Annotated in this window: 227 protein-coding genes, 8 tRNA genes and 1 riboswitch; of the genes, 103 read left to right on the top strand and 132 right to left on the bottom strand. The window is 32.2% G+C overall.

Features of this window, described 5'->3' with window-relative positions; all coding sequences use genetic code 11:
• Positions 1 to 288: 288 nt before the first annotated feature.
• The 7 genes from ffh to OA93_RS06825 all read left to right on the top strand — a co-directional run bounded on the left by ffh (position 289) and on the right by OA93_RS06825 (position 7,091).
• Positions 289 to 1,641 carry a signal recognition particle protein gene (gene ffh, locus OA93_RS06855; protein WP_039112390.1) on the top strand — a complete coding sequence of 451 codons (1,353 nt, stop codon included), beginning with the start codon at positions 289 to 291 and terminating at the stop codon, positions 1,639 to 1,641.
• A 143-nt stretch (positions 1,642 to 1,784) separates the two neighbouring features.
• Positions 1,785 to 2,666 carry a tetrahydrofolate dehydrogenase/cyclohydrolase catalytic domain-containing protein gene (locus OA93_RS06850; RefSeq protein ID WP_039112389.1) on the top strand — a complete coding sequence of 294 codons (882 nt, stop codon included), beginning with the start codon at positions 1,785 to 1,787 and terminating at the stop codon, positions 2,664 to 2,666.
• A 323-nt stretch (positions 2,667 to 2,989) separates the two neighbouring features.
• Positions 2,990 to 3,466 carry a hypothetical protein gene (locus OA93_RS06845; RefSeq protein WP_039112388.1) on the top strand — a complete coding sequence of 159 codons (477 nt, stop codon included), beginning with the start codon at positions 2,990 to 2,992 and terminating at the stop codon, positions 3,464 to 3,466.
• Between the two features lie 131 nt (positions 3,467 to 3,597).
• Positions 3,598 to 5,340, top strand: coding sequence for an ATP-binding protein (locus tag OA93_RS06840; protein WP_039112387.1), 1,743 nt, complete (start codon positions 3,598 to 3,600; stop codon positions 5,338 to 5,340).
• The gene (locus OA93_RS06835; protein WP_039112386.1) at positions 5,333 to 6,079 is read left to right on the top strand and encodes a response regulator transcription factor; all 747 of its coding nucleotides are present in this window, start codon (positions 5,333 to 5,335) and stop codon (positions 6,077 to 6,079) included. Before OA93_RS06840 ends, OA93_RS06835 begins: the two co-directional genes overlap by 8 nt.
• Positions 6,080 to 6,424: 345 nt before the next feature.
• Positions 6,425 to 6,715 carry a hypothetical protein gene (locus OA93_RS06830; protein WP_052250156.1) on the top strand — a complete coding sequence of 97 codons (291 nt, stop codon included), beginning with the start codon at positions 6,425 to 6,427 and terminating at the stop codon, positions 6,713 to 6,715.
• 88 nt (positions 6,716 to 6,803) lie between these two features.
• Positions 6,804 to 7,091, top strand: coding sequence for a hypothetical protein (locus OA93_RS06825; protein WP_052250155.1), 288 nt, complete (start codon positions 6,804 to 6,806; stop codon positions 7,089 to 7,091).
• A 223-nt stretch (positions 7,092 to 7,314) separates the two neighbouring features.
• Here the strand turns inward: OA93_RS06825 and rluF are convergent, their stop codons facing one another.
• The 3 genes from rluF to OA93_RS06810 all read right to left on the bottom strand — a co-directional run bounded on the left by rluF (position 7,315) and on the right by OA93_RS06810 (position 9,850).
• The gene (gene rluF / locus OA93_RS06820) at positions 7,315 to 8,127 is read right to left on the bottom strand and encodes a 23S rRNA pseudouridine(2604) synthase RluF (protein ID WP_039112385.1); all 813 of its coding nucleotides are present in this window, start codon (positions 8,125 to 8,127) and stop codon (positions 7,315 to 7,317) included.
• Positions 8,128 to 8,332: 205 nt separating this feature from the next.
• Positions 8,333 to 8,668 carry an antibiotic biosynthesis monooxygenase gene (locus OA93_RS06815; protein WP_039112384.1) on the bottom strand — a complete coding sequence of 112 codons (336 nt, stop codon included), beginning with the start codon at positions 8,666 to 8,668 and terminating at the stop codon, positions 8,333 to 8,335.
• Positions 8,669 to 8,683: 15 nt separating this feature from the next.
• Positions 8,684 to 9,850 carry a cytochrome P450 gene (locus OA93_RS06810; RefSeq protein ID WP_039112383.1) on the bottom strand — a complete coding sequence of 389 codons (1,167 nt, stop codon included), beginning with the start codon at positions 9,848 to 9,850 and terminating at the stop codon, positions 8,684 to 8,686.
• Positions 9,851 to 9,926: 76 nt separating this feature from the next.
• Here OA93_RS06810 and OA93_RS06805 point away from each other — a divergent pair, with 76 nt between their 5' ends.
• On the top strand, positions 9,927 to 10,607 hold the full coding sequence (locus OA93_RS06805) for a winged helix-turn-helix domain-containing protein (RefSeq protein ID WP_039112382.1): 681 nt from the start codon (positions 9,927 to 9,929) through the stop codon (positions 10,605 to 10,607).
• 114 nt (positions 10,608 to 10,721) lie between these two features.
• Here OA93_RS06805 and OA93_RS06800 read toward each other — a convergent pair whose 3' ends face one another.
• Genes OA93_RS06800 through OA93_RS06790 form a run of 3 tightly spaced genes read right to left on the bottom strand, consistent with a single transcriptional unit; the run spans position 10,722 to position 13,500 of the window.
• The gene (locus OA93_RS06800; RefSeq protein WP_039112381.1) at positions 10,722 to 11,570 is read right to left on the bottom strand and encodes an alpha/beta fold hydrolase; all 849 of its coding nucleotides are present in this window, start codon (positions 11,568 to 11,570) and stop codon (positions 10,722 to 10,724) included.
• 52 nt (positions 11,571 to 11,622) lie between these two features.
• Positions 11,623 to 12,402, bottom strand: coding sequence for a C4-type zinc ribbon domain-containing protein (locus OA93_RS06795; RefSeq protein ID WP_039112380.1), 780 nt, complete (start codon positions 12,400 to 12,402; stop codon positions 11,623 to 11,625).
• A gap of 3 nt (positions 12,403 to 12,405) precedes the next feature.
• The gene (locus tag OA93_RS06790) at positions 12,406 to 13,500 is read right to left on the bottom strand and encodes a Nif3-like dinuclear metal center hexameric protein (RefSeq protein ID WP_039112379.1); all 1,095 of its coding nucleotides are present in this window, start codon (positions 13,498 to 13,500) and stop codon (positions 12,406 to 12,408) included.
• A gap of 172 nt (positions 13,501 to 13,672) precedes the next feature.
• Between OA93_RS06790 and OA93_RS06785 the strand changes: the two genes are divergently transcribed.
• Genes OA93_RS06785 through OA93_RS06770 form a run of 4 tightly spaced genes read left to right on the top strand, consistent with a single transcriptional unit; the run spans position 13,673 to position 15,991 of the window.
• Positions 13,673 to 13,921, top strand: coding sequence for a DUF2683 family protein (locus OA93_RS06785; RefSeq protein WP_039112378.1), 249 nt, complete (start codon positions 13,673 to 13,675; stop codon positions 13,919 to 13,921).
• Positions 13,897 to 14,178: a Txe/YoeB family addiction module toxin gene (locus tag OA93_RS06780; protein ID WP_039112377.1), complete on the top strand. Its 282-nt coding sequence runs from the start codon at positions 13,897 to 13,899 to the stop codon at positions 14,176 to 14,178. Before OA93_RS06785 ends, OA93_RS06780 begins: the two co-directional genes overlap by 25 nt.
• A gap of 3 nt (positions 14,179 to 14,181) precedes the next feature.
• Positions 14,182 to 15,207 (top strand): tetraacyldisaccharide 4'-kinase, encoded by a 1,026-nt coding sequence (gene lpxK / locus OA93_RS06775; protein ID WP_039112376.1) that lies wholly within the window; start codon positions 14,182 to 14,184, stop codon positions 15,205 to 15,207.
• Positions 15,179 to 15,991: a purine-nucleoside phosphorylase gene (locus tag OA93_RS06770; RefSeq protein ID WP_039112375.1), complete on the top strand. Its 813-nt coding sequence runs from the start codon at positions 15,179 to 15,181 to the stop codon at positions 15,989 to 15,991. The genes lpxK and OA93_RS06770 overlap by 29 nt, the downstream gene beginning before the upstream one ends.
• Here OA93_RS06770 and OA93_RS06765 read toward each other — a convergent pair.
• Genes OA93_RS06765 through lipA form a run of 3 tightly spaced genes read right to left on the bottom strand, consistent with a single transcriptional unit; the run spans position 15,988 to position 20,093 of the window.
• Positions 15,988 to 18,165 carry an ATP-binding protein gene (locus OA93_RS06765; protein WP_039112374.1) on the bottom strand — a complete coding sequence of 726 codons (2,178 nt, stop codon included), beginning with the start codon at positions 18,163 to 18,165 and terminating at the stop codon, positions 15,988 to 15,990. The two genes, OA93_RS06770 and OA93_RS06765, sit on opposite strands and share 4 nt — an antisense overlap.
• Before the next feature lie 26 nt (positions 18,166 to 18,191).
• Entirely contained in the window at positions 18,192 to 19,196 is a 1,005-nt protein-coding gene (gap, locus tag OA93_RS06760) for a type I glyceraldehyde-3-phosphate dehydrogenase (protein WP_039112373.1), read from the bottom strand.
• A 27-nt stretch (positions 19,197 to 19,223) separates the two neighbouring features.
• Positions 19,224 to 20,093, bottom strand: a complete 870-nt coding sequence (gene lipA, locus OA93_RS06755) for a lipoyl synthase (protein ID WP_039112372.1) — start codon at positions 20,091 to 20,093, stop codon at positions 19,224 to 19,226.
• 277 nt (positions 20,094 to 20,370) lie between these two features.
• Here lipA and OA93_RS06750 point away from each other — a divergent pair, with 277 nt between their 5' ends.
• Positions 20,371 to 21,240, top strand: coding sequence for a M48 family metalloprotease (locus OA93_RS06750; protein ID WP_039112371.1), 870 nt, complete (start codon positions 20,371 to 20,373; stop codon positions 21,238 to 21,240).
• A gap of 56 nt (positions 21,241 to 21,296) precedes the next feature.
• Here OA93_RS06750 and OA93_RS06745 read toward each other — a convergent pair whose 3' ends face one another.
• The 12 genes from OA93_RS06745 to OA93_RS06690 all read right to left on the bottom strand — a co-directional run bounded on the left by OA93_RS06745 (position 21,297) and on the right by OA93_RS06690 (position 31,815).
• Positions 21,297 to 21,677 (bottom strand): PH domain-containing protein, encoded by a 381-nt coding sequence (locus OA93_RS06745; protein ID WP_039112370.1) that lies wholly within the window; start codon positions 21,675 to 21,677, stop codon positions 21,297 to 21,299.
• A gap of 170 nt (positions 21,678 to 21,847) precedes the next feature.
• Positions 21,848 to 22,657 (bottom strand): energy transducer TonB, encoded by an 810-nt coding sequence (locus OA93_RS06740; protein ID WP_039112369.1) that lies wholly within the window; start codon positions 22,655 to 22,657, stop codon positions 21,848 to 21,850.
• 153 nt (positions 22,658 to 22,810) lie between these two features.
• Positions 22,811 to 23,362, bottom strand: a complete 552-nt coding sequence (locus OA93_RS06735) for a sigma-70 family RNA polymerase sigma factor (RefSeq protein WP_039112368.1) — start codon at positions 23,360 to 23,362, stop codon at positions 22,811 to 22,813.
• A complete protein-coding gene (locus OA93_RS06730; protein WP_039112367.1) occupies positions 23,353 to 24,462 on the bottom strand; it encodes a glycosyltransferase in 1,110 nt (369 codons plus the stop codon). The genes OA93_RS06735 and OA93_RS06730 overlap by 10 nt, the downstream gene beginning before the upstream one ends.
• 82 nt (positions 24,463 to 24,544) lie before the next feature.
• Complete coding sequence (locus OA93_RS06725) at positions 24,545 to 25,159, bottom strand: FMN-binding negative transcriptional regulator (protein ID WP_039112366.1); 615 nt, start codon at positions 25,157 to 25,159, stop codon at positions 24,545 to 24,547.
• Position 25,160: 1 nt separating this feature from the next.
• Positions 25,161 to 25,619: a GNAT family N-acetyltransferase gene (locus OA93_RS06720; protein ID WP_052250009.1), complete on the bottom strand. Its 459-nt coding sequence runs from the start codon at positions 25,617 to 25,619 to the stop codon at positions 25,161 to 25,163.
• A 10-nt stretch (positions 25,620 to 25,629) separates the two neighbouring features.
• Positions 25,630 to 26,643: a UDP-N-acetylmuramate dehydrogenase gene (gene murB / locus OA93_RS06715; protein ID WP_039112365.1), complete on the bottom strand. Its 1,014-nt coding sequence runs from the start codon at positions 26,641 to 26,643 to the stop codon at positions 25,630 to 25,632.
• A 164-nt stretch (positions 26,644 to 26,807) separates the two neighbouring features.
• Entirely contained in the window at positions 26,808 to 27,908 is a 1,101-nt protein-coding gene (hisC, locus tag OA93_RS06710; RefSeq protein ID WP_039112364.1) for a histidinol-phosphate transaminase, read from the bottom strand.
• Positions 27,909 to 28,149: 241 nt separating this feature from the next.
• Positions 28,150 to 29,208: a glycosyltransferase gene (locus OA93_RS06705; protein WP_039112363.1), complete on the bottom strand. Its 1,059-nt coding sequence runs from the start codon at positions 29,206 to 29,208 to the stop codon at positions 28,150 to 28,152.
• Positions 29,209 to 29,285: 77 nt separating this feature from the next.
• Positions 29,286 to 29,963 (bottom strand): DUF2461 domain-containing protein, encoded by a 678-nt coding sequence (locus OA93_RS06700; protein WP_039112362.1) that lies wholly within the window; start codon positions 29,961 to 29,963, stop codon positions 29,286 to 29,288.
• Between the two features lie 13 nt (positions 29,964 to 29,976).
• The gene (locus OA93_RS06695) at positions 29,977 to 30,672 is read right to left on the bottom strand and encodes a thioredoxin domain-containing protein (protein ID WP_039112361.1); all 696 of its coding nucleotides are present in this window, start codon (positions 30,670 to 30,672) and stop codon (positions 29,977 to 29,979) included.
• Between the two features lie 63 nt (positions 30,673 to 30,735).
• Positions 30,736 to 31,815: a DNA replication/repair protein RecF gene (locus OA93_RS06690; RefSeq protein WP_035627786.1), complete on the bottom strand. Its 1,080-nt coding sequence runs from the start codon at positions 31,813 to 31,815 to the stop codon at positions 30,736 to 30,738.
• 242 nt (positions 31,816 to 32,057) lie between these two features.
• Between OA93_RS06690 and OA93_RS06685 the strand changes: the two genes are divergently transcribed.
• From OA93_RS06685 to OA93_RS06660, 6 genes are all read left to right on the top strand, one after another.
• On the top strand, positions 32,058 to 32,843 hold the full coding sequence (locus OA93_RS06685; RefSeq protein ID WP_039112360.1) for a tetratricopeptide repeat protein: 786 nt from the start codon (positions 32,058 to 32,060) through the stop codon (positions 32,841 to 32,843).
• 76 nt (positions 32,844 to 32,919) lie between these two features.
• Positions 32,920 to 33,489, top strand: coding sequence for a 6,7-dimethyl-8-ribityllumazine synthase (gene ribH, locus OA93_RS06680; RefSeq protein ID WP_039112359.1), 570 nt, complete (start codon positions 32,920 to 32,922; stop codon positions 33,487 to 33,489).
• Positions 33,490 to 33,652: 163 nt separating this feature from the next.
• A complete protein-coding gene (gene mutL / locus OA93_RS06675; RefSeq protein ID WP_039112358.1) occupies positions 33,653 to 35,575 on the top strand; it encodes a DNA mismatch repair endonuclease MutL in 1,923 nt (640 codons plus the stop codon).
• Entirely contained in the window at positions 35,572 to 36,387 is an 816-nt protein-coding gene (locus OA93_RS06670) for a rhomboid family intramembrane serine protease (protein WP_082001785.1), read from the top strand. The genes mutL and OA93_RS06670 overlap by 4 nt, the downstream gene beginning before the upstream one ends.
• A gap of 43 nt (positions 36,388 to 36,430) precedes the next feature.
• Positions 36,431 to 37,300 (top strand): rhomboid family intramembrane serine protease, encoded by an 870-nt coding sequence (locus tag OA93_RS06665; protein ID WP_039112357.1) that lies wholly within the window; start codon positions 36,431 to 36,433, stop codon positions 37,298 to 37,300.
• Between the two features lie 19 nt (positions 37,301 to 37,319).
• The gene (locus OA93_RS06660; RefSeq protein ID WP_039112356.1) at positions 37,320 to 38,366 is read left to right on the top strand and encodes an endonuclease/exonuclease/phosphatase family protein; all 1,047 of its coding nucleotides are present in this window, start codon (positions 37,320 to 37,322) and stop codon (positions 38,364 to 38,366) included.
• 8 nt (positions 38,367 to 38,374) lie between these two features.
• Here OA93_RS06660 and OA93_RS06655 read toward each other — a convergent pair whose 3' ends face one another.
• The 9 genes from OA93_RS06655 to OA93_RS06615 all read right to left on the bottom strand — a co-directional run bounded on the left by OA93_RS06655 (position 38,375) and on the right by OA93_RS06615 (position 49,363).
• On the bottom strand, positions 38,375 to 38,992 hold the full coding sequence (locus OA93_RS06655) for a WbqC family protein (RefSeq protein ID WP_039112355.1): 618 nt from the start codon (positions 38,990 to 38,992) through the stop codon (positions 38,375 to 38,377).
• An 81-nt stretch (positions 38,993 to 39,073) separates the two neighbouring features.
• The gene (gene lepB, locus OA93_RS06650; protein ID WP_039112354.1) at positions 39,074 to 40,678 is read right to left on the bottom strand and encodes a signal peptidase I; all 1,605 of its coding nucleotides are present in this window, start codon (positions 40,676 to 40,678) and stop codon (positions 39,074 to 39,076) included.
• Between the two features lie 43 nt (positions 40,679 to 40,721).
• Positions 40,722 to 42,278 (bottom strand): signal peptidase I, encoded by a 1,557-nt coding sequence (gene lepB / locus OA93_RS06645; protein WP_039112353.1) that lies wholly within the window; start codon positions 42,276 to 42,278, stop codon positions 40,722 to 40,724.
• A 72-nt stretch (positions 42,279 to 42,350) separates the two neighbouring features.
• Positions 42,351 to 43,049: a 4-hydroxy-tetrahydrodipicolinate reductase gene (dapB, locus tag OA93_RS06640; protein ID WP_039112352.1), complete on the bottom strand. Its 699-nt coding sequence runs from the start codon at positions 43,047 to 43,049 to the stop codon at positions 42,351 to 42,353.
• Positions 43,050 to 43,095: 46 nt separating this feature from the next.
• Positions 43,096 to 43,659: a DUF5683 domain-containing protein gene (locus tag OA93_RS06635; protein WP_039112351.1), complete on the bottom strand. Its 564-nt coding sequence runs from the start codon at positions 43,657 to 43,659 to the stop codon at positions 43,096 to 43,098.
• A complete protein-coding gene (locus OA93_RS06630) occupies positions 43,659 to 44,558 on the bottom strand; it encodes a ParB/RepB/Spo0J family partition protein (protein WP_039112350.1) in 900 nt (299 codons plus the stop codon). Before OA93_RS06630 ends, OA93_RS06635 begins: the two co-directional genes overlap by 1 nt.
• Positions 44,559 to 44,563: 5 nt before the next feature.
• The gene (locus tag OA93_RS06625; RefSeq protein WP_035627818.1) at positions 44,564 to 45,331 is read right to left on the bottom strand and encodes an AAA family ATPase; all 768 of its coding nucleotides are present in this window, start codon (positions 45,329 to 45,331) and stop codon (positions 44,564 to 44,566) included.
• Between the two features lie 308 nt (positions 45,332 to 45,639).
• Positions 45,640 to 46,866, bottom strand: a complete 1,227-nt coding sequence (locus OA93_RS06620; RefSeq protein ID WP_117615806.1) for a hypothetical protein — start codon at positions 46,864 to 46,866, stop codon at positions 45,640 to 45,642.
• Positions 46,853 to 49,363, bottom strand: a complete 2,511-nt coding sequence (locus OA93_RS06615) for a DUF2339 domain-containing protein (RefSeq protein ID WP_039112349.1) — start codon at positions 49,361 to 49,363, stop codon at positions 46,853 to 46,855. The genes OA93_RS06620 and OA93_RS06615 overlap by 14 nt, the downstream gene beginning before the upstream one ends.
• Before the next feature lie 435 nt (positions 49,364 to 49,798).
• Between OA93_RS06615 and OA93_RS06610 the strand changes: the two genes are divergently transcribed.
• Complete coding sequence (locus tag OA93_RS06610) at positions 49,799 to 50,818, top strand: cytochrome-c peroxidase (RefSeq protein ID WP_039112348.1); 1,020 nt, start codon at positions 49,799 to 49,801, stop codon at positions 50,816 to 50,818.
• A gap of 165 nt (positions 50,819 to 50,983) precedes the next feature.
• Here the strand turns inward: OA93_RS06610 and OA93_RS06605 are convergent.
• Positions 50,984 to 51,058 (bottom strand) — tRNA-Pro (locus OA93_RS06605).
• Between the two features lie 150 nt (positions 51,059 to 51,208).
• Here OA93_RS06605 and trxB point away from each other — a divergent pair.
• Positions 51,209 to 52,156 carry a thioredoxin-disulfide reductase gene (trxB, locus tag OA93_RS06600; RefSeq protein WP_039112347.1) on the top strand — a complete coding sequence of 316 codons (948 nt, stop codon included), beginning with the start codon at positions 51,209 to 51,211 and terminating at the stop codon, positions 52,154 to 52,156.
• 150 nt (positions 52,157 to 52,306) lie between these two features.
• On the opposite strand, the gene OA93_RS06595 is transcribed toward trxB, so the two are convergent.
• The 5 genes from OA93_RS06595 to OA93_RS06575 form a co-directional block, all read right to left on the bottom strand.
• Positions 52,307 to 53,140 (bottom strand): DUF2807 domain-containing protein, encoded by an 834-nt coding sequence (locus OA93_RS06595; protein WP_039112346.1) that lies wholly within the window; start codon positions 53,138 to 53,140, stop codon positions 52,307 to 52,309.
• Between the two features lie 80 nt (positions 53,141 to 53,220).
• Positions 53,221 to 53,961, bottom strand: a complete 741-nt coding sequence (locus OA93_RS06590) for a head GIN domain-containing protein (protein ID WP_039112345.1) — start codon at positions 53,959 to 53,961, stop codon at positions 53,221 to 53,223.
• 2 nt (positions 53,962 to 53,963) lie between these two features.
• A complete protein-coding gene (locus tag OA93_RS06585) occupies positions 53,964 to 55,694 on the bottom strand; it encodes a PspC domain-containing protein (RefSeq protein ID WP_039112344.1) in 1,731 nt (576 codons plus the stop codon).
• A gap of 2 nt (positions 55,695 to 55,696) precedes the next feature.
• Positions 55,697 to 56,029, bottom strand: a complete 333-nt coding sequence (locus OA93_RS06580) for a PadR family transcriptional regulator (protein WP_039112343.1) — start codon at positions 56,027 to 56,029, stop codon at positions 55,697 to 55,699.
• Positions 56,030 to 56,217: 188 nt separating this feature from the next.
• Positions 56,218 to 56,697: a DUF4870 domain-containing protein gene (locus tag OA93_RS06575; protein WP_240474690.1), complete on the bottom strand. Its 480-nt coding sequence runs from the start codon at positions 56,695 to 56,697 to the stop codon at positions 56,218 to 56,220.
• A gap of 231 nt (positions 56,698 to 56,928) precedes the next feature.
• Between OA93_RS06575 and OA93_RS06570 the strand changes: the two genes are divergently transcribed.
• Positions 56,929 to 57,381, top strand: coding sequence for a DUF4442 domain-containing protein (locus OA93_RS06570; RefSeq protein WP_039112342.1), 453 nt, complete (start codon positions 56,929 to 56,931; stop codon positions 57,379 to 57,381).
• A gap of 228 nt (positions 57,382 to 57,609) precedes the next feature.
• Here OA93_RS06570 and OA93_RS06565 read toward each other — a convergent pair whose 3' ends face one another.
• The 31 genes from OA93_RS06565 to OA93_RS06420 all read right to left on the bottom strand — a co-directional run bounded on the left by OA93_RS06565 (position 57,610) and on the right by OA93_RS06420 (position 84,543).
• Positions 57,610 to 57,822, bottom strand: coding sequence for a hypothetical protein (locus OA93_RS06565; RefSeq protein WP_039112341.1), 213 nt, complete (start codon positions 57,820 to 57,822; stop codon positions 57,610 to 57,612).
• A 314-nt stretch (positions 57,823 to 58,136) separates the two neighbouring features.
• Positions 58,137 to 58,778: a hypothetical protein gene (locus tag OA93_RS06560; protein ID WP_039112340.1), complete on the bottom strand. Its 642-nt coding sequence runs from the start codon at positions 58,776 to 58,778 to the stop codon at positions 58,137 to 58,139.
• Between the two features lie 47 nt (positions 58,779 to 58,825).
• Positions 58,826 to 59,782: a hypothetical protein gene (locus OA93_RS06555; RefSeq protein WP_039112339.1), complete on the bottom strand. Its 957-nt coding sequence runs from the start codon at positions 59,780 to 59,782 to the stop codon at positions 58,826 to 58,828.
• A gap of 80 nt (positions 59,783 to 59,862) precedes the next feature.
• Positions 59,863 to 60,225, bottom strand: a complete 363-nt coding sequence (locus OA93_RS06550; protein WP_052259398.1) for a hypothetical protein — start codon at positions 60,223 to 60,225, stop codon at positions 59,863 to 59,865.
• A gap of 43 nt (positions 60,226 to 60,268) precedes the next feature.
• Positions 60,269 to 61,150, bottom strand: a complete 882-nt coding sequence (locus tag OA93_RS06545; protein WP_039112338.1) for an alpha/beta hydrolase-fold protein — start codon at positions 61,148 to 61,150, stop codon at positions 60,269 to 60,271.
• An 11-nt stretch (positions 61,151 to 61,161) separates the two neighbouring features.
• Positions 61,162 to 61,647: a DinB family protein gene (locus tag OA93_RS06540; protein WP_039112337.1), complete on the bottom strand. Its 486-nt coding sequence runs from the start codon at positions 61,645 to 61,647 to the stop codon at positions 61,162 to 61,164.
• Between the two features lie 12 nt (positions 61,648 to 61,659).
• On the bottom strand, positions 61,660 to 62,340 hold the full coding sequence (locus OA93_RS06535) for a GNAT family N-acetyltransferase (RefSeq protein ID WP_039112336.1): 681 nt from the start codon (positions 62,338 to 62,340) through the stop codon (positions 61,660 to 61,662).
• A gap of 81 nt (positions 62,341 to 62,421) precedes the next feature.
• Positions 62,422 to 62,610, bottom strand: a complete 189-nt coding sequence (locus OA93_RS06530; protein WP_039112335.1) for a hypothetical protein — start codon at positions 62,608 to 62,610, stop codon at positions 62,422 to 62,424.
• A 60-nt stretch (positions 62,611 to 62,670) separates the two neighbouring features.
• Positions 62,671 to 63,303, bottom strand: a complete 633-nt coding sequence (locus OA93_RS06525) for a LysE family translocator (protein WP_039112334.1) — start codon at positions 63,301 to 63,303, stop codon at positions 62,671 to 62,673.
• Positions 63,304 to 63,382: 79 nt separating this feature from the next.
• Positions 63,383 to 63,910, bottom strand: coding sequence for a MepB family protein (locus OA93_RS06520; RefSeq protein WP_039112333.1), 528 nt, complete (start codon positions 63,908 to 63,910; stop codon positions 63,383 to 63,385).
• An 87-nt stretch (positions 63,911 to 63,997) separates the two neighbouring features.
• Positions 63,998 to 64,924: an alpha/beta hydrolase gene (locus OA93_RS06515; protein ID WP_039112332.1), complete on the bottom strand. Its 927-nt coding sequence runs from the start codon at positions 64,922 to 64,924 to the stop codon at positions 63,998 to 64,000.
• Positions 64,925 to 65,072: 148 nt separating this feature from the next.
• Positions 65,073 to 65,945: a hypothetical protein gene (locus OA93_RS06510; RefSeq protein ID WP_052259397.1), complete on the bottom strand. Its 873-nt coding sequence runs from the start codon at positions 65,943 to 65,945 to the stop codon at positions 65,073 to 65,075.
• Between the two features lie 90 nt (positions 65,946 to 66,035).
• Entirely contained in the window at positions 66,036 to 66,587 is a 552-nt protein-coding gene (locus tag OA93_RS06505) for a hypothetical protein (protein ID WP_039112331.1), read from the bottom strand.
• A 96-nt stretch (positions 66,588 to 66,683) separates the two neighbouring features.
• Entirely contained in the window at positions 66,684 to 67,508 is an 825-nt protein-coding gene (locus OA93_RS06500; protein WP_165572090.1) for an aspartyl protease family protein, read from the bottom strand.
• A gap of 191 nt (positions 67,509 to 67,699) precedes the next feature.
• Positions 67,700 to 68,839, bottom strand: coding sequence for a helix-turn-helix domain-containing protein (locus OA93_RS06495; protein ID WP_039112329.1), 1,140 nt, complete (start codon positions 68,837 to 68,839; stop codon positions 67,700 to 67,702).
• A 115-nt stretch (positions 68,840 to 68,954) separates the two neighbouring features.
• Positions 68,955 to 69,527 (bottom strand): pentapeptide repeat-containing protein, encoded by a 573-nt coding sequence (locus OA93_RS06490; protein ID WP_039112328.1) that lies wholly within the window; start codon positions 69,525 to 69,527, stop codon positions 68,955 to 68,957.
• Positions 69,528 to 69,568: 41 nt separating this feature from the next.
• Complete coding sequence (locus OA93_RS06485; protein WP_039112327.1) at positions 69,569 to 69,769, bottom strand: hypothetical protein; 201 nt, start codon at positions 69,767 to 69,769, stop codon at positions 69,569 to 69,571.
• Between the two features lie 70 nt (positions 69,770 to 69,839).
• Entirely contained in the window at positions 69,840 to 70,760 is a 921-nt protein-coding gene (locus tag OA93_RS06480; protein ID WP_039112325.1) for a helix-turn-helix domain-containing protein, read from the bottom strand.
• A 100-nt stretch (positions 70,761 to 70,860) separates the two neighbouring features.
• Positions 70,861 to 71,367 carry a hypothetical protein gene (locus tag OA93_RS06475; RefSeq protein ID WP_039112324.1) on the bottom strand — a complete coding sequence of 169 codons (507 nt, stop codon included), beginning with the start codon at positions 71,365 to 71,367 and terminating at the stop codon, positions 70,861 to 70,863.
• 17 nt (positions 71,368 to 71,384) lie between these two features.
• Entirely contained in the window at positions 71,385 to 71,945 is a 561-nt protein-coding gene (locus tag OA93_RS06470; protein ID WP_131474464.1) for a hypothetical protein, read from the bottom strand.
• Between the two features lie 34 nt (positions 71,946 to 71,979).
• Positions 71,980 to 72,516, bottom strand: a complete 537-nt coding sequence (locus tag OA93_RS06465) for a GNAT family protein (RefSeq protein ID WP_039112322.1) — start codon at positions 72,514 to 72,516, stop codon at positions 71,980 to 71,982.
• A 23-nt stretch (positions 72,517 to 72,539) separates the two neighbouring features.
• Entirely contained in the window at positions 72,540 to 72,734 is a 195-nt protein-coding gene (locus tag OA93_RS24930; protein WP_039118064.1) for a hypothetical protein, read from the bottom strand.
• Positions 72,735 to 72,766: 32 nt separating this feature from the next.
• Positions 72,767 to 73,144, bottom strand: coding sequence for a hypothetical protein (locus OA93_RS06460; protein ID WP_039112321.1), 378 nt, complete (start codon positions 73,142 to 73,144; stop codon positions 72,767 to 72,769).
• Between the two features lie 354 nt (positions 73,145 to 73,498).
• A complete protein-coding gene (locus tag OA93_RS06455) occupies positions 73,499 to 75,658 on the bottom strand; it encodes a DPP IV N-terminal domain-containing protein (protein ID WP_039112320.1) in 2,160 nt (719 codons plus the stop codon).
• 172 nt (positions 75,659 to 75,830) lie between these two features.
• Positions 75,831 to 79,499 carry a PKD domain-containing protein gene (locus OA93_RS06450; RefSeq protein ID WP_039112319.1) on the bottom strand — a complete coding sequence of 1,223 codons (3,669 nt, stop codon included), beginning with the start codon at positions 79,497 to 79,499 and terminating at the stop codon, positions 75,831 to 75,833.
• Positions 79,500 to 79,859: 360 nt separating this feature from the next.
• Positions 79,860 to 80,774, bottom strand: coding sequence for a bestrophin family ion channel (locus OA93_RS06445; protein ID WP_039112318.1), 915 nt, complete (start codon positions 80,772 to 80,774; stop codon positions 79,860 to 79,862).
• 208 nt (positions 80,775 to 80,982) lie between these two features.
• Positions 80,983 to 81,240: a hypothetical protein gene (locus OA93_RS06440; protein WP_039112317.1), complete on the bottom strand. Its 258-nt coding sequence runs from the start codon at positions 81,238 to 81,240 to the stop codon at positions 80,983 to 80,985.
• A gap of 435 nt (positions 81,241 to 81,675) precedes the next feature.
• The gene (locus OA93_RS06435) at positions 81,676 to 82,395 is read right to left on the bottom strand and encodes a PP2C family serine/threonine-protein phosphatase (RefSeq protein ID WP_039112316.1); all 720 of its coding nucleotides are present in this window, start codon (positions 82,393 to 82,395) and stop codon (positions 81,676 to 81,678) included.
• A gap of 9 nt (positions 82,396 to 82,404) precedes the next feature.
• Positions 82,405 to 83,724, bottom strand: a complete 1,320-nt coding sequence (locus OA93_RS24055) for a protein kinase (RefSeq protein ID WP_052259396.1) — start codon at positions 83,722 to 83,724, stop codon at positions 82,405 to 82,407.
• Between the two features lie 33 nt (positions 83,725 to 83,757).
• On the bottom strand, positions 83,758 to 84,006 hold the full coding sequence (locus tag OA93_RS06425) for a hypothetical protein (RefSeq protein WP_039112315.1): 249 nt from the start codon (positions 84,004 to 84,006) through the stop codon (positions 83,758 to 83,760).
• A gap of 132 nt (positions 84,007 to 84,138) precedes the next feature.
• A complete protein-coding gene (locus OA93_RS06420) occupies positions 84,139 to 84,543 on the bottom strand; it encodes a hypothetical protein (RefSeq protein WP_039112314.1) in 405 nt (134 codons plus the stop codon).
• Between the two features lie 368 nt (positions 84,544 to 84,911).
• Here OA93_RS06420 and OA93_RS06410 point away from each other — a divergent pair, with 368 nt between their 5' ends.
• From OA93_RS06410 to OA93_RS06360, 11 genes are all read left to right on the top strand, one after another.
• A complete protein-coding gene (locus tag OA93_RS06410; protein ID WP_039112312.1) occupies positions 84,912 to 85,169 on the top strand; it encodes a hypothetical protein in 258 nt (85 codons plus the stop codon).
• A gap of 5 nt (positions 85,170 to 85,174) precedes the next feature.
• Complete coding sequence (locus OA93_RS06405; protein WP_039112311.1) at positions 85,175 to 85,384, top strand: hypothetical protein; 210 nt, start codon at positions 85,175 to 85,177, stop codon at positions 85,382 to 85,384.
• An 86-nt stretch (positions 85,385 to 85,470) separates the two neighbouring features.
• The gene (locus OA93_RS06400) at positions 85,471 to 87,225 is read left to right on the top strand and encodes a hypothetical protein (RefSeq protein WP_039112310.1); all 1,755 of its coding nucleotides are present in this window, start codon (positions 85,471 to 85,473) and stop codon (positions 87,223 to 87,225) included.
• A 17-nt stretch (positions 87,226 to 87,242) separates the two neighbouring features.
• Complete coding sequence (locus OA93_RS06395) at positions 87,243 to 87,467, top strand: hypothetical protein (protein WP_039112309.1); 225 nt, start codon at positions 87,243 to 87,245, stop codon at positions 87,465 to 87,467.
• Between the two features lie 26 nt (positions 87,468 to 87,493).
• A complete protein-coding gene (locus tag OA93_RS06390; protein WP_131474463.1) occupies positions 87,494 to 87,808 on the top strand; it encodes a hypothetical protein in 315 nt (104 codons plus the stop codon).
• A 74-nt stretch (positions 87,809 to 87,882) separates the two neighbouring features.
• Positions 87,883 to 88,158, top strand: a complete 276-nt coding sequence (locus OA93_RS06385) for a hypothetical protein (protein ID WP_039112307.1) — start codon at positions 87,883 to 87,885, stop codon at positions 88,156 to 88,158.
• A 35-nt stretch (positions 88,159 to 88,193) separates the two neighbouring features.
• Positions 88,194 to 88,502, top strand: coding sequence for a hypothetical protein (locus OA93_RS06380; protein WP_039112306.1), 309 nt, complete (start codon positions 88,194 to 88,196; stop codon positions 88,500 to 88,502).
• 2 nt (positions 88,503 to 88,504) lie between these two features.
• Positions 88,505 to 88,747, top strand: a complete 243-nt coding sequence (locus OA93_RS06375; RefSeq protein WP_039112305.1) for a DUF3850 domain-containing protein — start codon at positions 88,505 to 88,507, stop codon at positions 88,745 to 88,747.
• Positions 88,744 to 88,998, top strand: coding sequence for a hypothetical protein (locus OA93_RS06370; protein WP_039112304.1), 255 nt, complete (start codon positions 88,744 to 88,746; stop codon positions 88,996 to 88,998). Before OA93_RS06375 ends, OA93_RS06370 begins: the two co-directional genes overlap by 4 nt.
• 329 nt (positions 88,999 to 89,327) lie before the next feature.
• The gene (locus tag OA93_RS06365; protein ID WP_039112303.1) at positions 89,328 to 90,221 is read left to right on the top strand and encodes a hypothetical protein; all 894 of its coding nucleotides are present in this window, start codon (positions 89,328 to 89,330) and stop codon (positions 90,219 to 90,221) included.
• Complete coding sequence (locus OA93_RS06360; RefSeq protein ID WP_039112302.1) at positions 90,191 to 90,664, top strand: hypothetical protein; 474 nt, start codon at positions 90,191 to 90,193, stop codon at positions 90,662 to 90,664. The genes OA93_RS06365 and OA93_RS06360 overlap by 31 nt, the downstream gene beginning before the upstream one ends.
• Before the next feature lie 63 nt (positions 90,665 to 90,727).
• On the opposite strand, the gene OA93_RS06355 is transcribed toward OA93_RS06360, so the two are convergent.
• Together OA93_RS06355 and OA93_RS06350 are read right to left on the bottom strand one after the other, a co-directional pair.
• Positions 90,728 to 91,528 (bottom strand): HEPN domain-containing protein, encoded by an 801-nt coding sequence (locus tag OA93_RS06355; RefSeq protein ID WP_082001784.1) that lies wholly within the window; start codon positions 91,526 to 91,528, stop codon positions 90,728 to 90,730.
• A gap of 103 nt (positions 91,529 to 91,631) precedes the next feature.
• Positions 91,632 to 92,597 (bottom strand): HEPN domain-containing protein, encoded by a 966-nt coding sequence (locus OA93_RS06350; protein WP_039112300.1) that lies wholly within the window; start codon positions 92,595 to 92,597, stop codon positions 91,632 to 91,634.
• A 490-nt stretch (positions 92,598 to 93,087) separates the two neighbouring features.
• Here OA93_RS06350 and OA93_RS06345 point away from each other — a divergent pair, with 490 nt between their 5' ends.
• The 19 genes from OA93_RS06345 (at position 93,088) to OA93_RS06255 (ending at position 105,909) form a co-directional block, all read left to right on the top strand.
• Positions 93,088 to 93,657, top strand: coding sequence for a transglutaminase-like domain-containing protein (locus OA93_RS06345; protein ID WP_131474462.1), 570 nt, complete (start codon positions 93,088 to 93,090; stop codon positions 93,655 to 93,657).
• Between the two features lie 10 nt (positions 93,658 to 93,667).
• Complete coding sequence (locus tag OA93_RS06340; RefSeq protein ID WP_039112298.1) at positions 93,668 to 94,264, top strand: hypothetical protein; 597 nt, start codon at positions 93,668 to 93,670, stop codon at positions 94,262 to 94,264.
• A 16-nt stretch (positions 94,265 to 94,280) separates the two neighbouring features.
• Positions 94,281 to 94,853 carry a hypothetical protein gene (locus tag OA93_RS06335; RefSeq protein ID WP_039112297.1) on the top strand — a complete coding sequence of 191 codons (573 nt, stop codon included), beginning with the start codon at positions 94,281 to 94,283 and terminating at the stop codon, positions 94,851 to 94,853.
• A gap of 79 nt (positions 94,854 to 94,932) precedes the next feature.
• Positions 94,933 to 95,499, top strand: coding sequence for a hypothetical protein (locus tag OA93_RS06330; protein WP_039112296.1), 567 nt, complete (start codon positions 94,933 to 94,935; stop codon positions 95,497 to 95,499).
• 72 nt (positions 95,500 to 95,571) lie between these two features.
• The gene (locus OA93_RS06325; protein WP_039112295.1) at positions 95,572 to 95,937 is read left to right on the top strand and encodes a hypothetical protein; all 366 of its coding nucleotides are present in this window, start codon (positions 95,572 to 95,574) and stop codon (positions 95,935 to 95,937) included.
• An 11-nt stretch (positions 95,938 to 95,948) separates the two neighbouring features.
• Positions 95,949 to 96,266 (top strand): hypothetical protein, encoded by a 318-nt coding sequence (locus OA93_RS06320; protein WP_039112294.1) that lies wholly within the window; start codon positions 95,949 to 95,951, stop codon positions 96,264 to 96,266.
• A complete protein-coding gene (locus tag OA93_RS06315) occupies positions 96,254 to 97,036 on the top strand; it encodes a hypothetical protein (protein ID WP_039112293.1) in 783 nt (260 codons plus the stop codon). Before OA93_RS06320 ends, OA93_RS06315 begins: the two co-directional genes overlap by 13 nt.
• Entirely contained in the window at positions 97,024 to 97,227 is a 204-nt protein-coding gene (locus tag OA93_RS06310; protein ID WP_039112292.1) for a hypothetical protein, read from the top strand. The genes OA93_RS06315 and OA93_RS06310 overlap by 13 nt, the downstream gene beginning before the upstream one ends.
• Before the next feature lie 12 nt (positions 97,228 to 97,239).
• Entirely contained in the window at positions 97,240 to 97,719 is a 480-nt protein-coding gene (locus OA93_RS06305) for a hypothetical protein (protein WP_039112291.1), read from the top strand.
• Entirely contained in the window at positions 97,719 to 98,147 is a 429-nt protein-coding gene (locus tag OA93_RS06300) for a hypothetical protein (protein ID WP_131474461.1), read from the top strand. Before OA93_RS06305 ends, OA93_RS06300 begins: the two co-directional genes overlap by 1 nt.
• A gap of 85 nt (positions 98,148 to 98,232) precedes the next feature.
• Complete coding sequence (locus tag OA93_RS06295) at positions 98,233 to 98,865, top strand: hypothetical protein (RefSeq protein ID WP_131474460.1); 633 nt, start codon at positions 98,233 to 98,235, stop codon at positions 98,863 to 98,865.
• A gap of 102 nt (positions 98,866 to 98,967) precedes the next feature.
• On the top strand, positions 98,968 to 99,666 hold the full coding sequence (locus tag OA93_RS06290) for a glycoside hydrolase family 19 protein (RefSeq protein ID WP_052259395.1): 699 nt from the start codon (positions 98,968 to 98,970) through the stop codon (positions 99,664 to 99,666).
• Positions 99,663 to 100,019, top strand: a complete 357-nt coding sequence (locus OA93_RS06285) for a hypothetical protein (protein ID WP_039112288.1) — start codon at positions 99,663 to 99,665, stop codon at positions 100,017 to 100,019. The genes OA93_RS06290 and OA93_RS06285 overlap by 4 nt, the downstream gene beginning before the upstream one ends.
• Positions 100,016 to 100,570 carry a hypothetical protein gene (locus OA93_RS06280; RefSeq protein WP_039112287.1) on the top strand — a complete coding sequence of 185 codons (555 nt, stop codon included), beginning with the start codon at positions 100,016 to 100,018 and terminating at the stop codon, positions 100,568 to 100,570. The genes OA93_RS06285 and OA93_RS06280 overlap by 4 nt, the downstream gene beginning before the upstream one ends.
• A 12-nt stretch (positions 100,571 to 100,582) precedes the next feature.
• The gene (locus tag OA93_RS06275) at positions 100,583 to 101,065 is read left to right on the top strand and encodes a hypothetical protein (RefSeq protein ID WP_039112286.1); all 483 of its coding nucleotides are present in this window, start codon (positions 100,583 to 100,585) and stop codon (positions 101,063 to 101,065) included.
• Between the two features lies 1 nt (position 101,066).
• The gene (locus OA93_RS06270) at positions 101,067 to 103,298 is read left to right on the top strand and encodes a zincin-like metallopeptidase domain-containing protein (protein WP_039112285.1); all 2,232 of its coding nucleotides are present in this window, start codon (positions 101,067 to 101,069) and stop codon (positions 103,296 to 103,298) included.
• A 100-nt stretch (positions 103,299 to 103,398) separates the two neighbouring features.
• Entirely contained in the window at positions 103,399 to 103,623 is a 225-nt protein-coding gene (locus OA93_RS06265) for a hypothetical protein (RefSeq protein WP_039112284.1), read from the top strand.
• 2 nt (positions 103,624 to 103,625) lie between these two features.
• Complete coding sequence (locus OA93_RS06260; RefSeq protein WP_039112283.1) at positions 103,626 to 104,450, top strand: hypothetical protein; 825 nt, start codon at positions 103,626 to 103,628, stop codon at positions 104,448 to 104,450.
• 514 nt (positions 104,451 to 104,964) lie between these two features.
• The gene (locus OA93_RS06255) at positions 104,965 to 105,909 is read left to right on the top strand and encodes a hypothetical protein (protein WP_039112282.1); all 945 of its coding nucleotides are present in this window, start codon (positions 104,965 to 104,967) and stop codon (positions 105,907 to 105,909) included.
• A gap of 73 nt (positions 105,910 to 105,982) precedes the next feature.
• Here OA93_RS06255 and OA93_RS06250 read toward each other — a convergent pair whose 3' ends face one another.
• Together OA93_RS06250 and OA93_RS06245 are read right to left on the bottom strand one after the other, a co-directional pair.
• Complete coding sequence (locus tag OA93_RS06250) at positions 105,983 to 107,194, bottom strand: tyrosine-type recombinase/integrase (protein WP_039112281.1); 1,212 nt, start codon at positions 107,192 to 107,194, stop codon at positions 105,983 to 105,985.
• Between the two features lie 66 nt (positions 107,195 to 107,260).
• A tRNA-Met gene (locus OA93_RS06245) sits at positions 107,261 to 107,334 on the bottom strand.
• Between the two features lie 153 nt (positions 107,335 to 107,487).
• Here OA93_RS06245 and OA93_RS06240 point away from each other — a divergent pair.
• Positions 107,488 to 107,880: an START-like domain-containing protein gene (locus tag OA93_RS06240; protein WP_035620801.1), complete on the top strand. Its 393-nt coding sequence runs from the start codon at positions 107,488 to 107,490 to the stop codon at positions 107,878 to 107,880.
• Between the two features lie 55 nt (positions 107,881 to 107,935).
• Positions 107,936 to 108,769: an aminotransferase class IV gene (locus OA93_RS06235; protein WP_039112280.1), complete on the top strand. Its 834-nt coding sequence runs from the start codon at positions 107,936 to 107,938 to the stop codon at positions 108,767 to 108,769.
• Here the strand turns inward: OA93_RS06235 and OA93_RS06230 are convergent, their stop codons facing one another.
• The 6 genes from OA93_RS06230 to OA93_RS06205 all read right to left on the bottom strand — a co-directional run bounded on the left by OA93_RS06230 (position 108,770) and on the right by OA93_RS06205 (position 114,520).
• Positions 108,770 to 109,330 carry a YqgE/AlgH family protein gene (locus tag OA93_RS06230; protein ID WP_039112398.1) on the bottom strand — a complete coding sequence of 187 codons (561 nt, stop codon included), beginning with the start codon at positions 109,328 to 109,330 and terminating at the stop codon, positions 108,770 to 108,772.
• Positions 109,331 to 109,456: 126 nt separating this feature from the next.
• On the bottom strand, positions 109,457 to 109,729 hold the full coding sequence (locus OA93_RS06225; protein WP_017498096.1) for an HU family DNA-binding protein: 273 nt from the start codon (positions 109,727 to 109,729) through the stop codon (positions 109,457 to 109,459).
• A 180-nt stretch (positions 109,730 to 109,909) separates the two neighbouring features.
• Positions 109,910 to 110,857 (bottom strand): methionyl-tRNA formyltransferase, encoded by a 948-nt coding sequence (gene fmt / locus OA93_RS06220; protein WP_039112279.1) that lies wholly within the window; start codon positions 110,855 to 110,857, stop codon positions 109,910 to 109,912.
• Positions 110,857 to 112,749: an ATP-dependent DNA helicase RecQ gene (locus tag OA93_RS06215; protein WP_039112278.1), complete on the bottom strand. Its 1,893-nt coding sequence runs from the start codon at positions 112,747 to 112,749 to the stop codon at positions 110,857 to 110,859. The genes fmt and OA93_RS06215 overlap by 1 nt, the downstream gene beginning before the upstream one ends.
• Positions 112,750 to 112,814: 65 nt before the next feature.
• A complete protein-coding gene (locus OA93_RS06210; RefSeq protein ID WP_039112277.1) occupies positions 112,815 to 113,348 on the bottom strand; it encodes an ATP-binding protein in 534 nt (177 codons plus the stop codon).
• A gap of 248 nt (positions 113,349 to 113,596) precedes the next feature.
• Complete coding sequence (locus tag OA93_RS06205) at positions 113,597 to 114,520, bottom strand: alpha/beta hydrolase fold domain-containing protein (protein ID WP_039112276.1); 924 nt, start codon at positions 114,518 to 114,520, stop codon at positions 113,597 to 113,599.
• 229 nt (positions 114,521 to 114,749) lie between these two features.
• Here OA93_RS06205 and OA93_RS06200 point away from each other — a divergent pair, with 229 nt between their 5' ends.
• The 4 genes from OA93_RS06200 to OA93_RS06185 all read left to right on the top strand — a co-directional run bounded on the left by OA93_RS06200 (position 114,750) and on the right by OA93_RS06185 (position 118,186).
• Positions 114,750 to 115,046 (top strand): DUF493 family protein, encoded by a 297-nt coding sequence (locus OA93_RS06200; protein WP_039112275.1) that lies wholly within the window; start codon positions 114,750 to 114,752, stop codon positions 115,044 to 115,046.
• Positions 115,047 to 115,048: 2 nt separating this feature from the next.
• A complete protein-coding gene (locus OA93_RS06195) occupies positions 115,049 to 115,771 on the top strand; it encodes a DUF4290 domain-containing protein (RefSeq protein ID WP_039112274.1) in 723 nt (240 codons plus the stop codon).
• 215 nt (positions 115,772 to 115,986) lie between these two features.
• Positions 115,987 to 117,297 (top strand): UDP-N-acetylglucosamine 1-carboxyvinyltransferase, encoded by a 1,311-nt coding sequence (gene murA, locus OA93_RS06190; RefSeq protein ID WP_039112273.1) that lies wholly within the window; start codon positions 115,987 to 115,989, stop codon positions 117,295 to 117,297.
• A gap of 13 nt (positions 117,298 to 117,310) precedes the next feature.
• The gene (locus tag OA93_RS06185) at positions 117,311 to 118,186 is read left to right on the top strand and encodes a cation diffusion facilitator family transporter (protein ID WP_039112272.1); all 876 of its coding nucleotides are present in this window, start codon (positions 117,311 to 117,313) and stop codon (positions 118,184 to 118,186) included.
• A gap of 355 nt (positions 118,187 to 118,541) precedes the next feature.
• Here OA93_RS06185 and OA93_RS06180 read toward each other — a convergent pair whose 3' ends face one another.
• The 3 genes from OA93_RS06180 to OA93_RS06170 all read right to left on the bottom strand — a co-directional run bounded on the left by OA93_RS06180 (position 118,542) and on the right by OA93_RS06170 (position 122,228).
• Positions 118,542 to 121,031: a DUF5686 and carboxypeptidase regulatory-like domain-containing protein gene (locus OA93_RS06180; RefSeq protein WP_039112271.1), complete on the bottom strand. Its 2,490-nt coding sequence runs from the start codon at positions 121,029 to 121,031 to the stop codon at positions 118,542 to 118,544.
• A gap of 83 nt (positions 121,032 to 121,114) precedes the next feature.
• On the bottom strand, positions 121,115 to 121,528 hold the full coding sequence (gene aroQ, locus OA93_RS06175) for a type II 3-dehydroquinate dehydratase (RefSeq protein ID WP_039112270.1): 414 nt from the start codon (positions 121,526 to 121,528) through the stop codon (positions 121,115 to 121,117).
• A 142-nt stretch (positions 121,529 to 121,670) separates the two neighbouring features.
• Positions 121,671 to 122,228, bottom strand: coding sequence for a porin family protein (locus tag OA93_RS06170; RefSeq protein WP_039112269.1), 558 nt, complete (start codon positions 122,226 to 122,228; stop codon positions 121,671 to 121,673).
• A gap of 277 nt (positions 122,229 to 122,505) precedes the next feature.
• On the opposite strand from OA93_RS06170, the gene OA93_RS06165 reads away from it, so the two are divergent.
• From OA93_RS06165 to OA93_RS06140, 6 genes are all read left to right on the top strand, one after another.
• A complete protein-coding gene (locus tag OA93_RS06165; RefSeq protein WP_039112268.1) occupies positions 122,506 to 123,114 on the top strand; it encodes a porin family protein in 609 nt (202 codons plus the stop codon).
• A 303-nt stretch (positions 123,115 to 123,417) separates the two neighbouring features.
• Positions 123,418 to 124,968, top strand: coding sequence for a hypothetical protein (locus tag OA93_RS06160; protein ID WP_052259394.1), 1,551 nt, complete (start codon positions 123,418 to 123,420; stop codon positions 124,966 to 124,968).
• Between the two features lie 317 nt (positions 124,969 to 125,285).
• On the top strand, positions 125,286 to 125,894 hold the full coding sequence (locus OA93_RS06155; RefSeq protein ID WP_039112267.1) for a porin family protein: 609 nt from the start codon (positions 125,286 to 125,288) through the stop codon (positions 125,892 to 125,894).
• Between the two features lie 357 nt (positions 125,895 to 126,251).
• Positions 126,252 to 126,824 carry a porin family protein gene (locus tag OA93_RS06150; RefSeq protein ID WP_039112266.1) on the top strand — a complete coding sequence of 191 codons (573 nt, stop codon included), beginning with the start codon at positions 126,252 to 126,254 and terminating at the stop codon, positions 126,822 to 126,824.
• Between the two features lie 81 nt (positions 126,825 to 126,905).
• Entirely contained in the window at positions 126,906 to 127,802 is an 897-nt protein-coding gene (gene xerD, locus OA93_RS06145) for a site-specific tyrosine recombinase XerD (protein WP_039112265.1), read from the top strand.
• A 208-nt stretch (positions 127,803 to 128,010) separates the two neighbouring features.
• A complete protein-coding gene (locus tag OA93_RS06140; RefSeq protein WP_039112264.1) occupies positions 128,011 to 129,534 on the top strand; it encodes a PAS domain-containing protein in 1,524 nt (507 codons plus the stop codon).
• 395 nt (positions 129,535 to 129,929) lie between these two features.
• Here the strand turns inward: OA93_RS06140 and rny are convergent, their stop codons facing one another.
• The 3 genes from rny to OA93_RS06125 form a co-directional block, all read right to left on the bottom strand.
• The gene (rny, locus tag OA93_RS06135) at positions 129,930 to 131,495 is read right to left on the bottom strand and encodes a ribonuclease Y (RefSeq protein WP_039112263.1); all 1,566 of its coding nucleotides are present in this window, start codon (positions 131,493 to 131,495) and stop codon (positions 129,930 to 129,932) included.
• A gap of 208 nt (positions 131,496 to 131,703) precedes the next feature.
• Positions 131,704 to 131,997 (bottom strand): cell division protein ZapA, encoded by a 294-nt coding sequence (locus tag OA93_RS06130; protein WP_039112262.1) that lies wholly within the window; start codon positions 131,995 to 131,997, stop codon positions 131,704 to 131,706.
• A gap of 7 nt (positions 131,998 to 132,004) precedes the next feature.
• Positions 132,005 to 132,295 (bottom strand): hypothetical protein, encoded by a 291-nt coding sequence (locus tag OA93_RS06125; protein WP_039112261.1) that lies wholly within the window; start codon positions 132,293 to 132,295, stop codon positions 132,005 to 132,007.
• 175 nt (positions 132,296 to 132,470) lie between these two features.
• Here OA93_RS06125 and OA93_RS06120 point away from each other — a divergent pair, with 175 nt between their 5' ends.
• The 3 genes from OA93_RS06120 to OA93_RS06110 all read left to right on the top strand — a co-directional run bounded on the left by OA93_RS06120 (position 132,471) and on the right by OA93_RS06110 (position 137,460).
• Positions 132,471 to 134,168: a M23 family metallopeptidase gene (locus OA93_RS06120; protein ID WP_039112260.1), complete on the top strand. Its 1,698-nt coding sequence runs from the start codon at positions 132,471 to 132,473 to the stop codon at positions 134,166 to 134,168.
• A gap of 11 nt (positions 134,169 to 134,179) precedes the next feature.
• A complete protein-coding gene (locus OA93_RS06115) occupies positions 134,180 to 136,636 on the top strand; it encodes a carboxypeptidase-like regulatory domain-containing protein (protein ID WP_039112259.1) in 2,457 nt (818 codons plus the stop codon).
• A gap of 101 nt (positions 136,637 to 136,737) precedes the next feature.
• Entirely contained in the window at positions 136,738 to 137,460 is a 723-nt protein-coding gene (locus OA93_RS06110) for a hypothetical protein (RefSeq protein ID WP_039112258.1), read from the top strand.
• A 111-nt stretch (positions 137,461 to 137,571) separates the two neighbouring features.
• Here OA93_RS06110 and OA93_RS06105 read toward each other — a convergent pair whose 3' ends face one another.
• From OA93_RS06105 to OA93_RS06080, 6 genes are all read right to left on the bottom strand, one after another.
• The gene (locus tag OA93_RS06105) at positions 137,572 to 138,273 is read right to left on the bottom strand and encodes a hypothetical protein (RefSeq protein WP_039112257.1); all 702 of its coding nucleotides are present in this window, start codon (positions 138,271 to 138,273) and stop codon (positions 137,572 to 137,574) included.
• A 36-nt stretch (positions 138,274 to 138,309) separates the two neighbouring features.
• Positions 138,310 to 140,136: an ABC transporter ATP-binding protein gene (locus OA93_RS06100; protein WP_039112256.1), complete on the bottom strand. Its 1,827-nt coding sequence runs from the start codon at positions 140,134 to 140,136 to the stop codon at positions 138,310 to 138,312.
• The gene (locus OA93_RS06095; protein ID WP_039112255.1) at positions 140,137 to 141,171 is read right to left on the bottom strand and encodes a PDDEXK nuclease domain-containing protein; all 1,035 of its coding nucleotides are present in this window, start codon (positions 141,169 to 141,171) and stop codon (positions 140,137 to 140,139) included.
• A gap of 7 nt (positions 141,172 to 141,178) precedes the next feature.
• A complete protein-coding gene (locus OA93_RS06090) occupies positions 141,179 to 142,906 on the bottom strand; it encodes a phospho-sugar mutase (RefSeq protein WP_039112254.1) in 1,728 nt (575 codons plus the stop codon).
• 154 nt (positions 142,907 to 143,060) lie between these two features.
• Positions 143,061 to 144,008: a glycosyltransferase family 2 protein gene (locus tag OA93_RS06085; RefSeq protein ID WP_039112252.1), complete on the bottom strand. Its 948-nt coding sequence runs from the start codon at positions 144,006 to 144,008 to the stop codon at positions 143,061 to 143,063.
• 5 nt (positions 144,009 to 144,013) lie between these two features.
• Positions 144,014 to 144,547, bottom strand: coding sequence for a DUF4199 domain-containing protein (locus OA93_RS06080; protein ID WP_039112251.1), 534 nt, complete (start codon positions 144,545 to 144,547; stop codon positions 144,014 to 144,016).
• Positions 144,548 to 144,793: 246 nt separating this feature from the next.
• Between OA93_RS06080 and OA93_RS06075 the strand changes: the two genes are divergently transcribed.
• Together OA93_RS06075 and OA93_RS06070 are read left to right on the top strand one after the other, a co-directional pair.
• Complete coding sequence (locus OA93_RS06075) at positions 144,794 to 145,045, top strand: type B 50S ribosomal protein L31 (RefSeq protein ID WP_039112250.1); 252 nt, start codon at positions 144,794 to 144,796, stop codon at positions 145,043 to 145,045.
• 182 nt (positions 145,046 to 145,227) lie between these two features.
• The gene (locus OA93_RS06070) at positions 145,228 to 146,403 is read left to right on the top strand and encodes a GlmU family protein (protein ID WP_039112249.1); all 1,176 of its coding nucleotides are present in this window, start codon (positions 145,228 to 145,230) and stop codon (positions 146,401 to 146,403) included.
• 132 nt (positions 146,404 to 146,535) lie between these two features.
• Here OA93_RS06070 and OA93_RS06065 read toward each other — a convergent pair whose 3' ends face one another.
• Positions 146,536 to 147,858, bottom strand: coding sequence for an O-antigen ligase family protein (locus OA93_RS06065; RefSeq protein ID WP_039112248.1), 1,323 nt, complete (start codon positions 147,856 to 147,858; stop codon positions 146,536 to 146,538).
• A 524-nt stretch (positions 147,859 to 148,382) separates the two neighbouring features.
• Here OA93_RS06065 and OA93_RS06060 point away from each other — a divergent pair.
• The 12 genes from OA93_RS06060 to OA93_RS06005 all read left to right on the top strand — a co-directional run bounded on the left by OA93_RS06060 (position 148,383) and on the right by OA93_RS06005 (position 157,172).
• Entirely contained in the window at positions 148,383 to 149,915 is a 1,533-nt protein-coding gene (locus OA93_RS06060) for a transglutaminase domain-containing protein (RefSeq protein WP_117615804.1), read from the top strand.
• 26 nt (positions 149,916 to 149,941) lie between these two features.
• Positions 149,942 to 150,640 (top strand): hypothetical protein, encoded by a 699-nt coding sequence (locus OA93_RS06055; protein ID WP_131474459.1) that lies wholly within the window; start codon positions 149,942 to 149,944, stop codon positions 150,638 to 150,640.
• 46 nt (positions 150,641 to 150,686) lie between these two features.
• Complete coding sequence (locus OA93_RS24050; protein WP_052259393.1) at positions 150,687 to 152,147, top strand: T9SS type A sorting domain-containing protein; 1,461 nt, start codon at positions 150,687 to 150,689, stop codon at positions 152,145 to 152,147.
• 3 nt (positions 152,148 to 152,150) lie between these two features.
• The gene (locus tag OA93_RS06045; RefSeq protein WP_039112245.1) at positions 152,151 to 153,557 is read left to right on the top strand and encodes a hypothetical protein; all 1,407 of its coding nucleotides are present in this window, start codon (positions 152,151 to 152,153) and stop codon (positions 153,555 to 153,557) included.
• A gap of 17 nt (positions 153,558 to 153,574) precedes the next feature.
• Positions 153,575 to 154,000, top strand: a complete 426-nt coding sequence (locus tag OA93_RS06040; protein WP_039112244.1) for a hypothetical protein — start codon at positions 153,575 to 153,577, stop codon at positions 153,998 to 154,000.
• A gap of 105 nt (positions 154,001 to 154,105) precedes the next feature.
• Positions 154,106 to 154,525: a hypothetical protein gene (locus OA93_RS06035; RefSeq protein ID WP_039112243.1), complete on the top strand. Its 420-nt coding sequence runs from the start codon at positions 154,106 to 154,108 to the stop codon at positions 154,523 to 154,525.
• Positions 154,526 to 154,530: 5 nt separating this feature from the next.
• Positions 154,531 to 154,950 (top strand): hypothetical protein, encoded by a 420-nt coding sequence (locus OA93_RS06030; protein WP_039112242.1) that lies wholly within the window; start codon positions 154,531 to 154,533, stop codon positions 154,948 to 154,950.
• A 97-nt stretch (positions 154,951 to 155,047) separates the two neighbouring features.
• A complete protein-coding gene (locus OA93_RS06025; protein ID WP_039112241.1) occupies positions 155,048 to 155,473 on the top strand; it encodes a hypothetical protein in 426 nt (141 codons plus the stop codon).
• Positions 155,474 to 155,478: 5 nt separating this feature from the next.
• Entirely contained in the window at positions 155,479 to 155,898 is a 420-nt protein-coding gene (locus OA93_RS06020) for a hypothetical protein (RefSeq protein WP_039112240.1), read from the top strand.
• A 4-nt stretch (positions 155,899 to 155,902) separates the two neighbouring features.
• Positions 155,903 to 156,322, top strand: a complete 420-nt coding sequence (locus OA93_RS06015) for a hypothetical protein (protein WP_039112239.1) — start codon at positions 155,903 to 155,905, stop codon at positions 156,320 to 156,322.
• A 5-nt stretch (positions 156,323 to 156,327) separates the two neighbouring features.
• Positions 156,328 to 156,747 (top strand): hypothetical protein, encoded by a 420-nt coding sequence (locus tag OA93_RS06010; RefSeq protein WP_039112238.1) that lies wholly within the window; start codon positions 156,328 to 156,330, stop codon positions 156,745 to 156,747.
• Positions 156,748 to 156,752: 5 nt separating this feature from the next.
• On the top strand, positions 156,753 to 157,172 hold the full coding sequence (locus tag OA93_RS06005; protein WP_039112237.1) for a hypothetical protein: 420 nt from the start codon (positions 156,753 to 156,755) through the stop codon (positions 157,170 to 157,172).
• 128 nt (positions 157,173 to 157,300) lie between these two features.
• Here the strand turns inward: OA93_RS06005 and OA93_RS06000 are convergent, their stop codons facing one another.
• Positions 157,301 to 157,744, bottom strand: a complete 444-nt coding sequence (locus tag OA93_RS06000) for a PepSY-like domain-containing protein (protein WP_039112236.1) — start codon at positions 157,742 to 157,744, stop codon at positions 157,301 to 157,303.
• A gap of 202 nt (positions 157,745 to 157,946) precedes the next feature.
• Between OA93_RS06000 and OA93_RS05995 the strand changes: the two genes are divergently transcribed.
• Together OA93_RS05995 and OA93_RS05990 are read left to right on the top strand one after the other, a co-directional pair.
• Positions 157,947 to 159,581 (top strand): ABC-F family ATP-binding cassette domain-containing protein, encoded by a 1,635-nt coding sequence (locus OA93_RS05995; protein WP_039112395.1) that lies wholly within the window; start codon positions 157,947 to 157,949, stop codon positions 159,579 to 159,581.
• Positions 159,582 to 159,826: 245 nt separating this feature from the next.
• The gene (locus tag OA93_RS05990; protein ID WP_240474688.1) at positions 159,827 to 160,945 is read left to right on the top strand and encodes a porin; all 1,119 of its coding nucleotides are present in this window, start codon (positions 159,827 to 159,829) and stop codon (positions 160,943 to 160,945) included.
• A gap of 119 nt (positions 160,946 to 161,064) precedes the next feature.
• Here the strand turns inward: OA93_RS05990 and OA93_RS05985 are convergent, their stop codons facing one another.
• Genes OA93_RS05985 through OA93_RS05975 form a run of 3 tightly spaced genes read right to left on the bottom strand, consistent with a single transcriptional unit; the run spans position 161,065 to position 164,576 of the window.
• Positions 161,065 to 162,222: an ABC transporter permease gene (locus OA93_RS05985; RefSeq protein WP_039112235.1), complete on the bottom strand. Its 1,158-nt coding sequence runs from the start codon at positions 162,220 to 162,222 to the stop codon at positions 161,065 to 161,067.
• Positions 162,223 to 162,224: 2 nt separating this feature from the next.
• Positions 162,225 to 163,178: a biotin/lipoyl-binding protein gene (locus OA93_RS05980; RefSeq protein ID WP_039112234.1), complete on the bottom strand. Its 954-nt coding sequence runs from the start codon at positions 163,176 to 163,178 to the stop codon at positions 162,225 to 162,227.
• 12 nt (positions 163,179 to 163,190) lie between these two features.
• Complete coding sequence (locus tag OA93_RS05975; RefSeq protein ID WP_240474687.1) at positions 163,191 to 164,576, bottom strand: TolC family protein; 1,386 nt, start codon at positions 164,574 to 164,576, stop codon at positions 163,191 to 163,193.
• A gap of 265 nt (positions 164,577 to 164,841) precedes the next feature.
• On the opposite strand from OA93_RS05975, the gene OA93_RS05970 reads away from it, so the two are divergent.
• From OA93_RS05970 to OA93_RS05960, 3 genes are all read left to right on the top strand, one after another.
• Positions 164,842 to 166,035: a hypothetical protein gene (locus OA93_RS05970; protein WP_039112393.1), complete on the top strand. Its 1,194-nt coding sequence runs from the start codon at positions 164,842 to 164,844 to the stop codon at positions 166,033 to 166,035.
• 117 nt (positions 166,036 to 166,152) lie between these two features.
• Entirely contained in the window at positions 166,153 to 167,274 is a 1,122-nt protein-coding gene (locus OA93_RS05965; protein WP_240474685.1) for a porin, read from the top strand.
• A gap of 22 nt (positions 167,275 to 167,296) precedes the next feature.
• Positions 167,297 to 168,727 carry an anion permease gene (locus OA93_RS05960; RefSeq protein ID WP_039112231.1) on the top strand — a complete coding sequence of 477 codons (1,431 nt, stop codon included), beginning with the start codon at positions 167,297 to 167,299 and terminating at the stop codon, positions 168,725 to 168,727.
• Here OA93_RS05960 and OA93_RS05955 read toward each other — a convergent pair.
• On the bottom strand, positions 168,724 to 169,008 hold the full coding sequence (locus OA93_RS05955) for an acetyltransferase (protein ID WP_039112392.1): 285 nt from the start codon (positions 169,006 to 169,008) through the stop codon (positions 168,724 to 168,726). The genes OA93_RS05960 and OA93_RS05955 overlap by 4 nt on opposite strands.
• 328 nt (positions 169,009 to 169,336) lie before the next feature.
• On the opposite strand from OA93_RS05955, the gene OA93_RS05950 reads away from it, so the two are divergent.
• Positions 169,337 to 169,996 carry an alpha/beta hydrolase gene (locus tag OA93_RS05950; RefSeq protein ID WP_039112230.1) on the top strand — a complete coding sequence of 220 codons (660 nt, stop codon included), beginning with the start codon at positions 169,337 to 169,339 and terminating at the stop codon, positions 169,994 to 169,996.
• 386 nt (positions 169,997 to 170,382) lie between these two features.
• Here OA93_RS05950 and OA93_RS05945 read toward each other — a convergent pair whose 3' ends face one another.
• Positions 170,383 to 170,898 (bottom strand): membrane protein, encoded by a 516-nt coding sequence (locus OA93_RS05945; RefSeq protein ID WP_039112229.1) that lies wholly within the window; start codon positions 170,896 to 170,898, stop codon positions 170,383 to 170,385.
• Positions 170,899 to 171,066: 168 nt separating this feature from the next.
• On the opposite strand from OA93_RS05945, the gene rpmH reads away from it, so the two are divergent.
• The 3 genes from rpmH to OA93_RS05930 all read left to right on the top strand — a co-directional run bounded on the left by rpmH (position 171,067) and on the right by OA93_RS05930 (position 174,990).
• Positions 171,067 to 171,228 (top strand): 50S ribosomal protein L34, encoded by a 162-nt coding sequence (gene rpmH / locus OA93_RS05940; protein ID WP_008464848.1) that lies wholly within the window; start codon positions 171,067 to 171,069, stop codon positions 171,226 to 171,228.
• 144 nt (positions 171,229 to 171,372) lie between these two features.
• A complete protein-coding gene (gene carB, locus OA93_RS05935; protein WP_039112228.1) occupies positions 171,373 to 174,228 on the top strand; it encodes a carbamoyl-phosphate synthase large subunit in 2,856 nt (951 codons plus the stop codon).
• A 387-nt stretch (positions 174,229 to 174,615) separates the two neighbouring features.
• The gene (locus tag OA93_RS05930; protein ID WP_039112227.1) at positions 174,616 to 174,990 is read left to right on the top strand and encodes a helix-turn-helix domain-containing protein; all 375 of its coding nucleotides are present in this window, start codon (positions 174,616 to 174,618) and stop codon (positions 174,988 to 174,990) included.
• A gap of 68 nt (positions 174,991 to 175,058) precedes the next feature.
• On the opposite strand, the gene OA93_RS05925 is transcribed toward OA93_RS05930, so the two are convergent.
• The 5 genes from OA93_RS05925 to OA93_RS05905 all read right to left on the bottom strand — a co-directional run bounded on the left by OA93_RS05925 (position 175,059) and on the right by OA93_RS05905 (position 177,919).
• Positions 175,059 to 175,709 (bottom strand): hypothetical protein, encoded by a 651-nt coding sequence (locus OA93_RS05925; protein ID WP_039112226.1) that lies wholly within the window; start codon positions 175,707 to 175,709, stop codon positions 175,059 to 175,061.
• 173 nt (positions 175,710 to 175,882) lie between these two features.
• Entirely contained in the window at positions 175,883 to 176,419 is a 537-nt protein-coding gene (locus OA93_RS05920; protein WP_039112225.1) for a DUF4252 domain-containing protein, read from the bottom strand.
• A gap of 1 nt (position 176,420) precedes the next feature.
• A complete protein-coding gene (locus tag OA93_RS05915; protein ID WP_039112224.1) occupies positions 176,421 to 176,948 on the bottom strand; it encodes a DUF4252 domain-containing protein in 528 nt (175 codons plus the stop codon).
• Position 176,949: 1 nt separating this feature from the next.
• Complete coding sequence (locus OA93_RS05910) at positions 176,950 to 177,423, bottom strand: hypothetical protein (RefSeq protein ID WP_039112223.1); 474 nt, start codon at positions 177,421 to 177,423, stop codon at positions 176,950 to 176,952.
• Positions 177,410 to 177,919, bottom strand: coding sequence for a sigma-70 family RNA polymerase sigma factor (locus OA93_RS05905; RefSeq protein WP_039112222.1), 510 nt, complete (start codon positions 177,917 to 177,919; stop codon positions 177,410 to 177,412). Before OA93_RS05905 ends, OA93_RS05910 begins: the two co-directional genes overlap by 14 nt.
• Positions 177,920 to 178,044: 125 nt before the next feature.
• Here OA93_RS05905 and OA93_RS05900 point away from each other — a divergent pair, with 125 nt between their 5' ends.
• Positions 178,045 to 179,493 (top strand): S41 family peptidase, encoded by a 1,449-nt coding sequence (locus tag OA93_RS05900; protein WP_039112221.1) that lies wholly within the window; start codon positions 178,045 to 178,047, stop codon positions 179,491 to 179,493.
• A 71-nt stretch (positions 179,494 to 179,564) separates the two neighbouring features.
• On the opposite strand, the gene OA93_RS05895 is transcribed toward OA93_RS05900, so the two are convergent.
• From OA93_RS05895 to OA93_RS05865, 7 genes are all read right to left on the bottom strand, one after another.
• A complete protein-coding gene (locus tag OA93_RS05895) occupies positions 179,565 to 180,635 on the bottom strand; it encodes a DUF5074 domain-containing protein (protein WP_039112220.1) in 1,071 nt (356 codons plus the stop codon).
• 4 nt (positions 180,636 to 180,639) lie between these two features.
• Positions 180,640 to 182,502 carry a TonB-dependent receptor gene (locus tag OA93_RS05890; protein ID WP_039112219.1) on the bottom strand — a complete coding sequence of 621 codons (1,863 nt, stop codon included), beginning with the start codon at positions 182,500 to 182,502 and terminating at the stop codon, positions 180,640 to 180,642.
• 27 nt (positions 182,503 to 182,529) lie between these two features.
• Positions 182,530 to 182,765: riboswitch (cobalamin riboswitch) on the bottom strand.
• Between the two features lie 78 nt (positions 182,766 to 182,843).
• Positions 182,844 to 183,380: an alpha-ribazole phosphatase gene (gene cobC, locus OA93_RS05885; protein WP_039112218.1), complete on the bottom strand. Its 537-nt coding sequence runs from the start codon at positions 183,378 to 183,380 to the stop codon at positions 182,844 to 182,846.
• The gene (locus OA93_RS05880; protein WP_039112217.1) at positions 183,365 to 184,162 is read right to left on the bottom strand and encodes an adenosylcobinamide-GDP ribazoletransferase; all 798 of its coding nucleotides are present in this window, start codon (positions 184,160 to 184,162) and stop codon (positions 183,365 to 183,367) included. The genes cobC and OA93_RS05880 overlap by 16 nt, the downstream gene beginning before the upstream one ends.
• A gap of 65 nt (positions 184,163 to 184,227) precedes the next feature.
• Positions 184,228 to 185,907 (bottom strand): nicotinate-nucleotide--dimethylbenzimidazole phosphoribosyltransferase, encoded by a 1,680-nt coding sequence (gene cobT / locus OA93_RS24450; protein ID WP_082001781.1) that lies wholly within the window; start codon positions 185,905 to 185,907, stop codon positions 184,228 to 184,230.
• Positions 185,908 to 185,976: 69 nt separating this feature from the next.
• Positions 185,977 to 186,486, bottom strand: a complete 510-nt coding sequence (cobU, locus tag OA93_RS05870) for a bifunctional adenosylcobinamide kinase/adenosylcobinamide-phosphate guanylyltransferase (protein ID WP_039112216.1) — start codon at positions 186,484 to 186,486, stop codon at positions 185,977 to 185,979.
• Positions 186,487 to 186,635: 149 nt separating this feature from the next.
• A complete protein-coding gene (locus tag OA93_RS05865) occupies positions 186,636 to 187,031 on the bottom strand; it encodes a DUF5522 domain-containing protein (RefSeq protein ID WP_039112215.1) in 396 nt (131 codons plus the stop codon).
• Positions 187,032 to 187,206: 175 nt separating this feature from the next.
• On the opposite strand from OA93_RS05865, the gene OA93_RS05860 reads away from it, so the two are divergent.
• From OA93_RS05860 to OA93_RS05850, 3 genes are all read left to right on the top strand, one after another.
• Entirely contained in the window at positions 187,207 to 188,349 is a 1,143-nt protein-coding gene (locus tag OA93_RS05860) for an ABC transporter substrate-binding protein (RefSeq protein WP_039112214.1), read from the top strand.
• 6 nt (positions 188,350 to 188,355) lie between these two features.
• Positions 188,356 to 189,384 (top strand): iron ABC transporter permease, encoded by a 1,029-nt coding sequence (locus OA93_RS05855; protein ID WP_039112213.1) that lies wholly within the window; start codon positions 188,356 to 188,358, stop codon positions 189,382 to 189,384.
• A 97-nt stretch (positions 189,385 to 189,481) separates the two neighbouring features.
• On the top strand, positions 189,482 to 190,258 hold the full coding sequence (locus OA93_RS05850) for an ABC transporter ATP-binding protein (RefSeq protein ID WP_039112212.1): 777 nt from the start codon (positions 189,482 to 189,484) through the stop codon (positions 190,256 to 190,258).
• A 269-nt stretch (positions 190,259 to 190,527) separates the two neighbouring features.
• On the opposite strand, the gene OA93_RS05845 is transcribed toward OA93_RS05850, so the two are convergent.
• The 3 genes from OA93_RS05845 to OA93_RS24445 all read right to left on the bottom strand — a co-directional run bounded on the left by OA93_RS05845 (position 190,528) and on the right by OA93_RS24445 (position 191,894).
• Positions 190,528 to 190,983, bottom strand: coding sequence for a tRNA (cytidine(34)-2'-O)-methyltransferase (locus tag OA93_RS05845; RefSeq protein ID WP_039112211.1), 456 nt, complete (start codon positions 190,981 to 190,983; stop codon positions 190,528 to 190,530).
• 71 nt (positions 190,984 to 191,054) lie between these two features.
• Positions 191,055 to 191,630, bottom strand: coding sequence for a pseudouridine synthase (locus OA93_RS05840; RefSeq protein WP_039112210.1), 576 nt, complete (start codon positions 191,628 to 191,630; stop codon positions 191,055 to 191,057).
• Between the two features lie 57 nt (positions 191,631 to 191,687).
• Positions 191,688 to 191,894 (bottom strand): hypothetical protein, encoded by a 207-nt coding sequence (locus tag OA93_RS24445; protein ID WP_082001780.1) that lies wholly within the window; start codon positions 191,892 to 191,894, stop codon positions 191,688 to 191,690.
• Between the two features lie 361 nt (positions 191,895 to 192,255).
• On the opposite strand from OA93_RS24445, the gene OA93_RS05835 reads away from it, so the two are divergent.
• The gene (locus tag OA93_RS05835; protein ID WP_039112209.1) at positions 192,256 to 195,684 is read left to right on the top strand and encodes a T9SS type A sorting domain-containing protein; all 3,429 of its coding nucleotides are present in this window, start codon (positions 192,256 to 192,258) and stop codon (positions 195,682 to 195,684) included.
• Between the two features lie 117 nt (positions 195,685 to 195,801).
• On the opposite strand, the gene OA93_RS05830 is transcribed toward OA93_RS05835, so the two are convergent.
• From OA93_RS05830 to OA93_RS05815, 4 genes are read right to left on the bottom strand one after another with little or no spacing between them, the layout of a single operon-like run.
• Positions 195,802 to 197,646, bottom strand: coding sequence for a hypothetical protein (locus OA93_RS05830; protein WP_039112208.1), 1,845 nt, complete (start codon positions 197,644 to 197,646; stop codon positions 195,802 to 195,804).
• Entirely contained in the window at positions 197,643 to 198,194 is a 552-nt protein-coding gene (locus OA93_RS05825) for a sigma-70 family RNA polymerase sigma factor (protein WP_039112207.1), read from the bottom strand. Before OA93_RS05825 ends, OA93_RS05830 begins: the two co-directional genes overlap by 4 nt.
• 51 nt (positions 198,195 to 198,245) lie before the next feature.
• A complete protein-coding gene (locus OA93_RS05820) occupies positions 198,246 to 198,647 on the bottom strand; it encodes a hypothetical protein (protein WP_039112206.1) in 402 nt (133 codons plus the stop codon).
• Between the two features lie 48 nt (positions 198,648 to 198,695).
• Positions 198,696 to 199,577 (bottom strand): protease complex subunit PrcB family protein, encoded by an 882-nt coding sequence (locus tag OA93_RS05815; RefSeq protein WP_039112205.1) that lies wholly within the window; start codon positions 199,575 to 199,577, stop codon positions 198,696 to 198,698.
• Positions 199,578 to 199,786: 209 nt separating this feature from the next.
• Between OA93_RS05815 and rmuC the strand changes: the two genes are divergently transcribed.
• The 4 genes from rmuC to OA93_RS05795 all read left to right on the top strand — a co-directional run bounded on the left by rmuC (position 199,787) and on the right by OA93_RS05795 (position 202,847).
• A complete protein-coding gene (gene rmuC, locus OA93_RS05810) occupies positions 199,787 to 201,145 on the top strand; it encodes a DNA recombination protein RmuC (RefSeq protein WP_039112204.1) in 1,359 nt (452 codons plus the stop codon).
• Between the two features lie 20 nt (positions 201,146 to 201,165).
• Positions 201,166 to 201,531, top strand: coding sequence for a hypothetical protein (locus OA93_RS05805; protein WP_039112203.1), 366 nt, complete (start codon positions 201,166 to 201,168; stop codon positions 201,529 to 201,531).
• 8 nt (positions 201,532 to 201,539) lie between these two features.
• Entirely contained in the window at positions 201,540 to 202,094 is a 555-nt protein-coding gene (locus OA93_RS05800; protein ID WP_039112202.1) for an acyl-CoA thioesterase, read from the top strand.
• A gap of 213 nt (positions 202,095 to 202,307) precedes the next feature.
• Complete coding sequence (locus OA93_RS05795) at positions 202,308 to 202,847, top strand: YceI family protein (protein ID WP_039112201.1); 540 nt, start codon at positions 202,308 to 202,310, stop codon at positions 202,845 to 202,847.
• Between the two features lie 155 nt (positions 202,848 to 203,002).
• Here OA93_RS05795 and OA93_RS05790 read toward each other — a convergent pair whose 3' ends face one another.
• Positions 203,003 to 203,914, bottom strand: a complete 912-nt coding sequence (locus tag OA93_RS05790) for a TIGR01777 family oxidoreductase (protein ID WP_039112200.1) — start codon at positions 203,912 to 203,914, stop codon at positions 203,003 to 203,005.
• Between the two features lie 98 nt (positions 203,915 to 204,012).
• On the opposite strand from OA93_RS05790, the gene OA93_RS05785 reads away from it, so the two are divergent.
• Both OA93_RS05785 and OA93_RS05780 read left to right on the top strand, forming a co-directional pair.
• On the top strand, positions 204,013 to 204,675 hold the full coding sequence (locus OA93_RS05785) for a TetR family transcriptional regulator C-terminal domain-containing protein (protein WP_039112199.1): 663 nt from the start codon (positions 204,013 to 204,015) through the stop codon (positions 204,673 to 204,675).
• Complete coding sequence (locus OA93_RS05780; RefSeq protein WP_039112198.1) at positions 204,672 to 205,976, top strand: AarF/ABC1/UbiB kinase family protein; 1,305 nt, start codon at positions 204,672 to 204,674, stop codon at positions 205,974 to 205,976. Before OA93_RS05785 ends, OA93_RS05780 begins: the two co-directional genes overlap by 4 nt.
• A 170-nt stretch (positions 205,977 to 206,146) precedes the next feature.
• On the opposite strand, the gene OA93_RS05775 is transcribed toward OA93_RS05780, so the two are convergent.
• The 14 genes from OA93_RS05775 to OA93_RS05710 form a co-directional block, all read right to left on the bottom strand.
• Positions 206,147 to 207,442: a deoxyribodipyrimidine photo-lyase gene (locus OA93_RS05775; RefSeq protein WP_039112197.1), complete on the bottom strand. Its 1,296-nt coding sequence runs from the start codon at positions 207,440 to 207,442 to the stop codon at positions 206,147 to 206,149.
• Positions 207,442 to 207,903, bottom strand: a complete 462-nt coding sequence (locus OA93_RS05770) for an SRPBCC family protein (RefSeq protein WP_039112196.1) — start codon at positions 207,901 to 207,903, stop codon at positions 207,442 to 207,444. The genes OA93_RS05775 and OA93_RS05770 overlap by 1 nt, the downstream gene beginning before the upstream one ends.
• 10 nt (positions 207,904 to 207,913) lie before the next feature.
• A complete protein-coding gene (locus OA93_RS05765; protein ID WP_039112195.1) occupies positions 207,914 to 208,354 on the bottom strand; it encodes a sterol desaturase family protein in 441 nt (146 codons plus the stop codon).
• 20 nt (positions 208,355 to 208,374) lie between these two features.
• On the bottom strand, positions 208,375 to 209,214 hold the full coding sequence (locus OA93_RS05760; RefSeq protein WP_039112194.1) for a phytoene/squalene synthase family protein: 840 nt from the start codon (positions 209,212 to 209,214) through the stop codon (positions 208,375 to 208,377).
• A gap of 8 nt (positions 209,215 to 209,222) precedes the next feature.
• A complete protein-coding gene (gene crtI, locus OA93_RS05755; protein ID WP_039112193.1) occupies positions 209,223 to 210,686 on the bottom strand; it encodes a phytoene desaturase family protein in 1,464 nt (487 codons plus the stop codon).
• A gap of 37 nt (positions 210,687 to 210,723) precedes the next feature.
• Positions 210,724 to 211,623, bottom strand: coding sequence for a MerR family transcriptional regulator (locus tag OA93_RS05750; RefSeq protein ID WP_039112192.1), 900 nt, complete (start codon positions 211,621 to 211,623; stop codon positions 210,724 to 210,726).
• Positions 211,624 to 211,692: 69 nt separating this feature from the next.
• Complete coding sequence (locus OA93_RS05745) at positions 211,693 to 212,661, bottom strand: ion channel (RefSeq protein WP_039112191.1); 969 nt, start codon at positions 212,659 to 212,661, stop codon at positions 211,693 to 211,695.
• Between the two features lie 141 nt (positions 212,662 to 212,802).
• Positions 212,803 to 213,303 carry a tetratricopeptide repeat protein gene (locus OA93_RS05740; RefSeq protein ID WP_039112190.1) on the bottom strand — a complete coding sequence of 167 codons (501 nt, stop codon included), beginning with the start codon at positions 213,301 to 213,303 and terminating at the stop codon, positions 212,803 to 212,805.
• Positions 213,304 to 213,575: 272 nt separating this feature from the next.
• Positions 213,576 to 213,648: transfer RNA gene (locus OA93_RS05735), tRNA-Lys, on the bottom strand.
• A 129-nt stretch (positions 213,649 to 213,777) separates the two neighbouring features.
• Positions 213,778 to 213,850, bottom strand: a tRNA-Lys gene (locus OA93_RS05730).
• A 130-nt stretch (positions 213,851 to 213,980) separates the two neighbouring features.
• Positions 213,981 to 214,053 (bottom strand) — tRNA-Lys (locus OA93_RS05725).
• 21 nt (positions 214,054 to 214,074) lie between these two features.
• Positions 214,075 to 214,157, bottom strand: a tRNA-Leu gene (locus tag OA93_RS05720).
• A gap of 38 nt (positions 214,158 to 214,195) precedes the next feature.
• A tRNA-Lys gene (locus tag OA93_RS05715) sits at positions 214,196 to 214,268 on the bottom strand.
• Positions 214,269 to 214,308: 40 nt separating this feature from the next.
• Positions 214,309 to 214,381: transfer RNA gene (locus OA93_RS05710), tRNA-Lys, on the bottom strand.
• 127 nt (positions 214,382 to 214,508) lie between these two features.
• Between OA93_RS05710 and OA93_RS05705 the strand changes: the two genes are divergently transcribed.
• Positions 214,509 to 215,027, top strand: coding sequence for a shikimate kinase (locus OA93_RS05705; RefSeq protein WP_039112189.1), 519 nt, complete (start codon positions 214,509 to 214,511; stop codon positions 215,025 to 215,027).
• On the opposite strand, the gene OA93_RS05700 is transcribed toward OA93_RS05705, so the two are convergent.
• Together OA93_RS05700 and OA93_RS05695 are read right to left on the bottom strand one after the other, a co-directional pair.
• The gene (locus tag OA93_RS05700) at positions 215,019 to 215,519 is read right to left on the bottom strand and encodes a phosphoribosyltransferase family protein (RefSeq protein ID WP_039112188.1); all 501 of its coding nucleotides are present in this window, start codon (positions 215,517 to 215,519) and stop codon (positions 215,019 to 215,021) included. The two genes, OA93_RS05705 and OA93_RS05700, sit on opposite strands and share 9 nt — an antisense overlap.
• A 59-nt stretch (positions 215,520 to 215,578) precedes the next feature.
• Positions 215,579 to 215,968 (bottom strand): S4 domain-containing protein, encoded by a 390-nt coding sequence (locus OA93_RS05695; RefSeq protein WP_039112187.1) that lies wholly within the window; start codon positions 215,966 to 215,968, stop codon positions 215,579 to 215,581.
• 78 nt (positions 215,969 to 216,046) lie between these two features.
• Between OA93_RS05695 and OA93_RS05690 the strand changes: the two genes are divergently transcribed.
• A complete protein-coding gene (locus OA93_RS05690; protein ID WP_039112186.1) occupies positions 216,047 to 217,165 on the top strand; it encodes a hypothetical protein in 1,119 nt (372 codons plus the stop codon).
• The last annotated feature ends 357 nt before the right edge of the window (positions 217,166 to 217,522 follow it).

Raw genomic sequence — 217,522 nt, 5'->3', positions numbered from 1 at the left:
TTGCAAACAAAAAAATTCGCGGACTTTGCGAAAAACTTTGTGCACATTGCGGTTAATATTTAAAGCCAAAGATTAAAACGTTTATAAAAATCGGCTTAAATCTTTTTTAATCTGCGTGAAACAAAAATTTTTGCTGTTTCGCTCCTGATAACTATCCGGATTGTGCGAAAAAAAAGCCTTGCGATCTTTGCGTAAAACCTTGCGAACTTTGCGGTTAAATGCAGTTAAATAAAAATTGCCTGAAATGTCTAATTAGATTATCTTTGCACTTCAAATAAAGAAAATAGTATGTTTGATAATTTAAGTGATAAGTTAGATAAAGCCTTCCATATATTAAAAGGACACGGTAAGATTACAGAAGTAAACGTTGCCGAAACCTTAAAAGAAGTTCGTCGTGCCTTACTTGATGCCGATGTTAACTTTAAAATTGCTAAAGATTTTACAACTAAAGTAAAAGAAAAAGCAATTGGACAAGACGTTTTAACTACACTTCAGCCAGGACAATTATTGGTGAAGTTAGTAAAGGACGAACTTACTGAATTAATGGGTGGTGATGTAGCAGGGATAAACTTGTCTGGTACTCCAAGCGTTATTTTAATGTCGGGATTACAAGGTTCAGGGAAAACTACATTCTCTGGTAAACTTGCTAATTATTTAAAAACAAAAAAGAATAAAAAACCACTTTTAGTAGCGTGTGATATTTACCGTCCAGCGGCGATAAACCAATTACATGTTGTAGGAGACCAAATAGGTGTTGAGGTTTACTCAGAACCAGAAAATAAAAATCCTGTAGAGATTGCACAAAATGCAATTAAACATGCTAAAGCTAATGGGTTTAATGTTGTTATTGTCGATACAGCAGGACGTTTAGCCGTAGATCAGGAAATGATGGATGAGATTGCACGTGTTCACAAAGCAATCCAGCCACAAGAAACTTTATTTGTTGTGGATGCCATGACAGGTCAGGATGCTGTAAATACTGCAAAAGCATTTAATGATATATTAAACTTCGACGGAGTTATCCTTACTAAATTAGATGGTGATACACGTGGAGGAGCTGCGATTTCTATTAAATCGGTAGTAAACAAACCAATTAAGTTTGTAGGTACAGGAGAGAAAATGGATGCAATCGATGTGTTCTATCCTATTCGTATGGCAGAGCGTATACTTGGTATGGGTGATGTTGTGTCGTTGGTAGAAAGAGCGCAAGAGCAATTTGATGAAGAAGAAGCAAGAAAAATCCAAAAGAAAATTGCTAAAAACGAGTTTGGTTTTGATGATTTCTTGTCACAAATTCAGCAAGTAAAGAAAATGGGTAATATGAAAGACTTGGTAGGAATGATACCAGGTGCTTCTAAAGCTATGAAAGATGTAGAAATCGAAGATGATGCCTTCAAGCATATTGAAGCAATCATACACTCGATGACTCCACTTGAAAGAAGCAAGCCAGCAGTTATCGATGTAAAAAGGAAAGCCAGAATTGCAAAAGGTTCGGGAACAAAAATCGAGCAAGTAAATCAGCTGATGAAGCAATTCGACCAAATGAGCAAAATGATGAAAATGATGCAAGGCCCAGGCGGAAAGAATTTAATGAAAATGATGGGAGGCATGAAAGGAATGCCAGGCGGAATGCCGAGATAATAAAAAAATAAGTAAGGTTTAAAGTTTCAAGATAATTGAAATTTTAAACCTTAAACTTTTTAATATAAACACAACTAAATTGATTTAAGGTTTTAGAACCGAAAAAACTTTAAATCTTAAACTTTAAAAACCCTTTAAAAAAAATGCAACTACTAGACGGTAAAAAAACAGCTGAGGATATTAAAAACGAAATTGCAATAGAAGTGCAAGCAATTAAAGATGCTGGAGGAAAAGTACCTCATTTGGCAGCTGTGATTGTGGGTAACGATGGGGCTAGTTTAACTTACGTAGGTAGTAAAGTAAGATCTTGCCAACAAATAGGTTTTGATTCTACTTTGGTAAGTTTACCAGAAACAATTACAGAGGTAGAGTTATTGGCAAAAATTAAAGAACTAAACGAAGATGATAATCTAGACGGATATATTGTTCAGTTGCCTTTGCCAAAACATATCAGCGAACAAAAGATTTTAATGGCAATAGATCCAGATAAGGATGTAGATGGTTTCCATCCTACCAACTTCGGAAAAATGGCTTTAGAGATGGATACTTTTATTCCAGCGACACCATTCGGGATTATGCAATTATTAGAGCGTTACAAAGTAGAAACTGCAGGGAAACACACTGTTGTTATTGGGCGTAGCCATATTGTAGGGCGACCAATGAGTATCTTAATGAGTCGTAAAGGAAATCCGGGAGATTCGACAGTGACATTAACACATAGCAGAACAAAGAATATCGAAGAATATACTAAAAATGCTGATATCATTATTACAGCTTTAGGAGTTCCAAATTACCTAAAAGCTCATATGGTAAAAGATGGCGTTGTGGTAATCGACGTAGGAATTACTAGAGTTGAAGATGCTACAAATCCAAAAGGATATGTAATTACAGGAGATGTTGATTTTGCTGAAGTAAGTAAGAAATCATCTTTTATAACACCAGTTCCTGGTGGAGTAGGACCTATGACAATTGCTATGTTGCTTAAAAATACATTATTAGCAAGAAAAATGAGAGCTGGAAAATAATATATTTCACTCATTGATATAAGTAAGCCTTAAACTTTTGTTTAAGGCTTTTTTTATGCTTTGTTTTCGGTTATATAATTTGTAAGAATTAATTGATAGCAGTATGCTTTTTTTGATTAAAGGTAAATAAATCAGATAAACTGCAGGTTTTTAACTAGTTATTTGTTAATGATTAAAACTTATTAAGAAAATGTTTGTTATATTTGAAATAGAAATAAAGTGTTGCTCATCCCGCATTTTTAGGCAAATATTTTATTTCTACGAACCTTATTTATTAACCATTGATAGGTCCCAAACCTATAAACTAACTAACTTTAAAAATTATGAGTACAACAAATTTAAACGTTGAAGGTAATGAAGTAATTACCATGCCTCCAGGAACCAAAATTTTTTCTGAAAATAATAATCCTGAGATAGGAAAAGTAACTTTTCCTGAAAGAAAATCTAAAGGGCTTTTGTCTCCACTTGTAGAAGCATTTTATAATGCAGAGAATGATACGCTTTCTATAAATATTGTTGCCTATGTTGATTTAGATAGAAGGAATGAGGTTTTTCAATATGATATTTTTCAAAATACTTATATAGATATTGATGGAAATCCTCAATTGCAATTTTTTATAGCCTATAATATGCCTGAACAGGATGCATGCACATTCTCTGTCCATGAACTTAAATTTAAGGCAAATCCATATGCATTCATAGGTGATTTTTCAAAAGTAAAAACAATCCAGACTTTTCTTTGGGATATAGATCCAATTGCATCCAGAGGAACAGAAACTACTGTACAGTCTGGAGGATAATTGTTTGTTGCTTGTTGAGTAATCTTTTGTTCAATTGAGAAGTGTTAATCTAAAAAGGATTATAAATAAAATATAATAGTTGATTTAATTATTTATATTGATTTGTAATCCTTAGTATATAATTAAAAGAAATGATTAAGATTAAATTACTTGTTGTTTTTATATTGTTGTTTAATTCATTTTTTATCTTTTCGCAAGAGGAATTACCTATTAAGAAATTACTTAAGGTAGAAATTAAAATAAAAGCAAATAAGTTTAAAGAAGAGATTAATTTTAATAAAGCGGTATCGTTTTTTATAGAAAAAAATTGGGATTCAACCTTGGTTTATTCTATGAAACATATTAGTCTAACTAAAAGTATTGAGCTTAAAGATTATTGCCATTATTTTAGAGGAATTAGTTTCAAGGAAAAAAAACTTCTTAATGAAGCTAAAAAAGAATTTAATAAAGTCTCTAATAATTTTCAATTTAATTATAAAGTAAAAAATAATCTAGGAGAAATTGCATTAAGTCAAAATGAATTCAGAAGTGCTTTACAGTATTTTGAAGGCATACTAAAGTTATCCAATGTATCTACTTATGATTTAGGAGTAAGTACTGTCTTACATAATATAGGATTGTGTTATTTGCATCTTAAAGAATTTGATAAAGCCGAAGAACATTTGTTTAAAGGCGCCAGATTACAAGAAACAGAAAAAGATACTTTATTACTAGTGGGGTCTTATATGGATATTGCTACTTTGTATTATGAACAATATAAAGACAGTCAGGCAATTCCTTATTTTGAAAAGGGGTATCATCTTTCTAAAAAAGTAAAATCATTTGGAATAAAAAAAACTGCTGCAATGAACATGGCGGTAGTAGAAGAAAATAGGAAAAATTTCCCTTTGGCTTTAATCTATCGTAAAGAATACGAAAAGTGGAAAGACTCTTTAAACGATCAGAATAAAGTTTGGGCAATTGCTGATTTAGAAAAGAAATTTGCAGTAAAGCAAAAGCAAAAAGAGGTAAATATACTTGAAGCGGAGAATAAGATAAAAATAGCAGAGAGAAATAGTTTGTTGTTTTCTTCAGTTTTATTGCTAATCTTGTTTGGGACAGGGGTATATTTTTACAGGCAAAAAATAAAAAATAATAAAATTATCTTGGCTCAAAAAGAAGAGTTAGACAAATTAAACGCTACAAAAGATAAGTTATTCTCTATAGTGAGTCATGATTTACGATCTTCGGTTAATGCTTTAAAAACAAGTAATAGCAAGTTAATTGAGAATCTGGAGACCAAGAATTATACCGAGCTAGATACACAACTACATAATAATAGTGCAATTGCTAACGGAGCTTATAATTTGCTAGACAATCTGCTTAATTGGGCTTTATTACAAACGAAACAAACCTATTTTTCTCAGGAATCGCTTCATTTGGCGACAATTGTAAAACATGTAGAATATAATTATAAGCCATTAATGATAAATAGAAACATCAGTTTTGAAAATAGAGTTTCTACTACAGATTACGTATTTGCCGATATGGATTCGCTTAAAATAATTATTCGTAATATATTAGATAATGCGATTAAGTTTACCAATGATAATGGCAAGATTTCGATTTATACACGAGATTCAGATGATGATTTTTGTTATCTAGTTGTTGAAGATACCGGATTAGGGATGAGCGCTTCTACACAGGAAGAACTATTGAAAAAAACAGCATTACTTTCTAAAAAGAAAAATGATGATACAATAGGAACTGGATTAGGAATGCAATTATGCAAAAGTATGATCTATAAAAATGGCGGTAGATTAGAAATTGAGAGTGAAGAAAATGTTGGAACTAAAATAATTATCGTATTACAAAAGTTTAAAAATCATGGATAATATAAATGTACTTATTATCGAAGATACTCCAGCAGAAAGCGATGCGCTTGTAAAAGTGCTTACCGCTAATAATTATAATATTGTGGGCATTGCACCTACTTATAACGAAGCGTTAGCGTTGTTTTATAACAATGCGATAGATGTTGTAGTAATAGATGTTTTTTTAGACGGAAAACCAGACGGAGTTACTTTTGCAGAAACAATTAATATTGTTCCTAATGGCTTAAAACCTTTTGTTTTCCTGACAAGTTCCAAAGATCGTCAGATTTTTGAAAGAGCTAAACTTACCAAACCATTTAGTTTTTTATTAAAACCATTTAACGAACTAGAAATCTTGTATGCCTTAGAAATGGCAGTAGAGAAGTTTTATGGTCAGACCAATGTTTTTGTTAGCGAAGAACAAGATACCGTTATAAGTGACGACTATCTTTTTATCAAAAAAAATAAAGCTTTAAAAAAAGTTAGAATTGAGGATATAGTCTATATAGAAGTTGAAGACAGATATTGCAATATAATAACAGACGTCGAAAAATTTGTAATCTTAATATCTCTTACCAAAATCATTCAGTTTTTGGATCCGGCTAAATTTAGTCAAACACACCGTAACTATATTGTAAATTTAAGCAAGATAGAAGAGATAATTGTCAATGATAATCTCGTTGTTTTAAAAGGAAATCACAAAGTTGTCCTAAGCGAGAAATACAGAGATTTCGTTAAAAAGTTTCGCGTATTGAGATAATCTTACTTTATATAATTCTCTACAACTAAAACCTCATTCATATTATATGGAGGAGGTTTTTTTGCTTATTTACTTTAGGGAAAAATCCCATACTACTTTTTTTACTTTTCATGACAATGATTTCCGTTCTCATGACATTTTCTTATTTACAGATTTAATTGTGCTATAGTTTTACTATAGGGAATTGATTAAAGCTAGCATAATTTAATTCTCCATGACTTTTTATTTGCCTGATAATTTATCTGGCAAGTAATTCATTAAATAGGGTTTTCGTGCTCTATTTAGAAACGTGGCGTTTCCGAAAAGCCTTATGAGTAGGACCAAGAACAATTAAATTATAACATTATGTCAAGTCAAACCCAAGTCTTAGAAAACCATGAGCCTATATTAGGTGGATGGACAGATTTTCGCAAACCTACAGCTGCGGATTTATTATTATTTAAACAAGCCTTAGAAGGTTATGTTGGAGTAAAATATATCCCTACGGCAGTTGCGACACAGGTGGTAGCAGGAATAAACTATCGTTTTAGATGTACTGCATCAATTCCGCCTTCAGAGATTGCTTATGAAGCTATAGTGAAGATTTTTAAACCACTAGTTGGTGACCCGCATGTTGTGAAAATAACAAGGATTTAATACTCAAAAAAAGTTCAGTATCAATTTTTTTTAAAAGTGATTTCTGAAGATTATAAGAGTAATTAAAGTAATTTAAACTATAGAAATTATGTCAAATAATGCCCTAATAAATAATACGGAGACACTACTGGGAGGATGGACACTTTATCATACTCCAACCCCAGAAGATTTACAAATATTCAGAAAAGCAATGAATGGTTTGCTTGGAGTGAAATATAATCCAACTGCAGTTTCAACGCAGGTTGTGGCAGGAACAAATTATCGTTTTAAATGTAATGCAACAGTTGTTTCGTCTGGACTTCCTTATGAAGCTCTCGTTGAGATTTATGATCCATTGTCTGGAAATCCTGTTCTTACAGGAATAACACCGATTTAATGTTTTTTTGGAATAGTGAAATTTTGAAGCTATTTTAAAAGAAGCGGATCTGAAAAGTAAATAAATAATTTTTAAAAATGTATATTAAGGTAATTGGAGTTGAATATTCAATTATCATAAAAATAACATTACTTGTTGGTAAAAAATAAGATTGTAGAAAAAGAAAAGCCTGGAATTTCAGTTCCAGGCTTTCTTTGTTATATAGATTTGTAAGTACAAGAGTTTAATAGTTTCCTCTTTTCTTAAATCGAGGATCGTCTCTTTTTATAAATTCAGTTTTTCTTCTCGGAGTTTCAATCTTAGGTAAACTTGCTTCCTCAGTTTTACTCGAAGGCTCAATAAGCTCATTCAATTCTTTAATTTCAGCATCTGTTAAATCACGGTAGCGACCTACGGGAACATCGAGAGAAATATTAATAATACGAATACGCTTTAAGGCAGTAACTTCATAGCCTAAATATTCCGCCATTCTTCTAATCTGACGATTTAAACCTTGTGTTAGAATAATCTTAAAGATGTATTTGCTTATTTGCTCTACTTTACATTTTTTGGTTACTGTATCAAGAATAGGGACACCATTTCCCATTCGCTCAATAAAGCGATCCGTTATAGGTTTACTTACAGTTACAGTATATTCCTTTTCGTGATTATTTCTTGCGCGCAGAATTTTGTTTACAATATCACCATCATTGGTCATAAATATTAAACCTTCACTGGCTTTATCCAATCTCCCAATTGGGAAAATACGTTTAGGATAATTAATGTAATCTACAATGTTGTTACGAACCTCCAGATTAGTGGTACATTCAATTCCAGCAGGTTTATTAAAAGCTAAATAAACTGGTTTTTCGTGTTTTTCTACGATTAACTTTCCGTCTATGCGTACTTCGTCATCAGGTGAAACTTTCGTTCCCATTTCAGGTACAATTCCGTTTATGGTTACACGTCCTTCTTCGATTAGTTTATCAGCTTCACGACGAGAACAATATCCAGTTTCTCCAATGAATTTGTTGAGGCGTTTTAGATTTTCTTCCATAGTGCAAAAGTAATCAAAAAATAGACATCTTTAATTTTAGACATCTTAGATTGTTAGACCTTTTAGACTTCTTAGATTTTAGATTTTTCGAAATCTTTAAAAAAAGCATTTTGCTTTTTTTTTAACCTCAGAACCTCAGAATCTCAGTCCCGAAGCCTCGGGATCAGAACCTTTGTTTCTTTGCAACTTTGTCCCTTTGAACCTCCTAAAAAGGACTATCCTTTGGCGTTTCTTTCCTGTCAAACATTCCGTAATCCCTTTTTACATCGGCAATTCTTAAATGGTAATCTTTAAAAATTTCTTGTCGCCCTTTAGACTGAGCATTACGGTGCATTTCGAGATTTCTCCATTGTTGGATGCTTTCTTCATCTTTCCAAAATGACAAAGACAAAACTTTTCCAGGGTCATTAAAACTCTGAAATCGTTCTATGGATATAAAACCAGAGATTTTATCTAACTCAGGACGCAAGCTTGCGGCGATGTCAAGATATTCTTGTTTTTTTTCTTCGTTAGGAATTACTTCAAAAATTACTGCTATCATGTTGTTTAATTTAAATTATTGAATCGAAATCCAGATGTTTTTAGGTAATCTGGCGTTTATCATAGGTTCGTACAGAATGTTACTTTCCAGAATTGCAATTGTATTATAATTATTAAATAAATATAATAGAGCCTCGGTTGTAAGATGAATCGAAAAGTATTTAGCCAGACACATATGACCTCCAATCCCAAAGGTAAGATTCTCATCATTATTGATTCTTTCGATATCAAAACTTAAAGGATTATCGAATTTTTTTGGGTCACGATTTGCAGCTGCAAGAACCAATAATAGGGTTTCATTTTTTTTAATTATAGTTTTATATAATACAATATCCGTAATTGCAACTCTTCTTGTATTATGAATTGGTGGATCAAAGCGCAGGGTTTCAATAACTAATTTTTGTATCTGTGTTTTATTAATATTGTTTTTGGGTACTAGATTATGAGTATTAATAATTTGTAATAAAGAGTTACTCAAAAGACCTCTGCAAGCATCGTAACTTTGAATCAACAATCCAATTAAATTACTTACAGATATTGTTATCGTTTCCTCGAAAGAAATAGTATGCGATTCGGATATTTTATCTAGTAAAGGCTTATAAAAACTAAGACTTGATAAGTGCTTTTTTACCATTGAATAACTATTTTCTGAAATTTCATTAATTGCCTGAACCTGTTCTGCAGATTTATTTGGCAGCATTATTTTTACAAGAAGGTCTATTTTTTCAGAAATGAATTTGCAATCATCTTGCCTAAAGCCAAAGCTTTTTAAAATAACCAAAACAGGAAGCTTTTTGCAAACAGAATCAACCCAATCTATTTTGTTTTCGATTAAATCATTATCTAATAATTCGGCAATGATTTGATTAATGTCAATTGATTTCATGTTAGCAAATAAAAGCATTGCAGTTTCTTTTGCAATGACATGTTGGGTTCCGTTTGATAATCGGGATAAATGATTGATGATTTTTAAAGCATATTCATTAAGTTTCTGTTCGTTATTAGGATTAATAGTTGGGATATTTACGTTGAGACTATTTAGAATTTCTGTGCAGTATTCATGAGAATAAATTGCCCAAATTTGGTTTGCCTCATCCCAAAAGACAGGATGATCATCAAGCATTGTTTTATATATTGCATACGGATCTTTAATATCCGATTGAAAGAATAAAGTAGGTGACATAGATTATGATTTTTAACAAAGTTATTTAACTTTACACGTAGATACTTCAGTTTAGAATTAACTATGATTGCATAAAATGGAAGAACAGTTTATAAAAATTGCAACATTAATTGGTGATCCAACCCGAGCATCAATTATGTGGGCATTGCTCGACGGAAAAGCATTTACAGCTACAGAACTGGCAATTGTAGCCAATACATCGCCGCAAAATATAAGCATGCATTTAGGAAAGTTATTAGATGCCGATTTGCTTTGTGTCGAAAAACAAGGACGTCATAAATATTATCGATTTTCAAGCAAAGAAATTGCTTATGCTATCGAAGGGATGGCAAGCCTTATTCCTCCACAAGAAGTTTCGAGAAAAAAGAATACAGAAAAGCTTCCGCCAATAAAACATTGCAGAACATGTTATGATCATTTAGCGGGGAAAATAGGTGTGGCTTTAACGAATAGTTTATTAGAGCAAAATATAATTATTGATACTAATAATGATTTTGAAATTGGTTCCGAAGGGATAAAATGGTTTTCAGATTTTGGTATAAATGTCGATGAGGTTAGGAAACAAAGGCGTTTATTCTTGAAACCATGTCTTGATTGGAGCGAAAGAAAAAATCACATGTCAGGATCTCTAGCTACGTCATTATTGAATAAAATGATAGCCAATGATTGGTTGCGAAAAACTGAAAATTCCAGAGCAATAATTATTACAGGAAAAGGAGAAAAAGAATTATACAAACAATTTAAAATAGTTGTTTAGACTTCTTAGATTGTTATCCCGAAGCTTCGGGATTAGATTATTAGATCTTTAATGAATTTCTAAAAAAAAGCAGAATGCTTTTTTTTAGAACCTTAGAACCTTAGAAAATCTCCTTTAAGAAAACAAAAACGCAACTACTTTTTGGTACAGCTCATCATCATGCATGCCGTGGCCTAAACCATTTGTAGCTATAAATTGGCTATTTTTCCAAGTGCTGGCTATTTTTTCTCCTTCTTCAAAAGCGACTACGTTATCTTCGATATCGTGTGCAATTAATCCTTTGACAGTGAAATTTGAAGCGAATTTTTTTCCAGAGAAGTCTTCCAGTTTTAAGTTGAAACGATTTACAAAACGATTCTCTAAGAGTGGGACCATTTTTTCGTTTAGGCTTAACATGGAAATATAATTATTGATAAGTGTTTGTAAATCTGATGGAGCACCTAGAATAACCATTTTTTTAATACTGGTATCTGGATATAAATGCTGGTGATACACGCAAGCAGCTCCGCCTATAGAATGGCCAATTATAATTGTAGGTTGGTATTTTTGTACTGCTTTGTTAATGAATTCTGCATAAAGAGGTACGTTGAATTCAATACCACTGCTTTGTCCGTGAGCAGGTGCATCTATAGCAATAATGGTGCTTCCTGATTGTTGTAAGTACGGGAGTGTTTTTTGCCAGCGCGAAGCATTGCTTTCCCATCCGTGAACGAGTAATATTTTGGTGTCATTTCCTTCCCAAGTATAAGTCTGAAAATGGTGCTCGTTATGATGAAATGTTTCAGTTTTGGTATCTTGTAATATTTCTGGTAAGTTTTCTTTGCTTAATCTTCCTTCTCTTGGTTGGCTAAAAAGGGCGTATGAAATCTGCGCAGCTTTTTCTGGACGTACATAACTTAAAAAGTTAATATATTGCCCAACGGATTTTAATGTTATGAAACGAATACCTTCTTTAAGTCCCAAAATTGTAATTTTTAATATAAAAAAAGCCCCGAACTTCGAGGCTTTGTATTATTTAGAATTTAGAAAATAATAAATCCATTTTCTCTTTTTCTTCTTCTGCTAATGCACTATCAACTAGGATTCTTCCAGAATGCTCATCAGTGATGATTTTTTTTCTAGAGGCAATCTCTACTTGTGTTTGTGGTGGAATAGTAAAGAAAGAACCTGCAGATGCACCTCTTTCAATAGATACTACAGCTAAACCATTACGAACACTAGTTCTGATTCGTTTGTAAGCCGCTAATAAACGGTCTTCGATTAAAACTTCGTACTCAGCTGATTTCTCAGATAAGAAGATTTCTTCTTTTTGAGTTTCTGCCATAATCGCATCCAATTCAGATTTTTTGTGTTTTAGATGAGAAGATTTAGACTCTAGTCTTTCTTTTAAACCAGAGATTACTTCTTTTTTATGCTCAATAGAAACTTTCATTTCTTTGATTTGCTTTTCAGCTAATTGAATTTCTAATTCTTGAAATTCAACTTCTTTAGTCAAAGAGTTAAATTCTCTATTGTTACGAACTGATTCTTGTTGTTTTGTGTACTTTTTGATGGCTTCTTTGTGATCATCAATAGCATTTTTTCTAGTCTTGATTTGCTCTTCAACTATTTCTAGTTCGCTTTTCAATTTTTCTGAACGTGTGCCTAAACCTGCAACTTCATCTTCTAAATCTTCCACTTCTAATGGAAGTTCTCCTCTTACGTTTCTGATTTCGTCAATTCTAGAGTCAATTAGCTGTAAATCGTAAATTGCTCTTAACTTGTCCTCAACACTTAATTCTTTCGTATTCGCCATATTCTATAAGTACTTAACTGGATTTGTATTTTCTTCTGATAAAATGATTGCAAAATTAAGGATTTTTTTCCGAAGATAATCAACAATATAATTTTTTGTATAGCGTTCGCTTTCAAAATGTCCAATATCGGCTAATAGTAATCGATTTTCGGCTTCGTAAAACTGATGGTATTTTAAATCGGCTGTCAAAAAAGCATCGGCTCCAGCCTGAATTGCATTTTTTATGGCAAAACTTCCAGATCCGCCAAGAACAGCAACTTTATGGACTTTTTTGCCTGTATAAGAAGAATGTCTAATACCATCTGCTAACATTTTTTCTTTTACAAATGGTAAAAAGTCTGTTTCGTTCATCGGAGTTTCAAATTCTCCAATCATGCCTAAACCTATGTTTTGATGTGCATTTTGTAAATCATAAATTTCATAAGCAACCTCCTCATAAATATGATTGGCAAACAATGCTTTTAGAATTTTTGATTGCAAGTGTTTTTCAAAAACAACTTCGATCTTTATTTCATTCCCAGTATGTAATTTCTCTTTTTCTCCAATAACAGGATTACTATTCTCATTTCCTTTAAAAGTAAAAAAACCTTCGGTGTTGAAACTGCAATTGTCATAATTGCCAATTTTTCCTGCTCCAGCTTCAAACAAAGCATTACGGACTTTCTCGGAATTATCAGGAACAGTATAAGTTACTAATTTCTGAATGTAATTTTGTTTCGGAATCAAAACCGTAGTATTTATCAAACCTAAAGCATCACAAAATATTTTGTTTACACCTTGTGAGTGATTGTCTAATGCGGTATGAACGGCATAAATAGCAATATCATTTTTTATGGCTTTAAGAATAGCACGTTCTACATAATTCTTCCCCGTTATTTTTTTTATCCCAGAAAATAGAATTGGATGAAAACAAACAACCAGGTTGCAATTTTTGACAATAGCTTCATCAATTACATTTTCAAGCGCATCGTGACAAACCAAAACTCCTGTAGCTTCTGTAGATGAATCACCAACTAAAAGCCCGACATTGTCAAAATCTTCGGCGTAAGCCAAAGGAGCCATCTCTTCGAGAACTGCTAATATTTCTTTGATTTTCATTGTTACTTTTTGTTTCAAGTTTCAGGTTTCAAGTTTTGCATAGGAACTTGAAACCTGAAACAAATTAACGAAAAATATTATACTTTATTTAATTTAAAGGAGTAGGTATCTAATTTAAATTATCTAAACGATGATATGTATTTCGTATATTTGTAATTCTAAATCATAGGTCATGACTACAATAAAAATTAACGAGCAAACGAAGACAGGAAAAGCATTTATGGCGATGTTTGAAGCTTTTTTTAAAGGTGTTGAAGGTATTGAGATCGTTGAGCCAACTTATGGACAGGTTAATGAAGAACCGAGTATTTATAGTTCTGAATTTGTTGAAAAGGTTAAAAAAGCAGAAGAGAATATTAAAAAAGGCGAAACTACAACGCTGAATCCAGATGATATATGGGGAAGTTTAGGGTTGAAGTAACGAAGGTTGCAAATCAAGATATTGAAAAACATAAAAAATCAGGGAATAAGACTTCTATTAAAAACATTGCTAAAATTTTAATCGATCTTACGGAAAATCCATACGAGGGTTTTGGAAATCCTGAACAACTAAAATATGAATATACAGGATATTGGTCTAGACGCATTAATCAGAAAGATCGATTAGTTTATCGGGTTGAAGACGATATTGTAACTGTTTATGTAGTTTCAGCCATGGGACATTATTCTGATAAATAAATTATGAATTTACTTCGAAAATTACTCTTTCCATTTGCCATCTTATATGGAATCATCACTAGTATTCGGAATTTCCTTTTTGATAAAGGAGTTTTAAAATCAACATCATTTGATATTCCGATTATTGCAGTTGGTAATCTTAGCGTTGGAGGAACAGGAAAAACACCTCAAATAGAATATTTAATTCGATTATTATCAAATACATATCAGGTTGCTACGCTTAGTCGTGGATATAAAAGACAATCAGAAGGTTTTGTACTTGCTGATGAAACCTCTAATGCTGTTATATTAGGAGATGAACCTTTTCAGTTTTTTCAAAAATTCAAAAATATTCAAGTTGCAGTAGATGCAAACCGAACAAACGGAATCCAGAAATTACTTTCGCAACCTAAAAAGCCTCAGGTTATTTTGCTTGATGATGCATTCCAACACCGAAAAGTAAAAGCAGGATTTTATATTTTGCTTACATCGTATGGTGATTTATATGCTGATGATTGGATGTTGCCAACTGGGAATTTACGAGAGAGCAGGGGTGGAGCAAAAAGAGCAAATATTGTTATTATAACCAAATGTCCTTCTGATCTTCAGGAATCGGAGCAGCAAAATATTCGTAGAAAGCTAAAATTAGAACCATCACAAGAATTATACTTTACTTATATTGATTATGATGATTGCATTTATTCTCAAACTGGGAAATTAGCAATCGAAGAGATTAAAAACGAACCAAAATTACTTTTGGCAGGAATTGCAAAGCCAGTACCATTTTTTAAGTTTTTAAAATCTAACGGCGATGAATGTCTTACATTCCCTGATCATCATCACTTTACAGAAACGGATATTACAACGATTGCGAATAAAGCAAAAAAACATAAAATTATTACAACCGAAAAGGATTATGTTCGCTTAAAAGACACTAATATTGCGCCGCAATTATTTTATTTGCCGATAAAAAGTACTTTTATTAATTATCAAAATGATTTTGATACAACAATTTTAAATTATGTGGGAAAAAGTTCAGGAAACAGTTAGTTATATAAAATCAAAAACACAGTTCACGCCAGAATATGGAGTGATTTTAGGTTCAGGTTTAGGAGGTTTTACAAATGATATAGAAATAGAATTTACATTACCTTATAATGAAATCCCTAATTTTCCGGTATCTACAGTTCAAGGTCATAAAGGAGCTCTGGTTTTTGGAACTATTGGAGATAAAAAAGTGGTTGCGATGCAAGGTCGTTTTCACTTTTATGAGGGATATACTATGGAAGAAGTTACTTTTCCGGTTCGAGTAATGAAGTTTTTGGGAGTTACCAAGTTAATGGTTTCTAATGCTTCAGGAGGAGTAAATGCTGCTTACAAAGTAGGTTCAATCGTAATTATTAAAGATCATATTAATTTTGCACCAGAGCATCCTTTGCGTGGTAAAAATGATGACCGTTTTGGACCTCGATTTGTAAATATGAGCGAGCCTTATTCTAGAAAAATGATTATTAAAACCAAAGAAATTGCATCAAGATTGAATATTGAAATTCATGATGGTATTTATTTTGGTTTACAAGGACCAACTTTTGAAACTTTGGCTGAATATAAAATGGTTAAAATTCTTGGAGCAGATTGCGTAGGAATGTCAACTGTGCCAGAAGTTATCGTTGCACGTCATATGGATGTAGAAACTTTTGGAATCTCTGTAATTACCGATATGGGTAACGAAGAAAGTATAGATACAATCTCGCATGATGAAGTTCTTGAGGCAGCAAAAATGGCCGAGCCTAAAGTAAGAGCTTTGATAAAAAACTTGATTTTAGAGTATTAAGCGCTTACGTTAAAACATTTAGCGATAATGCTGTAAAATTCATCAGGAACAAAGGGTTTTGTTATTACGTCGTTCATCCCGAATGATAATAACATTTCCCTGTTCTCATCTAGAGAAATAGCCGTTAAAGCTATAATTGGTGTTATTTTATCAAATTCTCTAATATATTTAGTGGCAGTAGTACCATTTATTCCAGGTAAATGCACATCCATTAAAATCATATCAAATCGTTTGATTTTTAATAACTCAATCGCATCCTCTCCATTGTCGATTACCTCGCAGGTTATACCTTTATTCTCGAGCATTTTACGAGTAATCATTTGATTAATCCTGTTGTCTTCTATCAACAGAATATTTTTGTCTTTTAATTCGTAGTCGTTGTACAATTTGGTTTCTTCTTTAATAGCTAATGGTTCGTTATCTATTTGGAATTTTAGTTTAAAAGTAAAGGTAGAACCTTTACCAACTTCACTTTTAAGATTGATTTCCCCACCTAGCATTTCGGTTAATTTTTTTACAATCGTGAGTCCCAAACCCGTTCCTCCATATTTTCGGTTAACTTCTATAGAGCCTTGCGAAAAACTTTCGAAAACGGTTTGTAATTTGTCTTCAGGAATTCCTATTCCAGTATCAACTATTTCAAAATAAACAGTTGCTGCTTCATCTTCTAATGAATGTAATTTCACAATCACATTAACACGTCCGTTTGCTGTAAACTTTAAGGCATTATTAATCAGGTTCATTATAATCTGAGACAATTTTGTTGGATCACCAATTAAATTGTCAGGAATACTTTTATCGATATCTAGATTAAAATAATTTTTATTGGCTGTAGCCAATTCCTTCAAAGAGCTTTGTATGTTTATTAATAATTCTTTTAGATTAAAACTTATATTTTCGGTTTCAAGCTTATTAGAATCTATTTTATTGATTTCTAGGATTTCATTAATAAATGTAGTCAAATAATTCCCCGAAAACTTTAATGATTCTAAGTATTTTTTCTGTGATTTTTTAGGGTTATCTTCTATTAATAAATGTGTAATTCCGTTAATTGCATTAAGAGGAGTTCGTAATTCATGACTTACCGTCGATAAAAACTCAGATCTGGCTTTAGATGCTTTTTCGGCCTTATTCTTTGCGATAATTAACTCATTATTTTTTTCTCTCAAAAGCATATTATTCTGATTTCGAATAATGTTGTTTTTGTAAAGGGATAAACTCAAAAGAGATAAAATAGAGATTAAAGCAATAGCAAGAATACTTATTAATTTAGAATACTTGTATGTTTTTTTATCTTCAAGGTCTTTCTTCTCTTTCTGAATAGCTGAGTTTATTACCTCTTTAGTTTTAAATTTTTTAAAATCATCAAAATCTGATTTTGAGTTTTTTAATTTATAAATATAGTTTTTTAATTGATAATGTTCATCTAGATAAGTGTAAGCTCTGTCATAATCCTGATGGTTTTTATAATATTTGCTAATGGCTAATAATATAGTTGCCTTCTGGTTAAGGTCATTGCTTTTTGTGGTTAAGGCTAATGCTTTTTCCAGATAATGTATAGCAGAATCATTTCTTTTTAAATGACTCTCGATAAGTCCGAGTTGATAGTAAGCGTCAGTTTTTGTTTTTAAAGTATTTTTACTATCTGGTAATTCAGTTATTTTTTTGAATGTAGAGATTGCTAAATCATATTCATGATTAGTCTTTAAAGCTATTCCTTTTTGAAGGGTTAGTGCTTGGCTTGAGTCAACGATATTTAGCTGTTTGAAGACAGATTTTGACTTGTCAAAATACGTTTGAGCAAGATTATGCTTTCCTCTTTCGGTATTGGTTATACCAATATAATGAAGAGCAAGCGCTTTGGTAATAGATAAAGGTTTGTCTTTTAATAAATCAACACTTTTGTTGAAGTTGATTAAAGCCTCATCATATTTTTTCTGATTGTAGTAAATTTTACCAAGCTTAAAAGTTTGGTCGGCCTGGTTTTCTATTTTGTGGTTTGTTTGGCAAAATAGAATTGATTTTTCGGTAAAAAGCTGTGCCTGACTGTATTTGTTTTCTTTAAGACTAGAGTTTGCCTGTTGGTCATAATAGACAACACTATCTGTATTCCGATTGAATTGGGAATACAAAAATGAACTGAAAAAACTGATTAGGATAAAAAGATATTTCATGTATTGTAATACTTTTTATTAGTAGTTTATACTTCCTTCGTTAGCAATATCAAATCAATTAATCTTGATGAATACCCAACTTCATTATCGTACCAACCTACAACTTTTACCATTTTATCGATTACAGATGTAAGTTGTGCATCAAATAAACACGAATTCGGATTTCCAATAATATCAACAGATACAATAGGGTCTTCGGTATAATCTAAAATTCCTTTTAAACTAGTTTTTGCTGCATTTTGAAATGCTTCATTAATCTCTTCAATAGTAACGGCACGTTTTACATTAAATGTAATGTCGGTTAATGATCCATCAGGAACAGGAACGCGTATACCGCAACCACCAATTTTGTTTTGTAATTTGGGGAAAATTTTAGTTAATGCCTTTGCTGCGCCCGTTGTTGTAGGAACAATAGATTGGCTCGCACCTCTGGCTCTGCGCAAATCTTTATGGGGTTGATCGTGCAGACTTTGATCTGTTGTGAATGAATGTATTGTAGTAATGTAGGCTTGCTCAATACCACAAAGATCATCGATTATTTTAATCATAGGAGCTGCATTGTTTGTAGTGCAACTCGCATTAGAAATTATTGTTTCAGTTCCGTCCAATATTCCTTCATTTACACCCAAAACTACAGTTTTGATTGTGTCAACTTCAGAAGGTGCAGATAGAATGACTTTTTTTGCTCCGGCAATAATATGTGCATTTATTTCTTCGTGCGTTTTATATTTACCGGTAGATTCTATAACATAATCTATGTCACAGTCTTTCCAATTTAAGTTTGAAATGTTTTTCTCATGGAAAAATAAATAATGTTTTCCATCAACGATTATTCCACTTTCGTCACTGCTTACCACAAACGGTAACACACCATGAATACTGTCGTATTTAATAAGGTGAGCCATAGTTTTTGTGTCGGCAATATCATTTATGGCAACAACTTCAATTTCGGGATGATTTAAAAGTAATCGAAACGAGTTTCGACCAATTCTTCCGAAACCATTAATAGCAATTCGTATTTTTTTATTCATTTAAGATAAAATATTCAACATTTAAAACTAAAGAATATGTTTTTGCGCTTTGTAGGAAGAACGCACTAACGGACCGCTTTCGACGTGGCGAAAACCTAGTTCTAGTCCGAATTTTTCATATCTGGCAAATTGATCTGGAGTGATAAATTCTTTTACAGGTAAATGTTTTTTACTTGGTTGTAAATATTGACCAATTGTTACTACATCTACATTTGCATTGCGCAAATCGGTCATAGTTTGAAATACTTCCTCTTCGGTTTCTCCTAGTCCAAGCATGATTCCAGACTTGGTTCTGTTGATTCCTTTTTCTTTTAGGTAGCGTAAAACTTCTAAGCTACGATCGTATTTGGCTTGTATACGTACTTCACGAGTTAATCGACGAACAGTTTCTACGTTATGAGAAACAACCTCTGGATTAGCTTCTACAATTCTGTCAATGTTTCTTTCGATTCCTTGAAAATCAGGAATTAATGTCTCTAAAGTCGTATTTGGATTCATACGTCGAATTGCTTTCACGGTTTCATTCCAAATAATCGAACCACCATCTTTTAAATCATCTCTATCTACACTTGTTATAACAGCGTGTTTGATATTCATGATTTTAATAGAACGTGCTACTTTTTCTGGTTCGTCCCAATCTACAGTCTCAGGTCTCCCGGTTTTTACACCACAAAAACCACAAGAACGTGTACAAACGTTACCTAAGATCATAAAAGTAGCTGTTCCTTCTCCCCAGCATTCACCCATATTTGGGCAGCTTCCAGAAGTACAAATTGTATTTAAACTATATTTATCTACTAAACCACGTAGTTCAGTATATTTTTGTCCGATTGGTAGTTTTACCTTCAACCATTTTGGTTTCCCAATTGGTAAATTATTATCTATAACGCTTTCCATATTCATTATTCAAAGTACAAAGATAAGCATTGTTGTTTATTTGTAGATTTGTTTATGCTTTAATTTATAAAACGATAACAAAATGACTGTTAAATTCTTTTTTACGGATTATTAATAAATTAAGATGAATGAAAGGTTTTTTGATTAAAACCGCAATAAATGGTCGGGATTTCTGAAATTATAAGATATTTTTTTCTTCTAAAATTATTTGGTTTCCGAGATACGTGTATTTTAAAGATGTAGTATATTTGCTACAGTTAATTTAATAATTAAAAAGATGAAAAGAAAATCGATAGCGTTAGTTGTTTTGCTTGCAACTTTTGGTTTTACACAAGCCAATGCACAAATAAATTTGGGAGAAAAAGCTTTAGGAGCTGTTCAAAAAGGAGTTGCAGGATTTACGTTTAGCGATGCCGATGCAGCAGCTTTATCAAAAGAAGCAGTTGCAGAAATGGATGCTAAAAATCAAATTGCACCAGCTACAGATGGTTATGCAATTAGACTAAACAGATTGTTTGGAAAACATACTGCTGGAGATGGATATACATTAAACTACAAAGTGTATATGCTAAAAGAAGTAAATGCCTTTGCAACTGCAGATGGTAGCGTTCGTGTATATTCTGGTTTAATGGATATTATGGATGATAACGAATTGCTTGCAGTTATTGGGCATGAAATTGGTCACGTTGCCAATCACGATTCAAGAGATGCGATGAAAGCTGCTTACAAAAAAGAAGCTTTAATTGATGCTGCAGCTTCACAATCAGCAAAAATTTCTGCTCTTACAGATACGCAATTGGTAAAAATTGGAAATGCGATGATTGATAGCAAACACAGTAGAACTCAGGAATCTGAGGCTGATTTGTTTTCTTATAACTTCATGAAAAAGAATGGCTATAATGTAAATGCCGAAGAATCTGCATTTAGAATTCTTGCTAAAATGAGCGAAGGTGCCGAAGGATCTTTCTTGGATAAAATGATGAGTTCACATCCTGATTCTAAGGAAAGAGCAGATAATGCTAAAAAAAGAGCTGAAAAAGACGGAGTATACAAACCATATGTTCAGCAAAAAATTGTTAACACTGTGCCAGTAGCTGCAAAGAAAACGACAACTAAAAAAACAGTTAAAAAAACGACTAAAAAATAATTAAGTCTATTTTTAGAATTGAACATAAAAAAGCAGAACCTAGGTTCTGCTTTTTTTTATTTTAATACGTGGTGTGCTAATACTTTTTGAACTTCATATACATTTACCGATTTATTAAATTGTTTAATAATACTCGGATGCAATTCGCTCGAAACCCAAATTTTTAATTCAGCGTCAAGGTCAAAAGTTCCTGCAGTTTCAACACTAAATCTTGTGATACTTTTGTATGAAATCGATTTGTATTCGGTTTTACTACCAGTTAATCCTTGTTTGTCAACCAGAATTAATCGTTTTGTAGTAAAAATAAAAGTATCGCGAATAAGTTTAAAGCCTAATTCTATTTCTTCATTATCGGTTAAAAGTAAACCGTATTTTTTAATTAATTCGTCTTGACTTACTGTGCCTGCATTACCAAGTATTGCCGAAAATATTCCCATAATTTATTGTTTGTTTTGATGATTTTAAAAAAGTAATTTTCATCAGTAAAGATACATTTTTTTATAAAAAACTTACTTTAGATAATTAGATAAGAATTCCTTTTTTAAAATAAAAGGGCATAAAAAAAGCAGAACCTAAATTCTGCTTTTTAATTTATATTTATTCTGTTTTATTCTGTTTTTATTGTAATAGGTAGGTTGTATGCAGTACGAACTGGTTTAGAATCAACCATTCCTGGACTCCATTTAGTTCTTAAAGATTTTAAAACTCTAATAGCTTCTTTGCCTAAGCCGTATCCTGGATCATTTCTTACAAGGATATCGGTCATGCTTCCGTCTCTCTCAATTACAAATGATACATAAATACGAATCGTTCTTTCGCTATCTAATTCCGGACGATTAAAATTGTTACCTACATAAGTATAAAACTTATTCATCCCTCCAGGGAATTCTGGCAATTTGTCTAGAGAACCAATAGGTGTAGGTTCGTTAATAGTTGGTGCTGTTACAACTTCTGGTCCGCCACCTCCACTTTGTATGGCATTTGTTAGTATTCCGTTACTTTCGCCACCTGTTGCTTTTACTGCCACAACGTTCTCGGTAGCCTTTGCTACTTCTTGTGTAACTTGGCTTGCTTCTACAATTGTAGGGTTTACAAGTTGGCTTTTTTCAATAGCAGTTTCAACAGGTTGAGATTTTACAGCAGGCATTTCTGCCGATTTCTCATTAATGTGAACCTTACTGACTTGTACAATTGTCGGCAAACTTTCGGGGATAGTGGTTATTACATCGACTTTGCTCAGTTTAGTAATAAACATTGAAGCGCACACAATGGCTGTGGTAAAAAACAATCCCATGAAAAGTGCCTTAATTGAGTTTTTTGAACTTTCTTGGCGTAACTGGTACGCGCCATACTCTTTGTTTCTGTTTTCGAATACAAGGTCAATCCATTTGTTTTCGTAGATGCTTGATGTTGACATAATTCACGGTTTTTTAAGGTTAAGTAGTGGTTAAATCATAAGCAAAAATTGTTTTACCTAATAACGTTAATAATAAGAACTTTGGTATGCGGGATTTTTATTTATTTAAGAATAAAGATGTAGATGTTTTATCCTTTGCTTAAAGATAATAAATTATCTTTTGTTTTTAATCACTTCTGCTAATAATTTTTTAGCGCGAAGTAATTTTATTTTTACATTGCTTAAAGGCTCGTTTATTTTGAGTGCAATTTCTTGGTAACTCATTTCCTGAAAATAGCGTAGCTGAATTACTTCCTGATAATGTGGCTTTAATTCTTTTATGCAATGTAATAATCGGGATAAATTTTGTTCAGTGATTAATTCATCCTCTACCGACGGAGTAGTGTCGGCAATATTATAAGCTTGTTGGTTTTCCTGATCGGTGATTTCTATAAAAAGATTGGTTCTCTTTTTACGTAATAAATCGATATGTACATTCTTTGCAATAGCAATAAGCCATGTGTTGAATTGAAATTCGGAATTGTACGTTTTTATTTTATCAAAAGCTTTAGAGAAAGTTTCGATGGTAATATCTTCAGCAATGGTTTCGTTTTCGGTGCGTTTAAGCATGAAGCCATAAACTTCGTTCCAATAATGGTCCAACAAAAAAGTGAAGGCAATTTGATCTCCATTTTTTGCTTTCTCTATTTTAGAATTTATTTCCAATGTACTGGTTTTGAAAAGATATTAGTTATAAAGATATTAATTTGAGTGAATATAAGCACAATTTCTACGATAGGAAACCAAAATTTTAAATCATTTTCTTTTAATTTTCCTGCTGAGAAACCTACAACAAGCCACGCAGCAATATAACGTACCAAGAATAAGCTTAATACAATTATCCATTGAAATTGAAATGCAAGCAAAATAATGGCAAGTATAAAGAATAATAATTGTGAGCTATAAAAAACACCCAATTGAATTTTATCAAAAAACTTATAATAATTAGCTGTAGCTATATGTCTTCTTTTTTGAATAAACCAGTCTCTATAAGTTTCCTTAGGTTTAGAATAAGTAAAACTCTCAGGAGAGTATGATAGAGTTGTGTTGTTGCTATTTGCAGCTTCATTAATAAATAAATCATCATCGCCAGAACGAACCTGAATATGTCCGATGAATCCGTTTACATTAAAAAACTCTTCTTTTTTGTAGGCTAGATTACGACCAACTCCCATATATGGGTGACCTGCTTTTGCCCAAGAAAAATATTGTAGGGCAGTAAGTAAGGTTTCGTAACGAATGATTTTATTTAGGAATGATTTTTCTATTCTTTCGTAAGCGCCATATCCTAAAACGATTGTTTTGTTCATTGTAAACTGTGAACTCATTGCAGTAATCCAGTTTTTAGAAGTAGGATAACAATCAGCATCAGTAAATAATAGGTACTCTTTTTTGGCAGCTTTAATCCCTAAAGTTAGAGCATACTTTTTATTTCCCCAAAAGGCTTCGTTATTTTTTACTTTAACTAAACGTACTAAATTTGGGTATTGGCTTTCGAAAAGTTCAAAAATTTCTAAAGTTTCATCACTAGAAGCATCGTCTATTAAAACAATTTCAAAATCAGGATAATCTTGCTCTATTAAAAGCGGGATATACTTAACTGCATTTTCGGCTTCGTTTTTTGCACAGACAATAACTGAAATTGGAATTCTTTTTGGAGTGATATTCTGTGTTTTAGCAAAAGAAAATTTACTAAATATACCCAGATAGTAAGAAAGTTGTACAACAACGATAGCAATAAAAAAGTATAAAATAATTGTAAGCATCTGATTTTAATGTCTTTTAATTTTAAATCTTGCGAGTGCAAATGTAATTATGAATTCCCGATTTTCAACCCTTAATTTGTAATTACTTTCTGCATTTTTCCATTTCTTTTGCAACCGCAATAGACTGAGGGTTTTCTGTTTTTTCTAAGGCTGTGATTATGTTTTTGTAATTAACATCGTCTCTGTTTTGAGACATTTTTTTAGTAGCCTGAATTTCATCTATTTCAATCTCGAAAGCGATTATTCCGTGTGCTTGTCGCATTGTTTTTGCAGATAAATCTTCTACTCGAATAGGTTTTTCTGAATTAGCTTCATATTTGTCTACTAATTTTTTTAGCGATTCGACAGCAGCTTCGTGATTTACAATTTTTATTCTACCATAGATATGTACTGCAATATAGTTCCAGGTAGGTACATTTTCATGATCATACCATGAAGACGAAATGTAACTATGCGGACCAGAAAAAACAGCTAGAATCTGATCATTTTGTGTAAAGCCTTCTCCTTGCGGATTTAGTTTAGAGATGTGACCACACAATATTTCTTTGCCATCGGCATTGGTTTCTATTTCTAGCGGAATATGTGTTGCCCACAATTTTCCATTCGTCTGATTGATTAATATACCGAAGCTGTTTTCTTTAAGAAAAGCTCTAATTGCTTCAGGATCTTCATTTTTGAATATACTTGGTGTGTGCATATTATATTAAGTTTTTTCCAAAACAAATTGCTTCGGAGTTATTTACATATTTGCCGTAGTTTGGAATGGTTTTATAACCTGATTTTTGATAGAATTGTGTTGCTTCCAGATTTTTAACCCGAGTTTCCAGGATTAATTCATCGTAACCAATCTCTTTAGCTTTCGTTTCTAAGAAAGATAAAATAGATTGACCGATTCTCTTTCGCGGATATTTAGCATACATCCGTTTTACTTCGCCTGTAGTTTCTGTAATAGGTCGTATTGCGCCACAACCTACGATTTCGTTATCGAGTTCGGCGGCAATAAATAAATATTTGGGGTTGTTATTGTTCCAATCTGTAAATGAGTTTTTCCCGTCGCTGCCAAAACGTTCCTGAAGGTTCATGCATAACTCATTAATAATAGGAGCTACATTTTTGTTATCAGGGTTTATTGTTTTGATAGATAGAGTTATACTCATATTTTTAGATTTAGATTACATTTACTTCGGCTTCTATATGTATTCCGAATTTTTCGAAAACTGTTTTTTGGATGTCTTTAGAGATTGCCAGAATTTCTTGTCCAGTAGCATTTCCGTAATTAACCAAAACCAAAGCTTGATTTTTGTGAATTCCGGCATCACCAAAACGTTTTCCTTTAAAACCAGCTTGCTCTATAAGCCAGCCAGCAGGAACTTTAACTTCAGTTTCGGAAACATCATAATATTTCATTTCTGGGAATTTCTGATGTATCTTTTCGAAGTCTGATTTTAATAGAATAGGATTTTTAAAGAAGCTTCCGCTATTTCCTAGTTCTTTTGGGTCTGGTAATTTACTTTGTCTAATCGCAATTACAGCATTACTAACGTCTTTTAAGTTAGGGTTTGTAATGTTGTTTTTGGCTAGTTCGGCAGTAATATCTCCGTACGAAGTGTTGATTTTATGATTGCGCTTCGTTAGTTTGTAAGTTACAGACGTAATAATATATTGATCTTTTACTTCGTGTTTAAAAATGCTTTCGCGATATCCGAAATTACATTCCGCATGAGTAAAAGTTTTTATTTCCTGAGTTTCGATATTCATTGCCTGGCAAGAAACAAATGTATCTTTTATTTCAGTTCCATAAGCGCCAATGTTTTGTACAGGAGTAGTTCCTACATTACCAGGAATAAGCGACATGTTTTCTAATCCGCCAAAATCTTGCTCGATTGTCCAGAGCACAAAATCATGCCATGTTTCTCCAGCTTGACTTTCAACCCAAACAAAATCATCATTTTCGTCAACTATCTTTTTTCCTTTTAAATCAATATGAATTACCAAGGCATCAATATCTTTAGTTAAAAGCATATTACTTCCGCCACCTAAAATAAATTTTGCTTGGTTTTTATTTTCTTCTAAAACCTTTCTCAATTCATCAATTGAATGTACGGCAATAAATTGTTTTGCTTTGGCTTCAATGCCAAAAGTATTATGATTTTTTAAAGAAAATTGAGATAGAATTTCCATAAATGCGAAACTTTTTTGTAGAATTAATCGAGAGCTCAAAAGTAAGGATTTTAATCTATTTTGAGTTGAGTTTCTATAAAATAACAGACGATTAAATTCGTTAAAAAATAAATTGATGTTATAATATCTTGCAAAAGCTTTAGATAGCTTTTTTTGATAAAGATTTATTTTAAAGCTTCAATAAATTGTTGCATCTCTTTCATGGTGCCTATTGTGATTCTCGTCCATTTTCCATTTTCTTCATAAATTTTCGTTCCTAATATATTATGATCTTCTAATTGCTTGAAATAATCTTTTTTATAATTGGCTAAAGAGAAATAAATAAAATTTGAATAGGACGGAATACAAGTTATATTTAATTGAGTAAGCTGATCAATAGTATATTTTTTTGCTTCTTCGTTTGAGGAATATACTTGTTTAGTAAAATTCTCATCATTTAGAGATGCTATGGCAGCAGAAGCTGAGATAACGCTAACTGACATATTTGTTGATGATTTTAAATTGCCTAATTGCTCAATAATGGCAGAATGTGCAATTGCATAGCCGATACGAGCACCAGCTAATCCGTAAAGTTTTGAAAAAGTCTTGGTTATTATCAGGTTTTTGTTTTCAGTAACAAGGCTGCTTAATGATTGTTCTGTAGTAAAATTGATATAAGCCTCGTCTACAAAAACCATTGTTTTTTTGGTTGCTTCGTTAATAAAGGATACCAATTTTTCTCTGTCACAAATTGTCCCCGTCGGATTGTTGGGATTGCAGATGTAGACCATTTTTGTGTCTGAATCAATAGCTTTTAACATCGCTGTTAAATCATGTTTTTTGTCATCAGTTAATGGAATGGTGATTTTTTTTAAGCCTAATTTATCAGAAGGAGCTATCCAGTAATCGAATGTAGTTCCAGCAATTATAAAATTACCTTTGTTTAAAGCTGCGTATTGAAGGACTAAATCTAAAATTTCGGTCGAACCTGCACCTAATAAAATATTGTTATCTGAAACGTTATTCTTTTTTGCAATAAGGGAAATTAATTCTGACCAAAGCTTCCAGTTATATCTATTACTGCTGTTTACGCTTTTTGTCATTGCGGCACGAGCAAGCGGAGAAGGGCCGTAAGGATTTTCATTTGATCTTAATAGTATAGGAGAGTTATCTAAATTGGGTAAGATATAATCTGATGAAGTATTTGCAAATCCATCAAATTGGCAAAAGCCTAATCCTATTGTGCCTAATCCTATTTGTTTCAGCCAGTTTCTTCTGTTATTCATATTTATTTAAGAATTAAATTAAACTATTCCATAAAACAGTATGACGTTGGGATTGAAGAAATGTTACGCGTTGAATAAAATAAGATTTTTTACCGGAAAGTGCGCAAATATTTTTATCTCACTTTGTATAGAAAACACAAAGTTCGCAAAGCTAGGTGTTGATCCAGCTTTGCGAACTTTGCGTAAAACATTGCGTTCTCTGCGGTTATTTTTTTTGTTTTGAAATAGTCTTTCTAATTAATTACTTTCGAGAATCTAGTAACTCATGATATTTATCGGCAATAATCTTCATGTTGATTTTATAGTTTGCATTTCCCTCTACAAACTTCCTGTTTTGTATAATCGCTTTATTTCGTGAATCAGGATTTTTATATGACCAGATTAGTTCTTCGGCAAGATTTGTATAATCATCAATTGGGATTAATTGTCCGTTTTCACGATGATTTATCCAGCTTTGATTTCCAGGGATATCAGATACAACAGGGTAACAATTACACGCCATAGCTTCGAATAATGAGGCAGAAACCCCTTCGGTACTTGGCATGCTAATATAAAAATTAGCTTGTTGTAATAGTTTAGGAAGTTCGGTATTTGGGATTCTTCCAGTAAAGATTACTTTGTTTTGAATGCCTAATTCTATAGCTAGGTTTTTAAGATATTCTAATCTGGTTCCGTTGCCAACAATTGTTAAACAGAAGTCAATGTTTTGTTTGTCTAAAATTGCAAAAGCTTTCAGGATACAATCGTGTCTGTATTCGGGTTGCAAGGAGCGTGTTACGATTGCATCAATTCTATTTGATTTGTTTTCGGATGCTTCAAAAAGTGATAAATCTATTCCTTTTGGTATGACCAAAACTTTATTCATGTCAACGCCTATAGCTTTCATAGAGATTGTCATAACTGGTCCCCAAGCATGTATTAAATGCGCTTTTTTGAATGCGTGTTTCTGAATGATTTTTTTAAGGGGTAATAATAGAGAACCTTCAGGCCATAAATCGGTTCGGCCTTGTTGCGCAATTGCAATTGTTTTTGCGCCTGATATCGCGGCAAGAAAACCATAACTGGTCGTTCTTTCGGCAATAACCATATCTGGTTTTTCTAATCGAATGATTTTTTTTATCGTGAAAGGAGCAAAGAGATATTCGGCGATTCGTTTGAAACGATTAAGTTTAGTGTTGTTTGGAGTTTTGAGTTCCCAAGTACAAATGTCAAAATCACCAAATTCTTTCAAGCCTTTAATCCATGTAATAGCATCGGCTCGGTAGGATTCGCCAAGAAAAAGTATTTTTCTTTTTTTCATTCAGTGATTTGTCTTTTGTTTTTTTGCCACAGAAAAAGGGGGGGGCTTTTTATCTGTGGCAAAAAATATCTGATTTTTTAAAATTCGTCAGTCGTTAAAGCACGATTAATGAATTCATTTAATGGTTTTAACGCAATAAGTTTCTGACTCATTTTAGCAACAAAATCTTTCTGAGTAACTTCTTTGATGTCGTATTTTTGCGTAGCAGTAAAACTTTTTAATTTTAAAAACTCAATTGCAGGATGATCTTTCTCGTATCCGCGTGGTGGGTTTTTAAGCGAATTAGTTTCGGTTACGTCTAGACTTCCGAATTCTTTCTTGAAATTTTTATCGGCAATGATGGCTTCTAAATCATCATGGAAGAATGCAATTTCTTTACGTACTTTTTTTAAATCTTCTGCTTCTGGCGAATAAAAACCTCCGGCTATAAAACTAGCGCCTTTCTCGATGTGTACATAATATCCCGCACGGTTTTGTCCTTTTACACCAGTAGAAAGCCAAACGCCAAGATGCGCTTTATAAGGAGATTTGTCTTTAGAGAAACGGATATCACGATTAATTCGGAATGTACAATTCTTAACTTCCAATAACTCTAATGAAGGATCCATAGGTTTCATGGCGTCCAGGAAATCGGCAACTAGTTGGTGATAATCTTTTTTGAAGATTTCATAACGTTTTTTATTTTCCAAAAACCAATCTCTATTATTGTTGGTTTTTAAATCATCTAAAAATTGTAAACTTTCTTTGGTAAGCATATTTTTAGTTTTATTATAGTTGTTTTTTTAAATCGGCTTCACTGATAAATCCTGTGTTTTTCCATTTTACTTCTTTGTTCTCATATAATAATAGAGTAGGAAGTTGGTCGATTTTCATGTCTTTTACCAAGGTTTTATTTTGGTCAACGTCGATACGAATAATAACCACTTTATCGGCTAATTCTTTTTGCATCTTCGTAAGGTACGGAGTCATTTGTTTGCAAGGACCACACCATTCAGCATAAAAATCAATCAGGACTTTTTTATCAGTATTTAATAAAGCAGCATATTCGTCGCTTGTCATTCCTGTAGCTTTGGTACTTGGTTTAGAATGTCCTTCGGCGTTCCATTTCATGATTCCGCCATCAAGCTCATATATAGTTGTAAAACCTAATTCTTGTAATTTTTGAGATGCTTTTTTACTTCTTCCACCGCTTAAACAATAAACAAAAACAGGTTTAGATTTATCGTAGGTTGCCGCTTTTGTAGCAAAATCATCGCCGTTCCAGTTTACGTTTACTGCATTATCAATATGTTCAGATGCAAATTCATCAGGAGTTCTTACGTCTAAAATCTGAGGGTTTTCAGTAGTTTTTATCTTTTCTGCGAAAGCGGCTGGCTCAATAACTGATACATTTTTGCTAGATTGTCCGTTGCAAGATGCTAGTACGAATGTAATTATAATAAGGAATGCTTGTGGGAATTTCATAATCTTGAATTTAAATGTGTAGGCTAATTTAAGGGTTTTTTTAATTTTGGAAACAGCACAAAATCATAAATTAAATATTTTATAAGTCTGATGTGTCGATTTTACGATAGTTTCAGTTCGTTCAGGATGCGTGTCTGAAATAAAAAGTTGCCCGAAAGTATCTTTATTTACCATCTCGATAATTTTGGCAACCCGACTTTCGTCTAATTTATCAAAGATATCATCAAAAAGGAGCAGGGGCTTTACGCCGCTTTGTTTTTTTAAGAATTCAAATTGAGCCAGTTTTAGTGCGATCAAGAAAGATTTTTGCTGTCCTTGTGATCCGAATTTTTTAATAGGATGATGGTCGATTTCAAAAGACAAATCATCCTTATGTATTCCGACGCTTGTATAATGCAAGGCGCGATCTTTATTAATGTTTTCTCGTAAAAGAGTTAATAGGTCTTTTTCGAACAAATGACTTTCGTAGACTAACTGAACAGTTTCTTCGGAGCCAGTTATCGCCTGATGATGTGTATTGAAAATTGGAATAAAAGCTTCGATGAATTGTTTTCTTTTATCGAAAATGGTTTTTCCGTAGCTATCCAATTGTTCATTATATATAGATAAGGTGTCGTTGTCGAAAACATGATTCAATGCAAAATATTTAAGTAGCGCGTTACGCTGGCTAATTACTTTTTGGTATTGAATAAGTTGTTGCAGATAATGGGAGTCTAGTTGCGAAATCACGGTGTCCATAAATTTACGACGAGTTTCACTTCCTTCTACAATTAAGTCCCTGTCGGCAGGAGAAATTATTACTAAAGGAATAAAACCAATATGGTCTGAGAATTTATCGTAGGCTTTGCCGTTTCTTTTTAGGATTTTTTTCTGTCCTTTTTTTAAACTACAAACTATTTGTTCGTTTCGTTCATTTTTTTCTATCTCGGCATCTATTACAAAAAACTCTTCTCCGTGCTTGATGTTTTGCACTGCCAAAGGATTAAAATAGCTTTTTCCGTAGGCTAAATGATAAATAGCATCGAGTACATTGGTTTTTCCAATACCGTTTTTTCCAACAAAACAATTTATTTTTTTGTCAAATTCGAAATTGGCTTCGGAAAAGTTTTTATAGTTGAATAAAGAAATCTTTTTTAGATACATTTGTAAGTTGCTGAAATAAAGCTTTTTATTGTTTTTAGATGACAATTTTTAAGCGTGTGCAAATTATTGAAAAATATCGATATAAACCGTTTTTTGGGACGTTGAGTGTGTTTTTTTTTGATTTTACGGCGTATAAAAGTCCATTTTTGAAGGATTTTTTTTAAAAATAAATATAAAATTGATTTTTTTCATGTAAGTTTCAATAAAAATTTTATTTTTGCCGTTCACTAAATTAATTTTAAATGGCTACTTACAATAAAAGAGGATATAAAGCACCTAAAGAAAAGGAAGTTAAAGATGAAGTTGTCAATGAAGAACAACAAGTAATTCTTGATGGAAAAAACAGTACTACTGCTGGAGTTTTTTCTAAATTAGATGAAACTGCTTCTAAGACAGAGGATTGGGTTGCTAGAAACCAGAAAATCATTATTGGATTAGTTGCTGCAATTGCTCTGGGAACTGTAGGTTATTTGGCTTACCAAAAATTTATTACTGCTCCTAAACAAGATGAAGCTGCTAATGAAATGTTTGTTGCTCAACAAAACTTTGAAAAAGCAACTAATGGTGTAGCTAGTGATTCTTTGTATAAACTATCATTAAATGGTTCTGAAGGTAAATTTGGATTTGTAAAAATCGCTGATGAGTATTCAGGAACAGATGCTGGAAATTTAGCAAACTATTATGCTGGTGTTGCATACTTAAACATTGGTAAATATGACGAGGCAATTTCTTACTTAGGTAAATTTAGCTCTAAAGATTTAATTTTAGGAGCTTTAGCTAAAGGAGCAATTGGTGATGCTTATTCTCAAAAAAATCAACAAAAAGAAGCTTTAGACTATTATGTAAAAGCTGCTGAATTAAATAAAAATGATTTTACTACGCCACGTTTCTTACTAAAAGCTGGTAAAACTGCTTTGGCTTTAGGTCAAAAAGCAGATGCTCTTAAGTATTTTACAAATGTTAAAGAGAACTTCGAGGCAACTCCAGAAGCAGCTTCTGTTGATGTTTTGATAGGTTTAGCACAATAATTAATAGTTAGATTTCCTTTTTTTAATTTTAGATTCGTAACTTACAATCTCAAATTTTAAAATCTTAAATATAAAGATGGCTACCGAAAATAAAAATTTATCCGATTACGATAAAAACACAGTCCCAAATGCGAAAGATTTTCGATTTGGGATTGTTGTTTCTGAGTGGAATGACACTATAACTGAAGGGCTTTATAATGGCGCTTTTGAAACACTTATTGAAAATCAAGTTCCTGCACAACAAATTATCCGATGGAATGTTCCTGGGAGTTTTGAGTTGATATATGGAGCAAAAAAAATGTTACAAACTCAAAATGTTGATGCTGTAATTGTAATTGGATGTGTAATCCAGGGACAAACAAAGCATTTTGATTTTGTATGCGAAGGTGTAACTCAAGGAATTAAAGATTTGAATGTTCAAACTGATATTCCAGTTATTTTCTGTGTGTTAACAGATAATAATATGCAACAGTCTATTGATAGAAGTGGTGGTATTCACGGTAACAAAGGTACCGAGGCTGCTATTGCTGCAATAAAAATGGCATACATCCGTCAGCAAGCTTCTTTAAATCAGTTTCAAAACCAACAGTTGTTATCAGCTGGTGCGCTTCAAATAGAAGACAAACCATTGGAACTAGAAAAATAAAAACACATTTGTAAGAATACTTAAACCTATACTGTGTAAAAATAGTATAGGTTTTTTGTTTTTTTTATGAGTCCTCAAGTCAAAAAAACCAGCTAAAATTCATTAAATTTGTGCTTCTTGGTTTTGAAACTTTAAACCTTAACCTTTAATCTATTTTTTCTTAATGTCGAGTATTATACAATTACTTCCTGATCACGTTGCCAATCAAATTGCTGCTGGAGAAGTCGTTCAAAGACCTGCTTCGGTGGTGAAAGAGCTTTTAGAAAATGCAGTTGATGCTAAAGCAACGGATATTAAATTAATCATCAAAGATGCAGGAAAGTCATTGGTACAAGTAATCGATAATGGTTCTGGAATGAGTGTTACCGATTCGCGTTTGTGTTTTGAGCGTCATGCGACTTCTAAAATTCGCCAAGCCGAAGATTTGTTTTCATTGCATACTAAAGGATTTCGTGGAGAAGCACTAGCTTCTATCGCTGCGATTGCTCATATGGAAATGAAGACTAAACAGGATCAGGAAGAGTTAGGAACACACATTATTATTGAAGGAAGTAAATTTGTTTCGCAAGAAGTAGCCGTTTTGCCTAAAGGGACTTCATTTGCGGTTAAAAACTTATTTTTTAATATTCCTGCCCGTAGAAACTTTTTAAAGTCGGATATAGTTGAATTTCGCCATGTTATGGATGAGTTTCAGCGTGTAGCTTTGGCGCATGCCAATATTCATTTTACTTTTTATCATAACGGAAGTGAGATGTATAATTTACCTCCTTCTAGTTTTAGACAACGTATTGTTGGAATTTTTGCTGGTAAAACCAATGAAAAGTTGGTTCCGGTAAATGAAGAGACAGAAATAGTTGCTATAAAAGGATTTGTTAGTAAACCTGAGTTTGCTAAAAAGAGCAGGGGAGAACAGTTTTTCTTTGTTAATGATCGTTTTATTAAAAGTAGCTATTTGCATCATGCAGTTATGGCTGCTTATGATGGAATTTTAAAAGATGGTGCGCAACCAAGTTATTTCTTGTATTTGTCTGTGCCGCCAAATACAATCGATATCAATATTCATCCTACAAAAACAGAAATTAAGTTTGATGATGAACAGGCTTTATATGCAATTTTAAGAGCGTCTATAAAGCATAGTTTAGGACAATTTAATGTGGCGCCTGTTTTAGATTTTGATCGTGATGCTAATCTTGATACGCCTTATCATTATAAAGATTTAGAAGGAGAAACTCCAACGATTCAGGTTAATAGTAACTTTAACCCATTTGCTGATGATACACCAAATAAACATTATGCAAATACAAATTCTGGGTCTAGTTATAGTTCAGGATCTAGTTATAGTTCTGGTGCCAGTTCATCAGGTTCTAACTCTTATTCTAGTTATAAAAAACCTGAGCCAACAGCTAGTTGGGAAAGTTTGTATGTAGGTTTAAAGCAGGATACGGAAGAAGTAGGGATGATGTCTTTTGAGAATGAAGAAGTAACTTCGTCTTTATTTAATGATGATGAAATTGAGCAAACGGTTCATAAAACATATCAAATACATAAAAAATATATTGTTTCGCCTATAAAATCCGGAATGGTGATTGTTGATCAGCAACGAGCTCATCAGCGTATTTTATACGAGCAATTTTTACATAATATGACGGTTAATCAGGCTTCAAGCCAGCAATTGTTGTTCCCTCTTAATTTGTTTTATTCCTCTACGGATATGGAAATTATAAGAGAATTGCAATTATCGCTTGTAAATACTGGTTTCGTTTTTGAATCTACAACCGAAGAACATATTGTTATTTCGGGAATACCAATAAACAGTACAGAAAGTGAAGTTTCGCTGGTTATAGAACAATTGTTAAGCGACTTACAAGATGGAATTCCAGAAAGTAGCTTTTCGCAAAATGATACCATTGCCAAATCGATGGCAAAGAGTATGGCTGTGAAAACAGGAACATACTTAACAGAAAAAGAACAAGATAATTTGGTAAATGGACTCTTTGCTTGTAAAGATCCAAATATTTCTCCATTTCAAAAACCAACTTTCATCACCATGCGTGTGGAAGATATAGATAAAAAATTTGCATTATGATGAACATGACTCCTGTTGTAAAACAATTATTGATAATTAATATTATCTTTTTCCTTGGCTCACAATTAGTGCCGGTTTCTTATGAATACTTTTCATTATACTTTCCAGAGAACTACCATTTTAAACTTTGGCAGCCTATCACGCATATGTTTATGCATGGAGGATTTATGCATATTGCATTTAATATGTTTGCATTAGTTTCTTTTGGTTCGGCATTAGAACATTTTTGGGGAGGTAAAAAGTTTATATTCTTTTATATTTCATGCGGATTAGGTGCTGCTTTACTACAATTAGGTTTTAATTATTATGAAATACAGAGTGCTTTAGAAGGAGCGTCTAGTTTAGGTTTATCAGATGCTTCATTGCACCATATAATGAATGTTAATTTTACTGATGGAACAAGTTACCGAGGAGATTTGTTTATGGATGGTATTAAGCCAATTTTAGCTGAAGCTGGAAAAATTAATCTATTAAACGAGGTTAGTTTTAAAAGTTTATTTGATGCATCTATAATTAATCAGACCCCTATGGTTGGAGCTTCTGGAGCAATTTATGGACTTTTGGTAGCTTTTGCTTTCATGTTTCCTAATGCTGAGTTGGCTCTTATGTTTATTCCGGTGCCTATAAAAGCGAAGTATTTTGTACCAGGAATTATTGCTGTCGATTTGTTTTTAGGTTTCCAAGGAAATTCATTGTTTGGTGGTGGTGGTACAGGAATTGCTCATTTTGCTCACGTTGGTGGAGCGCTCGTAGGATATTTAATGATGTGGTATTGGAAAAAGACGCAGTTTAATAATAATCGTTGGAATTAATTTTTTAGCTTTATTATCTAAATTTTAAACACAAAAAACACATATGAATATTTTAGACGATTTAAAGTTGCAATATAAAATGGGCGGAATTGCTCAGCGAGTAATCTATTGGAATATTGCTTGTTTTTTAATTTCATTGGTGTTTTTTTATCAATTTTCAACAGGACAATTTGCTTTACCAAGTTGGTTAGCATTATCATCAGAACCATCTGATTTCTTGTTTAAACCGTGGACATTTTTAACCTATGCTTTTTTTCATGATGGATTTCTGCATTTGTTATTTAATATGTTGGTTTTAAATTTTGCAAGTTCTTTGTTCTTGACTTTTTTTACCGAAAAGCAGTATTTAGGTTTATATATATTAAGTGCAATTTTTGCTGGAGTAGCATTTGCGCTTAGCTTTTATTTTTTAAATCTTAGTGCTTCAGTAGTTGGAGCTTCGGCTGCAATTATGGCGATTTTGGTTGCTACGACTACATATCAGCCATTAATGCCAGTTCGTTTGTTACTTATCGGTAGTGTTAAGTTATGGCATATTACCCTTGTTATTTTGGTTTTGGATCTTATGCAGTTTAAATCTGGTAATATGGGAGGGCATATCTCTCATCTTGCAGGTGCTGTTTTCGGATTTCTGTTTATAAAACTATTGCAAAGTGGAGTAGATTTGAGTAAGATTGTTACTCGTGTTTTGGATTTCTTTACTAATTTATTTAAGAAATCACCATCTACGCCTTTTAAGAAAGTGCATAAAAATTACAACAATAAACCAACGCAAAGAACTACAACTTCTAAAATTGTTACCAAAGACAAAACGCAACAACAAATTGATGAAATCTTAGATAAAATTAGTCAGTCGGGTTACGATTGTTTGACAAAAGAAGAAAAAGAATTTTTGTTTAAAGCGGGAAAGTAAAATCATTAATTAAAAGAAAATGAAAAACCTTTCATGGTTTAATAAGATAATGTTTTTTCTGAATATAGTGCTCACTGTATTGACATTTAGCGCTTATGTTTTGCCATTTTTAGCACCCAAAATTTTCCCTCTTTTGTCGGTATTTACTTTGTTTATGCCGTTGTTTTTTGTGTTCAATGGATTGTTCTTTTTCTATTGGGCAATTCAGTTTAAAAAACGAATGATTTTATCAGGATTAGTGCTCTTGATGGGGATTACTTTTATAAATAAATTCTATAAATTTTCGACTAAAGAATATGTTGAGAGTAGTAAGGATTTTACAGTAATGAGTTATAACGTACGTTTGTTTAATGTATTTAAATGGATAGACAGGGAAGATGTTCCGCTTGATATAGAAACGTTTATAAACGAAAAAAATCCGGATATTTTATGTATTCAGGAGTTCTCAAATTCTGCTAATATCGATTTAAAGGTTTATCCGCATCGGTATATATTTATGGAAGGAAATAAGATTAAAACAGGTCAGGCAATTTTTTCTAAGTTTCCTATATTATATCAGGGTAATATTGTTTTTCCTAATTCTAATAATAATGTAATTTATGCTGATATAAAGCGTGGTAAAGACATTATTAGGGTTTATAATATGCACCTGCAGTCAATTAAGATTTCGCCCGATGTAAATGAGATTTCTGATAATATCGATGTGATGAATCAGGAAAAGTCGCAACTTATTCTTTCCAGAATTAGTAAAGCATTTAAGCAGCAGCAAGAACAAGCTGAGATATTTAGAGAAAATAAAAAAGAATGCACATATCCACTTATAATCTGTGGGGATATGAATAATAGCCCTTTTTCATACGTATATCGTAATATAAAAGGAAAACTAAAAGATAGTTTTGAAGAAGCTGGAGTAGGATTTGGAGCTACTTATAAGTTCCGCTACTATCCTGCAAGAATCGATTATATTTTTGCCGATAGTAAGATGAAAGTTAAGAAATTTGAAAGCTTTTCAGATTTTGAAAACTCTGACCATTTTCCTATTTTGGCTACTCTTTCGATGGAATAATAAATGAATTATAGCAGCTTTTGATTCTTTAAATAGTCCATAGCATATTTCCCTTCATTAAAAAGCAAATCCAATACACTTAGGTTATTTATAAAGCCATGTTTGTCATCAAAGACTTGCGTGTAGGTTTCGAATGCATTAGTATCTTTTTTTCCGTTAGCTAAGACTCTAAAATCCGAAATGCTAGCATCAACCTCATGAAAGTATTCTGAGGTCTTAGTGTACTCTAATTTCATTCGTAGGCATTTAGAAACGATATCTAAAGCTTCAAAATTCAAATCCATTAAGAATTGATGTTTCTTATCGAAAAATGGACGTATATCATCTTCAAAAAATTCGAAAAAAGGAGAACTTCTATAAGCGGCTTCCAGCGATTTAAAATGTTGTTTTTGCCAGTCAAATTCACTTTCTACCTGAATCTCTTTGGTTTTCTGATGTGCATTTTTAGAGTGCTTAACAGGGATGTTTAATAATTGTAGTCCATTTGGGCTATAAATATACGTACGGTTCCTGTTGGTTTGTTTCTGGAAATTATCTTCTATCTCAAACGTAATACTTTCAGATTGCGCCATTACAGCACAATGACTAATTGAAGGAAAGTAGGTTGGGAGTAATAATGAATTCATGTGCTATTTTTGTTTGATTGTTTAATCGCTTACTTGTTGAAAGCACAAGTAAAGGATTAAACAGTTCAACGAATAAACGTGTTATGCTTTTTTCTCTTTTCTTTTTCTCCAGAAATATTCGCCAATAAAGTAGGCTGCCAAGAGAAATAAGAAATGTTTAAAGTATGATTGTGGTTGCCCTTCTCCATCTACAGTTGAGAAAACTCTATCCCAACGAACTTTATTTAGTCCTTTGCCGTGAGTATCCCAGCTCATCCATATAAATACAGGTTTCCCAATTACGTGATCAAAAGGTACAAATCCCCAATATCTGGCATCGATAGAGTTGTCTCTATTATCACCCATCATCCAGTAGTAATCTTGTTTAAATGTGTAAGTTGTAGCAATTTTACCGTTAATAAAAATTTGATTTCCTTTTACTTCTAAATCATTACGTTCGTATTCTGATATTAGACGTTTGTAAATAGGAAGAACTTTTAGGTTAATGTTGATTGTTTTTCCTTTTTGAGGAATATAAATTGGACCAAAAAAATCATTGTTCCAATTGTAATCTTTGTTGTGAGGGAATATTTTAGGGTCTCTATCTCCTTTGTTTGCTTTTCTTAGTTCAAGACTCTCTACATAAGGATTGCTTTTAGCCTTATTAGCTGCTTCTGGAGTAGCTTGTACATAATAAGTCTCAGTTTTAGGATCGTAACCTAAATCATCGGTAATATCATATTGTCTTAAAAGATTTGAAATTTCTTCATAAGAAGAGAACTTAACCTTAAATTTGATGTTATAAGAAAACTGAAGTCTTACTCTTTCAGTTTGTTTCATTTCTTTTCCGTTAATAAAGACAAGTCCGTTTCTTATCTCTAGGGAATCTCCAGGAACACCAACACATCTTTTAACTAGGTTAGTTTTTTTATCTATTGGTTTGTAATAATTTCTATCTGGCGAAAAATTATTCATGTCCAAAAGGGTATCAGCAGGCTGATTAAAAACAACAATATCATTGCGTTTTATTTCTTCAAAACCAGGTAATCTTAGATAAGGTAATTGAAGCTTGTTTAAAAGTGAAGTCTTTTTTTGATTTACATCATCATTAAATAAGTATGATTTCTTTTTTAGCCCAGGAATAGTGTCATGTACCATAGGCAAGGCTACTGTTGTCATTGGTATTCTTGCGCCATAATTTACCTTGCTTACAAATAGAAAATCACCAACTAGTAATGTTTTTTCTAGTGATGAACTTGGTATTGTAAATGGCTGGATAAAATAGGTATGAACTATAGTTGCAACAATTATTGCAAAAAGAAGCGAGCTAAGTGTATCTGCGGTTTTGTTTTCGGGTCTTAAACTTCTGTTTGCATTGTACTCTAATTTTTGAGTATAGTTTACATAATAGATGTAAAAACCGAAAGTAACAAGTCCGAGAACGGTATCTAATGTAGATTTTTTTCCAAAAGTTCGTAGGGTTTCAACCCAAACTATTGGGAACATAATCAAGTTGATAATCGGAATAAAAAGTAATAATGTCCACCAAGTTGGTCGACTGATAATTTTCATTAATACAATGGCATTGTAAATAGGGATTGCAGCTTCCCATTTTTTTCTTCCAGCTGCCTCATATAATTTCCATGTTCCTATAAAATGAACTACTTGAATTACTAAGAAGAATACAAACCATGAATAAAATGACATATCAGTTTTTTTAAGTTAAGATTATTAAACTAAGAATTTGTGATTAGATATTCTTTTTCTCTTTTCTTTTTTTCCAGAAATATTCACCGATAAAAAACGCTGCAAGAGCAAATAAGAAATATTTAAAGTACGATTGTGGTTGACCTTCACCATTTACAGTAGTGAAAACTCTGTCCCAACGAACTTTGCTCATTCCTTTACCATTTGTATCCCAGCTCATCCAGATGAACACTGGTTTTCCAACAATATGATTTTCTGGAACGTATCCCCAATAACGACTATCTTCGGAGTTGTGACGGTTGTCTCCCATCATCCAATAATAATCTTGCTTGAAAGTATATGTTGTAGCGACTTTACCGTTAATACGAATTTCTGAACCATTTACTTGTAAATCATTCCCTTCGTATTCTTTTATAATTGCTTTGTAAAATGGTAAAGATTCGGTTGTTAATGCAACTGTTTTTCCTTTTTGAGGAATATAAATTGGACCAAAATTATCGGCATTCCATTTGTCTAACTGTGGAAAAATACCTGGATCAGATCCTTTTGCAATTTCTCTTCTTACATTAGTTATTCCAGGAACATTTCTTAATCTTGCAGCACTAGCTTCTGTTAGAGCTCTAAAATATAAAGTGTCTTTTTTTACATCATCTTTAAATCCGGCACCGTCAGTAATATCTAATTCTCTTAGTAATACTTCAAAATCAATAGGAGTTTTCCCGTCTAAAGCTACTGCATAAGAGTATTGAGGTTTAGCTCTTTCTGGTAAAACTAAAACTTTGTTGTTAATGTAAACGATTCCGTCTTTTATCGCTAAACTATCACCTGGAACACCAACACATCTTTTTACGTAATTTGATTTTTTATCAATTGGCTTGTCGGCTCTTCTTTTAGAAGTGTCAAAAAACTTATATACGGTATCCATTGGCCAGTTAAAAACGACAATATCTGTTCGTTTTATTTGTTCATAAGCAGGAAGTCTAAAATAAGGTAATTGAGGCCATTTTAGATATGATTTTTGTTTAGTCATCGGGATAGAGTCATGTACCATTGGCAAGGCAATAGTTGTCATAGGAACTCTAGGGCCATAGTTAACTTTACTTACAAATAAAAAGTCACCAATAAGTAATGATTTTTCTAATGATGAAGTAGGAATTGTGTATGGCTGAACGATGTAAGTATGAACCAAAGTAGCTACAATTATAGCAAAAAGAAGGGAGCTAACAGTATCGGCAGTTTTGCTTTCTGGAGTTAGACTTCTATTAGCATTGTAAACTAATTTTTGAGTGTAATTAACGTAATAGATGTAAAAACCTAAAGTTACAAGACCAAGAATAGTATCTAATGTAGATTTTTTCCCGAAAGTTCTTAAGGTTTCAATCCAGATTACTGGAAACATAATCAAGTTAATGATTGGAATAAAAAGCAATATTGTCCACCAAGTTGGTCGACCAATAATTTTCATTAGTACAATAGCATTATATACAGGAATTGCTGCTTCCCAACTTTTTCTTCCTGCAGCTTCATATAATTTCCAAGTTCCTATAAAGTGAATAACTTGCACTGCTAAAAAGAATACAAACCATAAATATAGTGTCATACTAATTTGTTTTAAAGTTTAAAATATAGTCTTTCGGTAAACGAATTTTTATATTTTTAAATTGTTTTTTATTTAAAATTCCAGAACATCTTTCATTGTAAAGATACCTTGCTTTCCTGCAAGCCACTCAGCAGCTATTACAGCTCCAAGAGCAAAACCTTCACGATTATGTGCTGTATGTTTTATTTCGATACTGTCAATTCCAGAATTGTACGTTACAGTATGTGTACCTGGAACATCGCCAATTCTTTTGGCTTCGATATGAATTTCTGTAGGTTTGGCTTCGTCAAGAGTCCAGTTTTTGTAAGCGCTATTTTCGATTACGCCTTTGGCCAATGAAATAGCTGTACCACTTGGAGCATCTAGTTTTTGAGTATGGTGAATCTCTTCCATATCAACTTTGTAACTCTCAAATTTAGCCATTATTCTAGCTAAGTGTTCGTTAAGCTCAAAGAAGATATTTACGCCCAAACTAAAATTTGAGCTAGAGATAAAACCTCCCTTTTTTTCATTGCAAAGAGCAACCATTTCGTCATAATGTTCTAACCAGCCTGTTGTTCCGGAAACTACAGGAACATTAGCGTTAAAAGCATTAGAAATGTTTGCAACTGCAGCAGATGGAACGCTAAAATCGATGGCTACATTAGCAGTCTCAAGTCCTTCATAAGTATTGAATTCGTCTTTTTTTAAGACAATTTCATGACCTCTTTCTAAAGCAATTCTTTCGATTACTTGCCCCATTTTTCCGTATCCTAAAAGCGCAATTTTCATTTGTATGTTTATTTTAAATTCAAAAATTGCAGTTTATCACTGCAATTTAAAAGTGGTAATTAAATGTTAGTCCAACGTTGGGTCTTAATGTTACATCGTCGGGGTATATTTCTGGACGTAAAGATAATCTTTCATTTACGTTAAATTGAATCAATGCAGCATCAACATTTGCATCTATTATATTTAAAACATAAAAGCCCAAGGTTACTAGGGCAGATAAATCTCGATTACGTTGATAAAATTTTTGACCTGCAATAAGTCTGCTATCGTCCAGATATTGAAGTTCGTCATTGTTGTAGCCTTCAAGTCTACGTTTGTATGCATCTCTATATTGATGGTATTTTTTATTATTATCAATATAGAAATACAAACTTGTACCTATGGCTCCGTAAACTAGAGGGATTTTCCAATATTTTTTATTGTATGCCTGTCCTAATCCTGGTAAAATAGCAGAGTAAAAAGCTGCTTTTGCAGGAGTAAGTGGGTCTATCTCAGTCGATTTTAGGGTGTCTTTTGCTACCAAGGCAGCATCTCCTTTTTTTGACTGAGCAAAAACAGCAGTACTTCCTAATAGAAAAAAGAATAGACCTATGGGAACTATTTTATTCACTACCCGTTTATTAATTTGATAATTCTGGCAAAGTCTTCTTCTGAATGGAACGGAATTGTAATTTTTCCTTTTCCGTTTCCAGCTACTTTTATGTCAACTTTTGCGCCAAAATAATTTGTAAATGTGCTTTTTTGATCTTCTTCGATGTCAAATGAAGAGGCTTTTGGTTTTCCAGCAGGTTTAGGTTTTAAACTTTCGTGGTAGTTTTTTACCAAAGCTTCTGTTTCACGTACAGATAAATTACGGCTAACAATTTTTTGATAAATATCGGTTTGAACATCTAAATCGTCAACGTTTATAATTGCACGACCATGTCCCATACTTATAAAACCATCACGGATACCAGTTTGGATAATTGGATCTAGTTTTAAAAGACGTAAGTAGTTTGCAATTGTAGAACGTTTTTTACCAACACGGTCACTCATTTGTTCTTGAGTTAACTGGATTTCATCAATCAAACGTTGGTAAGAAAGTGCAATCTCTATCGGATCTAAATCATGACGTTGAATATTTTCAACCAATGCCATAACCAATGATTCGTTGTCATTTGCAATTCGTATGTATGCAGGAACATGTGTTAAGCCGATTAATGTTGAAGCACGTAAACGACGCTCTCCAGAAATTAATTGGTATTTATTGAAGTCTAATTTTCGAACAGTTATAGGTTGAATCACACCAAGCTCCTTGATAGAAGTGGCTAGTTCACGTAATGATTCTTCGTTAAAATTGCTTCGGGGTTGAAACGGATTTATTTCGATAGCACTAATTTCAAGCTCTATAATACTTCCTACAACCTTATCAGCATTTTTATCGTCAACGGATTTTATATCATTTTCCGGATCTTTTAATAATGCAGATAATCCTCTTCCTAAGGCTTGTTTTTTAATCGCTTTTGTCATAAAAACTATTTACTGTTTTTCTTTATAATTTCTTGAGCCAAGTTTATGTAATTAACAGCTCCTTTACTTGTAGCGTCATAGTTTATAATGCTTTCGCCAAAACTAGGAGCTTCACTTAATTTTACATTTCGTTGGATAACGGTATCAAAAACCATATCATTAAAGTGTTTTTGAACTTCTTCAACAACTTGATTTGATAAACGTAATCTAGAATCGTACATGGTTAGTAACAATCCTTCAATATCCAAGTCTGGGTTATGAATTTTTTGGATGCTTTTAATCGTGTTTAGTAATTTTCCTAAACCTTCAAGTGCAAAATATTCGCATTGAATAGGGATAACTACAGAGTCGGCCGCTGTTAAAGCATTCAAAGTTAAAAGTCCTAATGAAGGTGCACAATCGATAATGATATAATCGTACTCATCTTTAACACTTTCTAATGCTTTTTTTAGCATGTATTCTCTGTTTTCTTTATCGACCAATTCGATTTCGATAGCAACAAGGTCAATGTGAGCCGGAATCACATCTACGTTTGGAGCTGTACATTGAATAATAGCTTCTTTTGGCGTATGACTGTGTTCCAGTATTTGATAGGTTCCAATCTCAACAACTTCTACATCAATTCCAAGTCCTGATGTAGCATTTGCTTGAGGGTCAGCATCTATTAGTAATACTTTTTTTTCTAAAACACCTAATGAGGCCGCAAGATTTACAGATGTTGTAGTCTTTCCAACGCCTCCTTTTTGATTAGCAATCGCAATGATTTTGCCCATTTATTTTCTGAATTTTGAACCGTAAAAATACGATTATTTATGGTTTTTGAAAATCTATTTTGTTAACATTTGTTAAAGCTTGATTAATCGTCGTTTGACAGCCTACTGTTTTTAAAATAGGTATTATTTCTAAAGACGATTTCAATTTGTTTGTATCAGGCTTAGCTTTTTCTATTTATGTGCGATTTAGAATAATAACTTTCTTAGAGACTATTGAATATCAGATGATTGTTGGCTAATAGATTGGAAATTAGTATTTCGGGTACAAACTAAATAATGTTGTTTAAATAGAGATTCGGATTAATTAATTATTCTTTTTTCATGTCTTTTACCAAACTCGCAGTAAAATATAAAATTGCAATTCCGCCAATTATTATACACATCCACATAAACCATGATTGTTGCCAAAAAGATTTGTTTTGAATTGTAGTATCTGTAGAAGCAATTTGTTTTATTTCGGAAATAGAAGCCTCGGGTAAATTAGCCGAAATGCTATTCTTGAAATTGGAAAGGTCATATTGAGGTTCGTTCAAATTATTGTTTCCTGTTTTGATAGTATAGTTTTCATTTGCATTTAAACTGGCAACTATTGAAACAGGGATTTGGTAAAATTTTATTTCAGCAATATTTAATGCAGGATTATCCTGATTGTCGATAGAGATATAAATTTCTTTCTCGAATATTTGTGGAACATTGAACGTGTTTTTTGTATCCGAATTTAATTCGAAATAGGTAATATTTTCTTCATACGTTTCTATTTTGCGTTTTACTTTTCGAGTAGCATTTTTATAAATAGTTGCATCTCGTTTGTAGAATGCTGGTTTCGAAATATCGAATGCAATTTGATCTATAATCTGTGGTGCATCAAAAACTATATGAATTTTTGTTTTCTTCTCTGATGTAAGTTGAGTTACCGAACTACTCTTTGGAACTATTTCTTGTAGCGAATTGGTTTTTACCTGATGGTTATAATTTCCTGCCTTTAGTATATTTATTGGTAATGTTTTTTTATCATCAAAATCTATTTTCAAAAATTGATAAGAAGATAGAGGAAATGATATAGTCTTGATAACATTTGTTTTATCAGTGCTATTTAGGTCGTATAGTTTTTGTGCATTAGATAAACCAAACCATTCTTTTTGGTCGTTACTTCCTGAAATATTATATGTTTTTACCACATCGGAGTTGGCAATAAAAAGCGAAATCTGATTGATGCTTTGCGTTGATGGATTGGCAATAATAATAGAACTGCTCTTGTTTGGAACAACAGTTTTGGACACAATGCTATATTCTTCAAAAGAATTAGAAAGTGTCTCTTTTTCATTTCGCACAACGAAGTAAGGAACTTCAATTCCTTTTGAATCAAATATCCTGAAATCACTTAAATCTTCTTTAGACGCGGAACGAATTGCTGGTGGCAAAACGATCTTGTTTAATCCAGTTGATGTTACTGCTTTTATTTTTGCAGTAGTATTATATTGTGCAAACGAAAAGTTTACTAAGAATAATAGAAATAAAAATTTATTTGGTTTCATCAGTTTCATTGGGTTTGTTTTCATCTATTACTAGTACTTTAATTTTTTGATAGACAAAAGAGATTATCAAAATTAAGATACCTAATAGTATAAACGATATAATTTTTCCTGTTTCGGAAATGTTGCTAATATCGTATAAAAATAATTTTACGATTGTTAATCCTAATAATGCCAAAGCAATAATACGAATGGTTTTGGTTTGTTTTTTTATTCCTACGATAAGAAAAACAAAAGCTAAAATTCCCCAAAGGATAGGAAAACCAGTTTTTATTATTTTGGTTCTGGCCAAATCTATTGCGTCTTCGGTCAGCATCTCTCTTATATATCCTAAATCAGTTTTGTAAGTTGCATACAAGTTGCTTGCCTGAATTTGGTCTGTTGTTATTGGAGAATTCATAAATATTAATCCATGAAGCATTAGTTCAGTGCTTGCAATGTAGATTAAAATAAATGCAGCTGCCCAGATATAAATTTTATTACTCAATATTGAGAAAACAAGTTTCTTAGAATTGATTTGATATAATAGATAACCGAAATAGATAATTATTAATAAAGAAATGTAATGCAGGTAAAATGCATAAGGACTTCCAGTTCCTGAACTTATGATTTCTTCGTGTTCTCCAAAGGCGTAATTTGAGAACCAAAAAGTAAACAAGATAATATTGATAAGCGCAATTAACGTTGCACCTTGATAACCGGAATCTGTTTTCTTTCGTGCTAAATAACCAGCTACAATTGCAAAGAATAATAAATGATATACTACAGTAAATGCTGCAGCAGAATATGTGTTTTCGAAATAATAATTAGATTGATAAATCACTTCGAGTAATCCAACAAAATAACTGATGACAAGTCCTAATCCAAAAATGAATTTTCCATATTTTTCTGGATTAAAACTAAAGCCAAGCATTTCGGTATTGTTGGTTTCAGGTTTTAATAGATAAGAAACTGTAAATAAAGATGCTATTGCAACCAATCCTGTAATGAATATAGGGTTGATAATTATGTTTAAAACGGCTGTGTATTCGTAGAACTTAGCCCAATCCATTATCAAACTTATTATCATTAAGGCATGAACAATTACTGAACCAAATCGATAACTGACAATTTTTGATTTTTGCGAAAGCCATAATAATAAAACCGCCTCGGCTGCCCAGAATAAAGTAATGTAGTTGCCTTTAAACTGAATTGGGATTGCTAGTGTAACAAAGGTTAATGTTAAGCCGATGAGTAAATAAACAGCTTTTTTATCCAGTCCGAATTTTTTGTATAAAAACCAAGCGTAAACTAAATTAAGTAATGCAATTATGGTTGTAAATAATCCTCTTAATTCAGGATGATAATCTGTTAGGATTGCCATTCCTGCAGCATAGAATAAGAAAGTGTTACTGGCTAAAATGACTAATTGTGGGGTAGAGAATTCTCCTTTTGTTCTTATGTTGTTAATGATATTCATTAAAATAAAAATAGAATAGAAAGCAAACCCAAATGCAAATGCACCTAGATAATGAGGTTTCTCGCTAGTTAAGTCATTAACCAACCAGCCGCCATATAATATAATGGTGAATACATAGGCAAGAATATTTACCAGATTCCACTTTTTATGATAAGCCAAAGCTAAAATTCCGATATTCAGGATAATGATATAAGTAAATAATACAACATAATTTCCTTCGCCAGTACTTACCATAAAAGGAACGGCAAATCCACCTATTAAGGAAAGCACGGCAAGTTCAATCCTATTATAAGATAAGGATATAAGTGCACTAAAAGCTGTAATTACGACCATTATACCAAATGCAACGCTCTGGCTAAATAAATGATAGCTATGAAAAGCGATTCCAATCGTAAAATAAAATATTGCAATTGCACCAGCTACGATAACCGAACTAAAGGCAGCATAGTTTTTACGCAATTTATGAGCAACTCCCATTACCAATGCACCAGCAAGGATTCCAATTCCTACTCGAGCAGGTTCATTTATCCAATCTTTATCAATGGCGTATTTTACAAAATAGCTAATTCCTAAAACAAGAATCAGAATTCCGATTTTGTTGATTAAGTTTTCACCAATGAATTTTTCTAAATCAGGATTTTGTTCTTTAAAGTTCTCCCAGAATGATTTCTTTGGCGGAAGCGGAACATAAGGTTTAGGAGCTTCTTTAGGCTCTACTGGCTTAGGTGTATTTTCGGAATTGTATGAAAGAGCAATTTTTTCCAACTCTTTTTCTGGAATCTTTTCTTCGATAATTTCTTCCTTGGCTATTTCAAGAGTAGGAGGTTTTATTTCCTCAGGAGTTATATTGATTTCTTCTTTCTTTATAACAGGAATTGGGGCAACAGAAATAGTTTCTGCTGGTTTCTCTATCGTTTTTTGCTGGTCTAATTTTTTATTAAGAGATGAAATATCATTCTCAATTTGGTCAAATCGCTTATTAAGAGTGTTGAGTATATAGATCAGAAAAACAAATATTAGTAAAAACAGAAATGTCTCCATAAACAAATAAATAAAATATTGTAAGCGGTAAATATAATAACATTTTAATAGTGTTAAAGTATTTTGGTAGTTTTTATCTGTATAAAGTGTTTTGTGATATAAATAAAAAATCTAGAATTAATTTTAAAATAAATGGCTTTCATCATTTTTTGGGTTTAGAGATTCTTTATTCGCTTTTGAATGAATTACTGCTTTTGATTTTTATTACAATTGTATGTATTGTAAAATAAAACCTACTTTATGATAATAATCAGCTTTATCGCGATAATGTTTTTTTAAATTCGAGGATTAATTTAATGCAACAGTTTAATAAAAATAGAATTTAAAATTTAGTAAAGACTACTTTATTAATTAAGAGGAGAAACATAAAAAGGATTAGTAACTATTTCACCTTGAGTTCTACATTGACTTTTGCAAAACTAAATCAATACTCAAATGAAAAAAGTTGTCTTAATTATGGCGGGACTTGCTTTTGTAGCCTGCAAGAAAGAATCAAGTGAACATGATTTCTCAAAAGCTCCAGTAGTCGAAAAATCTGAATTATTAACCAAAGCATCTAATTTCTTTAAATCTGTTTCAACAATAACAGGAGAAGATATTCCACAAGATAAAATTGATTTAGGTAAGAAGTTATTCTATGATAAAGCATTGTCTAAAAACGGAACCATTAGTTGTAATTCCTGTCATAATCTTGCCACTTTTGGTGTAGATAATAAATCCCTTTCAGTAGGAGATACGAAGGAATTAGGAGGGCGTAACTCTCCTACGGTAATTTATTCCTCACTTCATTCTATGCAGTTTTGGGATGGGCGAGCTAAAGATGTAGAAGAGCAAGCCAAAGGCCCTTTGCTAAATCCTGTTGAACACGGAATTCCGAACGCGGAATTTTTGGAGAAAAAATTAAGAGGGATTCCAGAGTATCAAGCTCTTTTTAAGAAAGTATTCCCTAATGATAAAGAACCTATTACTTTTGATAATCTTGCTAATGCAATAGGTGCTTTTGAACGTAAATTGATTCCTAAAAGTAAATTTGATGATTATTTAGACGGAAATGAATCAGCATTAAATGATCAGGAAAAAAAAGGACTAAATTCTTTTATAGACAATGGTTGTATAACGTGTCATGGTGGTGTAGCTCTTGGTGGACAGATGTTCCAGAAATTCGGAGTTTATGGAGATTACACTAAAATGACTCGTAGCAAAAAAATGGATAAAGGACTTTATGATTTAACTAAAAAAGAAGGTGATCAGTTCTTGTTTAAAGTTCCGAGTTTGAGAAACGTTGAAAAAACAGGACCTTATTTTCACGATGGTTCAGTTGCTTCGCTGAAAGAAGCAGTAAAAATGATGGGGAAATTACAACTGGATAAAGATATTACGGATAAAGAAGCCGATGATATGGTTGCCTTCCTGAAAACGTTGACAGCCGATGTTGATGCAAAGTATAAAGAATAAATAATTGATTTTAAACTGAACGAGGGTTCTTCAAATTTTTTTGAGGAGCCCTTGTTTCATTTGAGCTAATATGACCTGCCAAGTTTCTGCTTTTCCTTCGGGACGCGTTATAGTGGATTTGTCGTAAAACAAAAAAGTCTTTTCAAATAAATGAAAAGACTTTTGTCGGGGTGGCAGGATTCGAACCTGCGGCCTCCTGCTCCCAAAGCAGGCGCGATAACCGAGCTACGCTACACCCCGAAAGCGGCTGCAAAGATAGACATTTATTTCAGTTGTCAAAACATTTTTTGAAAATAAATTTTATTTATTTCTATATAGTTATTTAGGATTTATTTAAGGCTCTAATTTTTATAATATAGATTACATTTGCATCTCAGTAAAATTAAAATTATGTCAGATACAATCGAAAAAATTAAATGCCTAATTATAGGTTCTGGACCAGCAGGTTATACTGCGGCTATTTATGCTGCCAGAGCTAATATGAATCCAGTTTTATATCAAGGAATGCAACCTGGAGGACAATTAACAACTACAAACGAAGTTGAAAATTTCCCTGGTTATGTTGATGGAGTTACTGGACCAGAAATGATGATACAATTACAAAGCCAAGCACAACGTTTTGGTGCTGATATAAGAGATGGTTGGGCTACCAAAGTTGACTTTTCTGGAGATATCCATAAAGTTTGGATCAACGATACTATCGAATTACATTGCGAAACGGTAATTATTTCTACCGGAGCATCTGCTAAATACCTTGGGTTGCCATCTGAGCAACATTATTTAAAAATGGGTGGTGGAGTTTCAGCTTGTGCTGTTTGCGACGGATTCTTTTACAGAAACCAAGAAGTTGTAATCGTAGGAGCAGGAGATTCAGCTTGCGAAGAAGCACATTACTTATCTAAACTTTGTAAAAAAGTAACGATGTTGGTAAGAAGCGAAAAATTCAGAGCTTCAAAAATTATGGAAGATCGTGTTCGTAAAACCGAAAATATCGAGATATTAATGAATCACGATACTGTAGAGGTAGTTGGAGACGAACAAGTAGTTACTGCTGTAAAAGCTAAAAATAAAACTACTGGTGAAATTTTTGATATTCCAGCAACAGGGTTTTTCGTTGCAATTGGTCATAAACCAAACACAGATATATTTAAAGATTTCTTGACTCTAGACGAGACAGGATATATCATTAATACTCCAGGAACATCATTAACAAATGTACCAGGTGTTTTTGTAGCTGGAGATGCTGCTGATCATGTATACCGTCAGGCAATTACTGCTGCAGGTACAGGATGTATGGCCGCATTAGATGCTGAAAGATATTTGGCTTCAAAAGACTAATTAGTTCTTTATGATCTATAAAAAAAGTCCCATTCGCCTCGGCGAATGGGACTTTTTTGTTTTTATACTTATAGATAAGGTTTCGACTCTGCTCAACCTGACAATGCTATGTTATCTTATATTGTCAAATTAACTTAAGGCGAGATTTATTTATTTCAATCTTTTAATCAGTTTTGCTTCCTCAGAAAAACGGGTAAGTTCAATTTTAGGTGTTCCCAAAAGCTGAACTTCGGCTTTATCTCCAGCTGCAATAGTAATGGTAGTTTCTGCAAGTAAGCTACAAGTAGAATAACTCTCGGCAGTAAGATTAGCATTTTTAACAGTAAATTTATTTCCTGTTAGTACAGAGTTGTTATCCAGTCTAAAAGTTCCATTAGTAGCAGAACCTTCAATAGCTGCATTTGCTTTTTGATATAAATCACATTTAAAATCTGTTGCAACAACCAATGCTTTTAAACCAGCATTTTTACTTAATTGCACACTTCCATTTTCTGATTTTAAATTTAGTTCTGTTTTCGATTTATCATCAGCTATCAAAGTAAATTTCTTAGAATTTACATTCAAGAATAACTTCGAGTAATCTACAGAGTTAAAAGTGATATCATCAAGCTGAACTTCCTGAATGGCATTTACTACAGTCGCATTTTTTGCAATAACTTTAATTAAATCTTTAGTATAAGTTACTCTTACAATTAGCTTTTTAAAGATACTAGCATCTTTAGATGTGTAAATACGAAGCAATTGTCCGTTTAAATCCATGCCAATAATTTCATGAAGATTATCGTCGGCTTCAATCTTTATTTCGTTTTTTTCTCCACGTTCTAAGTAAACTTCAAGATTGTCATTAACTTCAAGACTATTAAATTCACCTACTTCTTTGGTTGCTATAGTTACTGTTTTTGAACCTTTTATCTTTTCTCTTTTTTGTGCAAAAGTTGCTGTAGTAACAACTAAAAGCAGGAGCGCTAGTGTGTAATTTTTCATTAAATTTTGTTTTTTACAAATATAAAAAAATCATCCACTTGCGGTGGATGATTAATATAATTTTAAGTACTATTTAAGTATTAGTCCTGATCGATGCTTCCGCCAGAACTAGATTTTTTTTCTATAGATTTTGGGACAGAGTTGTAATTAATGTTTCCTCCGCTGCTAGCATCAGCTTTTAAACTTACTATTGGGTGTACATATACAGTAGCTCCACTAGAAGCTTGTGCTTCAATTTCGTTTGCTAGCAATCTTTTTGCACTAATATCACTTCCGCTAGATGCAGACACATTTAGTTTTAATGCTTTTCCCTCAATAACTATTGAGCTACCGCTACTTGTCTCACAAGTAATAGCATCCGATTCTATGTTTAGACTCATGTTTCCAGAGCTTGAGGCATCCAGACTAATATCTTCGCCTCTTAAAACATTCTGACTTTTTACAGATGATGCACTCGAAGCTTTAATCTTATCAATGAAAGGCATTTTTACGATAACCCTTTTAGATTTTATATTTTTAAAAGAGTTGTAGTCAGATTTAATAACCAAAGTATTTCCTTCCACTCTTGTGGTAATTCCATTTATCAAATTATCATCAGCTTCTACAGTAATTTCAGTTTTGTCTGATTGTTCAATTACAAGATCTATAGCATTGCTAACAGATACATTTCTAAAATCTCCCTGAACCGTTCTTTTTTCAGTAATAACTTTTCCGCTTCCTACTATCGATTTAAAATTATTCGAGTAGTTACAAGAAGCAAACAACAAAGCTGTTAAGGCAACAACTATAAACTTGGTAATCCACATAATTATCTTGATCATGACTAATTAATTTTAATTATAACTCCGTTTTTGTCTGTTGTTAAGTGTCCTGAAGTTTTCTTTCCGTTCAAGACTTCTTTTCCGTTTATTTTAACCGATACTTCATTTATAGTATCATTTGAATCGATATCTTCAATATCTTCAACATCATCAAATTCATTTTCAGAGATAGGGCAGTTCAAACATTTAACTTTAGAACTTTCTACTTTATAAACGTAATTATCAGAACTGAAATGCAAATTAAAGAAATTGTCATCAGACTCATCATAATCTTCTACCGAAGCATCTGGTTTTAGTAATTGACCTTCTGGTAAGTATAAATATATTTTTACTTCTTGGTCTCTAAATTTATTTTTAATATCAGTAAGAAGGTAATTGTCTAGTATAAGCTGGTTTCCTTTTATTTCAAATTTATAGTTTATTTTTTCAGCTCTTTCCTTAGCATCAATGTATGATTTTCCTCTTGCAGTCTTTTCTATCTGTATGTAAGCTGTTTTTTCATCAGTGTGCAATACTCGCAGGTTAACATTAGTTGAATAGATTAATTGATGGTTTGCCGAATCCTGTACAAATTCAAAATCTTTATGATGATCAAGATCTTTAGAGAAATAATCATTGTATTTAAATTTCACAAAAAGAGTATCAGTAGTTTTAATGTTTATAGGTTGCTTTTGTACCGTTTTGTTGTCGTATGAAATCTCTGTAGCTTGTTTTATTCCAATACTTATTGCCAATGCCATTGCGATAATCCATACAGCAAGAAGCGTATATTTTGCTATGTTTCCTATAGATTTCATGTTTGGCGCTAATAATTTAAATCCTAAAAGCGTCAAGAAGAAGAACGGAATTCCAACAGCAAAGAACATTAATAAACCAAACATCCAGATAGGATAATCAGTAAAGTTTCCAGCATCTACAAAGTTTTGCCAAGGGAACTCAACAAAAAGATTAGTTCCTAGAGTAAAAACCCCAATAAGTAATAAAATTAAGGTAGAGATCCCCGACATGATTAAAATAATCCCTAAAAACTTAGCAAAGATTTTAAAAACAGTCATGATAAAATCACTAAAACCACTTCCTAGTCTTTCAGCACCCGATTTTACCTGGTTTCCCATTTTATCATAATCGGCATTTTTAAATTTATCCGAAAAAGACTCAATTTCCTCACGTACCTTTTTTTCGATATTCGAAATTGTAACTGGTTCACCAGTCATTTCTAGTTTTTCCGAAGTTGTTACAGCTTCGGGAGTTACAATCCATAATACGATATAAGCAAGTATTCCAGTTCCAAATCCAGCAAAAACAAATATCAAGAACATGATTTTTAACCAAACAGAATCTATTCCAAAATAGTGACCCAAACCAGTTGCTACACCACCAATCATACCTTTTTCTTTATCACGGTATAATTTTTTAGATTTACGAGTTCCAGAATTGCTAAATGATTGATGAGATGCATTAGATTCTTCCTCGATAATGTAGTCCTCAGGTTGTCCCATTACTGCAATAACCTCATCCACATCTTTTAATCCCACAACATGTTTTTCACTTTTTTGTTTCTCGGTTAATAATTCCGATACACGCATTTCAATGTCTTTAATGATTTCATCTTTACCAGAAGAGTTACCTAAAGAACGTTTTATAGCGTCAAAATAGCGCGTCAGTTTCAAGTATGCATCTTCATCTATATGAAAGAACATGCCTCCTAAGTTAATATTTACAGTTTTGTTCATGACTATTGTTTTTGATTGGTGATTAGTGTTACAGCATCCGAAAGTTCATTCCAGGTGCCATTTAGTTCGTTTAAAAATGTCTGACCTATTTCAGTTAATCCATAATATTTTCGTGGTGGTCCAGAAGTCGATTCTTCCCAGCGATAATTAAGTAAACCGTCGTTTTTTAATCTGGTTAATAATGGATAAATAGTTCCCTCTACAACCAGTAATTTTGCGTTTTTCAAAGTGTCTAATATTTCCGATGTATAAGCATCTTTTTCTTTCAGTACAGATAAGATACAAAACTCAAGAACACCTTTGCGCATCTGTGCTTTTGTGTTTTCAATGTTCATAATTTCATTTTGTTTTGTTTAGATTGACGTTTCGTTTTTTGATCGATGATTGGTGATTGATTGATGATTTTTTTTGAAGCTTTTTCCTGCTCTCCGCTATATCTTTTTCTGGCAAAAGAACCAGAAAAAGGATGCCGCTTCTATCAGGGCTAGGCTCATATATTGTATATAACTTTTAATTTTTACAATTACTTAATAAAAGGAATCGTAAGCGGGTATTTGTATAATTCTCCGTTCGAAGCTTTTATCGAAGCATAAATAACCAAGAAGAACTCAACTACTTTAAGCATTCCAAAAATTAAGATTGCTAAAACTCCAATACTTAAGATTCCGATATTGTCCCCAAGATTAAAATTATTCATTGTAAAATCGTTGTCATTAATAATTACATCCATCGGAATGTTCTTGAAGATTACAAAAACAAAAATTGGAATAGCAATTAATGCAAGAATCAAAGTGTATAATAGTAAGCTTAACTGAAAATTTAAAGCTTGTTTACCATGATGATTCACAAATTCTGACTTGTCTTTTTTACTCGACCATAATAATATCGGGAAGATATAATTCCCAAAAGGGATAAAATATTGAGTTAATGTACTCAAATGAGTAAACGTTGCCATGTTTCTTTCTGATGATGTTTCCATGATTAGTGGTGTTGATGTTTCCATGATTAAAAGTATATAGTAATTTCTTATACAAATATATGGCTAAAAGACAGTATCTTGTTTTACATAGTACTAATTATTAACAAAATTTTAACAAAGTTGAAATTTGTTTTCTATAAAAAAGGTATTGAAAACCAGTGCTAAGTATTGTTTTTATTGAGGTTTTAGGAAAAAAATAGCAATTTATTGTGCGTGCATAGTTTTTTTGTATTTTTACATAAAAATCAAAACGGTATGGCAGTTTCAGTTTCTAAACTCAATAAATTTGTATTATTCAAATTACCATCGGCCTTCATTTGTGGAGTACGAGTAAAAGAAATCAACGATAATAAATGTGTTGTAACGGTAAAACACCGTTGGATAAACCAGAATCCTTTCAATTCTATGTACTTTGCAGTACAAGCCATGGCAGCCGAACTTACAACAGGAGCATTGGTAATATCCGAAATCCAAAAAAGCGGACGCAAGATTTCAATGCTAGTGGCAAATAACAAAGGAAACTTTACCAAGAAAGCAACAGGTCGTATTACATTTGTTTGTAATGACGGTCATTTAATAGCCGAAGCCATCCAAAGAACAATCGAAACAGGAGAGGGGCAAACCTTCTGGATGAAATCTATAGGAACCGATGAAAAAGGAATTCAAGTATCCGAAATGGATTTTGAGTGGAGCGTACGTGTAAAATAACGATTTAGCCATAGATAAAGAGTTACAATTGTCTATATAAGGAAGGGAACGCAGATGAAACGGATTCGCTATCGCGAAAACGCAGATAAAAACAGATTTTTTTTCACAAACTTTAAATCTGTTTGATGATTCTTTCTAAAGATCCGTTTCATCCGCGTACTAAGCACATAAACTTAAAAAAAAATGCCTCAAGTAATTGAGGCATTTTTTATGGGATACAAAGAAGTATTATTTCTTAGCGCAACATTTTTTGGCATCTTTACCAGCCATATCTTTATCACATTTTTTTCCTTCAGCTTTGCATTTAGCTTTACATTTTTCGATATCAGCTTTGCTCATTGTTTTCGAACAAGTTTCTTTTTTAGCAGTTGGTTTAGCTTCTTGAGCGCTAACACCCATAGAGAATAAGGCAATAGTTAGAATAGTGATTACTTTTGTCATTTTGTTAGGTTTTTTTGAATGTTGATGATTTCATTTTTAGATAGTTCTAAAAATATGAATCAAATATAATATGATTTACTCTTTGTAAGAATAAGAGTAACGTTAATGTTTTTATAAAATCTTTTTAAGGTTCTTAGTAAAGGTTTAAAAGGTTCAGAGGAACAAAGGTTCAAAGGTTTTTTGTAGAGACGCACAGCAGTGCGTCTACATAATATAGGTTTACACATAAAGTAACCCCAAGCTTGTCTTTCTGAGGAACGAAGATTGAATAAAAGCACTCCATAATCTCACAACCCCATAATTAACCTAAATCACTACTTTACCATAAACTGTAATACCCTATTATGATTCAACAAATCCTCTTCAGAGTCATTATAAACTTTCTGCCAATCAAAATTTGGAATCTCTATTTTGGTTAGAGCAGTTCCGTCCCAAATTATTTCGAAGCCATTATCTTTTAGTTTTTCGGCTACTTTTTTACCCACTTCTATTGTAACTGTATCATCAGAATTATCTATTTTCTGAAAAGCAATCATCAAGTTTCTAGTATCAGGGTCAATAGCTCTTTCTAGATCCTGCCCGTGATAAAAACAATACCCATCCGATTGTACTTGTTGTTTTCTTAATTCTATTTCTACCTCAACAACTTCATATTCGCCTTCGCTGGTGGTATAACCAGCATTATGTAGCGCAATGATATTTGCTTCGCTCAGTTCATTAAAAGCTTTGACAAGTCTTTCGGTATCCGTTGGTGATTTCCACGTTTTACGCGCTTCTTGATGTTTTTTAAATTCGGCTTCAATAGTTGTATTAACCCATTTTTCTGAGACGTCATCTTCCATCTCTTCATCTTCAACTTGTTCCCAAGTCATTTCTTTAATCTCATCAATAGGAAAAAATCCCATTTTTATTTGGTTCACTAATGAATCGTATATGTATTCTTGATCTTCGGTCATGATTTTTAATTTAGAGTTTGGGGTAATTTATTTTATGATGGAGCAAATTATAATTTTACTTTAAATTCTTTAGAGACATTATATTCAGGCTCGTAAATAACAAATTCATTATCTAAGTTTGAAACTGCTGTAATTATAATGTATTCTGGATTTTTGGACTTCATATTTTCAAGTTTGATATGTTTCTTAAATTCATCAAAAGTAGCATTTGGGTTTTTTGATATAAAATTATAATAAGTACTATCTATCTTTCCTGTCCAAAGAAGTGAATTTTGAGCTCTGTTTCCATCATCAGATACTATTAGGTTTTTATTTTTGTCAAATAATAGTATTTTAATATTTCCATCATATTTAAAATCATAAAGTTTTTTTAGAATAACCTTGTTGCCAATTATTTCTACGACTTCATATTTTAGATGGTTTAAGACGATAGTTTTTCCAGTATCTTGTTTCGTTAATTTCTGAGTAGAATAATCAGTAAGAATTGATAACTCATAAGTAATAGTACCTTTTAGATTTACATTATTAGTAAAAGCAACGGTTTGGTTTTCGATACTTCTATATTCAAATTCAGAATTAGAATTTTCTTTTATTTTTCCTCCCATGCTATTAGCATTGGAATTTCCCATTTTAATTTCTTTGTTTTTGGAGTCTTTTAGTTCACTATTCGTGCTCTTTAAGCTAACGATGCCAAACAATTCTTCCTGATAATAGGTTGGAAAATCAGAATTTAATAAAACATTGAGATGGTTTTTATCTTTTTGTTCTAATGCGATTTTTGCGTTTGTAATAAAAAAATCGATATAAGTAACCAAGTTATCTTTACTGTATTTTGATTTAATGAAAGTTATGTCAGGATTATATGTAACTGATTTTACTTTTTCGAGACTAGGTTTTTTATAGTCCTTGTACATTTCATAGCTAAATTTTAATAAGTCTTCAGTTGATTGTGAAAATACATTTGAGCTTAGAAATAATAAAAAGAAAAGAGTAATATGTTTCATTTAGGTCTTTAGGATTAATTGTAGGATTGGATTAATTAGTTTTATTTCTTGTAAATAGTCTATGTGTTATAGAGCTAATATTAAAGCTCAGTCTTTGGCACTTTCAATCCACACCAAGTAGTTACATCTTCAGGATTAAATCCCGAGCAGTTACTGATATTGGCTTTTGGGAAAACAAGCACATTATTATTAGTATCACTTAAGTTAAAGTAATAATTATTAGAATCTTCTCCATATCTCCACACGTCACTAGAACCATCATTATGCACAGTTTCATTAAAAGTGAAAATAGAAGATTGTTTAGGAATGAAGTATTCTTTCTCGATAACAAGAGAAAATATGTTTCCTAAAATAGGAGTGAAGAATAAAACAATAAGGAACGCAAACAGAATGATAAGAAAGATATTCTTTTTACTTAGAGTCCTTTTTTTGTTAGTGTTCATATAAGGGAGTTAATATATTTGGTGCAATTAATATTCTTTGATTTTATTTCTCGTAAATAGTTTTAGGATAAAAAGCTTTAAAAGCATTGTAAACACCTTGATGAATTACTGTCGAGTGAATTTCGTTTTGGATATAGTCATAATACACTTTAGTATTCTTCTCATCATTTTGCTTTAGCATTTCGCTTAATGAAACGGCATCATCATACATTGTTTTATCTTCTTCTTTATTGCAAGCAGCAATATATACTAGTACAGGTTTGTTATCTTTTGCTTTAAGTAATTTAGGAGCTTCTGCTAATAATGATTGATCGCCCCACCATAAACTTGGAGCGATAATTATATAGTTGTCAAATAAATTTCGGTGTTTTAATAAAATTTCTGTTGCCAGAAGTCCTGCCAATGATTCTCCGATAATAGTTTTGTGATTACTTGTATTGAACTTTTTATCGATATAAGGTTGGAGTTCTTTTTCTAGAAAAGCAATGTATTTATCAGAACCACCATATTGAGGGAAGCTTTTTTTCTTGAATCCCATTTTTTCAACAAAGTCCAAATTGGGAACGGCAAATGTAAAATCGCGTCTTCGGTTTGTATTCTCTATCCCTACAACAATAGATTTAGGGAATCGGGCAATCCATGATTGGGTATTAAATCGTACGATTCCTGTAATATGAATAAAATCTTCTTCGACACCACCATCCAGAATGTATATAACTGGATATTTTGTGTTGTCTTTTTTATCGTATCCTTCGGGTAAGTATATGTTTATTGTTCTTGTCTCGCCAAGCTCTGCCGATTTTAATTTATCTGTAATTCCAAGAACTATCGGCTGACTTTCGTCTGTATCTTGTTTGTTTTTTGTTTGAGCAAAATTCTGACTTGATATTATAAGGAAGGTAAAGAGGTAGAATATTTTTTTCATGAAAGGGTGGATTATTGGCGTACGATTATTTTATATTTTTCGATTTGGCGGCGGTGTCTCAAGACATGCACAATGGCATGTTCCATGATTTGTTCGATATCGTAAATTTGCCCCCAAGAAGTTTTTAGTTTTTTAGCGTTATCTGATTCCTCAAGCTGATTGTCGTTTATGTCTTTAAAGGAATCCACCATAAAAACAAAGGAATCATTTAAATGATTGGTATAATCATGTATAGAAGTATGAAATATTTCATCTCGAAAATCTATCGATTCACCTTTAAATCTTCGAATATAAATTGCATAAGCATAACCAGAACAAACAACGTGAGATAAAATGGTCTGGATCGATTTGCAGCTATCGTCTGTTGTTTGGTTGTCTACAATAGTTATAAGTTCAGCATCTGAAATGTCCGAAATTGTATTTTGTAAATCTATGATTGTCCGTTCATATTCATCAAGTAATGCGCCACTAGCTCCTTGTCTATAAGTTTTTGTCATATTATAAATTATTTATTTTGAAATATGCCAAAGGCTCATTTTACGTCTGGTTGAGAATCCTAATTTTTCATATAGTTTTATAGCACCAATATTACTTTCGACTACGTGTAAATATGGTGTTTTATTCTGGTCAAAAATATTGTTTACAGCATGGGTAATTAGTTGTTTAGCATATCCTTGACCTGTATATTCGGGATGTGTAACGATAGCGCTTACCTCGGTGAAATCATCCATTTTCATGCGTTCGCCTGTAACTGCAATAAGTTTATCGTCTTTAAATATTCCGAAATAATTGCCTAGTAAAGCAGTTTTTCTTTTAAAATAACCAGGTTGAACCAAACTAACCAGTTCAAATAAAGCGTCAATGTGTTGGCTAGTTGTAAGAGCAACGATGTTTTCTTTTATTTCAACATCTATTCGGTCATGAATAATCATTTGCAAACAAATCAATTCGTTTTTCAATTCAAGTTGATCTGAAAGTTGAGGTTTTTCGCCAACTATAAAAAAGCCATCAGTTAATTTCGAATATTCATCAATAGATTCTGAAATGTTTTCAAGGATTATAAATCCTCCAAAAGGACAATAATCTGGATTGTAAAATTTGATGTTATTGTAATTTATTGAAAATTCCTGGTGCGTTTCAGATAAAGAATACCAAGCGGGATTGTCTAATTTTGTGTAATCGGTATTCATATGTTTGGTATTGCCAGAATTACTTCGAGCGTTTATTATTGTATGCTTTTGCCTAAAGATTGAATAGATGTTTCTGAATATTTAGTTTGTCTTTAGTTTATCTTTCTTTGCTCTTTCATAAATAAAAGAACCAATAATGTAGAACCAAATGAGAGTTGATACACCAAGAAATACATCTCCAATGTTTTTAAAACCTTGAAGCTTAATCACTGCTCCGGTAACTAAACCTACAGCTGCTAAAAACAAGAGTAATCTGGAAATCTTTTTCATATCGTGTTCTTTAAATTGGTTTTAAATGAATTTACTTAGAAAGGTAACAATTCGTTAAAATCATCTTTTTGTAAGTGCGACTTTTAGGCCAAGTAAGATAAAAACAATTCCAGTCATTTTGTTTAATCGACTTTCGGCATTTTTGTTTTTATTAAAAAGTGTTGCAACGTTACTTCCCATTAATGCCAAAAATGAACACCATATTAAGGTTATGATAAAGATGATGAACCCTAGTAATAAGTATGGAACAGGATTGTTTATCTCTGAGCTTTTTACAAATTGTGGTAAAAATGCTAAGAAGAAAATTGCAATTTTAGGATTTAGAACATCGCTTAAAAGTGCAGTAAAAAATAATTTTCTGTTAGCCGTATTTTTAACTTCAATAGATTTTATTTCCGTTTGATCTGCTTTTGCGGTAAGTGATTTATAGCCCAGATAAAATAAATAGGCAGCACCTAAATATTTAACTATGCTAAATGCCAGTGTCGATTGTGCCAGAATGAGCGAAAGCCCAAATGTAGCTGCAAGCGTATGTACAATTAGTCCTAAACTAACACCTAATGCCGAATATAATCCTGCTTTCTTGCCTAGAGAAATACTTCTTGTTAATACCATAATAGTGTCGATTCCAGGAGTAATAACTACAATTGTTGCTGCTATTATAAATGTTCCTAAGCTTTCTATTCCTGTCATGGCTATCGTTTTTAGTATTAATAATTGGTTTTGTTATCTGCTTAAGTTTTAAGCATTAGCTAAAATATGAATTTATTTATCACGAAATTAATTTATTTATTAAATCCAAATCTACAGGTTTATCGCTCGGTAGGGCAACAAAATAATCTAATTGCCATTGTTGTGTTTTCTGTGCTTGTTTACTTGTTGTGCTGTCCCAAGGCGGATATACACGAATGGCACGTTTGCCTTCTTTCGTGTCATCAGATAAAATTCCTTTTTGGTGTAGTATCGATTTTGGAAAAATAAATTGTCCAAAGTGAGAACCATTTCGGGTGCTTACAATAAATAAATCGATATCATCTGTAATCTCAAAAGGGGCAATAGGACCTTTTGGGCTTCTTTTCCACAACGTAACAAATTGTCCCACTTTTGTTGGGGTAATTTTTGCCACACGGTATATAACAGCCTGATTGTTTATTTTAAAAGTATAAGCGCCATAATCGGCACTTTCTGCTTCAGCTATAGGTTGCGAACATTCTAAGTTGCAAGTATCGTATAGTAGTTCTTTTGCTTCAAGTAAATCTTTATGAATGGTATTTGTAGGCCAAATGGTTGAGGTTGTCATGCTTTGTTATTAGATTTTTGAGGATTATATAAAATTTAAACTACCTAAGCCGTTTAGTTTTTATTTTCGTTTAAATTATTGGAGAGATTATTTTTTATTGGTTTTCAAAATCCAATCAATACAGTTATCAATCCATTGTACATCGCTGGTAGGATTATCCATCCCGAAACCATGACCACCTTTGGCATAAAAGAAAGATTCTACTGGGACTTTGTTTTTTTGTAAAGCAGCAATAAATACAAGCGAGTTTTGTACTATAACATCAGGATCATCTATGGCATGAGTAATAAATGAGGGAGGAGTATTTGGTGTTACATGCAATTCATTCGAGTATTCTTTAATTTCCTCGGGAGATGCGTCTTTGCCAAGCAAATTATTTCTGGATCCCATATGTGTTAAACTATCTGCCATACTAATAACAGGATAAGTAAGAATCATAAAGTCGGGACGCAAATTGGTTTTTAACGGATTGGCGATATATGATTTGGTATAATGTGTTCCCACAGTTGCAGCCAAATGTCCCCCGGCAGAACTACCCTGAATTCCAATTTTGTTTGGATTTATTCCCCATTTTTTGGCATTTTCTCTTACCAATTCAATAGCACGTTGCGCATCTTGCAAAGGAACTATTTCTTTGTTTTCGACGTATTTTGTAATTGGTAAACGGTATTTTAATACAAATCCTGCAATTCCGCTTTCGTTTAGTTTTTTGGCAATAGCATAACCTTCATGATCAATTGCCACACCAGAGTAACCGCCGCCAGGGCAAATAATTACAGCAATTCCTGTAGCCTTATTTTTTTCGGGAAGAAAAACAGTCAGATCAGGAGTCGCAACTCTGGTAATTACAGTGATTTTTTTAGAACCAGTGTCATAAACCATAATAGAGTCTTGCAGGTCTGCAATATCTTTAGCGTTTGGTACTTTTCCGTTGTATAAAGGGATAACTTTCTGGGCGTATTGAGAATGGGACATTCCGATAAGTAAATAAAGAGTTAGAAGTAATTGTTTCATAAAGAGGTTTTAATCCAATTTAGCATTAAGAATAAAATGATAGTATTCTCACTTTGCATTACAAAAATAGAGCTTAATTTTTATAAGTTTTTCCGACCATTCCTTAACCGAAAGTTCTTCTCTGGTTATGAGATTTGTGCCTTGGGAATTAATTATAAATATCATTTGAGAGTTTTGCTGTTTGTTGAATGAAATTATTTTTTTGTTTTGAGCGACCTCTGTATAATATTAATAACTTATTTAGAGCTTTCATATTTGTAGTATAGCTATCTATTTGCAAATATTCTCTCCCTCCAGGATATTCATATATTAAATAGTAATGTCTATTTTTTCCGAAGCCTTGGCAAATTACTTCTTCATTTTTTATAGATTCCCAATTGTGAAACTTTGTTTTTATGGTTTCTATACCTTTTTCATCTAAAATTATCTGAGGTGTAGTATTTATAACTTCTCTGAATTCTTTGTAAGTTAAATAAAGACCTCCTAATACCAATAGTATTCCTAAAGGTAGGCTTCTGGAATTAAATATTAAGTAGCCTCCAAGAATAATGCTCGAAATACCTAAAAGCATTTGGATTGAATTTTTGCTTTTGGAATAAAAGATCATAGTTTGTTTTGGGATAAATATGTTGTCTTGAAATACGTCTTCCTTTTCAAATTTTAATAGTAACGAATCCCATTTCTTTTTATCTCCAAAGATTTTTATTTCAGCTTTTTGATAAAAACTGTTATCCAAACCAATTAGTCTTTCCTGAATAGCTCTTTTTTTTAATTCATGAACATTTCTAACATTTGTAAATGCCCAAATTCTCCACTTGGTAATTGTAATGCACCAATATAGAAAAGCTAATAAAAAGGGGAGTATATATACAATTGGTATAATTAACCAACCTGTTATGATGTTTTGAATTTGAAGATAAATAGCAATAAAAATAGATGCAAATAATATTGTACGTGCAGGGTAATTAATTAACCATTTCCCTCTTTTAATGGCATTGTCTACAGTTGTTTTTTCGTTCATCAGGGGTATAATTCTCAGTTAGAAGTAGCTGTGGTTTTTGGTCAATTATTTTATGTTAAACCTTTATAGAGTTGGTGTGTTTATTTGCTCTTAATTTCGAATGATTTTTTCGAGTTTTTCTAATTCAGTTTGTAATCCAAATCCATCAGTATCTACTTTAGTTCCTAAGAATTGAGAAACCCCACATCCAAAACAAACTTTTGCTATTCCAATTATAGAATCATTCTTTTTGAAAATAAAGATATCTCGATATTTAGGAAGACAACCAGCGTATTCATATCGTAATGAATCCTGTTGACTAAAAATATTTTCAATCTCTTTTTTCTTTTCTTTGTTTAGTTCATGTTTTGCAAAATGAAACTTTTTTAAATCGGATTCAAAGTTAGGTTGTGAAATAGAATTTGGATAATTACTTGCTACTAATAGTTGAGCTAGACTTTTGTCATCTTGAGTCTTATTTTCTTTTTTCATGAGGCTAAAAAAAGCATCTTCTGAAATGTCTAAATAGTAATGGTCTATTTTATCAGACTCATAGAATTTTTTTAATTCTTTTTTTTGAGCAATATTTTCTTTTGGAATAACTTTCGTTGAATTGTTACAGCTAATAATAGTTAAGATTAATAATAGGTAGTATTTCTTCATATCAGCTTTTTGTTGTTTTATTCTAAACAAAAATAGAGATTAAAAAATAATCCTACTAGAATTACTATTTCTTAAAAATGGATATTTGTAAAAAACTTAATTAATCCAGACTTCTTTTTTCTTAAAATCGATAGTGAAAATATATTTACTGAGGGATTCAAAATTAAGTACACCATCGTAAATTATATTTCTTGTAAATGGTTTTACTATAAGTTTATTTTTACCGATTAAGAATTCAGATTTAGGGGTGGTTATTTCAATCGCATTGTTTTCGGGTTTTAATCCCCAAACGACAGCACTTTCATTTGAAAGTAATAATGGTCCACTGTTACCAGAGTCAAAAAGAAACCAATAATAAAAATTATTTTTAGGTATTCGAACGAAAATATTTAATTCAGAACCTTCCAAACCATTGGCAAATCGAGTTGGTAAAAGAGACTTTCCTTTAATTCTTTTTTTTGCGGAAACGTCATTTTCAATAATTAGAATATTTTTAGAAAGATCTATAGTCAAAATAGTGTTGCTAAAAGATTTAAGAGAGATAATGCCATCAATTTTAGGGAATTCTTTAGGTAAAATACTCATAATGTCCCAAACGCCAACAGTTGGGTGGAATAGAGTTGTAGTGCCAATTATAAGTGATATGCTATCACTTTTTTGTGCCTTTATTATTTCTCCATCCATTCTAAATCCTGTTGAACTTCCGTATATCTTTTTGTTTAGCATATTTGCTATTTCAGGCGAAATAAGAGTTTCTGCTCCGCCAGTATCAAAAAGGAAATTGTATTTTTTTCCTTTTATAAACACATCTACAGTTTTCATGTTTTCGATGTACGTTTTAAGTGGTATTGTGTCTTGTGCGAGACTAACTATAGCATTGCCTAAGAATAGCAAGCTAAATACTATTTTGGTTGTTTTCATGATTTGATTTTTGCTTACTCTAAACTTGGTTTTCAGCATATCCCATTTTGGCAAATTTGCCTGTTTTTTATCTGAGGCAAATTTGGTTTAGATATTTTGTAAAAACGTCCGACTAAAAAAAGTCGAACCAAATAGTATGAATAAATTTGGTTCGACTTTCGCTAAAATAATGTCCGATTTATGGGAGTTGTTTATAGTAAGCTATTTCTGTATTCTGTAGGAGTTAATGAAGTATGTTTTTTAAACGCAGTATGAAAGGAAGATTTAGAATTGAAGCCTACCTTGTATAGGATTTCCAGAACAGTCAATTCACTTTTTGAATAATTTCGTAAAATTTCCATTGCATTCTCGATACGATATTGGTTTACAAAGTCAAAAAAATGTTGATGCATGTGTAGATTAATTAGAATTGATAATTCACGTACAGGAATATTAATTTGGTTTGCGAGGTCTTGTATCGTAAACGATTGATCTAGATATGGTTTTTTATCTATCATGTGTTTTTTTAAGATATCTATTTGTGATGCAATCACAGTAATATCTTGATTCTTGGAAGCTGCTGTTTTAGACGTAAAATCTTTTGCTAATTGTAATTTAGAATCGATACCCCTAAAAAGCTCAGGATAGTTTAATGCTTTTAAGACAAACCAACATGTTATCAATAAAGCTATAATACCTATAAAATCATTAATAAAAATTAAAAGAGTATGATAATCGGTATATCTTAAGAGATTCTTAAAAGTATCAAAGTAATGCGCAACTATGAAAACGATCGTTATCTGGAATAACCATTTGTATGTTGCAGTATTAGAGTTTGCAAAATTTTCAAGATAAATTTTTCTGTATTTTTTCAAAATTAAAAAGATACCAATGATATAAAGTAAATATTGGACTTCTATTAGAAATTGAAAAAACACCATTTCGGTTGTTTCAAAATGATGTTCGAAAAAGTATTTTTTATAGGTATCATTTGCTAAATATATTCTTGGTATTAAAATTAGGTTTAAGATTATAAATGGGGCTGTATGTAATGCATGTTTAAACTTTAATCGGAAATCGGTATAACAAAGTGATAGTACATATAAATAAAACAATGGAATGTTTAATAAACAGAGTGTCCATCTAAAAATTTCTAAGTTGGGGTGGTTGTTTGTAATGTTCTCTGCAATAAAAAATCCACTAATATCGATAGCAGTAAGGATTAGATAGCTTGCAATAAGTCGATTCGACAACTTGTTTTTAGTTTTTACAGTCAGCAAAAAAAAGACAAGAAGCAATAAAACAAAAACAGCAATTAAAGCGATGATTTTTAAATAACTAAAATTATTCATTTAGTGTTCTTATGAATTGTTCTTTATATGTTTTAATTAAACGAAAATACAAATAAAAACTACAGATCTACTCAAATCCTAAACTTCCTAATTCAATCCTATCTTTCTCTTAGATTTACTGAATATCAAGATTAAATTTCTCTAATAATCCTGCAAGTTCCAAACGGGAGAATTTAGCGTTTTTGACTTTGTTTTCTTCTGGGTCGAAAGAATAGTTTTTTGCCGTACGAAAATCAGCTTTTTCTAGTATGCTTCGCACGAAAGTTGCGTTCGACAGATCACAATTTTTAAATACTGCCTGAGTTAAATCGGCTTCGGAGAAATCTACGTCTTTTAGAGAGCAATCGAAGAAGTTTGTTTTCTTTAATTTTCTTTGTAAAAAAGTAGAATAATCCAGGATACAACCCTGAAAGTTCATGGAGAATAAAAAGGCATTACTGTCACTAAAGTCTAATCCCATTAATTTACAATCGGTGAATTTAATGTTTTTTAATCCTGTGTTTCGTAGCGTTGCCAAAGAGAAATTACAGTTCTTAAAGTTGCAGTCTATAAAATCATTATTGCCTAAATCGCTTTTTGAAAAGTTACAGTTTATAAAATCGCAATTTAAAAATTCGAAATCGACTAATTTCTTTTCTGAGTAATCGATGTTTTCAAATGTCTTGCCTTGATGAAGTAATGTGTCCATAATAAATTGATGATGAAAGTTAATTGTTGCAAATGCGATATTTATTCTAATTCGATACAATCGAAAACGTCGTTGTTAAGTATCATTTCGACTATATCGGTTTTACTATCAATTCTTAAAATATTGTCCCAATCTTCAAGGTCGAAGTTCCACTTTGCGTCTGGTAATAATTCGTTAAGGATTGTTGTTGCCGATTCTAATTTCGATTCTGTGTTTACCGAAGTTTTGAAAACGTAAATCATTATTTGCTTTTTTTAGTTTGCAAATGTCAATAATAAAGAGACAATCCTATTAGGATTCAATAAGCAAGAGTTAGGATTTATCAATCATTTTTCGATACTCGATAGGAGTGACGCCTTCATGTTTTTTGAAGATGCGGCTAAAGTACGATTGATCATAATGACCTACTTGTATTGTAATTTCGTTTATAGTAAGATTGGTTTGGTATAATAAGTATTTGGCTTCTAAAAGAATCGTTTCGTCTATCCATTTTGTAGGCGATTTTCCTGTAACGGATTTTACCGATTTGTTTAAATGATTTGGGGTTACATTAAGTACCGAAGCATAATAACTCACCTGATGTTGGGTTTTTATATGCAAATATATAAGCTCTTTAAACTTTGTTGTGAGTGTAGTTGCTGCCGTGAGGGTTTTATTGGTTTTTACAGCATTCTTGTTTATTTCAAAAAGTAACGCAATAAGGTAAGGCTGTATAATATCCAGATTTGTACCGCCAGTTTCGGTATATTCTATGAGCAGACGATTTAATAGATTCGAAATAAATCCAGCTTCTTGTTTTTGAAAATTTACATTAGGATTTCCCCAGACTTTCAAAAAATTAAAATCATTTAGCATTTCTCGATTGCCATATTTCCCTATTAGAATATCCTGATGAAACTGACATATGATACCTGTTATCTTTTTACTCATAAAATCTATAGAGTAAATCTGTCCAGCAGGAACTAGTATCATTTCATTTGCCTTGGTTGTATATTCTTCGAACCCAACTTTTAGTTTATGAATTCCAGAAGTGATAAAAAGCAGCGTATGACAAATGTGTTTGGATGGAGGTACAGGATATTTTAGTTGATTTACATCTTCAATCCTCAAGCAAAAAAAATGTTCGGAGTTTGATTTAAAAAGATGTTCTACAGTATTTTCAGATTCAAGGAATTTGTCCCGAAAATCTTTTGCACCATAGGTTTTTATATCTTCCTCTTTTTTCGCTTTCATTTTCCTGATTGGTATTCGTAGTAAAATTTACTCAGCGAAAATAGGAATTAAAAAAGAGAAATTTTATTTCCATTTCAATCATTCGGAAATATAGTGTTATTTAGGATTTAAGAATCGTACGCTTTTTTCTTTTAAGGGCTTCTGTATATTGGTTATTCTTATTTACGTATTTTTTGCGATTGTACATTTTATAATAGATATAGTAAATTAAAATAATTGCAATAAAAGCTACTAACATTACAAGATCGAATACGCCATAGAAATTATTAATAGTTTGCCCGTTTATTGCTAATACTTTTGAATTTGTATTCCCTACGTATAATTTTTTTAGTGTGACAGAATCACCGATACTAATGTTGTAATTGAGTCTTTCGTAAGAGGTTAAGAAAGATTCTTTTTTTGCATCCATTTTAAATTCAAATGCATTGAGTGTAGCGCCACCATTTTTTGAATATGTGTTTAATACATTGACAGCTGTGACTTTTCCACTTATGGTTTCATTTTTAAACAGATGCTTTAAATTGTTGAAAGTTGTTAGGCCAGCAACAACAAAAATGAATAACCCCAATAAGTTTGCAATAAGAATAGCAATGAAATTCTTTAACATTTTAGTTTTATATATTCTTACTTTTCAATCTCAAGACCAAAACCTTTCGTAGGGAAGATTACCCAACGATCATTTACTTTCATTGCTTTATTTACTTTTAGACGATATACTTTATTATCATTTAACTCGATTATGATTTTTAAGTCATAAATAGCAGCATCAATCGTTACTTTGTTTCTTATCGTATTTACTTTTTTGGTTTCTACCAAAGTAGATTCTGTTTTTACAGATTTGATATTTTCCCAATTAAATAAAGCATGTGCCTCCGAAATAAACTGATTTATGCGTTTGATATCTTCAGGTTTTCTTTGTTTTCCTTTTCGGATAATTAACTTTATTAAATCCTCATTAGATTTTAATCTCGAAGATTCTTCCGGAGTTATTGTGCCATTTACAAAACCATAAGCAGCATTCTCTTTGGGAGATATAAACAAAGAATACAAATCGTCTGCATCTTTATCTTTGACGCTATTTGTAATTTCTATGGCAAATTCATCTATAGTTTTAGGCTCATTACAAGAAACTAAAGTAATAAGACCAAAAAGGAGAATGAGTTTTACAAATTTTATATTTTTCATTTTATGGGATTTAATTTTTGAATGTATTTCGGTTTTACTCAACGTCAGATTTAAGAAGGGAATATAAATTCAAGTCGATAAATTTGTCATAAAGTAATTCTCCTTGGCGAATAATGCCTTCCTTGGTAAAGTTAAGTTTTTCTGGGATTGTTTTGCTTTTAAAGTTTTCGGTTCCGCATTTTATTTCGATTCGGTTTAATTGCAAACCCGAAAAACCAAAGTTAATAATTGCTTTACAAGATTTAGTTATAATCCCTTTTCCTTGTAGGTTTTCGGCAAGCCAATACCCGATTTCTCCAATTTTATTTTGACCATCAATTTTATAAACGCCAATTCTTCCTATGACTTTTTCATTATCAACAATAACAAAAGCATATTCATTTTCGTCTTTGTTTCGTTGCATTGTCCCTTTTACAAAATTCTCCGCAAATTCAACCGTTTGCATTCGGTCAACAAAAGGCAGCCATTCTCTTAAATGTGTTCTGTTTGCATCAACAAGATCAAAGATTGGTTGTGCATGATTCTCGTGGATTAATTCAAGTTTTAGATTTTGGTCTATGGTTATGGTCATGATTGGTGGAGTAAACAATTATTTTATTTCTTTCTTTTTATTTGTATCATAAATATTCCTAAAATTATTGAAGGAACCCAACAGATAAAAGATATTTCGCCAATAAGTTTTATTAATGGATTTAGTGTTCCCATATAACTAAACAATGCCCCAGTTACAAGAAACATGATTATACCATTTATGATAAAACCAATTCCTATTTTGCTGTAAATACTCATAAGTTGGTTGTTTTTTTGTTGTTCATGGAATGTTAGCTTATATCTGTTAATTTAGAAATTTTGTCACCAGAAAATTCAAAGATTGATTTCCCTTTTAAATTCAATTCTTGTCCTTTTTTGAGTCCATTAGGAAAGTCCATTCCTAAAATAGCAAAGTAGTTAATCTCTATTTCGGTTTCGTTTTCTAAATGTTTAAAAGATGTTATGGTTTGTGTTCGGCTCGAGAAATAAGCTTTTGCCTGTTCCGCTTGCTGTTTAAAAGAGGTTAAGCCAGTTAAAGACATATTTGTTTCGCTACCTTGAATATTCTCAAAGATTATAGCTTCATCAAAGTCTGAAATCATTTTATCGATATCAAATTGGTTATAACCCTCAATGTAATTCTGAATTGCTTTTTCTCTTTTGATCATGATAATAGTCTTATATTCGAGGAATTTATTTCTTCAGCTAATATATAAATATTTATCAAGAATTTCTTCAAATGTGTCTATCTGACACAGGAATACACGAGCGATAGCGAACTGGCAAATATAAACATTGCCAACGGTTTCAACCGTTGGAGCGCAATGCATTATCACAATCCGTATCCCACGGTTGAAACCGTGGGCTATGCAAAATACGATAGAATCGTAGAACCTCTGTGGCTTAAAACCTTTGTACCTTTGCTTCTCTGAACCTTTGAGCCTTTCTAAAAAAAAAACTCAGCCTCACCATTCCTAAGAATGACAAGACTGAGAAAGATGACAAGTTAAAATGTCTTTGAATTATTTTGCTCCTGGAGGAGAGTTCTCTCTTATGTATTTCATAAAGGTATCTAAAAGATGTTTTCTTGTTCCTTCACCTTCGGATATACTGTGCGAACGATTAGGATAAATCATCAAGTCGAACATTTTATCGTATTTAACTAATTCGTTAATTAAAACTTCGGCGTTTTTATAATGTACGTTATCATCGCCTGTTCCATGAACATATAATAAGTTTCCTTTTAGGTTTTTGGCGTGAGTTACTGGTGATGCTTTAACATAAGTTGCTTCGTTTTCGCTAGGCAATCCCATATATCTTTCTGTATAAATGTTGTCATAAAAATGCTGATCGGTTACAGCAGCAACTGCAATTCCTGTTTTGTAAATTTCAGGATATTGAAACATTAAATTTAATGTTACTGCTCCACCGCCGCTCCATCCGTGAATGGCAACTCTATCAGTATCGATAAATTTCCATTTTAAAACCTCTTTGGCAGCCATGGCTTGATCACGAGTATTTACGATTCCGATGTTTTTATAAATCGATTTTCTCCATTTTGTACCTTTCATTACAGGAGTTCCTCGGTTATCCATAGCAATTCCTATATATCCTTCTGGAATTAAATAGGCGATGTACGGATAAAAATATGGTTCGTCATTTGCTACAGAAGCCATTGGCTCACCATAAACATAAAAAAACACAGGATATTTTTTATTAGGATCAAAGTTTAATGGTTTAGCCATTATTCCGTCCATTTCGATACCATCTACAGTAGTAACTTTAAATTTTTCTAAAGAATAATTACGATCCGGAGCTACAAAAGAATCAGCTGTTTGTGGTAATATTTTTTTATGACTAGGTAAAGCAACTAAGCGTATGTTGTAATCACGATTAATGTTAGAGTTTGTATGTTTGGCATATTTACCATCAGTAGAAAAACGATATTCATTTGTTCCTTCAAATTCTTTAGGAGTAATGCGTTTTGTTTTCTTGGTATTCAAATTGGTTTCATACAAATAGCGTTGTGTTGCATCTGTAGGACTGGCAATATAATAGATAGATTTTGTTTCCTGATTATATGCTTTATAATAAGCGTCGAAATTTTCGGTGGTAATTAATTCTTTCTTTTTACCATCGGCACTAATTTTATAAATATGCATCCAACCATCAGCATCTGAGCTCCATAAAAAAGCTTTTCCGTTATCTACAAACTGACAAGGAAAAACATCGTATTCTCCCGAAGAGATGTCAAAAACATCAATCCATGATTCTGATTTTTCTTGATAGATTAAATTAGCTGTTCCAGACTTTGCATCACAAGTATAAATAGAAGCTTGGTTTTGAAGTCTGTTTAACTGAACAACCATTACATTTTGATTGTTGATCCATTCCATTCTAACCAAATAGTTGTTGTCTGGTTCGCCAGGAATATTTAACCAATTTGTTTTTAATGAAGTAATATCGATTACCCCAATTTTTACAGATGATGGTTTTTCACCAGCTTTAGGATATTCTACCGGAACTGTAAAAGGGTATAGTGCATCGGTATTGTTTATCATTAAATGAAATTTTGTTTGGGATGCATCTACACGCCAAAACGAAATGCTTTTTCCATCTGGACTCCATCTAAAACCATCTCGAGCTGCAAGTTCTTCTTCATAAACCCAATCAAAAGTTCCGTTGATGATTTTATCAGTTCCATCGGTTGTTAACGGAGTTATTTTTCCAGTAACTAGATTTTCCAGATAAATGTTATGTTGCGAAACATAGGCTACGTTCTCATTATCATTAGAAAACTTAGCAAACATTAAGGATGACTTTTCTAAGCTAGTACCAAGTTGCTTTCCTTTACCAGTTGCAAGATCAAAAAACCAATAATCTCCTTTGGTATTAGCTCTCCAAACTTTCTTAGAATTAGTATAGACCAATACTTTTGTTTTGTTTTGGTTCCAAACCAATTGTTCTATTTCACCCGTAAAGCCAGATTTTTGTAACTGCTCCTGAGTTAAAATAGTAGTGTTTTGGTTTAGTTTATCAACATCATAAACAACTACGTTTCCTTGTGAGTTTACCCAAAATGAGTGTGAGTTAGGCAACCAATTTAACTGATTAATATCAATACTTTCCTGAGCAAAAACACTCGAGCAGATTAATAATAATAGTAGAAAATGCTTTTTCATTATACTTATGTAATTTTAGATTAATAATAGCGCTATGGTTATAGCGCTATAAAATTAATGATTAATGCGAATCAAGAGTTGAATTTTTATATAAACCTAACGGGTTTTTAAATCTGTTAGGTTTAATCTTAATTAGTAGTTGTGTTGTTTGACCCCTTGATTCACATTTTTGCTATTCCTTTATTAATTTACTTATTATTGTTTTTCCGCTTGACGATTTAATTTTTAAAATGTAAACACCATTTACTTTTCCGGATAAATCAATTGTTATATCATTTGATTTAATTTTTGATGATGTTGTACTTAATATTAATTGTCCCGTAACGCTATAAACAGAAGCTTCGTATTCTTCTTGATCTAATGAAGGAATATATACAGTAAATAAATCTTTCGATGGATTAGGATATACCACAACTCCCTCGATTTTATTTTCTTTTACATTTAATGTTGGACTGTTGTTGATTTTGAAATTGTCAAACCAAACTCTGGTACCATAACCCGATGTGTTTCTTATCTTAACTAGAACACTCGATTGGTTTTTTACAACACCTAAATCTACAGTTTCGCTTCTCCAATCAGAATCTTGTGTTGGTTTCCAGTCATTAGTTTCATTTGCTTGTGTGGTCGCAGGATCATCCTGAATAGGAGGCAATACAGTTTGCAATTGCAATTGATTTTTAGAATATACATTTGTCCAATTAACACCACAATCTGATGAAACTAAAATATCGATTTGATCTGGTGCAGGCGCAGGGTCAAAAACACTTAAATATTGTGTGTATCCAAGATCAAAATGTAAATGAGGTTTATCAGCCGTGGTGAAATCCATTGATTTTAAAATTAACTCATCGACCATTCCTGTTGGAGCATCAGCATTATTGATAACTAAACAAGTCAAATCTCCTTTTCCTACATCGGTGCGTTGTTCCCAAGTAATAGGATCTGCATTTAAATTTAGAACTTGCCAGTCTTGTTGAGGGAAAGCATCATTAAAATTCTCAGTAACAGGTAAAGTATTTTTACCTTTTATTGTTACTGCGCTTGTTTTTAGCATGGTTGTACCTTGTCCGTAAGTATTAGTAGCAACTAAAGTAACATTATAATCACCTGGAGTATTAAATACTACAGCAGGATTCTTGCTTGTAGAAGTTGCTGGTGTTCCTCCTGGAAAAGACCATAACCATGAAGTTGGCTCACCAAAAGAAGTATCTGAGAATTGAACTGGTAAATCACTACAAATCATTGAACTTGTAATTTTAAAATCAGTATATGGTTTTTCTTTACTATCAAAAGTAAATTTCAAATTATCAATCCAAATTCTCGCACCATAACCAGATGTGTTCACAAATTTAATCAGAACGTTAGGGTTTCCTTTAAAAGCTGTTAATGAAATTCTTTCAGTTCTCCAATCAGAATCTGATGTTGGAACCCAATTATTCGGATTTGTACTTGTGGCAGTTTCTAATACCGTATGAGTTTTAGAGTATAAAGGTGTCCAAGTGGTTCCACAATCTTTAGAAATCAAAATATTTAGAAGATCAGGACTATCTGCATCAAATTTTGCATAAGCAACATCAAAAGAGAAATCGGTTGCACCAACTGCTAAGTTTAATGGTTTCAATGTGATTTCATCTACATCTCCTGCAGCATTATCGGCATTGTTTATAATCATACAAGAGGAAGAATTTCTGCCAGCAGCAGTACTTTTTTCCCATGTTAGATTGTTATTTAGGTTAGTGACTTCCCATCCAGCTGGAGGAAAAGTTCCTTCGAAGCTTTCTGTAAACGAAGCGCTTACAGGAGTAGTTACTGTAATAAAGTTTAATTTGGTAACTGAAGTTCCTGTACCAGATGGATTTGTAGTTGTTAAAGTAACATTATAAGAACCATTTGTAGTATATGTTACTATTGGATTTTGTGCTGTTGAGGTTGCAGGAATCCCACCTGGGAAAGACCATGACCAACTTGTAGGGTTTCCTGTTGAGGTATCTTTAAATGGAACAACTAAACTTGCGCAATTTGTTCTGGTAACAGCAGCAGAAAAATCAGATATAGGAGTAAGACTTTGAGTAATAGCTACATTTACATTGTCTATCCAAATGCGGGTTCCATAACCTGATTTGTTTTTAAAACGAATTGTAACATTTGGATTTCCTATATAAGCACTAAGATTAACGATTTCTTTTCTCCAGTTTTCAGGTGTACTCGGAATCCAGTTATTCGGAAGCGTTATAGGAGTAGTTGTTGTTTGAAGATCGGTATGAGTTTTAGAATATACAGATGTCCAATTTGTGCCACAATCCGTAGAAACTTCTACCTCAAGAACGTCTGGACTTATATCATCAAATTTTGTGTAAGCAACATCAAAATAGAGTTGACTATTTACTCCATTTGTAAAATTATAATAGGGAAGTTGTATGTAATCTAGTTCGCCAACGACAGCATTATCAGCATTATTCATAATCATACATGCTGAATCTCCATTGCCAACATCTTTACGTTTTTCCCACGCTAAACCTGCATCTGGATTTGTAATAGCCCATCCGTCTGGAGGAAAAGCTCCCGAAAAATTCTCCGTTAAATTTACTGTAGATCTTTGGTCAACTTTTATATAGCTGGTAACCGTTTTGGTATCGCTTCCTAATGCGTTAGTAGCAGTAAGTGAAACAGGATAAATTCCTGGTGTTGTATAAGTAACTGTTGGGTTAACCGCTGTAGATGTAGCTGGTGACCCTCCGATAAAAGTCCAGGATCTGGAAGTAGGTAATCCAAGAGAAACATCTTTAAAAGTTATACTTTTGTTGGAACAAATAGCAGTTGTACTTGCTGTAAGTTGAGCTATTGGTGCAGTACTAATAACTCCCACAGAAGCTAAATTACTGTTTTGCCATAAAAAGCCTCTGGGATATTTGGCTACAGTCATATCGTCTAGCCAATAAGTCATCGCATTAGTCTGGTCTTTGGTAAACATAGATTGACAATCTACATTATAATCCATTAAATTTTGATAGTTTGCAATAACTCCGCAGCTATTTACAGCCGATAAATTACAACCAAATCCCTGCGTTGTTGGTGGAGTATCTGCCATACCATCGTTAATTGGATCACAACCATTCTGAAAAGTATGTTGCAAACCAAAATAATGTCCAAACTCATGAGACATTTCTTTAGCAAATTGGAAATTAGCATCAGATCCACCCGTAGTACCTATATATCTATGATTATAAGTTACGTGAGGAACAACATCTTGTACAGGTAAGAAAGCATGTCCAGAACCATAAACACCATCAGCTGGGTTAGGTTCATCTACAACAACTATGTCCAGGTAATATTTTCCGTTTTTACCGTAGTACATATAATTATAAATCTTTGAATCGTATCCATCGACAATATGTGCTTCAGGATGCCAGTTCATTCCGGGAGTTTCTAATAAATTACCATCTGGGTCAACTGTAGCCAGAACAAATTGAATGTTCATTTTGCTTTTTATAGCTTCAAAACGTGGGTCTACAGTATTGTAAGCAGGATATAAACCATTAAAATCTTTGTTGCAAACATCGATTGCATCATTAATTCGGCTTTGCATTTGGGCTTTGGTAAATGTTTTCCCAATATTAGATCCGTCATTTAGGATATGAAATACTACTGGTATAATATAAGGAGCAGCGTCCTTTTTCTTGGTTAATCCAGCTTTTTTTGCAGTTTCAATTTTTGGCAAAGATTGTCTAAATAGATCTTGCTCTTTTTGAGATAAATTGGTTCCGCATCCCATAATTGTTTGTGCAGAAGTGTTTAATGCGAAGAGCAGTAAAAACACAAATACTAAGTAATTTTTTTTCATAAAAATTTAGGTTAATTTGTAATTAGCTTAGATCCTGTAGTGTCAATTTCTATTTTTTAAATTAAAAATTGATCTAATGTCGTGGTCTTAATCTTGAGCTAAATATTTTTTTTGATAAAAGTACAGTAGTGAGTTGTTGCACATTTATATTATATTAACATTAAATAATGGTATATTATCTGGTTTAATGTTAAAAAATATGTTTAGGTGTTAATATATTGGTTGTTTTTTAAAGTGATTCGTATTTTTTGTGGTAAAAATATACAGAAAACACAAGGTAGTATGATGCCTGATAGGATTTTGCTACATCCTAGATTACTAATCGGAATTTTTTTTTAATTGAGGGATAGATACCAGTTTTTAGGTAATGTAATAATCGTTGGAATTATTTGGTGGAGTTATCTTTTTGTTATTTAATTCCAAAAGCGTGTTTTCTATCATTTGCGACATGGTATCCAGAGCCAAATCGTTAGGTTGTAGACCAAAAGGATCTTCTAGTTCATCTGCGATTGCTTCTAAGGCTACAAATGTATAGGCAATAAATACGATTGCAAATGGAGTAATCCAGCCTAATGTTTCTACAAAACCAAAAGGCAATATAAAGCAGTATATGTAAACTGTTCGATGTAGTAATACACTATAAGTATAAGGAATAGGAGTACTGGCAATTCTTTCGCAACCACCAACGATATCCGAAAGTTTATTCAGGTTTTCTTCAAATGCCAATTGGGTTATACTATCTAGTTTACCTTCTTTTTTTGCGTTCTTCACCCAATTTCCTAATTCTCTTAAAATGATAATAGGTTTAAAATGAGCTTCTTTTATGGTATTTGCAAATTCTTTAGGAAGAAGACGATTCATGTTGTCGCTAGAATCAGTATGTCTGAGTTGGTGTTTTAATGCGTAAACGAAAGCAATAAGTAAATTGATAAATTGGTCACGTTTCTCATTATAGTCATTGTCTATTAAAGAATGACTTTGTCGAGCCAATGATCTGGTGTCGTTAAGTAATGCTCCCCAAAGTTTTCTGCCTTCCCAGAATCTGTCGTAGCTAACGTTATTACGAAAGCCTAAAAAGATAGCCAGCGCAATCCCAAATAAAGTAAATATAGCAGGATTAATATGTAGATTATGTTCTAATAAAAAAGGTTTGAAATACACCACCAATATCGAAAACAATAACAATAGTATTAATCTCGGCATAAGTTGAGGTAAAACGGAACCATTCCATTCGAACAACATTTTAAACCAATTGCCTTTTTTCTTTATAATCATTGGGTGAAATCAATTTTGTTACTACAAAAGTAATAATTATATCCCTGATTGTATCTCTCAAATTTTTGGTAAGTAGCTATGTAGTATTTAAGGTATGTAGGTGTGATTGTAGCTTTTGAAGTATTATCAAAAGAAAAAGAACCTTAAACAATAATTGTTTAAGGAGTATTTTGATAATTCTTTCTGCTAAGCTTTATTCGATACTATTTTATTTCTCCTGTTCTAAATTATCAGCAGCAGAAATCTGATCAAGTATATTAGTTTGATTGGGTGCAATGTAATTTTTTGTCTCGCTAGCGATTTCTTTCTTAAAAAGAAGATCTAATGCATTGTAAAGTCTTAATAAAACTTCTTTGTCTTCTTTTTCAATCTCTAAAGCAGTATTGAAATTAAAAATATAATTATTAGAGTTGCGTACTTCTACTTTTATCGTCTTAGACGTGATTTTAAATTTAACTATATCCATGTTGTTTGTAAATTACTTAGTTTGCAAAATGCTGTTTTTCTTGGTTTTTTTGCAGTCATGCAAAAGATGAGGAGCTTTAATTTACCTTCTGAACATGAAGTTTAAGAGAGGCTTCATATAGATTCAGCGATATTAGGCGAGATTGAAGTAGCATCTTTGCGGCTAAAATATTTAGTTAAGGTTAATTTTATCACTTCAAATTTATGATTTTATCGTCAGTCCTAAAGGATTAGGGCAGTATTTTCTAAGCATAATTTCAATAAAAAACCCTTAAACAATTGTTGTTTAAGGGTTTGTTTTGGTAGCGAGACCGAGATTTGAACTCGGGACCTCAGGGTTATGAATCTGAAATAGATTTTGCTATCCCTTTGTTTACTACTAGTGACAAAGCCTTTTATTGTGAAAAAAATATAAATCGTATGCGATTTTGTATTCTTAATTTGAGATTGTAATTACTAAGATAGTATTGTTGTCATTTGGTTGTTTTCTTTTTAAATACACAGTTAAAATGTCTAAAAAATCTTTAGAGGTTTTACTTTTTAATGAAATGTCTCTAAAGTCTCTTTTACTAATGTTTTCATGAACACCATCAGTAGTCATGATAATTCTGTCACCCATTAGTAAATCGAAATTGAATTCCTGTAATATTGGTTCATGGTCAATTATGCCTAATGCGCTTTCTATTATATTTCTTCTCGAATAGGACAAAGATTCGTGAAATGATAATTTACCTTCTCTAACAAATCTTGCAACTTCCGTATGGTCATCAGTTAATTGTTTTATACCGTTCCCTCTGAGTATGCATACTCGTGTATCCCCGGTATGGATACCTATAAGTTTGCTGTTCTTAATTATAATTCCAGAAAAGGTAGTAGCCATTCCATAGCTTTCTCCTAATTTGGCTTCATTTATTATCTCATAATGAATTTGTAAAAGCTTGTTTGACAAAGATATATTATCAAGATTATTGTTTGGAAAAGTATCAATAAAATGATTGACACTAAATTTTGAGGCTTTGCTTCCTCCTAATTTTCCTCCAACACCATCTGCTATACATGAAATCAAAGTATCTTCATCTGTTTGTTTAAATAAAAAACTATCTTGATTTTCATTTCTTTTTCCTATGTCAGAATAATATTCAATATCAAATTTCATTCTCTTATATTATTTACATAATTTGTTTATGGATTCTAAAACTAATGGATGAAAGTTATATCTATCCACCTTAATTGATCTTTCAAGATGATTTATCTTATAGCATATTGTTTTGTCTTCACTAATTAATTCTATGGCTAGTCTCTGTGCTAAAGTATTATCGATCGCATTATGCATCCATTTATAACATAATTCTTCAACATAAAATCTATTATGTGAGGTTCCCATAATTAATAATGCTATAATACATGGTGTTTTAGTATTTAAAGAACAATGTTCTATAAATTTATCTAAACGTTTACCGATAATATCGCAATAGTCAAACAAGAAAGCTCGTTCTCTTACCCATTCAGAAAAAGAGTAGCCTAATGCATCTGCCAAAGTTAAGTCTAACTTAATTATTTCATCAATCCTTTCTAGTCCTATTTTCTTAAATAAAGTTCCTATATCTTCAGAAGCATTTTTATCATTACTAACAAAATCAATAATTTTTTCCCAATCTTCATATGTTATTTTCTGTTCTGAGTCTACTAAATTTACTAATTTAGAGCCTTCTTCGCTTTTAATTTCAATATCTTCATGTGAAATTGAAATTAAAGCTTCTCTTAAAAATTCGACTGATTTAAACCTTCTTATAACTTTTTTATGAGTACAATTCCCCATTATTTTACCAATTGCTCCATCTTCGATAATTGGTTGGCAGGGTATTCTGCTTGTTTTTCCAAAATAATCATGAATAAGACATCCTAATGAAAATATATCTGACTGTATTGAAGCTCTAGCTAAACTTGCAACAATTTCAGGTGCGGTGTAATAGTCACTTCCTTTAATCATTGAAATAGGAGTTAATTCAGTTATGTTTGTTTGGTTGATTGAGAGTAAACCAAAATCTCCAATAGCATAAAAACACTCCCCTTCTTCATCTATAAATCTTAAAATATTCCCAGGTTTTAAATCTCTATGGTAATAGCTTTTGTTGTGCATTTCTTCAAGTCCAGACATCACATCTAATAACATTGGAAATATTTCATCTTTACCATTTAGAGTTAGTTTTTTTAAAACTTTTTCTGCTAATGGCATAATGTAATATGGTTCTTCAGCTTCTAAATCTTTGAATAGAATTGGTACTATATTTCGATGTTCAAAACTAGCTTGATAATTTGCTTCTCTTTTAAATCTTTCTAACGCATTTTTTTTTAATTCTTTATCATGGGGGATATTCATTGAAAAAGTTTTTCTTGCGTAATGTTTTCCATCATCACAAAGAACTTTATCTACAATTCCAAAGCCTCCATTATCAATGTTTTCAATCCTTTCTGTAATTATCATTTTAGATTAGTTTGGTTTACTGAAAATAATGAATTAATAATTTGCATATAAATTACTTACACAAGTGCCGCATATACGTCTTCCTATTGTAGCGGCTTTTTCTCTTGCATCATTCTCATTTAAACACATCTCTTCATTTTTCCAAGTGCCTTCATTTTTTTTTGTTTTTTTACAAATAGAATCTGGTTGAGCTGTACATGAATCTGTTGTTGGTTCGCCTATAAAAATGTGTTTTTCTTTTGTTTTTTTGTCGCTTATAAAGCTGTAAACTTCTGTACTCATAATGTTTAATTTTATTAGGTTTTAAAAATTATATTATGTGGTATTTGATATGCGTATTATTATGTAAAAGTCTTGAGATTTTATGTGGTATTATTTTGTTTGCTGTTGTTTCAAACTATCCGCATAGTTGTTCTATGCGGTCTGACTTCTATCAGGTGAAGTTCCTCTTAGTTCTGCAATTTCATTTTTATATATTTCACATCTGTCTTTATAAAGATTCAAATTCTCTTTTAATAAATCATTTTGTTCTTCTAATAAACGGATTTTATCTGAAATGGCTGTAGTTCCTTCAACGGGAATATCGTCTTTTAAGACACTTTCGTCTAAAGTAAAATAACTTTCGTATTCACTTCCTTTGATAAAGTAATAAGGGCTTTTCTTTACAGCTTCGCATAATTCTATCAAAAAACTAATAGTAACATCCTTTGTTTTGAATCTACTGTTCAAGCTTTGAGGAGTTATTTTTAATTTTCTAGACAATTCAACAAATTGAACATCAAGAAGTTGTAGTTTTTCTTTTAAAAAATCACCATTCATTGTAAAGATATTTGTTTACGATAAAGAAATTTGTTTATATTTGTTGTGCTAAAACATAACAGATGTGTTACAGATGTTCGAAATACACATAACCGCAAATATAGTAAAAAGCATATTGCAAAAGGTTTTAATCTTTTGTCAGAATCTTAATAACTAAAAGTAATGCAAAACGAGTGCCAAGTTTTACGGAAACCCATAAGGACAGCAAAAGAAAATAGACGTTATCGATTGCATCAAAAGATTGGTAAAGAGGGAGTTAAATATAATGCTTATTTGAAAACTATTTATGTGCCTTTTGATGATGATTTACAAAATAAAGACATTTTGGAATTGCAAAGGAACTTTAATTATCAAATACAACTAGAGATATGATTTCTAAAAAAGAAAAAAGGCTATTGATTGAAATATTAGGATGTCAATACACACCGAAAGTGATGCCTTATTTGCAAAAATTAGGAATCAAAAATGAAAAAGGGAAAAGCTTTTCAGTAGATAGCATTCGCATGATTGCAAACGGTTTTCGTGAAAATGAAAAGGTAGAATTAGCAATAATGCAATTGGTAAACAAAACAATTAAAGCAAAAAAGGCAATGATGCTTAAACGTAAAAAATTATCTAAAAAATAATTCTAATGAATCCAAAGGTATTATCAATATTCAACAATGCTAAAATCTTTCTTTCCTCTGAGGAACTGAAAGAATTAGCCTTGTGCATTGATAAAGAGTTTGGAAAGCCATTACCGAGAAAAGCTAAAAAACCAAGTGCGCTTGATAACTGGACAATAGAAAGTGTTACAGAAAAGTTACTTGCTACACAATTCAAGAAAAAAAGTAAAGCATAAAAATACCTCCAGCAAATGCTGAAAATTCCTAGACGCATTCGGGCGTATTACGTCCGATGCCGAAAGGTTATTAGAAAGAAGTACTTATGAGCAAACAAAATTTAGACAGTAGAGTATTTTCCTTAGCATCCAATCTTTTTGGATTTGGTAACACTGCTGAAAAAACTATAATTCAGGAAACCATTGCAACAAACGCTGCAACAGCTTTGCAAACAGAAAATCGTATTATGGCTGTTTATCCTGCAATTAGCATGGAAGCATTCAGTATTACAATGGATAATTATCGAAAGTACATTGCGGTCTATAATTTCAAAACTACTGCTGAAAACGAATTAACAGAAAAACATAATAAAGAAGTTCAAAAATTCTTGTCTGAAAATCATTTAAACGATATACAGAGAGAATTTGCAAAGGTTTTTTTGCATAAAAGTAAAATGCTTAAACCTAGAGAATATAATGTGCAGGCTGATGCTTTTATGAAGGACTACGGTTTGATTATTGAGAAAAAGAAAATTCAAACTGTAAAATACGCTACAGAACTAGTATTCCAAAATTTATTGCATTTATATAATTCGCAATTGATGAAACGTAACGAGCAGTATATGAAGTTACGTGTTACAGCAATTAGACCTATTGAAGAATTCAGAATCAACTCATTTTTAGTAACCGCATTGCAACGTAACGGAGTCACAAGTTTAGACCTCTGTAAAAAGACTGTGCGTAACCATAGACAACGTTTAGAAGAATGTGGGGTATTTGTTGATTATCATTTTTCGGGGCAAAATAGACCCGTTGAAGTGCACATAAATAGCGAAATTTTGACAGTTTTAGACCTCAAAACTTCAAAGTTAACTACTGCTGAAAATCAATATGTTAACCCTGAAAATGAGAAAGTTTTACCTGATAACAATGAGAATACTAGAACAGATTTAAATGAATCTCAAATGAAAGAGAATGTTAAGAACATTTCTCAATCTGATAAGGAGTTCCCTTCGGTCACGCCTTCTTATTTGTTTTTTACAAGAACACCAGCCAGCAAACTGCAAAATTCAACTGAGGGGGTGGGGGCTGCGAGTGTTAAAGTTTTAAATACTTTGTCTGAAAAACTTCAAAACCTGATAATTCACCCGCAAGAGTTAGCGGTAAATCTTGCTAATCAAGAATATAATAACTACAAACCGATTGATATACGTTACCTGTTTAAAGAAGCTTATTCTGGAACTATGCTCAAAGAAGATTTTAGAGAACTGGTAATACAAGACTTTTTCAAGGGAATTGCAAAGATTTATAAAAATACAACTCCTTTTACTGGTTCATGGAAAAAAGCAATTTCATTGTACATGCAAAATAAATGGATTGCATTTACGGGGGAATCTTTTAATAAAGCAGGAATTGTCGAAGATATTAAACAAATGCGTTGGCGTGCTGAATGGGCTAGAAAATGGTTTGCTAAAAACGAGTTTCCGCCTTTGTTTCCATTCGATTATTTTGATATGACCCGAAAAACTTCAAAAGAAGTAGGGTTTGAATATACCAAAGCCAAATGGGGAGAACATCTACAAAATAAATCAAAATATGAAGCTTTAAAGAAGAAACAGGAAGCCAATGCGGCAAGGCGTAAAACGACAATGAACCATGCTAAGAAATGTGAAAATGAAGTAAATCGGTTCTTCAAAAATAAAATTACAATGCCACAATTATTTGATTTTGTCGAAAAGAATTTGCCGAAAGAATACTTAGAAAAATTGCCCCAAATGATTGAAAAGAAATCGTTGAAATTGAATGAAAATATAATCAATATAGATAATGATTTTGCACAATATGATTTTAGTGAATTTTAACTTAACCAATTATAGCTATGCCAGTATTTGCCCCAGAACAATCAAAAATTAAAATGGTAATCCTTACTAAAACAAAAGAAAAGAATGCGGTTTGGTGGTCGCCAATAAACCAAAATAAGCGTAACACCCAATCAATTGTAACAAGTATGCTAAGAAGATTTGAAAAACACACATTAGCAAAAATTACAAATGTGATTCAGTTTTATGAAAATGGGAATTTAATAGCAAGTAAGAAATTATGAAATCTATTACACTCAAAAAAATCGAGGTGGAAAATTTTCAAATCTTTCAAAGTGTAGTTGCACAATATAGGATTAAGAAATTAAGAGTGATGCAAACTATTAAATACAATGATGTGTATTTTAATAATATGTTGACGGTTGATGTTACTACTAATTTGTTTTTTCGGTTTAGAATGAAAATTGAAAATCAATGTAAACCTATTTCTAATTTCAAGTTAAAAATATATGAAGCTGCTATTTTGCTCCAATGCTGCAATGATTATGAAGCCCGAAATGAGTATGAGAAATTTATTGTTAGAAAGTATTACAATGAGATTTACGAGCAACTAATAAATTTATAAAAAGTAGACTTTTAAGCGAGCCTGGAAAAACTGCAGCTGCGGATCTATTTAAAAAAAATCTACAATTCAACAACATGATAAAGAAAAGTACCTATATAAGAAGTTTTACTGCTACTCAACAAAAGCAACTAGAAAAAGTTGCAAAGGAGCAAAATATTAAAACAGTTCCCGAAATTCTGTTTTTTTCGCTCAATAGTTATTTAGAACAAAAACAAGAAATAGAAAGATTAAAAAGAATTATTCAACTAAAAAAAGATAAAATTGATGAGCTGGATTTAAAGATTGATTTTTTTAAATCAGCATCCAAAAAAATACATGAATTAAGTAATTACTTGAAAACCCAAAAATAAAAGCAGCTAAGTAACTAACCTCAAATTTTCATTTTATGAACCTTAAAACTCTTAACTACATTAGAAACAAAGCGCAATTACAAGAACTTTTTATAAGCCAATTTACAGCCGATTATATCCGAAATGAAATAAACGAAATAATCTCGGAAACGAGAAAATGTATAAATGTTGGAACACGATTATTTGCCAAAAACATATCAACTTTTGAAGCTATTATTTTCATCGATAGAAATGGAGTGCCTGATGGGTTTATTCTTTCAGAAGAATTAAAAATCAAATTGCAGGAATACAGAGAATCTTTTGCAAAGAAAATGGCTTTAGAAAAACAACTGATAAATCTATAGTTATGGTACATGATTTAAAAATTAATTACGAGTTTGCACAACTTCATTTCATTGGTAAAAAGAATTGGGAACTAAGAAAAAATGATAGAGATTTTAAAGTTGGCGACACTATCCGATTTACGGTATTAGAATGGGAAAGCTCTTCAAACTGGAAGTATGAAAGAACGATAACGAATGTTTTGGAGGATACTACTCTAGGATTGCAAGAAGGATATGTGATATTATCAATAGAAAAACAATTATGAAATCAACAGCAAAGAAATCTGACAACCCGACCAATGCTTTAATTAATCGTAACTTTATTATCCGTGTATTAGAGAATCCGAAAGAAAACTTACTCAGAAACACAAAATTAACCTCTGCAAACAAGCTTTCTACGTATCTAAATGATGATGAAATGAAAATAAAGCTTTTTAATAAGATATTAGATGGCGGGAAAGATAAATACACATTCATGATAAGAAACCGCCTTAAAATCGATTTTCAGTCAAAATAACTTTTTAGAAAATAAACACTAACAAAAAAAGCAATCTGAGATTAATTCTGAGATTGCTTTTTTATAGTTATAGGGTAATATTTTTTTTAAAATCTGATTCGGTTAAAGGGAATAGATAGCTGTATTTTGTTGTAGTATATTTTTTATAAAATCATTAAAAGTTGGTATTGTTTAGATAGATGACAAGTTTTAGTTTTACAGGATTATTTTTACAGTAAGTGTAATAGTAAAATTTTAGGTTATATAGCCTAATAAACCAATGCTATGAATTTTTACCTAGAATTACATATATGGTATTTCTCAAAAGTTTGTAGAAACTGCTTAGAAAGTTGAAATTATTGCAAACCAAAAAACTAACATTACTTTCGAATAAGAAAGTACAATTACAAGATAATAATATGGGCAATGTAATACTTGGAGAACCAAGATTTAAAAAACCAGAAAAAATAGAAAAACAAGTAGGAAGAATTACCTCGAGTGCTGAAGGAGATTATTTTGACATCCAAGGAAAATATTTAGGTTCAACAGCAAACAGTCAAAAAAAAATTTATATTATTGGTCGTGATTCTTTAAGGAATACATATTCTATGAGTAACATTCCTGACGGTTTTTTTGATAAACAAGTTTCTTTTACAGGGACTGGAAATATTGTAAATTTAAGAGCAGGAACAAAATACGGGACTATAATAACTGATTTATCACTTCAAACAAGAATTAATGTTGCTGAAAACGTTTACAACCATTATTATACTGAGGCAGGCTACAGCTTAAACGAGTTGAAGTATCAAACCATTACTGATGCGACAAATGACCCATCTAACACTGGATATGCTGTTACTAAATTTGGAGGAGTCACCTCAGATTCTGAATACTTGAAAGATAAAGAAGCGGATATTAGGATAGTTTATGGGCATATAGGATTAAATTTTGACACAGGGTATGATATTATGAGCGTTTGTGCTCATGAGTATAAGCACTTAGAAGAATTAAGAAGATTAGGTGTGAAATTTTATGATGATGAATACTTTGAAGATGTCGCATATAGACATCAGGCATTTGTTGATAAAAACTGGAAACATGTCTCTATTGGTTTTAGAAACGCAATGGTAACAATGATGAATTTGAAAATGAAATATGAATCAGATTACATAAAAGCAAAAGGAGATAATGAACAATATAAAAATTTCAAAGGATGGAAAGCTGGAAAAAATATAACCTTATAACAAAGTTGATTATTCTATTGTTGTTGGTTACTTCTTGTAATAATAGGACAGTAGAGACAATTAAACCGATCATTTGTGTTAATCAAATTTGGTATCATGAAGATAAACATTCATTAGGCTCGCCAACTGTAAATTTTAAAATTAGAATTGAAGATACTATAATATCTAAAAAAATAAAATCAGGAAAATTAAATGATATTGTTCTGTATAATTTAGACAAACAATATAGTGATTTTGTTCATTTAGAACCGTTTGAGATTGGTAGACAATTTACAGAGAATAATAATATATTTTCATTTAAAATACTAACGGTCCTTTTTGCGAATAGCCCTAACAAGAATAGACGTCGATGGACGCCCGAGGAAATTAAAAAAACTATACAAGGTGATGTGGGTTTGGTTTTTGAAAAAGATACTATTAGGGTAAAAATGTGTGAAAAGTAAAAAAAACATTATTCATATCTATTTTTTTTGACACTGTCCTAAAAAGAGTTATAGTAAACAAATCTATTTTTTTAATACATCAACTACTAATTTTAAAGCTTTTTCAGCATCTTCTTTTGTATGCTTGAAATCACTGTGAACTGAAAGATTTCTCATTTTTTTTAGGTCATTAATTTTCACAAAATCTTCTTTACTTATTAAACCATATTGTAAACTTTTTATTAAGCTTGACGATAAATTATTTTTATTAAATCTTGGGTTTTTCTCAATTAGTTTTCTAAATAAATGAGATTCCAATGCTTTATAAGATTCTAAAATAGAATGAGAATAGAATTCTGTTTCTAGATATTTTGTTGCCTTTTCTAATTCTATAATTTCTTCATCTAAAATAATTTCTTCTCTTAATTCTTTTTTCGACTTAAATATACTATTTCCAATTCTGAGGACTATTAAAAATTGAAATAGATAGGACAGTATTCCTACACTACCAAGAATTGCTTTTCCTGTCTCAGAAATTTCTTTATAATACAATGTATATGCTTTAGCACATGCGATATTGATAATCAATAAAAAAGGTAGTAGTAAAATTGAAGTAAATATAATAAATGCTCCCCAGATTAAAATATTGAATATTTTCCAAGAACCGATTTTGGTTTCACTGGCAACTTTCTCTAAAATATATAAATAAAGACAAACGCACAGCCCATAAACTGAATACAAAAAATAATCAGCTAAAGTAATTGTAATATAACCTAAGTTTAATCTAATTTCAGCAAGTTCTTGTTTAAATGCACTTAGTGATATTACTAGTGTTACAAATCCTAATATAACTTCGTACTTATTTTTTACTTTTTCCATTATCATTCCTCTTCCTTGTAATAATTTAAAAAAATCAAAATTATGTCTTTGTCACTTTTAATTAATCTTATTAGATTCGCAGACTATATCTATATAGTTCTAAAATAATTTAAAATCCAGTAGCATTCAAATTTTCAAACAATTGCTCTTTTGTCATATCAGGTTTATTACAAAAATTAATTGCTCTTCTAACTTTTTCAGATAAGTCAAGATAATCTGTTATCAAGTCACCTTTATATTCTCCTCCATGAACAATATTATTTCTCATGTTGTATAACTTTTTAATTCTGATGTAATTTTCTTTGAACTCTTCTTTATTTTTCGAAAGTATAATCGATAGATGCCTTGCTATTGTGTGAGCTATTTGGTCTTTTCCTAGGTTAAACAAGCTTTCTAAACAGGTCATTAGTGTTATAAATCTAATTCTTCCATCAGGAATGTCGTAAACAATACTAAAATTTTTAGTAGCTAATTCTGTTAGAGAATTTGACACATATTTATTTTTTAAAGAAATTGATAATTTTTCTGCTTCTTCGTCGGATATAGTAAAGTCTCCATGTGAGCCACTGGAAAGCTCTGTTTTTCTTAATGAAATTTCTCTTGTTATTGATGTTATATGGAAAAACTGCGAACAACGAACTTCACCAATTTTGTATAATCTTAGTTGTAGTAATAAGTCTGAAACAAAAGTATAAAAACTTAAAAATTCTTTTTGTTCCACTAAAAAATCATCAGTGGAGTTTTTTATTTCAAATTTATCGATTTTCTTGAGTAGAATAATTCCTGGATATTCCATATGCATAAACATTTGTCCAAAAGTTGCATTATGAACAAGCGCATTGTGTAACTCGTGAGATATCCCATGTTGCTCTCTACCAATTATTATGGTAAGTAAACGTTCTTCGCTTTTAGGAATACTAACAATGTCAGAAAAATTATTTTCAAACTCGGTAGCATCAACCCAGATAAAAGAATAACCAAATTTCTCAATGGAAGAATTTAATTTTAGAACTGTTTTATCTGCATTTATAATGTGTGCATAAGATTCAATACTGTGTTCACCTAAACTTACCATGTTTATTTGTTATTAGAGTTTATATCGATATAGCGTTATGAGATTGCTGCTAACTTAATTTAAAATATTTAGAGTTTTGTCTAGCTAAAAAATAAGATGTTTGCATTTTACATCTGCTAATATATAATTATTTATTAAGAATCATCATACGAGTTAATAATTTAAAAATCTAATCTACCCGCTCCTTTTCAGAAGCGGGTATTTTTTTGTAATGCCATTGCAAAACCTTTGCAAAGCTTCTTAAAAGTACAAAACCTCCCACCACCCTACTAAATCCTTAATCGCATCATTATATCATTCTAATATTTGTAAACGAAAAGCCTAACAACCTAATACAAGAACGAAAATGAAATAAATGGATATTGATAACTTGTTACAAAGGAACATCTTAGGCGGTCAGGAGTACGAACCGTTGTTTCCAGAGGTAAGCTGTGATAAGACTAACCTCGGCAACGGTAATACTTTTGATACCGTGAGAATGATAAAGCAAATGGTTATCAAGTATAACCATCAGACAAAGGAAGTTGCAAAGGGGTTGCAACAAAGTTCATTGAAAGAAACGTGCGATAGGATTTATTGGTTTTTATACAACCATATCCAGTATAAAGCCGATGGAATGGAACAAATGCTACGAAGTCCTGCCTGTACGTTCAAACAACGTGCTGAAGGAGTCGATTGCAAAACGTACTCCATTTTCGCAAGCTGTTTACTGGCTAATATGGGAATAAGGCATTATATCCGACAAATCAAACAACCGAGTTTTCGCCCAGATTTATTTACTCATGTATATGTAATTGTACCACTGAATCAAGAAACAGGCGATATAAAACAAGGTTACTTTATTATCGATGGCACAACCAGTACTAACCGAGAACCCATTCACACTATGGCACACGACACAGAAGTCAATTTACCCCACTTCGGGCTAAACGCTCCCAAAGGAAACCGCAAAGGCTTTGCAAAGAAAATACCAATCGTTGCAAAGAAAAGCACGAACCTACCTGTCTTGTTAGGAATAGGTGCATTCTTAGGAGTTTTATTTTTAAAGAAAACTAATTAAACAATGAAGTATGATAATTATTAATGAAGACGAAACAGGATTAGGCAAGCCTAAATGGATGAAAAAAATCAGGCTTAGAAGTGTCAGTTTAAAAAATGCCGTTAAAGCAACCAAATTTATTGCTCCCATTGCCGCAGGATTTATCCCAGTTGGCGGCGGTATCGCTTCCAAGCTTTTAAGTTCTAAAGGTGGTAAACTGGTGAGCAGAATAGCAAAATCCAAAGCAGTTAGAAAAGGTGTATCACTTTCAAGAACCACACTAGGTAGAAAGGTAGTAAGTGCTGTTCAAAACCGAGCACGACCACAAATCGAAGCGGTAAGCACCATCACCCCTGCAACCTTTACAGCAATGCCCTCTGATACAGGAAGCACACAAAACGAGAGCAGCACTTACAACGAATCGGTAGAAAGTGTACTCAACGATAGTCAGCCAGTAGGCGAACTAACACCTGTAAAAACAGCATCTACATCAAAAGGAGCTATTGCAGAACCAACAATGCAAATGACGGCAGCAGTAGAAAAGCCTAAGAACAATACACTTTTGTATGTTTTGGGTGCAGTGGTTCTGGGTGGAGGAATTTATCTAGCCACAAAAAAGAGTAAATAATTAAAACTAATCACAAATGAATAAAGAAGTAGTAGTCATTGGAGGAGGAATTGTTGGCGGTATGCTATCAAATGGAGCGAGTACATTATTACCTCAATCAGAAAGCCCAATCATGAACATTGTTATTGCAGGTGCATCCGCATTTGGAGCAACAAAAGTTAGTGGCACAAGCACAAAAGACAATTTGCTCCGAGGAGCATTAATAGGAAGTGCAGTAGTGCAAGCCTTATTAGCGGTGAAAAAAGTATCAGAAAAAAGCCTGAGTTCAAAATTTACTGGAACTGGAAAAGGAGCAATGTTCGCTAAAGGCGCATTTGGTTTAGCTTGTCCTTGTGATGAAAGTGGTTTAAACGGTCAGTTCATGGGTGGCGATGGTCATGTGTATGAATACGACGAGCAAGGTTTAAGCGGTACGTTCATCGACGAAGCAGGAAATATTTTCCAAGACGATGGATTAAATGGAGCATTTGACGAAGTGTACACCGATGAAGAAGGATTGCACGGAGCGGAAGCAGATGTTTACGGAGAAGAAGAACACGGTTTAAACGGAGCAGAGGAAGAAGATTTGTACCAAGAGCTTTATCAATAAAGAGTAACCAACAAAATAAAAACAAAGTTTTTCATAGGCTTTGTCCAAATTATCAATCATCAATCAAAAAACAATTACAATGAGCAGAAAATCAGAATTAGCGTCAGCGGTAGCGACAATTAAGGCTAAAAGAAACGGAGCAGTTCCAAGAATAGGTCAGGTAGAATTAACAGACAAAACTTTGTATTTGAGTGTTGCTATCAAAGGGCAAGCGGGTACAGTTGGAATTGTCGATGTAAATACCAAACGTGAAGTCGGTATTACCAATATTGACGGGAACAAATTAAATGCGGGTCGTGATTACATCATTGATGGCATTAGAGTGCTGAGAGGTTCAAATGCAAGTGCCAACCTTAAAAATGAAACTTGGGATTCTACCAACATCAATTCAAACAAATTGTTTGATGCTGCCTTTTTGAATGCAGAATTGAGAATCAAACAAGATGGTAATTCCTTAATAGATATGCCAATTACGGATTTGATAGGAGATACAACAGCTTTTTACAGAAGCATTTCTACTTCGCCTTTAATTCGTTCCAACTTGGAGTTTGAAATTGAAATTGAATATCCAAAAGGAGTTTCTGTTTCAGCAGCAGCGGATTCTAACGTTCGTTTCGAATTCAGAGTACACCAAGCAAAACGATAATACAAGGTTTATCAATCATAACAAAAGCCGTAAACCGTAAGTAGTTACGGCTTTTTTTTAATCAACAACAACATGGCAGTAAGAGAAAAAGTAATCAATTTAACAATCCCAAACGGAGAAACCGAAGTCTTGTATAGCACAGCGTTAGAAGTTGGTTTTATACTTGGAGCAGAACTACATACCAATCATACCAACATCGACAATTTTGCGCAGTATGGTATTTATGACGATAGTGGTGTTTCCTTTTCAAAACCCACGCACATTGACCACTGGAAACGCAGAGAGGGTGCAGGATTTGATGATAGTTATAAACCGTTATTCTTTAATACCGAATCCAAAACATTCACTTTCAAAGCAAAAACAAATCAGCCAGTTATCAAAGACACCTATTTTCATTTGATACTGATCTATAAAATTAATCCCGAGAGTTGCACCTAAAATAAAATTAAATGATAAAAGACATTATATCGATAAACACGGGAGTAGTTTTTTTGAAGTTTAAAGAAGACAAAGAAGTTACAATTGACGATGTAACAACCCTGCAAGTTGTCAATAATGGGTTTGTGAGTGTCTTTGTCAATGATTTTGAATTAGCCAGTAAGGAGCGATTGACGATAGTACCGCCCGATGGTACAACCTCAAAAGTAGAATTAACCATTCGCTTTGCAACAATCGACAACTCCCAAAGAAGCGACTTTTCAAAGTTCACTTGGAACAAAAAAGAACTAGATATTATTTACAAAAAATACATCCGATGCAAGAATTAGACAACCTGATAGACAAATTAAATACCGATTCTTATTCGGCAGTTTCTGTCCTTGATTTGGATACTAATTCCTTTTTGTTTCGCAATAAGACACATGCTGAAATCATTGCGGAGTATGGAAGTGCAGAAGAATTTTTCGAATCCTTGTTTGCAAAAGGACATAGTCGTTTAACTCTTGCCTTAAAACGTAAAAATGGAAGTTCATATAAAATCGATGGACAATCCTTTGATGTTAATTTCTCCAAGCAAAACCAATCTTCACAAGTACAGCAAGTACAACAAATTCCAGTACAGCAAGTAAAAGCTCCGCAAGCAGATGTGTTTTCTAATTCTTTTGGCTTGGGAACATTAGATATCATGAATCTTATGGTAGCCAAAAACGATGCTTCTAGACTTTTTACAGAAGTAGAAACACTAAAGGCAGAAAACAAAGATTACAAAAAGAAGTACGAGGAAATTAGAGAAGAGCAATTGCAATCCAAGTACGACACCAACAAAAGCAAAGGCACGCAAGAAATGCTTTTAGGAGCCATACAGCAATTGCCAACTCTTATTGGTTTTGTAAAAGGAACTGCACCAGTTGCAGGACTTGCAGCACCGATGGAAATGTATTCCAGTGAAGTGAAACAACACTTTGCAACGGCTTTGCAAAGCATTGATGATACGGTTGTGGGTGTGTTGGAAAGCATTACAAATGGACTTAATACCAATGTTGAATTTTCAAGTGAATTAGCACAATTATTAAAAAAACACCAATTATGGGAAGCATAAATACCAGTGTTGCAATAGAAATAAAGGCGACCAATCCTTTTGAAGTAAAAGCAACGACCACAGCATTAAAACAACTGGCACAACTTGATAATGAAGTACTTGTTAAACTGGCAGAATTATCGAAAAGCCCTAAAGCCATTACACAGCTCAAAACCAATTTTCCCATGATTAAAGGTTTTTTGTCTAACTAAAAACCACAGCACATGAAAAAGAGAGGATTGTCGAATCCTGCTGCTCTTGCAACTGTTTTATCAAGCCCACAAGGACAAAAGGCAATTGCTGAATCGCAGGAAAACGTAAAAAAAGGAATTAGTACAGGAATCACGCTCTTTAAATTCTTACTCGTTGGTGGTTTGGTTGCTATTCTATATTACAAAGTACTCAAAGGATTTACCCGAATCAAAGAAGATGTACGATACAAACCCAGTAATATCAATGTGACACAAGCCAAAGCAAGAGCGGAAGCCATTTACACTGCTTTATTAGGATTTGGAGCAAATTACAAAACAGTCGAGAATAATTTAACAGGACTCAATCACAACGGATTTATTCGGGTGTACAATGAATTTGGAGAACGCAGAAGTACCACCCTAGTAAAAATGAATTTAGTGGAATGGCTGCAAGACCAGTTTAAGGAAGATGATATTGCCAAATTGCGATTTTTAATAAAAGGATTTTTCTAATGATGACAACAAAGAAAAAAATAATTATAGTAACTGCATCGGTAGTGATTTTGGGTTTAGGGGTGTATTTCTTAACCAAGACCAATAAAAACGGAAAATCTGTTTTAGGAGGAAATAAAAAGTATATCGATGAAGGTGATATTAATTTAGTTCCTGCTTTTTCTGCCAGTCAAAAAGTAGCCTTGTTGTATGATGCAATGAATAGTTACAACGGTACAGATGAAACACAGATTTTTGAAACCTTAACTGGTGTTTCTCAGGCACAATTTGGACTAATTAGTAAAACCTTTGGGCTTAAAAATTACAATCGCATTCTAGGCTACAATGCAATTGGCGGAGTCAAATTACCACTTAAAACATGGCTCAGAGAAGAATTAAACGATGCCGATTATAATTTGCTCAGAAAGAAATTCCCAATCTATTTATAAAACCAAAAGTAGATTTTTTTGCGTGCCAGGAAAAACTGCAGCTGCGGATCTATTCGAAAAAAATCTACAATTTAAAAAAGAAAGCATGAAAGTGAAAAATGAAGATAAGATATTAATAGGCGCAGGAGTCGTAGGAATTGGAATTGTAGGCTATCTGTATTGGAAAAAAAAGCGAAATGAAAAAGAGCAGGAATTTTTAACCGATATTCCTGAACCACCACCAGTAGTCCTAGATAAACCTACGAATTCCCTACCAAAAACAGGAGCAGTTTTAAATAAAAACAAAGTATTAGGCAAAGGAATCAAAGGCGTTGAAGTTCGAGAACTGCAACGACTGTTAGACGTTACTATCGATGGCAATTTTGGAGCAAATACCCAAAAAGCTTTGCAAAGCAAAAAAGGTGTTTCAAAAATTAGCCTCAATGCGTATTTAAAAACCCCTTCGAGAACTACATCAAAAGAAACTCCTACTGCGCTCGTTACACCAAGAAAAGGACAGAAAGTAATGGCAAATGCGAACGGTGTTAGTCTTTTCAATGCTAAAAAGACAGCAAGCGGTACGTATTTCAATGATGGTACAAAACCTTTTATGGGTGGCAGTTTTGATTATGGGGAGCATCTGGGCGTTTTTGTTGGTTCTAAGATGGGAGGGCAATATTTAATCAATCGTAACGACGTGTATTATTTCGTAAACGCCAATGCCGTAAAAGGATATTAAAATGGGAACAACCGAAAAACTAATTATCGGAGCAGTAGCGCTCACAGGACTTGTTTATTTCCTGACACAACCAAAAGTAACCCCTAGAAAAGTGATTTTATAATGAGTTTTATTTTAGATAACAGCAGCATTTTTTTAAATGCATTTGTACGATATGGGGTAAACACCCCTCTTAGGATAGCCCACTTTTTAGCACAGGTATCACATGAATCAGGCAATTTTACCCGAATGGTGGAAAACCTGAATTATACACCGCAAGGGCTATTGTCCACCAGTCCGTTTAATAGTCGCCTGACACTAGCCGAAGCAAAGAAGTACGGACGAACAACCGAGCACAAAGCAAATCAACAAATGATTGCCAATATCGGTTATGCAAACAAAAACGGTAACGGCAATATTGCCAGTGGCGACGGATGGCGTTACCGAGGACGTGGATTTATACAGCTTACAGGAAAAGGAACATACCTAGATTACAAAAAGTACTCGGGTCATGATGTGGTAAACAATCCCGATTTGCTTTTGCAAACGGCTATTGCCGTGGATTGTGCCGTTTGGTTCTTCGCAGTCTACAAGAAATTAAATCCGCTCGCAGATGCTAATTTAATGACAGAGATAACCCGAAAAGTAAACGGAAAAACCAACGGACTAGCCGACAGGATTGCAAAGTTTAAATTTTACAAAACCCAAAACATCAATCTGGAGTTATTAAAAAAAAAAGCGAAACCCCTACCTAATTTTAGTAGCGTCACTAGCTACGCTTGGAATTGGCTTTCACCTTTTAACCAAAAAAAACTAATATGAAAAACACAATCCTATCCTCAATCATAACCGAACTTAAATACTATCAGAATTATTTTTTATTTCTGATTGTAGTACTGGCAGGAGTTTTTATGAAAATCTACCTAGCCATTCAAAAAGGAAAGAAGCCCAGACTTAGTTGGTTTTTAGCCGAAGCAGCCATCAGTTTTTTTGTTGCGTTTTCAGTCTATGCTGTTTGCGACCAATATTTGAGCATCAACAAAATGTTTACTTATGTCATTTGTGCTTGGGGTGGGTCACTCTCCACCTTAATACATAGTGAAGTAGAAGAATTAATCAGCAGTTTTTTCGATGGTTTAAAAGCCATGTTAAAACTAAAAATAAAGAAATCATGAGTACCAGTACCAACCCCGAGAATCCGTTTAAACTATTTTTAAAAGTAATTTTATTTATAGCCTTTTATTTTGCTATTTGTATTGCATTGCACGGTTGCAAAGCTAAACCAATGGAAAACATACACACAGTCGAAACGGTTATAGCCAGTAAAAAAGACAGTATCAAAACAACTGTTATTAGTGGCGCAATAAACGATACTTTAAGAATACAACTCCCCAAAGTTCAAACGGCTAAACCCGAATGCGACAGTATTACTAAAGCAGAATTACAGCGGGTATTACAATTGCTCAATAGTCATAAAAAATCAGGAGATAATGAAACAGGAATTTATTACGACAGTCTAAGGAATCAAATTGTAGCATGGCAGAAAATAGCACAGACTAAAAACGTAAATACCGCCACAAATAAAGAATACATCTACCTTAAAGGCGATAAACAAATTAAATATATCCAAATTAAATACATTCCTCTTTGGGTGAAAATACTTGCTTGGATAGGTTTTGCATCAATACTCTTTATCTGCTATCGTATTTCGAGAATCTTTATTTAAAAAATTAAACAAATGAGTGTTAATAAAATAGTTATTGGAGCGGGAATACTGGCAGTTGCAGGATATTTCTATTTGGAGCAGCGAGTGAAAAAGATAATAGAACAATTTCAGTTTGTTAAAATATACCCAGTAGCTTTTAAGAAACTCGATGCAAAGTGGAACGACGCAAAGCCATTTGTTACTTTTAATCTGGATTTGAAATTAGTAAATCCAACTGCTCAGAATTTTAGCGCACAGATTACAGCAGTAACCCTAAAGCGAATTTTATTTTACGACAAAAAGAATATGCTATTAGGAACGGCAAACGTAAATGTAAAAGGGATAAACATCCCAGCCAATTCCAGTATCGTAATTCCGAACGTACCCGTTCAGATGGATTTGCAAACCACCATAACTAACGTGCTTGGGGCTTTAAATGTCAGTAACTTTAATAGTAGCGATATTCGAATTGAGGTTATTGTAAGCATCTTGGGTACGGAACATAAAATATCTTAAAATGACATTAGCACAAGAATTCAATAGCCTTAACGGTTTAATCGTTTCAAGAAAAACCTTGGAAGATTTGCTTATGAAAGCGGAAAAGGAAAAACATACCGTTGTTTCCAAGCGTGTTATAAAAGTATTGCAAGCTTTTGCCGATGATACTTTCCTGATTGAAATTAATAATCTAATTGAACCTTACGGACTAAACGGAGTGGATGCAGAAATGCTATTACCAACTTTGGAATATATTTCTGAGAATCATAACGACGGATTAAATGCCGTTTCTCCTGATGAAATTTACAATTACATCACGGATTTGATTATCAATACGATTAATAAAGTTGGGCATTTACCGTGGCAAAAAGAGTGGAAAGGTTCAGGGGCTAGTAATTCAGTTATGAATTATGTTTCTAAAAAGGAATACACAGGGGCGAACTTCATTCTGAATTTTGATATTAAATTCGATGAAAAACTACAACCGTATTTAGTTCCTGCGGATTTTATACAGCCATATTTCTTAACCTTTAATCAAATCGAAGAAGCCAAAGCAAAGCTTAAAAAAGGGAGTAAAGCAAGGCGTGTGATTTATTACACTTTAATTCACGATTACCATAGCGAACAGTTAAAATTCAAAACCAACGACAATAAAAAATTTAGTGATTTTGTAAAGTCGAATGGATTGACAAAAGAAGATTTAAAAAAGAACCTCACCAAGTTCCCAGTTTTAAAATACTACAATGTATTTAGAGCCGATGATTGCGAGGGATTGAAATTTCCTGCTGTAAAAGAAAGAAAAACAACCAATCCAATAGCAGAAGCTCAGGCAATCATCGACGGATTTAAGAACCCGCCCAAATATACTAATATTGGAGATAGAGCCTATTACCGTCCAAGTACAGACGAATTAAATATGCCAACTATCGAAGCTTTCACCAGTGAAGCTTTTTATTATTCTACATTCTTTCATGAAGCGGTACACAGCACAGGTGCATCACATCGATTAAGTAGAGATATGACAGGAACGAGAAGCGGTGGCGGTAGCGGAAATTATGCCTTTGAGGAATTAATTGCAGAATTGGGAGCGGTATTTCTTTGTAGCGAATCAGGAATATTATTCCATACTAAGGAAAATTCTGCTAAGTATTTAAAGAGTTGGAACAATCATTTAATAGATGAACTAAACGATGACAATCGTTTTTTCTTAAAAGCATCGGCACAGGCTCAAAAAGCAAGCAATCATATTTTAGGGCGTGAAGCTTCTAGCGCTGAAAACAAAGAAAAGGTAGAAGAAAAGACAGTAGATAAACCTAGTCCGAAAGTAGAATCTATTAAAAAGACAATCGTAAAACCTATTGTTAAAAGAAAGGCAAAGCAAAAAATCAAACAACCCGATTTGTTCGGTGGACTCAGTGGAGCAGCAAGAAGAAAGAAACAACTTGCTACCAAAGAAACCATTGTAAAACCAATCAAAGAAAAGGTAATCGTTGCAAAGCCTGTTGCAAAGGAAATAATCCCAGTTGCAAAGGAAAATGTAAACCGAAATTCTCTAGCCTATAAAATGGCAAACAAGCCTACCAAAGTAGATTACTTTAAAATTGAGAATAAAGACATTGCGGATTTCTTAGGTGAAATTGAACATAAAGAAAAAGAAAGTATCGTAATTTCTCTTACTGGCGGTCAGGGTTCAATGAAGACCAGAATGTGTTTCCAGTTTATGAATGCCTTAGCGCAAAATTACAAAGTCGGTCATGCCAGTATCGAAGAGCATCCCGAGAGTAGTTTGTATTACGGCAAAGCCGAAGAGTATTTAAACGCAAAAGCATTGCAAAATATCGAAGCCCCTGAGATTAAAAGCGTTTTTGATTTAGATAAACTCATCCGAAACAACGACATTATCATAATCGATAGTTTCTCTAAAATGCAGGAAATGCACAAAGGCTTTGAAGTGGATAAGGATTTAAGAAAGAAGTACGACGGAAAATTATTCATTGTCATTTTTCAACAAACCACAGACGGTAAAATGCGTGGCGGTTCTAAAAGTCAGTTTGATGCCGATGTAGTTCTCTTTACGGAGAAGAAAGCAGATTACAGAGAAAATTACATCTGGGCGGATAAGAACCGTTACCAAAATAAACCACTCGATACTTTGAAATACAATATTTTCAATAAGAAACTAGAACGGGGCGAACCCGAAGCAGTGGCAGAACCACTAAGAACCAAAAAATTATCATTCACCGTAAATTAAAAAAAAGTAGATTTTATTGAAAGCCGGCAGCGCATTTCTCCAGGGATTTTTGGCTTAAAAATCTACAATTAATAATCATCAATCAAAAAAACAATCAATCATGGCAGTAAAAAAGAAACCAACCGTAAAAGGGTTAAAGAAAGTATGTAGTAGTGTTATTAAAGGAACGGGGCTTAAATCTGATGGAACATTGAAGAAAGGATTTAAATATATTAAAGGCGGTAAAATCGTAAAAGTAAAAGCAGCTACAACGAAAGCCAAACCAGTAAAGAAGAAAGTTGCTAAAAAGAAAGCAGTAAAGAAGGCTTCAAAATCTAAAAAGTAAAAATGAGTGCTGCAAACCCCAACCCCAAAATGGTAAAGTTTACAAAAGATAAAAACGGTAATGTGTTGTTGATGAAATTAGACAACACTTTAATCACTTCTTTTAATCCTGCTCAGAATCTTTTGAGGATTCCTGAAGCACCAAATAAATTTAAAATTCAATCGAATGCTTCATTTGGCGAAAATCCTTTGGTGTTGGACTATGTACAGGTTGATTGTAATTTGTGTGTTCCGATTATTGAAGCTATTGATTTTAATACTTTTTTGGTTGAATTATCTAAGAAGTTTTTCTTTTTTAAAGGCTTTGGTGATGGTGGTTCGGATGATATTAGTGGTAATAAAGGTTCTGTATATGGACTTGTTCGACCTACATTTGTTTATACTAAAACGTTAATCACCAAAAATTCAAAATTTATACGTTTAAAAAATGTTGATAGTGAACGTTGGGGACTTAAAATTCAATATGGAGGGTATTTAGAAGGAACTTTAGAACCGTACTTTAAACCTTATTTTGGTGGTACTGATTTGATGCCTGATACTGAAATCGGATTACAGGTAGAGTCCTTAATTTCTTTGGATGATATGTTTATTAGGCTCTTTTGGAACACGCAGAGAGAAAATTTTGATGTGTATTTTATTGTCAATCCTGATAGTAATACTTTTACGCTTTTAAATGCTGACCCTGCGTATTTTGTATCTACTGCTGATTATCAAGATAATGCTATTAGCGATACTTTGACTATTCGGTCTTTAAAACCTACTGGAGATCCCCTTAGTTTCTATGTTCGTTGGAAAAATGTTCCAGAATTAGAAGCAATGCCTGTTTGAGAAAAGTTTCTCTTGGTGTTTATATAATTAACTTACCTTGATGAAAAATATAGCTAGAGTAAGATTGGGAACTATTTTAGAATCGCTTTACAGAGATGTAATGCGATTTTTTATGTTTGTCTGAGAGTGCAATATTTGGCAGATTATGACAGTTTGGCACTATGTCATAAAAAAAGCAAAGTAGACATTTTGTCTGCTTTGCTTTTTTTATTTAATGAAAACCTTGTTTGTGTTTTTTTGGTATATTTTTTGTAGTACTCTTATTTAAATTTAATAAGAAAAGACAGTATATGAAAAAAAACAAATCTTAGCCTATTTGTTATCCAAAAGGCTAGTCACCTAAAGGTTTATGAAATAATGTGAAAATTGTGTCTTGTTCTTTACGCGGGAACAAAAATACAAATAGAATTGAATTAACGATTAAAAAATATGTTAAAATTTAATTTGCTATATATTATACGGGCTAACGGACGGAAATACCCTTGAATTAATTATAGAAAAATAAATTTTAAATATGGAAAAGATTATAGAATATTACGGTCTTGATGCGCAAGGCTACAATCAACAAAACGTTGAATTTTTAGATTTATACCTAGGTATAGATAATTTGTTATTTTTGGATTACAATAAAATATTGCTGAGTAATTCTCCGTTGTATTTAGCAATGAAAGGAGATATCGATGCTTTTATGAGGGGGATGTTTGTTTATCTAACTAGGGGGCAGAATTCAGATTTGGCTACCTTATTAAAAGGATTACATGAAACAAATGCGACGCATTTAGGGATGTCAAAGAATAAACCTAAGGGTAATTCTGTAGGGGATGAGCTAAAAAAAGAGATTTTTAAGAATCTATTATTTTTGAGAAGTTCTTTTTTAAAAGGTAACATGGAGATTGATAGTATTTATTTTGGTATTGAAAATATTGGTCCTGATCGAATTTCTGATATTGTTACAAGTATTATTAAATTAAGGTTGATTCAGTTTACTCAAGGTCAGTGTTTGAAACATGGGATTCAGATGGATCGTGTGTTAGCTGGTAAGACATTTGATTCTAGTAATTTAAGTTGGAATTTAAATTTTGTAGATCTTCCAACTTATGAAGGTAAGCCTGTTATATTGATTCCGAAAGATATTGTTTCTTCTTATGCTTCAATATCAGGTACCTTTCATTCTTTTATAAGATATGGATTTAATAAGTTTTTTAAAACTTCTCCTGTATATAAGCTTCTTGTTAGAGGTAAGGATGGGAAAAAGGATACTGACCTTAAAAGAAAAGAATTCAATGAGTATAATAAAGTAATTGGTTTGAATCCAAAAGCTGTATCGAAACAAATTTTGACTGAATTTGATAATAAGGATTTGGTTGAAGCATTTGCTGAAATTCGAAAAAAGGTTCGTATTCTTACTGATGATGAACTCGTAGAAATTATTGAAAATAGCATCAAAAAAGCAAATTAAAAAAAAGCCTCCATTTGGAGGCTTTTTTCATTTTTCCCCATTTTAATTATGGTTGTGATTCTCTAAAAGAGTCCTATTTTATATGTTTTGAATAATCATCAGGAAGTACAGCATCAATATCACGCAAATATTTTTCTAGTGCACTCATTGTTGTATGTCCAGTAATCAGCATTAATTTACTTTTTGCTTCATTAGGTGTGCTGTTTTTAACTAGTTCTTTATATAATTTGGTTATAAAAGTATGTCTGAAGCTATAAAGCCCATAATCTTTGCCTAGTTTTAAACTGTCTTTTACTTTTTTAAATTTATCACCAAAATAACCACGTTTGTCTGTTTCGTTGGTTGTCCAGTCAAAACCTATTCCTTTTGGAGTAAATAAAAAACTTTCTCCATCATACTTATCTAATTCTGGTAATTCATTCAGTAAAATTTCAGGAATGATTTTAGTTTTTACGGGCTTGTTTTTGGCTCGTACATAAATAAGTCTATCCTTTATGTTAATGTCCTTGATTCTTAATCTAACAACTTCAATTGGGCGTAAGTGATTAAGTGAAACAAATTGAATGAATAAAAGTAAAAGAGTATCATTCTTTAGTAGGTATTCTAATATGTCTTTCTCTTGTTCGGTGCTAAATGTTTTATTTCTCTCTGGAGTAGATTTTAAAACATTAATTTTTTTTATAAAATTATCTGTAATTATATCATTGTCCTCGAGAGTTTGAAAGAACATAGATAAATTTGCCCTTGTGTTGTTTCTGTTTTTTGGACTTGTTGCCGCTAAAACATCATTTAAGAAACCAATTGCAGCTTTTTTATTTACACTTGTAATATATCTGTTTTCATAGCCATTTGATAGAAGCCACTTTTCAAATGATTTTATTCTAACTCTGAAATCACGGTAACTATTTTCTTTTAATGAGTTTTTCTTTAGTTCGAGTGCAAAAGTAACAGCATCAGGAATGCTATATTTTTTTGATTCATCAACAGAAATAGAATCGTCATAAGGATTGTAACCATTTTCGAGAATGGTTTCGATTGCTTTAGCGAGAATTTTTATTGCTTCTCGACGTTCTTTAACAGTTTTGAATTGATTTACTCCTGAATAAATGGGTGTTTGTCGTTCTAATTTTTCAGTTTCAGGATTTCGAAAGGAATAATAGACGTACCAGCGCTTTGATAAGTCGCCTTTAGCATCGTAAATACTTGGAGAAGAATATAGTTTCTTATAAGTCAAATCGTATGCGTTAGCGTATTCTTTAGTTAAGAGGTGTTGAATTTTTGACATAAAAAAAGCGGTTTTAAATTTCTTTAAAACCGCATAAAATCTATATTTTTTAGCCTTTTAGCTTTGTAGCGAGACCGAGATTTGAACTCGGGACCTCAGGGTTATGAATCCTGCGCTCTAACCAACTGAGCTATCTCGCCATATTTGCAGTAAGAGTATGTTCCTCATTGCGGGTGCAAATATAGAAATAAATTTAGAGTTAGCAAGCAGAAATGAAAGAAAAAAAAATATTTTTAAAAAACTCTTTTTTTCAGAGATATATTCTTATATTTCCAAAAAATTAAATCTGGCACATGGATCTAAAAGTACGTTACGAAATCGAGTTTCCTATAAATTCATCTCCGCAGTTGTTGTATCAGTATATATCTACACCATCAGGATTGTCTGAATGGTTTGCTGATAATGTAAATTCACGTGGAGAGTTTTTTACATTCATCTGGAATGATTCTCAGGAAAAAGCACGTTTAGCATCCAAAAAAACGGGCGAAAAAGTTAAGTTTAAATGGGTTGACGAAAGCAGCAAAGACACAGAGTATTTCTTTGAACTGCATATTCTCGTAGACGAAATAACGAAAGATGTTTCGCTTATGGTAGTCGATTTTGCCGAAAAAGATGAGCTTGGAGAAGCGAAACAATTATGGGAAAATCAAATATCAGATCTAAAACATCTTATCGGATCAGTTTAGTAAAAGTCTATTTTATAACTTATATTTGCCCTGAACAAAAATTCAGGGTTTTTTTATGATTAATTTTAACGGAAACATAGTAGCGCAGGACGATAATTTATTGATTCAAAATCGCGCTTTTTTGTATGGAGATGGTGTTTTTGAAACACTTAAAATAGTAAATAATAAAATCCTCTTTCTTGAGGATCACTATTTTAGGTTAATGGCTTCAATGCGTGTAGTTCGAATGGAGATTCCTATGAACTTTACAATGGAATATCTAGAGGAGCAAATCCTTTCATTGCTTAATCATAATTCTATTGCCGATTCGGCTAGAGCAAGAATTACGGTATATCGTAATGACGGCGGATATTATTTACCTCAAAACAATACAGTATCCTTTTTAATCCATGCGACAGCTTTGGATAATAAAGCATACGAAGTAAATGAGAATCCATATGAAGTTGATTTGTACAAGGATTTTTATGTTACCAAGCAATTATTGTCATCAATTAAAACGACAAATAAAATAATAAATATCACAGGAAGTATTTTTGCAAATGAAAACGGACTGGATAATTGTATTTTGTTAAATGATAGTAAGAATGCAATCGAAGCATTACAAGGAAATTTGTTTATGTTGTTGGGTAATAAATTAATTACACCACCAGTTTCTGAAGGATGCTTGAATGGTGTGATGCGTAAACAAATTTTAGCCCTTGCCAAAAAACTAACAGACATAGAAGTTGTAGAAGAACCAATATCGCCGTTTGATCTTCAAAAAGCCGACGAATTGTTTCTTACTAATGTTATAAAAGGGATTCAACCAATAACCAAATACAGAAAGAAAGATTTTACGACTAAGATATCTGGTATCCTTACGCAAAAACTTAATGAAAGTATTGCTTAATTAATTGAGATACGGATTCTCTGGTGCATTAGACCAAATAAGATAATCGCCTCCCAGTTCGATAATTTGTTCTTTCCAGAAATGGGTTGGTGATTTTCCGATAATTTTATTTTTATAATTATTATCGGCTATAATCCAGGAGTTACCCTGCATTTCTGTTTCGAGTTGGTTTTCATCCCAACCAGTGTAGCCCAAAAAGAAACGTATATTGTTCTTATTGATTGCTCCACTATTAATTAAGTCTTTTGTAGACTCAAAATCTCCTCCCCAATATATACCATTTGAAATTTCGACACTATTCGGAATTAAATCGGGTATATTATGGATAAAGTAGAGATTATCCTGCTCAACTGGACCTCCATTATAAATCTTGAACGTGGCTTGGATTTCGGGAATTAAGTCATTAATAGTGTATTTAAGTGGCTTATTTATGATGAAACCTATTGAACCTTGTTCATTGTGATCTGCTAATAGAATCACTGACCTGTTAAATGATAAGTCTCCAATTATAGAAGGCTCGGCAATAAGCAGGTGTCCTTTTTTTAATTTTTCTGAAATCATATCGTTACAATTTTTATTAAATTTAAGAATAAAATTTTTAAAATCGTAAATAAAATCGTTAAACGGCAAAAAAAAACCTTCCATATGGAAGGTTTTAATTATATTAAAAGCGTATGTAACTTGTTCTTAGTTAACTGCACCTTCTAATTCAGCACCTGCTTTGAATTTCACAACATTTTTAGCAGCGATTTGAATAGTTTTTCCAGTTTGAGGGTTTCTACCATCTCTCGCAGCTCTTGCTGATACTGACCAAGATCCAAAACCTACCAATGATACTCTCCCACCTTTTTTCAAAGTAGCACCTACGTTTCCTAAAAATGATTCTAAAGCTAATTTTGCCGCAGCTTTTGTAATTCCTGCATCAGCAGCAATAGCATCGATTAATTCTGATTTGTTCATAATAATTAGTTATTAATTGTTGGTTAAAAAAAATTGTCAATACACAAATTTAGTAGGAAATACGTTCCTTGCAAGTGTTTTGTTTAATTTTAGTTTGAATTGTTAATAACTTGCTTTTTTTGTTCATAAAGCAACCCAAAAGCATCACTAAATTTAGTGAGTAGCCTTATTTTGTTGATGTTAGTAGACCTTTGTGTTGTCAGAAAAAGTAATCCCATTTAGTAATTCTGCAACCGCCATTCGTTTTTTTCCGGGCAATTGTAGGCTTAATAATTGAATATAGCCATCAGTAACTGCAATTTTAATCTCTTTTTTGGTGCTAATTAAAGTGCCTATTTCTAGATTATGTGCTTCCAAAATAGGTTTAGCTTCATAGATTTTTACACTTAATTCTTCTTCTTTATCTTTAAGGAAAGTCCAGGCTGCAGGATAAGGACTTAAACCTCTTATTAAATCATTAATTACAGCTGCTGGTTTTGTCCAGTCTATTTTGCAGTTTTCTTTATTTAGTTTGTATGCCGTTTTAATTTCGGCATTGTCTTCTTGAATTATAGTGGTTACGTTACCTGATTCAATAGCTTGCAAAGTCTCAATAACTGTTTCGCTTCCTAACTGCATTAAGCAATCATGAAGTTGACCTGCATTTTCTGTTGGTTCTATTTCTGTTTCAGAACTAAGAATCATTGCTCCGGTATCAATTTTATCATCTATAAAAAAGGTAGTAACACCAGTTTTGGTTTCACCATTTATTATAGCCCAGTTTATAGGAGCGGCACCGCGATAATTAGGAAGGAGTGAAGCATGAAGATTAAATGTTCCTAACGAAGGCATCTCCCAAACAACTTTAGGTAACATTCTAAAAGCAACAACAATTTGCAAATTAGCATTTAAAGATTTTAACTCCGATAAAAAATCTTCGTCTTTTAAATTGGTAGGTTGTAATAAAGGAAGGTTATTTGCTAACGCATATTCTTTTACAGCCGAATATTTTATTTTCTGACCACGTCCTGCTGGTTTGTCTGCTGCGGTAATAACACCTACAACATTATAATTGTTTTTTATTATGGTATCTAGAATTCCTACTGCAAATTCAGGAGTTCCCATAAATATGATTCTTAATTTTTCCATTATGATTTTAATGTATATTTATTATTCGGTTTTATTATGATGCGATTGTCCTCAAGTAATTCTTGTAAAGTATGAACAACATCATCGGCACTATTGTTAGTGCGTGTTTGGATATCTCTAGAGCTCAAATCTTCGGTTTTTAATAAATCAAGGATAGTTTGCGTAATAGATTTGTTAGACTTTTTTGTTTTCTTGGTAATACAATAAGAACAAATGCCACAATCGGTAGTTGTTTTTTCTCCAAAATAATCCAGAATCAATTTGCTTTTGCAAGTTTTTTTCTCGTTTACATAGTCTAGGACTGATTGTAATTGGTCTTTCTTTAGGTTGTTCTGTTTTTCAAGATATTTTGAGACCCTATTAATAGTAAGGTCATCTTCTCGTACTTCATTAAATAATATAGAGGCATCATTGTTTTTGCTATTATATTCAATGATTTCTTTTTCTTTTAATTTTTCTAAAACGGTATGAACTTCAGCTTCAGAGCTATTCGATTTTTTAGCAATCAATTGCAGGTTAAACGGAGTTTTCATTTCGTAAATGCCAGGGTAAGTACGCAAAATTGCCAGAATAATTTCCTCGTCATTAGAGTTTAAACTCGTATAACGTATTACCTCTCTCGATTCGATAAGAAATTGCATTGTGATTTTTTCCGAAAAACTTTGAGATAAAGTAATAATTCCTTGACGGTCTAAAAACTGTAAAGCGTTGTATGTTTTTAAAGTAGGGAAGTCGTATTTATGGCAAAAACGATTCAGATTAAAAGTAAACTCTTCATTAATTCCTTCGCCATAGGCAATCTGAAAATAATTACAAAGCTTAACGTACATCTTTTTAAGGAAGCTTTTATCGGCTAAATTTTGAATAAACTGATTTTCGGCATTAGCAGTGTCTGAGGCGCTAGTGAGTAAAACCGAAAAAGATTTTTCGCCATTACGTCCCGCACGTCCAGATTCCTGATAATAGTTTTCGATGTTTTCGGGTAATTGGGTGTGAATTACAGTTTTTACATTGGGTTTATCAATCCCCATCCCAAAAGCATTTGTGGCAACAATAACCTGAGCTTCTTCGCTCATCCATAATTGCATGTTCTTGTCTTTTTCTTTAGTAGTAAGACCACCATGATAATAGGTAGCTTTAAAACCTAAAGATTGTAATTGAGCCGAAATACTCAAACAGGATTTTCTATTACGTACATATATAATAGATGGTTGCGGATTTTTTTTAAGAATCTGCTCCGTTCTGTATAATTTATCTTCGACCTCAAAAACCATGTAGGCGATATTTTCTCTGGCAAAAGATTGCTGGAAAAGTTTTGGGTCTTTTAATCCTAATTCAGTTTTGATGTCTTCAATAACCCTTGGAGTCGCTGTTGCAGTCAGAGCAAGAAACGGAATCTTAGGAAAATGTTTCTTTAATTCCGAAATCTTTAAATATGCAGGACGGAAATCGTGCCCCCATTGCGAAACACAATGAGCCTCATCTATGGCAATGAAATTTATAGGTAAGTTTTTTATGCGGTCAAGAATCCAGTCCGATTGTAATCGTTCAGGTGACAGGTATAAAAATTTATAATTCCCAAATTGGCAATTGTCAAGAAGATTAATAATTTCTTCAGTAGCGATTCCGCCAGTAAGAGCAATTGCCTTTATGTTTCTTTTTTGCAAATTAGCAACCTGATCCTTCATCAATGCTACCAAAGGCGAAACTACCAAACAGATTCCTTCTCTCATCATCGACGGAACCTGAAAACAAATAGATTTTCCACCACCAGTAGGCAATAAGGCAAAAGTATCCTGACCATTTAAAACCGAATCAATGATTTCGTTTTGCAAAGGTCGGAAACTATCATGTTTCCAGTATTTTTGAAGAATCGATAATGCTTCTTGCATTTGTCAGGATTAAAGTTAACAATTTAGAAAACAGTTTCTAGTTTTACCAACCTTAAAAACTCCGACTAAATTTTATCTAAGATATAAAGAATTCGGTTAGATACAGTATCTTTAGGAACCTCAATAAGTTCGTAACCGTATTTTTTATACGTTTCTACCAGATGGCTGTAAATAGTTTTGGCTTGTTCAAAATTTTCGTAACGTTCACCGTCACTCATGTAAATTTCTTCCCAGGGTGGAAGCAGAAAAATTTTAGAATATTTGCAGTCCTCGCACGCAGCTTTAAAATGTTCCGGATAATCATCACCTATATAATCCATATAGGCAACAACATCAGGAATTCCGCGGTCAATAAACACAACTTCCGAAGGTTCTTGTTGTGCGTTCTCGAATTGTTTAATCCGTCCTTCGAGTAGCTTTTCACTAAACAACAAGGGCTTTTCAAGAAACAATTGTTCGATTCCTTCTTTTTGGGCCTCCAGCGTTACTTGTCTCGAAATTTCGGGATAACAGCAATATCCATCGGCTACCAAACCATCAATAATAGTAGACTTTCCCGTACCCGGGCCACCAATAATAACAATAATTTCTTTCTGCACTTTCTAAAAATAAAGTGCAAATTTACCTAAACTTATTGGTATTATACAAGATTATTTTCTTGAAGCGAATGATTTAGGATTTTTTTGTAGGTAAAGTTCCTGCTGTTCGCTTCAATCTTTTCCTTTTTTAAAGAAAAAAAGAAAAAGGATTTGCACTTCCATCAGGGCTATTGAGGTTATAATTTTTTGTACTAGGATTAATTTGGTAAAAAGCATAAGGCATAAAGCTTTAAGCGTAATGCTTTTTTTTAATTGCAAAAAGAATATTCAGATAAACCTTCCGATTTCTTCGTATTCGGAATAATAATATGCGATTCAAATTTCCTTTTTGCGATTACATTGTTTATAAATCCAAGAACATAATCAGGTTCTTTGCCAAATAGATAACCGCAAAATTCATGTCCGCCACCGCAAGAGGTAATAAGTTCGATATTTTTTTTAAGAGAAGTCATTTTATTGTAAACCGAATGTGAACCCGAAAGAGTCATGAATCCCATAGAATCATTTGGGCAGGAACGATGCGAGCCAGTTGCGTAAGGAACGGTGGAATCTTCACTTCCGTGAGAAAGTAACATCGGAATCGCATTTTTAGCATTAATAAAATCTACATTCATAATTGCGCCAGATCCGCCGATAAGTCCTGCATATTTAAAATCACTTGGCAAGTTATTCGAATATAAATTCATTATAGAGTAATCCCAAAAAGTAGCATGAAATGCAATTTCGGCACCAGCGCTAATTCCAGCGATAAAAATCTTCGAAGCATCGATATTATAAGAGCTTTTATTTTTAATCATAAAAGAAGTTGCTTGCCACATATCGCTAACACCAATTTGAATGGTTTTAATTTTTTCAGGTAAAGTTGAGTTGCATCCAAAATCTTTGTTCTTCATATATAAAGTGTACGAAATACTAGCAACTGCGATTCCGTTTTGAGCAAGACTCATGGCGAAATTTTTTTCACCAAAACGATCACCACCCGAAAAGCCGCCACCGTGAGCAAAAATTACAAGCGGTATTTTCTTGTCTGATTTTTTTAGGGGCAAGTATAAATCAAGATCTAGTTTAATGGAATCATTCTCGAAATAAGTTAACGTTTTGATTTCTTGTGCGGTAATAGAAAATGAAGTAAAAAAGATAAAAAGTAATAAATGTAAAAAAGGCATTCTCATTGTGGTGGTATTTTTATTATAATGCGTGTTCAATTACCCAAAGATAAAATAATAAAACAGGATAGGCTAAAATCCCGAGTTTTAACAAATTTTAAGAAGTGTGTTTGGTCTTGTAAAAGAGTAAAATAAGGTTAATTAGGGTTAATGTTTCGCATTATAAAAAAATCATAAATGCTAAATATAAAATCTCAAATCAAAACCGTATATTTGCGTCTATTTTAATGAAAGAATGGACGAAGATAAAGAAAAAACCACCGCCGAATTTTACGAAAGATTAAAGGTTGAGTTAGACAACAGTAACACTTGGCCAGCAGAATATTTGTATAAATTTATTGTGCCTTCAGTAGCAGATAATGTTGAGCGCGTAGAGAAAGCTTTTGATAGTATGGGAGCAGTAATTAAAACTACAAAATCCAAAACGGGTAAGTTTACCAGTGTTTCGGTAGATGTTACTATGAAAAGCTCAGATGAAGTAATCAGTAAATACCAAGAAGTTTCTACAATTGAAGGTATAGTTTCACTATAAATATGATCGAAAAATATAAAAAAGAAAATGCGAATGATGTTGTTTTTAATTTAGAATACAATTCTGAAAGACAACATTTAATCATTCCAGAGTATGGTCGTCATTTGCAAAAATTGATAGATCAGGCTACTGCTATTGAAGACGTTGAACAACGTAACAAAGCAGCCAAATATATTATTCAGGTAATGGGAAGCTTGAATCCGCATTTGCGTGATGTACCCGATTTTCAACACAAACTTTGGGATCAGCTTTTTATCATGTCTGATTTTAAATTAGATGTTGAATCTCCTTACCCAATCCCTTCTCGCGAAGTATTACAGCTAAAACCAGATGTATTAAAATACCCTCAAAATTACCCAAAATACAGGTATTATGGTAACAACATCAAATACATGATAGATGTTGCCAACAAATGGGAAGATGGAGAGATGAAAAATGCATTAGTATTGGTAATTGCCAATCACATGAAAAAATCTTACCTGAGCTGGAACAAGGATACCGTAAAAGATGATGTTATTTTTGAACATTTGTACGAACTGTCAGATGGTAAAATAAATCTTCTACAAAGCACAGAAGAACTCCTAAACACAACAGATTTATTACGTACTAATAAGCGTATATCTAATAAAATCACACCAGCTGGACAGCCTAAAATTCAGAACAATAAGAATATAAAAGGACCAGGGAAATCAAAGCCGTTTCAAAAAAACAATAATCAGAAGTAAAAAAAAGTTGCTAAGACACTAAGTGACTAAGTAGCTAAGGTTTTTTAGCTCAGAACCTTAGAATCTCAGAGCCTTAGAAACTATAAAAGAATAATCAGAAGTAAAAAAAGTTGCTAAGCATCTAAGTGACTAAGTTGCTAAGATTTTTTGAAAAGAGAAAACTTAGAACCTCAGAGCCTTAGAAACTTAAAAAAGAAGAATCTTAAAAGAAGAATATGGGAATTTTTAAAATCGAAGGTGGAATTCCTTTAAAAGGAGAAATCACTCCACAAGGAGCAAAAAATGAAGCGTTACAAATTTTATGCGCGGTACTTTTAACCTCAGAAAAAGTAAAGATTAATAACATTCCTGATATTATTGATATCAATAAATTAATTACGCTTTTAGGAAATTTAGGCGTAAAAATTCAAAAAAACGAACCAGGTTCAATTACATTTCAAGCCGATGAGGTAAATGTAAACTACCTGGAAACTGAAGCTTTCAAGAAAGAAGGTGGAGCACTTCGTGGTTCAATCATGATTGTTGGGCCGCTTTTGGCACGTTTCGGAAAAGGATATATTCCTAAACCAGGAGGAGATAAAATAGGTCGTCGTAGATTAGATACTCACTTTGAGGGATTCATTAATCTAGGAGCAAAATTTAGATACAACAGAGAAGATCACTTTTATGGTGTTGAAGCTCCAGAAGGATTAATCGGAACTGATATGTTGCTTGACGAAGCATCAGTAACAGGAACTGCAAATATTGTAATGGCAGCAGTTTTAGCCAAAGGACAAACAACAGTTTACAACGCAGCTTGCGAGCCTTACTTACAACAATTATGTAAGATGTTGAACTCTATGGGAGCAAAAATCTCAGGAGTAGGTTCAAACTTACTAACAATCGAAGGAGTAGAAAAATTAGGAGGTTGCGAGCACAGAATTCTTCCAGATATGATCGAAATCGGATCTTGGATAGGATTGGCAGCAATGACAAAAAGCGAAATCACAATTAAGAATGTAAGTTGGGAAAACCTAGGGCTTATCCCTAATACATTCAGAAAATTAGGAATCACAATAGAAAAACGTGGTGATGATATTTATATCCCTGCTCACGTAAATGGATATGAAGTTAAAACTGATATCGATGGATCAATCTTAACCATTGCCGATGCGCCATGGCCAGGATTTACACCAGATTTATTAAGTATCGTTTTGGTTGTGGCAACACAAGCAAAAGGAGATGTTTTAATTCACCAAAAAATGTTCGAAAGCCGTTTGTTTTTCGTAGATAAACTAATCGACATGGGAGCAAAAATTATGTTATGTGATCCGCATAGAGCCGTTGTTATGGGACATAACTTCGAGTCACAATTAAAAGCAACAACAATGTCATCTCCAGATATTCGTGCTGGAATTTCATTATTAATTGCAGCTCTATCAGCAAAAGGAACAAGTACAATACAAAATATAGAACAAATCGACCGTGGATACGAACGTATCGACGAGCGTTTAAGAGCAATTGGAGCAAAAATCGTGAGAGCGTAGATAAAATCCTCAAATGACGAATGAACAAAAAGCTATAAAAGCTACATACTTTAGTATAGTTGGAAACACCTGCTTAGCCGTTATAAAAGGCTTGGCAGGTTTTTTTGGCAATTCTTATGCCTTAATTGCAGATGCGATTGAATCTACTACCGATATATTTTCGTCCTGTTTGGTACTATTCGGAATTAAATATTCTAACAAACCAGCAGATGAAAATCATCCTTACGGACATGGTCGTGCAGAACCTTTAATCACATTTTTGGTCGTTGGATTTTTAATTACTTCAGCAACAATTATTGGTTACGAAAGTATTGCAAATATCCAAACCTCGCATGATTTGCCAAAATCCTGGACCTTGTATGTATTAGGAGCAATTATTGTTTGGAAAGAATATTCTTTTCGATTGGTAATGAAACGTAGCAAACAAACCAATAGTTCATCATTAGCAGCAGATGCCTGGCACCATCGTAGTGATGCAATTACATCTGTAGCCGCTTTTATCGGAATTTCGATTGCGCTAATCATGGGGAAAGGTTACGAATCTGCAGATGATTGGGCAGCACTTTTTGCAGCTTTCTTTATTTTATACAACAGTTATAAAATTTTCAGACCAGCGCTTGGCGAAATAATGGACGAAAATTTGAATGATGATTTAGTCGAAGAAATCAGAATAAAATCTTTAACCGTAGTAGGTATTCTGGGAACCGAGAAATGTTTTATTCGTAAAGCAGGAATGAAGTACCATGTAGATCTTCACGCCATCGTATCGGCTAAAATTTCGGTAAAAGAAGGTCATGAACTTTCACATAAATTACAAGATACACTAAAAGAAAAAATACCCCAATTAGGGAATGTTTTAATTCATATTGAGCCAGATGATTATCACTGATTTTTAAGGTTCAAAGGTTTTTTAAAGGTTCAAAGGAACAAAGGTTCTGAGGGACTAAGGTAACTTTGTCAAAGTTTTTCACTTTGCCAAAGATAATAACGAAGACAAAAAACGAAATCCGTTTATTCTTTTATATAGAGTAAACGGATTTTTTTTTGTAAGGTTCAAAGGTTTTTGTAAGGTTCAAAGGTTTTTTAAAGGTTCAAAGGAACAAAGGTTCTGAGGGACTAAGGTAACTTTGTCAAAGTTTTTTTACTTTGACAAAGATTCATCCTCAAATTTCTACTTACTAATGTGATTTCTCCTTTGTCGAAGTGACAAGATTGGAAGGAATCTGCGTGAAATCATCACTAAACTACTCCAGAATATTTAGAAACTTCAATCCAAAAACGACTCCGTTTTGTTGTATTCCGTTTTGGTAAGAGTGAACATAATCTATACGAAACATTCTGAATTTTCCGAAACCAAGATTGTCTAATCCAACTGTAAATTCAGAATAGGGTTTAGTATTTGGAATTTCAAGCGAATGGAATCCTATATTTAAAGTTGATTTTAATTTATTCAATAAAGGAATCTTGTTCATAATGTATCCATTGTCATTATGCTCCATATGAACCTCAAAATAACTGTCGTTTGTGCTATTGGTATAATAAGGTAACAGATTAAATACATTCAGATATCTATCGGCTTGACCTATATGAGTTTGGTTTCCGTTAAAATGTTTGTAATCCATAAAAGCGATGTTCTCGGCATTAAAGAATTTACCAGCTTTTATGTTTATTCCCAAAAGCCCTTTATTTCCTAAAGTTAAATCATATCGTACAGCTGCACTTATAAGATCAAATTCATACTTTTTCTCGCTAGCTGCTAAAGCTTTTTCATAACCTAAAGATAAGGTTGGGTATTTCTCATTCTTAATATTATATTTTCCGTCTGGTCTGGAAATATATTTGTTACCAAAACTAATTCTAGTGTTCAAATTAGCTTTTACCAAATGATGTTTCTCAAAAGGAGAATTCACAAAGTCATTTGGCGCAAGCGGATTGTTAGAAGAGTAAAAATCATCCTTATTAAAGAAAGAGTAATCGGTAGTATTAAAAAGAGGTTTACGTTGCTCATACGCAACTTTTGCACCTATAGTAATGCCGTTGGCTACATTTTGAGTATAGGCTAGTTGAGCAAATTCCAGATTGTAAACTTTCATATAGTTATCCTTAAAAAATAAAGAACTTACCGAGTTAATAAAATTACTTATAGGTTCACTATTATTAAACTGGCTTATTTTTGTGCCTCCAGAAGCAAAGATTGTAGCATAATTTTGATGATTAAAAGTATGCTTAAACTCACCAGTAATACGCAAACGCTCATCCGAGAACCCATAATTTATTGCAGTACTTATTGAGGTTTCTTTGCCTTTTTCCTCATTCCAATTTTTATAAGAAAAACCAGTTCCAATATTAAAACCCTGAACAGTATTAAAACTGAGAGCGCTTAAATCGAATAGTCCGTTATACTTAAACGAATATTTCTCGAAAGTATTTTTGTGTTCATGACCAAGTAAAATGTCAAAGAAATTAAACTTGTTATTCTTGGTATCAATAGAATCGGTGTATTTTCTCGATGTTCGAATAGTTTGTAAACTATCTTTCTTGATATAATCTGTGCTTTCTTCGATAGTTAAAGGAATTGGGCGGATAGAATTCCAATAAGAATCATCTTTTTTATTAGCATTAGTTTCAAAACTTACGATTTCATTAGTGAAAGTTTTCTTTTCAAAAGAATCTGGAAATTCATAATTGGTATATACATAATTAAACTTTCCTGTAAATTGAACCCCAAATGCTCCAGCAGTAAAAGACAAACTTTGAGCATTTTTTGCCCACAATTTATTTTTAGGATTATAACTAAAGCTTTGTTTAAGATTCATTATTTGCGTTAGCTCATTCTTGATTCGATATCCTTTTATATCGAGGTCAATGGCATAAATGGCAAAACTATCATCGATAATATAGATATATCCTTCAAAAACTGGTTCTTTATCACGTTTAGGGATAACCTTTATTTTGTTTATTTGCTGGTTGTTCTCATCAAAGAAAGTTCCTTCTAGTTTGTATTTGTAGTAATTAAAGGCATTGTCGGCAATAGGAGAAATCATTCTTACACCAAACTTTAATGTGTTATTATAAAAATCATAAGTAGATAAACTTGCCGTATTATAGCTATACCCTTTATTGTTACCTGAAATTTTAGATGCGATTATTTTCTCCTTAAGATTATCAGGTTTCTCAAATGTAATTTTAGAAATAGTTTCAGATAGATACAAAACACCTGTTCCTGTAGAGTCGAGATTAGAGGCCATTTCATCACCAATATCTACTTTAAGACCCATTATCTTTTTAGGTAAATCTTTGATTTTGAACATTCCTTTAGAATAAAAATCAGCAGTATATCGACCTGTCTTTTCCGAATTGTCTTTTTTATTGGCAATTGCACTTCTTATAATGTCATTGGCGGGATTATCCTTAGGATTAATTATTACTTCGTTAAGAGTGAAGTTTTCTTCCAGTAGTTTTACATCCAGTGTGTATAGTGATGCAGAAGAGGGAACAGTTAGTTTTTGAGCTTTAAACCCTAAATATTGAAATATGATTTTGTTCTTGCCAATCTCTTTTACATTGAGCTGGTATTTTCCTTGTTCGTTGGATGTAGTGCTGTTATAAGTATTCTCTTCGAAGATAGAAACAAATGGTAAAGGGTTTCCTTTTTCATCCGAAATTGTTCCTTTAATCTGTGCGTAATTTGAAAATGAAAGTAATAAAAAGGCAAATAAAATAAAGTTTTTCATATAGGTACATTTCTTATTTCAAAAATAAAAGAAGTTAGAAATGAACCTATTAAAACTATGTTAAATGATTTATAGCACTTTAACTATAAAAAAGAGCGTATGGCAAGTTCGTAACTTTTTAGACCAAAACCTAGAATAACGCCTTTGGCATTTCCAGAAATATACGATTGGTGGCGGAAACTTTCGCGTGCATAAGTATTAGAAATATGTACTTCGATAACAGGAGTCGTAACAGCTTTTATAGCATCGCCAATACCTATTGAGGTATGTGTATAAGCACCCGCATTTAGAATAATGCCATCATAGTTAAAACCAAATTCTTGTATTTTTCCAATTAATTCGCCTTCGATATTACTTTGATAATAGCTTAGTTCAATAGATGGGAAAGATGTTTGTAATGTTTCAAAGTAATCTTCAAAAGTTTGAGATCCGTAAACTTCGGGTTCCCTTTTTCCTAAAAGATTCAAATTTGGTCCGTTTATAATGATAATTTTCATGTATTATAATTTTAAGCAATTCTGATTTGTTTTTGAATCCATTTTACATTTCACCCAAAACATTTCATTAGTAGCGGTGTAAAAATAAAAAAACCGTTCCAATAAATAGAACGGTTTTCGTAAAAGTATGTGATATTATTTCTTAGAACATGAATCCAGCTGAAAGTTGGAAAACAGAGTTTTTAACATCAGCATCTTTCGAAGCTTCAGTCAATCCTATACCGTAACGACCTTGGATAAAAAAGTTTTCGGTAAGTTTAAAACCTAATCCTGCATTAAGACCGAAGTCAAAAGTTTTACCATCTTTAACATCAAAATCATTTTTCTCACTTAATAAGAAAGATGCTTGAGGTCCCAATTCTAAACTAAATGATTTAGTTAAATAAAACTTAGCCATTACAGGAATTGATAAATATCCTAATTCATTTTTAAATTCTTGACCTGCGGATTTATAACTTGCTCCTTGAGTAGAGTATAAAAGCTCAGGTTGAATAGAGAATTTTTCTAGTAATTTAATTTCCGCTACTACACCTGCATGATAGCTGGTAATACCTTCTTTGTCAAAATTTTGTTCTGGAAATGCGTCTCCAGTTTGACTTGCAAAGTTAACCCCTGCCTTTACACCAAAACGTAATAATTGTGCTTGCATTGTTGCTGATGTTGCTATGAACAGTACAGCTACTAAAATTATTCTTTTCATAAAATTCTTTTTAAAAGTTTGATTGATTTTTCTGTAAGTTAAAACTCTTATAATTTGCAAATATTGTTTAAATATTAGAAAGATTCCAATTTTCTACATTAAATAATTACTAGCAAATTTGAATGTTCAAGGGCAAAAATACTTGCTATTGGCTGGTACTCAATTATACTTATAAAAGATTGTTTTATAGAATTTACATCCCATTTTTTAATTAATAGTATTTTAAGTTAATATTATTATATATTTGTAGTATTAATATTATAAAACATAATAAATCATGAAAAAGATCACTTTATCGATTATTGCAGTTTTAGCATTTGGATTTTCAAATGCACAAGAAGTTAAATTTGGTGCAAAAGGAGGAATCAATCTTTCTACTTTGACAGGAGATATTGACAACGCTTCTTCAAAAGTTGGTTTCCAGGTTGGAGGTTTCGCAGAGATAAAATTATCAGATAAATTCTTTGTTCAACCTGAACTTTTATATTCAACTCAGGGAGCGAAGAATAAAGTATCTGGGTTTGGATATTCTGAAGAAAATAAATTAAAATTTGGATATTTAAATGTACCAGTAATGGCTAAGTATTATGTTATTGAAAAACTTAGTTTAGAAGCAGGACCTCAAATCGGATTTTTAGTAAGTGCTAAATCTGAGTATTCATCTACTGGATTTGGAGAAGATGAGTCTGAAAAGGTAGATGTTAAAGATCAATTTAAATCAATTGATTTTGGAGTAAACTTTGGTGCTGGATATGATTTTACCGAAAATATTTCTGCTGGTGTTAGATATAACTTGGGTTTATCTAATATTACTGATTTCGGAGATGGAGATAATGCTAAATTTAAAAATAGCGTATTTTCTTTATCAGTAGGATATAAATTCTAAACTATTTTAATTACGTTTTTAATAGCCTCTCATAATCAATTTATGAGAGGCTATTTTTTATTTATAAGTTTTTTAGTAATAATTTTTAAGGACCTTAAAGCAAATTTAGCATCACTAAATTTAGTGAGGGATTCAGTTGTAATGTTTTAAGAATTAGAATTTTGAATATTTTTTTATTTTTTTGTAAGAATAGTTTTTTAATTTTTGAATCTCTTTTTGTTCTTTTTATCTAATTCATAAGTATATATTTGATTGAATAATAGTGTTAATTTTTAACATTTGTTTACCTTAAAATTTTTTATAATGAAGAACAATTTAAAAAAGCTAAGTGTATTAGCGATTATGAGTTTTGCGTTTTTGACTAGCTGCGATAGTCAAGGAGATGCAGCAGAAGTAAGTTCTGTTGAAAATTCAAAGAAAAATGTAGATGAATTATACGATTCAAATTCTACTCTGAAAAGACAATTTGGGAAGGCATTGATGATGTCTTTAAATGAAAGTAAAGCATTGAGAGATTTAATTAAAAATAAATCTTTAGAAATGTTTGACAATGATTATGATGTTTTATATCAGATGATAAAAGACGAGAAGCTTGAAAATAATGTAACCGTTAGAGAAAGTATTTTAAAAAATATTGGAGATGAAAACTTGTTGAATCTAATAGAGTTAAACAATCCGACGCTTACAATTTTTGTTCCTGAATTACCAGAAAACACTTTCTCTGCTAAATTATGGAATACTGAAACTGAAGTTCCAAAAGTAGCAATACAGCTTTTTACTAGTAATGATGTGCCAATTATAAACCAAGATGGTACAGAAGAAATTTTTGGAGCAAGGTATACCCCAGGTTTTCCTATTATTGTAATAAAAGAAAATGAAAGAGTTGTTGTAGCGAGAAACAAAGAATATTCTAAATTAACGACTAGAGTTTTACGAAATGATAGTAGTGTTGAATTTAAATTTTTGGATGAATGTTTTGATAGTTCTAAAAATAACAAGGAGGAAACATCACGTCCTACAACTCCAGGAACGTTAGATTCTAAAATTGTAGATGCTTATAATATGTATGAAAGCGCTGATGGTTGGCAAAGGGATTACATATACTATGGCATAAGTCCAACTACAACTAAAGGACCTTTTAAGTATGATTTTCAAGAAACTGTGAAATCGTTCACATTGTTAGGAGATCCAACTGCTGCTTTTAATTCAATTTCAGATCAAACTGGAGATCCAAGACTACCTGTATGGGTTATGGGGAATAAAGATGCACCGCTCACTCCAATTTCACATTGGACAGGTGGAAATTTTGAATTTAAAATCAGGATATTAGTAAATGGTAAAAATGGTGTAGGTAGCGAAATAATAAAATATTTTACCGCAACAGTGGATGATTTATTTGACTATAGTTATGTAAGAGGGGTGAGTTGGAATTATCGCTATCACTATGATCGTAAAATTAGCAGTGTAAAGACTGTAAATTTAAATATACCAATTTTTAATTGGGATTTAGATCAATATGCTTCTACGATTAAAATTGATATAGAAGAGGTTGATCTAACGGAAACAACTGTTTTAACTGACACTCGAACTGTTGAGTTTGCAACTAATTTTGGTATAGATGCTGGTTTTGGTACAATTACTAAATTAGGACTTAAATATGGAGCTAGTTTAAAACAGACTACAACAAGTACTGTTCAAAGAACTTTTACTCAAGGGAATGATTTGTTAGGTGATGTCATTGTCAATTTTGCTGATAAAATTATTATAGCTCAACCAAGTCTTGGCACTTATCAAACTAGAGAATATAGTTCTGGTTTATATTCTGTTTCGATTGAACCTACAAGAGTTCAGTAAAAAAATTGTGGTTTGTTTTAAAGAATTAATTTAAAATTACCAAAATGAACATTTAGATTTTAAGCAGTAGTAAATTTATTTACTGCTGCTTTTTTTTATTTATAAGTTTTTTAGTAATAATTTTCATTAGGATTAAAAAAAAATTACCATCACTAAATTTAGTGAGAAAAACAGTAATAACATTCTTCTTTTCAGTTACATAAAGCTGAGAAATAGAATTTCGGGTTTTTATTAATTTTTTGTTTTTTTTGTGATTTTATTGGATTTTCGTTTGTGCTTTTCTACGTTTGCCGCTTAAACCTTAACATAATACAAAAATGAAAAAAATTACTTTATCAATTGTTGCTGTTTTAGCATTTGGATTCGCAAATGCACAAGAAGTTAAATTTGGTGTAAAAGGAGGGATTAACCTTTCTACTTTAACAGGAGATGTTGAAGATGCTTCATCAAAAGTTGGTTTCCAAGTTGGTGGTTTTGCAGAAATTAAATTAACTGAGAAATTCTCAGTTCAACCTGAGGTTTTATACTCTCTGCAAGGAGCTAAATCTGAAGGTTCTGAGTTTGGTTATACTAGTAAATCTACTCTTAACTTATCTTATTTGAATATTCCTGTTATGGCAAAATATTATGTTGCTGAAAAATTTAGTTTAGAAGCAGGTCCTCAAATTGGATTTTTATTAAGCGCAAAAGATGATACTAAAGTTACTGTGGATGGAGAAAGTTCATCTGAGAAAATCAATGTTAAAGACGATTATAAATCAATTGATTTTGGAGTGAATTTTGGTGCTGGGTATGACTTCACGGAAAATCTTTCTGCTGGTCTTAGATATAATTTAGGTTTATCTAATATTGCTGAAACTGTTGAAGGTGAAAATTATAAAGTTAAAAACAGTGTTTTCTCTTTATCAGTAGCTTATAAATTCTAATAACTGCTTTAGAATTCTATTAAGATATTCTTAATTTGACTTTTTACAATTTAGCAACCCTTAAGTAGAAATATTTAAGGGTTGTTTTTTTATGCATGATTTTAAGATGACTTTGTTATTTGCTGAGTATAAATACAATTTATAGGTTTTTTACGGTTAATTATTGTTAGGTTTAAAAGAAATTTGCTCTCACTAAATTTAGTGAGAAAAACAGTAATAATAAGCTCTAAGCCAGTGTTGTGAAGTTGGAAAGGTATGAGGATTGGTTTTATAAGATATTTTTTTTTAATCTGAAATTTTGGAATTTAAAGCGCTGTTTTCTAGGTTTGTCTCCTAAATTTTAACAAAACATAAAAAATGAAAAAAATTATTTTATCTATGGTTGCGATTTTAGCATTTGGATTTGCAAATGCTCAAGAAACAAGATTTGGAGTAAAAGGAGGTCTTAACCTCACAAATTTCACTGGTGGTTATGATACTAAATCTTTAGTTGGTTTCCATGTTGGAGGTTTTGCAGAAATTAAAGTTATGGACAAATTTTTTATTCAACCAGAGCTTTTGTACTCAGCACAAGGGGCAAAATTTGATAGCCCATTTGGAGATTATGATGTTAAATTGAATTATTTAAATATTCCAGTTTTAGCTAAATATTATGTAACAAAAGAATTCTCAGTTGAGGCTGGTCCACAAATTGGATTTTTATTATCAGCTAAAGCTGATGGTGAAGATGTTAAAGATGGTTATAAATCTACAGATATAGGTTTTAATTTAGGAGCTGGATATAATTTTACTGAAAATTTATCAGTGGGTATTCGTTATACTATTGGTTTATCTGGTGTTGCTGATAGAGGAGATTATGAAGATTTAGATGATTATTATGATAGTGCTAAAAACAGTGTTTTGGCTTTGTCTCTAGGATATAAATTCTAATTTTATTTTTTAAATATACATTAAAACCTTCTGCGATAGTAGAAGGTTTTTTTATGGTTAAAAAATGCTTTCCTTTGTTTTATGAATTGGACTCGTTATATAAAAGAATATCAATCCTATCTTAAGATAGAACGTGGTTTATCTAAAAATACAATCGAGAACTATGTTTTTGATATTGAGCGATTATGTCTCTTTCTTACTCAAAATGGAATTGAGGTTTCTCCAGTGCAAATTAATGAAGAAACAGTTCAGGATTTTATTTATTCAGTTTCCAAAGAAGTTAACCCTCGTTCTCAAGCTCGAATTATTTCGGGTTTAAAAAGTTTTTTTAATTATTTGATATTCGAAGATTATCGCAATAATAGCCCTTTAGAACTTATAGAATCTCCTAAGACAGGAAGAAAATTGCCAGACACTTTATCTGTCGATGATATTGATAGACTCATTGCTGCTATCGATTTAAGCTCTAATGAAGGAGAAAGAAATCGTGCCATGTTAGAAACCTTATATGGCTGTGGACTTCGGGTTTCAGAATTAGTTGCATTAAAAATATCTGATTTATTTTTTGAAGAAGGATTTATTAAAATTACTGGAAAAGGAAATAAAGAACGTTTTGTTCCTATCGGAGAATCGACTCAAAAATATATTTTGCTATATGTTAATTTAGTACGGTCGCATTTAAACATTAAAAAAGGTTTTGAAGATACTTTGTTTTTAAATCGAAGAGGAAGTCAGCTAACCAGAGCTATGATTTTTACAATTACCAAAGATTTGGCTTTTAAGATTGGTTTAAATAAAAATATAAGTCCACATACTTTAAGACATTCTTTTGCTACTCATTTGCTTGAGAATGGTGCCGATTTGCGATCAATACAATTAATGCTAGGACATGAATCGATCACTACAACCGAAATATATGTTCATTTAGACAGGACATATTTAACACAGGTAATTCACAGTTTTCATCCAAGAAAGTAAGCTTTTGGCAAAAATATTTTAGATGATATTATTTTTATCTTAAAAAAATTAATATCTTGGAGGTGTATTGTTTGTAAAAAAGAGAATTTGTTCTCATACTTATAATAAGTAATAAAAAACGAAAACTTTTATGTTTTTTTAAGCCTTAAATAATAGTATCAATTTTGTTCTATTCTGGATAAAATGGTCAACTTACACAGACACAATTATGGTTTTTGATTTATATGAAGATGAAAATTGTCAGAAGTTGAATAACTTTTACAAAAAACTATTTGCCGAAATTCCCGATTTAATCTTTCAATTTATTATCGATGTCGATAATACTTATTCTTTTCCTTTGGTTAGTAAAGCCATGGAAGAGATTTTTGAGTTACCAACAACAGAATTTACAAATCGAAGTAAATTTGCGATGTATGAAAGAGTGCATCCTGAAGATCGACATATGTTTATTACTTCACTATCTAAAGCCCGAAAAACACTAACGCCCTGGGAAGTAGAGTTTCGGGTAGTTTTACCAAAAAAAGAGATTCGGTGGCTAAAAGTTTGTGCAAAATCCGAAGGTTCTCCAGATGGTCTGGTTAGTTTCTACGGACGGATTTCGGATGTAACGGATATAAAAGATCAGGAGCTTAAACTTAAAATTTCAGAAGAAAGGTTTCAGTTTGCTTTAGACGCATCTACAGTTGGTGTTTGGGATTGGGATATGGTAACAAACAGAGTATTTTATTCGTCTTTATCGTTGAAAATTTTAGAATTAGAATCTAATGATATTTTTGATGATCCAGAACGTTGGGATAAAATCGTGCATCCAGATGATTTGCCTAAGTATTATTCGGATATTCAAGAGCATTTTGATAATAAAATACCTTATTATGAAAATTACCATCGTGTATTAACTTCTAGTGGTAAATACAAATGGATTCTCGATCGGGGAAAAGTTATCGAAAGAGATTCAAACGGAAAACCATTGCGTGTTTTGGGTACGCATACAGATGTTTCTTATCAAAAAGAGAAAGAACTGGAACTCATTAAAACAATGAAACTATTTAGTGATCAAAATAGTCGATTGCTTAATTTTTCTCATATCGTTTCTCATAATTTAAATACTCAAGCAGGTAATATTAAGAGTATTCTTGATTTTATCGATGAAGATCATAGTAAAGAAACGATTGATGAGATGTTGGTGCATTTACGAACGGTTTCTAATGATTTAAATGATACTATTTCTAATTTAACTCAGATTGTTCAAATACAGAGTAATCTCAATATTGTTATAAAACCTCTTAAGTTGGGGTATAGTATTGATAAGACAGTTTCTATAATCAAGGCATTTAGCGCAAAAACCAAAATAGTAATACATAATAATGTACCAGATTATGTAACGATTAATTTTAATCCTGCCTATCTGGAAAGTGTTTTATTGAATTTTACTACGAATGCTATAAAATATGCTCATCCTGATAGAGCGCCTGTAGTCGAGTTTATTTTTGCAATTGAACCAGATGGTCGCAAAGCTTTAAAAATTAAAGATAACGGTATCGGAATTGATTTAGAGCGCTATGGCGATTTGATATTCGGAATGTATAAAACCTTTCATAAACATAAAGAAGCTCGCGGTATTGGATTGTATATTACAAAAAACCAAATAGAATCTATGAAAGGGGAGGTTTCTGTAGAAAGTGTTGTTGGTGAAGGAACTGTATTTAAAATTATATTTAATGATGATTTGTAGGTTCTGAGGTCCAGAGTTGCAAAGGTTCAGAGCTGCAAAGGCTCTAAGGTACTAAGGTTCTGAGTGGCTAAGATTCAAAACGAGCGTAATACCAGCAAACTTGTCTTTCTGGGCGGAGTCGAAGAATGCTTATCAATAACTCGATAATTTCAGGGTAAGTTTGAGTTAATGAGATTGTAAAATATAATTGATGGAGTATATACTCTATTTGCTCTGAATTTACTTTAATAAAGACTTCGCGAACTTTGCGTAAATCTTTGCATCCTTTGCGGTTGAATAATTAAATAAGATGCATAACTTAATTTCCCTTAATTTCTTAATGGTAAAAAAAAGGAAAAGTATTATAAATAAAAAACTCCTCAATTGAGGAGTTTTTTTATGATTATAAAGAGAGCTTATTTTGCAATATTTACCGCTCTTGTTTCTCGTATTACTGTTACTTTAACCTGACCTGGGTAAGTCATCTCGGTTTGTATTTTTTGTGAGATATCAAATGATAAACTTGCAGCATTATCATCAGATACTTTTTCGCTTTCTACAATTACACGAAGTTCTCTACCTGCTTGAATAGCGTAGGCGTTTTTAACTCCATTAAATCCGTAAGCAACTTCTTCAAGGTCTTTTAAACGTTGGATATAAGAATCTAATACTTGTCTTCTTGCACCAGGTCTTGCACCAGAAATAGCATCACAAACCTGAACGATTGGCGATAATAGTGATTTCATTTCGATTTCATCGTGATGCGCTCCAATTGCATTACAAACTTCTTCTTTCTCACCGTATTTCTCAGCCCATTGCATTCCTAATAATGCGTGAGGTAAATCACTTTCAGTATCTGGAACTTTACCAATATCGTGAAGTAAACCAGCTCTTTTAGCTAATTTTACGTTCAGTCCTAATTCGGCAGCCATAATACCACACAATTTAGATACTTCTCTAGAGTGTTGTAATAAGTTCTGACCGTAAGAAGAACGGTATTTCATACGTCCAACAACTTTTATTAATTCTGGGTGTAAACCGTGAATTCCTAAATCTATTACTGTACGTTTTCCAACTTCAATGATTTCATCATCAATTTGTTTTGCAGTTTTAGCAACAACTTCTTCGATACGTGCTGGGTGAATACGACCATCTGTAACTAATTTGTGTAATGCTAAACGAGCGATTTCTCTACGTACAGGGTCAAAACAAGAAAGGATAATTGCTTCTGGAGTATCATCTACAATAATCTCAACACCTGTTGCAGCTTCTAGCGCACGGATGTTTCTACCTTCACGACCAATGATTCTTCCTTTTACATCATCCGATTCGATATTGAATACAGATACACAGTTTTCTACTGCTTCTTCTGTTCCAACTCTTTGGATTGTGTTAATGATGATTTTCTTAGCTTCTTGTTGAGCAGTAAGTTTTGCTTCTTCAATAGTATCTTGAATATGAGACATTGCATTACTTCTTGCTTCTGCTTTTAAGCCTTCCATTAATTGGTTTTTAGCTTCTTCTGCAGAAAGACCTGAAATTACTTCTAATTGTTGTAATTGACTTTTGTGTAATTTATCAACTTCAGCTTGTTTTTTGTCTAAAACTTCAATTTTATTAGTGTATTCCTGAGTTTTAGCTTCGTAATCATCATTAGTCTTTTTGGCTTTTGATAATTCATTAGAAACTTGAGATTCTTTGTCGCGTACTCTTTTTTCTACTTCTGCTACTTTTTTATCTCTTGCAAGGATTACTTGTTCGTGCTCTGATTTTAATTCAATAAACTTTTCTTTTGCTTGAAGAATTTTATCTTTCTTAATGTTTTCGGCTTCCAGATTAGCATCTTTTAAAATCGATGCAGCTTCTTTTTTTGAGTTCTTGATTAAATTGGAAATATTGCTTTTTTCTATGATTTTGGCTATCCCAAAACCCCCAGCAACACCTATAATTCCTGAAATAATGATCGTTATTATGCTGTCCATGTTTGTTAAAATTTATATATAAAAAAGCCTACATTAGGTTGCTTGTATAAACTCGAAAAGACAAGTTTTGAGCTAACTCACTGTTCAAGTTTCCTCGCCGGAGCGTGGCATGCTTTAGTAGTGATGATTTGCTCATTCTAATTTGTTAGTGTTGAGTTTACCAAATATGAACTAATGTAGGCAGTATCTTAGTTTCTGTAAAGAACGTTTAATTTTCGAGATATTGATCTAAAAGGGTATTTAATCTTTTAATTCTTTCGATAGTTTCATCACTATCAGTTGCTTTGTCAATTTGTTTTTGCTCTACTTGCGATGCAAATTGTAATGCACACATGGCTAAAACGTCTTGTTTGTCGCGAACAGCATAGTTTTCTTCAAATTGCTTAATCATAACATCAATTTTTTTAGAAGCACTTCTAAGTCCTTCTTCCTGTGATAGTTCGACCGTTAGTGGGTAAACTCTGTCAGCGATTGATATTTTTATTTTAAGCTTTTCGTCCATGTTGTTACTAGTCTGATAGTTGTGCTATACAGTGGTCTATTTCGCGAATTAATGAATTTATTTTAAGCTTTGTATCTCTCTTATTATCGTTACTGCCAAGTAAAGAATTGGCGATTTTGAGTGTTTCATACTGCTTTTTCAGGGCCTCAATCTCTTCCGATTGTTTGTGTATGGTGTGCTTAGCCTCTGTTAATTCTAACTTTAGTTCTTGATTGTTTTTTTCTAAACCTTTTAGCTTCGCAAAAAGTTTTTCTACTTTATATTCAAGAGTATCAATTATTTCGGCAATTACACTCATTATAAATCCTATTCATTACTTAATCATACAAAGTTAGTATTCCTTTTTATTAATGCAATATTTTATCGATTTTTTTGCATTAAAAATAGCAAATTAATGGAATTCAAGGTATTGTATTTTGTGATTTTAGTAATTATTTTACTAACTTTTTTTTATCTTAGCAAAAATGTAAATCATGAGATATTCTGTACTTTTTCTGCTATTTTGTAATCTTATTTCTGCTCAGACAGATTATCCGAAAGACTATTTTAGACCGCCACTAGATATACCAATGCAGCTTTCTGGGAACTTTGGGGAGTTAAGACCAAACCATTTTCATGCTGGTTTTGACTTAAAAACAAATCAAAGAGAAGGGCTGAATGTGTACGCTGTTGCCGATGGATATATCTCGAGAATTAAAATTTCGACTTTCGGAAATGGTAAAACTTTGTATGTAACACATCCAAATGGTTACACATCTGTATATGGACATTTGCAAAGTATGGTTGGGACAATTCAGGAATACATCAAGAAAACGCATTATCAGGAGAAATCATTTGAAATCGAAATGTTCTTGAAACCTGGGGAAATGGTTGTTACCAAAGGACAATTGATAGGATTGTCTGGAAATACAGGTTCTTCAGAGGGACCGCATTTACATTTTGAATTCCGTGATTCTAAAACGGAGTTTGTTATTAATCCAATGCTTTTTGGTTTTGATAAATATGTTAGAGATACAAAAAAGCCAGTAATTTCTAATTTATATGTTTATCCGCTTGACGATAATACAACTGTTAATCAATCGAAAGTCCCTTTAATGCTTAATTTGACATTGCAAAAAGATGGAACTTATTTGTCTGATAGGGTTGCTACAAACGGAAAAATTGGTTTTGGAATTACTGCTGTTGATTATGACGATGTTTCGTTTAATAAAAATGGGGTTTATAAAGTAGAGTCTTTTTATAACGGAAATTCTAATTTCGGATATCAATTTAATACGTATTCATTTGATGAAATGCGATACATAAACGTATTAATTGATTACCCTAGATATAAAAAAACGGGACAGAGAGTACAAAAGTTGTTTATGAAAACGCCTTTTGCCTTGAGCATTATAAAAACGGATGCTCTGAACGGAGTGCTTCCGGTTGTACCAAATTTAGCTTCGGCGTATCGTGTAGAAGTTTCGGATTTTTATGGAAATATAAATACAGTTAATATTCCAGTTCAGTATGATTCATTACCAGCAATTGTGAATCCGACACCTGAAGCTTCAAATTATTTGGTAAAATACAATAAGGATGCTAATTTCTCTAAGAACAATATGTCAGTGTTTTTTCCTGCGGGAACATTTTACGATGATTTTAATTTGAATTTTGATGTAAAAAATGACCGCATTTATATTCATGACGATACAGTTCCGGTTCATTCTAATTTTACAATTACTATAGAAGATGGTAAATATCCCGAAAATCTTAAGGATAAAGTTTATATAGGCAGAATTACAGGAAAGAGCGGTAGTTATAATGCTACATCTCGTAAAGACAATGTTTATACAGCTAAGTCAAAAACCTTAGGGCAATTTGGGTTAGTTCTGGATACAATCAAGCCAACAATTAGTATTGCAAAAACAATTCAGGATAAATGGATTAGTGATGTAAAGAAAATTCAGTTTACTATTAGTGATAGTATGTCGGGGATTAAATCTTACAATGGGTATTTAAACGGAAATTGGATTTTGTTTGAGTATGATAATAAAACCAAAAAGATAACTCATGATTTTAATGATGGTATTGTAGCCGAAGGAGCGAATGATTTAAAAATAGAAGTTGTTGATAATGTGGGGAATTCTGCTATCTTTGAGACTCGTTTTTTTAGAAGTCAAACAAAATAAAAATATAACTTTTGAATAAGAATCTGCTATTTGTTTTCCTTTTTTTAGGTATTGGTTTTGTTTCACTTGCTCAAAATGCTAGAGTAAAAGGAGTGATTTTGGACGAAAGTAACCTCCCAGTTGTTGATGTAAATGTTTCCCATTCGGGAAATGTAACACAATCCGACTCGGATGGATTTTTTGATATTTTGGTTCCGTCTAATAAAAAAGTGATTATTGTTTTTACTCACATTTCGCAGAAAATGATGACGATAACAGTGAATTTAAAACCGAATGAAATTTTTGTTTTTAATCCTGTTATGAATAGTTATGCCGAACAAATGGGCGAAATTGTTGTTATGGCAAATAAAAAGCGTGTTCAGGGAATTACAGTTGTAGATCCAGTAACGATAAAGAAAATTCCGGGAGCTAATCCTGGAATTGAGAATATATTAAAAACATTACCAGGTGTAAATAGTAATAATGAACTTAGTACACAATATGCTGTTCGTGGAGGAAATTATGATGAAAATCTGGTTTATGTAAACGAGATCGAAGTATATCGTCCTTTCTTGATTCGTTCAGGACAACAAGAAGGTTTAAGTTTTACGAATACAGATTTAGTTCAGAATGTTGATTTTTCGGCAGGAGGATTTCAATCTAAGTTTGGAGATAAGCTTTCATCGGTATTAGATATTACTTATAGAAAGCCAACAAAATTCGGAGCAGCTTTTGAAGCTAGTTTTCTTGGCGGAAGTATTGCAGTCGATGCGGTTTCTAAAAATAAAAAATGGTCGGCAATTACAGGAGTTCGCTATCGTAATAATAGTATGCTTGTAAATAGCCAGGATACTCAAACTAATTATACGCCTTCGTATACAGATATCCAGACGAATGTAAATTACATTGCTTCGGCAAAATGGCAATGGAGTTTTCTAGGTGCCCTTTCTCAAAATAAATATTTATACCAGCCATTAACTCGTGAAACCAAATTTGGAACTATCGATAAACCAATGGCGCTTGCGGTATATTATGAAGGGCAAGAAAGAGATAAATATGATACGTATTTTGGAGCAATAAAATCAACATATAATGTTTCTTCAGATTTTACGTTAAAATTTATAGGTTCTATATTTCATACACAAGAGCAAGAACATTATGATATCTTGGCGCAATATCGCTTGGGAGAAGTAGATAGTGATGGTTCGGTTGTTTTGCAAGAAGTAGATTATACTAAGGGAATTGGTACGCAATTAAATCATGCACGTAATGATTTAGATGCTTTAATTGTAAATGCTGAATTAAAAGGAATTTATAATTGGAAAGAAAATCTTATTGAATTTGGAGTAAAATATACTCGTGAATCTATACGTGATCGTGTAGCAGAGTGGGAGATGATTGATTCTGCAGGTTTTTCGGTAAATCCGCCTCTTGTAGTTTTGCCTAAAAACGATCAGCCATACGAACCTTATACAGGACCATTGTTACCGTACCAAAATGTTAGAGCAACAAATTTTAATACTATAAATAGATTTTCGGGTTATGCACAATGGAGCCGAAAAGGAGTTTTAGGTTCTAGTGAAGTTTGGTACAATGCAGGAGTTCGTTTTCAGGATTGGAAAGTATCAGGAGGAATTGTCGAAGGAAAAAATCAGATTGTATTTAGTCCACGTGCTCAATTTTCGATAAAACCAGATTGGAATATGGATATGGTTTTTAGACTTTCGGGAGGGTTATATCATCAGCCACCTTTTTATAGAGAATTACGTGATGCAAGTGGAGAAGTATTACCAAATACAAAGGCGCAACAATCTGTACATGTAGTTTTGAGTAATGACTATAATTTTAAAATGTGGAACCGACCATTTAAACTTATTTCGGAGTTGTATTATAAATCATTAACAGATGTAAATGTTTATACTATCGATAATGTTCGAATTAGATATATTGCCAATAATAACGCGACGGCTTATGCTCAAGGTTTAGATCTTAGATTAAATGGAGAGTTTGTGCCGGGAACTGAATCGTGGTTTAGTTTTGGATATTTAAAAACACAAGAGAATTATGAAGATAAAGGATATATAGCCAGACCAACAGATCAACGATTAAAATTTGCTCTTTTGTTTCAGGATTATATGCCTAATATTCCGAGTGTAAAAATATATTTAAATTTAGTTTATAATACAGGATTGCCTGGAGGTTCGCCTTCATATTCAGATCCGTATTTATATCAAAACAGGTTAAAAGATTACCGCCGAGTAGATGTTGGGTTCTCTAAAGTTTTTATTGATAATAATAAAGTTGCAAAAAGTAAGTTTTTTAAAGAGTTTAAAGAATTGTCATTAGGGTTTGAAATTTTCAATCTTTTTGATAATCAAAATGCGATAACAAATACTTGGGTTCGTGATGTATATTCTAAAAATCAATATGCAATTCCTAATTATATGACTTCGAGAGTTTTTAATATAAAATTAACCGCAAGGTTATAAAAACCAATGGAAAAGCTAGTTTAGAACGCATAAATTGACTGTAAATAGGCTAACCATTTTTAAAATTGATTACATTTGAAATTATTTTTTAATAAAACAACATGAGAAAATTACATATATCCATCATAAGTCTTTCTGTTTTACTTTTAGTGAGTTGCAAGAATGAAGTCGAGAAACCAAAGGTTACTTACGATGCGTCTACAGGTTCAAAAGTAATTGCCAAGGTAGATTCTACTCAAGTTGCAATTGCCGATTTGCCAATCCAGATGGAAGGAACAAATTATTTGATTCACCCAGTTGGAGACGTAAGAGTATATGAAAGAGGAACTAAAGCGCGTTATGGTTCATCGAGTGTGAATGATATAAGTTTTACAATTTCGAATATTGGAGAATATGAAATTACGGGATATTTGCAAAATTTAAAATTTCAGAAAATAGATTCAGATTCTATAAGACCATTAACAGATAAAGCGGTATTAATTCAGACGGCTACTTACTTAAAAGCAATTGCCGATAAAACGCACAATCATGTTATGGTGTATACCATGGTAGATATGGATACTAATAAAGATGGAAAATTAGATACAAGTGATATAAAAGCATTGTATTTAAGTGATATCAGTGGAGAAAGATTTACTAAGGTTTCTGATGATTTCCAGGAACTGATAGATTGGAATGTTATAGAGTCTAAAAATCGCTTGTATTTTAGAACAATCGAAGACACCAACAAAAATGGTCAGTTTGATAAAAATGACGTTTTACATTATAACTACATTAATCTAGCGGCCAAAGATTGGAAAGTAATCAGCTATAAGCCTATTTAAGCGTTTAGACTTAAAAGTTTTGTAAAAACAGAAAAGCCATTAAAATTTAAATTTTAATGGCTTTTCTGTTTCAGATTAGAGTAAGAATCATTTTAAATCTGTGGAAAAAAATTAGATTAAAATATCACTTTCAAGATCTGATTTTTCGATATCAAAATCGTAACCTAGTTTATGAACTAAATCAATCACAAGTTTTTTATACCAGTTCTCTGATTTTGGATGAATGTATATTTTTTCGATAAGATATTTTAGGTCAACATCAACTCTTAGTCCGTCGTTGATTTTGATGTCACTTTTAGAAGAATCAGTGATTATGCGCACTTCACGCTCATATTGAAAACTTTTTCTTTTGAATAAAAAAGGGAAGAATAAATCATCAAACGGAATGTATTCTTTCTTGTAATCAATATAATTTACTTCACCAATATACTGGTCAAAATTATTCTCAGGTTTCAGGGCTTTTTGTAATCTCCCAATGGTCGATTGAAGCGCTAATCCTTCATTGTTTTGAGTGAAAATTTGCCACATAGCAAACGATTCATATTCGTTGATATGCCAACTGCTTATGGCTACTTTTTCGCGATGTGTTTTGTAATAATCTATAAACTCGGGATTGTCTATAGCGAGTTTTTTTATCTCTTCGTAAGTAGGTTCGCTAAACGTGCCCTCGTACTGATCTTCGAATTTATCAGAACGAGACATGAATAGTTTTTTAGACATCAATAAGTCTAGAAACTTGGATAAATCCAAGTATTTCCAGACTATTGTATTTGGGTCTTCGGGAAGAGTTATGTTTGAGTTGTGGCGATACATAAGTATTTTCTTAATGTATCTCTAATTTATGAAAAATTATTCAAACGACTGCATGGTAACCAATTTATTATAGGTTCCGTTTAGAGCTATTAATTTTTCGTGAGTGCCTTGCTCAACAATTTCACCTTTTTGCATAACAACAATTAGGTCTGCTTTTTGGATAGTAGATAAACGGTGAGCAATAACAATCGAAGTACGGTTTTGCATCATGTTTTCAAGAGCTACTTGTACAAATTTTTCACTTTCGGTATCAAGAGCAGATGTCGCCTCATCAAGAATCATAATTGGAGGATTCTTTAAGACAGCACGAGCAATCGATAAACGTTGTTTTTGTCCGCCAGAAAGTTTGTTTCCGCTATCACCAATATTAGTATAAATACCAAGAGGTAATTCATTTACAAATTCAAAAGCATTAGCAATTTTTAGTGCTGCAATGATTTCTTCATCAGTAGCGTCTAGTTTTCCTAATGAAATATTAGCTTTTATAGTATCATTAAATAAGATACTGTCTTGAGTTACTAATCCCATCAAACCACGAAGAGAATGTAAAGACATATCTTTAATGTTGATATTATCAATTGAGATAGAACCTTCGTTTACATCATAAAAACGAGTAAGAAGATTAGCAATAGTACTTTTTCCGCTACCAGATTGCCCAACAAGAGCAACAGTTTGTCCTTTTTTAATATCAAGAGAAAAGTCTTTTAATACATTTTCATTTTCATATTTAAAGTTGATGTTTTTGATAGCTATATTCGAATCAAAAGTTGTTTTTTCGATAGCGTCAACCTTACTTGTAATAGGGTTTTCCTGATCAAGAATTTCCAATACACGTTCAGCAGCAGCATTACCTCTTTTTACACCATAAGAAGCTTTAGAGATAGCTTTTGCAGGAGTAAGGATATTATAAGCCAATCCCATATAAGCGATGAATGAAGCGCCGTTTAATGTTTTTTCTATTAAAACCATCTGTCCACCGTACCAAAGTAATATAGCGATAACCATAATCCCCATAAACTCACTCGCAGGCGAAGCTAAGTTCTGGCGGTTACCAATACTGTTTGATAATTTAAAGAAACGTTGAGTTGAGTTTTGGAAAACTCCATTGAAATAATTTTCAGAGTTATATCCTTTTACCACTTTTAATCCGCCTAAAGTTTCTTCGATAGTAGATAAAAATGTTCCTTGTTCTTGTTGCGCCTTAGTCGATTGTTTCTTTAATTGTTTTCCTATCAATGATATGATATATCCAGAAACGGGAATGAAAATAAAAACAAAAAGAGTTAATTGTGGGCTTATAGCAAGCATTGCAATAATTGTAAATACAATAGTAAGAGGTTCTTTTACAATAAGTTCAAGAATTGCCAGAAACGAAGTTTGTACCTCATTTACATCACCTGCAATACGAGCGATAACATCTCCTTTTCTTTTTTCGGAGAAAAAGGATAGAGGTAATTCAAGAGTTTTTTTATACATGGCATTTCGCATGTCTCTTAAAACACCATTTCTTAAAAAATTAATAAAAAACATAGCAAGATAATCGCATAGGTTTTTCAATAAAAATATAGAAATAATGATTGATACCATTACCGATAGCGTATAGCCTACACCATAATTATCTGTTGCTTGGGTAATGTAGTAGCTTAGGTAGTTTTCTGCGTAACTTTTCAGTTCCCAAATGCCTTCATAAACAGGTATTGTGGTATTACGTTTCGTTTGGTCAAATAATACTTGCATCATAGGTATCAACGCCATAAACGAAAGTGTACTGAATAATGCATACAGAATATTGAATAAAATATTCATGTAAGCATATCTTTTATACGGAAATATAAAAGGAAATATTTTTTTGAAATTGTTCATTTATTTTTGGGTGTTATTTTCTGCTATAGCTATGGCTCTTTCCAGTTTTTCTAGCAATAATTTTTTTTCAGGTAATAGAGTTAAATATTCTGCTACTTTAATGTGTTCATCATTGTCGAGCATCAAATAGTTAATTTGTTCGGGAGATTTCTCACTACAAAGAATTAATCCAATAGGTTTGTTTTCTCCTTCTTTTTGCTCGTTTTTCTCTAGCCAACGAAGATATAACTCCATTTGACCTTTGTAACCAGCTTTGAACTTTCCGAGTTTCAAGTCTATTGCGACTAAACTTCGTAAGCCTCTATGATAAAAAAGCAAGTCGATATAGAAATCTTCATTATCAATTGTTATTCTTTTCTGACGCGCCAAAAAAGCAAATTCACTTCCCATTTCGGTAATAAAATATTGAAGCTGCGCCAAAATAGAACTCTCTAAATCTTTCTCAGAGTAACTATCATGTAATCCTAGAAAATCCAAAAAGTAAGGATCTCGAAAAGTTAAATCAGGACTTATTTTTTTATCCGTTTTTAATTGCTCAAGTTCATTGATAATGGTTTGTTCTGGTTTTTTACTGATAGCTGTTCGTTCAAAAAGCATACTGTCTATTCGTTCTTGTAAAGTTCTTACACTCCATCTTTCATGAATAGCCATCTGAATGTAGAATTCTCGTTTTATAGTGTTTTCAATGTAAATTAGAGTTCTAATATGTGACCAACTCAATTGTGCACACACTGTGTGCACAGTTGTAATATCCTGTAATACAGTGTTAAGCTTTATGAAACTATGAAGGTTTCTTTTGTTAAACCCACTTCCGTATCTATTGGAAAGGTCTGTACTTAAATTCAGAATAAGTTTTTTCCCGTAATCGGCTCTGTCGTTGTTTAGAATTTCATCATTTATACTTTTTCCAATATTCCAATACAATAAGGTAAGTTCCTGATTAACGGTTTTGGCAACAACATGACGTGTCTTGTCTATTAAATCGATAATCGAATTTAATAGTTGCGGAGCATCATTTGTTGCAAGCACATTCATCCTTAAACTAAGTTAATTGCATTGCTGCAATAATATTTTTTATTTTATTATCTAAAATAGCTTCAGTTGCATCAAAATCTTCTACTGAGTCAAGTTGAGTATTTACACTAATATAGAACTTAATTTTCGGCTCAGTTCCACTTGGTCTTGCGCAAATTTTAGAGCCATCTTCAGTATAATAAATTAATACATTCGATTTCGGAATACTCATTTCAGAAACTTCATCTGTCAATAAGTTTAACGCAGTCGATGATTGGTAATCTTCTACCATTATTACGCGTTGTCCGTCAATTTCTTTTACAGGATTCTCACGTAAATTAATCATCATCTGATTAATTTCTTGTAATCCCTCTATTCCTTTTTTGGTCAATGCAACTAAGTGTTCTTTATAAAATCCGTGCTCAACATAAAGTTTTAAAAGTTCTTTATAAACAGAGCTTCCACTAGCTTTTGCCTGAGCTGCCATTTCGCAAATTAATAAAGTTGCAGCAACGGCATCTTTATCGCGAACAGCATCACCAACCATAAAACCAAAACTTTCTTCTCCACCACCAATAAATTCAAGCTCAGGAAAATCTTTAATCATTTTGGCAATCCATTTAAAACCTGTCAAGCCTATTTTGCATTCTACATCATAACTTGTCGCAAGTTCCATCATCATAGGAGTCGAAACAATAGTAGAACCTATAAATTGTTTTCCGTTAATTTTACCCGCTTTTTTCCATTCTTTCAATAAGAAAGAAGTCATTAAAATCATGGTTTGGTTACCATTTAGCAAAATCATTTTTCCTTCGTTGTTACGAACAGCAACTCCAAGACGGTCACAGTCAGGATCAGTACCAACAACAATGTCTGAGTTTGTTTTAACTGCTAGAGCAAGAGCCATTGTTAAAGCCTCAGGTTCCTCAGGATTTGGAGATTTTACAGTTGGGAAATCACCATTAGGGACAGCTTGCTCTGGTACAATATGCACATTAGTATAACCTGCTTGTGATAAAGTAGGAGGGATCGATTTTATCGAAGTTCCGTGTAAAGAAGTAAATACGATTTGTAAATCCTCTTTAGCTTTAGCTGGAGTATTAAAACTTGCATTTTCGATAGATGAATTGATAAAAGCATTATCAATCTCAGTATCTATATATTCAATTAATTTCTCGTTAGGGTGAAATTTAATTTTATCATATTCTAAGCTTTCAATCGTAGCAATGATTTCTGCATCTTGCGGAGGAACAATTTGTCCGCCATCTTCCCAGTATACTTTGTAACCATTATATTCTGGTGGGTTGTGCGATGCAGTAAGTACAATACCACATTGGCAACCTAAATGCTTAAGAGCAAAAGACAATTCAGGAGTCGGACGCATATCCGAAAATAAATACACATGAATTCCATTTGCCGAGAAAACATCAGCAACAACTTTTGCAAGTGTATTACTGTTGTGACGACAATCGTAAGCAATTGCCACTTTTAGAGTTTGGTTCGGGAAAACTTTGTGCATGTAATCCGAAAGACCTTGCGTATTTTTTCCAAGCGTATATTTGTTAATGCGGTTGCTTCCCACACCCATAACGCCACGCATTCCTCCAGTTCCGAATTCTAAATTTTTATAAAAACTTTCTTCAAGGTCTTTTGGCGATGTTGTCATCATCTCTTTAATCGCCGATTGTGTTTCATTGTCAAATGCTGGCGTCAGCCATTCGTTTACAGCAGTTAAAATGTTAGGTGCTATATTCATTTGTATATTATTTAAATTGTAAGTCAAAAAAATTAATGTGATTTCAGGAGTTAATATTTCGATTTCTCGAAGCAATCTCCTGCTGTTCGCTATATCTTTATGTTTTTAAAGAAAAAACATAAAGGATGCCGCTGCCATCAGGGCTAGGTATGTCCTAAAAATTAACCTGATTTGCTATTTTATAACGCGCTTCATTGTTTTTAGTTCGTAAAATAATCTCTCCCAAAAATCCTGCTAAAAATAACTGAGTTCCTATTATCATTGATGTTATTGATAAATAAAAATGAGGTCTTTCAGTAATTAATCTACTAGTTTTATGAATAAATAATTTGTCGATTCCTAAGTATAAAGCCAGTAAGAAACCAATTATAAACATAATAGAACCTAATAAACCAAATAAGTGCATAGGTCTTTTTCCGAATCTTGATAAAAACCAAATTGTAATCAAATCCAGGAAGCCATTAACAAAACGTTCCATCCCAAATTTGGTTTCGCCGTATTTACGAGCCTGATGAATAACTACTTTTTCACCAATTTTATTAAAACCAGCATTTTTTGCCAAAACAGGAATATATCGGTGCATCTCGCCCGAAACTTCAATGTTCTTAACAACAGTGTTTTTATACGCTTTTAATCCGCAATTAAAATCATTTAATTCAACACCCGAAGTTTTTCTGGCAGCCCAATTAAATAATTTAGACGGTAAATTTTTTGCTACAACAGAGTCATAACGTTTCTTTTTCCAACCAGAAACCAAATCAAATTTCTCTTTGGTAATCATTTCGTATAATCCAGGAATCTCATCTGGACTATCTTGTAAATCGGCATCCATAGTAATGATAACATCACCATTAGCCTTGGCAAAACCAGCGTGTAAAGCCTGTGATTTACCAAAGTTCTTCATAAACCGAATACCTTTTACATTCGGATTTTCATTAGAAAAACCTTCAATAATATTCCAAGAATTATCTGTACTTCCATCATCTACAAAAATGATTTCATATGAGTAATTGTTAGATTGCATCACTTTAATAATCCAGCTGTATAGCTCTTTAAGTGATTCCTCTTCGTTAAGAAGCGGTATAAGTATAGATAAATTCATTTATTTTATTCTTGATATGTAGTTTTGCTTTTAAAAAAGGCAGCCAAAATTAATCCTAATATAGAGTAGCCAACAATACTAAATACTAGAGCCTTTAATAGTTCTCCAGTAGCATAAGGATTGCTTTCTTTCATTTTTGCCAGAGTTTCATTTATTACCGATGCCGGAGTTCCGAATTTTTGCAATGTTTCGGCCATATATTTTCTAATTAATTCGCCCAAAGTTTCTTTCGCGCTAGGATCAATGAAGTTAAATAAGATGATGTTGAAAAAAGTAGAAATTAAGATACCTATAAGTACAGCAATAAAATAAGTCGTGAAAGCGTCTTTAAAAGAAAAAATATTATTTAAATCCTTTTTAGTTTTTACTAATAATGCAATAGTTATCGCTAGAAAAATAACAAATGTTAATCCTCCAATCCATCCCGAAACAAATAGTTTAAGGTCTATTGAATACATTATTGCAGTAATTAGTGCTAAAACAATTCCAATTATTACACCGTAAGTAATTCCGTTCTTTTTTATAACTTCATTAATCATAATTTATATGTTTTAAAATTAATCCACAAATATAGCAATTCCCAATATATTCGTGGATAAAAAATGCTTTTCGATTTTATATAAAAAAAAGAGAGTAAAGGTTTGTTTATTAAAAAATAAATGTAAATTTGCAAACTGAAATAATTAAACGTTTTAAAACAAAAAGAGTAGTTGCATTTACACCTTTTTCTAACCACGAAGAAGCTTCAAAATTAAAACACTCCAAACAATAAATAAAAAGTAAAGATGAAAAAAGGAATTCACCCAGAAAATTACAGATTAGTTGCATTCAAAGACATGTCAAATGAAGATGTGTTTATCACTAAATCTACTGCAGATACAAAAGAAACAATAACAGTTGATGGAGTTGAATATCCAGTTGTAAAAATGGAGATCTCTAGAACATCTCACCCTTTTTACACAGGTAAATCTAAACTTATCGATACTGCAGGACGTATTGACAAATTCAAAACTAAATACGCTAAACACGCTAAATAATTTTAGTTTGTTTTTAAATAAATCAAAGCCTTCCTTTTTGGAAGGCTTTTTTTGTATGATTATTTTACCTTAATGCTTGACTAAGAAGTCTTATCGTTATAATTGTAAGAAATAAAATATTTGTAACTTTGGTCTCGATAACCAAATCAGGATTTTAATATATTGCCAAATTAAATTAATTTATGAATTACATTCTATTTGACGGGCCCGTCCGGAATGCCTTATTGCCTTTTACATTTACCCGACCTGTTGCCGATATCTTAATCGGAATTATGACCATACGTCAAAAATGGGAAATGCATTTAGGCTCAACTACAACTACAATAACCGAAGAATATTTATCGGAAAAATATCCAATGGTCGAGTTGGAAGAAAACGTAATGATCAATGCTTCATTTTTGCCTAATAATGATTTAGCAGAACTTGTTTCGGATTTAAAAACGAACCAAGCTATCTTTAAAGGAGAAGAAGTTATTGCTTTTTATACAAATGAAAATCAGGAAGAAGTCGATTTTGACTCTTATGAAATCATACAGTATACAGGTGATTGTATAACAGTAGAGAATACTTGGGATATTTTTTCTAAAAATGCTGCAGCAATTCGTGAAGATTTTGACTTTTTGACCGAAGACAGAAAATCACAGCCAATACCAAAAAGCGTAAATACGATTAATCCCGACGATATATTTATAGAAGAAGGAGCAAAATTAGAGTTTGTTACTTTAAATGCTTCTACAGGACCTATATATATAGGTAAGAATGCCGAGATTATGGAAGGTTCTGTAATTCGTGGGCCTTTTGCTTTATGCGAAAATGCACAAGTAAAAATGAATGCCAAAGTTTATGGAGCTACAACAGTAGGTGTAGGATCTAGAATAGGTGGTGAGGTTAAGAATTCGGTTCTTTTTGCAAACTCAAACAAAGGGCATGACGGATTTTTAGGCGATTCAGTTTTAGGCGAATGGTGTAATATTGGTGCAGATACTAATAATTCGAATCTAAAAAATAATTACGAAGAAGTAAAGTTATGGAGTTATGAAACCGAAGGATTTGCTAAAACCGGACTTCAGTTTTGTGGTTTAATGATGGGAGATCATAGTAAATGCGGAATCAACACCATGTTTAATACAGGAACTGTAGTGGGAGTAAGTGCTAATATTTTTGGTTCGGGTTTTCCTCGCAACTTTGTACCAAGTTTTTCTTGGGGTGGAGCAGCAGGTTTTACTACCTATGTAACTAAGAAAGCTTTTGAAACTGCAAAATTAGTTATGGGACGAAGAAATATTGATTTTGATGAAACTGAAGCTGCAATTTTGGAGCACATTTTTGACGAAACAAAAAAATGGCGTAAAGACTAAAAACAAAAAACCTCGATTTCCAGAAATCGAGGTTTTTTGTTTTTAGTAACCTGTTTTTTTAAATGAATTCGGTTAAATCAACATTAAAACAAGTTAATAAAAATGAGTTTTTAGAGGGGCAATTCAAAATATCTAGTTTTCATTTATGTATTTTTCAGCTTCATTTTTATATTCAGTTATTTTTTCAGATGGAATTTTTATTGGCAAAAGGATAATTTTAAGAGCTTCTTCTTTAGATTTTTTTGTTTGATTTGTTGTAATATACAATCTAAATAAATCCATTCGTGCTTCATATCTAAAAGGTTCAATATTTATATTATATTTATAGATTTGTTCAGCCTCACTGTATTTACCTTGTTTTTGATATAATCCAGCTAAAATCCTTCCTAAGCTCGGTTTACCAGAATGTTTAAAACCTTGGGCTAAATAGCTTGTTCCCTCTTGAGCGTATTTATTTTTTAATAAAACTCCACCAGCCATAAATAATGCTTCACCATTTGCATCAATTTTGGAGACATAATTTTCAATATTTTTTAAACTGGTAAGGTGTTTAGTTTCGTTATAGTAACTCAATAACCTGTATTCGGCATTTAGTCTTAAAAATATAATTACTAAAAAGATAAACCCTATGATTGCAAAGCTTATTTGCAAAAAAATATTATTATTGAAGGTATAAATAGGTTTTATTTCGCTTGAATTAATAATAACAACAACACAATAACATGCTATAATTGTAAAAAGAGGTGTTGATAATATACTATTTGTTAGTGTAAAAATGAGAAGGCATATTAAGATAGAACTGCAGATTTGTGTTTCTGTGTTTTGAGTTGAATATGTCCTTAGTTTTATGACAAAAAAAATAAATATCAATATCCATGTAATACCTAATTCAAAAGTCAATTCTAAAAAGTCATTGTTAGCACTATAGATGTAACTCGCATTCTTAATATCTTCCCAAGATCTTTCGGTTGCAAAATATTGAGCTTTGGCTGAATTATATTTTAGTGAAAATGAATTGATACCATGACCAGATAAAGGATGTTCCTTAATTTGTTCAAGAGATTGTTTTATAATGAATAGTCTACCCAAGGCTGATTCTGATTTTACGGAGTTATTACCCTTAACTATTAAGAACAATCCCGTTAACACAGTTAAACTGCAAAGAAGTATTTTCCATTTTGGATAGGCTTTAAATTTTTGATTTAAATTATACTGACGAAATAAAAGTGCAATACTTAATCCTAGATAAGCGCCCCGACATTCGGATAAATATAAACCATAAAGTAAAATAACAAGTCCAATATAAAAGATTGTTTTTATACTCATTATCTTGGATTTTCTGAGTATTTCTATGTTAGTCAAAAAGCCAAGAGCAAGATAGATGCCTAAGTGATTTGGTGAAAAAAATAATCCGGTTGATTTAAAATATTCATTTGCCGATTGAAGAATATTCATGTTTTGTAAAATAGCTATAACAGTATTTAAAATAGCTGTTATACTTATAAAATACAGAATGAAGTTCAGATTTTTATTAATGATATTTTTAGTATTCAATTCCTGCCTTAATATTACATATAGAATTAAATAGCCTAAATAGTACCAGATATTTAGATTATAAAATGTTGATTTTGATATATAAATGAAATTCCAAAAAAATATACAGGATAGAATTAGTATATACAGATCAAAGTTGTTTAGTATGTATTTATGTTTTGATTTTTTTATAAAGAATAGACCTCCTATAATAGCTGTAATTAACCAGTAAATATATTTTCCTTTTGAGAAAGGCAAACAATCGAGTCCACATCTAATGAATGATAGAATTAGAATAACAGTCAAGTATAAATTAATTTTTTGAGTTCTCATTTTAAAATAATTGAAGATTTATTCTATTTACAACATATAAAAGCAAATTTAACAATTTATTGTTGTTTTTCTTACTTATAATATATAGAATTGTAGTCTATAACTTATTTATTATGGTAAGGATAATTATATTTATTTGTTTAATGGTTTTTAATACAATTTATCCGCAATCGATTGCGGAAGATGTTTTAACTAAAAAGAAGTTAGAAAAAATAGTTGTGGACCACTATCAATTCGATTCCCAAAAGCAAGAAGCTGTGCGATTTTTAATATCAAATATGGATATTCAGTATGGTCAGGATTATAATTGGATAGACGGAAACCATGAAAAAGTATCTTTTAACGAATTCGATTATCCTAATATTGAAATTGCAGTTAAAGCATTTGAAAAATTAAAAGACAGTATCAAAATCACGCCAAAGTCTTATAAATTAAAAGACATAGAAGTGATAACTCCAGAGTTCCTGATTAAGAATATTGATTTAGCTTTTAATGTATGGAGAAATAATCCTTGGTCAAAATCATATGATTTTAATACATTTTGTGAATATATTTTGCCTTATCGAAGTTTAATAGAGCCACTGGAAGATTGGCGAGTAGACTATACTCTTTTGGTATCTGGTGCTATTAATACAGTTGAGAATAAGCAAGATCCGGTTGATGTTGCTACTCAAACGATTTTAGCCCTTAAGGGTTTTAGGTTTTTGGATAAACGACATGATCCGATTCCTTATTTAAGTCCAAAACAATTACTTTTTAGACGTGAGGGCGCCTGTGCAGATCTCGCTAATCTAACTTTGTTAGCTTGTAGAGCAATGGGATTGGCAGTGACTTTTGATTTTACTCCTTATTATGCAGCTTCTTCCAAAAGGCATTTTTGGGATACTATTATTGATGAAAGCGGGAAACATATTCCATTTAACGGGAACTGTTTTGGTAATCCGCAAGGTCTTCCTCATGCTTACAATGCGACAGAAAAACGTCTTGGTAAAGTTTTCAGAAAAACCTATTCTATTCAGAAAAATGCTTTGGCTACAGTACGGGATAGTCTTTTAATACCAAATGGATTTTTGAGAGAGAAAAATATTCTTGATGTGACTTCAGAATACGTAACTACTGGAACGATAATTTATCCAATTGCTGCTTCTAACAAGGAAAAAATTGGTTATCTAAATGTTTTTAATCTAGGAAAATGGAGTACTACCGATTGGGGGAAGAGATTGGGTAGCGGTATTGAATATCAAAATTTAGGAACTGATATTGTCTATTTGCCAAGTTTATATAATCCAGATACAAAAAAAATGAATTATGCCCCTTATCCAATTCTTTTAGATACTGATAAAAAACAACAATTGTTGCAACCTGATTATTCTAAAACTTTTTCATACAATATAAGCCGAGATAAGACTAAAAAAGGACCAACACTTGATTTTAATTCATTTGAAGTATTCGAAAATGAAATTTTCAGCCTTTATGTATGGGACAAAGGCTGGAAAAAAATAGAAGAGGCTAAATCTCAAAGTGATTTTATTAGTTTTTCTAAAATGCCTGATAATGGGTTGTTTTTAGTGTTATGCCCAAAAAGTAATGGTTATGAACGCATTTTTCGAATTAATAGCAAGACAAAGCAAATAGAATGGTACTAATTTCTAACCAATTTAAAAACTATAATATGAATAAACACACACATCTAGTTTTAGTAATTCTCTTGTTTACAATGGGAATTCGTGCGCAAAATATTAAAGAATCTAAAGAAACGAGCGTTACCAATAAAGACGTTTATGTACCAAATGAAAAAGAAAGTTTAACGGAGTCTGCCATTAAACAGAATTTTTATCAAAATGCTAAACAAGCTGGTCTTAACGAAGAAAAAACAAAGGAATTGCTCAAAATAATAGATGAAAGAAATCAGGTCTTAAAAGATTTGGATGCAAAAAAGAAACAAGCGTATGCTCCATTCAGTATTCAGGATCCAGGGACACTTTACAATTTTAAAATTAATGAAGCTAGAAACTATTATGCCAAAAAAATTAATGGTTCACTTACTTATAAGCAATACTGCTATTTTGCAATGTCTGATTATAAAGTTGAAACCAAAGAAAAAGTTGATTTAGAATACACGCGATTGGTTAATGGAAATCCTAATTTAACTAAGGATCAGCAAACCAAATTATACAGTTTAATTTACGATTATCATCTAAATCATTATTTAACGACTGCTTATTATAGTTTTGATAAAACGATACAAAAAACCAAGTTAGGAATGCTAAGATTCAATTTTGAAAAAGAATTCGCGAAATTTTGCAAAGAGTATAATATCAAAATATCAGAAATTAATACTACTAAAAATAACGGTTTTGAGTGGAATTAAAATGGTTCCAGTATTGAATGAATATTAATTAATAATCAATGTAATTATGAAAAAGAAGTACACACTTATTCTTTTGTTTGTAGCTCTGGGAGCTATTGCACAAGTTGATTGCAAAGTTAGGACGCAACAAGCCACAGAGATTTTAAATAGCAAGAATCTTTATAAAGATTATGGCTCTATTTTTTATGAGATATTGCCCTGTGCTGAATTAGGAGACCCAGTTACTCAAAATAATATAGGACTCATGTATGCAAATGGATTAGGCATTGAAAAAGATGAATCCAAAGGATTTGCTTATATAGAGCAAGCAGCCAAAAGTGGTAATGCTATTGGGCAGTATAATCTTGGGGAATTGTATAGAAAAGGGCAAGGTTGTGCGCTTGATATGGATAAAGCGGTAGAGTGGTATCAAAAATCAGCCGACCAAAAATACGCTAGAGCAACTTATATACTGGGTTATATGCATTTAAAAGGTTTTGGTGTACATCAGGATTATGACAAAGCCATTTCATGGTTTAAAAAAAGTGATTATGCTATGGCAAAACACTGGTTGGGTGTGTGTTACTATTTAGGTTATGGTGTACCGCAGGATACAGACAAAGCACTGGAATATTTGTATGGTAATACAACGCTTAACAGTAGAGCTTTTTTAAGTAATTTAAAAATTGAAAAGAGAAGACAGGTTTTAAATCAGGCAGAGAATGCTATAAACGAAGCCAATAAGGGAGACAAAAAAATTGATCCTGTGGTAATTGCTGAAAATAGGGAAATGGTAAGTTCTGATGAAGCAGAAAACCAAAACATAAAAATAAAAAATATTCTTGGGGAGTGGACAGGGCGATTGATAGAATATGACTGGTCTGGAACTACACCTTTACGTGTTTTGCCAATAGCCGTAAGTTTTAGTAAAAGTAAGCAAGGAGATTTGCAGACTAAAATAAATTTTGAAGGCAAAACTTTTGAAGACTTAGCTTTATTTAAGGATAATAATCTTTTTGTTAATGATTTTAAATTTACACTAGACCAATTATACCTTCATAATTTTAAAAATGATAAACTAGAATATGCTGTTTTAGGAATGAATTTAAGTCAAAAAAACTATAATGATATTCCTTATTTATTAGTAAATGTAGATAGTTTTATTGAGTATTGGAAAGAACCTGGACCGCCAATATCACTAGTGTTGCGACCAAAAAACAATGCAGTATCGGCAGAAGACGAAGCATTGTTACTGGCGTTGGCTTCACAAAAAAACGAATTCATAAAAGTGTATCCTGTACCGTTTAACGAGCAATTGTATGTTGGTTTTGAGCTACAAGAACCAGCCAAAGTGCAAGTAAAACTTATAAGTGTGGCTAATGCGCAAACGATACAAGTGGCTGGAACAAGCTTAGGCTCAGGAAGACAATCTTATACTGTAAATACTACCAATTTACCCAATGGATTTTATGTGGTACAGGTGCAGGAAAATGAAAAAACACACACTCGAATTGTAATAAAACAATAAGCTATGAGAAATATTTTAATAAAAATAAATAGTAAATGGGTTGTACTATTTTTACTATTATTGGGTAGTATTGCTGGAAACGCACAAGGGAGCGAGTTTGACGATAACTTTGATTTTAATGGACTTAATGAGTTAGATAACGTAGACATCCCGGGCTATAGCGGAGGAGATTCCGATTATTATGCATATGCCGATCAAGGCAATTGGGGAGATTATAATGGATATACTGGTGATGGTCATAATGATTTTGATCCTGGTGGAAGCAATTCTAATAGTGGGAATAATGATAAGGGTTCTGGTGGCTCTAGTGGTGGTGGCTCAAACAGGGTAACAACTTCAGAAATTGTTTTGACAAAAAAGGTTCAGCCAGGAGAAAATCATACTCAAAAAATAAAAGTTTTAAGAGATTCACAAAGCAAAATTGAAGTTTTTGTTTCGCAAATAGTAATAAATGGGGTAGTAATAGGAACGGTAACTTTTTCTAATCCGCAAGTAGAGAATGGAGCACATCTCTATACTAGATTAACTGTCGAAATTTATTCTAATTCGCCAATAGGCGTCACTAGTATAACATCTATACAAAATGATGGTAATAGAGATTATGATAAAATCTCAAAAGGCAACACATCTAATGTTAACCAGGTTGTAATGGCAGATTTAAGTAATTTTAAAGATATAGGAGTAGTTGAGTTTTATGTTCCTTTTAATGAAGATGAAGATTTAGTTATTACAGGAACAACATCTACAAACAGACATTCAGAAACTAAAGATCCTTGTGTAGTTGCCAAAGAACTGACTGCTTTATCAAATAATCAAACGTATAAAAAAGCGGTACAAGATATTAAACTAGCTGCTGCTGATAAATTAGAACACAGTATTACGTTAGGAAAAAATGCAGCTGGAGAAGTTACAGCCGCACCTATGAATAATGGCACAGCCAATAGTGTAAAAGTAAATGATACCTGGGAGCGATCTTTTACCGTACTGCACAATCACCCAAGTGATACTGCACCATCTAGTGGTGATATATTAACGCTCACTGAATACAATATTAAAAATAACAATTTTAACACGATTTATGCCATTACACAAAAGGAAATGTATGTTATAGCAGTAACTAATTTAGAGGCAGCCCAAATTTTTTCTGCTAAATATCTGGCTAATTTGAGACCTGGTATTGATGGTGAATATCCTGATTTTATGTTGAAGGAAATGAGTAAATTTTTCTATAATATGGATTCATATAATTTTGAAGCACAAGCAAAGGCCAAAGCTTTTGTTGTTAATAAATACAATGGAGGAATTACCTTTTTCAAACAGGATAATAAAGGGGTATTCTATCCGCTCACTACAAAAGAAGTTAAACAAGCAAACGGGTCTAAAAAATATACTTTAATCCCTTGTACTTAATACTAAAATAAAAAAAAATGAAAAATATTTTAAAGATTTTCGTAATAGTATGTTTCTTATTGCAAAACAATAGTTATGCACAACAATTTATATCTAGTACTAGTCAGGTTTACAGATTAGAACAAAATGAAGAATTGTTTATCAATAAACCGTTAAAAGATTTACTGAAGGAAATAAAACCAGAAATAAAAACAGCTGTTGTATTTAATAGTGAGAATTCTTTTGTTTTTGTCTTTTCTTTTGCAACTTTAGAACAGCAAAGAAAAAATGAAGGAGCTATTGAAGATCGTGTTTCGTTGATTGTACAAGTTAAGGAATTTATTCCCTGGAATTGGGATGAAAGGACTAAAGGAACTGAATTGAATTGGACAACAAATGACGCAAATAAATTTGCTGATTATATTGTTGTCCGCATTGGTGTTGTACCTGAAACTGAGGATTAATTCTTACTTCATGAATAACAGATAAAAATGATTTTTTTGCAGCTAACTTAAAAATTAGCTACAAAATTAAATTTCCCTCAGGATTATTATCATTAATGTAAAAACATGAAAAATATTTTAATTTTTTTTGCAATACTACTATTCTATAATAATAGTATTGCACAACAATTGGTATACAATACCAGTCAAGTTTACTTACTGAAAGATAATGAAGAGTTGTTTATTAATAAACCGTTAAAAGATTTATTAAAAGAAATAAAACCGGAAATAAAAACGGCTCATGTGTTTAATGATGAGAATTCTTCCCTTTTTGGTTTCAGATTTACAACTTTAGCTCAGCAAAGAAAAGAAGAAGGTGCTATTGCAGACCGTGTGACACTTTTAGTTTATGTAAAAGAATTCATCCCTTGGGATTGGAAAAAAAGGCCTGTGGGAAATGAAATACTATGGACACCTGAGGATGCACAAAAATCTGCTAATTTTATTGTTGTCCGCATTGGTGTTGTACCTGAAACTGAGGATTAAGAGAGATGAAAAAAAGCTTAGTGTTTTTCGCAATACTACTATTCTGTAATAGTAGTATTGCACAACAATTGGTACACAGTACCAGTCAGGTTTATTTATTAGAACAAAATAAAGAACGGTTTATTAATAAATCATTAAAAGATTTACTCAAGGAAATAAAACCAGAAATAAAGACTGCTACTGTATTTAATAACGAGGGATCTTCTCTTTTTATTTTTAAGTTTACAACTATAGATCAGCAAAGAAAAAGGGAAGGTGCTATTGAAGACCGCCTATCACTTATGGTTCGAGTAAAGAAATTTGTAGACTGGGATTGGGAAAATAGACCTAAAGGAGCTGAATTGAATTGGACACCAAATGATGCGAAAAAGTTTGCTGATTTTATTGTGTCTGATATTGAAGTTGCTCCTTCAAGTCAGAATTAATCCTTATTTTATTAGATAAAAATGATTTTTTGCAGCTAACTTAGGAATTAGCTGCAAAATTAAATCTTATTCGGGATTATTATCATTAATGTAAAACATGAAAGATATTTTAAAGATTTTTGTAATAGTAGGTTTCTTTATACAAAACAACAGTTATGCACAACAATTGGTTCAAAATACTAGTCAAGTTTACTTACTGAAAGATAATGAAGAGTTGTTTATTAATAAACCGTTAAAAGATTTATTAAAAGAAATAAAACCAGAAATAAAGACAGCTGCAGTATTTAACAATGAAGCTTCTTCTCTTTTTGGCTTCAGGTTTACAACTTTAGCTCAGCAAAGAAAAAATGAAGGAGCTATTGAAGACAGAGTGACGCTTTTAGTTTTTGTAAGAGAATTTGTTCTTTGGAATCGTGAAGAAAGACCTAAAGGAGCTGAATTGAATTGGACACCCAATGATGCACAAAAATTTGCTGATTTTATTGTACTTGATATTGAAGTTGTTCCAACTAGTCAAAATTAAGAAAGATGAAAAGAAGCCTAACTTTTTTCGCAATACTACTATTCTGTAATAGTAGTATTGCACAACAATTGGTACACAGTACCAGTCAGGTTTATTTATTAGAACAAAATAAAGAACGGTTTATTAATAAACCTTTAAAAGATTTACTAAAAGTAATAAAACCAGAAATAAAAACTGCACATGTATTTAATAGTGATAACTCTTCTCTTTTCGGTTTCAGATTTACAACTTTAGCCCAGCAAAGAAAGCGAGAAGGCACTATTGATGACCGTGTGACGCTTTTAGTGTATGTAAAAGAATTTATTGAATGGGATTGGGAAGAAAAGCCTAAAGGCAATGAAATATTATGGACTCAAAAGGATGCAGAAAAATACGGTGATTTAATTGTAACTTATATTGGAGTTGTCCCAACTAGCGAGAAATAAAAACATGAAAAACACTTTAAAGGTTTTCGCAATACTACTATTTTGTAATAGTAGTATTGGACAACAATTGGTATGTAATACTAGTCAGGTTTATTTATTAGAACAAAATGAAGAACTGTTTATCAATAAACGACTAAAGGATTTACTTAAGGAAATAAAACCAGAAATAAAGACAGCTCATGTCTTTAATAATGAGACTTCTTCTCTTTTTGGTTTTAGGTTTACAACTTTAGCCCAGCAAAAAATAGGAGAAGGAGCAATACAAGATCGTGTAACTCTTTTTGTGCAAGTTAAGGAGTTTATTCCCTGGAATTGGGATGGAAGACCTAAAGGAAGTGAATTTAATTGGACACCAAACGATGCACAGAAATTTGCTGATTTTATTGTACTTGATATTGGAGTTGCTGCTACAAGTCAGGATTAAGAGAGATGAAAAAAAGCTTAACATTTTTCGCAATACTACTATTCTGTAATAGTAGTATTGCACAACAATTGGTACACAATACCAGTCAGGTTTATTTATTAGAACAAAATAAAGAACGGTTTATTAATAAACCTTTGAAAGATTTACTCAAGGAAATAAAACCAGAAATAAAGACAGCTACGGTTCTTAATAGTCAAAATTCTTTTGTTTTTTGTTTCAGATTTACGACAATAGAAAAGCAAAGAAAAAAAGAAGGTACTATAGAAGATCGTGTTAGTCTTTTTGTGCAAGTAAAGGAGTTCATCCCCTGGAATTGGGACGAAAGGCCTAAAGGAACTGAATTTAATTGGACGCCAAACGATGCACAGAAATTTGCTGATTTTATTGTAGTTCGCATCGGGGTTGTTTCTACAAGTCAAGATTAAGAGAGATGAAAAAAAACTTAATGTTTTTCGTAATACTACTATTCTGTAATAGTAGTATTGCACAACAATTGGTACACAATACTAGGCAGGTTTATTTATTAGAACAAAATAAAGAACGGTTTATCAATAAACCATTAAAAGATTTACTCAAGGAAATAAAACCAGAAATAAAGACAGCTACTGTATTTAATAATGAGACTTCTTCTCTTTTTGGTTTTAAATTTACAACTCTAGCTCAACAAAGAAAAAATAAAGAGGCTATTGTAGACCGTGTGACACTTTTATTTTTTGTAAAAGAATACATTCTTTGGAATTGGGATGAGAGGGCTAAAGGTGCTGAATTGAATTGGACACCAAATGATGCACAAAAATTTGCTGATTATATTGTAACGCATATTGCTGTTGTAGCTGAAAGTGAGGATTAAGAGAGATGAAAAAACAGAGTTTGTTAAAAATTAAAAGCACAGTTCTCACTGTGCTTTTAATTTTTGTATCATTTTTTTAGACAAATATAATTTGTCAGTTGTACAAGAATAATACTTTTCAAATTTCACTAATTGGCAATCTTGATAAATTCCCCTTTCGGATTAAATTTTAATTCTAAACCACTGCTTAGTTTTGCTTCGTAGCCCAAAGTTTCTTTCTCTATTTTTGTTATTTTGTCTTTAGCAAAATTAGTTTTTACGTAAGTAGTAATCTTTGCAGGAACAATAGCTGTGGGAATAGCTGTGTTTTTTCCATCAACTTCTTTCCAGTTTCCTTTTCCATCAAATTCAATTTGAAGATTATTTGCAAATTGCACTTTGTACTCTTTAGATAAGATTTCTTTATCCTCAAGAATATAAGTTGGTTCTTGTCCAGCGAAGTGAGTTTTCAAAAAAGTTTGTGCATTTGCCGGTAATGCAGCTTTTTTAATTACCGTTTTTTGAGCATTTGCAGAAAGTCCAAATATTAATCCTGCAATTAGGCAAGCTGCCAAGTTTAATTTCGTTCTCATAATTTTCTGATTTTTAAATTCTTATACAAGATATAACTAAAATTTTAAAAGATGTAGGAATAATTGTAAAACTTAAAAAAAACGAAGATGTCGGAGATTTAATTGTATTGTCTAATACTCTAATTAATCTATCTTTGCGCTTTTAAAAAAATACTTGCTAAGAAGTCAAAAATCTAAGCAGTCTAAAAATCTAAAAGTCAAAATGATTACAGTTAATGATATCTCAGTTCAGTTTGGTGGAACTACACTTTTTAGCGATGTTTCTTTTGCTATAAATGAAAATGATAAAATTGCCCTTATGGGTAAAAATGGTGCGGGAAAATCGACACTTTTAAAAATAATAGCAGGACAAAGCAAGCCCTCTACTGGAAGTATCTCGGCACCAAAAGATGCTGTTGTGGCTTATTTGCCTCAGCATTTATTGACCAAAGATGGATCAACTGTAATGGAAGAAGCTTCAAAAGCTTTTGGCGAGATTTTTCAAATGAAAGCTGAAATTGATGAAATCAATGAGCAATTAACCGTTCGTACTGATTACGAAAGTGATGCTTACATGAAATTAATCGAAAGAGTTTCCGACTTAAGCGAGAAGTTTTATGCTATCGAAGAAGTGAATTATGAGGCTGAAGTGGAGAAAATTTTAGTTGGTTTAGGTTTCGAACGTGAAGATTTTACACGCCAGACTTCAGAGTTTTCTGGAGGATGGAGAATGCGAATAGAGTTAGCTAAAATTCTTTTGCGTAAGCCAGACTTAATTTTGCTAGATGAACCAACCAACCACATGGATATTGAGAGTATTCAATGGTTAGAGGAGTTTTTGATAAATTCAGCAAAAGCAGTTGTAGTAATTTCGCACGATAGAGCGTTTGTAGATAATATTACCAATCGTACCATCGAAGTTACAATGGGAAGAATCTATGATTATAAAGCAAAGTATTCTCATTATTTAGAGTTAAGAAAAGATCGTCGTATACACCAACAAAAAGCTTACGATGAGCAACAAAGAATGATTGCTGATAATAGAGCATTTATCGACCGTTTTAAAGGAACATTTTCTAAAACAGATGCGGTACAATCTCGTGTTAAAATGTTAGAGAAATTAGTTATCGTACAAGTTGATGAAGTTGATAATTCGGCATTAAAATTAAAATTCCCGCCAGCAGCACGATCAGGGCAATATCCTGTAGTGGTAAAAGATTTATCAAAATCTTATGGTGATCACGTGGTTTTTAAAGATGCTAATATTGTTATCGAAAGAGGACAGAAAGTAGCTTTCGTAGGTAAAAATGGTGAAGGAAAATCGACTATGATTAAAGCCATCATGAAAGAAATTGGTATTGATGAAGGAAGTGTTGATATTGGACATAATTCACAAATTGGATATTTTGCACAAAACCAAGCTTCTTTATTAGATGAAAATGCAACAATTTTTGAAACTATCGATGCTATTGCAGTTGGAGATGTTCGTACACAAATTAAGAACATTCTTGGAGCTTTTATGTTTCAGGGAGATGATATTACTAAGAAAGTAAAAGTGCTTTCAGGAGGAGAAAAAACACGTTTGGCAATGATTAAATTATTGTTGGAACCAGTTAACTTATTAATTCTGGATGAGCCTTCGAATCACTTAGATATGAAAACTAAAGATATTATTAAAGATGCATTACGTGATTTTGATGGTACTTTAATCTTAGTATCTCACGATCGTGATTTCCTTGACGGATTAGCGACTAAAGTTTTCGAATTTGGAAACAAACGTGTTAAAGAGCATTTTGAAGATGTTGCTGGATTCCTGGCACATAAAAAGATGGACTCTATGAGAGAAATTGAAAAATAATCTAGTTATAATATAATAATAAAAAGAGCGCAAGTTAATTCTAGCGCTTTTTTTTTGTTCAATATTTTTAAGAAAATAACTGTTAAATAAATAGAGTACATGATATAAGTCAGATTAAAGACTACTTAGATTAGATAATTTTGTTGTAAGAAAAAAGCTGTTTTATGGCTTTGGATTTATTAAAGAAAAATATATCTAAATTTTTATTCATGGATTTTTTAAATAATTTTTATTCAAAAAAGGTTATGTTTCTAATCTTTTTATTGCCTTTTTTTTCGAATGGACAAATTACAGAACCTGGTTCTCAAAATGAAGTTAAGTATCCACAATTTAAATTTCAAGGACTTTTTCAGGGGCGTTATTTAAGTGATTTAACTCAAGGTATAGACGCGACAACTGGTTTACAACATGCAGATGGTAATGCAGTAGAAAACACATTTGATATTAAAAGGATGCGTTTGGGTCTTACCACTAAATTGGGTGAAGGGTTTGATATTGTTGTTCTGGCTAATTTTGCAGACTTTAAATCGGATCCTAAAGGAAAAGTTTTAGAGAATGCTTTTGCAAGGTATATCTTTAATAAGGAGATTGGATTTATTTTGGGACAGTTTAGGCCTGCTTTTGGAATCGAGGAATTAAATCCTGCCGATATTCTAAAATCATTTGATTATTCTAATCAATATACCGAATTTGGAAACAATGGTTGGACAAGTTTTCAAATCGGAGCTTCTGTGTTTGGAGGGTTTGATTTGGGTACAATCCCTATTAGTTATACTTTTTCTGCTGTAAATGGTAATGGGAGAGATCAAGTATCGGATAAAGATGATGGTAAGCAATATTCTTCTCGTCTTGCCTTAGAATTAAATAAAAAGCATAATATCAATTTTGGAATTAATGGAGGTATTGGAGAAGTTTTTAATACCAAAATCTTTGCTGTAGGATTAGATTTCACGATTGATTTTAAACTAACGGATAAATTAAAACTAGAAACTCAGCTTGAAGCAAAACAAGGAACAAATCATTATTTGTATTATTCGCTAGCGGAAGATTCGAGAACAGGAAATATTAATGATTATGAAATGCGAGGAGGATATTTTTTACCAAATTTGCGATATGAAATTCAATATCAAAAACTAACGGCTATAGAATTTTCTTGTCGATATGAGTATTTTGACAGAAGTTTTAAAATTAATTCAAACGCAAGACAAACGTATACACCAATGGCAGGTTTAGAATTTGGGAAAGGATATATAGGACGTATAGAAATGGGAATTCAATTTGATAATTATAAACGCAATGTGCCTAATACTACGACATATGATAATAACTTGTTTATCATACAGTTTCAAGGGCGATTTTTTTAATGAATAATTGCAATGTTGTAATCTATTTGTCTTAGATAAATTAATAGGATATGAGTCGGAACTTAAAACGGCATAAGAATTAATTCTTATGCCGTTTTTTATAGAGTAAATAAAAGAGTTTAAGCTTCTTTTAAAACATTTTTCTTTTTAAAGTATAAAGCAATATAGGCGGCAATAGAACATACTACACCTATAATTATCATATTCCAGATAGGTCTTGTAGTTTGAGAAAAAGTTCCATCCTCAATAATTAATATTCTAAAAGCTTTCAAGAAATGTGTTAACGGAATCACATTGGCAATTGCCTGAACTGCTTGTGGCATTTGGCTTAAAGGCCAAGTAAAACCGCTTAGGATAAAACTGGGAGTTGCAATTACCATTAAAATCTCAGTAGCTTTTAATTGATTCGGAACTAAAATACTCACGAGAATCCCAATAAAGGAAACGGAGAGTACAAATATTCCTGCTATAAATGTGAGAGGAAGCAGGTTGTCGTAAAAAGGTAATCTGAACCATAATGTAAAAAGCCAATATATAAACCAAATACCAAAACTCATTAGCATATAAGGAATGATTTTTACAGCTAGTAAATTTAAAATTGAAGGGCATCTTTTTACAAGATCTTTAAATGTTCCATTTTCAAATTCGGAAGCAAAAGAAAGTGCTAATCCTAATAATAAAACTTGTTGTAGAACTGTTGCCAAAACTCCTGGCCAAAGAAAATACATATAGTTGGTGCTTCGATTGTATTTTTTTATAAAAGTAGTTTTGAACGGTTCGTATTGCGACATCAGTAAATTTTCGGGAACACCTTGTTTTCTTAAAGTTTCAATTTGAATACCGGCTTTTAATGTTCCAAGGCAAATTTGTATGGCCGTCGATGCATAATTGGCGGTTAGAACATTAGATGTATTTACTATAGTAGTAATTTCAGGATACTTTTTTGTGAGAGTCATTTTCTCGAAATCTTTCGGAATAATAACAACACAAGTTGCGCCTTTTTCGATAGCAATCTTGGAAAGATTATTTTGGTCGTATAGAACGGAAGCTATAGATAAAACCTCATTATCCTGAAACATCTGAATTGCTTTTGAGCTTAATTCCGTTCTGTCCTGATCAACAACAAGTATGGGGAGATCGGTTACTTTACCTTTGCCGTAAACATAACCCAGCAAGACTCCATAAAGTATTGGCGCACCAATAAAGAGCAATCGAAGCACTTTATTGCTCCAAAATAATCGGAATTCCCGTTTAAGCAATGAAAAGAAATTTTGCATAGTTAAAGAGATAAAGTAACAGTTGTTTTTGTAATTAAATCTTTTGTTTCGTCATGATTGGAAGGCGTTATTTTTATTTCGAATAAACTTTCCTGCATTTCATAATCTGGGTATGCAGTTGCTATGTTTCCGTATGCTCCCAGTTGTTTTATAGTACTAATGCTTCCTTTTATATCTGTTTTTTTATAAGGAACATGTACAGTTACTTCTTGTCCTTTTTTTAGTTTTCCTAATTGATTTTCGGGAATTGTAAAACGAAAGTAAGTACTGTTGGCAACATAACCATTAAATAAAGTGTAGCCAGGTAAAGCCAGTTCACCAATAGTTAAAGTAATGGTTTCGATACTCATATTTTGTGGAGCAATAATATAACGTTCCTGGTCGGCAGTTTCTACTTCTTGCAATGCACCCAGCGCTCTGTCTTGTTGTCCCAGTGCCATGGTTTGTTGTTCTATACGAGCTCCTTTTTTTGCATCATCTAGTTCTGCAATAACTGCATTGTATTGCGCTTGAGCTCCTTGATATTTAGCAAAAGTTTCGTCATAAGTTTGTTGTGATATTAAGGAGTCTTTGAGCATGTTTGTTAATCGTTTAATCGATTTTTGCGCAAACTCATATTGTTCCTTTAATCCCATTTTTTTAGCTTCAAGCTGCTTAATCTGATTTTCAGTTGCACCTTTTACAGCCATTTTATATTGCGCTTTCGCAGATATAACAGCTCCTTCAGCTTGATTTTTTTTAGCATCTACTTCTGGAATATCAAGTATAGCCAGCGTATCTCCTTTTTGGACAATATCTCCTTCTTTGACATAGATTTTTAAAATCTTACCAGGGATTTTGCTTACAACTGCAATTTGTTCTTTTTCTATTTTCCCTTGAATTAAATCTTCTTTTTTTGCTTTTTCGCAGCTTGTAAAAATGAAGATTAAATTGACTATTATAATTGCTTTTTTCATAGAATAGAACTTTTATTTAGATAATTTTTTTGATAAATCGCCAGTGGCAATTATTGTTTCAATAGCCGATAATCGTTGCTCGATTAAAGTAGTAGTTTTATTTACAGATGCTTTATAAGAATCGTTTTCGGCTTCAAGTCGTTCCGATATATTGATAAGCCCTTCCTTGTATTGTTTTATAGCTAGATTTAAATTATTGCCTGCTACTTTTTCTTGTTGTTGGGTAATATCGATTTTTTGAGTTAGAACGCTGTAATCAACAAAGTTTTTTTCGAGGAGTAATTCTAGTTTTTCTTTAGTATCATCAATTTGATTTTGCATCTGCTCGATGTTTATTTTGGCCTCGTGTACTTTGTGTTTTCTTTCAAAACCCGAAAAAACTTCCCATTTCATTGCAGCTCCCACAACCCAGTTGTTGCTTATAGTGGCTTCGTTTAGCCCTAAATATAAAGCTTGATTTATTCCTGTAACTATTGGGGTTGTTGCATTGGCATTAAATAAACTGGAGTAAGAAACTCCTCCAAATGCTCCTAAAGTTGGTAAATAAGTACCTTTTTCTTTTTTTAATAAATACTCGTAAGCTGTTTTAAACGATTCCAAGGCTTTTATTTCCTGTTTGTTTTGAGTGCTTAATTTTTCATCGGTAATTAAATAAGGAACTAAATTGTATTGAACATTGTCTATTTCGCTAATAGAATAGCCAGTTAAGTACTGAATTTTTTTATAAATTAATCTTCGTTTTCCATCCAGCTCAATTTTCTTGGATGTCAATTCTAGTGAAGCTAATTTAATTTTATCTCTGTCGTATGGAATTGCCAGACCTTGTTCTATTGCTTTTGTAACGCGTTTAGTTTCGGTATCTAATCGTTTTTCGCTCTCTTTTATCAGTTTGTCTATTTCCTTTAATAGTTCTAATTGATCAAAGGTATTAATGACATCTTTTATGATTCCGTCTTTCTCGGATTCTTTTAAGAATACTGTTCCTTTGGATTTTTCCTGTATGGCTTTTGCACCATTAGGAATTTGCATACCACTAAACAATACGGTTTTTGCCATCACGCTTCCATTAAAAATGTTTCCGTAATTTTTAAAAGCCGTTTTACCATCAAAAAGCGGATAGTTTACAATAGGTACAGTAGCTGTAGGAAGATCTACAGTTAGTTTGTTGTCAAAATAAGTATATAAAGCACTTGCTTCGACTGTAGGGATGTATTTATTCCAGACTCCTTTTTCCTGAAGATTCAATTTTTCAATATCCAAATCTTTATTTTTTAAAGAGGTGCTTTTTTCTATAGCTTTATAAATAGCATCTTCAAGAGTTGGTGAAACTTCTATCTGGGCATATCCATAAGTTAGGGAAAGGAAAAAAAAGAAAATAGGTAAATGTTTTCTCATCATAATTTTGTTTTTATAATTATATGATAAATTGTAAACGGATTTTTGTAAGGTATTACAAGTAGAATAAGCGTATGCGAAATACGGTTATTTACAAAGTTAAGGATATAAGTCTTACATTTTATGTTTTATCTATAGTAAAATAGGGAGCTTAATTAAAAACTTTTCCGTAAGTTTTATTGAAAATAGAAAGTTGTAGGATGTTGTTAAACTTTGTCTGTTTTTTTATACCTTAGTAAGCATATTTATAAATTAACTAATTATTAACATGAAAAAAAGTATATTATATCTAGCTATTGTGTTGACTAGTTTTTTTAGTCTTCCTATATTATCTCAAACAGATAATGAGCCTGTTGCTTTAGGTTTACCAGGAGATAACCTTAATTTATATGCAGTATTAGATATTTTTCAAAAGTCTAAAACTTTGGAAGATTTTGAAAAAGCATTGAATGATCCTGATAATAAGGTTAATAATTTAGATTTAAATAATGATGGAGAAATCGACTACCTCGAGGTAGAAGGACATAAAGAAGGGAATACCCATGTTATTGTGCTTCAGGTTGCGGTAAGTAGCAAAGAAACACAAGATATTGCTGTTATTGAGGTTGATAAAGATAAGAAGGGAAATATACATGTTCAGGCTATTGGAGACGAAGATTTATATGGCAAGAACTATATAGTTGAGCCTGCAGATACAGCTTCGGGAACACCTAACCCTGGTTATAAAGGAGAACCTACGGTAATTGTAAATAATAACACAACCAATAATTACAATACTACAACTAGCCCAAGTTATGTAAGTACAAGTGTAAGTGCATGGCCAGTAATTTTGTTTTTGTTTTCTCCTATATATGTAGCGTATAGATCTCCTTGGCATTGGGGGTATTATCCTCCGTACTGGCGTCCTTGGCGTCCAGTTTATTATCATGATTATTGGGGATATCACGGACATTATTACAGAAATCCTTATTATCGCAGAACAGCCGTTATAAGAAATCCTAGATACTATAATAATTATGTTTCTAGAAGAAATACATCTGTAGTTGTTAGAGACAACCGAGTTAACGGACGATATAATACGACCTATAACGGTAGGGATTATAAAAGACCTGCGCCAGTTACATCTACCAGACCAACTAGACCAGGCGGGACAAACAGACCTGGTACAAGGCCTACTAATCCTACGACTAGACCAGGAGGTACAACGAGGCCGGTAACACGACCTACAAATCCATCGACTAGACCGGGAACAGGTACAACAAGACCAGTCACACGTCCTGTTACTCCTACAAACCCAACTACAAGACCAGTTGTTAGGCCAACTAATCCAGGAACAACGCGACCAACAACCCGTCCTGTAACTCCAACGACTAGACCAACAACGCGTCCTGTAACAAGACCAACGACGACACCAAGACCAGCGACACCGAGACCTGCAAATAATGGTACAAATCGAAGATAGATTTTAAAAAAAAGAGACTGAGTTTTAAACTCAGATAATATATACACGCCTAATTTTATATTTAAGAAGCTTATGGGGAAAACTATGCTAGCTAGAGTTGTTTTTATATTTCTGATAATGCCATTTTTTTTGATAGCTCAATCTGTGAAGGATACAGTGAAGGTTGAGCTGAAAGAAAAGGAGAAAGAAAAAGAAGTGGTATACCCAAAATTTAAATTTAAAGGGCTTTTGCAAGTACGTTTTCTGGGGTCGATTACAGATAATGTTGATGTTTTAGGAGTTCAGCATACTACCGGAGAAGTAACAAGGAGTTCTTTTGATATAAAAAGAATGCGTGTAAGTGTTGCAGCAAATTTAAGTGAGCATACCGAAGTTGTTGTATTGGTGAATTTAGCCGATTTTAAATCGGATCCCCAGAACAAAGTGTTAGAGAATGCTTACGCAAAATATACTTTTAATAAATACATTGCTTTTACAGGTGGTCAGTTTCGACCAGGTTTTGGTATAGAAGAAAGTGTTCCTGTAGATATCATAAAGTCATTTGATTTCTCGAATCAATATTATGAGTTTGGAAAGAATGGATGGACAAGTTTTCAGATTGGAGCTTCGATGACAGGATCTGCAGATCTTGGGAATATCCCTGTAAATTATGCTGTTTCGGTTTTAAATGGTAATGGGAGAAATCAAAATATGGATAAAGACAGTGGGAAGCAATATTCTACCCGTGTTGTTTTTGGATTATCGAAAAAACACCATCTTAATTTGGGACTTAACGGAGGAACCGGAAAGGTTTATACCAGTGATGTATTTGCTTTAGGAGCAGATATTGCTGCCGACTTTAAATTAACAGATAAACTTTCTCTGGATACCCAATTCGAAATCAAGCAAGGAACCAATCATAATTTATATTATTCACTTCCTGTGGATGCCCGTACTGCCAATGTGAATGATTACCAAATGCGAGGTTTTTATTTTTTACCTAATTTTAGATATGTGATCAATTATAAGAAACTTACATCTCTGGAATTTTCTGCCAGATATGAATATTTTGATTCGAGTTTTAAAGTAGATTCAAACGTAAGGCAAACGCTTACGCCGATGTTAAGTTTAGAATTTGGAAAAGCATATACAGGACGAATCGAAATGGGAGTTGAAATTGACAGGTACACCAAGAATATTCCTAATACAAGCTATTATGATAAAGAACTATTTATTATACAATTTCAATGCAGGCTTTAGTTTAAATTAATCTCTATTTTTTATGAAAGAAGTAAAAATTCCTCAAACATTAATTACGCTTGCAGTAGGTATTGTTCTTTGGATTATTCCAGCTCCCGAAGGAGTGAAACAAGAAGCGTGGCATTTATTTGCCATTTTTGTGGCTACCATTCTTGGGATTATTTTAAAGGCTGCTCCAATGGGTACAATGTGTATGATTGCAATTGCAGTAACCGCATTTTCACAAGTTTTAGCTCCAGGTGAAGCAGGAAAATCAATTACGCTTGCATTAAGAGGTTTTGGAGATAAAGTAATATGGCTTATCGGGATATCCTTTTTTATAGCACGTGGATTTATTAAAACAGGATTAGGAAATAGAATTGCTTTTATATTCATAAGGATATTCGGGAAAAGTTCGTTAGGATTAGCCTACGGATTAGGACTAGCTGATTTATGTCTTGCTCCTGCAGTTCCTAGTAATACGGCAAGAGGTGGAGGTATTATTTATCCTATTATGAAATCGATGGCAATAAGTTTTGGCTCTGAGCCGGATAAACCTGAAACACATAGGAAATTGGGTTCTTTTTTAACTTTAAATAGTTATAATATGAATCTTATTTCATCCTCGATGTTTTTAACAGGAACGGCAAGTAACCCGATGTGCCAGAAGTTTGCTCTAAATTTAGGAATTAAAATTACTTGGATGTCTTGGGCTCTTGCTGCAATTGTACCAGGATTAGTTGCTTTTTTTGTAATTCCTTTTGTTTTATATAAAATTTATCCGCCTGAATTAAAATCGACAAAAGACGCTCCGGGAATTGCTAAGCAAAAGCTAAAAGAAATGGGGCCAATCTCTAGAAATGAATGGTTGATGTTGTTAACATTTTTTATTTTATTGTTTCTTTGGATGACAGGCGATTTATTTTCTATCGATGCTACTACAACGGCTTTTATAGGATTGGTGATTTTATTGTTAACTTCAGTATTAACATGGGAAGATGTAAAATCCGAAAAAGGAGCTTGGGATACGATTGTTTGGTTTTCGGTTTTGGTAATGATGGCAAGTTCGCTCAATGAATTAGGATTTATAGGTTGGTTTAGCGATTTAGTTAAGCAACAAATAGGAGGATTGAGCTGGCAAATGGCTTTTCCTATAATAATTTTGGTATACTTTTTTAGTCACTATCTTTTTGCAAGTGCAACAGCTCACGTTGCAGCAATGTATGCTGCGTTATTAGGAGTAGGAGTTTCTCTTGGTATTCCGGGATTGTTATTAGCGTTTATGCTTGGGTTTGTAGGTTCGCTTTATGGAACATTAACTCATTACGGTCATGGACCAGCTCCTGTGTTTTTTGGTAGTGGTTATGTTGATTTAAAGAGCTGGTGGGTAAAAGGACTTGTAACAGGTCTTGTCCTATTACTCATATATATGGTGATAGGAGGATTGTGGATGAATGTAATAGGGTACTATTAAATTCGGATACCAGGAGGAAGTAGTTCTTTATAAGTTGGGTTTTTCTTAAAGAAAACTACAATTTTAGGGTGAATAGGGACTACTTTTAATTTTCGTTCAATCGAAATTTCCATGATGCTTCTAAGCATGCTATAAAGAAATTCTTGATCTTCGAATGAATCTGGAGTGTTGATTTTTGTTAGAAATATCTTTTTTTCTTGAAAAGAGTATTCGATTGTAACTAATCCTGTAGGGGTTGAGGTTTCAAATTGTCTTGCAAAGGCATTGTCTTTGATCTCCATTAATGAAATGGGTTCCATATTATTTGTTTTTTATGTGGTATTTAAAAAAAAATAGAAGAAATGAACCATATTAAGAGGTTCAGAAAACTTCTTGTAATATATTATCAGAAACAAATTATTTCTATAACAAAGGTAATCATTTGATATTCAATATCAAATGATTTTGTGAGTGAGATATGCTTTACGTTTTTAAAAATGTTGTTAGCACTCGTATTTGCTGTGTTTTTTAATAATAATATTATCTAAAAAATAGAGTAGAGTCGTTAAAAAGCGATAATTTTATGTCGATAATGATATTTAGTTTGTTGTTAATGCCTGAAATACAATTATGAATAAAATTCCTGTTTACTTTATGCCGGGTCTTGCGGCAAGTACTACTATTTTTGAACGAATCGCATTGCCCGAAGATACTTTTGAGATACATTTATTAGAATGGGAAATTCCGCTTGAGCATGAGTCTTTGCAGGATTATGCTAAAAGGATAGCGCAAAATATAAAACATTCGAATCCTGTTTTAGTAGGAGTTTCTTTTGGAGGAATCCTGGTTCAGGAAATGGCAAAGCATATTGAGGCTAGAAAAGTAATTATTATTTCGAGCGTAAAGTGTAATGCTGAATTTCCTCGAAGAATGAAAATTGCCAAGACAACCAAAGCATATAAGCTGATACCAATGCGACTGATATTAAATGTAGAGAATTTGGCTAAGTTTTCTTTTGGAGAAAAGATAAACAAGAGGTTAAAGCTATATGAGAAATTCTTATCTGTGCGTGATATTCGTTATTTAGATTGGGCTATCGAGCAGGTAATTCTTTGGGATAGAACTAAAATCGACGAAAGTGTAATTCATATTCATGGTGATGAAGATGAGGTTTTCCCGATAAAATATATTGCCAACTGTAAAGTGGTAAAAGGCGGAACGCATATTATGATTTTGAATAAATTTAAATGGTTGAATGAAAATTTACCTTCGATAATTTTGGAAGATTAGAAATCTTAAAATTCCAATTTTTTGAAATTGCTTCGCCTGTTCCTAACGCTCGGGTCCAAATTCCAACTGTTTTGCGGTTCGATATCTTTGTCAAAGCTTTAAGCTTTGACAAAGGTCTGTGTGTAAAAATGAAAAACTTAAAGGTTCTTATGAAACCTAGAGCTCTAGCCCTGATAGAAGCGGTATCCTTTTTCTGGCTTCTTTAGACAGGAAAAGATACAAGCGGATAGCAGGAAATAGTTTCTAATTAAAATTTCAATATCTAAAATTCTAAATTCCAATTGTTTTATGGTTCGAAACCTTTGTCAAAGTTTTCCGCGCAAGTCAAAAAAAATCCCAAACTCTTTTTAGAATTTGGGATTTTAGATATTGTAATTTAAAGAAATTTAGATTTTCTTCATTTGATCTTTCATCATTGTGATTTGCTCTTTCAGCATTCCTTGTTTGTCTAATTTCTTAGCTTCATTCAATAAATTAGTCGCTTCAAGCTTTCTTCGGCGTGACATAGCAACACCAGCAAGGTTTAATTTTGCAACAGCTAAATCCATATCCATAGATAAACCAAGCTCAATTGCTTTTTTGAAATATTTCTCAGCTTGATTAATATTAGTTTGAGAAACCATAATACCATGTAGGTAATTAAAGTAACCTTGTTGTTTTCTTACTAAAGCAGTTTCAGGATTTTTGATGTATGCCAGCCATTTTTTAGCACCTTCAAAATCTTGTTTTCTTAATTTCAGGAAGGCTAATAAGATGAATTCATTTTTAAAGTAAAGGAAAATAGGTATTCCAGCTAATAATATAAGAAAGATTCCGTTTCCGATATTACTTTCTGTAAATTGCCAAACGCCAGCAACTACTAATAGTCCGGCTAAAATAATTTTAATATTTCTGTGAAACATAATAGGTGTATTTTTGTGATTGCAAAGATAGTAAAATGAATTAAAAATATTTTTATAAAACTACTTGCAAGGAAAAAAAGTCTTTGTATATTTGCACTCGGTTTTAGAGTAACAATATTCGAAGAACAAAAAGAAGATATTAGACACCATATTTAAAGATACAAAGCAATGAGCAAAAGAACGTTTCAACCATCGAAAAGAAAAAGAAGAAATAAGCACGGATTTATGGACAGAATGGCTTCTGCGAATGGAAGAAAAGTTCTTGCACGTAGAAGAGCTAAAGGAAGACATAAACTGACTGTTTCTAGCGAACCTAGACACAAAAAATAATGTTTCTATAAACATAAATAAGGCGTTACTTTTTTTAGTATCGCCTTTTTTTATACCTTGTCATTAAAAAATGAGTAATGTTTTAATTTCTAATGCAGTAGGATTAAACATTAAAAGAAAATATAACTACACAATACAATTAAAATGCCAAAAGACACATCAATAAAATCAGTTTTAATAATAGGTTCGGGGCCTATTGTTATTGGTCAAGCTTGCGAATTTGATTATGCAGGATCACAATCAGCACGTTCTATTCGTGAAGAAGGAATTGAAGTTATCTTGATAAACTCAAATCCAGCGACTATTATGACCGACCCATCAATGGCGGATCATGTATATTTAAAACCACTAACTACAAAATCGATTATTGAAATTCTGAAAGCTCATCCACAAATTGATGCTGTTTTGCCTACAATGGGAGGACAAACTGCATTAAATTTATGTTTGGAAGCTGATGAAAAGGGAATTTGGGCTGATTTTGGAGTAAAATTAATTGGTGTTGATGTGAACGCCATTAATATTACTGAAGATAGAGAGCAGTTTAAACAACTTCTTGAAAAAATTAATGTACCAACTGCACCTGCAAAAACGGCTACTTCGTACTTAGAAGGAAAAGAAATTGCACAGGAATTTGGTTTTCCACTTGTAATTCGTCCTTCGTTTACACTTGGAGGAACTGGAGCTGCGATTGTTTATAAAAAAGAAGATTTCGATGAACTTTTAACAAGAGGTCTTGAAGCTTCGCCAATACATGAAGTTTTAATTGATAAAGCTTTAATGGGTTGGAAAGAATATGAGTTGGAACTTTTAAGAGATAAGAATGATAATGTTGTAATTATTTGTTCTATCGAAAATATGGATCCAATGGGAATTCATACTGGAGATTCGATTACAGTTGCACCAGCAATGACTTTATCGGATACAACATTCCAAAAATTAAGAGATTACGCTATATTAATGATGCGTAGTATCGGAAACTTTGCTGGAGGTTGTAATGTACAATTTGCAGTTTCTCCAGACGAAAAAGAAGATATTGTTGCGATTGAAATCAACCCTCGTGTATCTCGTTCATCTGCATTAGCATCGAAAGCAACTGGTTATCCAATTGCAAAAATTGCTTCTAAACTAGCTTTAGGATATAATCTTGATGAATTGCAAAACCAAATTACAAAATCGACTTCGGCTCTTTTTGAACCAACTTTAGATTATGTGATTGTAAAAATACCTCGTTGGAACTTTGATAAATTTGAAGGTGCTGACAGAACTCTTGGTCTTCAGATGAAATCTGTAGGTGAGGTTATGGGTATCGGACGTTCATTTCAAGAAGCTTTACATAAAGCAACACAATCATTAGAAATTAAACGTAATGGTTTAGGTGCTGATGGAAAAGGATATAAAAATTACGAACAAATTATCGAGAAACTAACTTTTGCAAGTTGGGATCGTGTTTTTGTAATTTATGATGCAATTGCAATGGGAATTCCGTTGAGCCGTATTCATGAAATTACTAAAATAGATATGTGGTTCTTGAAACAATATGAAGAACTTTATACTCTTGAGAAAGAAATTTCAAACTATAAAGTAGCTACTTTGCCAAAAGAACTTTTGCTTGAAGCGAAACAAAAAGGTTTTGCCGACAGACAAATTGCTCACATGATGAATTGTCTGGAAAGTGAAGTGCATACTTTACGTATGGATAAGAACATTAACCGTGTGTTTAAATTAGTAGATACTTGTGCTGCCGAATTTAAGGCGAAAACTCCTTATTACTATTCAACTTTTGAAGCTGAAATAGAAAAAGCAAATGGAGAACGTTATGTAGATAACGAAAGTATTGTTACCGATAAAAAGAAAATAATAGTTTTAGGTTCTGGACCAAACCGAATTGGACAAGGAATTGAATTTGATTATTCTTGCGTTCACGGTGTACTTGCAGCTAAAGAGTGTGGTTACGAAACTATCATGATTAACTGTAATCCTGAAACTGTTTCGACAGATTTTGATACTGCTGATAAATTGTATTTTGAGCCAGTTTTCTGGGAGCATATCTACGATATCATTCAGCATGAAAAACCTGAAGGTGTAATTGTACAGTTAGGTGGTCAGACAGCATTAAAACTAGCAGATAAATTATCTAAATACGGTGTAAAAATTATAGGAACAAGTTTTGATGCCTTAGATTTAGCTGAAGATAGAGGACGTTTCTCTGAGTTATTAACGGAACTACATATTCCTTTCCCTCAATTTGGAATCGCTGAAACTGCGGATGAAGCTTCTGCTCTTGCAGATACTCTAGATTTTCCATTATTGATTCGTCCTTCTTATGTATTAGGTGGTCAGGGAATGAAAATCGTAATAAACAAGAAAGAACTTGAAGAGCACGTTATCAATTTATTGAAAACAATTCCTGGGAATAAATTACTTTTAGATCATTACTTAGCTGGAGCAATCGAAGCTGAAGCGGATGCAATTTGTGATGCTGATGGAAATGTTTATATCATAGGAATAATGGAGCACATCGAGCCTTGTGGAGTTCACTCGGGAGATAGTAATGCGACATTACCTCCTTTTAACTTAGGAGAGTTTGTAATGCAGCAAATAAAAGATCATACTATAAAAATTGCGAGAGCTCTTAAAACAGTTGGTTTAATAAATATACAGTTTGCGATAAAAGATGATACGGTTTATATTATCGAGGCAAATCCTAGAGCATCGAGAACAGTACCATTTATTGCGAAAGCTTACGGAGAACCTTATGTAAACTACGCTACAAAAGTAATGTTGGGACATAATAAGGTAACCGATTTTAAATTCAACCCGCAATTAAAAGGATTTGCAATTAAACAACCTGTATTCTCTTTTAGTAAATTCCATAATGTAAACAAAGCATTAGGACCAGAGATGAAATCGACAGGAGAAAGCATCTTGTTTATCGATGACTTAAAAGATGATCAGTTCTATGAATTGTACTCAAGAAGAAAAATGTATTTGAGTAAATAATCTCAAATCCTGATATAAAAAAAGCTCCATAATTGGAGCTTTTTTTATATCTAATAAGTAACATAATAGATAAAAACCAACAATCAATATTATTTAGTTAAAAATAGTATTAATTGTTGATTAGGTCAGCATCTAAATTTATAGTTGCTCTAATAACCAAATTACAAATTTTGCGATTCCGTGGTTCATAATGTAGATATTTTATCATTTATAATGAATTTCAAAAAGTCGTTAAATACCCTTTTGATATTAGTAAATTTGATGAGATATTTATGTTTTTTTGTAATAAAAATCGTAAAAATTAAAGCTAAATTTGTAGTAAAAAACCTTTGATTTATCTAGGCAATATGATTTTATATGCTATATTTGTTTAAAATCATACATTTTATGCAAGCGGAGATTGTAGTTAAAATAAAGAAAATTCGTATTGAAAAAGGTTTTTCACCAAATGAAATGGCAGAAAAGTTAAATATTGACCTTTCTGCATATTCTCGTTTAGAGTCAGGAAGAACATTTACTTGGGGAAAATACTTGGAAGATATTTTAATAATTTTTGATCTTTCACCTGAGTGCTTTTTTAAAGGAATAGGGATGAAGAATAATATTAGATATAAGAAAGATTCTTTTGGGGATAGTGCTTCTTTTGAATATTTTTTTACGGAATATAAGAAAAAAGTAAAAAAAGTAGAAATTTTATTTGAGGAGCGATTGAAAGATAAAGATGAAATTATAGAGCAGTTAAAAAAGAATAAAAATAAATAAAGAAGCCTCACAAAGAGAGAGGCTTTTTTTGTTTGAATATTTTGTAATAAAAAGGTGATTGTGATTTTTTAAACGTCTGTATTATTTAATTCTTCAAAATTTTTATTTAATTTATTTATTAGTTTTAAATAAAGGGTTTTATAAATGAACCAAATAAATGAGGAAAGAATTATTAAGAACAATGCAAGTATGAAATAAAAACAAATTTGAGGAATAAGTATATTGTTATTTGATTGATTTGGATTCAAGAAAATTAGAGATATATCATTGTTTTTAAGATATATAGAGGAGAAAATAATTGCATTTAGATTAAACAATATTAAGCTTGAAAATATGTAGTAATATACTGATTTTCTTGTTTTTATGATGCTTTTGGATAATTCGTTTAAGTTTGAACTTGTGTCAATTCTTTTGTAATTGATAAAAAATTGCACAAAAAAATAGATAAATATGAAATAATACAAATAGTCTAAAAATATGATTATATTATTCTGTTCTACTGCTAATATTTCTTTTGAATACTCTAGTTGATTTGCAATATAAGACGCTAATAATGAGACTAAAAATTCTAAAATACTTATTATTAGAATCTTTTTTACAATAGAATAAGAGCGTAGGTGTATTATATTAAACAATTCTGAACGCTCAATATTTATATTTGTAAAGTCTAAATTTCTCCACATTTTTTTTAAAAGACTTGATTTATTTTTATTTTTCATGGCTTTTTTACTTAATTAGTATGTTTTTTTCTGATTAAGTTACACTTTGTAGTGTGAAAAAATAAAGAAAATTCTTTCTTTAGTATAAGTATGAAAGATTAAGTTAAATAAACTCAAGTCCTGATATAAAAAAAGCCTCAATTAAGAGGCTTTTTTTGTTTTTAAAGTAAGAATTATTTAATCAGTTGTTGTAACGGTTTAAGTTGTTCCATATCTATATTAGATTCTTTAAGAATGGTCATTAATGTCATGATATTGTTTGGATTCATATTTTTTCCTAAAACACGAACTACTGCAAAACCATTTTCATTTCTGTTGGCATAAATTATGAATTCTTCAATATTCTCGTCTGTTCCTACATAGCTTACAGAAGCGCCATCTTTTCCAGAACCAAATTTCATTAATTGTTGGTATTTTGGGTTCTTTAAAATAGTATTTAGCTTAGTTCTCTCAGCTTCATATTCAGTTTGGTTTTTATCATTTCGTTTAAAAGCCAAGATGTTCATTTTGTCGAAAGAGTTTAATGCTTCGCTTTGTTCAGCAGATAGTTTTTCTTTGTTTACATTGAGAATACTTGGTGAAACATCGAGAGCAATGAAGTTTTTGTTTTCGGTATTTTCTACAAAATATTTCTGTAATGAAGGTCCAGAATTGCAACTTACTAGAAGTAATAATCCTAAAAAGGCGAAAATGTTGGTGATTCGTTTCATGTTATTTTTTTCCTTTAGATGCTTTTTTCAAATCAGAACCTCCAGGTAATTTCATTTTATCAGTAAGTACCGAGATTTCGTTTAAGTCAAAATTACCAGTAAGCGATAGTAAAACAGTGTCTTCATTTTTACCTGAATCAATAAACATGAATAACTCTTTTATTTGAGTGTCGCTTGCTCCAGATTTTACATAAATTTTCACGTTTCTTCCGTTGTCGTTTACTCGCATTAACTCTTCTAAACCTGCAGATTTTATGTATTTATCTGCGGTAAGTTTCATGTCGGCTTCAACTCTGGTACTTTGTGTTGTAAACACCTTTAGATTGTCTAGTTTTTTGATAAGGCTTAAGTATTGTTGTGTTTCTTTATCAGAAGCATCAACTTTTACCTTACTCATTAAATCGAACATTTTTTTGTTTACGATTACAGATGTTACATCATCCTGACCATCATATTTGTCAAAAGCTCCTTGTGCATAAAATGCATGGCTTACAAATGCGAAAACTAGTGTTATTATGAAATTTTTCATTTTATCGAATTTTATTTTGTTTGAAAATTAAGTTTTTTGATTGTTCGTATTCTTTAATATACTGGACACTTTCTATACCAGTATTAACATTGTGTGACACCATAGCCAAGGCTTTTTGCGTTGCCGCCAAAGCTTCTTCTGGAGAGTCATAAGTTCCTAATTCTGATTTTGCAACAACAGGAGTTGTGTTATTTGTGTTGTTGAGGTAAAAATAAGAACCTATTCCTAGTAAAAGGACAGCCGAAGCAGCAATTGATAACCACGCCACATTACGTTTCTTAGTTTGTAGTGGAATTTCTTGCGTTAAACGTTGTTCTTTTACTTGAGAGAAATAACCAAAAAGTGGTTTGTATTGCTCTAAATGCTGCGCAACATTTGGAGAAGAAAAGTAATTTTTTAATTCATTTTCTTCGGCAATAGTACTTTCTCCCTGAAAGTATTTTTCTAATATTATTTCTATTTTATCTGATTCCATATTGATGTGTATTAAGCATAGATTCTCTTATTTTTTTTCTAGCTCTTGAAAGCGCTACGCGAATAGCGGTTTCATTCATATTAACTATTTTGGAGATTTCGTCAAACTCATATTGTTCGACATCTCGTAACTGAATTAAAATTTGTTGCTGCTCTGGCAATTGACTCATTATTTTTTCTACCCATTCTAAACTATTATTATCTTCTACTTTTTGATCTAATCGTGGCTCTCTATCGGTGTAATTAGAATGTACAAGGGTAAGATTACTGGCTCGTTTTGATTTTAATTGATCCAGACAATAATTTTTTGTCATTGTCATGGCAAGAGCTTCAACATTATTATAAGTGCTTAATGTTTCTTTCTTACTCCATAGTTTAACTAAAATCTCTTGGGAGGCATCTTCTGCTTCTTCTGTACTTATGAGTAATCGTTTTGCCAGACGAAATACTTTGTCTTTAAAAGGATTTACTAACTGAAGGAAAACGATTTGGTTCATAAAAATTACAAATTATAGGTTCGCTTATAGTATCAAGACGAAACAGAATTATTTTTGTTACAAAAGTGTGTGAAATAAAACTAAAGATAGTATTTTTACGTTAATACTATATTGATACCTACTATATGAAGACAATATTAAGAACCGCAATATTATTATTTTTAGCAGTATTCTGCTTTCAAGCCTGTCAGGATCAAGACGATGTGGCTGCTCCTAGAAGCTTACAGGTTCAGGATTTTATCTGGAAAGGATTAAATCAATATTACTTATGGCAAGCTGATGTTCCTAATTTAGCTGATGATCGTTTTGGAAACCAAGAACAACTAAATTCTTTTTTAAGAGGGTATTCAGATCCTGAAACATTATTTAATTCTTTACGTGTTGATTCTTCAATAGACAGATTTAGTTGGATTGTAGATGATTATACTGTATTGGAGCAAGAACTTCAAGGAACATCTAAAAATAATGGAATTGATTTTAAATTAAGTCCAAAATCTAAAGGTTCTAATGATTTGATTGGTTTTGTGCGTTATATTCTTCCTAACTCGGATGCTGCAAGCAAAGGAGTGAAGCGTGGAGATTTATTTTATGGTATTAATGGTATGCAAATTACTTATGATAATTATAAAACCTTGCTCGCACCTGATAGTTATATGCTAAATTTAACTGATTATGATGGAACGACATTTGTGCCAAATGGCAAATCGGTTACACTTACTAAATCAGTTTTGGATGAAAATCCAATTTTCATAAATAAAGTGATAGAGAAAAATGGTCGTAAAATAGGTTACTTAATGTATAATGGTTTTTATGGTAACTATGATGATCAATTAAATGCTGCATTTGGAGAATTAAAAGGGAAAGGTATTACAGATTTAGTTCTTGATTTGAGATATAATGGGGGAGGTTCTGTGCAAACAGCAACCCGATTAGCAAGTATGATTACAGGACAGTTTACAGATAAAGTTTTTTCTAAACAAAAATGGAATAGTAAACTCAATAAATACTTTGAAAGCGAAGACTCAGAATTGCTTAATAATAATTTTGTAGATAAATTTAATGGAGTTGCTTTAAATAGTTTGAACTTGACCAAAGTATATATATTAACTTCTAAAAGTACAGCTTCGGCAAGTGAATTGGTTATTAATGGATTAAAACCATACATTGATGTAATACAAATAGGTGATGTAACTATAGGTAAAAATGTAGGTTCGGTTACTTTGTATGATTCACCTACTTTTGGTAAAACTAATCGAAATCCAAGTCATAAATATGCTATGCAGCCAATTGTTTTGAAGATTGTTAACTCAATAGGTTTTGGAGAATACACTAATGGATTAACGCCTACTTATAGCGTAATAGAAAGTATAAATTCGTTGGGAGTTTTAGGAGATGAAACGGAACCATTATTAAGTACTGCAATTTCTAAAATTACAGGAACAGGTAAAGTAATTTTGCCTAAAGATGGTAAAGAGTTTGAATACTTTACCGATTCAAAATCAATAGATGGTATTCGAAATCAAATGTATGTAGATAAAGCTCCTGAAGGACTTTTGAGAGCATTACAAGATTAGATAGAGAAATAAAAAAGGCTTTCGTTAGAAAGCCTTTTTTAATAAAGTAAAATGTAAATAAATGATTTTAATTAGTCATTGAAGTAAAATCCGTTTGGTCCTATACCAACACTAAATTCATTAGATAAAACTCCTGTTAAAGAATAAATGTAAACATCTCCAGGATCTTGATTGTTTACTGCATCTGCAACATATATTTTATTGTTCTTTACTGCAAAACCATAAAGATTAGAAGTCTTAGTTGCTTTAAATATTGGAGTGGTTGGCAAAGTTGTTATACTAGTTGCTGCAGAGTAAATATCAGATCCAATAGTATAATATAGTTTATTGTTTTCAACAGCTAAGAACCCAGGATGTGTTATACCAGGAAAATCAATTGTTGAAGAAACTGTATTGGTGCTCATGTTGACTTTTACTAATTTACCAGTTGTTTCAGGTAAAGCATAATATGGTCGTCCATTACATAAAACATATAAAGTGCCATTATCTTTTACTAATGAACTAGGAACATCTCCTACTACAAAGTTTGCTGTAACTGTATTAGTGGTAGAGTTGATAACTGATAATGAGTTTCCTTGGCCCCAACCACCTTTATGAGCTATATAAAGTTTACCTTCGGTTTCAATTATTTGTTCTGGACCTTCAACAACAGGAATTGTTGATGCAACAGTATTTGTGGCAAGATCGATTACAGCTACGTAATCATCTGAAGCGTCTCCTGGATTACCCCAGTTTGTAATATATCCTTTTCCATTTGTAAATGCAATATAGCGAGGATTGCTTATTTTTGTACTGATTGTAGCAACGCTTTTAAATGTATATCGGTTAACAACTTCAATTTTATTACCTCTATTTACAATGATGTAAGCAAAATCCCCATTAAAACCAATGCTTTGGGGTACATCTTTAATGTCTTTACCTGGATTTACTAATGAAAAAACATCTTTTTCTAGTTTAAAATCGTTTGATAAATAGGATATGGACCCATTGACTTGTTCAAAAACACCTTCTTCAATAATGAATAATCCACCTTCATAGTTTCCTCTTGGTTCTTGTGGGGTATTATCATCGTCGCTACTGCAAGAAGCAAAAAATGCAGAGCTTATGATTATAGCTAAAAATAGTTTGTTTAATTTTTTCATTTTTTTAAAAGTTAAGATTTATATATACTGTGTAATTTCTTCCAGGCATTTGTCTGCTAATAACTGGCTGATAATTTTCATTCCAAATATTTAGTATTTGAAATCCAAGTTTGTAGCTATTCTTTTTTCCTAAGTCATAATCGATTCCTAGATTACCAACGCTATAAGGTTTTACTTTGGTAGCAGGATTGTTAAAAGGAGTGCTGTAAACATCTCCATTATATAAATATTGAAAATAAGAAGAAACTTTTTTCCAATTATAAGAAACAGATCCAGTTAATTTATGATAAGGAACATATATAAGTTGTTTGTATAATAGTTCTCCTTTAATTAATTGTTGGCTTTCAGAAACGGTATAGGCATAAGTTCCGTTAAGAGTCAAATTGTGATTTTTTATTTTTGTTCTCCATTCCAAAAGTACTTCGGCCCCATAAGCTCTTACTTTGCTTGTGTTTTCTGGAGACCAAGTATCACCTCCGCCTTCAGAAGGGATCCAGCGTAATAAATCTTTAATAGAATTATAATAAGTAGTTACAGATAATGAGAAGTTTTTTGTAAAAAATTCATTACCGATTTCTCCCTGATAAGAAGTTTCAGGTTTTAAATCAGGATTACCGCTTCCTTCCCAAAATAAATCGTTGTAAGTAGGCATTCTAAAATTCTTTGAAGCGTTTAATTTGATACGGTAAAAATCAGTAAATTGATATCTTGTTCCTAAAGAAAAGAGAAAAGGATTTCCGTAATTATCTGTTAATTCCTGACGAACACTGGCTGTATAATCCCATTTGTCAGTTACAGAGTGTTGCAATAATAAACTAGCAGATCCTATTTCTCTACTTACATTGTCAATACTAGATCCATGTCCTTTATTACGATTGTAATCAATAATAGTATTCAGTTTGATTTTATCATTTACATCAAAAGCCAAATCATATTTAATAATAGAAGTTTCAACCTTTCCATAAGTGAAAAAATCTGAGGTAATATTTGGGTAATATTTATAAGATTCTCCGATATGTGCCACTCTTAATTTAGAAGTGAATCGATTAAATATATTCTCCCATTCTAAAAGATTACGGGTATTGAAATCATTGTATTTTGTTTTGGTTCCATTAGGAGAGGTCAAAGAGAAATGACGCTCTGCATCATAAAACTGACTGTATAATTTTAAGGTGTTTTTAGAGTCGATTTTATAACCAAAAGTTGTATTCATACTTGTGTTGTAGTATTCTCCGTTAAGGTTTTTTTGATCGCTTTTTCCAGGATATTTAAAATCATTTTCAGAACTGTTTCTAGAAATACTAACCTGAAGGCTATATTTTTTTGATGAAACATCAGTACGATAATTTACACTGTAAGTATCATAACTTCCTGCACTAAAAAATAAATGATTTGAAAAATTGTTTTTAAAACTCAAATCATTGTTAAGGTGAATGCTTCCACCAATAGCGCCACTGCCATACAGAATACTTCCTCCTCCGGATTTTACAGCAATAGAATTGAAATCTCTTGTTCCAATTGTATTAAAATCAGCTTGACCTAAAAACTGTGAATTAATATTTATTCCGTTCCAGATGACAGCCGTTTGTGCACCAGTAGTTCCTCTAAAGGATGGAGCAGAAGTCATACCCAGGCCATTTTCTTTAAAGTAAATAACAGTATTATAATTTAAAAGGGAAGTTAAAGAAGCCTGATTTCTATTAATAATAGAGTCATTAAGTACCTGAACCGATTGTGAATCAGAATATTTTTTGAGGTTAGTGTCGGAAACTACAACTTCTTTTAATTTTGTTATAGAATCATTTTGTGCCAAAATGAATTGGCAAACTAAGAGCGAAAAACAGATGTAAAACTTTTGTAATGTCATAATTTCTAAACTCTTTTTCCCGAGAGTTCGATATTTGTTAACAAAGGCAGGTCTCCTGGCTTCGCGTCTTGTTGTTTCCCTTCCCGTTCTAAAACAGTGGTTTTGTAGTTAACAACGAGCATCCCTTACAGGACTAAGCTTACAGTTGCGGGTACAGCTCAAGATTTTCGAATGTTGATTTTGATGTTTTCAATCTTCAATTACTTGATTCCCTTTTAATGTGTCTCAAAAAATATAGCACAACCTTAATGAAAGTGCAAATATAAAGTTAAAAAAGCTTATAAATCAATTCTGTTTGATTATTTAATACTATTCATAAACAAAACAAAAATTGATTTTATTTAGATATCGACTTTAATTACTTGTCCAAAATCGACTTTATTTTGGAAAGCATCTTTAAGAGGAAGAGAGTTTAAAAGACATAATATGCTTCTTATTACTCCGGCATGTGCAACAATAATTGCCTTTGACGGTTTTTTGGCAAGTATTTCGTTTTCTATAAAATGAGTGACTCTTTCATGTAAATCGATGAAAGATTCTCCGTTTGGAACTCGAATGTTTACGAAATCTTCCATCCACGGATTTAAATCATTTGAAGAAATTTCATTCCAATTTTTCATTTCCCAATCACCAAAATCCATTTCCATCAAACGTTTGTCCTCTTTGTAATTTAAAATTTTGGTTTCTTGTTGGATATGTTTGGCAAGTAACACACAACGTTTTAATGGACTCGAATATAACAATGCATCTTGAGGTAATTGCTTTACAATGTTTTCAAAAATCAAATCATAAGGTTCGGCAATATTTACATCAGTTTGACCGTAGCAAATTCCTTTTTCGCAAACAGTTTCAGTATGACGAACTAAATAAATTTCCATACTGCTATAACACTTAAGTAAAAAATAACTTCGCAAACTTGTTGTGTTGCGCCCAAACAATCTCCAGTATAACCATCAATCCATTTCTGGAAATAACGTGCCAAAAAGTAGCGTGTTAGGAAAACTGGAATTAATACTAAAAGTAATTGATATTGAAAATAAGAAAGAACCAAGAGAGGTAATAAACCAAAAAAGAAAGAACCTAAAACTTCTTTCCAGCTAAAGCTTTTTGCAATTGGTTTGCTTTTGCTTGTCGCATCTTCACGAGAATATTCATGTGTAAATACGATGCTTATAGCCGCTAAACGACTAATAGAGTGTCCTGCAATCAACAATAATAAAATAGCAAGTACCGATTGCTGATTTGTAATTGTTTCTATAGTTACTAATTCAGATAGTAATTGAAATTTCAATAAAAATAATAATACAACACCAATAGCTCCATAAGCGCCAATGGCACTGTCTTTCATGATGTGTAAGATTTTTTCTTTGGTCCAACCCCCACCAAAACCGTCACAAACATCGGCAAAACCATCTTCATGAAAGGCTCCAGTAGTTAAAATTCCAGTAATCATTCCTATAATTACTGCTGCGGATGTTGAAACTAGAAATGAAGCACCATAAAATGCAAGAAAAGATATACCTCCAACAATCCACCCGATCAAAGGGAAATAGCGACTAGCTTTATTTAGATACTCAGGATTGTGGTCAATATTTTTGGGACAAGGAATCCTTGTGTAGAACATTAATGCAGTAAAAAATATATGAAGTTGTTTTTTCATTTAATAGTTTTATTTATTTGGCTAAAGATAGTTGCTGAAACTAAAAACTGCGACTGAATACTGTTTTACTTCTTACTAACTCCAGCATTTTCAAAAGTAGCCATTTCGTTCAGGAAAGTAATTGCCGATTGTAATATAGGTAAAGCAATTGCACAGCCCGTTCCTTCGCCTAAGCGTAAATCTAGTTGTAAAACCGATTGTGCTTCTAGATAATCTAATAATTTCTGATGTGCTTGTTCGGCTGAAGAATGACAGAAAATAGCATTTTTCTTGATTTCAGGATTTATTTTATAAGCAATTAAAAATGCTACAGTGCAAATAAAACCATCTACCAGAATTAGCATATTGTTTTTATAAGCGGCTAACATTCCGCTGGCCATTTGTATGATTTCAAAACCACCAAAATAGGCGAGTTGTACTTTTAATTCGGCTTGACCGGAATAATTTTCAATGGCTTTTTTTAGGATTTCCTGCTTCTGAATTAATTTTTCTTCATCAACTCCAGTTCCTTTTCCAACACATTCTTCTATAGAAAAACCTGTTAAAACACTCATTAAAACCGAAGCTGTAGATGTGTTACCAATACCCATTTCGCCAAAACCAATGCAATTACTTCCTGTTTTTGCAACAGAATCTACAATTTCTGAACCTTTCAAGAAACACAATTGTAATTCGGTTTCGCTCATTGCGGGAGCGTGTAAAAAGGATTGAGTTCCTTTGGCAATTTTAGCATTAATTAAATTCGCATTTGTAGGGAAATCATAATTTACACCAGCATCTACGATAGAAAGTTCAATTTTATTTTGTTTACAAAAAACATTTATTGCTGCACCGCCTTCTAGGAAATTACCAACCATTTGTCGGGTTACATCTTGCGGATAAGCACTCACGCCATGATTGGCAATACCGTGGTCTGCTGCAAAAACAACAATATTTGGTTTTATAATCTCAGGTTCCAGAGTTTGAAAAACTGTTCCTATTTGGAATGCCAGCTTTTCTAAAATACCTAAAGCTCCAATAGGTTTAGTTTTTGAATCGATTTTATGCTGTAGCGCTTCTTTAAAAGAGCTTTTAACTTCGACTTTAGGTTTATTATCAAAATCTAATTTCGGAATAAGACTCTCATTTATAGTTTTGATTTCGGTACAATCAAAAGTTTCCGATTTTTGTTTCCACTTTAATTGCTGCAACATGGGTTGATTATCGTAGTTTGTCGCAGGTTTACCAATACAGAAATAACCAAGCGGTTCTATATTTTCAGGTAAATCAATTATTTTCTTAAACTGATAATAATTTAAAATAGAAACCCAACCCATACCATAACCTTGCTCCGTAAGTGATAACCAGATATTTTGGGCAGCACAAACCGAACTAAATTTTACAGCTTCATTACTACCAACAGTTCCTATAGTAAAATTGTTTAGCACCGAGCGGTCATAAGCAATTATCATCCCGATAGGAGCCTCTTCTATAGCTTCCAGCTTCAAGGATTTATAGCGTTCTTTTTGCTCCTCGTCATCGGTTAATAACTCCGCTTTTTTATTATAATCCAAAAATAAATCTTTGATAGCTTTTTTAACTTCATCCGATTTTATGATGTAATACTTAGTTGCATCTGTTAAACCCACCGAAGGCGCCCAATGTCCAGCTTGTAAAGCATTTTGAATAACTTCATCAGGGACCTCGTCATTAGTAAAATGGCGTGTATCGCGGCGTGATTTTAATATATCATCTAAATAGCTCATGTTTTTTCTTTTTAAGAGGTTCAAAGTCGCAAAGGTTCAAAGCCCAAAGCTCACAGCCCATGGCCTCAACTATCCTTTTATTGTAACGGGAATTCCCGAAACCATAAGTACAACAGTATCGGCATTTTTAGCCAAAAACTGATTCATCCAACCTTGTAATTCTGTAAATTTTCTTCCTACGTGCGTATCAGCATGAAGTCCCATTCCGATTTCGTTAGTTACAATTATCAAAGTAGAATCTGGCTGATTGGCTATTTTTAGAAACTCAGCTTTAGCTTCTTCAAGAGATAATGCAACATCATTTTTTGTATCTACAAAAAAGTTAGTTAACCAAAGCGTTACACAATCAATCAAAGCTACTTTACCCGAAAAATCAATTTCGCTCAAATGTTTTTCCTTCTCAATATTTGTCCAGCGTTCGTCGCGTTCTTGTTGGTGACGATCAATTCGATTCTGGAAATCTTCATCCCATTTTCGAGCTGTTGCCACATACATTGGTGCATTTGTAAGTTGCAAAGCCAGTTCTTGTGCATAACCACTTTTCCCCGAACGCTCACCACCAGTAATCAAGTAAACCATCTTTTTTTAATTGTTAGTTTTTAATTGTAAATTTAAGAAGGGCGTTCCCTTCGGGCGGGCTATTCACTATATCTTTTATTTTTTAAAGAAAAAAATAAAAGGATACCACTACTATCCCTAACGCAATTGCACCAACTATTTCTTTCGTGTTAATTGGTGAAATTCGTGTTTATTCTTTTAAATAAGTAAGGGCAATGTCGACATTTGTTTCCGCAACAGCTTCCTCTTTTCAGATGAAACCATTCCTTAAAAACATAATTTCCGTTTTCCAGATAATAATCGATTCCTTCAATAAGTGTATTGTTTTTTGGCAAAGCCGAAGCTTTATTGTCAGTTGCAATTTCGGGAGTGATTGTATTTACAAAATCATCTATTTTTACCGCACAGGCATTTTTAAAACAATTTGGGCACAAACAATCCACAACATCCGAAGGTACAAAAATAGGAGGGAAGTTGTTGCACCAACATTTATTTCCGTCGGGAGAATCACCGCAATTAAATGCAGTTCCGCAGCTTGAGCAGTTTTTTACTTTAAGACCATTCATACTGCAAAGATACTATTTGTTCAATTTTTTACGTTTAAAAGTAAACAAGAAATTTAGAAATTGCGCTACCTTTGTCGCTATCCAAATTGTAAAATAGGAAATTGTATGATTCAAAATCAGATATGATATAGAATAATAATTCCATAATTTCTTTAAAAACAAATAGTAACTACCTATGAAGTCATCATTACATAAAGCTGTTTTTCTTTTCTCATTTTTAGTATTAATAGGATGTAAGAAAAACGAAAGTACACCAGAAATAAAATCCGAAATAGGACAAAACAGTATCGAATATGCTTCGGGACTTTCTATAAAAAAATTCACTGGATATTCAGTTGTAAAAGTTACAAATCCTTGGCCAGATGCAGGAAAGGATTATACTTATGTATTAAAAGAAAAAGATGGAGTTGTGCCAGATAGTTTAAAAAGTTATACTACAATCCAGATTCCGTTACAAACAATTGTAGTAACATCAACAACCAATATTCCGTTTTTAGAAATGCTTAATGTCGAGAATAATTTGGTAGGTTTCCCGCATACCGACTATATTTCTTCAGAGAAAACCAGAAAATTAATAGATAAAGGTTCTGTGAAAAATGTTGGTCAAAACGAAAAATTAAATATCGAGCAACTTATCGAATTAGCACCAAATTTAATTGTCACTTTCGGAGTTGATAATAACAATCCAATGTTAGATAATTTACAAAAAAGCGGTTTAAAAGTACTAATTCAGGCCGATTGGATGGAGCAATCTCCACTAGGAAAAGCCGAATGGATAAAACTTTACGGTGCTTTATTTGGAAAAGAAGCACAAGCCAAAGAGCTTTTTGATAAAATTGTAACCAGTTATAACGAAGCTAAGAAATTAGTAGCTTCTAAGAAAGCAACTTCAACCGTTTTATATGGCTCAATGTATATGGACCAATGGTATGTTGCCAAGGGAAATAGTTGGGTAGCACAATTTATGGCCGATGCCAAAGCCGATTATTTATGGGCAAATCTAGAGGGAACAGGAAGTCTGGGATTATCATTCGAAAAAATATTAGACAAAGCCAAAACAGCTTCAGTCTGGATTGCGACAGGTTCTTTTAAATCATTAACGGAATTAGAAAAAAGTAATCCACATTACAGCCAGTTTGATGCCTTTAAAACAAAAAACATATATACTTTCGAGAATAAATTTGGAGCAACTGGAGGAACAATTTATTATGAATTAGCTCCAAGCCGACCAGATTTAGTGCTGAAAGATTACATTAAGATATTTCATCCTGAGTTATTGCCAAGTTATGAATTTACTTTTGCATCTAAATTAAACTAAATCCAATTGGCGAATCAAAAGCGAAATACAATCTTGTTCTTTATACTCGGTTTAGCACTTTTGTTATTATTCTTTCTGGACATTAGTTTCGGGTCTATCACAATTCCTTTTAAAGAAGTTTATACCAGTTTAACAGGAGGAGAAGCAAGTAAATCGACATGGGAATATATCATAATTAATTATCGTTTGCCTAAAGCAATTACCGCAGTATTAGTTGGTGTAGGTTTATCGATAAGTGGTTTGTTGATGCAAACATTATTCAGAAATCCATTGGCTGGTCCCGATGTTTTAGGATTAAGCTCCGGAGCGATATTAGCAGTAGCAATTGTGATTTTGGGAGCTGGTTTACTGCCTTCATTCTTAAATACAATTTTGCTATCAAGCTACGGGATTGTAATTGCATCGACATTAGGGAGTATTTCGGTTTTATTACTGGTTTTATTAGTATCACAACGATTACGAAATACAATGGCTATTTTAATAGTCGGGCTTATGTTTGGTAGTTTTACCAGTGCCATTGTTGGGGTTTTAACCTATTTTAGTTCAGCTGAACAATTACAGAAATTCACTTTTTGGTCACTAGGAAGTCTAGGAAATCTTTCCTGGTCATCGATTATAGTTTTAGCAGTGAGTGTTAGTATTGGTTTACTTTTAAGTGCGAGTAGTATTAAACCATTAAATGCATTGTTACTTGGAGAGAATTATGCCAAAAGCATGGGACTTAATTTTAAGAGAACAAGACTTGTAATTATTTTTGCCACAAGTATTTTAGCAGGAAGTGTTACTGCTTTTGCTGGGCCAATTGCTTTTATAGGACTAGCCGTTCCACATATAGCAAAGCTTACATTTAGAACCAGTAATCATGCTATTTTATATTGGAGTACCCTTTTTTATGGAGGAATAATTATGTTGTTTTGCGATATCGCATCACAATTACCAGGATTAGAAACTACATTGCCTATTAATGCGATAACATCTATAATTGGAGCGCCAGTAGTAATTTGGTTATTAGTCCGAAAAAGAAATTTTGAGTAAACGTTTTTGCAACAGCTTTGTGAGCTTTGCGGTTAATTTTTTTGCCACAGATTAAAAAGATTAGAATGATTTTTTAGTCCTTAACACCTTAAAGAAAATGAAAAGTATCCTATCAACTTCAAACTTAAGTATTGGCTATAAGTCCAAGAAAGCAACTGTGACTATTGCTCAAAACTTAAACCTGAATTTAGAACCTGGAAAACTTATTGCTTTAATTGGTGCAAACGGAATCGGTAAATCGACATTGTTACGAACAATAACAGGGATTCAACATCCATTATCGGGCACAGTTTTGCTAAATGATAAGAACGTATTCGAATATAAACCACTCGATTTAGCACAGAACTTAAGCATTGTTTTAACCGAAAAATTACCGCCAAGCAATCTATCCGTTTTCGAATTAGTGGCTTTAGGGCGCCAACCTTATACTAACTGGATTGGGACTTTGACACAGTATGATATTACTAAAGTAAACGAGGCATTAGAGCTTACACAAATAAGTCATTTATCACACAAAAAACATTACGAAATAAGCGACGGGCAATTGCAAAAAGTATTAATTGCACGAGCTTTAGCACAAGACACGCCACTTATTATTCTAGATGAACCAACTACACATCTCGATTTATTGCATAAAGTAGCTTTGTTTAAGTTGCTTAAGAAACTAACTCACGAAACGGGGAAATGCATTTTGTTCTCTACACATGATATTGATTTAGCAATACAATTAAGCGACGAAATGATTATTATGACACCCGAAGCCTTTATACAAGACGAACCTTGTAACTTAATTGCAACAGGAAGTTTTGCAACTTTATTCAAAGACGACCATATTAAATTTGATGCCGAAAAAGGGAAGTTTGTGATTACTTAGAATTCATGTTTTTTTCTGGAGCTAATCCTGCTATCTGCTATATCTTTTATTTTTTTAAAGGAAAAAAATAAAAGGATGCCGCTACTATCAGGGCTAGAAATCATGAGAACTATCATGCAAGGTTTTTTTCAACCTTGTAGGTATAAATATAAATACCGTATTTAAAATAATCATTGCAATCTTTTAATCTATAGTTAAAATAATTTAACACCTATTTGCAGGAAGGAAATCGATGTCAGATCCGATTAAACGATTAAACAAATAATCGCTTAAACCTTCAGCCCAATCTGTCTCTTAGCTTCACCCACCACAAACGCAACCGAATTTGCAATATTAAAACTTCTTATTAGGGACGACATCGGAATCGTAAGATGATTTTCGAATTGTTCTAAAACTTCCTTGCTCAATCCTACGCTTTCTTTTCCAAAAACCAACCAATCACCATCTAGGAAATCAGTTTCAAGATATGATTTTTCGGCATGAGAACTCATGAGGAAAACACGAGATAAATCTGGAATTTGAGCTTTCCATTCCGCTACATTCTGATATTCGGTTACATCAAGATGAACCCAATAATCCAATCCGGAACGTTTTAAGTTTTTATCATTTATAACAAATCCAAAAGGATGTACTAAATGCAATCGGCTTTCTGTACCAACGCACAAGCGACCAATATTTCCAGTATTATTAGGTATTTCGGGTTCTACGAGAACTATATTCAGCATTATTTAATTTGTTTATTCGGTTAATCGTTAATTTGGGAATTATCTAATTTTTACATTGACATATTCTCTAATTAATTTTCTAATTTAAAATCGGGTACTTCTAAAACTTCTCCAGCTTTTAAGCCCTGCAAATATACATTTCCTATACGAACACGTACCAATCGTAAAGTAGGAAAACCAACAGCAGCAGTCATTTTTCGCACTTGACGAAACTTACCTTCATTTACAGTTATCGAGGCCCATGAAGTTGGTCCATGTCGTTCATCTCTGATTTTTTTTGCTCTCGGGCCAAAATCAGGAATTTCGGTAACGATGAAAGCAGAGCAAGGTTTGGTTTTATATTTCCCGCCATCAAAACCAATTTCAACTCCTTTTTGTAATTCTTCGATTGCTTCAGGAGTAATAATTCCATCTACTTGAACATAGTATTCTTTGTCGACTTTCTTGCTTCTTATCTGTTCACTTACTTTTCCATCAGTAGTTAGTAAAAGCAAACCTTCCGAATCTTCATCAAGTCTGCCAATAGCCATTGTACCTTCTGGGAAATTATGTAATTCACCCAAAAGTTTCTTCTTTCTTTTTAGCTCATATATAAACTGACTTAAATAACCGTATGGTTTAAAAAGAATAAAATGTTGATGCGACATGCTGGAATTTTTGTGCAAAGATAGTTTTGTTTCACAAGTAATTCCAATTTATAGATATTACTGCTTATTGTTTTTCATTTTATTCAGCCATAAATAAACAGACCAGATTACAGTAATACTAAATAAGAGGATTAACGGAACATAATAGTTGCTAAAAAAATCATGAAAATAAGTTCCGATTAAAATATATGCCGAAGCGATACAAAGTTTTAACACAATAAACTCGGCATTAGACCAACAAGTTTTGATTTTGAAGAAGCTCATGATATGTTGTTTTAGGAATTATTAATAAAAATACAATTTTTGAAAATTACTTTTGTGTTTACTATTTTATGAATGTAAAAGGTTTGTTTTAGAAGATTTAATTTAGTGTTGTTTTTGATTGAAAAGCCTTATGATTACTGGGTTTATTGAGTAGTTTGTGTCTAAAGCTTAAAGTGTAATTCAATAAGAATTATTCGTTTAAGCTGCATAATTTTTATGGATATCTGAAATAATTAATATTTATTATGTAGTTTGGTGCTAAATATTTATAAAGGTTTAAGCAATAACTTTAAAGTTTTATAATATTCGCTTAACTTTAAAGACAATAAATTTGAACTCTAAAAACACTAATTTTTAACGTATGAAAAACCACTACTCTTTGCGCCATTTAATGGCTTTTTTAAGTTTTTTTTATTGCTTTTCAGCAAATCTTTTTGCACAAACAAATCCCGAGCCTCAACCTTTGCCTTATTTGCAAAATTTTGAGACATTACCCGCCAGTTCAACAGCTTTTTTGCCTTTTGTTAAAGGTTTTCAAGGATGGGCTGCAAATTTAGATTCACCTAAAACTACTTATAGTACTACTTTGGTTGGAGATAGAGATTTATTAAAAAGCAGTTCAGCAAGTAATAATAGTGGGAATATCCATAATTATGGCGGTAAAATCGGTATTTTAAATACTGGTAAACTTGATTTAGCAATTGGATTTGCTTTTGTAACTAAAGATTTGAAAGGAATTCAGGTTAAATATGATGCGATGGAAATTCGTAATCCGTATGATGGAACGACTAGTACCCGTAAGAATGAGATGGCTTTGCAATACAGGATTGGTATTACAGGACCTTTTATTTCTCTATTAGAAACAGCTTATTTAAGTGGTGAAAAATTACAAACAGGTACAGGAGTTACTACCCCTCTAAATTTAAAGACAATAAAAGTAACTTTGCCACCTGAATGTGATAACCAATCTGTAGTTCAAATAAGATGGATTGTTAGAGATGCAGGAGGTGTTAACGCACGCCCTTCTTTTGCAATCGATAATATAGATATCAAAAAAGATGATGAAGCTCCAGTAAACGTAGTAAGTTATCCAAAAATAGATAATGTATTATCAGATGAGTTTGATTTTCATAATCAAATTGATGAGGTAGGGAAAACATATTATGTATTAGTATCAGCTAGCGATGCAGCGCCTACTGCAGCGCAAGTAAAAAGTGGTTTCAACGCAAGTGGAACAGCTGCTTTACAATCTGGAGTATTAGATATCACAGATAAAGCATTGGTTTATTCAAAAACAATCACAGGTTTAACACTAAATACAGCATATAGTGTTTACTCTATTTCTGAAGATCCACATGGAAACATACAAGCAATTGTAAACAAAATAGATGCGACCACTCCTGCTGTTGTGTCGCCAAAAATAACTACAACAACTACAGCAATTAATTTGGGTGTCGAAGAACCAAACTTTACTTCATCGGTTCTAAGTTACCAAATAGGAGGAGATAATCTTAATAATCCAGTAACAGTTACAGCACCAACTAATTTTGCAGTATCTAAGGATAATATCACTTTTGTGCCTTCAGTAACATATAGTGTATCTGATTTTAACGGAAATGCTACGCCAATAGTTTATGTACGTTTTACACCAAATGCACTTGGTAGTTTTACAGGACAAATTACTAATCAATCTGTAGGTGCAGCCATTAAAATAGTGACTGTATCAGGTTTTGGAATTAACCCTTACGTTCAGGATTTTAATGATGCTAATGTTTTCACCAATAGTGGTTGGACATCTTATAGTGTAGCTGGTTCTACTAATAAATGGAAAAGCACTACAACAAATGCTAATTCAGCTCCCGGAGCTGTAGTTATGAATGGATATTCAGATAATGGAGGAAGTAATGATTGGTTGATTTCACCAAAATTACGATTAGATAGTTTTAATAAATTTCCTCTGTTATCATTTTACGCTCGTAAATATTATGCAGGACCAAGTTTAAAATTAATGGTTTCTACAAATTATGATGGAAAAAGTAGCCCTGAAACTGCTAGTTGGACAGAAATAGACGGTAATTTTCCTGTAACAACAGCTGCTTATGTACAATCTCAATATATTGATTTAGGAGCGTTCAAAACAGATCATACTTATGTAGCTTGGGTTTACGAAACTACAATAGGTGGAGGAACTGGTAATGCTGCTGAATGGACAATTGATGATGTAGCTATAACAAATGAATTGGCATTTGTAGCTTCAAATCCTAATTTAGATTTTGGAGATGTGAGCCCTAATACAGTTTCTACTAGTAAAACTTTTATTTTTAAAGCTGGCGGTTACGGTGATATTACTATTGCCGCTCCACTAGATTATCAATTATCTCTTGATAATTCTAGCTTTTTATCAAGTGTTACTGTAAGTGAAGCCGATGCATTGCTTGGGAAAACAATTTATGCAAGATTTGCGCCTTCTACAAAAGAGTTAACTATTGCAGGTAGATTGACTGTAACAGGAGCAGGATTAAATGAGAAAATTGGAACATTAAAAGGTTCTTCTTTGCCAAAAGAAGATACTTTTGATATTGTAACGTATAATCTTGAGTTTTTTGGAAGTAATGTAATTGGTGCAGATAAAAAAGAATTTGGACCTATAGATGATGCTTTGCAAATTGAGAATGTTGCCAAAGTAATGAATAAGATGGATGCCGATGTATATGTTGTGCAAGAAGTGTCTGATGATCCTTCTGTCGATATTTTAATAACAAAATTAAATGTTAACGGTAAAACATTTGATAAAGTAATTTCTCCTAATTGGTCCTATTCGTTTAATGAGCCTCAAGATAATTTTCCACCACAAAAACTAGTAGTAATTTATAATACAAAAACAGTTACAGTAAAAAAGACACGAGTAATGTTTAGTAAATTATATGATCAAATACGTGCAAAAACTGTAACGCTGGCTAATTATCCAAGTACAGATGGTAGTGGTGATAACTTTTTCTCATCGGGAAGATTGCCATTTATGGTTGATATAGAAACGAACATTGGTGGAGTAAAGAAAGAAATTACGCTTATCGATATTCATGCACGTGCTAATAGTGGAAGTGATATCTCAAAGTATAATATGAGAAAATACGATACTGAAGTTTTAAAAGATAGTTTGGATGCTAATTATCCAGATACCAACTTCATTATTTTAGGAGATCTTAATGATGATGTAAAAAAAACAGTTATTAATGATGTTTTACCTTCTTCATACGAGAAAATAGTTAAGGATACAGATCGTTATAATGCTTTAACTCTAGATATTAGTAAAGCAGGAGCTTTTAGTTTTTTAAGTTCAGGAGGTTTCTTGGATCATATAATTATTTCTAACGAATTAAATAGTGAATATATCGCTAATTCAACAGCAGTTTACGATCCACGTTCTGATATAAATAATTATGTAAATACAACATCTGATCACGGACCAGTAATTGCTCGTTTTGAATTAAAAGGATCTACTTTAGGTACAATAGATTTTGAAACTAAGAATGGTTTTGCAGTAAAAGCATATCCTAATCCAGCAACAGATGTAGTTAATGTTCTTGTGAAAACTAATGAAGACAAGAAACTTAAGTTAAGACTTTATGACATAACAGGTCGCATGATAGGAAAACCTGTTGATGTAAATGGAGGACAGGAAAGTAGTACTTCGGTAATCCAGATAAGTGATTTAAAAACGGGTATCTACATTTATACTTTATCAGAAAATAACAAAGTTGTTTTTAAAGATAAGATTATAAAAAAATAAGTGAAAGGTTTTATAAATTAAAAATGCTAGATTCTACTTTAAGAATCTAGCATTTTTTTTACAGTATAATAATTGGTGTAAGCGTATTATAATAAAGAGAGAATTAAAACAAACTAATTAAAACCCAAAATTAACCCCAAAATTCAGACCCCACTGAAATTGGTTAAACGATTGTGTTTTTAATGGATTGATATAATAATTCACACCAGGTTCTACAAAAAAATGAGTTTTTTTGAAGACTTCATACTGTAAAGTACTGCTAAATTTAGAGCCATATACAAAGTTGTTTACATCTAGATTTCCTCCTATCGAGTTACCATCTAAAAAAACTTCGTTGGAAATTAACTTTCCTATAAAACCACCAGTATTAAGTCTAATATCTGCCTTGCCTGTATTTAAGACAGAGTAAGAAACTTCAAGAGGCATTTCTAGGTATTGCAATTGTTGATCAAGATTCCCAGTTTGATTTCCCGCATTACTACTTTGAATTTTTTGACTGCTATTGTCTGATGAAAAAACATAATTTCTATTTGTCGAAATATATTCAACACTAGGGTTTGAAATGAAAAAATCATTTATAATTCCTGCAGATAATACATTTTGTTGTTTGTTATAATAAGATACATTGGCTACAGATTGTCCTAATTCATTAATTTTTAAACCAGAACTTACAGCCCATTTTTTATTAAGCTTGTAATTTGTTTTTACGCCATACCCAGTATTCTGTTTAGACTCAATATCATTACCCAAGGCTTTTTTATTGCCATAATTCTCAGAATTTACTAAACCAGCATAAAGACCAACAGACCATTTTTCTTTCAGAATTTCTTTTTCAGTTTTTACCCCTTCGTTGTCTTCTTTATTATTTAATCGGTTCTCTAATTGTTGTAGTTCAAGTGCTATTTGAGCTTTATTCAATGAATCGTTATAAGATACTAGACTTTTTTCAGAACTATTATTTAAAACAATTGCTTCAGTTTTATTTTTGTTTATAGTATTATCAACTTCAGTATTATTTTGTTTAGCTGAAGAAGTGTTTGTGTCGTTTTTTGATGATGATTGAATATTGTTGTTTAAAGCAATTGCTTCAGTTTTATTCTTGTTTATAGTACTACGAACTTCAGTATTGTTTTGTTTAGCTGAAGAAGTGTTTATGTCGTTTTTTGATGATTGAACATTGTTGTTTAAAGCAATTGCATCAGTTTTATTCTTGCTTATAGTGTGATTAACTTCAGTATTATTTTGTTTAGCTGAAGAAGTGTTTATGTCGTTTTTTGATGATGATTGAATATTGTTGTTTAAAGCAATTACTTCAGTTTTATTCTTGTTTATAGTACTACCAACTTCAGTATTATTCTGTTTAGCTGAAGAAGTGTTTGTGTCGTTTTTTGATGATGATTGAGTATTGTTATTTAAAACAATTTCTTCGTTTTTAGCCTCATTAAAATTGCTATTAACTTCGTTACGTGATGAGGTTTTAGCTTTGTTTTTAGATGATGATTCAGCTATTGAGATAGTTTCATTGGTTAATTGTAATGAAGGCTTATCTTTTTTGTTGATTGAACTTGTTACAGTTTTAGTCGATTCTTGATTGTTGTTTGATGTTTTGTTAGCTACCGAACTATCAGATTCAGCAACCGTTATTGTAGCTTTATTATTTAAAGGAGTAGTATTAATTGTAGATGGAGTAGTAGGATTCGATTTTGAATTACTTTCTTGAGAATCTATGACAACATTGTTATCCTTTAATAAAATATCATTTTCATTCGAGTTAAAATATAGACCAGACGTGATAGCTAAACCTATTAAAAGACTAGCCGCTAGCGACCACCAAATGGCTACTACCTTTTTCTTTTTAGGTTTATCTAGTTCTTCTTCAATTTTAGCCCATAATTCTGGTGGTGGTACACTAGAAAAATTTTCTATTGAAGAAAAAATATCTTCTATTTTTTTCTTTTTCATGCTGTTTTAAAATTTAATACGGCCAAAATTTTTGTTTGTAATATTTTCTTAGCCCTATTTAAGTTTGATTTAGAAGTTCCTTCTGTAATCTGGAGCATTTCTGCAATTTCTTTGTGTTTCATCTTTTCAAAAACAAAAAGATTAAAAACCATTCGGTATTGATCGGGTAAATCCTGAATATATTCGATTAGTTTTTCTTGTGTTATCGGAATAGTTTCAAGCTCTTCTTCTTCGATAATTTCTGTTTCTGGATCAAAGACATCGAGAAAATGGTAATCTCTTTTTTTCTTCTTTAAGGTTTCGATGAGTTTATTGATAAAAATTCGTTTCATCCATCCCTCAAAACTACCTTCAAATTTATATTGTTTAATTTTTTGAAAAACGATTATAAAAGACTCCTGAAAAACATCTTTAGCATCATCTTCATTCTTCATATATTTTAGACAAATTCCATACAATACAGGCGAGAACAATTGATAAATTCTCAATTGCCCTCCTCTGTCATTGTCAATGCACTTTTTTATAAGTAAGTCTAAATTGTCTTCCAAAAAATAATTTTAAAGTATATTAGATTGCAATAGTGTTTGTGTTTCAGGATGCTACTTTTTGAAAGTAGAACTGTAGCCGTCAGGGAAATTGTTTACAATAACTAGATTACGGGAATCTAATTTTTCGATAACATATGTTATTCCTTCAAAAGTGATTAAATCATGTTCTAAATTATCAAATACACTAATACCCTTAGTAAGTTGATAGTTGCTATTTCTTATCTCAACATTGTTCTTATATGTAATAACTTTACCATCGGTTGTAAAAACAAGCTTTTTTGTACTCCCAAGAGTTTTAGGAGTTGAGGTATAACTACCATTTTGGCCTCCAGTTGATTTTTGCCAAACCCAACTTCCAGCAAGTATAGTGGCTTTATCTGACTTGAAAATTACATTTGATGAATAAGTTGAAACAGAAATAATAACTAGAAGAGCTAAAATTGTTTTTTTCATTTTAAGGAAATAATAAATTTTTGTTAATTTTTTTGCTGCAAAGTTACTTTACTTTCTCAATACTGCAATTTTATCCTTTATTACTTTCTTAAATGCAATTATTTCAGATCCTTGGTCTGAAGTGTTATTATTGTCTATGAATACTTTAATTACTTTATCCCCTTGGTTTAGTTCAAAATAAATTCCACCTTGATTAGCTGAATCTGGGGTGCCGTAGGTCTTCGTAGTACCTCCAGCTAAGTTTAAAATTTCAGCAGGAACTAATTTTACAAATTCAGTATAATCACCTTTTTTAGTTAATGCTTCATAATTATATTTGGTAAAATCATAATTCCCAGAAGTAACATTAAGATAATGTAGTACGTTTAAATTGTTAATATTGAAAAATAATTGACAGCTAGCGCCAGTACATTGACCACTATAACTTCCTATAATTGCAAAGTTTTTATTCTGGCTTATTTTATTTAAATAAACAGGCTTGTCTGTTTTCGGGATTAAAACCAAATCATAAGGATTTGTTACTTCACTAGTAACGACTTCATTTGCTAGAGGTTCTTTCTCATAATATTGTACAATTACTTCACAAGAATTCTCAACTATAGAAGTAATTTTTATTTCATATCCACCACTTGGTTTCGGTCCAGCAAAAATTCCGATCAAATTATTTTTAGTAAAATCGATATTAGGATTTATAGGAGTTGGGCAAGGATTAGGATTTTTAGTAAAAAAAGAATCCATTTTTTCTTGTGATCTTATTGCTATAGCTGTTGGCTTTGTAGGGATTTCTTTTATTGTATAGTTACATTCTATCGGGAAACCTGAAAAAGCAACGTTACTAAAATCACCGCAGTTTTGATAATCATTGTCATTATTCATAGAACAAGAACTAATGCCTAAAGCGACAAATAGACCTAAAATAATTTTTTTCATTTTTTATATTTTAAAAGATTATACCTTATAGATGATATAATGATAAAAAGGTTGCGTCAATAATATCATTATTTTTTAAAATAATTTTTGCATTCCAATTTCTAGTGATAAATAGTATAAAATGGATGCTCATTTTAAAGACAAAAAAATATTTTCTCCTCTCTAGAACTACATATTATTGTGTACTTTTACTTTTTTAAAAATCCTTTATGTCGAATCTAGTTCCCTTTTTATTGATTTTTATTGTTGCTTTGGTCATTGGGATTTTTGTAGGGAAACTTATTTTCTCGGCTAGATTTCAATCAGAAAAAGTAAGTTTAAATGAAAAATTAATTGCTTTAACAAACCAGTTTCAGCAGCAAAAAGAACATTTTTTATCAGAAAAAAATAGCTTAGAGAAACAACTTCAAATAACAAATTCTGATAAAGAAGTTATCCGTACCGAAAAAGATAGTCTGGCGATTCAGCTTTCTAAAAAAGAAGTAGATTTCGAAAACTTATGGGAACGTCATAAAGAACAAAAAAATGAAGTAGAACAACTTCAGGAAAAATTCACAAAAGAATTTGAAAATTTAGCCAATAAAATACTCGAAGAAAAATCGACAAAATTTACTGCTCAGAATAATGAGAACATGAAAAATATCTTGTTGCCACTACAAGATAAAATCATTGGTTTTGAAAAGAAAGTAGAGGATACACACAAAGAGAGTATTGATTATCATGCAGCATTGCGTCAACAAATATTAGGATTAAGTGAGATGAATGCTCAAATGAGTAAAGAAACACTCAACTTAACCAAAGCCCTAAAAGGAGATAGCAAGATGCAAGGGAATTGGGGGGAATTAGTATTAGAACGAGTTCTTGAAAAATCAGGTTTAGAAAAAGGAAGAGAATATGAAGTGCAACAAAGTTTTACCAATGAGATTGGTCTTCGTGTGCTTCCCGACGTTGTGATTCATTTGCCAGATGGTAAAAAAATGATTGTAGACTCTAAAGTTTCTTTAACGGCTTATGAAAAATGGATTAATGAAGAAAATGACAATTTAAAATCTGATTATTTAAAAGAACATGTCCAGTCGATAAAAAGACATGTTGAGCAACTGGGAAACAAAAATTACCACGATTTATATCAAATAGAAAGTCCGGATTTTGTTTTGCTTTTTATTCCGATAGAGCCCGCTTTTGCGATAGCATTAAATGAAGATACTACCTTATATAATAAAGCTTTCGAAAAAAATATTGTAATTGTTACGCCAACTACACTATTAGCTACTTTGCGAACAATAGATAGTATGTGGACAAACCAAAAACAACAAGAAAATGCTTTTGAAATTGCCCGACAAGCCGGTGCATTATACGATAAGTTTGAAGGTTTTATTGCAGATTTAATTAAAATTGGAAATAAAATAAATGACTCTAAAACGGAATACGAAAATGCAATGAGCAAACTAGTTGATGGTCGAGGAAATTTAATTACAAGTGTAGAGAAGTTAAAGAAAATGGGAGCAAAGGCCAAGAAGTCACTTCCAGAGAATATATTGACAAGAGCAAATAATAACGAAAACTAAAATTTTAAACAAATATTTGGATGAAACGATTTCTGGGAATTATCATTGGTATTGCAGCTATAGCTCTAATTGGGTATTTTAGTTTTATTTATTATGTACCTTATAGTACAGGAATCCGTTCGGGCGAATTAATAAGACTGAGTCATAAAGGAGTTATGATGAAAACTTGGGAAGGAGAACTAAGTCAAGGAATTTCGGGGGCACAAATATTCTCTTTCTCTGTTTTAGATGGTGATAAAAAAGTTATCGAAGATTTAAAAGTACTTCAGGGAGGTTATGTAAAACTGGAGTATGTCGAAAAATATAAAACATTTCCTTGGTGGGGAGAAACGCGTTTTTTTGTAAAAGCGGTAGAAAAAGAAGATTCTCCATTTAATGTAAAATAATATAGAATATGAGTACAAATACAAACTTTAAAACAGTAGCCTGTTCAAGAATAAGCATATCCGAATTAATGCTTCCTTCACACACTAATTTTAGTGGTAAAATACACGGAGGATATATATTATCATTGCTAGATCAGATTGCTTTTGCTTGCGCCTCTAAGTTTTCAGGACATTATTGTGTAACAGCTTCAGTTGATACAGTAAATTTTTTAAAACCTATTGAAGTAGGAGAATTGGTAACCATGAAAGCCTCAGTAAATTATGTAGGTAAAAGTTCTATGATTGTTGGTATTCGTGTCGAGGCCGAAAATATACAAACAGGAGCAATAAAACATTGTAACTCCTCTTATTTTACAATGGTTGCTAAAGACAAAGAAGGAAAGAGCGTTCTCGTACCAGGACTTATATTATCAAATCTTGAAGAAGTAAGACGTTTTTGTAAAGCTCTGAAACACATTGAGGTTAAAAAAGAAGTAGAAAACCACGCAGAAGAATACAATTATAGTTCTATAGAAACATTAGCATCTTTAAACAAATACAATGTTTTACTAGAGTTAAATTAAAATAGTTCTTTATGCAATTTTTGGGAATGTTTTAAGAACCAAAAAGAATTAAAATACGTAACTTTAAGAAAGAGGATTTAAGTATTTTTTATGCTCGAATGCCTTTCCTGAACAGTTCCTTTTTGATTCATGTCTGTTGTTGGTTTGTTTTTGTCAATAGGCTTTTTTCAAAAAAATATCTTGCAATATGTTTAATTCTAATTGCTGAAGATTATGAAAAAAAGTACTTTTTTAATTCTATTACTTACCGTTAACTTTATTGTAGCACAAAATAGAATAAGAACTGCAATTGGTGTTCTTAATTTTGAAGCTTCAGTTCCTTTTTTCGAAGAGGTAAACGCAGTCAATAAATCGGTAATTGTGGTTATAGAGCCAGAAACAAGTAGTTTTGTTTGCGTGGCTGTGATGAAAGATTTTCGATTTAAAATGGATTTAATGGAAACCCATTTTAATGAAAATTATATCGAAAGTGATCGATATCCGAAAGCTGTTTTTAAAGGCAAAATTGGAAAATTCGACATGAAAGATATTGATGAAACCCCAAAAGAATATACCATTAAAGGGAAACTTCAAATTCACGGTAAAACAAAAGAAATAGTCGTAAGTGCTATACTTAAAAAAGTACCCCAAGGCATTGAAATAACTTCGTTTTTTCCGCTTAATACAGACGATTTTAATATTAAAATACCTTCTATGATAGAAAACAAAATATCCAAAACTGTAAACACAAGTTTGGTAGGAGTGATGAAATAAAAGTTAACGAGTTCTTTTAACCATATAAGTGATGTAAGTAAATATAAGTGTGATTCATTAGTTTTAAACTTAAATGAACTGATATTACTTAAATGGTTTTAAACAAATCTCGGTACTTTTGACTTTAAGACTTTAAAACTTTCGACTTATTTAAGTTATTTTAAACACACTAAAAGTGCTGGTTTTAAATTTAAATATTCAAATTTAAAACCAGCACTTTCTATTTTATTAGAAGAAACACGTTGTCCAGTTAATATAATTTCACCCATTTCTCCCGTGATTAATCGTACTACAAAAGTTGGTATTTTAGGCAACCAGATAGAATACCCATATACATTAGCCATAGTTTTAGAGAAAATAGCATTGGTTGTATCATCACAAACAGCAGCATTATAAGAACCTTTCATATCAAGATTAATAATTGCCTGTAAATAAATAGCGCACAAATCATCAATATGAATCCAAGGCATATATTGCTTTCCTGTGCCTACAATAGAACCGAAACCATATTTAAAAATTGGAACCAGTTTTTTTAGAAAACCTTCATTTTTACCCAGAACCAATCCAGTTCGTATTTTAACCGTTCTAATACCTAATGACACCATACAATTTGTGGCAGCTTCCCATTTCTGGCAAGTTTCTCCAAGAAAATCATTTGCAGCAGGAGTTTCTTCGGTACAAATAATTTCACTTGTAAAGGCACCATAAATTCCAACTGCCGAAGCCGATATAAATGCATCTAAGGTTTTATTGTTGTTTTTTAAAACAGAAAAAATGAGTTCAATAGGTTTTTCCCTACTATCTAAAATTTCTTTTTTTCGTTTATCAGTCCATTTTTTTGCAGCAATACCTTCGCCCGCAAGATGAATAATATAGTCTGCTTTTAAAACAGCATCTTCATCTATATAATTATTCTCTAAATTCCATTTGTAATAGGTTACGCCCATGCTCGCTTTTCTATCACTACGAGTTAATATAGAAACCGAATACCCATTGGCAATCAATAAAGCAGTAAGTTTTGTTCCTATAAAACCTGAGCCACCAGTTAGTAAAATGTTTTTAGTCATGATAGTTTATAATATATTTAACACCTTGTATTGTTTAGCATTACGTAAATATAGTTAAACGTTGCTTACCTTTATGCTAAATTAAAAAAGTAGGTTGTATGGAAACTAAAAAAGAAATATTGACAAAAGATAAAATTGTTTCTCTGTATATGGATTACGTTTTGGAACACGGGCAAAATCCCAAAACAGTTTTTCATTTTGCAAAATCAAATGATTTTGAAGAGGCCGAGTTTTATACTTTTTTCGGAACATTTGAAGGACTTGAAAAAGAAATTTTTAATCTGTTTTTCGAAAACACACTTGAACTATTAGATAAAAATCCAGAGTACCAAGAGTATGATATGAAAAACAAAATGCTTGGTTTTTATTTTACATTTTTCGAATTATTAACTGCAAATCGTAGTTATGTTGTTCAGGCGTTAAAAACGGATTCCAACCCGATTAAAAACTTGGTGAAACTAACAAAACTTCGAGATAGTTTTAAAAAATATATTAGTTTAATTATAACCGATGACCATCGAATCCAACAAGAAAAGCTTCAGAATTTTCAGGAAAAAGCAATTCAGGAAACAGCATGGATGCAATTATTGCTTACGCTTAAGTTTTGGATAGATGATGCATCACCAGCATTTGAGAAAACAGATATTTTTATCGAAAAAGCTGTAAATGTATCTTTCGAATTAATGAATGTAGCACCGATGAATCATTTGCTTGATTTTGGTAAATTCCTTTTTAAAGAAAAAATATATAGCAAACAATGAAAACCATCGACTATATCCCAACTTCCAAAATAGAAAGGGCGAGCAAACTTGTTCAAACTGGAGCAAAAATTGGAGTAAATTATTTAAAGTACTACGGAGAAAAAATTGTAAATCCAGATGTAACTCGTGATAAACTTAACGAGAATAATGCCGAGGATATTTACGACGGACTCAAAAGCTTAAAAGGAAGTGCGCTTAAAGTTGCACAAATGCTAAGCATGGACAAGAATTTCTTGCCACAAGCCTATGTCGAAAAATTTTCTTTATCACAATTTTCAGTTCCACCACTATCTGCACCTTTAGTATTAAAAACGTTTAAAACAAATTTTGGTAAAACACCTTACGAAATTTTTGATGAGTTTAATCCTAATTCTGTAAATGCAGCAAGTATTGGTCAGGTGCATTTGGCTGTAAAAGATGGAAAAAAACTAGCCGTAAAAATTCAGTATCCAGGAGTTGCCAACAGTATTTCGTCAGACTTAGCATTGGTAAAACCTATGGCGATACGAATGTTTAACCTGCAAGGAAAAGATTCTGATAAATATTTTAAAGAAGTAGAAGATAAATTAATTGAAGAAACTAACTATTTATTAGAATTACAGCAAAGCCAAGAAGTAGTTGAAGCTTGTAAAAAGATTGATAATCTAGTTTTTCCTAACTATTATCCAGAGTTCTCTTCTGAGAAAATCATTACAATGGATTGGATGACTGGAATTCATCTTTCAGAATATACAGCTAAGAAACCCAATCAGGAAGAATCTAATCTTATAGGACAAGCACTTTGGGATTTTTATATGTACCAAATTCATATTTTGCGTAAAGTTCATGCCGATCCACATCCTGGAAATTTCTTAGTAAATGATAAAAACCAGTTGGTAGCTTTAGATTTTGGATGTATGAAACAAATTCCAAATGACTTTTATGTTCCCTATTTTGAGTTAATCAACAAAGAAGTTATAACCGATAAAGAGCTTTTTAATCAAAAGTTATTCGAATTAGAAATTCTTAGAACAGATGATACCAAAGAAGAAATAGAATATTTTACAGGAATGTTTCATGATTTGTTATCATTATTCACAAAACCATTCCAAGGAGATACATTCGATTTTTCCGATGAAGCCTTTTTTGATAATATAGGCAAGCTAGGCGAACGTTTCTCAAAAGATACAAATCTCAAAAAGATGAACGGAAATCGCGGTTCGAAACATTTTATATATATGAATAGAACATTCTTCGGATTATATAATTTAATGTTCGATTTAAAAGCTAAGATTCAAGTAAATAATTATCAGAAATATTAGGAGCTTAATCCCGCTTCCCGATAGCTATCGGGACACTATATCTCTTGTGGTGAACACCACCACAAGAGGATGTCGTTCCCATCTGGGCTAGAAATGGCAAAAAAATAAAGCCTCTGTCAAAGTTCAAACTCTGACAGAGGCTTTAAAATTTAGAGATTAACTCTAAAAAATTATCTCAAAATTCCTTTTTTATATGTTGCAATAGCACGATCTCTAGCAAAAGCATGTTCAATCATAGGTTCATTGTAGCCCAAATCAAATTCAGGAATCCATTTTCGGATATAAATACCCTTTTCATCAAACTTCTTAAGTTGAATTTCGGGGTTAAAAACTCTAAAATACGGAGCAGCATCACAGCCCGTTCCTGCAGCCCATTGCCAATTGCCAACATTTGATGCCAATTCGTAATCAAGTAATTTCTCTGCAAAATAGGCTTCACCCCATTGCCAGCTAATTAATAAATGCTTGCATAAAAAACTAGCAACAACCATCCGAACCCGATTATGCATATATCCAGTTTCATTAAGTTGGCGCATTCCGGCATCGACCATAGGGTAACCAGTAGTTCCAGAACACCAACGCTGGAAATCTTTCTCGTTATTTAACCATTGAATCCCATCATAAGCCGATTTAAAATTATGATTAACAACATTCGGGAAACTAAATAAGATCTGGATAAAAAATTCTCTCCATATTAATTCACTCAAGAAAACTTGATTTGTATGTGCAGCCCAATTTACTAATTTCCGAATACTAACAGTCCCAAATCGTAAATGGGGCGAAAGATAAGAAGTTGAATCTAAAGCAGGGAAATCTCTTGTTTCTTGATAATTAGAAATGCTTTTTAAATTATGTGGTTGAACTTTTATAGTGCTTTTTTCAAACCCAATCTGGTTTATTGTTGGGAATAGAAATTGACTTTTATAAAAATTAGAAAAAAGATCAGCGGTATTATATTCTTTGGCTTGACCTAAAATTTTATATTTTTCTAACCATTTATTTTTATAAGGAGTATATATAGTATAAGGTAAACCATCAGATTTTGTGATTTCTTTTTCTTCAAATATAACATGGTCTTTATAAGAAAGTGTCGTAATGTTATTTTGGGTTAATAAATCAGAGATAGATAAATCTCTTTTTATGGCAAATGGTTCATAGTCTTTATTGAAAAATACCTCCTGAATATCAAATTCTTCGATAAGCGATTTCCAAATTTCAGCAGTTCCCCCCTTTTTAATCAAGAGAGAACTTCCTATAGTATTTAATTCAGTATTAATTTTCTCTAGAGAATCGTATATAAAACTAACTCTGGAATCGTCTTTTGGTAAACTATCCAGAATAGCCTCATCGAAAATAAATAAAGGAATAACTGGAAAATCAGATTCAAGCACATGAAACAATCCACGATTATCATCCAAACGTAAATCACGTCTAAACCAAAATAGAGTAACTTTTTGTTTGCTCATTATTTAATATTAAAAATTTCTTCGACCTTTTTATGACGATATTCGAAAATTGTTTTTAGTTCATTTTTTACAATAAGAGCATTTACAATACGCCCGATAAAACCAAACGGAAGAGCATAATGTACAATATCTGTCATTTGAGTTCCATTTGCAGTTGCTTCAAAAAAATGTTTGTGATGCCATAATGCATAAGGACCAAAGCGTTGCTCATCTACAAAATAGCTATTATCTTTGACTACAGTAATTTCAGTCATCCAGTTTAGCTTAATTCCTAAAAGTGGAGCTATTTTATATTGGATGATTTGTCCAGCATAAACCAATTTATTATCATAATCAGTAACCTTAAACCCCATGTTTGTAGGAGTAATTACTTGTAGGTTATTAGGATTAGAAAAAAAAGTCCAGCATTCTTCCAGACTTGCATTGATGTGTTGAACAGATTCTTTTTTATATACTTTCATAAGTGACTTATTATATTTTGTAGTACTTAAAAGGAACAAACAACATCCCGAAACATTCGCCGTGTTCCTTACTCAAATGTTTATGATGTACTTTATGCGCTTTTCTTAACCCAATAAGGTATTTGTTTTTGGTATTTTTAAACCATTTAAAACGTTGATGAATTAATACATCGTGAATCATAAAGTAACAAAAGCCATAAAAAGTTAATCCCAACCCGATAAAAAATAAATAATTGATGCCATCGATAGTTCCAAAATAGAAAAGAAGAATACTTGGAATTGCAAAAATCACAAAGAAAATATCATTTCGTTCAAACACATTAGTGTATTTAGGCTGGTGATGATCAGAGTGAAAATACCACATAAAGCCATGCATGATAAATTTATGAGTACACCAAGTAACACATTCCATAAAAAGAAACGTACCTATAAAAATTAAAAAGAAAATCATTGTTTTGTTTTTATTAAAAATTAGACCATTCTCAGTTTATAAGAAACAAAAGATTTGGCTAGTAATCCAGCTTTAGAATAATTAGAAACCCGAATTCTTTCGTTGCCTATTTCATGACAAGGAGTGTTCTCTAGTTTCTTTAAAAGTTTTTTATAATAGATATAAGCGGTATAAACCCCAAACTTAGCTTCGACAGGAAGTTTTATAATTCCTTGATACGCAACTTTAAAATCATCTTCGATTTCTTTGATGATTTTGTTTTTTGCATTTTCATCAAAAGAGCTTAAGTCAATTCCAGGAAAATAGTTTCTGTTTAGGATTAGATTGTCATCTTTTAAATCACGCAAAAAATTCACTTTTTGAAAAGCAGAACCCAATCGCATCGCTTCCATTTTTAGCTTTTCGTATTTAGAATCATTACCGGCAACGAAAACTTTAAGACACATTAAACCCACAACATCTGCAGAACCATAGATGTAATCCTCAATTTCTTCCTTATTATGATAGTCGGATTTGATTAAATCTAGTTTCATACTTTTTAAAAAAGACTGGACTAAATCATCTGTAATGTTGTATTGTTTTACGGTTTGCTGAAAAGAGTTTATAATGGGATTAAGGCTTATGCCAGCTTTTATAGCTTTATAATATTCTTTTTCAAAATCATCAATTAGATACTTTTTATCAAAACCATGAAAAGAATCTACAATTTCATCGGCAAAACGTACAAAACCATAGATACTATAAATTGCATCCCTTATACTTGGGGCAAGCATATATACAGCCAAAGAAAAAGAAGTACTGTAGCTTTGAGTAACAAGCTTACTACATTTAAACGAGACATTATCAAATAACTGTTTCATGTTTTTTATTATGAAAAGGATTTGTTTATTAATTCAGATACTAATTTTCCTGAAATTAAAGCAGGAGGAACGCCAGGACCAGGAACAGTTAATTGTCCGGTAAAGTATAAGTTTTTTACTTTCTTACTTTTTAATTTAGGCCTTAAAAATGCAGTTTGTAATAAAGTATTAGCCATTCCGTAGGCATTTCCTTTATAGGCATTGTAATCTTCGATAAAATCATTTTTGCAAAAAGACTTCTTAAATATAATATTATTTTTAATCGATTGTTGTGTGACAGTTTCAAAACGAGAAATTATCTTATCAAAATATTCTTCGCGAAGAACTTCGGTATCTTCTATTCCGGGAGCAAGAGGAATTAGGAAAAAGCCAGTTTCCATTCCTTCAGGAGCAGTTGTTTTATCAGTTACCGATGGAAAGTTTGCATAAAACAAAGGAGCTTCAGGCCACTTAGGTTCATCATAAATATCCATTGCATGTTGTTCGAAATCTACATCAAAGAATAAAGCATGATGAGAAATGGATTGTATTTTTTTGTCGAACCCAACATAAAAAAGGAGCGAGGAAGGAGCAAAAACGCGACTTTCCCAATATTTGTCAGAGTAAACCCGATATTCTTTAGATAATAAGGTTTCGGTATGTTGATAATCGGCACCACTTAAAACTATATCTGAAGTAATAATTTCATCATTTATGATTAATGAAGTGGCAATATTGTTTTGAACAATGATTTTATCAATACTAGAGTTGGTTTTAAAAGTAACACCAAGTTCTTTTGCTAGACTTTCGATGCCACGAACAACATCAAACATTCCTGTTTTAGGATGCCAAGTTCCCATTCCGAAATCGGCATAATTCATGAAATTATAAAAAGAAGGTGTTTTAGATGGTTTTGCACCAAGGAACAAAACAGGAAATTCTAGAATCTGAATTAACCTTTCGTCTTTAAACTTCTTGCGTATATCTTTACTTACCGTTCCAAAAAACTGATTTAATTTTTGAGTAGTTTCAAGAGTAATTAATTCTAAAGCAGAAACCCCTGGACGATATACTAATTTTTTTATGGCAATATCATAATTGCTTTTAGCTTGAGAGATATAATCAACAAGTTTTTTTCCGCTTCCTTTTTCGATAGCTTCAAAAGTTTTAGCGATTTCTTCCAGATTATCAGTAATGGTTATGAATTCATTAATCCCAAAATACACACGATAAGCAGGATTAAGTTTTATTAGCTCATAGTAATCCGTAGTCTTTTTATCAAAATCCTTGAAGAAATTTTCGAATACATCAGGCATCCAATACCAGCTCGGTCCCATATCGAATGTAAAACCATTACTTTTTAATTGTCTGGCTCTGCCACCAATAGTTGCATTTTTTTCGTAGATAGTTACGTCATGACCTTCCTTGGCTAAATAGCATGAAGCTGATAAAGCCGAAAAGCCAGAACCTATAATTGAGATTGTTTTTTTCATTTGTTTAACAAAACTACAAAATAATTAAACAAAATAATTATATCTGGCTCACTAATTCTTCGATGGAGTTAAAAATGTGTACTTTTTGATCTAGATTTTCGGTTTCAATGTGCTCAACCAATTTTCCAATTAGCCATATTTCATTAGAGTTGTTCAAAAGCTCAGAACTCATATTGGCTACATATTGATTAACTATACTGCGGTCCGGCTGAATAGTGAGATAAGAAACATAAGTAATATTGTCAAAATGATTGTTAAGTTCTTTCAGGTTTTCAATAGGCATACTTTCGCCTAAATAAATAGTTTTATAACCTTGCAGTAATATTTCGTATTGAATGTACATTAATCCAAGTTCATGAATTTCATTCATTGGTAAAGAAAGAACAAAAATTTTATCTGTTTTTGTTGGTTTCAGAACCTGAAGCTTCTCCGTATTAATGTATAGTTTCTGCTTAATTAGATAACTTACAAAATGTTCGTGGGCAGGAGTTATGGTTTCAGATTGCCATAATAAACCTAATTCATTCAATAAAGGAATAAACACTTGGTGAAAAACTTCCTTAAAAGACTTTTCGGCGGTAAGCCAATTAAAAGTATTGAAGAATAATTCCTGATCAAAATTCATCATTGCCATTTTAAAAGAACTTATGGCGTGATTTTTTGCGTTTTTACTAGAAATGATTTCCCTGACTAATTGTGGAATCTTTTCTTGTGGATAAGTAGCTATTTTCGAAATCTTATAACCATATTCATGTAGTAGCGTAATGTTTAATAGTTTTTGTAAACTAGCTAAATCATAGGTTCGAATGTTGGTGTCAGTACGCATTGGCTCAAGGATATTGTATCTCTTTTCCCAAATACGAATGGTGTGTGCTTTAATGCCAGAAAGATTTTCAAGGTCTTTTATGCTAAAAACACTTTTTATATTGTTTATCATTTATTAATATTTGATAAACAAATGTAGCTTAATTTCTAGAAAAATAGTAAAAACAAGGAATTTATCGTTTTAGCTTTGTTCAAAATTGACAGCTTGATGAGAGTTTAGCTTATCTAAATGTAGTACAGTTTTAGAGGCATCTTTGCTTCTGTTGTACATTGGTTCAAATTTCGCACCGTATAAGACCTCTTTGAAGGTGTAAGAAGTTCTTGCAGCAACAGTATTGCTGTACATGTCATCAAAGGTTTTAATGAAGACCAGAATTTCTCCATGAATAGAGGCGAAGTCTTCTTTAGTGAATTTATACAGCGGACTTTTGTCGGTTATAGGATGTACTAATGTCCAGCTTAATGTAAGTGCATTTATTTTGTGTAGCTCTAAGTCTAATGAATAGAACTTATTTGTCATTACACCATTTTCTTCAATACTCATTCCTAAAGTGATTTTTGCTTCAGCATCGGTGAAATTTGTATTTTTAAAAGGAACTAGACGAATCATTAAAGCCTTGTCGTTTTGGTAAGGACTAATTAATGCATTGTGAGAGAATTTAAGAAATGCCGTTGGGCGGCTAAATCTCCCAAAGAATAAACCAGTTGCAATAGCAAAACTTAGTAATCCTATTAAAGCCTCGGCTGCAGATAAAGCACTGGTTAAAAAACCGGTGGGGCTAATATGTCCGTAACCTACGGTTGTGAAAGTTTGAGCGCTAAAGAAATACGCTTGTCCAAATTTTGACCATTCGCTTTGAGAAGCTACTATTCCATCTAGATGCTCAATACCAATACCGAAATAAAGAATGGCAAAAATGAAATTGATGGCAATGTAAAAGGAGAATAGAACAAGCATGAATTTCCAGGTAGGCATATCAATCATTGTGTGATACCAACTAATGCGACGTAATAAGTGCATTCCTGTTTTTTCAACATTAGGAGTTCCATTTTTATTTACAAAGCGTCCTCCGTAACTATTAGAGTTGGTTCCAAAACCTGAGTTTTTGTCGGTTTCTGCCTGTGCGTTTATTTTTTTGAGAATTGACATAGGTGTTATATCGAATAAGTTTTAGATTAAATCAAATTGATTAGACGGATATCTTCTCAAATGTAAGTATAAGTTAGAATACAAAAAAGCCCCAACTATTACTTTATGAGGAAGAATAGTTGGGGCTTTTTTTAATGTTTTTTATTTACAGAAAGTAGCTTTGTTTTTAATGGCGCTTTTACTTCCTAATTCTATTGCTTTAGAGAAATCCTTGCACGCACTTTTTTTATCTTGAATTTGTGTGTATAAGGTACCTCTGAGGTTGTAGGCGACATAGTCTTTAGGATTCAAATTAATAGCAGAAGTACAATCCTCAATAGCGGCTTTAAAGTTGTTTAACTTGTAGTTTACGTTTGCTCTGCCAGTAAAAGCATCTGCATTCATATTGTCTATTTCGATTGTTTTATTAAAATCGGCTAGAGCACCTTTAGTGTCGTTGAGTTTTAGTTTTGCAACACCTCTGTTTTGGTAAGCCTCGGCAAAGTTGGCTCTAAGCTTAATTGCTTTAGTGTAATCGGCTATTGCGCCTTTGGTATTACCGCTTTCGGCTTTTCGTAATGCCTGATCAAAGTAATCAGTTCCAGATTGACACCAGCTTGCAGTTGTAGTAGTAAATAATAGAATAAGTAATAATCGTTTCATATAAAAATAAATTAGTAGGTTTTAAAATGTTTAACGTGTTTTGGGATTGTTTATTTTATGGCAATAGTAGGATTATTGTATTTTGACTTTTAGTATATAACTTTATAAAGAAAAAGCGAAATACTAAAAAAATAATATTTCGCTTTTCATTGTAACCACGGTAAGATTTAAACCTGTATGCTCTTGCTAGCATCATCTTTTCAATATGAAAAGTCAATAATTCTCTACGTGGCTAAAAAAAAGGTCAAGTAAATTAATTACTCGACCTTTTGTGACCCGACTGGGGCTCGAACCCAGGACCCCATCATTAAAAGTGATGTGCTCTACCAACTGAGCTATCGAGTCATTCTTTTTCTATTCTGACTATCGTGGGATTTGCACCCACACGCTTTTCTGAGTATTACTCCTCAAGATGATTAGTCTGTCATCTCTCTGCGTGGTAAAAAATAAGTAAAATAATTACTTAATCTTTTGTGACCCGACTGGGGCTCGAACCCAGGACCCCATCATTAAAAGTGATGTGCTCTACCAACTGAGCTATCGAGTCATTCTTTTTTATTCTGACTATCGTGGGGTTTGCACCCACACGCTTTTCTGAGTATTACTCCTCAAGATGACTAGTCTATCATCTCTCTGCGTGGTAAATAAAGTTAAGTAAATAATTACCTGACTTTTTGTGACCCGACTGGGGCTCGAACCCAGGACCCCATCATTAAAAGTGATGTGCTCTACCAACTGAGCTATCGAGTCTATAATTTCTTTACTGTATCGTGACCACGGTGGGATTTGAACCCACACGCCCTTTCGAGCACCACCCCCTCAAGATGGCAAGTCTACCGTTTCTCCACGTGGCCAAAAAAAAAGGTCAAGTAAGTTAATACTCGACCATTTGTGACCCGACTGGGGCTCGAACCCAGGACCCCATCATTAAAAGTGATGTGCTCTACCAACTGAGCTATCGAGTCTTGCTATCAAGGAAAGTATTTTTTTTAATCACAAATTTTGTGACCCGACTGGGGCTCGAACCCAGGACCCCATCATTAAAAGTGATGTGCTCTACCAACTGAGCTATCGAGTCATATTCTTTCCTTGAATGCGGGTGCAAATATAAGGAGTTATTATTGAAGTTTCCAAGCATTTTTATTATAAATTTGTCTTTTTTTTAGAAAAATTTCCAACGTCTTAGTTTATAAGCTTTTATTAGTATGAAAAAAATAGTGTTATTAGGGTATATGGGTTGCGGCAAGTCAACAATTGCTCAAAAATTGTCAAAAACCACAGAAATTCCTTTTCTAGATTTAGATAAATGCATCGAAAATAAGGTTAATTTAACCGTAAATGAGATTTTTGATAAGAATGGAGAGATATATTTTAGAAAATTAGAGCATGAAATGTTCCGAGAATTGCTTCAATCACCCGAAGAAATGATTATAGGTTTAGGAGGAGGGACTCCGTGTTATGCTAATAACCATGAATTATTGAATAAAGAAGGAGTAGATTCTATTTATTTAAAAGCGTCTATCGATACATTATACGGACGTTTACTTCATAATAAAAGTAAACGCCCACTTATTGCTGATAAAAATGAAGAAGAGATGAGAGAGTTTATAGCTACACATCTTTTCGAAAGAAGTTTTTACTACAACCAAGCAAAGTATAAGGTAAGCGTAGATGAGAAGACTATTGATGAAACGGTTTCGGATATACTTGAGATTTTAGCTTAAGAAAGCATAATCATTATTATTGTCATCAAATACAACTTGTACGTGCTCTAATAAAGAAGTCGAAAGAGATATTCCTTTAAAATCTGCTTTTACGGGATATTTCTTGTGATTTCTATCGACTAGAACGGCAGTTTTGAATTTCTTTAAAGGAACATCTAGAAAATGACGAACGGCATATATTAAAGTAGTGCCAGAATTCAATACATCATCTACAAGTACTAAGCCTTTGTTGGCGTATTGTTCTTTGGTTAGGGAGGTGCTTATAGGAGATTCAGGTTTCTGTTTATTTATCTGTACTTCACAAAGAGATACTTTAATAGGGGAGATGGCTTCAAGGGCTACTGCTACTTTTTTAGCGAAGATGAAGCCGTTGGCTGCGATACCTGCAATTACGATTTCTTCATCATCTACAAAGGTTTCGTATATCTGGTAGGCAATTCGTTTTATTTTATGTTCAATCTCTTGATTTGTTAAGATGATGTTTTTGCTCATTGTGGTTATTTTTTAAATAATGTAAAGTGTGTAAGATATGAAATCTGGTTAGGATGCTATTAGGTCTCGTCTTCGTCATCTGAAATGTCATTTCCAAATTCGTCAATATCCCTACGATCCTTTTTAGTAGGTCTACCAGTTCCGTTTTTTCGATAATGTTCTTTGGATAGTTTTAATAGTTCCAAATGAGCATATGCTTCAGCGGGAGTTTCGTTTTTTCTATATATGTCGACAAGTTTTGCGCTAACTCTATTCTCAGGAATATCAAGGACGGTTATAATTTGAGTAATCTGGTCTTTACGAAACGTAATTTTGTCAGTCGGAAAAACTTCTTTAGAGGGTTTTGCAACTTGGCCGTTCACTGTAATATGGTTCTTCTTGCATGCCTCAGTGACCATATTTCGGGTCTTGTAGTAACGCACACACCATAAGTATTTATCTATTCGCATAAATTTTCTAAATTCAGAGTTAAATTCTTTACAAAAATAAATCAATATTGTATCTTGCGCACCTAAAAATCAACATTAATGAATAAATTTAAGTATTATTTTATTTTAACATTTGCAACACTGGCTATATTCTCATGTTCAAAAAGTGATTCTGCAGACGTAGAGCCCTTAAGAGATTTTCAAGAACAGTATAATACAGATATTGCTGTTATTGAAGATTATTTAGAAGCTAATACTATTACGGTAACCAATAATCCTGGTCAGACAGATGATCAAAACGTGAAAATTGAGTTAATTACAAAGCCGAATGAGCAAAAATCTATCAAGTCTTATTTGAATAGTCCAACATTTCCGACTTTAAAAGTTAAGACAGTAAATTTGCATAATGTAGATTATAAATTATATTATTTGGTGTTGCGTGAAGGAACTGGTGAGTCGCCAAGTAATGTAGATGGGGTTTTGTCATCTTATAATGGTACTTATTTGTTTAGAAAAGCTGGTGCGACAACTACAGATCCTTCGGTTGTTACGGCTACTCAGTTTGAAGAAGTAGTGTTTCCACAAACTTTTTATGACTTGTATCAAATGATTAAAGGTTGGGGTGAAGTCTTTCCGGAATTTAAAGTTGGTACTGCAGTAGGTGATTCTGCTAGTGGTACGATAAAATATAATGATTTTGGAGCAGGAGTAATGTTTTTGCCTTCAGGATTGGGGTATTATGCTGGCGGTAGCGGTTCTATTCCTTCTTATTCTCCTTTAGTTTTTAGCTTTAAACTATATGCATTGCAGCGTTTGGATCATGATGGAGATGGGATTTTATCGTATTTAGAGGATAAAAATGGCGATGGGTATATGAGAGATATGCGTAATACGACTGAATATCCTAATCAGAAACTAGGAGATAATCCAGATGATACAGATAAAGATGGGATTCCTGATTTCTTAGATGTTGATGATGATGGTGATGGTTATACTACTAAGGTGGAAACTAAAAGACCGGATATTATTATAGATGGTAAAACTATTAGTAATGGGTATTATCCTTTTAATGGTGCGGCAAAGGATGATCTTTCAACAATATATATAGATGAAACGCAAGGTGTGCCTGCGTATATTCAGGCTACGAAAACATTTGATTATACGTCTCCGGAAAGAACTAGAGTATATCTTGATAATACTTATCCTTTGAAGAAATAGATGTAAGGATTGGTTGATTTAAGTTTTATAAAAAAGTGGCTACTATATAGTAGCCACTTTTTTTTATGTCATTATATGTGGAGTGGTTTTTTTTAGGAGCTATTTCCTGCTATCTACTACAATCTTGCCTTTTTTAAAGAAAAAAGGACAAGGATTTCCGCTATTATCAGGGCTAGGGGCGACAAAATCCAATAGAAACTCCATGTAAACGACAATATAACAAACTTTGCGCCTTAGTGACTTTGCGCGAAACCTAGCAAAACCCAGCGGAAACAGGTAAAAAACCCAAAAAAAGCCAGAGATAAAGAAAAAAGAACACCTGTAAACATACCGTTATCAGACTGTTAAAAAATAAAC

Origin of the sequence: Flavobacterium sp. KMS (assembly GCF_000813005.1) — a bacterium.
In the GTDB taxonomy this organism is placed as follows: domain Bacteria; phylum Bacteroidota; class Bacteroidia; order Flavobacteriales; family Flavobacteriaceae; genus Flavobacterium.
Note: the sequence above shows the minus strand (reverse complement) of the source record. Positions and strands in the feature narration are given on the sequence as shown.

Excerpts from the sequence above, each read along its gene's own strand:
- xerD (WP_039112265.1), top strand. The coding sequence starts at position 126,906 with ATGAATTGGACTCGTTATATAAAAGAATATCAATCCTATCTTAAGATA.
- rpmH (WP_008464848.1), top strand. The coding sequence starts at position 171,067 with ATGAGCAAAAGAACGTTTCAACCATCGAAAAGAAAAAGAAGAAATAAG.
- carB (WP_039112228.1), top strand. The coding sequence starts at position 171,373 with ATGCCAAAAGACACATCAATAAAATCAGTTTTAATAATAGGTTCGGGG.
- OA93_RS05890 (WP_039112219.1), bottom strand. The coding sequence starts at position 182,502 with ATGACATTACAAAAGTTTTACATCTGTTTTTCGCTCTTAGTTTGCCAA.
- OA93_RS06095 (WP_039112255.1), bottom strand. The coding sequence starts at position 141,171 with ATGAATGTGCTTGCAACAAATGATGCTCCGCAACTATTAAATTCGATT.
- OA93_RS06330 (WP_039112296.1), top strand. The coding sequence starts at position 94,933 with ATGAGCAGAAAATCAGAATTAGCGTCAGCGGTAGCGACAATTAAGGCT.
- OA93_RS06840 (WP_039112387.1), top strand. The coding sequence starts at position 3,598 with ATGATTAAGATTAAATTACTTGTTGTTTTTATATTGTTGTTTAATTCA.
- OA93_RS06655 (WP_039112355.1), bottom strand. The coding sequence starts at position 38,992 with ATGAATTCATTATTACTCCCAACCTACTTTCCTTCAATTAGTCATTGT.
- OA93_RS06315 (WP_039112293.1), top strand. The coding sequence starts at position 96,254 with ATGCAAGAATTAGACAACCTGATAGACAAATTAAATACCGATTCTTAT.
- OA93_RS06500 (WP_165572090.1), bottom strand. The coding sequence starts at position 67,508 with ATGAAAACAACCAAAATAGTATTTAGCTTGCTATTCTTAGGCAATGCT.
- OA93_RS05835 (WP_039112209.1), top strand. The coding sequence starts at position 192,256 with ATGAAAAACCACTACTCTTTGCGCCATTTAATGGCTTTTTTAAGTTTT.
- OA93_RS06520 (WP_039112333.1), bottom strand. The coding sequence starts at position 63,910 with ATGACAACCTCAACCATTTGGCCTACAAATACCATTCATAAAGATTTA.
- OA93_RS06015 (WP_039112239.1), top strand. The coding sequence starts at position 155,903 with ATGAAAAACACTTTAAAGGTTTTCGCAATACTACTATTTTGTAATAGT.
- OA93_RS06505 (WP_039112331.1), bottom strand. The coding sequence starts at position 66,587 with ATGAAGAAATACTACCTATTATTAATCTTAACTATTATTAGCTGTAAC.
- OA93_RS06550 (WP_052259398.1), bottom strand. The coding sequence starts at position 60,225 with ATGAACACTAACAAAAAAAGGACTCTAAGTAAAAAGAATATCTTTCTT.
- OA93_RS06805 (WP_039112382.1), top strand. The coding sequence starts at position 9,927 with ATGGAAGAACAGTTTATAAAAATTGCAACATTAATTGGTGATCCAACC.
- lepB (WP_039112354.1), bottom strand. The coding sequence starts at position 40,678 with ATGTCATTTTATTCATGGTTTGTATTCTTCTTAGTAATTCAAGTAGTT.
- OA93_RS06625 (WP_035627818.1), bottom strand. The coding sequence starts at position 45,331 with ATGGGCAAAATCATTGCGATTGCTAATCAAAAAGGAGGCGTTGGAAAG.
- OA93_RS06610 (WP_039112348.1), top strand. The coding sequence starts at position 49,799 with ATGAAAAAAGTTGTCTTAATTATGGCGGGACTTGCTTTTGTAGCCTGC.
- OA93_RS06705 (WP_039112363.1), bottom strand. The coding sequence starts at position 29,208 with ATGAAAAAAAGAAAAATACTTTTTCTTGGCGAATCCTACCGAGCCGAT.
- OA93_RS06310 (WP_039112292.1), top strand. The coding sequence starts at position 97,024 with ATGGGAAGCATAAATACCAGTGTTGCAATAGAAATAAAGGCGACCAAT.
- OA93_RS06200 (WP_039112275.1), top strand. The coding sequence starts at position 114,750 with ATGGACGAAGATAAAGAAAAAACCACCGCCGAATTTTACGAAAGATTA.
- OA93_RS06450 (WP_039112319.1), bottom strand. The coding sequence starts at position 79,499 with ATGAAAAAAAATTACTTAGTATTTGTGTTTTTACTGCTCTTCGCATTA.
- OA93_RS06630 (WP_039112350.1), bottom strand. The coding sequence starts at position 44,558 with ATGACAAAAGCGATTAAAAAACAAGCCTTAGGAAGAGGATTATCTGCA.
- OA93_RS05880 (WP_039112217.1), bottom strand. The coding sequence starts at position 184,162 with ATGAAAAAACAACTTCATATATTTTTTACTGCATTAATGTTCTACACA.
- OA93_RS06510 (WP_052259397.1), bottom strand. The coding sequence starts at position 65,945 with ATGAACGAAAAAACAACTGTAGACAATGCCATTAAAAGAGGGAAATGG.
- OA93_RS06140 (WP_039112264.1), top strand. The coding sequence starts at position 128,011 with ATGGTTTTTGATTTATATGAAGATGAAAATTGTCAGAAGTTGAATAAC.
- lpxK (WP_039112376.1), top strand. The coding sequence starts at position 14,182 with ATGAATTTACTTCGAAAATTACTCTTTCCATTTGCCATCTTATATGGA.
- OA93_RS05765 (WP_039112195.1), bottom strand. The coding sequence starts at position 208,354 with ATGATTTTCTTTTTAATTTTTATAGGTACGTTTCTTTTTATGGAATGT.
- OA93_RS05985 (WP_039112235.1), bottom strand. The coding sequence starts at position 162,222 with ATGCAAAATTTCTTTTCATTGCTTAAACGGGAATTCCGATTATTTTGG.
- OA93_RS06045 (WP_039112245.1), top strand. The coding sequence starts at position 152,151 with ATGAGAAATATTTTAATAAAAATAAATAGTAAATGGGTTGTACTATTT.
- OA93_RS06075 (WP_039112250.1), top strand. The coding sequence starts at position 144,794 with ATGAAAAAAGGAATTCACCCAGAAAATTACAGATTAGTTGCATTCAAA.
- OA93_RS06825 (WP_052250155.1), top strand. The coding sequence starts at position 6,804 with ATGTCAAATAATGCCCTAATAAATAATACGGAGACACTACTGGGAGGA.
- OA93_RS06105 (WP_039112257.1), bottom strand. The coding sequence starts at position 138,273 with ATGTATCGCCACAACTCAAACATAACTCTTCCCGAAGACCCAAATACA.
- OA93_RS06370 (WP_039112304.1), top strand. The coding sequence starts at position 88,744 with ATGAAATCAACAGCAAAGAAATCTGACAACCCGACCAATGCTTTAATT.
- OA93_RS06280 (WP_039112287.1), top strand. The coding sequence starts at position 100,016 with ATGAGTACCAGTACCAACCCCGAGAATCCGTTTAAACTATTTTTAAAA.
- OA93_RS06570 (WP_039112342.1), top strand. The coding sequence starts at position 56,929 with ATGGCAGTTTCAGTTTCTAAACTCAATAAATTTGTATTATTCAAATTA.
- OA93_RS05905 (WP_039112222.1), bottom strand. The coding sequence starts at position 177,919 with ATGAACCAAATCGTTTTCCTTCAGTTAGTAAATCCTTTTAAAGACAAA.
- OA93_RS06155 (WP_039112267.1), top strand. The coding sequence starts at position 125,286 with ATGAAAAAAATTACTTTATCAATTGTTGCTGTTTTAGCATTTGGATTC.
- OA93_RS05895 (WP_039112220.1), bottom strand. The coding sequence starts at position 180,635 with ATGAAAAAATTAAACAAACTATTTTTAGCTATAATCATAAGCTCTGCA.
- OA93_RS06080 (WP_039112251.1), bottom strand. The coding sequence starts at position 144,547 with ATGATTAATGAAGTTATAAAAAAGAACGGAATTACTTACGGTGTAATA.
- OA93_RS06410 (WP_039112312.1), top strand. The coding sequence starts at position 84,912 with ATGATTTCTAAAAAAGAAAAAAGGCTATTGATTGAAATATTAGGATGT.
- OA93_RS24930 (WP_039118064.1), bottom strand. The coding sequence starts at position 72,734 with ATGAGTATTTACAGCAAAATAGGAATTGGTTTTATCATAAATGGTATA.
- OA93_RS06560 (WP_039112340.1), bottom strand. The coding sequence starts at position 58,778 with ATGACCGAAGATCAAGAATACATATACGATTCATTAGTGAACCAAATA.
- OA93_RS06305 (WP_039112291.1), top strand. The coding sequence starts at position 97,240 with ATGAAAAAGAGAGGATTGTCGAATCCTGCTGCTCTTGCAACTGTTTTA.
- OA93_RS06485 (WP_039112327.1), bottom strand. The coding sequence starts at position 69,769 with ATGATTTACGTTTTCAAAACTTCGGTAAACACAGAATCGAAATTAGAA.
- OA93_RS06850 (WP_039112389.1), top strand. The coding sequence starts at position 1,785 with ATGCAACTACTAGACGGTAAAAAAACAGCTGAGGATATTAAAAACGAA.
- OA93_RS06815 (WP_039112384.1), bottom strand. The coding sequence starts at position 8,668 with ATGATAGCAGTAATTTTTGAAGTAATTCCTAACGAAGAAAAAAAACAA.
- fmt (WP_039112279.1), bottom strand. The coding sequence starts at position 110,857 with ATGGAAAAATTAAGAATCATATTTATGGGAACTCCTGAATTTGCAGTA.
- OA93_RS06435 (WP_039112316.1), bottom strand. The coding sequence starts at position 82,395 with ATGAAATTTGATATTGAATATTATTCTGACATAGGAAAAAGAAATGAA.
- dapB (WP_039112352.1), bottom strand. The coding sequence starts at position 43,049 with ATGAAAATTGCGCTTTTAGGATACGGAAAAATGGGGCAAGTAATCGAA.
- OA93_RS06090 (WP_039112254.1), bottom strand. The coding sequence starts at position 142,906 with ATGAATATAGCACCTAACATTTTAACTGCTGTAAACGAATGGCTGACG.
- OA93_RS06695 (WP_039112361.1), bottom strand. The coding sequence starts at position 30,672 with ATGAAATTCCCACAAGCATTCCTTATTATAATTACATTCGTACTAGCA.
- OA93_RS05920 (WP_039112225.1), bottom strand. The coding sequence starts at position 176,419 with ATGAAACGAATCACCAACATTTTCGCCTTTTTAGGATTATTACTTCTA.
- OA93_RS06350 (WP_039112300.1), bottom strand. The coding sequence starts at position 92,597 with ATGGTAAGTTTAGGTGAACACAGTATTGAATCTTATGCACACATTATA.
- OA93_RS06380 (WP_039112306.1), top strand. The coding sequence starts at position 88,194 with ATGAACCTTAAAACTCTTAACTACATTAGAAACAAAGCGCAATTACAA.
- OA93_RS06750 (WP_039112371.1), top strand. The coding sequence starts at position 20,371 with ATGAAAAGAAAATCGATAGCGTTAGTTGTTTTGCTTGCAACTTTTGGT.
- OA93_RS05865 (WP_039112215.1), bottom strand. The coding sequence starts at position 187,031 with ATGAATGGTCTTAAAGTAAAAAACTGCTCAAGCTGCGGAACTGCATTT.
- OA93_RS06250 (WP_039112281.1), bottom strand. The coding sequence starts at position 107,194 with ATGTCAAAAATTCAACACCTCTTAACTAAAGAATACGCTAACGCATAC.
- OA93_RS05770 (WP_039112196.1), bottom strand. The coding sequence starts at position 207,903 with ATGAAAGTATATAAAAAAGAATCTGTTCAACACATCAATGCAAGTCTG.
- cobU (WP_039112216.1), bottom strand. The coding sequence starts at position 186,486 with ATGGTTTACTTGATTACTGGTGGTGAGCGTTCGGGGAAAAGTGGTTAT.
- lepB (WP_039112353.1), bottom strand. The coding sequence starts at position 42,278 with ATGACACTATATTTATGGTTTGTATTCTTTTTAGCAGTGCAAGTTATT.
- OA93_RS24055 (WP_052259396.1), bottom strand. The coding sequence starts at position 83,724 with ATGATAATTACAGAAAGGATTGAAAACATTGATAATGGAGGCTTTGGA.
- OA93_RS06150 (WP_039112266.1), top strand. The coding sequence starts at position 126,252 with ATGAAAAAAATTATTTTATCTATGGTTGCGATTTTAGCATTTGGATTT.
- OA93_RS06620 (WP_117615806.1), bottom strand. The coding sequence starts at position 46,866 with ATGAAACCAAATAAATTTTTATTTCTATTATTCTTAGTAAACTTTTCG.
- OA93_RS05700 (WP_039112188.1), bottom strand. The coding sequence starts at position 215,519 with ATGAGCAAAAACATCATCTTAACAAATCAAGAGATTGAACATAAAATA.
- ffh (WP_039112390.1), top strand. The coding sequence starts at position 289 with ATGTTTGATAATTTAAGTGATAAGTTAGATAAAGCCTTCCATATATTA.
- OA93_RS06615 (WP_039112349.1), bottom strand. The coding sequence starts at position 49,363 with ATGGAGACATTTCTGTTTTTACTAATATTTGTTTTTCTGATCTATATA.
- OA93_RS06025 (WP_039112241.1), top strand. The coding sequence starts at position 155,048 with ATGAAAGATATTTTAAAGATTTTTGTAATAGTAGGTTTCTTTATACAA.
- OA93_RS05930 (WP_039112227.1), top strand. The coding sequence starts at position 174,616 with ATGCAAGCGGAGATTGTAGTTAAAATAAAGAAAATTCGTATTGAAAAA.
- OA93_RS06320 (WP_039112294.1), top strand. The coding sequence starts at position 95,949 with ATGATAAAAGACATTATATCGATAAACACGGGAGTAGTTTTTTTGAAG.
- OA93_RS06665 (WP_039112357.1), top strand. The coding sequence starts at position 36,431 with ATGAATATTTTAGACGATTTAAAGTTGCAATATAAAATGGGCGGAATT.
- OA93_RS06730 (WP_039112367.1), bottom strand. The coding sequence starts at position 24,462 with ATGCTTACAATTATTTTATACTTTTTTATTGCTATCGTTGTTGTACAA.
- OA93_RS06455 (WP_039112320.1), bottom strand. The coding sequence starts at position 75,658 with ATGAAAAAGCATTTTCTACTATTATTATTAATCTGCTCGAGTGTTTTT.
- OA93_RS05960 (WP_039112231.1), top strand. The coding sequence starts at position 167,297 with ATGAAAGAAGTAAAAATTCCTCAAACATTAATTACGCTTGCAGTAGGT.
- OA93_RS06225 (WP_017498096.1), bottom strand. The coding sequence starts at position 109,729 with ATGAACAAATCAGAATTAATCGATGCTATTGCTGCTGATGCAGGAATT.
- OA93_RS06285 (WP_039112288.1), top strand. The coding sequence starts at position 99,663 with ATGAAAAACACAATCCTATCCTCAATCATAACCGAACTTAAATACTAT.
- OA93_RS06340 (WP_039112298.1), top strand. The coding sequence starts at position 93,668 with ATGATAATTATTAATGAAGACGAAACAGGATTAGGCAAGCCTAAATGG.
- OA93_RS06745 (WP_039112370.1), bottom strand. The coding sequence starts at position 21,677 with ATGGGAATATTTTCGGCAATACTTGGTAATGCAGGCACAGTAAGTCAA.
- OA93_RS06810 (WP_039112383.1), bottom strand. The coding sequence starts at position 9,850 with ATGTCACCTACTTTATTCTTTCAATCGGATATTAAAGATCCGTATGCA.
- OA93_RS05750 (WP_039112192.1), bottom strand. The coding sequence starts at position 211,623 with ATGATAAACAATATAAAAAGTGTTTTTAGCATAAAAGACCTTGAAAAT.
- OA93_RS05945 (WP_039112229.1), bottom strand. The coding sequence starts at position 170,898 with ATGTTTCACAGAAATATTAAAATTATTTTAGCCGGACTATTAGTAGTT.
- OA93_RS06180 (WP_039112271.1), bottom strand. The coding sequence starts at position 121,031 with ATGAAAAACTTTATTTTATTTGCCTTTTTATTACTTTCATTTTCAAAT.
- OA93_RS06460 (WP_039112321.1), bottom strand. The coding sequence starts at position 73,144 with ATGATCAAAAGAGAAAAAGCAATTCAGAATTACATTGAGGGTTATAAC.
- OA93_RS06260 (WP_039112283.1), top strand. The coding sequence starts at position 103,626 with ATGAGTGCTGCAAACCCCAACCCCAAAATGGTAAAGTTTACAAAAGAT.
- OA93_RS05975 (WP_240474687.1), bottom strand. The coding sequence starts at position 164,576 with ATGATGAGAAAACATTTACCTATTTTCTTTTTTTTCCTTTCCCTAACT.
- OA93_RS06420 (WP_039112314.1), bottom strand. The coding sequence starts at position 84,543 with ATGAATGGTGATTTTTTAAAAGAAAAACTACAACTTCTTGATGTTCAA.
- OA93_RS06725 (WP_039112366.1), bottom strand. The coding sequence starts at position 25,159 with ATGCACACACCAAGTATATTCAAAAATGAAGATCCTGAAGCAATTAGA.
- OA93_RS06125 (WP_039112261.1), bottom strand. The coding sequence starts at position 132,295 with ATGAGTGTAATTGCCGAAATAATTGATACTCTTGAATATAAAGTAGAA.
- OA93_RS06595 (WP_039112346.1), bottom strand. The coding sequence starts at position 53,140 with ATGAAAAATTACACACTAGCGCTCCTGCTTTTAGTTGTTACTACAGCA.
- OA93_RS05900 (WP_039112221.1), top strand. The coding sequence starts at position 178,045 with ATGAAGACAATATTAAGAACCGCAATATTATTATTTTTAGCAGTATTC.
- OA93_RS05850 (WP_039112212.1), top strand. The coding sequence starts at position 189,482 with ATGAAAAGTATCCTATCAACTTCAAACTTAAGTATTGGCTATAAGTCC.
- OA93_RS06120 (WP_039112260.1), top strand. The coding sequence starts at position 132,471 with ATGAGATATTCTGTACTTTTTCTGCTATTTTGTAATCTTATTTCTGCT.
- OA93_RS06690 (WP_035627786.1), bottom strand. The coding sequence starts at position 31,815 with ATGTATCTAAAAAAGATTTCTTTATTCAACTATAAAAACTTTTCCGAA.
- lipA (WP_039112372.1), bottom strand. The coding sequence starts at position 20,093 with ATGGAAAGCGTTATAGATAATAATTTACCAATTGGGAAACCAAAATGG.
- OA93_RS05745 (WP_039112191.1), bottom strand. The coding sequence starts at position 212,661 with ATGTCAATTCTCAAAAAAATAAACGCACAGGCAGAAACCGACAAAAAC.
- OA93_RS06795 (WP_039112380.1), bottom strand. The coding sequence starts at position 12,402 with ATGGCGAATACGAAAGAATTAAGTGTTGAGGACAAGTTAAGAGCAATT.
- OA93_RS05915 (WP_039112224.1), bottom strand. The coding sequence starts at position 176,948 with ATGAAAAATTTCATAATAACACTAGTTTTCGCATTTGTAAGCCATGCA.
- OA93_RS05995 (WP_039112395.1), top strand. The coding sequence starts at position 157,947 with ATGATTACAGTTAATGATATCTCAGTTCAGTTTGGTGGAACTACACTT.
- OA93_RS06030 (WP_039112242.1), top strand. The coding sequence starts at position 154,531 with ATGAAAAAAAGCTTAGTGTTTTTCGCAATACTACTATTCTGTAATAGT.
- aroQ (WP_039112270.1), bottom strand. The coding sequence starts at position 121,528 with ATGAAAATTATCATTATAAACGGACCAAATTTGAATCTTTTAGGAAAA.
- OA93_RS06205 (WP_039112276.1), bottom strand. The coding sequence starts at position 114,520 with ATGAGAATGCCTTTTTTACATTTATTACTTTTTATCTTTTTTACTTCA.
- OA93_RS06300 (WP_131474461.1), top strand. The coding sequence starts at position 97,719 with ATGATGACAACAAAGAAAAAAATAATTATAGTAACTGCATCGGTAGTG.
- ribH (WP_039112359.1), top strand. The coding sequence starts at position 32,920 with ATGGCTACCGAAAATAAAAATTTATCCGATTACGATAAAAACACAGTC.
- OA93_RS06270 (WP_039112285.1), top strand. The coding sequence starts at position 101,067 with ATGACATTAGCACAAGAATTCAATAGCCTTAACGGTTTAATCGTTTCA.
- OA93_RS05980 (WP_039112234.1), bottom strand. The coding sequence starts at position 163,178 with ATGAAAAAAGCAATTATAATAGTCAATTTAATCTTCATTTTTACAAGC.
- OA93_RS05805 (WP_039112203.1), top strand. The coding sequence starts at position 201,166 with ATGAAACGATTTCTGGGAATTATCATTGGTATTGCAGCTATAGCTCTA.
- OA93_RS06085 (WP_039112252.1), bottom strand. The coding sequence starts at position 144,008 with ATGAATTTATCTATACTTATACCGCTTCTTAACGAAGAGGAATCACTT.
- OA93_RS05950 (WP_039112230.1), top strand. The coding sequence starts at position 169,337 with ATGAATAAAATTCCTGTTTACTTTATGCCGGGTCTTGCGGCAAGTACT.
- OA93_RS05780 (WP_039112198.1), top strand. The coding sequence starts at position 204,672 with ATGAAAACCATCGACTATATCCCAACTTCCAAAATAGAAAGGGCGAGC.
- OA93_RS06660 (WP_039112356.1), top strand. The coding sequence starts at position 37,320 with ATGAAAAACCTTTCATGGTTTAATAAGATAATGTTTTTTCTGAATATA.
- OA93_RS06445 (WP_039112318.1), bottom strand. The coding sequence starts at position 80,774 with ATGATTATAAAGAAAAAAGGCAATTGGTTTAAAATGTTGTTCGAATGG.
- OA93_RS24050 (WP_052259393.1), top strand. The coding sequence starts at position 150,687 with ATGAAAAAGAAGTACACACTTATTCTTTTGTTTGTAGCTCTGGGAGCT.
- OA93_RS06525 (WP_039112334.1), bottom strand. The coding sequence starts at position 63,303 with ATGACAGGAATAGAAAGCTTAGGAACATTTATAATAGCAGCAACAATT.
- OA93_RS06230 (WP_039112398.1), bottom strand. The coding sequence starts at position 109,330 with ATGATTTCAGAAAAATTAAAAAAAGGACACCTGCTTATTGCCGAGCCT.
- OA93_RS05820 (WP_039112206.1), bottom strand. The coding sequence starts at position 198,647 with ATGAAAAAAACAATTTTAGCTCTTCTAGTTATTATTTCTGTTTCAACT.
- OA93_RS05830 (WP_039112208.1), bottom strand. The coding sequence starts at position 197,646 with ATGAAAAAGAAAAAAATAGAAGATATTTTTTCTTCAATAGAAAATTTT.
- murB (WP_039112365.1), bottom strand. The coding sequence starts at position 26,643 with ATGGAAATTCTATCTCAATTTTCTTTAAAAAATCATAATACTTTTGGC.
- OA93_RS06060 (WP_117615804.1), top strand. The coding sequence starts at position 148,383 with ATGGTAAGGATAATTATATTTATTTGTTTAATGGTTTTTAATACAATT.
- OA93_RS06535 (WP_039112336.1), bottom strand. The coding sequence starts at position 62,340 with ATGAATACCGATTACACAAAATTAGACAATCCCGCTTGGTATTCTTTA.
- OA93_RS06400 (WP_039112310.1), top strand. The coding sequence starts at position 85,471 with ATGAGCAAACAAAATTTAGACAGTAGAGTATTTTCCTTAGCATCCAAT.
- OA93_RS06130 (WP_039112262.1), bottom strand. The coding sequence starts at position 131,997 with ATGGACGAAAAGCTTAAAATAAAAATATCAATCGCTGACAGAGTTTAC.
- OA93_RS06700 (WP_039112362.1), bottom strand. The coding sequence starts at position 29,963 with ATGCTTACCAAAGAAAGTTTACAATTTTTAGATGATTTAAAAACCAAC.
- OA93_RS06165 (WP_039112268.1), top strand. The coding sequence starts at position 122,506 with ATGAAAAAGATCACTTTATCGATTATTGCAGTTTTAGCATTTGGATTT.
- OA93_RS06160 (WP_052259394.1), top strand. The coding sequence starts at position 123,418 with ATGAAGAACAATTTAAAAAAGCTAAGTGTATTAGCGATTATGAGTTTT.
- OA93_RS06790 (WP_039112379.1), bottom strand. The coding sequence starts at position 13,500 with ATGAAAATCAAAGAAATATTAGCAGTTCTCGAAGAGATGGCTCCTTTG.
- OA93_RS06530 (WP_039112335.1), bottom strand. The coding sequence starts at position 62,610 with ATGAAAAAGATTTCCAGATTACTCTTGTTTTTAGCAGCTGTAGGTTTA.
- OA93_RS06110 (WP_039112258.1), top strand. The coding sequence starts at position 136,738 with ATGAGAAAATTACATATATCCATCATAAGTCTTTCTGTTTTACTTTTA.
- OA93_RS06585 (WP_039112344.1), bottom strand. The coding sequence starts at position 55,694 with ATGAACAAAACTGTAAATATTAACTTAGGAGGCATGTTCTTTCATATA.
- OA93_RS05860 (WP_039112214.1), top strand. The coding sequence starts at position 187,207 with ATGAAGTCATCATTACATAAAGCTGTTTTTCTTTTCTCATTTTTAGTA.
- gap (WP_039112373.1), bottom strand. The coding sequence starts at position 19,196 with ATGAATAAAAAAATACGAATTGCTATTAATGGTTTCGGAAGAATTGGT.
- OA93_RS06555 (WP_039112339.1), bottom strand. The coding sequence starts at position 59,782 with ATGAAACATATTACTCTTTTCTTTTTATTATTTCTAAGCTCAAATGTA.
- OA93_RS06295 (WP_131474460.1), top strand. The coding sequence starts at position 98,233 with ATGAAAGTGAAAAATGAAGATAAGATATTAATAGGCGCAGGAGTCGTA.
- OA93_RS06770 (WP_039112375.1), top strand. The coding sequence starts at position 15,179 with ATGTGGGAAAAAGTTCAGGAAACAGTTAGTTATATAAAATCAAAAACA.
- OA93_RS06325 (WP_039112295.1), top strand. The coding sequence starts at position 95,572 with ATGGCAGTAAGAGAAAAAGTAATCAATTTAACAATCCCAAACGGAGAA.
- OA93_RS06590 (WP_039112345.1), bottom strand. The coding sequence starts at position 53,961 with ATGATCAAGATAATTATGTGGATTACCAAGTTTATAGTTGTTGCCTTA.
- cobC (WP_039112218.1), bottom strand. The coding sequence starts at position 183,380 with ATGGAAATTTATTTAGTTCGTCATACTGAAACTGTTTGCGAAAAAGGA.
- murA (WP_039112273.1), top strand. The coding sequence starts at position 115,987 with ATGGGAATTTTTAAAATCGAAGGTGGAATTCCTTTAAAAGGAGAAATC.
- OA93_RS06275 (WP_039112286.1), top strand. The coding sequence starts at position 100,583 with ATGAGTGTTAATAAAATAGTTATTGGAGCGGGAATACTGGCAGTTGCA.
- OA93_RS06010 (WP_039112238.1), top strand. The coding sequence starts at position 156,328 with ATGAAAAAAAGCTTAACATTTTTCGCAATACTACTATTCTGTAATAGT.
- OA93_RS06000 (WP_039112236.1), bottom strand. The coding sequence starts at position 157,744 with ATGAGAACGAAATTAAACTTGGCAGCTTGCCTAATTGCAGGATTAATA.
- OA93_RS06545 (WP_039112338.1), bottom strand. The coding sequence starts at position 61,150 with ATGAAAAAAATATTCTACCTCTTTACCTTCCTTATAATATCAAGTCAG.
- OA93_RS05815 (WP_039112205.1), bottom strand. The coding sequence starts at position 199,577 with ATGAAAAAAATTATTTTAGGTCTATTTGTCGCTTTAGGCATTAGTTCT.
- OA93_RS05925 (WP_039112226.1), bottom strand. The coding sequence starts at position 175,709 with ATGAAAAATAAAAATAAATCAAGTCTTTTAAAAAAAATGTGGAGAAAT.
- cobT (WP_082001781.1), bottom strand. The coding sequence starts at position 185,907 with ATGAGCTATTTAGATGATATATTAAAATCACGCCGCGATACACGCCAT.
- OA93_RS05965 (WP_240474685.1), top strand. The coding sequence starts at position 166,153 with ATGCCATTTTTTTTGATAGCTCAATCTGTGAAGGATACAGTGAAGGTT.
- OA93_RS06670 (WP_082001785.1), top strand. The coding sequence starts at position 35,572 with ATGATGAACATGACTCCTGTTGTAAAACAATTATTGATAATTAATATT.
- OA93_RS06170 (WP_039112269.1), bottom strand. The coding sequence starts at position 122,228 with ATGAAAAGAATAATTTTAGTAGCTGTACTGTTCATAGCAACATCAGCA.
- OA93_RS05695 (WP_039112187.1), bottom strand. The coding sequence starts at position 215,968 with ATGCGAATAGATAAATACTTATGGTGTGTGCGTTACTACAAGACCCGA.
- OA93_RS06335 (WP_039112297.1), top strand. The coding sequence starts at position 94,281 with ATGAATAAAGAAGTAGTAGTCATTGGAGGAGGAATTGTTGGCGGTATG.
- OA93_RS05790 (WP_039112200.1), bottom strand. The coding sequence starts at position 203,914 with ATGACTAAAAACATTTTACTAACTGGTGGCTCAGGTTTTATAGGAACA.
- OA93_RS05705 (WP_039112189.1), top strand. The coding sequence starts at position 214,509 with ATGAAAAAAATAGTGTTATTAGGGTATATGGGTTGCGGCAAGTCAACA.
- OA93_RS06345 (WP_131474462.1), top strand. The coding sequence starts at position 93,088 with ATGGTTATCAAGTATAACCATCAGACAAAGGAAGTTGCAAAGGGGTTG.
- OA93_RS06100 (WP_039112256.1), bottom strand. The coding sequence starts at position 140,136 with ATGAACAATTTCAAAAAAATATTTCCTTTTATATTTCCGTATAAAAGA.
- OA93_RS06065 (WP_039112248.1), bottom strand. The coding sequence starts at position 147,858 with ATGAATATTCTTCAATCGGCAAATGAATATTTTAAATCAACCGGATTA.
- OA93_RS06480 (WP_039112325.1), bottom strand. The coding sequence starts at position 70,760 with ATGAAAGCGAAAAAAGAGGAAGATATAAAAACCTATGGTGCAAAAGAT.
- OA93_RS06440 (WP_039112317.1), bottom strand. The coding sequence starts at position 81,240 with ATGGATATAGTTAAATTTAAAATCACGTCTAAGACGATAAAAGTAGAA.
- OA93_RS06495 (WP_039112329.1), bottom strand. The coding sequence starts at position 68,839 with ATGAATAATTTTAGTTATTTAAAAATCATCGCTTTAATTGCTGTTTTT.
- OA93_RS06215 (WP_039112278.1), bottom strand. The coding sequence starts at position 112,749 with ATGCAAGAAGCATTATCGATTCTTCAAAAATACTGGAAACATGATAGT.
- OA93_RS06385 (WP_039112307.1), top strand. The coding sequence starts at position 87,883 with ATGATAAAGAAAAGTACCTATATAAGAAGTTTTACTGCTACTCAACAA.
- OA93_RS06465 (WP_039112322.1), bottom strand. The coding sequence starts at position 72,516 with ATGACCATAACCATAGACCAAAATCTAAAACTTGAATTAATCCACGAG.
- OA93_RS06055 (WP_131474459.1), top strand. The coding sequence starts at position 149,942 with ATGAATAAACACACACATCTAGTTTTAGTAATTCTCTTGTTTACAATG.
- OA93_RS06235 (WP_039112280.1), top strand. The coding sequence starts at position 107,936 with ATGATTAATTTTAACGGAAACATAGTAGCGCAGGACGATAATTTATTG.
- OA93_RS06780 (WP_039112377.1), top strand. The coding sequence starts at position 13,897 with ATGGGGAAGTTTAGGGTTGAAGTAACGAAGGTTGCAAATCAAGATATT.
- rluF (WP_039112385.1), bottom strand. The coding sequence starts at position 8,127 with ATGGAAGAAAATCTAAAACGCCTCAACAAATTCATTGGAGAAACTGGA.
- OA93_RS06845 (WP_039112388.1), top strand. The coding sequence starts at position 2,990 with ATGAGTACAACAAATTTAAACGTTGAAGGTAATGAAGTAATTACCATG.
- OA93_RS06360 (WP_039112302.1), top strand. The coding sequence starts at position 90,191 with ATGGAAAGCTGGAAAAAATATAACCTTATAACAAAGTTGATTATTCTA.
- OA93_RS06565 (WP_039112341.1), bottom strand. The coding sequence starts at position 57,822 with ATGACAAAAGTAATCACTATTCTAACTATTGCCTTATTCTCTATGGGT.
- OA93_RS06540 (WP_039112337.1), bottom strand. The coding sequence starts at position 61,647 with ATGACAAAAACTTATAGACAAGGAGCTAGTGGCGCATTACTTGATGAA.
- OA93_RS05955 (WP_039112392.1), bottom strand. The coding sequence starts at position 169,008 with ATGGAGATCAAAGACAATGCCTTTGCAAGACAATTTGAAACCTCAACC.
- crtI (WP_039112193.1), bottom strand. The coding sequence starts at position 210,686 with ATGAAAAAAACAATCTCAATTATAGGTTCTGGCTTTTCGGCTTTATCA.
- rmuC (WP_039112204.1), top strand. The coding sequence starts at position 199,787 with ATGTCGAATCTAGTTCCCTTTTTATTGATTTTTATTGTTGCTTTGGTC.
- OA93_RS06040 (WP_039112244.1), top strand. The coding sequence starts at position 153,575 with ATGAAAAATATTTTAAAGATTTTCGTAATAGTATGTTTCTTATTGCAA.
- OA93_RS06765 (WP_039112374.1), bottom strand. The coding sequence starts at position 18,165 with ATGAAATATCTTTTTATCCTAATCAGTTTTTTCAGTTCATTTTTGTAT.
- OA93_RS06240 (WP_035620801.1), top strand. The coding sequence starts at position 107,488 with ATGGATCTAAAAGTACGTTACGAAATCGAGTTTCCTATAAATTCATCT.
- OA93_RS06020 (WP_039112240.1), top strand. The coding sequence starts at position 155,479 with ATGAAAAGAAGCCTAACTTTTTTCGCAATACTACTATTCTGTAATAGT.
- OA93_RS06265 (WP_039112284.1), top strand. The coding sequence starts at position 103,399 with ATGGCAGTAAAAAAGAAACCAACCGTAAAAGGGTTAAAGAAAGTATGT.
- OA93_RS06785 (WP_039112378.1), top strand. The coding sequence starts at position 13,673 with ATGACTACAATAAAAATTAACGAGCAAACGAAGACAGGAAAAGCATTT.
- OA93_RS06195 (WP_039112274.1), top strand. The coding sequence starts at position 115,049 with ATGATCGAAAAATATAAAAAAGAAAATGCGAATGATGTTGTTTTTAAT.
- OA93_RS05800 (WP_039112202.1), top strand. The coding sequence starts at position 201,540 with ATGAGTACAAATACAAACTTTAAAACAGTAGCCTGTTCAAGAATAAGC.
- OA93_RS05845 (WP_039112211.1), bottom strand. The coding sequence starts at position 190,983 with ATGCTGAATATAGTTCTCGTAGAACCCGAAATACCTAATAATACTGGA.
- OA93_RS06290 (WP_052259395.1), top strand. The coding sequence starts at position 98,968 with ATGAGTTTTATTTTAGATAACAGCAGCATTTTTTTAAATGCATTTGTA.
- OA93_RS06355 (WP_082001784.1), bottom strand. The coding sequence starts at position 91,528 with ATGATAATGGAAAAAGTAAAAAATAAGTACGAAGTTATATTAGGATTT.
- OA93_RS06515 (WP_039112332.1), bottom strand. The coding sequence starts at position 64,924 with ATGAAACAATTACTTCTAACTCTTTATTTACTTATCGGAATGTCCCAT.
- OA93_RS06035 (WP_039112243.1), top strand. The coding sequence starts at position 154,106 with ATGAAAAATATTTTAATTTTTTTTGCAATACTACTATTCTATAATAAT.
- OA93_RS06475 (WP_039112324.1), bottom strand. The coding sequence starts at position 71,367 with ATGTTAAAGAATTTCATTGCTATTCTTATTGCAAACTTATTGGGGTTA.
- OA93_RS06255 (WP_039112282.1), top strand. The coding sequence starts at position 104,965 with ATGGAAAAGATTATAGAATATTACGGTCTTGATGCGCAAGGCTACAAT.
- OA93_RS06070 (WP_039112249.1), top strand. The coding sequence starts at position 145,228 with ATGAATTACATTCTATTTGACGGGCCCGTCCGGAATGCCTTATTGCCT.
- OA93_RS05990 (WP_240474688.1), top strand. The coding sequence starts at position 159,827 with ATGTTTCTAATCTTTTTATTGCCTTTTTTTTCGAATGGACAAATTACA.
- OA93_RS06185 (WP_039112272.1), top strand. The coding sequence starts at position 117,311 with ATGACGAATGAACAAAAAGCTATAAAAGCTACATACTTTAGTATAGTT.
- OA93_RS05910 (WP_039112223.1), bottom strand. The coding sequence starts at position 177,423 with ATGGAATCAGATAAAATAGAAATAATATTAGAAAAATACTTTCAGGGA.
- OA93_RS06490 (WP_039112328.1), bottom strand. The coding sequence starts at position 69,527 with ATGGACACATTACTTCATCAAGGCAAGACATTTGAAAACATCGATTAC.
- OA93_RS06740 (WP_039112369.1), bottom strand. The coding sequence starts at position 22,657 with ATGTCAACATCAAGCATCTACGAAAACAAATGGATTGACCTTGTATTC.
- rny (WP_039112263.1), bottom strand. The coding sequence starts at position 131,495 with ATGGACAGCATAATAACGATCATTATTTCAGGAATTATAGGTGTTGCT.
- OA93_RS06575 (WP_240474690.1), bottom strand. The coding sequence starts at position 56,697 with ATGGAAACATCAACACCACTAATCATGGAAACATCATCAGAAAGAAAC.
- OA93_RS05760 (WP_039112194.1), bottom strand. The coding sequence starts at position 209,214 with ATGAAACAGTTATTTGATAATGTCTCGTTTAAATGTAGTAAGCTTGTT.
- OA93_RS06835 (WP_039112386.1), top strand. The coding sequence starts at position 5,333 with ATGGATAATATAAATGTACTTATTATCGAAGATACTCCAGCAGAAAGC.
- OA93_RS05795 (WP_039112201.1), top strand. The coding sequence starts at position 202,308 with ATGAAAAAAAGTACTTTTTTAATTCTATTACTTACCGTTAACTTTATT.
- OA93_RS05690 (WP_039112186.1), top strand. The coding sequence starts at position 216,047 with ATGAATAAATTTAAGTATTATTTTATTTTAACATTTGCAACACTGGCT.
- OA93_RS05970 (WP_039112393.1), top strand. The coding sequence starts at position 164,842 with ATGAAAAAAAGTATATTATATCTAGCTATTGTGTTGACTAGTTTTTTT.
- OA93_RS06375 (WP_039112305.1), top strand. The coding sequence starts at position 88,505 with ATGGTACATGATTTAAAAATTAATTACGAGTTTGCACAACTTCATTTC.
- OA93_RS06720 (WP_052250009.1), bottom strand. The coding sequence starts at position 25,619 with ATGAGTATAACTCTATCTATCAAAACAATAAACCCTGATAACAAAAAT.
- mutL (WP_039112358.1), top strand. The coding sequence starts at position 33,653 with ATGTCGAGTATTATACAATTACTTCCTGATCACGTTGCCAATCAAATT.
- trxB (WP_039112347.1), top strand. The coding sequence starts at position 51,209 with ATGTCAGATACAATCGAAAAAATTAAATGCCTAATTATAGGTTCTGGA.
- OA93_RS05775 (WP_039112197.1), bottom strand. The coding sequence starts at position 207,442 with ATGAGCAAACAAAAAGTTACTCTATTTTGGTTTAGACGTGATTTACGT.
- OA93_RS05785 (WP_039112199.1), top strand. The coding sequence starts at position 204,013 with ATGGAAACTAAAAAAGAAATATTGACAAAAGATAAAATTGTTTCTCTG.
- OA93_RS06830 (WP_052250156.1), top strand. The coding sequence starts at position 6,425 with ATGTCAAGTCAAACCCAAGTCTTAGAAAACCATGAGCCTATATTAGGT.
- OA93_RS06405 (WP_039112311.1), top strand. The coding sequence starts at position 85,175 with ATGAATCCAAAGGTATTATCAATATTCAACAATGCTAAAATCTTTCTT.
- OA93_RS06395 (WP_039112309.1), top strand. The coding sequence starts at position 87,243 with ATGCCAGTATTTGCCCCAGAACAATCAAAAATTAAAATGGTAATCCTT.
- hisC (WP_039112364.1), bottom strand. The coding sequence starts at position 27,908 with ATGAATAACAGAAGAAACTGGCTGAAACAAATAGGATTAGGCACAATA.
- OA93_RS05840 (WP_039112210.1), bottom strand. The coding sequence starts at position 191,630 with ATGTCGCATCAACATTTTATTCTTTTTAAACCATACGGTTATTTAAGT.
- OA93_RS06005 (WP_039112237.1), top strand. The coding sequence starts at position 156,753 with ATGAAAAAAAACTTAATGTTTTTCGTAATACTACTATTCTGTAATAGT.
- OA93_RS06580 (WP_039112343.1), bottom strand. The coding sequence starts at position 56,029 with ATGAACATTGAAAACACAAAAGCACAGATGCGCAAAGGTGTTCTTGAG.
- OA93_RS06470 (WP_131474464.1), bottom strand. The coding sequence starts at position 71,945 with ATGAAAAATATAAAATTTGTAAAACTCATTCTCCTTTTTGGTCTTATT.
- OA93_RS05740 (WP_039112190.1), bottom strand. The coding sequence starts at position 213,303 with ATGAAACGATTATTACTTATTCTATTATTTACTACTACAACTGCAAGC.
- OA93_RS06685 (WP_039112360.1), top strand. The coding sequence starts at position 32,058 with ATGGCTACTTACAATAAAAGAGGATATAAAGCACCTAAAGAAAAGGAA.
- OA93_RS06425 (WP_039112315.1), bottom strand. The coding sequence starts at position 84,006 with ATGAGTACAGAAGTTTACAGCTTTATAAGCGACAAAAAAACAAAAGAA.
- OA93_RS24445 (WP_082001780.1), bottom strand. The coding sequence starts at position 191,894 with ATGAGCTTCTTCAAAATCAAAACTTGTTGGTCTAATGCCGAGTTTATT.